Raw genomic sequence first — 230,686 nt, 5'->3', positions numbered from 1 at the left:
GAAGGAGCAGCGCGGCGAGGACGAGAGCGGGGCGTACGGGCATGGGGGTGCCTCCCGGATAGGTGGAACGGGGGCCTCCACTGGTACCGGTCCGCCGCGCCGAGGGGTGTGATCGTCACTCCTTCGGTGGCGAGTCCGCCGCGGTCTTCGTGGATCGGTCAGGGTGTTGTCCGCGTGTTGTCACGGTTGGCGCCCGGCCGTTCCGATGAGTTCGCGGCAGGCGCATGGTCTATCCATACGGACGACCCGTACGGACCGTCCGCCCGATGTGGAGGTGCGCCATGTGTTCCCACCAGCCTTCGTGCCCCGCCTCCGACGCCCGCACGCCGCACGTCGTGGCCGCCCATCCCGAGCAGGGCTGGAGCCTGCTGTGCGACGGGGCGATCGTCTTCGACGACACCGGTGAGCTGCGGCCGGACGGAAGTGTCGTGGGTCCGGTCACCCAGCTCGCCATGGCCGCCTGAGCGTTCCGCCATGGTGTGTGACGGCTAGGGCAGTACCGCGAAGCCGTCTAGTTCCACCAGCGCCTCCTCGTCCCACAGCCGGACGACCTCCACTACCGCCATCGCCGGGTAGTCCCGGCCCGCCGACTCCCGCCAGATCCGGCCGAGTTCGGGAGCCCGTAGCCGGTAGTCCGCTACGTCCCTGGCGTAGACGGTGACGCGGGCGAGGTCGGCGGGCGTACCACCCGCGGCCCGTAGCGCGCTCAGCAGATTGGTGAGCGCCCGCTCGAACTGTGCGACCAGCCCCTCCCCCACGATCTTGCCGTCCGCGTCGAGCGCGGTCTGGCCCGCCAGGAAGACCACGCGCGTGCCGGTGGCGACGACGGCGTGGGAGAAGCCGGCGGGCGGGGCGAGGCCGGGCGGGTTGATGCGTTCGGTACTCACCGGGACGCCTCCGTCTCCGCGTACAACTCCTTGGCGATGATGCCGCGTTGGACCTCGCTCGCGCCCTCGTAGATGCGCGGCGCGCGTACCTCGCGGTAGAGGTGTTCCAGGAGGTGGCCGCGTTGGAGAGCGCGGGCGCCGTGCAGTTGGACGGCCGCGTCGACGACGTACTGCGCGGTCTCGGTGGCCAGCAGCTTCGCCATCGCGGCGCGCTTGGGCACATCCGGGGCGCCTTCGTCGTACGCCGTCGCCGCCGCGTACACCATGAGGCGGGCCGCGTCGGTGCGCAGGGCCAGCTCGGCGACCCGGTGGGCGACCGTCTGGAGGTCCTTCAACTTGCCGCCGAACGCGTCCCGTCGGGCGGTGTGCGCGAGGGTCGCGTCCAGTGCCGCCTGCGCCATCCCGACCGCGAACGCACCGACGCTGGGCCGGAACAGGTTGAGGGTGCCCATCGCCACCCGGAAACCGCGGTCGGGCTCACCGAGGACGTCGTCGGCGGTGACGGGGACGGCGTCGAAACCGAGGGCGCCGATGGGGTGCGGGGACAGCATGTCGAGCGCGGTACCGGTGAGGCCGGGTCGGTCGGCGGGCACCAGGAAGGCGGTGACACCGCGGGCCCCCGCACCGGGGGTGGTACGAGCGAAGACGGTGTAGAAGTCGGCCTCGGGGGCGTTGGAGATCCAGCACTTCTCACCGCTGAGCCGCCACCGGGACCTCCCGTCGGCCTCGGCGGCGAGGGGGGAGGCGGAGGCAGGGCGAGGGGTGCTGCCGATCGGCGCCTGCGCGTGCCGCTCGCCCTCCGCCGCTCCGTCCCCGCCCCCGTCCGCCTCCGCCCGCAGCCCCAGCGCGGCCGCGTCCGAGCCGGCGCCCGGCTCGCTCAGGGCGAAGGCCGCCACGGCCGTCCCGTGCTCCACTTCGGGCAGCCAGCGGTCTCGCTGAGCCGGTGTCCCGTAGGCGTGTACCGGATACGCGCCCAGGCCCTGGAGTGCGAGGGCGGTCTCGGCCTCCGTGCAGGCGTAGGCGAGGGACTCGCGCATGAGGCAGAGGTCCAGGGCGCCGGAGGTGAACAGCCGTCGCAGCAGGCCCAGTTGGCCGAGCTCGGCGACCAGGGGCCGGTTGACGCGCCCCGGCTCGCCCTTCTCCGCCAGCGGGCGCAGCCGCTCCGCGGCCGTCGTGCGTAGCTCCGCACACCAGGCGGTTCGTACCGGATCGAGCGAGAATGCGGGCATTGCCGGGCCCCTCTCTCCACTGGACCCTTCGACGATATCGCGTCCCATTGACTGTCGTCACCAACGCGATACGCTCCTTCAGCGAGCCCACCCACGACGCCCACAAGGCAGGCCACCAGGCAAGGGGGCACCCGCCATGAACGTCTCGGCGCACGTCGACACCTTCGCGCGCGACCATCTCCCGCCGCCCGACCAGTGGCCCGAACTGACCTTCGACCTGCCAGAGCTCCGTTACCCCGATCGGCTGAACTGTGCCGACGAGCTGCTGACCGGCCCACCCGACGACTCCCCGGTGTTCCACACCCTCACCGGCGACAGCTGGACGTACGGCACGCTGCGGGCCCGCGTCGACCGGCTCGCGCATCTCCTCACCGACGAGCTCGGGGTCGTCCCCGGCAACCGCGTGCTGCTGCGCGGCCCCACCACCCCCTGGCTCGCGGCCTGCTGGCTGGCGGTGCTGAAGGCGGGGGCGGTCGCCGTGACCGTACTGGCACAGGCACGGCCGCACGAACTGGCCACCATGTGCGAGATAGCCCAGGTCAGACACGCCCTGTGCGACATCCGGGCGGTCGACGACCTCGCGAAGGCCGAGATACCGGGGCTCAGGATCACGACGTACGGCGGTGACGCGCCCGACGACCTGCTGAACCGGACGGCACCCGACACCCCGTACCCGGCCGTGCCGACCGCCGCCGACGACGTGGCGCTGATCGCCTTCACCTCCGGCACCACCGGGCGCCCCAAAGGGTGCATGCACTTCCACCGGGATGTGCTCGCGATAGCCGACACCTTCTCCCAGCATGTGTTGCGCCCACATGTGGGCGATGTCTTCGCCGGCAGCCCCCCGCTCGGCTTCACCTTCGGCCTCGGCGGACTCGTCGTCTTCCCGATGCGGGTCGGCGCCAGCGCCCTCCTCCTCGAACAGGCCGGTCCCAAGCAGCTGTTGCCCGCGATCGCCGAGCACCGGGTCTCCGTGGTGTTCACGGCGCCGACCGCCTACCGCGCGATGCTCGACGAGCTGGACGCGTACGACACCTCCTCGCTGCGCCGCTGTGTCTCCGCCGGCGAGAACCTGCCCGCGGCCACCTGGCGGGCCTGGCACGAGCGGACCGGGCTGCGGATCATCAACGGCATCGGCGCCACCGAACTGCTGCACATCTTCATCTCCGCCGCCGACGAACACATCCGGCCGGGGACGACGGGGGTGCCCGTACCGGGCTGGCACGCGCGCGTGGTCGACGAGGACGGCCGGGACCGGCCCGACGGGGAGCCCGGACTGCTCGCCGTGCGCGGGCCCGTCGGCTGCCGGTATCTCGCGGATCCGCGGCAGGGCGAGTACGTGCGCTTCGGCTGGAACATCACCGGGGACACCTACGTCCGCGAGAGCGACGGCTACTTCCGTTATGTCGCCCGCGCGGACGACATGATCATCTCCGCCGGGTACAACATCGCGGGCCCCGAGGTCGAGGACGCGCTGCTGCGCCACCCGGACGTCGTGGAGGCGGCGGTCGTGGGGCGGGCCGACGAGGCCCGCGGGCAGATCGTCGTGGCGTACGCGGTGGTCAAGGAAGGTGCCGAGCGGGACGCGGAGGCGCTGCGCGCGTTCGTCAGGGCGGAGTTGGCGCCGTACAAGTGTCCGCGCGAGATCGTCTTCCTGGACGCGCTGCCGCGCACGGCGACCGGCAAGCTCCAGAGGTTCAGGTTGCGCACCGAGGGTGACCAGCAGTGATGCCGACGACCTAAGATGATCAACGTGTCCGACCAGCATGCACCACGGTCTCTCATCGTCACGCTCTACGGCGCCTACGGCCGCTTCGTGCCCGGCCCGGTACCGGTCGCCGAGCTCATCCGCCTGCTCGCGGCGGTCGGCGTGGACGCCCCCTCCGTACGCTCCTCCGTGTCCCGGCTCAAACGTCGCGGGTTGCTCGTGCCATCACGTACGGCACAAGGGGCGGCCGGGTACGAACTGTCGCCGGACGCCCGTCAGTTGCTCGACGACGGCGACCGGCGGATCTACGCCGTGGAGCCGCCCGAGGACGAGGGCTGGGTGCTCGCCGTGTTCTCCGTGCCGGAGTCGGAGCGGCAGAAGCGGCACGTGCTGCGCTCCCGGCTGGCCGGGCTCGGCTTCGGGACGGCGGCGCCGGGCGTCTGGATCGCACCCGCGCGGCTGCACGACGAGGCCCGGCACGTACTCCAGCGGCTCGGCCTCGACCCGTACGTCGACTTCTTCCGCGGCGAACACCTCGGCTTCGCCCCGACCGTCGAGGCCGTCGCCCGCTGGTGGGACCTGGCGGCGATCGCCAAGGAGCACGAGGAGTTCCTGGACCGCCACGCGCGCGTGCTGCGGGCCTGGGAGCAGCGCGAGGACACCCCACCCGAGGAGGCCTATCGCGACTACCTCCTCGCCCTGGACACCTGGCGCCACCTCCCCTACGCCGATCCCGGGCTGCCCGCCCGGCTGCTCCCGGAGGACTGGCCGGGCAGCCGCTCGGCGGCGGTCTTCCGGGGGCTGCACCGGCGGCTGCGGGACGCGGGGGCCGAATTCGTCGGCGGCTGAGTCCGTCTCCAGGCCTCCATCAGGGTGTGACCTCGCGCACAACACAGGTAGCTAAGCGAACCCTCAGGTTCCTCTGTCCGTCTTCTCAAGTTTCTTACCTAGCGTCCCTCGGGTCGTCCGAAGGTAAGGAAGAGGGCTGTTGCGCATGACCACCACGGCAAGGGCTCAGGGAGCCACGGTCTGGCTCACGGGGCTGCCCAGCGCGGGCAAGACGACCATCGCCCGGCGGCTCGGTGACCGGCTGAGGGCCGAGGGGCACCGGGTGGAGGTCCTCGACGGTGACGAGATACGCCGCTTCCTCTCCGCGGGCCTGGGGTTCTCCCGCGAGGACCGCAACACCAACGTGCAGCGCATCGGACTGGTCTCCGAGGTCCTCGCCCGCAACGGCGTGCTGTCCGTCGTCCCCGTCATCGCGCCCTACGCCGACAGCCGCGAGGCCGTCCGCAAGCGGCACGAGGCGAGCGGGACGCCGTACATCGAGGTGCATGTCGCGACCCCGGTGGAGGTGTGCAGCGAGCGGGACGTGAAGGGCCTGTACGCCAGACAGGCCGCGGGCCGGCTGACCGGGCTGACCGGCATCGACGACCCGTACGAGCCGCCGGTGGACGCGGCGCTGGTGCTGCCGACCCAGGCGCAGACGCCGCAGGAGTCCGCGGACGCGGTGTACGCGGTACTGGCCGAACGGGGGCTCGTATGAGCGACTTCGCCCTGTCCCACCTGGACGCGCTGGAGTCCGAGGCGGTGCACATCTTCCGCGAGGTGGCGGGTGAGTTCGAGCGGCCGGTGATCCTCTTCTCCGGCGGCAAGGACTCCATCGTCATGCTGCATCTGGCGCTGAAGGCCTTCGCCCCGGCGGCGATCCCCTTCTCGCTGCTGCACGTGGACACCGGGCACAACTTCCCCGAGGTCCTCGACTACCGCGACCGCACGGCGGCCGAGCACGGTCTGCGGCTGCATGTGGCCTCCGTACAGGACTACATCGACCGCGGTGTGCTCCGGGAACGTACCGACGGGACCCGCAACCCGCTCCAGACGCTGCCGCTGACGGAGAGGATCCAGTCCGAGCGCTTCGACGCGGTCTTCGGCGGTGGCCGGCGTGACGAGGAGAAAGCGCGGGCCAAGGAGCGCGTGTTCTCGCTGCGGGACGAGTTCTCGCAGTGGGACCCGCGCCGCCAGCGCCCCGAGCTGTGGAACCTCTACAACGGCCGGCACGCCCCCGGCGAGCACGTCCGCGTGTTCCCACTGTCCAACTGGACCGAGCTGGACGTCTGGCAGTACATCGCCCGCGAGGAGATCGAACTGCCGGAGATCTACTACGCCCACCAGCGCGAGGTCTTCCAGCGGGCCGGCATGTGGCTGACCGCCGGCGAGTGGGGCGGACCGAAGGACGGCGAGACCGTCGAGAAGCGGCAGGTCCGCTATCGGACGGTCGGCGACATGTCCTGCACCGGCGCGGTGGACTCCGACGCCGACACCATCGACAAGGTGATCGCCGAGATCGCCGCCTCCCGGCTCACCGAGCGCGGCGCCACGCGTGCCGACGACAAGATGTCCGAGGCCGCGATGGAAGACCGCAAGCGCGAGGGGTACTTCTGATCATGACCGTTGACACGCTTCGGTTCGCGACGGCCGGTTCTGTCGACGACGGCAAGTCCACGCTGGTGGGCCGGCTGCTGCACGACTCCAAGTCGATCCTCACGGACCAACTGGAGGCCGTGGAGCGCGCCTCGGCCAGCCGCGGCCAGGAGGGCCCGGACCTCGCGCTCCTCACCGACGGGCTGCGCGCCGAGCGCGAGCAGGGCATCACCATCGACGTGGCCTACCGCTACTTCGCCACGCCCGCCCGCCGGTTCATCCTCGCCGACACCCCCGGCCATGTGCAGTACACCCGCAACATGGTCACCGGCGCCTCCACCGCCGAGCTGACGATCATCCTGATCGACGCCCGCAACGGCGTCGTCGAGCAGACCCGCCGGCACGCCGCGATCGCCGCTCTGCTCCGCGTCCCGCACGTCGTCCTCGCCGTCAACAAGATGGACCTGGTCGGGTACGAGGAGAAGGAGTTCGACCGTATCGTCGAGGACTTCGCCGGACACGCGGCCAAGTCGGGGCTGCCCTCCTTCACACCGATCCCGGTGTCGGCCCTCGTCGGCGACAACGTGGTGGACCGCTCGGCGCACATGGACTGGTACGACGGTCCGGCGCTGCTGGAGTTCCTGGAGAGCGTGCCCGTCGGCGTCGAGGCCGCGGACGCCCCGGCCCGCTTCCCGGTCCAGTACGTCATCCGTGACGGCGAAGTCCGCCACTATGCGGGCCAGTTGGCGTCGGGCGCGCTGCGGGTCGGCGACCGGGTCACGGTGCACCCCTCCGGCGAGAGCTCCGAGATCACCGGCATCGACGTGCTCGGCGTCCCCGCCGACGTGGCGTACGCGCCGCAGTCGATCGGGGTGCGCCTCGCCGACCAGCGGGACGTCTCGCGCGGCGACATGATCACGGCCGGGGTCGACGTCCCGGCCCTCACCCGGGACGTCCGGGCGGCCGTCTGCCATCTGGCCGACCGTCCGCTGCGGGTCGGCGACCGGGTGCTCGTCCGGCACACCACCCGGACCGTCAAGGCGATCGTCAAGGACCTCGGCGGAGCGGATGAGTTGAGCGCCAACGACCTGGGGCGCGTGACCCTGCGCACGGCCGAGCCGCTGGCCCTCGACGACTACGCGGTCTCCCGGCGCACGGGCGCGTTCATCCTGATCGACCCGGCGGACGGGGCGACGCTGACCGCGGGCATGGCTCAGCTTTAGAGCCACTGCCTTGCAAACAGGATGTCGTACGCCCTCAAGTCCCCAGTGTCAGCCGGGGCTTGGGGGCGTCCGTGCGTCCGGTCTGCGGGCGGCGACTACCCGCCCGGTACGGGTCCGGCCAGCGGACGCCGGGACCGTCGTAGCCCTGTTCGGCGGCCGCGTGCAGCGTCCAGTGCGGGTCGTACAGATGCGGTCGGGCCAGTGCGCACAGGTCCGTACGCCCGGCCAGGATCAGGGAGTTGACGTCGTCCCAGGAGGAGATCGCGCCGACCGCGATGACCGGGACGCCGGTCTCGTGGCGGATGCGGTCCGCGAAGGGGGTCTGGTACGAGCGGCCGTACGCGGGCCGTTCGTCGGCCACCACCTGCCCGGTCGAGACGTCGATCGCGTCGGCGCCGTGCGCGGCGAAGGCGCGGGCGATCTCGACCGCGTCCGCACCCGAGGTCCCGCCCTGTGCCCAGTCGGTGGCGGAGATCCGGACGGTCATGGGCCGCTCCTGCGGCCACACGCCCCGGACGGCGTCGAAGACCTCCAGGGGGAAGCGGAGACGTTTCGCGAGCGAGCCGCCGTAGGCGTCGGTGCGGAGGTTGGTGAGCGGGGAGAGGAACCCGGAGAGCAGATAGCCGTGCGCGCAGTGCAGTTCGAGCAGGTCGAAGCCGGCCCGGGCCGCCCGCCAGGCCGCCGCGGTGAACTGTTCGCGGAGGTCGGTGAGTTGGGCGCGGGTGAGTTCACGCGGGGTCTGGTTGCCGGGTCCGTACGGGAGCGGGGAGGCGGCCACGAGGGGCCAGTTGCCGTCGGGCAGCGGTTCGTCGATGCCCTCCCACATCAGCTTGGTCGAGCCCTTGCGGCCGCTGTGGCCGAGTTGGACGCCGATCGCCGTGCCGGGTGCCTGGGCGTGCACGAAGTCGGTGATCCGCCGCCAGCCCTCGGCCTGTCTGCCGGTGTAGAGGCCGGTGCAGCCGGGGGTGATGCGGCCGGCCGCGGAGACGCACACCATCTCCGTCATCACCAGACCCGCGCCGCCGAGTGCCCGCGCCCCCAGGTGCACCAGGTGGAAGTCGCCGGGGAGGCCGTCGACGGCCGAGTACATGTCCATGGGGGACACGACGACCCGGTTGCGCAGGGTCAGGCCGCGCAGCCGGAACGGGGTGAACATCGGGGGCGTACCCGGTGGGCAGCCGAACTCCTGCTCCACCGCTCCGGTGAAGTGGGGGTCGCGCAGCCGGAGGTTGTCGTGGGTGACGCGGCGGCTGCGGGTGAGGAGGTTGAAGGCGAACTGGCGGGGCGGCTGGTCGAGGTAGCGGCCGAGGTTCTCGAACCACTCCAGGCTGGCGCGGGCGGCCCGCTGGGTGGAGGTGACGACGGGTTTGCGTTCCGCCTCGTAGGCGGCCAACGCCTGTGCCAAGGTCGGCTGTTCCTCCAGGCAGGCGGCGAGTGCGAGGGCGTCCTCCACCGCGAGCTTGGTGCCCGAGCCGATGGAGAAGTGCGCGGTGTGGGCGGCGTCGCCGAGGAGCACGGTGTTGCCGTGGGACCAGTGGTCGTTGACGACCGTGCGGAAGGTGGTCCACGCGGACTTGTTGGAGCGGAGCGGCCTGCCGCGGAGCGCTTCCGCGAAGATCTTGGCGCAGTGGTCGATGGATTCCCGGGTGTCGAGTTCGTCGAAGCCCGCGGCTCGCCAGACCTCCTCGCGCATCTCGACGATCACGGTGGAGGCGTCCGGTGCGTAGGGGTAGGCGTGCAACTGCATCACGCCGTGTTCCGTCTCCGCGATCTCGAAACGGAAGGCGTCGAAGGCGAAGTCCGCGGCGAGCCAGATGTAGCGGCAGTGGTGGGTCTCCACATGGGGGCGGAGCACCTGGGCATGGGCCTCGCGGGTGGTGCTGTTGACTCCGTCGGCGGCGATGACGAGGTCGTGGGTGGTCGCGAGGTCGGGTGGGGCGGGGGTGCGGAAGCGGAGGTCCACGCCCAGGTCGCGGCAGCGGTTGTGCAGGATCTCGAGGAGGCGTTTGCGGCCGAGGGCGGCGAAGCCGTGTCCTCCGGAGGTGTGGCGGGTGCCTCGGTGGACGATGTCGATGTCGTCCCAGCGGATGAAGTCGTGCTGGAGGGCTTCGTAGACCACCGGGTCTGCGTGTTCGATGCCGCCGAGGGTTTCGTCGGAGAGGACCACGCCGAAGCCGAAGGTGTCGTCGGGGGCGTTGCGTTCCCAGACGGTGATGTCGCGGGTGGGGTCCAGGCGTTTCAGTAGTGCGGCTGCGTAGAGGCCGCCGGGGCCGCCGCCGATGATCGCGATTCGTGGGGGGTGGCTGGGCTTGTTCGGCGGCTGCGGGCTCGTTGTGGCTGGTCGCGCCCGCGCGGCGGTAGCCGCAAATTCAAAACAGCCCCGCGCCCCTGAGGACGACACCGTTACCGTCCTTGCCATTTCGGCGGCCTCTTCTCCGTGAACGCCTTGTGGAACTCTGCGTAGTCCTCGCCGTTCATCAGGAGGGCCTGGGTCGACGCGTCGAGCTCCACCGCCGCCGCCAGCGGCATGTCCAGCTCCGCTGTCAGCAGCGCCTTCGTCTGGGCGTGCGCCAATGCCGGGCCGTCGGCCAGGCGGCGGGCCAGGGCGGCCGCGGCCTCGTCCACCCTGCCCTCGTCCGTGAGCTCGCTGATCAGGCCGATCCGTTCCGCCTCCGGTGCTCGTACCGCTTCGCCCAGCATGAGCAGGCGGGTCGCGTGCCCCAGTCCCACCACTCGCGGCAGCAGGTACGCGGCGCCCATGTCGCCGCCGGACAGGCCCACCCGGGTGAAGAGGAAGGCGAAGCGGGCCGTCGGGTCGGCCACCCGGAAGTCTGCCGCGAGGGCCAGGACCGCGCCCGCGCCCGCCGCGACGCCGTGCACCGCCGCGATCACCGGGAACGGGCACTCCCGTACCGCTCGCACGACCTGGCCGGTCATCCGGTTGAAGTCGAGGAGCTGGGCCGTGTCCATGGCGAGGGTGGCGCCGATGATCTCGTCGACGTCGCCGCCGGAGCAGAAACCGCGGCCCTCGCCGGCCAGGACCAGGGCGCGTACCGCGCGTTCCCGGGACAGCTCGGCGAGGAGGTCGCGCAGGTCGGCGTAGGCGCCGAAGGTGAGCGCGTTGAGTTTCTCGGGGCGGGCGAGGGTGACGGTGGCGACGCCGGCCTCGATCTCCACGCGCAGGTGCTCCCAGCGGGCGGTGCGGGCGGCGGAGCCGGTGAAGGGACTCATGCGGTGCGGCCTCCTCGTACACGGACAAGGTGCGCTTTCCCACGCTCTACCCCTCGAAGCTATCACCCATCTTTGACTGTCGTCACGAGTGCGCGATAACACCGCTCGGATGTGACCTGGTCCCGTCACATCCGTCACGGCTCGTCGACAGAGCGGCTACGGCGGGAGCAGCCGTGCGAGGCAGGCCGTTGTGAGGGGTAAGCCGCTCGATAACGGGGTCGAAGGTCCCGCGCGGTGCCCGTCGGACGCCTCTGCCGACGGCGCCGTACCATTCATAAGGTTGAAAGCAGGACAGCCTGCTCATGAACGGAACCGCCTTGCAAGATCGCCCCTCAGCCTCCGCCTCCTGGCGCATCGCGCTGCCGCACTCCGCAGCGGCCGTGCCCGTCGCCCGTGCGCTGGTGCGCACGGCGCTGGCCGAGCTGGAGCACGGGGCCGACAGCGACACCGCGGAGCTGCTCACCGCCGAGCTGGTCGCGAACGCCGTGGAACACACCGCCGGGGACGCCCCGATAGAGCTGGTCGTGGAGCTGCTGCCGAGCGGCTGCCAGGTCGAGGTGCACGACCCGGACCCGGCACCGCCGGGCAATCTGACCCGCCCGGTCGACGTGGAGCCGGATCCCTGGCAGGAGCACGGCCGGGGGCTGCTGCTGATCCGCGCGCTGAGCTCGTCCTGCGGGCACCGCCCGACCGAGTCCGGCAAGGCGGTGTGGTTCCGGCTGCCGGTGGTTCCGCCGCAGTGGCGACCGGCGTGAGACGTGGGTCCGGTCAGGCCAGCGTCGCGACCAGGATCGCCTTGATGGTGTGCAGCCGGTTCTCCGCCTCGTCGAAGACGACCGAGTGGGCCGACTCGAACACCTCGTCGGTCACCTCCAGGGACGCCAGACCGTACGCGTCGTATATCTCCTGCCCGACCTTCGTGCCGAGGTCGTGGAAGGCCGGCAGACAGTGCAGGAACTTGACGTCCGGGTTGCCGGTGGCGCGCAGGACGTCCATGGTCACGGCGTACGGGGCGAGGGACGCGATGCGCTCTTCCCAGACCTCCTTGGGTTCGCCCATGGAGACCCAGACGTCCGTGGCGACGAAGTCGGCGCCGGCGACGCCTTCCGCCAGGGACTCGGTGAGGCTGATGCGTGCCCCGCTGTCCACGGCGAGCTGCCGGGCGCGCTCCACGATGTCCTGGGCGGGCCAGTAGGACTTCGGGGCGACGATCCGGACGTCCATGCCGAGCAGGGCGCCGGTGATCAGGTAGGAGTTGCCCATGTTGAAGCGGGCGTCGCCGAGGTAGGCGAAGGCGATCTCCTCGACCGGCTTGTCGGTGTACTCGGTCATGGTGAGGACGTCGGCGAGCATCTGGGTGGGGTGCCAGTCGTCGGTGAGGCCGTTGTAGACGGGGACGCCGGCGTACGCGGCGAGTTCCTCGACCTTCTGCTGACTGTCCCCGCGGTACTCGATGCCGTCGTACATCCGGCCCAGCACGCGCGCGGTGTCCCGTACGGACTCCTTGTGCCCGATCTGTGAGCCCGAGGGGTCGAGATACGTCGTCGAGGCACCCTGGTCGGCGGCCGCGACCTCGAACGCGCAGCGGGTGCGCGTCGAGGTCTTCTCGAAGATCAGCGCGATGTTCTTGCCGCTCAGGTGCCTGGTCTCGGTCCCGGCCTTCTTCGCGGCCTTCAGCTGGGCGGCCAGCTCGACGAGGCCGAGGAACTCCGGCCCGGTGAAGTCGAGCTCCTTGAGGAAGTGGCGCCCGGCGAGGGCGGTCGGGACGGTCGCCATGAGGGCGCTCCAGAGGTGCGGGGGACAAGTACTCCTGGAAGTCTATACGACGCTCGGCATTTATATACGGTCTGGTGTGTGACTATACGGCCGCCCGTTCGACGGGACAGCTCATACAGCGCGGCCCTCCTCTCCCCCGGCCCAGCTCGCTGCCCGGGATCTCGATGACCTCGATGCCCTGCTTGCGCAGATGGGTGTTGGTGGTGGAATTGCGCTCGTAGGCGACGACGACACCGGGTTCGACGGCGAGGACGTTGCAGCCGTCGTCCCACTGCTCACGCTCTGCGGCGTGCACGTCCTGGGTCGCGGTCAGGACGCGGATCTCGCTGAGCCCGAGGGCGGCGGCGATCGCGCGGTGCATGTGCTCCGGCGGATGGTCGGTGACCTTGAGCTCCTTGTCCCCGACGCCGGGTTCGATGGTGTACGAGCGGAGCATGCCGAGCCCGGCGTACTGGGTGAAGGTGTCGCCGTCGACCATCGTCATCACGGTGTCGAGGTGCATGAAGGCACGGCGCTTGGGCATGTCGAGCGCCACGATGGTCTGCGCGGAGCCGGCGTCGAAGAGCTTGTGCGCGAGCATCTCCACGGCCTGGGGGGTGGTCCGCTCGCTCATGCCGATGAGGACGGCACCGTTGCCGATGACGAGGACGTCGCCGCCCTCGATGGTGGACGGGTAGTCGGCCTGCCCCTCGCTCCACACCCGGAACGTTTCGTCACGGAAGAGGGGGTGGTGTCGGTAGATCGCCTCGAAGTGCACGGTCTCCCGCTGCCGGGCCGGCCAGCGCATGGCGTTGACGGAGACGCCGTCGTAGATCCAGGCGGAGGTGTCGCGGGTGAAGAGGTGGTTGGGCAGGGGCGCGAGCAGGAATTCGTCCAGGTCCATGACGTGGAAGCGGACGGAGACCGGCTCCTCGTGCGCCTCCAGGAACTCCCGTTTGGTCATGCCGCCGACGAGGGCCTCGGCGAGCTCGGGCGCGGGCAGCGTCTCGAACGCGGCGCGCAGATGGTCGGTGGCGAGGACGCCGTACTCCTTCTCGTCGAAGACCCGGTCCAGGACGAGGGTGCGGGCCGCCGGGATCGCCAGGGCCTCGGTGAGCAGGTCGCCGAAGAGGTGGACGGTGACCCCGCGGTCGCGCAGCACGTCCGCGAACCCGTCGTGCTCGGCGCGCGCCCGGCGCACCCAGAGCACGTCGTCGAAGAGGAGGGCGTCCTTGTTGCTGGGGGTGAGCCTTTTGAGCTCGAGATCCGGCCGGTGCAGGATGACGCGGCGCAGCCGCCCGGCCTCGGAGTCGACATGGAATCCCATGTCTCCATCCTGACCACCGAAGACCGTCTTCACCCCCTGCTTGACCACTTCTGGTTCTCGTCCTCTTCTCCGTCTCCTCTCCGTCGTATTTTTCGTCCCCTTGACGATAAACCTGCCCCAGGGTTATCGTCCTCGAGACGAAAAGAGGGGTCTCGTGGCCGACATCACCCGGCGCCTGGGCTGGCGCCATCTGCGCGGCGCGCCCACGGCGCACATCCGGCACCACCGCGGCGGAAAGCTGCTGCACGACGGACCGGGCTTGAGCTTCTGGTTCCGCGCGCTGACCGCGGCGCTCTCCGAAGTCCCGGTCGACGACCGGGAGTTGGCGATGACCTTCCATGCCCGCACCTCCGACTTCCAGGACGTGGCGGTACAGGCGACGGTGACGTACCGGATCAGCGACCCGGCGCTCGCCGCGGCCCGTCTGGACTTCTCCGTCGACCCGGACACCGGCGCGTGGCGCGGCACCCCGCTGGAACAGCTCGGCACGCTTCTGACGGAGACGGCACAGCAGCACGCGCTGGACGTCCTGGCTCGTACGTCGCTGTCGTCGGCGCTGGTGGACGGGGTCGCGGCGGTACGGGAACGGGTGGCGGCGGGCCTCGCCGCGGAGCCCCGGCTGCCGGCCACCGGTATCGAGGTGGTGGCGGTCCGGGTGGTCGCCCTGCGGCCGGAGCCGGAGGTGGAGCGGGCGCTGCGCACCCCGGCCCGCGAGCAGATCCAGCAGGAGGCGGACCGGGCGACCTACGAGCGGCGGGCGGTGGCCGTCGAGCGGGAGCGGACCATCGCCGAGAACGAACTGGCCAGCCAGATCGAACTCGCCCGGCGCGAGGAGCAGTTGGTCGAGCAGCGCGGTACCAACGCCCGGCGCGAGGCGGAGGAGCACGCGGCGGCGGACGCGGTACGGGCCGGCGCGGAGGCGGCGCGGTCCCTGAAGCTCGCGGAGGCCGAGGCGGCGCGTTCCGTGCAGTTGGCCCGTGCCGAGGCCGAGGGCGCGCGGGCGGTCGGCGAGGCCCGGGCGCAGGCGCAGGCGGCGTGGCTCCAGGTGCACACGGACGTGGACGTGGCGGTCCTGCACGCGCTGACCGGGACCCGGCTGGCGGAGAACCTGCCGAGGATCGACAGTGTCACCGTGTCCCCTGACGTCCTCACGGGCCTGCTGGCCAAGCTGGGCACCCGGGACCCGGCATGAGCCTCGCCCCGCGGGTCGTCCTCGTCCACCGCACCACGGAGTACGAGGAGTTGGTGGCCCATCACGGCACCCACGGCCAGGCCGCGTTCTTCCTCTCCTCCCGCGGCCGGGACATCGAGGAGGTCGCGGAACGCCATCGCCGTACCCGTGGGGCACTGGCCGAGGTGACCTCGGCGATCCCCCTGAGCTGGCGGCAGTCCCGGGTGGAGCGAGCCGACCTGGACCGCTTCCTGTTCGCGCCGGAGGACGTGGTGGTCGTGGTCGGCCAGGACGGGCTGGTGGCGAACGTGGCCAAGTACCTCGCCGGGCACCCGGTGCTCGGCATCGACGCGGACCCCGGCCGCAACCCGGGCGTACTGGTCCGGCACCGCCCGGAACACACCGGGAAACTGCTCACCTCGCTCACCTCCAGGACCTCGGCCGTCGACGAACTCACCATGGTCGAGGCGGTGGCCGACGACACCCAGCGTCTCGTCGCGCTCAACGAGATCTACCTCGGCGCCCCCGGCCACCAGACCGCCCGCTACCGCCTGAACCTCGACGACCACGGGGGTGCCGTCGAGACCCAGGCCTCCTCCGGAGTACTGGTGGGCACGGGGACGGGCGCGACGGGCTGGCTGCGGTCGGTGTGGCAGGAACGGGGCAGCGCCCTGTCCCTGCCGCGTCCCGCCGAGGACCGCCTGGTGTGGTTCGTCCGCGAGGCCTGGCCCTCGCCGGCCACCGGTACGTCACTGGTGGCCGGCGAGCTCCCGGCGACGGGCGCCCTGCGTCTGACCGTCGAGTCCGAGCGGCTGATCGCGTTCGGGGACGGCATGGAGTCGGACGCCCTGGAACTGACCTGGGGCCAGAGCGTCCGCGTGGGCGTGTGCGCGCAACGGCTGAGGCTGGTCGGCTGACCCTCGCGGTCAGCCGACCCTCACAGCCTCGGGCCGACCGTCACAGCCTCGGGTCGACCGGCTCCGACTCCAGTGCCAGCACGCCGAAGACCGCCTCGTGCACGCGCCACAGCGGCTCGCCCTCGGCCAGGCGGTCCAGGGACTCCAGGCCGAGTGCGTACTCGCGGATGGCGAGGGAGCGCTTGTGGTTGAGGAAGCGGCCGCGCAGACGGGTCAGGTTGTCGGGGCGGGTGTACTCCGGGCCGTAGATGATCCGGAGGTACTCGCGGCCACGGCACTTGATGCCGGGCTGCACCAGGCGTCCCTCTCCGCTGCGGACGACCGCGCCGAGCGGCTTGACGACCATGCCCTCGCCGCCGCGGCCGGTCATCTCCAGCCACCAGTCGACGCCCGCCTGGACCGACTCGGGGTCGGCCGTGTCGACGTACAGGCGCCGGGTGGTCTGGAGCAGGCCGGTGCCGTCGTGCTCCACCAGCCGGTCCAGCAGGGTCAGTTGTTCGTCGTGCGCGAGGTACGCCAGGCTGCGGCCCTGGACCGCGAGGATCTGGAAGGGCGCGAGTCGTACGCCGTCCAGGCCGTCCGTGGTCCAGCAGTAGCGGCGGTACGCCTCGGTGAACGCGGCCGCGTCGGAGGCCCGTTCGCGCTGGCGGTCCAGCAGGTCCGTCACGTCCACGCCCCGTGCCGCGGCGCCCTCGAGCGCGGCCAGCGCACCCGGGAACACCGCCCGGGACGCGGCGCCGACGGCGGCGTACTGCGAGCGCAGCAGTCCGGACGCCTTCAGCGACCACGGCATCAGCTCGGCGTCGAGCAGCAGCCAGTCCGTGTCCAACTCCGCCCACAGGCCCGCCTCGTCGGCAGCCGCCCGCACCCGGCCGAGGATCTCCTCGGTCACCGACTCGTCGTCGAAGAACGGGCGCCCGGTACGGGTGTAGAGGGAGCCCGTCGGGCCGTCCACGCCGAAGCGCTTGCGGGCCGTCTCCGCGTCGCGGCACACCAGGGCGACCGCCCGCGAGCCCATGTGCTTCTCCTCGCACACGACCCGCGCGACCCCGTCATCGGCGTACTGCTTGAAGGCCTCGGCCGGGTGCTCCAGGTAGCCCTCGATGTGCGAGGTCGCCGTGGGGGCCATCGTCGGCGGGAGGTACGGCAGCAGCCTCGGGTCCACCGCGAAGCGGCTCATGACCTCCAGGGCCGCGGCCGCGTTCTCCTCACGGATCGCCACCCGCCCCTGGTGCCGGGTCTCCACCACCCGGCGGCCGTTGACGTCCGCCAGGTCCAGCGGACGGCCGTCCTGGCCGCCCGGCGCATCCGACTTCAGCGGCCTGGTCGGCTCGTACCAGACCCGCTCCGCCGGTACGTCGACCAGCTCCCGCTCCGGGTAGCGCAGCGCGGTGAGCTTGCCGCCGAAGACGGCGCCGGTGTCCAGGCAGATGGTGTTGTTCAGCCAGGTCGCCTCCGGGACCGGAGTGTGGCCGTAGACGACCGCCGCGCGGCCCCGGTAGTCCTCGGCCCACGGGTAGCGCACCGGCAGCCCGAACTCGTCCGTCTCCCCGGTGGTGTCGCCGTACAGCGCGTGCGAGCGCACCCGGCCGGAGGTGCGGCCGTGGTACTTCTCCGGCAGACCGGCGTGACAGACGACCAGCTTGCCGCCGTCGAGGACGTAGTGACTGACCAGGCCGTCGATGAACTCCCGTACTTCCGCCAGGAATTCGTCCGAGACCCCCTCCATCTGCTCGATGGTCTCGGCCAGGCCGTGGGTGTGCTGGACCTTGCGGCCCTTCAGGTAACGGCCGTACTTGTTCTCGTGGTTGCCCGGCACGCACAGGGCGTTGCCCGACTTCACCATCGACATCACGCGGCGCAGCACGCCCGGGCTGTCCGGGCCGCGGTCGACGAGGTCGCCGACGAAGACCGCGGTACGGCCCTCGGGGTGCACACCGTCGACGTAGCCCAACTTGCCGAGCAGCGACTCCAGTTCAAAGGCGCAGCCATGGATGTCGCCGATGATGTCGAACGGGCCGGCGAGGTGGGTGAGGTCGTTGAAGCGCTTCTCGGTGCGGACGGTGGCGTTCTCGACGTCCTCCACGCCGCGCAGGACGTGCACCTTGCGGAAGCCCTCGCGCTCCAAGTGCCTGATGGAGCGGCGCAGTTCGCGGATGTGGCGCTTGATGACCCGCACCGGCATGTCGGCGCGGTCGGTGCGGCCCGCGTTGCGTTCGGCGCAGACCTCCTCCGGCACGTCGAGCACGATGGCGATGGGCAGCACGTCGTACTGCTTGGCCAGGTCGATCAGCTGGCGCCGGGAGTCCGACTGCACGCTGGTGGCGTCGACGACCGTACGGCGGCCCGCGGCGAGCCGCTTGCCGGCGATGTAGTGCAGCACGTCGAAGGCGTCCTTCGTCGCGCTCTGGTCGTTCTCGTCGTCGGAGACCAGGCCGCGGCAGAAGTCCGAGGAGATGATCTCGGTGGGCTTGAAGTGCCGGTGGGCGAAGGTGGACTTGCCCGAGCCGGAGGCGCCGACGAGGACGACGAGGGAGAGGTCGGTGACGGGCAGGACGCGCCCCTTGGTCTGGTTCTCGGTCATGCCGCCTTCGCCTCCTTCTCGTTCTTGTCGTTCGGGTTGTTCACAGTGGTCTTCGGCTCGGTCGTGCTCATCTCGAAGACGGCCATCTGTGTGGGCGGGCCCACCTCCGGGTCGTCCGGTCCGATCGGTACGAACTCCACGTCGTACCCGTGCCGTTCGGCCACCCTCCCCGCCCAGGCGCGGAACTCCTCCCGCGTCCACTCGAAGCGGTGGTCACCGTGCCGGACATGGCCGGCCGGGAGGGTCTCCCAGCGCACGTTGTACTCGACGTTCGGGGTCGTCACGAGGACGGTCCGCGGGCGGGCGGCACCGAACACCGCGTACTCCAGGGCGGGCAGCCGGGGCAGGTCGAGGTGTTCGACGACCTCGCTGAGCACGGCGGCGTCGTAGCCCTTGAGGCGTTTGTCGGTGTAGGCGAGCGAGCCCTGGAAGAGCTTGACGCGGGAGGCCTGGCGTTCGCCCATGCGGTCCAGCTTCAGCCGCCGGGAGGCGATGGTGAGCGCGCGCATCGACACGTCGACGCCCACGATCTCGGTGAACCGCACGTCCTTGAGCAGCGCCTGCACCAGCTGGCCCTGTCCGCAGCCGAGGTCGAGCACGCGCGCGGCGCCGGACGCCTGGAGGGCGGCGATGATCGCGTCCCTGCGCTGTACGGCGAGCGGGGTCGGCTTCTCCTCGTCCTCGGTCTCCGCCTCGACGGCGTTGTCGATCTCCTCGACCTCGCTGTCGTCGGCCTCGGCGAGCCGGACCAGCTCCAGGCGTTCCATCGCGGCGCGCGTCAGCGACCAGCGGCGCGAGAGGTAGCGGCTGGTGATCAGCTTCTGCTCGGGGTGGTCGGGCAGCCAGCCCTCACCGGCGCGGAGCAACTTGTCGACCTCGTCGGAGGCGACCCAGTAGTGCTTGGCGTCGTCGAGGACCGGCAGCAGGACGTAGAGGTGGCGCAGGGCCTCGGCGAGGGTCAGGGTCCGCGACTCCAGTACGAGCCGGACGTAGCGCGAGTCGCCCCACGCGGGGAACTGCGTGTCCAGCGCGACCGGTTCGACGGTGACCGTCCAGCCGAGCGGCTCGAACAGCTTCCGTACGAGGTCGGGGCCGCCCCGGGCGGGCAGTGCGGGCACCTCGATGCGCAGCGGCAGCGGCTGTGCGGCCCGCTCCGGGCGGGCGTTGCAGACACCGCGCATGGCGCTGGAGAAGACGGCGCTCAGCGCGACGGCGAGCAGCGAGGACGCGGCGTACGGGCGGTCGTTGACGTACTGCGCGAGTGCCGCGTCGGGGGCGCCGCCGCGCCCCTTGCCCTTGCCCCGCCGGACCAGCGCCACCGCGTCGACCTCCAGCAGGAGCGCCGCCGTGCAGCGCTCGGCGTCGGCCTCTGGGTAGAGGACGTGCGCCTTGCCGTAGGACGTGGAGAACGCCTGCGATTTCTCGGGATGCTTGTGGAGCAGGTAGCCGAGGTCGGTCGCGGGGCGTTCGGACGTACCGGTGGTACTGATCGTGAGGAACACTGTGGTTACACCTCTGGGTGCCTTCTGAGCTGCGGGTTTCGCCGTTCTGAGTCACGGCGCGCCCGCTCAACGTACCGTGCCCGCTCCGCACACACTCACGATTTATCCCCAGCTCCGGTCCGGTCGGCGCCGGAGGTGCAGCGGACGGCCACGGCGCCGGGGAATGTCCGCTAGCCTCCCGATCGACCGGGCGTTCGAAGGAGGACCCACGACTGTGAGCGCGATCGACACCAGTAAGCCCCATTCGGCCCGTATGTACGACTACTTCCTCGGCGGGAAGGACAACTATCCGGTCGATGTGGCGGCGGCCGAGCAGGTGAGCTCGTTCTTCCCGGACGTGAGCCAGATGGCGCGGACCAATCGCGCGTTCATGCACCGGGCCTCCCGGCTGCTGGCCGAGCGGGGCGTCGCGCAGTTCCTCGACATCGGCACCGGCATCCCGACCGAGCCGAACCTCCACCAGATAGTGCAGGGGATCGCTCCCGAGGCCCGGGTGGTGTACGCGGACAACGACCCGATCGTGCTGCGGCACGCGGAGGCCCTGCTGCACAGCGCGCCGGAGGGGCGGACCGACTACATCCAGGCCGACGTACGGGAGCCGGACAAGATCCTCGCGGCGGCCCGGGAGACCCTCGACTTCACGCGGCCGATCGGACTGTCCCTGGTGGCGCTGCTGCACCTGGTGGCGGACAGGGACGAGCCCGCCCGGATCGTGCGGGAGCTGGTCGACTCCCTCGCCCCCGGCAGCTACTTGACCCTCTCCCACGCCACCGGCGACTTCGACCCGGAGACATGGGAGCGCGTGGTCGAGGTGTACCGCAAGGGCGGCACGGACGCGCAGGTCCGCTCGCGCGCCGAGTTCGGCGCGTTCTTCACGGGTCTGGAACTGGTCGAGCCCGGCGTGGCGCTCGCCGCGTCATGGCACCCCGAACTCGGTGAGCCGCAGGGCGGCGAGGAGATCCCGCTGTACGTGGCGGTCGGGCGCAAGCCCTGACGGAGGGGCGGATGGTCCGACGGGGCGCGCGGGGCGGCGCGCTCCGTCGGCCCGCCGTTTTCCGGGACTACGACAGCTGCGACTGGACCTGCGAGGAGATGAGCTCCAGGTGGTCCAGGTCGTGCAGGTCCAGGAGCTGGAGGTAGATGCGGCTGGAGCCGATCTCGGCGTAGCGGCCGATCTTGTCGACCACCTCGGCCGGGGAACCGGCCAGACCGTTGGTCTTCAGCTCGGGCACCTCGCGGCCGATCGCGGCGGCCCGGCGGGCGACCTCCTGGTCGTCCTTGCCGACGCAGACGACGAGGGCGTTGGAGTACGTCAGTTCGTCGCCCTTGCGACCGGCCTCGACCGCGGCGTCGCGCACCCGGCCGAACTGGCGCTCGCTGTCCTCGACGGATCCGAAGGGCATGTTGAACTCACTGGCGAAGCGGGCCGCCAGCTGCGGAGTGCGGGACGGTCCGTGGCCGCCGACGAGGACCGGGATCCGCTCCTGGGCCGGCTTGGGCAGCGCGGGCGAGTCGGTGAGGTCGTAGTACTTGCCGTGGAAGTCGAAGGTGTCGCCGGCCTTGGTCTCCCACAGGCCCGTGACGATCTCCAGCTGTTCCTCGAGGCGGCCGAACTTCTCCTTGGGGAAGGGGATGCCGTACGCCTTGTGCTCCTCCTCGAACCAGCCCGCGCCCAGGCCCAGTTCGACGCGGCCGCCGGACATCTGGTCGATCTGCGCGACCTGGATGGCGAGCACACCGGGCAGCCGGAAGGTGCCAGCGGTCATCAGGGTGCCCAGGCGGATGCGCTTGGTCTCACGGGCGAGTCCGGCGAGGGTGATCCAGGCGTCGGTGGGACCGGGCAGACCGTCGGCGGAGCCCATCTTCAGATAGTGGTCGGAGCGGAAAAAGGCATCGAAGCCGAGGTCCTCGGTGGCCTTGGCGACGGTGAGAAGGGTGTCGTAGGTGGCGCCCTGCTGGGGCTCGGTGAAGATGCGAAGATCCATACCTCCATCCTGCACGCTGCCCCACGGGTCAACCCCACCCGCCCCTGCCGTCCCGGCCCTGCCCGGTCGGGTGAAATTCCGTCAACGCGGCGCACGGGGGCTGCCCGGGCCAGTGACCCGGCGAAGGTGATGATCGTTGCTCGGGCGGAGCCGGACCGACCGGCGCCCGCGCCGGCCGGTCAGCGCCGGGCGTCATCCGTGTCGGCCTCCCGTGGAGGCCTGGGCCGAGGAGGCCGTCTTGTCCGAAGAATCCGTCCCGCAGCAGGGTGCCGGGCCCACCGGTCAGCCGAAGGGGCTGCTGCAACAGATGGAGGAACTGATGGCGACACTCAACGCGGACCTCTCCGCCCTGGACGCGGACCTGCAGTCGGCGGGCCGGGCCACGGAGGAGAACGAGGCACGCTGACGGCTGCCCCCGAGGAAAGCTCCCGCCGAGAGGCGGCGCGGTCGCTCACCCCGCCTCTCGTTCCGGTAACGCCTGGTCGCGGTTGGCCAGTTTGTTGAGCATTTCCAGGACGCGGTCCCGGGATTCGTCCGCCGCGTCGATGGCCTCCATGCACTGCCAGTACGTACCCTCGTCGTCGGCGGCGCAGGCAAGGCCGACGAGGGCGATGCCCACCTCGCCGAGCAGGCCGCCGAGACAGAGCAACACCTGGCGGGCGTCGCCCAGTTCGGTGAGCTGGGCGGCGCGCAGGTCGGCGGTGTCCAGGTCGGGGGTGTCCAGGACACCGCAGCCTCTGCCCGCCAGTTCGGTCAACCCCAGTGCCTCGCCCCTCAGTCGGGGCGGGCCGGAGACCGCGAGCCGGCTGCCTATCGCCTGGGCCAGGGCCTGCGCCTGCCACACCTCCGTGAGGATCTGAGGCCCGCCGCCGCTTCCCGCGAGGGCACGCCTGCTCGTCACTATGAGCCGCACCGCGTCCATGCGCTGCCCCCGTCCACCGCCCGAACTCCGTTGTCCACTACCCAGAGTGAGGGTCGGCGGGACGAAAAGCCAGAGGAAGGCGGAAATCTGCGGACAACGAATCGGTTTCGAGCCGGATTTTGACTCCGGAGAGTGAAAACGGACCGAGCTGCTCCCCAGGACGGACCCGACCCGTACGACGGAATCGACCTCTACGGCGCCGGGAACCTCCGCTCGTTGCGGTCGATCTTCGCGTCCAGTGCCGCCAACAAGTCGATGCCCAGCACCTCGCACAGTTGGAGCAGATACGCCAGGACGTCGGCGACCTCGTCGGTGACCCGGTGCGCGGTGTCCGGGTCGTCCATGACGCGGGCCGACTCCTCGGGCGTCAACCACTGGAAGATCTCGACCAGTTCGGAGGCCTCCACGCTGAGCGCGGCGGCGAGGTTCTTGGGGGTGTGGTACGGCTGCCAGTTCCGCGCCGCCGCGAACTCGGCCAGTCTGCGCTGGAGTTTCGCCACATCGAGAGGGTCTGTCACGCGTCCAGGTGTACCACCGTGACGCCCTCGGTCCGCGCCGCCCAGGACGCGTCGGTCACCGTGCCGAGCAGCCGGATGTGCCCGCGGTCGCACATCCGGGCCGCGAGCCGCAGGAGTTCGTCCCGCTGCCGTGGGTCCAGTCGCCGGTCGAAGCCGTCGGCGAGCACCGTGAGCGTCTGCATCGCCGCGGGCACCTCACCGGCCGGGTCGACCTCCAGCACGCCGGGTCCGGTGAACAGCACCAGCGCGAGCGCGAGGTACCTCAACTCCCCGTCGCCGAGCCGCCCCAGCGCCGTACGGCCGCCGTCGCCGCGGTCGAGGACCGCCCGGACCGTGCCGTCGCCGAGGAGTTCGGCGTGTACGCCCGCCACGGGTCCCGTACATCCGGCGCCGACCGACGCGACGAACTGCGCGTACCGGCGCACGCACTCGGCGTGGGTGCGCCACAGCACGTCGGCGAGGTTGTCGCAGCCGCCGAGGAGGCGCCCGGAGCCGGTGGGGACGGGGACCCGCATCCGGTCGGGGCGGGGGTCGCAGGCGAAGACCGAACGCAGGGCGACGACCATCTGCTCGGCGGCCGCCAGCACCCGGCGCTGGCCGTCGGTCTTGCCCGCCACCCGTAACGGGAGCAGCGCGGTGCCGAGCCGGTCGTCGGGGAGCGGGGCGCGGGTCACCGGGGCGGATCCGGCGGTGTGCCAGGCGGCCTGCACGAAGCGCCGCGAGGGGTCGCGCAGCGCGGTCTCCAGCAGGACGACCCCGCCGGCCGTCAACCGCTCCCCCACGATGCGCAGTTCGGGCTCGGCCTGTACCGCGACGTCGAGCCGTACCGGCCCCTCGGGTCCGTCGGCCGTGCACCCGATGCGGAACCCCCGTCGCCGCTGCGCGTCGGGCCGCGCCCGGTCCGGCACACAGGCCGCCGGATCGGCGAACACCTCGCCGACCTCGCCGCCCCCGCCGAGCCGGGCCAGCGCCTCGTACGCCCGTAGCGCGCTGGTCTTGCCGGAGCCGCTGGGGCCGACGAGGAGGGTGCACGGGCCCAGCGGCAGCCGGACGCGGCGATGGGCGGCGAAGGCCGACAGGCGGAGTTCGCTGAGGTGGGGCCGGCTCGGCCGGGTCTCGGCGCTCACGGGAAGCCGGGGGGACGGAACGTGATGCTCTTCACGTTCGCCGTGGGGTTCGACGGATACGGGCGCCTCTGACGCTGAGTGCACGGCCATATCCGGACCGTAGGCCTCCGCCGTCAGGCGAACCGTTTTGCCGGTGGCGCCTTCCTACGATCGGGGGACCGTGGCTCAGACGCCGGGGGCGCCGGCGGTCTCCATCAGGCCGCTGACCTCCATGCCGGGCGGCGTCAGCAGGAAGACGTTGCGGTCGACCCGGTGCATGCCGCTGGCCAGGCCGAAGACGACGCCGGTGCTGAAGTCGAGGACCCGTTTGGCGACGTCGCCCTCCGCTCCCGTGAGGTCGAGCAGGACGGGGATGCCCGCCATCAGGGTCTCGGCGACCTCGCGGGCGTCGCCGAAGACGTTGACCCGCAGGACGACGAACCGGCGGCGCGGTTCCGTCGCCGCCTCGGGAGGCACCCGGTGGTCCACCGCGGACGGCCAGGCGTCCCGGCCCCGCAACGGAACGACCTGGGCGAGCCCTTCCCACTGTTCATCGGTGACGTCGTACCTGCTCACCGGTTCCCCCCGGACTCGCTCGCCTTCATTGCCTGCACCACCCAATTCTTACGCCAAGTCACCCGTTCGGCCCAACAGCGACACGGTCCGCGACAGCCCCGCCCCCTCACATCGGGCCCCGAGCGGCTGTGTGTCCGACGTAACTCCTCATGATCAAGCCATGTGACATCGCCGTAATGGGCGATTCGTACGCTCTCGACCAAGACCGATCGTCGAGGAAGGGCCGCGTGTGACCCCCACCACTGCCACGTCCCAGGTGCGCTCGGTCTGCTCGTACTGCGGAGTGGGCTGCGGCATCGTGCTGGACGTCGGCATGGGGCCCGACGGGCGGCGCACGGTCCTGAAGGCCACCGGCGACAAGGCGCACCCGGCGAACGCGGGGCGGCTGTGCACCAAGGGCGCCACCACGGCCGAGATGCTCTCCGCGCCCGGACGGCTGACCACCGCGCTGGTCCGGGACGACCGCGGCGAGGAGCCGGTGCCCGCTCCGGTGGCCGACGCGATCGGGGAGACGGCCCGGCGGCTGCGCGCGATCATCGACGAGCACGGGCCCGACGCCGTCGCCTTCTATGTGTCCGGGCAGATGAGCCTGGAGGCGCAGTACCTGGCCAACAAGCTCGCCAAGGGGTTCGTGCGGACCAACCAGATCGAGTCGAACTCACGGCTGTGCATGGCGAGCGCCGGCGCCGGTTACAAGCTGTCGCTGGGTGCCGACGGGCCGCCCGGGTCGTACGAGGACTTCGACCGGGCCGATGTCTTCCTGGTCATCGGGTCGAACATGGCCGACTGCCATCCCATCCTCTTCCTGCGGATGATGGAGCGGGTCAAGGCGGGCGCGAAGCTGATCGTGGTCGACCCGCGGCGCACCGCGACGGCCGCCAAGGCCGATCTGTTCCTCCAGGTCAGGCCGGGGACCGATCTGGCCCTCCTCAACGGACTGCTGCATCTGCTCGTCGAGAACGGGCACACCGACCCCGACTTCGTCGCCGCCCACACCGAGGGCTGGGAGGCGATGCCGGAGTTCCTCGCCGACTACGCGCCCGCCTCCGTCGCCGAGATCACCGGTCTCGCCGAGGACGACCTGCGCGAGGCCGCCCGGCTGATCGGGGAGGCCGGTGAGTGGATGAGCCTGTGGACGATGGGCCTGAACCAGTCCACGCACGGCACCTGGAACACCAACGCCCTGGTCAACCTGCATCTGGCGACCGGCGCCATCTGCCGCCCCGGCAGCGGCCCCTTCTCCCTCACCGGCCAGCCCAACGCGATGGGCGGCCGCGAGATGGGCTACATGGGGCCGGGGCTGCCCGGCCAGCGGTCCGTCCTCGTGGACGCCGAGCGGGAGTTCGTCGAGGAGCTGTGGGAGCTGCCGGAGGGCACCCTGCGCAAGGACGGCGTCGGCAGGGGCACCGTCGAGATGTTCCAAAAGATGGCCGACGGCGAGATCAAGGCCTGCTGGATCATCTGCACCAACCCGGTCGCCTCGGTCGCCAACCGCCGTACCGTCATCGAGGGCCTGGAGGCCGCCGAGTTCGTCGTCACCCAGGACGTCTTCGGCGACACCGAGACCAACGCGTACGCCGATGTCGTCCTGCCCGGCGCGATGTGGACCGAGGGCGAGGGCGTCTTCGTCAACAGCGAGCGCAGCCTCACCCTCACCGCGCCCGTCGCCGACCCGCCCGGCGAGGCGATGGCGGACTGGCGGATCATCGCGGCCGTCGCCCGCGAGATGGGGTACGAGAAGGGCTTCTCGTACGACAGTGCCGAGCAGGTCTTCGAGGAGATCCGGCGCGCCTGGAACCCCGTCACCGGCTGGGACCTGCGCGGGGTGACGTACGAGCGGCTGCGGGAGACACCCGTGCAGTGGCCGGCGGCCGAGGGCGGGCCCGCGCGCAACCCGATCCGGTACGTCGGTGACGGCAGGCTGCGGTTCCCGACCCCGAGCGGGCGGGCCGTGTTCCACGCGCGGCCGCATCTGCCGCCCGCGGAGATGCCGGACGACGACTTCCCCTTCGTCCTGAACACCGGGCGGGTGCAGCACCAGTGGCACACGCTGACCAAGACCGGGAAGGTCGCCAAGCTCAACAAGCTGAACCCCGGGCCGTTCGTGGAGCTGCACCCCGAGGACGCGCGTCGGCTGGGGATCGCCGAGGGCGACGGGGTGGAGGTCGCCTCGCGGCGGGGGCGGGCGGTGCTGCCCGCGGTGGTGACGGACCGGGTGCGGCCCGGCGGCTGCTTCGCGCCGTTCCACTGGAACGACCTGTTCGGTGAGTATCTGAGCCTCAACGCCGTGACCAGCGACGCGGTGGACCCGATCTCCTTCCAGCCCGAGTTCAAGGTGTGCGCGGTGTCGCTGACCCGGGTCTCCTCCGCACCGGCTCCGGCGCCCGTACCGGTGACCGTGCCCGAGGTCATCGTTCCGACCTCCGTCACCCCCGGCGCCGACCCCTTCGGGCTCGCCCCCGCCCCGCCCCCGGTCCTGACCGCGCAGGAGCGCCTGTATCTCACCGGCTTCCTCGCGGGCATCGACTCCGGCGCCCCCGGTGTCCCGGTCCTTCCGATGGACGCGCCCTTCAGCCCCGAGCACGCGATGTGGGTCAACGGCGTGCTCGCCGGCATGTACTCGCGTACGACGGCCGCCCCGTCCCCGACCCGGCCCGGCCGTGAGGTGGTCGTGCTGTGGGCCTCGCAGACCGGGAACGCGGAGGAGTTCGCCGGTGCCGTCGCCGACCGGCTCTCGGCGAGCGGGCACCGTCCGATGCTCGTCGGCATGGACGACAGCGACCCGGGCACCCTGCCGACCGGCGCCGACCTGCTCCTGATCACCAGCACCTTCGGCGACGGCGACGCCCCCGACAACGGCTCCGGCTTCTGGGACCGGCTCGCCACCGAGCAGGCCCCGCGGCTGGACGGGACCCGCTACTCCGTCCTGGCCTTCGGCGACTCCTCGTACGACGACTTCTGCGGTCACGGGCGCCGGCTCGACGCGCGCCTCGACGAGCTGGGCGGGGTGCGGCTGGCGCCGCGCACGGACTGTGAGCCGGACTTCGAGCCGTCCGCGGACGCCTGGCTGGACCAGGTGCTGTCCGCGCTGGGCAGCGCCCCGGCGGCGGCACCGGCACCAACCCCGGCGCCGGTCAAGCCCGCCCGTCCCCCCAGACCCGCTCCCACCACCGCCCGGCTGGTCGGCAACCGGCTGCTCAGCCTGCCCGGCGCGGGCAAGGAGGTACGGCGGTTCACCTTCGACACCAGCGGGACGCCCCTGACGTACGAGGCGGGCGACGCGCTCGGCGTGCGGCCGGTCAACTCGCCCACGCTGGTGGAGGAGTGGCTGGCGGTGACCGGCGTCGACGGATCGGCCGTGGTGGCGGTCGACGGCGTGGGCGACGTCCCCTTCGCCGAGGCCCTGCACCGGCACCTCGACATCACCCGCATCACCCCCGACCTGCTCCGCTTCCTCACCGAACGGGTCCGGGACGGACGGGAGTTGAAGAAGCTCCTGCGGCCCGACAACAAGGACGGGCTGGCGCAGTGGAGTTGGGGACGGCAGGCGGTCGACGTCCTCGCCGAGCACCCGGTGCGGGCGAGCGCGGCGGACTGGACGGCCGTGCTCAGGAAACTGCAACCCCGCCTGTACTCCATATCGTCGAGCCCGCTGGCCGACCCGCATCTGGTCTCGCTGACCGTCTCCGTGGTGCGCTACGAGAACCTGCACGGCAGGCCGCGCGGCGGGGTCTGCTCGCCGTTCCTCGCGGACGCGGACGCCGACACCGAGGTGCCGGTCTTCGTGCAGCCCTCCCCGCACTTCCGTCCGCCCGCCGACGCGACCACCCCCATGATCATGGTGGGTCCGGGCACCGGGGTCGCCCCGTTCGTGGGCTTCCTCCAGGAGCGGCGCGCGCTCGGGCACCGGGCGCCCAACTGGCTGTTCTTCGGGGAACAGCACCGGGCCAGCGACTTCTACTACGAGCAGGAGCTGACCGAACTGCTCGCCGAGGGCACCCTGGCCCGTCTCGACACCGCGTTCTCCCGCGACCAGCGCCAGAAGGTCTACGTCCAGGACCGGATGCGCGAGCACGGGCCCGAGCTGTGGCGGTGGCTCCAGGACGGCGCGCACTTCTATGTGTGCGGCGACGCCTCCCGGATGGCCAAGGACGTGGACCGGGCGCTGAAGGACATCGCGGTGGCGCACGGCGGTCTGGGCGAGGTGGAGGCGGCGGCGTATGTGAAGCAGCTGGCGTCGGCGAAGCGGTATGTGCGGGACGTCTACTGACAAACCGTATCTTTCTTACCCCTCTCCTACCGGACTCTTCACCTCCCCCACCGCCTCGCTCACCGGGCGCGATTACGTTCCGGTGCCGTGCACTTGGCAGAACTGAAGCCGGTGACCCCTGGCCGGCTGACCCGGCCGGCGGTGTCCCCCGCCCCGGAGTCCCCCGCGCAGTGGCATCGCGTCCTGACCCTGCTCGCCGACATCAGCCTCCTCATCGGGACGCGCGCGGTGTGGACCCAGGCGGCCTCGCACCGGGTCGCGGTGGCCGCGGTCATCTCGGTCTGTTACGCCTCGATCCTGGTGTGCGGGGTGCTGGCGCTGGTGGTGCGCCGGACCCGTTCGCTGGCCCGCGTCGACCTGTGCGTGCTCGTCACGGCGGTGACCCTGACGCTGTGTGCCTGGTCGGTGCTCCACCAGGGCAGTGACGAGGCGCTGCTGACCACCCAGGCCGCCCGGGAGCTGGTCGCGGGGCACCCGGTGTACGGCCGGCCGTGGCCCTGGCTCTTCGGCCACGGCGTCGCCCTCACCCCGACGGTGACCGGCGGCTACGACTTCACGTACGGCTATCCCCCGCTCGCCCCGCTGCTGACCGCGCCGCTGCTGTGGCTCGGGCACGGCGCCGCCCCGGCGACCGCGATGAGCACGGGTGCGCTGGTCGTCGGGGCGGTGGTGCTGTGGCGGATGCTGCCGGCGCCGTGGCGGCCGGCGGCGACCATGGTGTGTCTGGGCTTCGCGATGCTGCCGCAGTACGCCCGGCTCGGCTATCCGGCGATCCTCGCGCTGGCCCTGCTGGTGCCGGTGGTGGTGGGCTGGCCGCGGATCGGCCGGGGCGGACGCCTCGGCGCGGCCGGACTGGCCCGGGCCGCGTGTCTGGGGGCGGCCTGCGCGGCACAGCAACTGCCGTGGTTCCTGGCGCCGTTCCTGCTCGCCGGCCTCCACGCCGTGCGGCGCGGGGAGCTGGGCGGGCGGGGCGCGGCGCTGGTGGTGCTGCGGATCACCGGGGTCGCCGTCACCGTATGGCTGCTGATCAACACGTACTTCGTCGTGAGCGAGCCGGGCCACTGGTTCACCGGGGTCGCCCTGCCGCTGACGCAGGGCGCGGTGCTGCACGGCCAGGGGCTGGTGGATGTCTCCATCTACCTCACGAACGGCAGCGACCGGCTCGACTGGTACTCCCACGCGAGCGTGCTGCTGGCGGCGGGTCTGCTGGTGCTGTTCGTGCTGTTCGTACGGCGGTTGGGGCCCGCGGCGACCGTGCTGCCCTGGTGCGCGTTCTTCCTGGCGACGCGATCGCAGGACGGCTACTACCTGATGATGACGCCGCTGTGGCTGGCGGCCGCGGTCACCGCGCCGACGTCGGAGTTCGCGGCGGCGTGGCAGCCGAGGCTGCGTCCGACCTCCCGCCCGGCCCGGGTCGCCGTCGCCCTGCTCGTGCTGTCCCCGGCCCTGGTGAGCGCCGCGGTGGCGGCGACGGGCTCACCGCCCCTGCGGATGGAGCTCACCGGGCTGCACCGGACCAGGTCGGTCTCCGGCGACCGGCTGACGATCCGGGTCACCAACACCGCCGGCAGCGCCCTCGCACCCCACTTCATGCTCACCGCGAGCCAGGGCATGAGCCAGTACTGGAGGGTCGTACGGGGGCCGGCCTCACTGCCCGCCCACGCCACGGCACGCTATGAACTCCGGCCGCCCGCCGGGAGGTACGTACTGCCTCGGGCGGGCGTACGGATCCGGCTGCGGGCCTTCACCGCCGTACCGCAGACGCTGTCGACCACGTACGTCAGGCTGCCGTCCGGGTGAAGCGGAGCGTGGTCGTGACCGTGGTGAGGCGGGCGATCATGCCGAGTTGGTTCCAGCCCATCCCGAACTGGTTGCGGTCCACCGAGAATTCGGCGTCCAGGGTGAGGGCGTCGGCGTCCACGCCGGTGAGGCGGGCGGTGAGGGTCAGGGGGCGGCTGATGCCGCGCGCGGTGAGCTGGCCGATGACGTGGACCTTGTCGCCGTCGCGGAGCTCCGCGCTGCGGACCGCGAAGGTGAGCTCGGGGTGGTTGTCGGCGTCGAAGAAGTCGGGGCCCTTCAGGTGGGTGTCACGCTTGGGGTTCTTGGTGTCCAGGGACGCGACGGCCAGGGTCAGGGTGCCGACGGCGGACCCGTCGGGGCGGACCTCGCCCTGCCCGGTGACGGCGGTGAAGGCGCCCTTCACGGTGATGAGCCCCCAGATCGACTTGTGCTTGATCGCGACGGTCGAGGCGGTGGTGTCGAGCTGCCACGTTCCGGTTTCCACGGCGACGGTCATGGGGGGCTCCTTCGTCCGATTCCCGCACTGATGCGGTAATCCAAATTTGAATGACCTCACGCTAGCCGGTTATCCAAATCTGAACAACCCCCTCGTTCAAATTTGGACAACAGGTACACTCGATCCATGGCCCACCCCGACGAGCAACCCGCCGACCAGCTCGAATGCCTGAACGCGCAGGGCGGCGGACTGCTGCCCCCCGAGCTGCGCGCCTGGATGGTGCTGCTCGCGGCGACCGGGGCGGTGGAGCAGCAGCTGCGCTCGGTGGTGAAGGACACCCTGGACGTCTCGCACGACGAGTTCCTGGTCCTGTGCCTGCTGGCCGAGCAGCCCGGGTCGGCCCTGCGCATGACCCGCATCGCCGAACTCCTGGGCCGCCCGAAGACCCGCCTCACCTACCAGATCGCCTGCCTCCAGCACGCCGGCCTCGTCAGCCGCCGCTCGGTCTGCGGCGACAAGCGCGGCATCGAGGTGGCCCTCACGGAGAAGGCGCGCGGCCTGCTCCAGGAGGCCTCGGCCGCCCTCGCCGAGACGGTCACCGGAGCCCTGTCCCGGGTCGTGGGACCGGAACAGTGCGAGGCGATGCGCGGCCTGCTGCCGGGGCTCACCGAGGGCTGAGCCGCCCACGCCCGCCGGGCCGGTGACCGTCGGCCGCCGATTGCCGCGACGTGCCCCGGGTACCCGGGCCGCACCCTGTCGGCGGCACCACCGGAGGAGGGCCATGGGCGCCTCGGACCTGCCCGATCCCGTCGTACGGCGAGGGAGCGCGGTCGACGCGCGGACCCTGGCCGCCGCTCTGCGGGACCGTGTCGACGGTGAGGTCCGCTTCGACGCGGGGAGCCGGGCCGCCTACTCCACCGACGCCTCCAACTTCCGGCAGACGCCGATCGGGGTCGTCGTACCGCGTACACCCGAGGCGGCGGCGGAGGCGGTGGCCGTCGCCCGGGAGCACGGCGCGCCCGTGCTGTCGCGGGGCGGGGGGACGAGTCTGGCGGGGCAGTGCACCAACACGGCGGTCGTGCTCGACTGGTCCAAGTACTGTCACGAGCTGGAGTCCGTCGACGCCGACGCCCGTACCTGTGTCGTCCAGCCCGGGATCGTCCTCGACGACCTCAACCGCCAACTGGCCCCGACCGGGCTGCGGTTCGGGCCGGAGCCCGCGACCCACGCCAACTGCACGATCGGCGGCATGATCGGCAACAACTCCTGCGGCGCCACCGCGCAGGCGTACGGCAAGGTCGTCGACAGCGTCGCCCGGCTGGAGGTGCTGCTCTACGACGGCACCCGGTTCTGGTGCGGCGGGACGAGCGACGAGGAGTACGCCGAGATCGAGCGGCAGGGGGATCTGCGGGCCGCCGTCTACCGGCAGTTGCGCGCCCTGCGCGAGACCTACGCCGACGAGATCCGCCGCCGCTTCCCCGACATCCCGCGCCGGGTCTCCGGCTACAACCTCGACTCCCTGCTGCCCGAGCACGGCTTCGACGTCGCCGGACTGCTCGTCGGCAGCGAGTCCACGCTGGTCACCGTGTTGCGGGCCGAGCTGAAGCTGGTGCCGGTGGTGCGGGAACGGGTGCTGGTGGTCCTGGGGTTCTCCGGCATCGACCGCGCCGCCGACGCCGTACCGGAGATCCTGCCGTACGAGCCGATCGCGCTGGAGGGCCTGGACTCCTACCTCCTGCGCGACGAACGACTCAAGCACCTCAACCCCGAGGCACGCGCCCAACTCCCCGAGGGGGACGCCTACTTGATGGTGCAGTTCGGGGCGGACACCGTCGAGGAGGCGGACGAGCGGGCGCACCGGATGCTGGACGCCCTGCATGAGAGCGAGCACGACCCCGAGGTCGCGTTCCTCGACGAGCCCGCGCACGAGGAGCAGTTGTGGCAGGTGCGGGAGGCCGGGCTCGGGGCCACCGCGCATGTCCCGGGCCACCCGGACACCTTCGAGGGCTGGGAGGACTCGGCGGTGCCACCGGAGCGGCTGGGCGACTATCTGCGCCGACTGCGGGGCCTGTTCGAGGAGTTCGGCTATCAGAGCGACACGGGGCCGAGTCTGTACGGCCACTTCGGGCAGGGGTGCGTGCACACGCGGATCCCCTTCGACCTGTACTCCGCCGAAGGGGTCGCCGGCTACCGGCGGTTCATGGAACGCGCCGCCGATCTCGTCGTGGAGTTCGGCGGCTCCTTGTCCGGTGAGCACGGGGACGGACAGAGCCGGGGTGAACTGCTGCCCCGGATGTTCGGGGAGCGGCTGGTCGCGGCCTTCGGCCGGTTGAAGGCCGTCTTCGACCCGCTCGACCGGATGAACCCCGGGAAGGTAGTGGCCCCGTACCGGCTCGACGAGAACCTGCGCCTCGGCGCCGACTGGGCCCCGCACGACCCCCGCGACCTGCACTTCCGCTTCCCCGACGACGGCGGGTCCTTCGCCGAGGCCGCCAACCGGTGCGTGGGCGTGGGCAAGTGCCGGCAGCTGGAGTCCAAGGGCTCGGTGATGTGCCCGTCGTACCAGGTCACCCGGGAGGAGGAGCACTCCACGCGCGGCCGGGCCCGGCTGCTCTTCGAGATGCTCGACGGACACGGCGACAGCGCGGTCCGAGACGGCTGGCGGTCGGAGGCGGTACGGGACGCGCTCGACCTGTGTCTGTCCTGCAAGGGGTGCAAGAAGGACTGCCCGGCCGATGTCGACATGGCCACGTACAAGGCGGAGTTCCTCTCCCACCACTACGAGGGCCGCTGGTGGCGCAGGCCGCGCGCCCATCTGTCCATGGGCTGGCTGCCCGTCCTCGCCCAGACCGTCGGCCGTGCCCGGCTCGGGCCGGTCGTCAACGCCCTCACCCACACCCCGCCGCTGTCCCGGGCGGCCGTCGCGATCGCGGGCGTCGAGGACCGCGAGGTGCCGCTGTTCGCCGGGCAGACGCTCCAGCGGTGGTTCGCCGGGCACGAGCCGTACGGTGACGGGGCCCGCGGCAGCGTCCTGCTCTGGCCGGACACCTTCACCAACCACTTCCACCCGCACGTCGGACAGGCGGCCGTGCGGGTGCTGGAGCACGCGGGCTGGCGGGTCGAGCTCCCCGACGAGCCGCTGTGCTGCGGACTGACCTGGATCTCCACGGGGCAACTCGGCGTCGCCGAGCGGGTGTTGGGCCGTACCGTACGCCGACTGGCGGGGCACGTCCGCGACGGCGGTCTGGTGGTCGGCCTCGAACCGAGCTGTACGGCGGTGTTCCGGTCGGACGCGGGCGACCTGTTCCCCGGCGACCACGACGTACGCCGGCTGCGCGAGCGGACCGTGACCCTCGCCGAGCTGCTCACCGAGCACTCCCCCGGCTACGAGCCGCCCCGGGTGCCGGACCGCGCCGCGCACGCGCTCGCGCAGGTGCACTGCCACCAGCACGCGGTCCTGGGCTGGGAGGCCGACCTGGAGCTGCTGGGCCGCGCCGGGGTCGACGCCGAGCGCCTGGACTCCGGCTGCTGCGGGCTGGCCGGCAACTTCGGCTTCGAGCCCGGCCACCTGGACATCAGCGAGGCGTGCGCGGAGCGTGAACTGCTGCCCCGGCTGCGGGAGGCGGACCCGGGGACCCCGGTGCTGGCCGACGGCTTCAGTTGCCGCACCCAGATCCACGAGCTCGACAGCGGCGGCCACGAGGCGGTCCACCTCGCCGAACTACTGGCCTGCGGCCTGCCCGGCACCGACGGCAGCGCGTACGGCGTCGCCCCCGGCGCCCGTCCCGCGCCGCCCGGACGCGCGGCACGGACGCTCGCCCTCGCGGGGGCGGGCCTGGCGGCGGCCGGCACGGCGGCGGAGCTGGTACGACGGCTGCGGCGATGAGGGGGCGCGGGAGGCGCTCTGCCTGATCACGTCGTCGCTGGGGCGATGAACGGCCAACACTCGGTGCCGACCCGCGGCCTGCCCGGCACGGACGGCGGCGGCGGCGGATACAGCATCGCTCTCGGCACCCGCCCCACACCACCCGGCCGCCAGGCCCAGGCGCTCACCCTCGCGGGCACAGGGCTGGCGGCTGCCGGCGCGGCGGTGGAGCTGGTGCGATGGCTGCGGTGGTGAAGGGCCGCGGGAGGCGCTCTGCCTGATCACGCCGTCACTCGGCGACGAACGGGCAACCCCCGGCCGGTGCCGGCCTGCCGCCTGCCCGGCGCGGGCGGCAGCGCGTACGAAGTGACCCCCGGCGCCCGCCCCCGGGCCGCCCGGCACGGCGGCCAGGCTGGTGGGACGGCTGCTCTCGGGAGGCGCTCTGCCTGATCACGTCGTCGCTCGGGCGACGGGCGGGCCAACAGTGGGTGACACGACACGGCACATACTTGGAACGAATCCATTTCTTGAACCATTCGTGTTTGTGGGGGTAGGTTGGCCCCCATGACTTCACCGCAGCCTCCGACCACCGCAGGGGATCTGCGGGGGGCCGGCCTGCGGGTGACGGCCGCCCGCGTCGCGCTCCTGGAGACCGTCCGCGCCGGTGATCATCTCGGAGCCGATGCCATCGCCTCCGGGGTCCGGGACCGGGTCGGCCACATTTCCACACAAGCCGTCTACGACGCCCTCCACGCGCTCACCGCGGCGGGACTCGTCCGCCGTATCGAGCCACCGGGCAGCCCCGCCCGGTACGAGGGCCGGGTCGGCGACAACCACCACCACCTGGTCTGCCGGGAGTGCGCGGCTGTCGTCGACGTCGACTGCGCGGTCGGGCACGCGCCCTGTCTGACCGCCTCCGACGACCGAGGCTTCGCGATCGACGAGGCCGAGGTCATCTACTGGGGCCTGTGCCCCTCCTGTTCCACCGCCCGCAAGGCTTGAGCACCACACCCCCCGGAAGGATTTCCCCTCATGTCCGAGAACAGCGCCGCTGAAGGCAAATGCCCCGTCGCGCACGAGCGCGCCGCACACCCCACCCAGGGCGGTGGCAACCGTCAGTGGTGGCCGGAGCGGCTCAACCTGAAGATCCTTGCGAAGGACCCGGTCGTCGCGAACCCGCTCGGTGAGGACTTCGACTACGCCGAGGCGTTCAACAACCTCGACCTGGCGGCCGTGAAGCAGGACATCGCCGCGGTACTGACCGAGTCCCAGGACTGGTGGCCGGCCGACTTCGGCAACTACGGCCCGCTGATGGTCCGCATGGCCTGGCACAGCGCCGGCACCTACCGCATCAGCGACGGCCGCGGTGGTGGTGGGCGTGGTCAGCAGCGTTTCGCGCCGCTGAACAGCTGGCCGGACAACGGCAACCTGGACAAGGCCCGCCGTCTGCTGTGGCCGGTCAAGAAGAAGTACGGCCAGTCCATCTCCTGGGCCGACCTCATGATCCTCACGGGCAACGTGGCGCTGGAGACGATGGGCTTCTCGACGTTCGGCTTCGGCGGCGGCCGCGCCGACGTCTGGGAGGCCGACGAGGACGTCTACTGGGGTCCCGAGACCACCTGGCTCGACGACCAGCGCTACTCCGGCGACCGTGAGCTCGAGAGCCCGCTCGGCGCCGTCCAGATGGGCCTCATCTACGTCAACCCGGAGGGCCCCAACGGCAACCCGGACCCGCTGGCCGCGGCCCGCGACATCCGCGAGACCTTCCGCCGCATGGCGATGAACGACGAGGAGACCGTCGCCCTCATCGCTGGTGGCCACACCTTCGGCAAGACCCACGGCGCGGGCCCGGCGGAGAGCGTCGGCGCCGACCCCGAGGCCGCCCCGATCGAGGCCCAGGGCCTCGGCTGGGCCAGCACCCACGGCACCGGCAAGGGCGGCGACGCCATCACGTCGGGCCTCGAGGTCACCTGGACCACCAAGCCCACCCAGTGGAGCAACGACTTCTTCGACATCCTCTTCGGCTACGAGTGGGAGCTGACCCAGTCCCCCGCCGGCGCCAACCAGTGGGTGGCCAAGGACGCGCAGGCGATCATCCCCGACGCCCACAGCGACTCCAAGAAGCTCCCCACGATGCTCACCACCGACCTCTCGCTGCGCTTCGACCCGGTCTACGGCGAGATCTCCAAGCGCTTCCACGAGAACCCGGACCAGTTCGCGGACGCCTTCGCCCGCGCCTGGTACAAGCTGACCCACCGTGACCTTGGCCCGAAGTCCCTGTACCTCGGCCCGGAGGTCCCGGCGGAGACCCTGCTGTGGCAGGACCCGCTGCCGCAGGCCGAGGGCGAGGCCATCGACGCCGCCGACGTGACGGCGCTCAAGGCCAAGCTGCTCGCCTCGGGCCTGACCGTCTCGCAGCTGGTGACGACCGCGTGGGCGTCCGCGTCCACGTTCCGCTCCAGCGACAAGCGCGGCGGTGCCAACGGCGCCCGTATCCGCCTTCAGCCGCAGGCCGGCTGGGAGGTCAACCAGCCCGACGAGCTGGCCCAGGTCCTGCGCGTCCTGGAAGGCGTCCAGGCCGACTTCAACGCGTCCTCCGGCGCCAAGAAGGTCTCCCTGGCCGACCTGATCGTCCTCGGCGGTGCCGCCGCGGTGGAGAAGGCCGCCAAGGACGCGGGCTTCGCCATCGAGGTGCCCTTCACCGGCGGTCGTGTCGACGCCACCGAGGAGCACACGGACGTCGAGTCCTTCGCCGCCCTGGAGCCCACCGCGGACGGTTTCCGCAACTACCAGGGCAAGGGCAACCGCCTCCCGGCCGAGTACCTGCTGCTCGACAAGGCGAACCTGCTCGGCCTGAGCGCCCCCGAGCTGACCGTCCTCGTCGGCGGTCTGCGTGTCCTGGGCGCCAACCACGGCGGCACGTCCCTCGGTGTCCTCACCGAGACGCCCGGTGTCCTGACGAACGACTTCTTCGTCAACCTGCTCGACCTGGGCACCGAGTGGAAGTCGACGTCCGAGGACCAGAACCACTTCGAGGCCCGTGACGCCTCGGGCGCGGTCAAGTGGACCGGCACCCGTGCCGACCTCGTCTTCGGCTCGAACTCCGAGCTCCGCGCGCTCGCCGAGGTCTACGCGAGCGACGACGCCAAGGAGAAGTTCGTGAAGGACTTCGTCGCGGCGTGGGTCAAGGTGTCGAACGCGGACCGCTTCGACCTGGTCTGAGTCTGATCACCGGGACGCCCCGGCCGGCCTTCACGGGCGGGCCGGGGCGTTCCCGCTTTTCTTCGCGACCCGCCTGCGACCTCGTACAATTTGAGTCCGAACGATCAAAGGAGCGTGCCTGTGCCCGGCCAGCGGTCCATCACCGAAGCGGAGAAACTGGCGGCGGCGAAGCTCGGGGGGATCCCGATCCACCGCGACCAGATGGCGGTGGTCGCCAACATCCACCGCGCCGCCTCGGCCGTACGGCAGCACCTGGAGAACTCCGTGCTGCGCGGCGCCGACCTGACGTGGACGGCGTTCGTCGTGCTGTGGGTGGTGTGGGTGTGGGGCGAGTCGGAGACCCGGCATGTCGCCGAGGAGGCGGGCATCTCCAAGGGGACGCTCACCGGCGTCGCGCGCACGCTGGAGGGACGCGGGCTGCTCCAGCGGGCCGGGCATCCCACCGACGGCCGGCTGGTGCTGCTCAGCCTCACCGAGGAGGGCGAGGCGCTGATGCGACGGCTGTTCCCCGCGTTCAACCAGGAGGAGGCGTTCGTCGCCTCCCGGCTCAGCGCCGAGGAGTGCCGCGACCTCGCCGACGGTCTGCGTCAGGTCGTCCTCCAGGTCGAGGAGCACGGTGAGGAACGGCGTCTGGAACTCCTCGACGGCGCGGACCCGGCACCGCGCCGCAGCGGGCGGCGGCCGAAGGGCTGAGGCTGGGGCCCCGGGCCCGCCGGCTCACGCGGCCGTGTAGCCCAGCTGTTTGCGCATGTAGGGCGTCATCAGCGTCTTCGCCTTCGCCAGCACCGACGTCCGCCCGCCCAGCACCGCGCTCTCCCCGCCCGGCACCGGCAGCAGCGTCATGCCGTCGGCCGGGCCGAAGGGCACGATCAGCGGGGTGCGGTGGACGGGCCGGTAGAAGCGGGGCTCCTTGCGGTGTCTGCCGGGGCTCTGGAGGTAGGCGCGGATGTTGTGGACCGCGAGTTCGGCCTGGGCGAGCGCGGCGGGGGTGATCTTGAGCTCGGTGGCGTCGTTCACGTCGCCGACGGCGAAGACGTCCGGGCGGCCGTCGACCCGGAGCGTGCGGTCGACCTTGACGTGTCCGGAGGGGTTCAGCCAGTCGCCGTGGCCGGCGAGGCGGAGCCAGAGCGTGTTGGGCGTGGTGCCCGTGGCCCAGTACGAGAGGTCGGCCTCCATGACGTTGCCGTGCGCGTCGCGGTAGGTGCCGAAGTCGAAGCCGGGCGACATGAAGGAGTCCAGCCGCACCTCCACGTCGTGCGCCTCCAGCCAGGCCAGCGCCTTGCGTCCGGCGCGTTCGCTGCCCGTGCCGTGCAGCAGCGCGGGGCCGGAGTGGGCCAGCGTGACCCGCGCGTCCGGCCGGGCCAGGCGGATCTCCGCGCTGAGTTCGACACCGGAGGGACCGCCGCCGACGACGAGGACGTGCCCGGCACCGGCCACGGCCTGCTGGTGCCCGGCGAACCCCTTCACCGCCTCCTCGACGGTGGTGCCGTTGAAGCGGGCCGGTTCGGGATAGTCGGCGCCGGTGGCGATCACCACCACGTCGTACGGCAGCCGCTCCCCCGTCGCCAGGACGACCTGGCGGGCCTCGGTGTCGATGCGCAGCGCCTTGCCCAGCACCACCCGGCCGCCGCTGAGCAGCCGGTCGTACGGGATGAAGGGCGTCACCGACCACTCCGGTCGCACCCCCGCCCGCAGCGAGGCGATGCGATGGAAGAAGACCTCCTTGCGATCCACGAGCGTGACCCGCGCGGTCGCGTCCAGCCTTCTGGCGATGCGGACACCCGCGTAACCGCCACCGATCACCACTACGTCGCCGTCGCTCACACGACTCTCCTGTGCTGTGGGGGGAGTCAGCAGCGTAACGCTTGAAGTTTAAAGTTACGGGGGAAAGTCTGTGTGCGTTCCGTGAAGCGATCCCCTACCGCAGCGCGGCGACGAACTTCCCGAGCCGGGCCAGCCCTTCACGCAGCGCGTCACCGGAGGCCGCGTACGACAGCCGTACGTGGGTCTCGGCCGTGCCCACGCCGAAGTCCCGGCCCGGGGTGAGAGCCACATGCGCCTCCTGGAGTGCCCGGGCGCAGAACTCCCACGAGGTGAGCCCGGTGCCGCTGACGTCGAAGTAGACGTAGAACGCCCCGTCCGGCGGCACCGGCACCGGCAGCCCGATCTGCGCCAGGCCGTCCAGGACGAGCCCGCGCCGCCGCCCGAACTCGGCGCGCCGCTCCTCGCAGACGGCGAGGGACTCGGGGGTGAAGCAGGCGAGGGCGGCGTGCTGAGCGGGGGTCGAGGCGCACAGGAAGTAGTTCTGAGCGAGGCGTTCCAGCGCCGGTACGAGGATCTCCGGGACGACGCACCAGCCGAGCCGCCAGCCGGTCATGCCGAAGTACTTGGAGAAGCTGTTGATGACGACGGCGTCGGGATCGTAGGACAGCGCGCTGCGCGGCGGCCGGTCCCGCTCGTCGTGGTCGCCGAGGTCGAGGTAGATCTCGTCGACGATCCGCCACGCGTCCCGCTCCCGGGCGAGTTCGCACAGCGCGGCCAGCTCGTCACCCGGCACCGAGGTGCCCGTCGGGTTGGACGGCGTGGCGACCATGACCCCGCGCGTGCCCTCGGTCCAGTGCGCCCGCACGGATTCCGCGTCCAACTGGAACCGGGAGGCCGCACTGGTCGGCACCAGCGTGACCCGCGCGCCGAAGCTCTCCATGATCTGCCGGTTGCAGGGGTAGGACGGGTCGCCGATCAGCACCTCGTCCCCGGCGTCGACGAGCGCGGCCGCGCCCAGCACCAGGGCGGCCGAGGCACCGGCGGTCACGACGACACGGCCCGGGTCGACGTCGACGCCGTGCCGCTCGCCGTAGAACCCCGCGATCGCCTGCCGCAGGGCGGGCATGCCGAGCGCCTCGGTGTAGCTCATGGGCCGTCCGTCCATGGCATCGCGCATGGCCCGCACGACGGCCGGGGGTGCGCCGAAGTCGGGTTCGCCGAGGCTGAGCTTGATCACGTGGTGGCCCTGGGCCTCCAGGGCGGCGGCGTGCTTGCCGAACTCCATGGCGTAGAACGGGGCGACGGACTCGGCCCGCTGCGAGATCCGCATGTGCGACCTCCGGATCGACGACGGACGGGATGTCCCGACCTTAAGCGGTCACGAAAGGGGCGGGCCCGCGGGCCCGCCCCTTCGTCGTCCGGTGACCGTCAGGCCTTGGCGTACTGCCAGCCGCCGCAGGAGTACGGGGTGCCGTCGGAGCCCTCCTGGAGACAGGCGCGGATCTGGAGGGTGGTGCCCTCCGCGAAGGACAGGTCCCAGTCGTGGGCGACGGCGTAGCCGTAGCCGTTGTAGTACGAGTGGGTGGCGGAGCTCGAGTTGTAGCGCCACTGGGCGGCGGTGCCGTGGCCGTCCTTCGCCATGTCGAGGGCGGTGAGGATCTCGCCGTCGGCGGCGAAGTAGGTCTTCGCGGTGATGTCGGCCGAGACGATGGAGTTGGTGGCCTCGTAGACCTCGCCGGCGGCCAGGGCCGGGGCGACACCCAGGGCGAGCGCCGACGCGGAGGCCGCGGCAATCCCGAGTGCAGACGTCAGTCGGCGGTGGAACTTGCGCAAGACAGCGTTCCTCTCTTCGAACAACCGGTCGCGCCCGAACTTACCTGAGGGCAAAGGGAGTTCGATCCGGACATCCGGGTCGACGCCGCCGCGGGCTACGCGTCGGGCAGCGAGGCCGCCAGGTGTTCCCAGGCCGCGTGCACCGGCTCCCCGACGATCCCGAACTGGGTGAGGACCGCGACGCAGCGGCCGTCCGCGTCGTCGAGTTCGAGGGCCGAGGTCGGGCCGTGCGCCGCCGTGGCGCGGACGAGCCGGCAGGCCCGGACGGCCGCGAGGTCGATCTCCACCGAGCTCTGGTCGATCGCCGCGAAGACCCGCCCGTCGGCGGTCCGGTCGGTGACGTGGACACGGCCCGCGCACGCCTGCATGGCCGAAGGGGCGAACACGGCGACGCCGACGGGCAGTCCGACGGAGCAGACGTGGTCGAGCACCTCCGGCACCACCCGGGCGTCGATCTCCCGGTGCTCGCCGCGGTACCGGTCGAACGCCGCGCGCCGGGCGGCCCCGCCGTCCGCGAGGACCGCGTCGAGCTGGGCGAGCTGGTCGCCGTTCTGCCACATCGGCACCTCGGGAGGCGCGGCCGGTCCCACGCCCCGGGTGCCGGCGCCGACCGTGCGGGCGAGACCGGCCAGCAGCCGGTCCCCGTCGGAGAGCAGCCGCCCCTGGTGCGCGGTCCGGCCGTCCGCGTCCAACAGGTGCAGGGCGACCTCGCCGGTGCCCTGGTCCCGTACGACCACGGCCGAGTCGACGCCGGCGCCGTCGAGGCGCAGCGCGATCTCGCCGGGGCGCACGGCGAACGCGTCGCCGCGCACGCTGGGCACCGCGTAGCTGCCCGCCTGGTCGATCCGCGCGACCGGGCCTCCGGTGACCGCCTGGACGTACCGGAAGAGCGTCAGGCACCGCGCCAGCTCGGGCATCCGCGCGTCGATCAGCCGCACGCTGCTGTTCCGCCGGGGGCAGCAGCCCTCGAAGGGGCAGCCGTCATCGTCGGTCATGCTCAGTACACGTCCCGTACGTAGCGCTTGGCCCGCCGCAGGTCCGCCAGGTACTCGGCGGCGTCGTCGTCCCCGCGGCCGCGCTGCTCGGCGATGACGCCCAGCAGGGCCGCCTCCACGTCCTTCGCCATCCGGGAGGCGTCTCCGCAGACATAGACGTGCGCGCCCTCCTCCAGCCACGCGTACAGCTCCCGCGAGCGCTCCCGCATCCGCGTCTGAACGTAGATCTTCTCGGTCTGGTCCCGGGAGAACGCGAGGTCGAGCTCAGTGAGCACACCCTGTTCCCGCAGCGCGGTCAGCTCGTCCTCGTAGACGAAGTCCGTCTCGCGGTGCTGGTCGCCGAAGAACAGCCAGTTGCGGCCGGCGGCGCCCCGCGCGGCCCGCTCGTGCAGGAAGCCGCGGAACGGGGCGATGCCGGTGCCGGGGCCGATCATGACCATCGGGGCGTCGTCGTTTGCCGGGACGCTGAAGGCGGCGTTCGGCTGGAGGTGGATGCCCACGTCGCCGGGGGCCCGGTCGGCGAGGTATGTCGAGGCGACACCCTCGTACCGGCGGTTGGCCATGCCGTACCGGACGGACGCGATGGTGAGGTGCACGCTGCCCGGGTGGGCGAGCGGGCTCGACGAGATCGAGTACTGGCGGGCCTGCAACGGCCGCAGGAACGGCACGAGTTCGGCGAGCGACGGCGCCTTGGACCCCGCGTCGCGGAGCAGGTCGAGCACGTCCCGGCCCCACAGCCAGGAGTCCAGGTCGGACCGGTCGCCGTGCGCGACGACCGCGGCCAGCTCGCTTTCCGGGGCGCGCTCGACGAGGTCGGCGATCAGCTCCTTGGACGGGGTGCGGATCTCGCGCTCGGTGCGCAGGAGTTCGGCGGTCCGCTCGTCACCGCCCGCCCCGAGGTGCGTCAGCAACTCCCCCACCAGGGCGGGGTCGTTGAGCGGTACGACGGCGAGCGCGTCGCCCGCCTCGTACGTGATGCCGCTGTCGCCGAGGTCGAACTCGTAGTGCCGGATCTCCTTCGCGCTGCGGGGCGAGGACAGCAGCCGGTTCTCGGTGAGACGGGACGGGTAGGGGTTGCGCTTGTTCCACCGGGAGCGCTGCTTGGCGGACGCGGCCGGGGCGGCCTTCGCCTCGCCGCCCGTCGCGCCGGTCTCCGCGACCAGTCGGTCCAGTACCGCAGTCGTCCACTGGGCCGCCGGCTCCTCGAAGTCCACGTCGCAGTCGACGCGTTCGTGCAGACGGGTCGCCCCGAGCTGTTCCAGACGGGTGTCGATGAGCTTCGCGGCCTGGCAGAAGTCGTCGTAGCCGCGGTCGCCGAGTCCGAGGACCGCGTAGCGTACGCCCTCCAGGCGCGGTGCCGTGTCGGACTGCAACGCCTCCCAGAACAGCCCGGCGTTGTCGGGCATCTCGCCCTCGCCGTAGGTGGAGGTGACGACGACGACGTGGGTCATCGCGGCGAGGGCCTCGGGCGTGACGTCGTCGAGGGCGGTGGCCCGGCCGCCCAGGCCGCGGGCGCGGGCACCGGCGACGACGTCCTCGGCGACGAGTTCGGCGTTGCCGGTCTGGGTGCCGACGAACACGTCGATCGTCGCCGCGGGCGCGTCGCCCGCCGCGTCGCCGCGGCGTCCGGCGGCCGCTATGCCGGCGAGGAACCCGGCCAGCCAGGACTCCTGTTGGGCGGAGAAGGGCGCGTCTGCCGGGATGAGGGTTCCGGTCGGGGGCATGAGGGTCATGCGGTCACCGCCTCGGTGGGGGCCTGCGGGACGCGGCGGGCGGCGATGTCGTCCAGCGCGGCGTTGGCGAGCAGTTCGTCGAACCGGGCGGCGCGGATCCGGCCGGCGTTCTTGATGGTCTGGTGGACGATCCAGCCGTAGGTGCCGGGGGCGTCCACGCTGAGGTTGTTGCGCTGCTTGAGGGCGCGCTTGTAGGCGTCGAGGCGCAGCGTCGCGATGAGGGTGGCGAGCTCGCCGTCGTCGAAGCGGTCCAGCGTGCCGCGCAGGTACTTCACCACGCGCTGCTTGACGAAGAAGTCCTCGGTGAGGACCAGGTTGCGGACGGCCTCGGCGACGCGCGGGTCGTCCGGGCCGGTCGCGCCCGGCACCCGCTGGAGGGCGAGGTCCTGCGCGACGCCGAGCACGGTGTACGAGGACAGCAGCGAGAACATGTCGTCGCTGCCCTGGTCGCCGAAGGCCGGGGCGCGGCCGTCGAGGACGGTGCGGCGGTCGCGGTAGTCGACCTTGAACGCGCGGAGCTTGTCGTTGGCGATGGAGGTCGCGAGCTCGTCGAGGAGCTGGCCCCGGGTGGCCGCGGCGAGGATCTCCGTGGCGTCCTGGTAGAGGAGCAGGGCGCGGGGCATCCCGCAGTACACGTGCTGCCGCTCGCTGTCCCAGTCGTGCAGCAGCCGGGCCGCCAGCTCCGAGCCGGTGGCCTCCGCATGCCAGGTCAGCAGCAGCCGTACGGCCTCCTCGTGGAAGGCGCCGTGCGCGGTGTCGGTCACCGGGAAGACCAGCAGCGAGTCGGCGCTGACCCGGCCGGCCAGTTCGCCGGAGGGGTCGTACTGGTAGAGGAAGCCGCCGCTCATGCCGTTGCCGAGGCCCTTGCCGAAGCCGCCGAGGTTGAGGACGGTGCCGCCGGTCATGTACTCGCAGCCGAAGTCGCCGACGCCCTCGACGACCGCGGTCGCGCCGGAGTTGCGCACGGCGAACCGGTCACCGGCCTCGCCCCCCACGAAGGTACGGCCGCCGGTCGCGCCGAACAGCGCGAAGTTGCCGATGAGCACGTTCCCGCCGCGCTCGGCGCTGCCGCCGCCGGGTGCGCGGACGACGATCCGGCCGCCGCTCTGGCTCTTGCCGACGCCGTCGTTGGCGGTGCCGGTGTGCTCCAGGGTGATGCCGTCGTTGCAGAAGACGCCGTAGGACTGGCCCGCGGAGCCGTGGGTGCGGATCGTGACGGCACCCTCGACCAGGCGGCGCCGGCCGCGGTCGTCGGTGGTGACGGCGGGGGCGTCGGAAAGGTCGCCGAGTCCGTGGCTCTCGTGGTTGAGGAGCCGCTCGACGTCGATGCCGAGCTGCCCGCCCACCGACTTGTCGCTGTTGCCGAGGCGGATGCCGTCGACGAGCAGGGACGGCTCGCGCCGGTCGAGGAGCGCCGCCCGGACCCGCTCGATGAGGGCGTCGTCGGTGGTGAAGTCCTTCTCCAGGTACTCCGGGTTCTCCACGACCTTCTCAGGCACCTGCGCGAGCAGCCGGCGCACGTCCAGGCGGCCGACGCTCGCGGGGTGGTCGAGCAGCTGGAGCAGGTCCGTGCGGCCCCGGGCCTCGCGCAGCGAGCGCAGGCCGAGGCGGGCGAGGATCTGGCGGACGTCGTGCGCGATGTTGAGGAGGTACTGGGCGAGTGCGCGCGGGTCGCCCTCGAAGACCTCGGGGTTGGTGGTGAGCCCGGCGGGGCACTTCACGTTGCAGTTCTTCGCCATCACGCAGCCGAGCATCATCAGCGCGGTCGTGCCGAACTCGAAGCTGTCGGCGCCGAGAAGGGCGGAGGTGACGACGTCGCCGCCGGTCTGGTGGGCGCCCGAGCAGCGCAGGACGACCTTCTGGCGCAGCCCGTTGGCGACGAGCGCCTGGTGGACCTCGGCGACGCCGATCTCCGCCGAACGGCCCGCGTACTTCAGGCTGGTGACGGCCGCGGCGCCCGTACCGCCGGTGTTCCCGGCGACGTTGATGACGTCCGCGCCGGCCTTGGCGACACCGACCGCGATGGTGCCGATGCCCTCCGAGGAGACCAGCTTGACGATGACCCGTACCCGTGCGGCCTTGCAGTCGTGGATGAGCTGCGCGAGGTCCTCGATGGAGTACGTGTCGTGGTGAGGGGGCGGGGAGATGAGCTCGATGCCGGGGGTGCCGCCGCGGGCCGCCGCGATGTCGACGGTGACCTTCGGGGCGGGCAGCTGACCGCCCTCGCCGGGCTTGGCGCCCTGGCCGATCTTGATCTCCAGTTCTTCGAGCATCGGGTCGGCGAGATAGCCCGCCCAGATGCCGAACCGGCCGGACGCGAACTGCTTGATCCGGGAGCCGCGGATGGTGCCGTACCTGGTGTGGTGCTCGCCGCCCTCACCGCTGTTGGACATGCCGCCGACCATGTTGGTGCCGTGCGCGACGGCCTCGTGGGCGGTGGCGACGAGGGCGCCGTGGCTCATCGCGCCGGAGGCGAGGGAGCGGGTGATCTCGTGGGCGGGCTGGACCTCGTCGAGGGGGACGCTGTCGGGGGCGCCGGTCAGGAGGGCGAGGAGCCGGGCGGCGGTGCCGGTGGCGGTGACCTCCGTGGCCGCGGCGCTCACGGTGAGCGTCTCGACCTCGCCGGGGTAGGCGAGCGCGAGGCCCTCCGCGAGCGCGGTGTGCCGGTCGGTGCCGCCCTCGGTGAGGCTCAGCCGGACGCCGGTGCCGTCCGTGGCCTCGGCGACGACTCCCCGGGCCGTGACGCTCGCGTTGCCGTCCGTCGAGAACCGTCCCAGCTCCCGCGCGAAGTCCTGCGGGGTCCGTAGCCCGGTGACGTCGGCGGGCAGCGCGAGCACGTCCCGCAGCGCGGCCGGACGCCGGGACCGCTCCTCGTGCGTGGTCCGCAGGAAGGCCCGGTACCCGGGAGTGATCCGGAAGGCGTCGATCTCGGCGTCGCTGAGCGCGTCGTAGCCGGTGTTGCGGTACGCGGCGTCGGTGATGCCGAAGGCGTCGTCGAGCTGGCCGAGGGTGAGCAGCCGCAGCGCGTCCGAGTCGCCTTCCCGGCCGAACTCCGGCTTCTCCTCGACCATGTCGCCGAAGCCGCGCACGGCGGTGACGCCGAAGGAGTGCCCGGCGCCGTCGGACCGCTCCTTGAACAGCCCGAGCAGCGGGATCTGCTGCTCGCCCTCGACCGCGCGGGCCCGCTCGTGCCAGTCCGTCGCGGCCTGTGCGATCCGGGCGAACCCGACGCCGCCGACCGGGGCCTCCATGTGCGGGAAGGTCCGGGCGAAGATGTCGTCGCGGGTGTCGAGGTAGTTCGGTTCGAAGAACTCGCCGCCGATGTAGCTCTCGGCGGTGCACAGGCCGACCCGGCCCATGGTCTTGGCGAGGGACTTCTCGGCCGCCTTGCGGAACTTCCTGAGCGCCAGGTCCGTCTCGGTGATCTCACCCGCCGGGGCGGGTGCGCTCGGGTACCTCTCCTCGGCGCGCAGTCGTGCGCTGAGGCTGTAGACGGCGGAGGCGCCGAAGCCGAGCGCGGTCGCCACGTGGTGCGAGGAGGCCAGCTGGCCGCTCTCGGCGACGATCGAGACGCGCAGCCGGAGCCCGGTCTCGATCAGGCGCTGGTTGACGGCCGCGACGGCGAGGATCACCGGCAGCGGGGCGCGGGTGGAGGAGACGGCCCGGTCGGTGAGCATCGCGATGCCGCCCCGCTCGGCGGCGAACCGCTCGACGTCGTCGCAGAGTCGTTCCACGGCCGACCGCAGCGCGTCGGCGTTCGCGGTCTCGTCCCCGGCGACGGGCTCGTAGAGCATCGCGAACCGCTTCAGCGGCACGATCTGCTGGTCGCGCAGCCGGACCATGTCGAGGTGCCCGAGGACGGGCGAGGAGACGACGAGCTGACGGCCGTGCGCGCTGCCCGTGCCGTCCGGCTTCGGGCCGAGGGCGACGCGCATGCTCATGCCGTCGGCCTCGCGGATGCTGTCCAGCGGCGGGTTGGTCACCTGGGCGAAGCGCTGCGAGAAGTACTTCGCCATGCCGCCCTCGGTGTCGCTGAGCGCGTTGATGGCGTTGCCGTAGCCCATCGCCGAGATCCGCTCCGACCCCTCGGCGAGCATCGGGTCGAGCATGAACCGGAAGCTCTCCTGGTTCAGCGAGTACGCCACGTACCGGCCGGCGAGGGTCAGGTCGCCGTCGTAGCCGAGGGTCGTGGTGCCGCGGTAGTAGTCGGGGGCGGGCAGGTCGTCGAGGTTCACCCGCGCCGCGGTGAGCAGTTCGGAGTACGGGCGGCGCGCGGCGAGGGCGTCGAGGACCTCGCGGGTGCGCATCCGGCGTCCGGTGCGGTGGTCGACGACGAGCATGCCGCCGGCCTCGATCCGGCCCCGGTGCACGACCTCGTCGTCCGGGAAGGCGACCTGCCCGGCCTCGGAGGCCACCATCAGGTACTCGGCGGTCTCGACGGTACGCAGCGGGCGCAGGCCGAGCCGGTCCAGGCGGGCGCCGACGACGTCGCCGTCGCTGAAGATGAGGGCCGCGGGGCCGTCGTTCTTCTCCTCGTACAGGGAGAAGTACTCCAGCATGTCGCGGACGCCGTCGGGCAGGGTGCGGTCGTTCTCCCAGGCGGGCGGCATGAGGGACACGACGGCCTCGACGAGGTCCAGGCCGTCGTCGAAGACCCGGCTCTGGAGGGTCTGGTCGAGGCGGCTGGAGTCGGACTGGCCGGGCGGGCGCACGATGGACCGGGTCCGGGCGCGCGCGAGGGCCTCGTCGGAGAGGCGGTTCTTGCGGTCGGTGTTGAGCTCGCCGTTGTGCGCCATGAGCCGGAACGGCTGGGCCATGGTCGGGTGCGGCTCGGTGTTGGTGGAGAACCGGGTGTGGAAGTACAGCGAGCGGACCGAGTGCCGGGGGTCGACCAGGTCGCGGAAGTAGCCGATGACCTCGCCGGAGTTGAGGCGCCCCTTGAGGACCTGGGTGCGCGCGCTGAGCGAGAGCGGGTACAGCCCGGCGTACGCCTCGTCGGCGTAGGCGACGGCCTCGACCGCGAGCAGGGCGCGGTGGGCGGCCGCGTCGACGGCGGCGCGCTCCCAGTCGTCGGGGGCGCGGAACACCCACTGCACGACGGGCAGTTGGTACTGCTCTGCGGCGGGGCAGGCGACGGTGTGGTCGACGGGTACGTCCCGGACGAGGAGGATCTCGAAGCCCTGCTCGGCGATGCTGCGCCCGACGAGTTCGCGCGCGCCCGCGCGGCGCCCGGCGTCGGTGGGCACGAAGCAGTTGGCGACACCGAAGTGCCCGGCGCGCAGCGCCCGGCCGGTGAGCGCGCCGAAGAACTCCACCGACAGGTCGACGCTCACGCCGGCGCCGTCCCCGACGCCCTCGGCGGACTTGCCGCCGCGGTGCGGGATGGTGCGCAGCGCTTCGTCGCCCTTGAGGATGACGTCGTGGCTCGGGGTTCCGTCGAGCCGGGTGAGGAAGCCGACGCCGCAGTCACTGTGGTCGCGGGCAGGGTCGTGGAGACCGAGGGTGCTGGAGTTCAAGTGGCGGTCCTGTGAGCAGCGGGTTTCGGCTGGGGGTACCTCCCAGGCCCGTGGGGCACTGGGGAAGGACGGCCAGGCTGCGTCGGTGGAGCGCTCGCCGCGGGCGGGCCGGTGTACCGGCCGAGCCCAGAGTGGTGCAAAGGGAAACGGTAAGGCGTGCCTAAGTTCGATGCAAGTGGGTCTTGATCTCCTTCATGGTCAGGTGGGACTCCAGACGCGAGACGGCGGGCAGCCCGCTGAGCCTGCCCATGAGGAAGGCCTCGTAGGCGGCGTGGTCCGCGACCGCGACGCGCAGGAAATAGTCCGGGCGCCCGTACATCCGGCGGAACTCCACGACCTCCTCGTAGGAGGCGACGGTCTCCTCGAACTCCTCGACGGTCCCGCGGTCCTGGGCATGGATCTCGACGTCGATCAGCACCTCGAGGCCGCGCCCCAGCGCCGCGGGGTCGACCACGGCCCGGTATCCGGCGATGACCCCGGCCTCCTCCAGCCGCTTGACCCGGCGCAGACAGGGCGGCGGGGTCAGGCCGACCCGCTTGGCCAGCTCGACGTTGGTGAGCCGACCGTCCTGGCGCAGATGAAACAGAATGTCGCGATCAATGGCATCGAGGCTTACTTCATTGCTCACCGAGCGATCGTACAGCGGTAATCGGCAACCATATAAGGCACGCTCTTTCCTAAAATTACGCCTATGCACCTAACTCCCGCCGTCAAGCCCTCCGAGGCGCGCGCGGCTTTCGGGGACTCCCTCGGTGTGGGCCTGGGGTTCGTCCCGCTCGGGCTCGCCTACGGGGCGCTGGTGACGCAGTCGGGGCTGCCCTGGTGGTGGGCAGGGCTGGCGGCGGCGCTGATCTTCGGCGGATCGTTCGAGTTCCTGCTCATCGGCCTGGTCACCGCCACCGCGCCGCTCGCGTCCGTCGCGCTGTCGGCGTTCATGGTCAACGTCCGGCACGTCTTCTACGGGCTGTCGTTCCCGCTGCACCGCGTGCCCGGCCGCCTCGGCAGGGCGTACAGCACCTTCGCGATGTGCGACGAGGCGTACGCGCTGGCCACCGGCGAGCAGGCCCGCGCCTGGTCCGGCCGCCGCATCCTGTGGCTCCAGCTCTTCCTGCACCTGTACTGGGCGGGCAGTGCGACCGCCGGCGCCCTGCTCGGCTCCCTCGTACCCGGCGTCGACGGCCTGGACTTCGCCCTGACCGCGCTGTTCGCCGTCCTCGCCCTAGAAGCCCTCAGGGACGTGCGTGGCGATCTGCCCACTCCCGTGCTGGCCCTGCTCAGCGCCCTGACCGCGCGGTTCCTCTGCCCCGGCGAACTGCTCCCAGCCGCCTTCGCCCTGTTCACCACCGCCCTGCTGGCCCGCCACCTCACGACCCGCCGGAAGCCGAGCCATGCCTGACACGCCCTACGCCGTCGCCGCCGTCCTCGTGGCCGCCGCCGTGACCTGGGCCCTGCGCGCCCTGCCCTTCGCCGCCCTCACGCCGCTGCGCGAGAGCGCGACCGTGCGGTACCTCAGCACCCGGATGCCCGCCGGCGTCATGCTGATCCTCCTCTTCTACTGCCTGCGCGACCTCCCCCTCCCCCACCCGCGCGCCCTCGCCCCGCTGACCGCCCTGGCCGTCACCGTCGCCCTGCATCTGTGGCGTCGCAACGCCCTGTTGAGCATCCTCGGCGGCACCACGGCCCATGTGCTCCTGCTCGGCACGGTGTTCACCGGCTGAGAGCGGCTCGGGGCCGCTCGAAGGGCGGTTGCGGGAGTCACTCGGCGCACTCGGCCCCGTCCCGGTGTGCGCCCGGCGCGAGCCGCCGGGCGCCGCTCACGCGCCCCCTGCTGCCGCTTGCCAGCGCCTTTACCAGCGCACTACTCTCGCCAGGCCTTGGTGAACGGGAAATCCGGTGTGATGCCGGTGCGGCCCTCGCCACTGTGATCGGGAAGTCCGGCTCCGGCTCTTACGAGCAGCCACTGGGTCCTTCGGGACCCGGGAAGGCGGAGCACGGGCGGTGGGACCCGTGAGCCAGGAGACCGGCCAAGGCGCGTCAACCATCCACGAGGTGCTGGAGAGGGTCTGCTGAGCCATGCACATAGCCGAGGGTTTCCTTCCTCCGGCGCACGCCGTCGCCTGGGGCGTCGCGTCCGCGCCATTCGTCGTCCACGGAGTGCGCTCGCTCACCCGTGAAGTCCGGGAGCACCCGGAGAGCACCCTGCTCCTCGGCGCCTCCGGCGCCTTCACGTTCGTCCTGTCCGCGCTGAAGCTGCCCTCGGTGACGGGCAGTTGCTCCCACCCCACCGGCACGGGCCTCGGCGCCATCCTGTTCCGGCCGCCGATCATGGCCGTACTGGGCACCATCACCCTGCTCTTCCAGGCCCTGCTGCTCGCCCACGGAGGTCTGACCACGCTGGGCGCCAACGTGTTCTCGATGGCGATCGTCGGGCCCTGGACGGGATACGCCGTCTACCGACTGCTACGGCGCTTCGACGTGCCGCTGATGGTGGCGGTGTTCTTCGGCGCGTTCTTCGCGGACCTCTCCACCTACTGCGTCACCAGCGTGCAGTTGGCGCTCGCCTTCCCGGACCCCGGCAGCGGATTCCTGGGCGCGCTCGGCAAGTTCGGCTCCATCTTCGCCGTCACCCAGATCCCGCTCGCGGTGAGCGAGGGGCTCCTGACGGTGTTCGTGATGCGTCTGCTGGTCCAGTCGAGCAAGGGCGAACTGACGCGGCTCGGAGTGCTGTTGACCCGGCAGAACAAGACCGAGGCCGAGACCGAGACCGAGGCGGTGGCCCGATGAGCCGTAACGCGAAGATCAACGCCCTGCTGCTGCTCGTCGTGGCGGCACTCGCCGTGCTGCCGCTGGCCCTCGGGCTCGGCGACCACAAGGAGGAGCCCTTCACGGGCGCCGACGCCGAGGCCGAGACCGCGATCACCGAGATCGAGCCGGACTACGAGCCCTGGTTCTCGCCCTTGTACGAACCGCCGTCCGGCGAGATCGAGTCGGCCCTGTTCGCCCTCCAGGCGGCGCTCGGCGCGGGCGTCCTCGCCTACTACTTCGGGCTGCACCGGGGCCGCCGGCAGGGCGAGGAGCGGGCGCTGGCCCGACGGGACACGGACACCCGAAAGACCCTGGGCGACTCCCCCGCCGAGGCCCCCGACGGGTCCGCCGCCCAGTCCGCCGCCGAACGGACCTGACCCCGCGTGCTGCCGATCGACGCGGCCGCGCACAGCAGCCGCTGGCGCCACCGCCACCCCGTCGACAAGGCCGTGCTGGGGCTCGGCCTGACGATCCTCGCCATCTCGCTGCCGCCCTGGCCCGGCGCCGCCCTGGTGCTGGCCACGGCCCTCGTCGTCCTCCTGGGCCCGGCCGGCGTGCCCGCCCGGCGGCTGTGGCGCGCCTACCGGGTGCCGCTGGGCTTCTGTGTGACCGGGGCCCTCACCCTGCTCGTCCAGGTCGGCGGCCCCGACGGCGTCGTCGCCCCGGCCGACGGCGGCTGGGTGCGCGCCGGGGAGCTGTTGCTGCGTACGTCGGCCGCCTCGCTGGGGGTGCTCCTGTTCGCCTTCACCACCCCCATGTCCGACCTGCTGCCCCGACTGGTGAAGGCGGGCGTGCCCGCACCCGTCGTGGACGTCGCGCTGGTGACGTACCGCATGAGCTTCCTGCTCCTGGACTCCGTGCGCCGGATCCGCGAGGCCCAGGCGGCCCGGCTCGGGCACACCAGCCGGGCCGCGGAGTGGCGGTCGCTGGCTGGGCTCGGCGCCACCGCTTTCGTACGGGCCTTCAGCCGGGCGGCGCGGCTCCAGGACGGGCTCGCCGGGCGCGGCTACGACGGCACCCTGCGGGTGCTGGTGCCCGAGGCCCGCGTCTCCGTCCGCTTCACGGCCGCCAGTGTCGCGCTGCTCGCGACGGTGGCCGCCCTCACCCTCGTCCTGGAAAGGCCGCTGTCATGAGCGAGCCCGTGCTGGTCGCCCTGCGGGGCGCGTCCTTCGCGTACGAGGACGGCCCGACCGTGCTCGACGGCCTCGACTTCGAGGTGCGCGAGGGGCGGGCGCTCGCGCTGCTGGGCCGCAACGGCAGCGGCAAGACCACGCTGATGCGCCTGCTCAGCGGCGGACTGCGGCCGCGCACCGGCGAGTTGGCGGTCGAGGGGCGGCCGGTGTCCTACGACCGCAAGGGGCTGACCCGGCTGCGGACGACCGTACAGCTGGTGGTGCAGGACCCGGACGACCAGCTGTTCGCCGCGTCCGTCGCCCAGGACGTGTCCTTCGGACCGCTCAACCTCGGTCTGCCCGACCCGGACGTACGGGCCCGGGTGGCGCAGGCGCTGGCCGCCCTGGACATCACCGCGCTCGCCGACCGGCCCACCCATCTCCTCTCGTACGGCCAGCGCAAACGGACCGCGATCGCGGGTGCCGTGGCGATGCGGCCGCGTGTCCTGATCCTCGATGAGCCGACCGCCGGCCTCGACCCCGACGGCCAGGAGCGGCTGCTCACCACCCTCGACGGGCTGCGCGCCTCGGGCACCACGGTGGTGATGGCCACCCACGACGTCGACCTCGCCCTGCGCTGGGCCGACGACGCGGCCCTGCTCACCCCCTCCGGCGCGCACACCGGCCCCGCCGCCGCGATGCTGGCCCGCACGGAGCTGCTCGGGCAGGCGGGGCTGCGGCTGCCCTGGGGCGTCGCGGCCGCCCGACTGCTCAGGGAGCAGGGGCTGCTGGCCGACGACGCCCCGGGGCCGCGCACCGCGGACGAACTCTCCGCGATGGTCCACGACTCCGCGTCCCGGTGACGGCGGGCGGACACGCCGGGTTCAGGCCGCCTGGAGGACAGGTCCCTCCTTCGCCACCGCCCTGCGGGCGGGGGCGGTGCCCTCGTCGTCCAGCAGGTCCAGCAGCGACTCCCGGGCGCGGGCCACGCGGGAACGGACCGTGCCGACCGGGCAGTTGCCGGCCTCGGCGGCCTCCGCGTAGGGCAGGCCGAGCAGTTGGGTGAGGACGAACGCCTCGCGGCGCTCGTCCGGCAGCGACTCCAGGAGATCCAGCAGGGCGATGCCGTCGTCGAAGCCGGGCAGGTAGCGCGGCTGCGCGTGCTCGACGGCCAGTTGCCAGTCCGGTGTGTCGGACAGACGCGGCCGCGCGGCGGCATGCCGGTAGCTGTCGATCACCGCGCGGCGCGCGATGGCCAGCAGCCAGGCGCGGGCCGAGGAGCGCCCCTCGAACCGGTGCAGACTGCCGAGCGCGCGCAGGAACGTGTCCTGCGCCAGGTCGTCGGCGGCCTGGGGGTCGCCGCAGAGATGGGCGACATAGCGCTTCACGTCGAGGTGCAGGGCGCGGACGAAGTGCTCGACCGCGTTCACGTCACCGCCGCGGGCGGCGAGCGCCCACGCGGTGATCGACTCGTCGGGCGACATCGACACATCCGGCGACATCGACACATCCGGCGACATCGCCGCGTCCTCGGGTGGGCGCGCGGCGGACAAGGCAGAAGTGATCACTTGGTGTCCTTCTCGGTCATCCATGATCCGGACCGGTGCGCGTGACAGTGCGGGCGGTCCGGTGCGGGGAGACGGCCGTACGGCACCCGGTGGGGCGTACGGCCAAGACCCGAGGCGCCTCCTGGGCGGCCTCGGGGAACCGGCTGTCGTCAGGCGACAGCGGTCCCCGCGGGCGGACCCCGAGAAGTGATCGCATGGACGAGGAGCAGGCGCGGCACCCGGTCCGAGGAGGGCCGGTGCGCGCGGACGCGGGGACGCTCGGGGGTGAGGTGCACCGCGGCGAGCAGCAGGCGCAGCGGTGCCACCAGGCGTCCGGCCACCGCCCGCAGGATGCGGAACGCGGCCTTCTCGCCGTACGCCAGCCACAGCCCGCACAGCAGCCCGGCCAGCAGGTGGGCGGCGAGCATGCCGAAGGACGACGAGCCGGTCAGGAGGTGGCCCGCGTGATCCATGGGCGCCATGTCCATGGGGTCCATGGAATCCGTGGCCCCCATGGAGTGCATGTGCATGGAGCCCATGGGTCCAGAGCTCATGTGCGTGGAGCCCATGTGCCCGGAGCCCATGTGTCCGGACCCCATGTCGTGTCCCATGGGCCCGGGTCCGGCGTCCGCGGTGGTCGACTGGGCGAGGGAGAAGGCCGAGTGCAGACCGGTCTGGGCGGTGACCACGACCGCCACGATCAGCGGGAGCCCGCGCTCACGGCCCGCCAGGCCCCAGCCCACGGCGCCGGTCGCGGCAAGGCCCGCGGTCAGCGCCCACGCCGGGACGTCGGCGCCGGACATCATGACGTGGCCCAGGGCGGCGAGCAGCACACAGACGGCCGCGAACACCGCGGCCCGTACCGTGCGAGAACACCACCCTGCTGTCATGGCGCCTCATCCTCGCATCCGGACATCCCTGGTCAGTCAGACGTACGGAAATCGCCGCCGGTTCACTCACGCCGGCCGGCGGAGCGGGTGCGGGCGACGGCGAAGGCGGCCGCGGCCAGGCCGAGCGCGCCCACGACCAGCCCGGCGGTGCCGAGCCAGCGGGCGGTCGAGTCGGCAGCGGAAGCGGTCTGCCGGACCGTCGTCTTGGTGGCGCCCTGCTTCGCTGCCTCGGCGGTGAGTTCGACGACCGGGGCCGGGTTCTCCGGCTCCTCGTCGCCCTGCGTGGCCGCCTCGATCCAGCGGACGGTCCTGCCGTCGGAGTAGGTCTGGAGGGCCTTGAAGGTCAGCTGGTCGGTGTCGTCCGGCAGTTGGCCGAAGGCGACGTCGAAGTCCTCGTACTGCCCGGCCGCGATCTTCCCGCCGGTCCACGTGATCTCGGAGACGGCGTCGGTGACGGTGCCGTCGTCGGTCTTGATCGGCGTCGTGAGCTTGGTGTCGGTGACCTTGGCGGTCCAGCCGTCGTGCGGCGAGACGAGCACACCGAGGAGGGGGTGGTCGGTGGGCAGGAACACCTGGACCTTGGTGGTGGCGGCGGTGGCCTCCTCGTCGGGGACGCGGAAGGTGAGGACGCCGTCGGTGGCGCCCTTGGGGTAGCTCTCCGGGTGGACGGTGACGTGCGCGGAGGCGACGCCGGCCGCGGTGAGGACTCCGGCCGCCGCGAGGGCGGTGACGACGCCGGTGCGGCGCAGGGTGCTGGACATGGCTGAGGGATCTCCGTACTGCGGAAGGGATGTCGGGCTTCAGACGGCGTACGACATCCCCGCGGGCGGCCCCCGCCGGTGAACCGAGTGCCTCAGCCACACCTGCCGCGGCGACCGTGTCCCGTCGGCGGCCCGGCACACGGGTCGCGGGGCCGCCGGGACGGCCCGGAAGCCGCTCGCCACCCGCCACCAGGCCGCGAGCCCGGGCACGAGGGCGACCGCCCACCGCAGCAGCGACCACAGCGCGGCCTCACCGCGCCGCAGCCACCAGGTCAGCACGAGAGCCGCCCCGACATGGGCGGCGGTGGCGTGGGACGTGAGCGCGTGCGAGTGCGGGGCCATGCGCATGCCGTGCATGAGCATCGAGGGGTGCGGCCCGTGTACGACCGTGGTGGGGTGCTGCCCGTGCAGGACCGGCGAGGGGTGCGGTCGGGCGGCGCCGAACGCGAGGTGCAGGCCGCCCTGAGCGGCCGTCGTCCCGCCGCCGATGCCGGCCAGCGACCGCTCGCGCCCGCCCAGCAGACAGGCGACCGCGAAGACCCCCAGCCCCCCGGCGACTTGGACCCGCACCGGCGGTGCCGTGCCCGTGGCCAGCCCGTGTCCCCCGGCGGCCAGCAGCACGCACAGCACGGCGAACACCGCCGCCCGCAGACTCCGTACCGCCGGGGACGCACTCATGGCACCCGATGCTGTCATGCGGCCCGGGGGTCCCCGGCACCGGCCGCGCGTCTACGGTGCCGCCGCCTCGGGTTCGTCCGCCGCGGACGGGTGAACGTATCTGCCCTCCTTGAACGGGGTGAACCACGAGCCGAACGCCATGAGTTCGACCGCGAGCGCGGCCCGTACCGAGTCCTCGTCCGTGTCGTCCACCGAGTCGCCGTAGAGCCACTCGTGGTCGGTGCCCTCGTACACCTGCGCGGCGAACGCGTCGAGGGCGGTCGAGACCTCGTCGTCGAGGAGCCCGTGCAGTTCCAGGGTCGTGGTCGCCCGGCCGAGCAGGAACCTCAGGGCGAAGCCCTCGGCGACGCAGGCGAGCCGCCGGAAACTGCCGTCGGTGAAGCGGGTGGTCATGGCGATCACCGTCACCAGGAAGCGCCGGGCGAAGCGGGCGTCGTACTGGAGCGCGTACCGGTCGGGAAGGCGTTCCAGATGCCACAGGGGCCCCTCGCACTCCGCGACGGTGGCGTCCTCCTGGGCCAGGACCTGTACGTCCTCGAACAACTCGGCGACCAGGACGTCGGTCGCGTGGACCAGGGCGCCGGCGGCGAGCCTGACGCTCTCCGGCGCGAAGGCGAACCGGTCGTCGCGCTCCTCCCGCGTGTCGTCCTCGGCGCCGGGCACGCCGAACGCGGCCGGCGCGAAGGAGCGCAGTTCGGCCGCCAGTTCCAGCATGCGCCCGCGCGCGGCGGCCGCCTTCGCGTCGGCGTCGTCCCCCGCCCCGGCGCTCTCGTACGGGGCGCCCCCGGTGTGCCGGGCCTTGCGGGCGGCGGGATCGTCGGGCGGGACGTCCGGGCCTTCGGCGGCGTCGAGGCTCTTCCTGGCCAGGTCCTGGTGGAGTTCGACCTCGCAGCGCTCGATCGTCCAGTCGGCCAGCAGTTCGGAGCGTTCCAGCAGTTCGTCCACCAGCACCCGCACCGAGTCCTCGGCGGACTCCAGCGTCGGAGCGTCCACGACGACCTTCAGCAGGGCGCCGTCGGGGTGGATGGCCACGATGCTGTCGAGGATGCCGACGCGCACGCCGCCGGGCGCCTCGACGGCCCGCACCGAGTCGAAGCCGTCCTCGATGAGCGCCACGGCGCCGGCGCGCTGAAGCGGATCCATCTCCGGAGTGCCCTCCGGGATACAGGTGTCCACGGTCACTACATACGTCACAGGTCCGAGCCTTACAGGAAAGCACCGCCCGCGCGACGGATCGGGGCGGTCCGTCGGACGAACTCGGCTGGTGCGGAGCGGAGGTCGGCGGTCGTGGTGACGGTTCTCCGAGGCCCTGCGCGCGGTTCCCGGCCGTCGATCAGCGGCCGTGCGGGCTGCTCGCGCTCACCGCGATGGCGGGCAGTACCGCGAGGGCCAGGACGCCGCCGGTGAGGGCGAGGGCGGGGTAGCCGGCGGCGGAGACGACGAGGCCGGAGGAGATGCCGCCGGTGGCGCCGGCGATGGCGATGGAGACGTCGACCAGGCCCTGCGTCTTGGCCCGGGTGGCCAGCGGCACGGCGTCCGTGATCATCGCGGTGCCGGAGACCAGGCCGAGGTTCCAGCCCAGCCCCAGCAGCGCCAGCGCGAAGGCGAGCAGGGCGACGGAGTCCGCCGGCGCCACGGCCGCGGCGACCCCGGCGGCGAGGAGCGTGAGACCGGAGGCGACCGCGACGACGGTGGGGCCGTACCGGTCGACGAGCCAGCCGGTCAGCGGTGAGGGCAGGTACATGGCGCCGACATGGATGGCGATGACGAGCCCGGAGGCGGCCGTGCCGTGTCCGTGGTCGTGCATGTGCACAGGGGTCATCGTCATGATCGCCACCATCACCAGCTGGGTGAGGATCATGGTCAGCGCGCCGGGCATCAGCCCCGGGCCACGGGCCGGTTCCGGCTCCACCGCCGTCTTTCCCGGGTCGGCCTCCGCCCGCCGCCGAAGGTCGAGGCTGCGGGCGAGCAGCAGGGGGTCAGGACGCAGCCATACGACGAGGACGGCGGCGGCCAGCGCGTAGGCGGCCCCGGAGAGCAGGAACGGCCCGGCCAGCTCCGGGATGCCGAGCGTGCCGGCGAGGTCGCCCATGGGGGCGGCGAGGTTCGGGCCGACGACCCCGCCGAGGGTGGTGGCGACCAGGACGGTGGAGACGGCACGGGCGCGATGGGCGGGCGCGGCGAGGTCGGCTCCGGCGTACCGGGCCTGGAGGTTGGTGGCCGTCCCGGCGCCGTAGACGAAGAGGGCGAGGAAGAGCAGCACGGGGTTGTCCACGACGGCCGCGGCGATGACGCCCGCGCTGCCGACGGCGCCGGTCAGGTAACCGGCGGCGAGACCGGGGCGGCGGCCGCGCGCCTGGGAGACACGGCCCACCGCGACGGCGGCGAGCGCGGATCCGGCGGTGAACAGGGCGCTGGGCAGGCCCGCGAGGTCGGTGGAGCCGAGCATGTCCTGCGCGAGCAGGGCCCCCACGGTGATGCCGGCCGCGAGCCCCGCCCCGCTCAGGATCTGGCTGCCGACCAGCACGGTGAGTACCCGGCGCTGTGCCGCGGACCGCGGGGATATACCGGCGCTGCCTGCTGAGGCGGTGCTCGTCACGGGCGGCTCTCTCCTTGTGCCATGGGTACTGAACTGTTGGTCACAGAACGTCCACGACGAGATAGCCGTCGATGCGGCGTACGTGCCCGCTGTCCGGGTCCGAGGGGAGCGCGCGCCCGAGGTCGCGCGCTCTGACCTCGCCGATCCACTGGTCGTGCTGGTACTCGTGGTTGATGAGCGTGGTGAGCAGATGGCCGGCCACGATGGTGAGTTGGGAGGGCGCGCCGACCCGGCCGGCGGCGATGTCGCCGATGCGGGCGTGGACGCGTTCGGCGACGGTGTCGCGGAACTCGGTGAGCCGCTTGACCGTCGGCAGCGTGCCGCGGAACTTCTCCGGATTGGCCGAGTCCATGAGCCCGTCCAGCTCCGGGTCCGGACTGGGCTCGGCCGCGGTGAGGTTGCGGATCATGAAGTGGGCGACGTGGGCCTGGTGGCCGAGGTGCCAGCCGATGGCGCTGGAGTCCTCGTGCGGGCGCCAGGTCACCTCGTCCGGGGTGAGGTCCTTCCAGAGGTCGTCGGTGTAGGCGCGGGCACGGTCGTACTCGCGCAGCAGGGCTTCTACCGGAAGCATGTGTTCACCTCGTCCGTCGTCGGGGCCAGGACTGTCCGCGCCGCCCGCTCCCCGGCGGCGAGGGCGCCCTCGATGTGCCCGGTGTACCGGGTGGCCGTCTCGGTCGACGCCCAGTGCAGCCTGCCGTCGAGCGCGGGCCGCTGGTAGAGAGGGTGACCGAACAGGGAGTGATCGGCCAGGCGGTGCGCGTCGGGCGGCGCGGTCCACGGCTCGCCGCTCCAGTCCTGTACGTGGAGCGACTCGGGTTCCGCGGCCACCGGTCCGAAGAGCTGTCCCAGCTGGGCGATCACCGCCCGCTCGAACCCGGGGCCCACGTCCTGCGCCGCGGCGAAGCCGAACAGGGCGGCGGGGCTCCCGTCGGGCCCCGACATGTCGTGCAGCTCCCGCAGCGGACCGGTCCTGCTGACCGCCGCCCCGGCGAGCCCCTCGCCACGCCAGAAGGCGGCGGGACAGCGGGCGACGACCTTGGCGACCACGCCCATCCACACCGGGGTGGCCCGTGCGAGGCGGGCCAGTTCAGCGGGTAGTTCCGGGCCGAAGTCGATGCGTGCGAGGGCCAGGGCGGGCGGTACGGCGAGGACGACGTGCTCGGCGTGCAGTACCGCGTCCGGTGTACGGACCTCCAGCCCGCCGGCGGCACGGCGGCGGATCGCCGTGACCGGCGTGGCGAGCCGCAGCGCCTCGGTCGGCAGCCCGGCCGCGAGTCCGTGAGCGAGGGAATCGGCTCCGGACGCGAACCGGCGGGCCGGGACGTCGATCAGGTTGCCCGGGAGCCGACGTACGCCGGTTGCCTCCTGGAGGAGGGTGTCGCCCGCGAGATGCTGGTCGAACGTCTCGACGCCGAGCCGCTCGGTCAGCGTCCGGACCCGTTCCTCTCCGTCCCAGAACCAGGTGACTCCGCTCGAGCTCGAGGAGGCCGGCAAGGAGCAGTTCATCCTCGTCCCGGACGCCTGCGGTCTGACCACGTTCACCACCCAGCTCTTCCAGGCCCACGAGATGCCCCTGCGCACCTACGCGGGAGAAGCCGCCGGCTACCAGGTCCTCCAGGACTGGTCGCGGCTGGGCCTGGGCTCGGCGATGGTCCCCCGCTCCAAGCTCACCTCGCCCGACGCCCCGCACCGGCCGCTGATGAACGAGGGCCGCGAGGTCCAGATCTCCTTCGAGGCCGTCTGGAGCGCCGACTCGCCCCTCGGCGCGGACCTCCGCCACCTGGCCGACAACCTCGCGTCGGCGCGCGGCTAGCCAGGTCCTCGACGCCGGCGGCACCGCCGTGGTCAGGGCCAGGCCGCGACCGCGAGGCCGAAGCCGATCAGCGCCACGCCCGTGGTCCGTCCGAGCGCACGGCGGATCCGTGGCTCGTGGAGGAACGGGCCTGCCTTGGACAGCAGGAGCACGTAGCCGCCCAGCCAGGCGAGCGTGAGGGTGGCGTGGAGGAGTACGAGGAGCGTCATGGCCCAGGCGGCGGGCATGCCGGGCGGGGCCAGCGTGGGCAGCAGCCCGGTGTAGAAGACGGCGATCTTCGGGTTGAGGACGTTGCTGACCAGGCCGGTCCGCCAGGGGCTCCCGACGGCGGCGGGACCGGCGGTCGCGGGGTCGGCCGGTGCCGCGCGGCGGTGCTGCCACAGCGACCGCGCGCCCAGGAACACCAGGTAGCCCGCGCCGACGAGCTTGACAGCCAGGTAGGCCGTGGGCGAGGCGGCGAGCACGGCCGCGAGTCCCGCCGCGGTCTGGGCGCCCCAGATCAGCAGCCCGGTCGCGATCCCGCCGACGGTACGCAGCGCGTCCGCGGGACCGGCCACGAGCGCCCGCCGGGTCACCACGGCGAGGTCCGGGCCGGGCAGGACGGTCAGCGTCCCGAGGACACCGGCGGCGGCCAGGAAGTGGGTCAGCACGTCGTCCGCCTCCTCCGGAGGCAACGGCCGGTCGCGGCTGAGGGCATGAGGAAGCGGTGACTCAAGGCAGCTGTCTTTCCGGTCGAGTTCAGTGATCTGCGTCGGAGTGCGGGTTGGCGGCCGGCCCCTCGGTGCTCAGCAGCACCACCACCGAGGACGGCCCGAGCCCCAGCGCCCTACGGCGTTCCCCGGCGCCCGAGCCGGTGAGGGCCACGCGCAGCCCGGCGAGCGCCGCGGCTCCGCAGGGGCCCGCCGAGACACCGAGGGCGGCGAGGCGGGCGGCCGCGCGGGCACTGTCGGCGTCCGTGACGGCGATCGCGGCGTCCAGACCACCGCTCAGGAAGGGCCAGGCGATGCTGGACGGGGTGCCGCAGTTCAGCCCGGCCATGGTGGTCGCCCCCGTCGTGACGCTGACGGGCGCGCCGAGGGCGAGGCTCTCCAGAACGCAGGCCGCCGCCTCCGGCTCCACCGACAGCAGCGCCGGAGCCCGCCCGTCGGAGCCGCCGGGACGGCTTCGGTAGTGGGTGACCACGGCCTGGGCCAACGACCCGACACCCACCGGCACGGACACGAGGTCGGGACCGTCGACGACCCCTTCGGCCGCCAACTGCTCGTCGATCTCGGCGCAGAGGGTGGAGTATCCCTCGACGATCCATCCCGGGATCCGCTCGTAGCCCGGCCAGGCCGTGTCCTGGACCAGGATCGCGTCCGGCCCGGCAGCCGCCTCGGCCGCCAGCCGCACGGCCTCGTCGTACGGCCCCGCGACCTCGGTGACCCTGGCCCGTTCCGCGACGATGGCCGCCACGGCCCGTGGATGCACACCCTGGGGAACGAAGACGTGGGCGCCCTGCCCGAGCCGACGCGCCGTACGGGCCACCGCGCGGCCGTGGTTGCCGTCCGTGGCGGTCACGAGCGTGACCGGGCCCGGTTCCGCACCGCTCGCGGCCCGCTCGGCGAGGGCGCGGTGAACCGCCCAGGACGCGCCCAGCGCCTTGAACGCGGGCAGTCCCAGACGGCACGACTCGTCCTTGACGAAGACCCGGCCGACCCCCAGTTCCGTTGCCGCAGAGGGGAGTTCGGTCAGCGGGGTGGGCTTGTAGTCGGGCAGCGAGGAGTGGAAGACCCGCACCTCGGCGGGCGCGGGCTCACACCGCCAGGCACGGGCATCGGGCCGCGCGAACCACGGCAGCGCACGAGGGAAGGAAGCGTTGTCGGACACACGACCAGGGTCCGACGGACCCGTACGATCGGTCCAGCGAATGTTTCCCACCGATACTCGTCGGAAGAACCGACCATTCCAGAACCGGCCATTCCGCCATCGGCCCACGGTCTTTCGACGACGAGGAGAGCGGGCGCCCCATGTTCGATCTGCACCGACTCCGCCTGCTGCGCGAGCTCAAGCACCGCGGCACCCTGGCGGCCGTCGCCGCCGCCCTCTCCTACGCTCCCTCCTCCGTCTCCCAACAGCTCTCCCAACTGGAGGCCGAGGTCGGCGTCCCGCTCCTCGAACCGGTCGGCCGCCGGGTCAGGCTGACCCCGCAGGCCGAGATCCTCGTCGCCCACACCGAGGCGGTGCTCGAGCGCCTGGAGCGCGCGGAGGCGGACATCGCCGCCTCCCTGACCGACCTGACCGGAACCCTGCGGATCGCCTCGTTCCAGACGGCGGCGCTGGCCCTGGTCCCGACCGCGCTCGGTCTGCTGCGTGACCGGCACCCGCGGCTGCGCGTCCACGTCACGCAGATGGAACCCGAGAGGTCCCTGCCCGCCCTCCAGGCCCGCGACTTCGACCTCGTCCTCGCCGAGGAGTACCCCGGCAGCCCCAACCCGCGGCCCGCCGAACTCGAACAGGAGGACCTGCTCGACGACCCCCTGCACCTGGCACTCCCACGGTCGGCCGACACCGGGGACGCCGACGGCCCGACGGCGGCCCTGCGCTCACTCGCCGACCGTCCCTGGGCGCTGGAACCCGAGGGCACCGCCGCCCGGCACTGGGCCATGACCCTCTGCCGCAACGCCGGCTTCGACCCGGACGTACGGTTCGAGACCACCGACCTCCTGCTCCACCGACGCCTGGTCGAGCAGGAACACGCCGCGGCCTTCCTCCCCGACCTCGTCTGGGACGGGCACCCCCCGACCGTCCCCCTGCGCCGGCTCCCCCGCGGCCAAGGCACCCGCCGCATCTCCACCGTGATCCGCCGGGGCCGCGGCCGACACCCCGCGATCCAGGCCTGCCGCGCCGCCCTCCGCGAGGCGGTCGCCCTACGCCGAGCGGTCGCCCTCCGCTCCGAACAGACCTGAGCAGGCGTGTTCTCCTGGGCGGTCGCCATGCCGGTCCCGCCCTCTACGGTGTGCCCATGAATCCTGTGACTCGTGTGACTCCTGAGCTGTGGGACCGGTTGACCCCCTTCCGGGACAAGGCGGTTGAGGACGGCATACCCGCCGAAGAGGTGGAGCGCTGGCTGGCTGCCGCCGTCCGTCCCTGCGCCGCGCTGACGCGGGACGGGGACGGGCCGGTCGTGGGCCGGTTCGGCGGTCCGCTCCTGCTGCCGGCCGACGCCCCGGACCCCGAGCACCCCTTCGTCGCCTCGATCGACCTCGCGGCCCTGCCCGCCGACGCGACGGACCTGCCCCTGCCGCCCGACGGCCGGCTGCTGTTCTTCGCCTTCCCCGAGACCGACTCCGCCGAGAGCCAGGGCAGCGTGGTGTACGTCCCCGTCGGGACGGCCGTGGTCGAACGGGACCGGAACGCCTGGAACCCCCTCGACGAGGACGACTACGAGGAGATGCTCGACGAGTTCCCGGAGGGTCCGCTGCGGGCGACGGCCGAGGTGTCGCTGCCGTACCACCCAGACGTCGCTCTGCCCGGCGGTCCGCTTCCCGAGCCCGCCCGCTCCGAGGAGTTCGTCGCGCTCTGGGACGGCACCTGTGCCGACATCGCCCCCGACGCGCCGCTTCAGATCGGGGGGTACGCCAACGAGGAGGCGATCGACGGCGACCCGGTCGCCACCGCCGTGTGGTGGGCCACGCAAGCCATGGAGGCGGGCCGGTGGGAGGGGCCCGTTCCGCAGGACGTCTCGAAGTGGGTACTGCTGGCCGACTGGCAGGCCCGCAACGACATGGAGGGCTGGGAGAGTTCCACCGTCCACTGGGTGATCCAGCGCGAGGACCTGGCCGCGCGGCGCTTCGACCGCGCGTTCGCCAGCGTCTTCTGGAACCCGTGACCCCACCTCGTCTATCGCACGAGGCACGGCCGCTTGTTGTCGAACTCCCAGCCGGGGACGAGGTATTGCATGGTGACGGCGTCGTCACGGCCCCCCAGCGCCTTCCGCTGGTACAGCTCGTGCGCCGCGAGGAGCCGGTCCATGTCGAGCTCGACGCCCAGACCCGGCGCGTCGGGCACGGCGATCTCGCCGCCGACGATACGGGGCGGGTTCACGGTGAGCCGTTCCAGGCCCTCCTGCCAGATCCAGTGCGTGTCCAGGGCGTTGTACTCGCCGGGGGCCGCGGCACCGCAGTGGGTGACCATCGCCAGGGAGATGTCGAAGTGGTTGTTGGAGTGGCAACCCCAGGTCAGCCCCATCGCGTTGCACAGCTGCGCCACCCGCACCGAGCCCTGCATGGTCCAGAAGTGCGGGTCGGCCAGCGGGATGGAGACCGACTGAAGGGCCAGGGCATGGGTCATCTGACGCCAGTCCGTGGCGATCATGTTGGTCGCGGTGGGCAGCCCGGTGGCGCGGCGGAACTCGGCGAGGATCTCCCGCCCGGAGTAGCCGCCCTCGGCCCCGCAGGGGTCCTCCGCGTACGCGAGCGTGTCGCCCAGCGGACGGCACAGCTCGATAGCCTCCGCCAGTGACCAGGCGCCGTTCGGGTCGAGCGTGATGCGGGCCTCGGGGAAGCGGCTCTTGAGGGCGCGTACGGCCTTGACCTCCTCGGCGCCCGCCAGGACCCCGCCCTTGAGCTTGAAGTCCCGGAAGCCGTACAGGTCGTAGGCCGCCTCGGCCTGCCGGACGATCGCCTCCGGCGTGAGGGCCTCCTCGTGCCGGATCCGGTACCAGTCCACCGGGGAGTCGGGTTCCCGGACGTACTCCAGATCGGTGCGGTCCGGGTCACCGACGTAGAAGAGGTAGCCCAACACCCGGACCGAGTCGCGCTGTTGGCCGTCACCGAGCAGGGCCGCCACGGGCACGTCGAGGTGCTGCCCGAGCAGGTCGAGCAGGGCCGATTCGACGGCCGTGACCGCGTGGACGGTGGTGCGCAGGTCGAAGGTCTGGGCGCCGCGGCCGCCCGAGTCGCGGTCGGCGAACCGGTCGCCGATCTCGCGCAGCACCCGCTTGTAGTCGCCCACCTTGGCCCCGACGACCGACGACTCGGCGTCCCGCAATGTCCGTGTGATCTTCTCCCCGCCGGGCACCTCCCCCAGCCCGGTCCGTCCCTCGGAGTCGGTGAGGACGACGATGTTGCGGGTGAAGTAGGGGCCGTGCGCGCCGGAGAGGTTCAGCTCCATGCTGTCCCGGCCGGCGACGGGGTAGACGGCGAACGCCGTGACGGTCGGCTGTCCGATGCTCATCGGGGGCCCTTCCGGGGTGAGGTGGGGGTTCTTCGGAGAGAGTGCGGTGGGGGTTCTTCAGAGGCTGAGGGCGTCGAGGATCTGTTCGGCGATCAGGACACCGCCGAGGCCGAGTATCGCGAGGACGGTCGTGTAGCTCGTACGGACCTTGATCGCTTCGATGACGGAGAGGTTGAAGTACTCCTTGAACAGCCAGAATCCCGGGTCGTTGACGTGGGAGAAGGCGATGGAGCCGCAGGCGACGGCGAGCACCATGATCTCCGGATGGGCTCCGCTGTCCGCGAGCAGGGGCAGCACCACGCCGGACGCGGTGACGACGGCGACGGTCGCCGAGCCGAGCGCGATGCGGAGGATGACGGCGACGAGCCAGGCCAGGATGATCGGCGAGATGGACCAGCTGTCTGTGGCGTCCTTGATGTAGTCGGAGATCCCGCCCTCGACGAGGACGTTCTTGAACGCCCCGCCCGCGCCGATCACCAGCAGGATCATCGCCATCGCCTTGGCCGCCGAGGTGCAGGAGGCGCCGACCTCCTCCAGGCTGCGGCCGATCCGCGGCCCGAACGCCCAGATCGCCAGGCACAGGGTGAGCAGCAGCGCGATGGGCGCCGAGCCGATGAAGGCGACGAAGTGCAGGAACCCGTTCTCGGTGGAGGTGGCCATGTCGGTCACGGCGGCCGCCACGATGAGCACCACGGGGAACAGCGCCACGAACAGCGACCAGCCCAGACCGGGCATCTCCTCGTCCGTGAACTCCCGCTCGGTGACCAGCCCTTGGGGGATGGTGGGCGTCATCGCCTTGATGAACGGCAGGCGCGGCCAGAGCAGGGCGATGAACACGCCCGCCGGGACGGCGATGAACAGGCCGTAGAACAGGGTCAGTCCGACGGAGGCGTCGAAGGTCGCGGCGACGGCGGTGGGGCCGGGGTGCGGCGGCAGGAAGCTGTGCATCGTCGACAGCGTGATGGACATCGGCAGGCCGACCCACAGCAGCGGCGCCCCGGTGACCCGGACGAGGGTGAACGCGATCGGCACGATGATGATGAACGCGACCTCGTAGAACATGGTCACGCCGATCAGCATCGCGGTGACCACCATCGCCACCTGCACCCAGCGCGGCCCGAAGGCGTCCAGGAGCCTGCCGGCTATGCGCTGGGCGGCGCCCGAGTCACCCATGACGCGGCCGACCATGGCGCCGAGCCCGATGGTGAGCATGGTGTCGCCGATCTGGTCCCCGATGCCCTCGGAGAGGACGTCCGGGACGGTCGCCACCGGTATGCCCTGGACCAGCGCGACACCGACCGCGACGAGCAGCAGCGCCGCGAAGCCGTTGAGCCTCAGTCTGGTCATCAGGAGCAGCAGGACCAGGACACTGATCCCGACCACGAGAAGAGGCATGGCAGTTCTCCTTTGAACTGTCGAGCGTGGGGATGTGGGGAGGGTTGGGGGGAGTGGGGGGCGTGGGGAGGGTGGGGCAACGGGGGTGTCAGACGGGTCGTCGTACGGCGCCGACCAGGCTCAGCCCGTGGTCCAGCACCTTCTCCAGCTCGGCGAGGTCCGCGGGTGACGGGTCGGCGAGCGGGGCGCGTACCGGACCGACCGGGAGGCCGCGGAGCCGGGCGGCCGCCTTGACCAGGGAGACGGCGTATCCGGGGACGCGGTCGCGGAGTTCGACGAGCGGGACGTAGAACTCACGTAGGAGCGTGGTCACGACGGTGTCGTCGCCGTCCTTCAGCGCGGTGAAGAAGGCGTCGGCGATCTCGGGGGCGAAGGCGTGCACGGCGGAGGAGTAGGCGGGCACGCCGACGGTCGCGTAGGCGCGGGCCTGGATCTCGGCGGTGGAGGCGCCGTTGAAGAACAGGAAGCCCTCCGGGGCGGCGAGGGTGAGGCGCTGGAGCCGGTCGAGGTCGCTGTGGCCGTCCTTGAGGCCGATCACTCCCGGGATCCGCGCGATATGCCTCAACGAGGCGGCGGTGAAGGCGACTTGACCGCGCTGATAGGCGATGAGCGGCAGCCGCGTACCCGCCGCGATCCGCTCCAGCTGCCCCACCAGCCCCTCCTGCGGCGCGGCCACCAGATAGTGCGGGAGCACCAGCAGCGCGTCGGCGCCGGCCTCCTCCGCGATCCGCGCGAACCGCAGCGCCTGCGCCCAGCCGTAACCGATCCCCGCGACCACCGGCAGCCGCCCGTCGGCGATCTCGACGGTGGCCGCCACGACCGCGCGGTACTCGTCCTCGTCCAGCGAGAAGAACTCCCCCGTGCCGCAGGCCGGGAAGACGGCGCCGGGTTCGGCGGCCAACCGGTCGGCCAGGTAGGTCCGGTAGGCGTCCAGGTCGAGCCCGCCGTCGTCCCGGAAGCTCGTGAGGGGGAAGGAGAGCACCCCGCCCGCCATGCCGTCCCGGAGCCGCTGAGTGGTCTCGGCGACCTCGGCGCTGATCCCTGTCATGAATCCCATCCCTGTATGCAGATGCTGTCTGCGTATGCAGATGGAGGTTAGGTGGGTGAACGGGCCGGGTCAATGGGTGAACGGTCGTGAATTCGCGCGGAATTACGATGTACGCATGCCGGAGAAGACAGGTGTCCGCGGGGTGAAGTCGGCGGCCAGAACCGTCGCGTTGCTCGAACTGCTCGCGGGACGAGGGGAGCGGCCCTCACGCCTGGACCAGCTCGCGGAGGAGCTGGACGTGCCCCGCAGCAGCATGTACCAGCTGCTCCAGACCCTCGTCGACTGCGGCTGGGTCCGCACCGACGTCACCGGCTCCCTCTACGGCATCGGCATCCGCGCGCTGCTCACCGGCACGAGCTACCTCGACGGCGACCGCCGTATCCGGGTCGTCCGCCCCTACCTCGACGAGGCCTCGGACGCGCTCGGCGAGACGATCCACATGGCCCGGCTCGACGGCCCGGACGTCGTCTACCTCGCCACCCGCGAGTCCCACGAGTACCTGCGCACCATCAGCCGCGTCGGCCGCCGCATCCCCGCCCACGCCGGCGCCCTCGGCAAAGCCCTGCTCGCCGAGCGTCCCGACGCCGAACTACCGCTCCCGGAGGGCCCGTTGACCGCCCTCACGCCCAACACCCACACCACCCGCGCCACCCTCGTCGCCGACCTGGCCCGCATCCGTGAACGCGGCCACTCCATCGACCGCGAGGAGACGGTGCCCGGCATCGCCGGCTTCGGCTTCGCCCTGCGCTACGCCTCCCCGGCCACCGACGCGATCAGCTGCTCGGTCCCGGTGGCCCGCCTCACGCCGGAGCACGAGGCCCGCATCGTCGCCGTGATGCAGGAGATCCGAGCGAAGATCGAAGCCGATCTGCCACCCGTCTCGAGCGTCCCCGACTGGCGCTAGGCGAGCAGGGCGGAAGCCCTTACCCACTTCCCGGAAGGTTGCTAACCGGATAGCTGTCCGGTACGTTTTTCCAGTAGCGGACAGTCGTCCGCTTGCGCCTCGCGTCCCGCCTCGCACGCACGCGCTCGGCTGTAGCGGAAGGTCCCCTCGCCATGAATCTGCTCATCCTCGGCGCGACCGGCCCCACCGGTCGCCACGTCGTCGACCTGGCCCTCCAGTCCGGCGACCGGGTCACCGTCCTCGCCCGCAGGCCGGAGGCGCTGCAAGACCTGGCGGACCAGGTCACCGTGGTCGCCGGCGACGCCACCTCGCAGCGCGATGTCGCGAAGGCCATGGTCGGGCAGGACGCCGTCGTCTCGGCCCTGGGCAGGAGCACCTCCGTACGGGCCGACGACCTGTTCACCCGCGCCTCGGCGGCCGTCATCGGCGCGGCCCAGGAGATGGGGGTCTCCCGCCTGGTCTGGCTGTCGTCGTTCGGCGTGGGTGACACCTTCCGCTCGGCGAGCGCCGTGCAGAAGGTCATGTACCGCACGTTCCTGCGGAACATCTACGCCAACAAGGAGCTCTCCGAGAGGGAGATCCGCTCCAGCGGCCTGGACTGGACGCTGGTCTACCCGACCATGCTGACCAAGGACCCCGCCAAGGGCACCTACCTCGTCGGCGAGCGTCTGCCGATGAAGGGCAACCCGACGATCAGCCGAGCGGACGTCGCGGACTTTCTTTTCAAGGCGGCCCACAGCCCCGAGTGGATCCACCGCGACGCCGTCATCACGGACTGACCGGCCCCCCGTACCCAGGCGCCCCCGCACGCAGTCCGTCCATCACGATCTCCAGGAGCCGGGCGCTCTGGGTCTGCCAGTCCCCGCGGGCATCGATCTGCCAGATGCCCGCGACGGCCAGGACGAAGTCGCCGGACGTCAGCCCCGGGCGGAGGGCGCCCACCTCGTGATTGGCCGCGAGCAGCGCCTCGATCGCCTCGACCACCAGTGCGTAACCCGGCTGGGCCGGACCGTCCGACGTACCGACGATCTGCCGCATCGCGTCCGCCAGACCGGCCTTGGCGACGGCGAAGCGGGCGAGCTGGTCCAGCCAGTCACGCAGCGCCTGATCAGGCGCCCGAGTCTTGAGCAGCTCCGTCGCGGCGTCGGCGAGCTGTTGCGCCTCGTGGCGGTAGACCTCTAGAACGAGCGCCTCACGGTTGGGGAAGTTGCGGTAGAACGTCCCCTGCCCCACCCCCGCCTTCTTGGCGATCAGGCTCAGCGGCACATCCACCGCACGCGACAGCTCGGCCAGCGCCACCTCCAGGATCCGCTCCCGATTGCGCTGCGCGTCCGAGCGCTGGGGCCCGTCGTTTCGGGACTCCACTCCCCCTCCTTCAGGTCGCCCGCACTAGCGGACACCCGTCCGCTTACGCCCAACCATAGCGCCGGAGCGTGAGTTCGGGCCGACACCACTGCGTGCCGCCTGAGAAGCGGTGCGCCAGGTCAGGAGCCCTTGGCGGCAGGCTCAAGGATCGCCACGCACTCCATGTGATGCGTCATCGGAAACAGATCGAACACCCGAAGCGTCCGCACCCGATACCCCCCGTCCCGGAAGTACCCCAGGTCCCGGGCCAACGCCGCCGGATCGCACGCCACGTAGGCGATCCGCCGCGCCCCCAAGCCCGACAGGTGCTCGACCGTCTTGCGCCCCGCCCCCGCGCGCGGCGGGTCCAGGACGATGAGGTCGACCTCGGTGATGCCGGTGCGCGGGAGGACGCTCTCGACCTTGCCCTGCTCGATCCGCACCCGGTCGAAGGCGGCGAGGTTGTGTCGCGCGTCCTCCACCGCCCGCTTGCCGGACTCGATGCCGAGGACCGCGCCCTGGTCGCCGAGCCGGTCGGCGAGGGCGCCCGCGAAGAGGCCGACGCCGCAGTAGAGGTCGAGGGCCATCTCGCCCTTGCGGGGCAGCAGTCCCTGCATGACCGCCGTCACCAGGGTGTCGGCCGCCTTCGGGTGGACCTGCCAGAAGCCGCCGCTGCCCACCCGGTGGGTACGGCCGTCGGCCCGCTCGCGGACGAACGCGCGGCCGTGGACGCGGTGGACGCCACCGTCCTTCTCCTCGACCCGCATGACGGAGACGGGCTTGTCCAGTTCGACCAGAGGCAGCCGGGCGCCCGGGCGGGGCTCCAGGATCACCATCCGGTCCTGCGAGCCCGTCGCCGCGATGGCCTCCACGGACGCCATCCCGGCCCAGTCCCGCTCCTCGATGCCCAGCTCGCTCACGCCCGGCGCCGCGATCATGCAGTGGTCGATCGGCTCGACGTCGTGCGAGCGGTGGCGGCGGAGCCCGGCGTTGCCGTCGGCGTCCACGGCGTACTGCACCCGGGTGCGCCACTGCGGCACCTCACCGGCCGGCAGCTTGTCGCCCTCGGCCGGCATCACCGTGCCGTCCCAGCCGGCCTCCTCGGGCGTGAGCCCCGCGAGCCGCTTGAGCTGCTCGGCGACGACCTCGCCCTTGAGGCGACGCTGGGCGCCCGGCTTGGCGTGCTGCCAGTCGCAGCCACCGCAGCGGCCGGGGCCGGCGAAGGGACAGGGCGCCTCGACGCGGTCCTTGGAGGCCGACAGCACCGACACCGCGTCCGCGCGCAGGAACCGCGCCCCCTCCTCGCCCTCGGTCACCCGCGCGATCACCCGCTCCTCGGGCAGCGCGTGCCGGACGAACAGCACCTGCCCGTCGGAGGTACGGGCGATGCAGTGCCCGCCGTGGGCGACGGGTCCGACCTCGACCTCGAACTCCATCCCCACCAGCGATTTCTTCGGTTCTGCCTGCATGGCGGGGTGACTCCACAACGTCAAGGGGGGAAACGGCCGGACACGGAACGAAAGCGGCCGGGACGACAGCCAACCAGTCTACTTCGGCGTCGACGTCTCCTTCGCCCGCTCCACGGCCGGACCACGCCGCACCGCACCCGGCGCGTTCCAGTCCTGCCGCTTCTTGGCCCGGTTCTTCGCCGCCTCCGAGGACTGGAGCTGGTACGGCACCGAGGTCACCATGACCCCCGGCGTGAACAGCAGCCGGCCCTTGAGCCTGAGCGCGCTCTGGTTGTGCAGCAGATGCTCGTACCAGTGGCCGACCACGTACTCGGGAATGATCACGGACACCGCGTCCCGCGGCGACTCCTTGCGCAGGCTCTTCACGTACTCGATGACCGGCCGCGTGATCTCGCGGTACGGCGAGTCCAGCACCTTCAGCGGTACGTCGATCCCGCGCCGCTCCCACTCCGCGCGCAGCGCCTTGGTCTCCGCCGGGTCGACGTTGACGCTCAGCGCCTCCAGGGTGTCGGAGCGCATCAGCTTGGCGTAGGCCAGGGCCCGCAGGGTCGGCCGGTGGATCTTGGAGATCAGGACGACCGAGTGGACGCGGGAGGGTCGTACGCTGTCGTCGCTCGGGCCCTCGGGGGCCGCGATCTCCTCGGCCACGCGGTCGTAGTGCTTACGGATCGCGGACATGGTCGCGTAGAAGATCACCATGCCGAGCAGGGCGACCCAGGCGCCGTGCGTGAACTTGGTGACCAGGACGACGACCAGCACCAGGCCGGTGAAGAAGGCGCCGAAGGCGTTGATGGCGCGCGAGCGGACCATGTGACGGCGCTTGGTCTCGTCCTTCTCGGTGGCCAGGTGGCGGTTCCAGTGCCGGACCATGCCGGTCTGGCTGAGCGTGAAGGACACGAACACGCCGACGATGTAGAGCTGGATGAGCCGGGTGGAGTCGGCGCCGTAGATCCCGACCAGCAGTCCGGCCGCGCCGGCGAGCAGCACGATGCCGTTGGAGAACGCCAGGCGGTCGCCGCGGGTGTGCAGCTGGCGCGGGAGGTAGCGGTCCTGGGCGAGGATCGAGCCGAGCAGCGGGAAGCCGTTGTAGGCGGTGTTCGCGGCGAGGAACAGCACCAGCGCGGTGGCCGCGGCCAGCACGATGAACAGGAAGCTGCCCTTGCCGAAGACGGCCTCGGCGACCTGGGAGATCACCGGGTTCTGGACGTAGTCGGAGCCGAGCGCGACACCGTCGTGGACCAGGTCGACGGCCGGGTTCTCGGCCATGCGGACCTTGGTCACCATGGCCAGCGCGATGATGCCGCAGAACATGGTGACGGCGAGCAGGCCCATCGCGGCGAGCGTGGTCGCCGCGTTCTTGGACTTCGGCTTGCGGAACGCCGGAACGCCGTTGGAGATGGCCTCGACGCCGGTGAGCGCGGCACAGCCGGAGGAGAAGGCGCGCAGCAGCAGGAAGACCAGGGCGAAGCCGGCCAGGCCCTGGTGTTCGGGCTTGATCTGGTAGTCCGCGGTCGGCGCCCGCATGGTCTCGTCGAGGACCAGGCCGCGGAACGCGCCCCAGGCGATCATGATGAAGACGCCCGCGACGAAGACGTACGTCGGGATCGCGAACAGCGAGCCGGACTCGCGCACGCCGCGCAGGTTCATCAGGGTGAGCAGCACGATCACGCCGATCGCGCAGAGCACCTTGTGCTCGACGACGAAGGGCACCGCGGAGCCGAGGTTCTCGATGCCGGAGGAGATCGACACGGCGACGGTCAGGACGTAGTCGACGAGCAGGGCGCTGGCGACGGTGAGGCCGGCCTTGGGCCCGAGGTTGGTGTTGGCGACCTCGTAGTCGCCGCCGCCGCTCGGGTAGGCGTGGACGTTCTGCCGGTACGAGGCGACCACCGTGAACATCAGCACCACGACCGCGACGGCGATCCAAGGGCTGAAGTGGTACGCCGACACGCCCGCGATGGACAGGACCAGCAGCACCTCGCCGGGAGCGTACGCCACGGAGGACAGCGGGTCGGAGGCGAAGACGGGGAGAGCAATGCGCTTCGGCAGGAGCGTTTCGCCCAGCCGGTCACTGCGCAGTGCGCGCCCGATCAGAATCCGTTTGGGCACGTCGGTCAGTTTGGACACGACTGAACATCGTAGGCGTTCGAACGGGTGCGCAACCACCCGCCACCCCGCTTCTGCCCTCCGGGTGAAAACACGGGGTGCCCCGGCTGCGGATTCCGTGGGGGACCGGATGCGCATGTCTATATGACAAAAACCCGTCTGTCGCCGCCCCTTGGAGGCTCCATGCACGCGACCGCAGAGCTGATCGGCGCCGCCGCCACGCTTGTCGGCCTCGGAATCCTGACGTTGGTGAGCGTCCGCAGCATCAGCCGCCGCTGATCGTCCCGAACCTCGGGACAACCGTGCACAGGGGTGCCGCCGTCCTACCGTGCGTGTGTAGCTTGGGCGACGGTCTGAGACCCTGATGGGGCTGAGCAGTATCTCTTGACACCGGAAGGACGGTCGTGCACATCGTCATCATGGGCTGCGGCAGAGTGGGTTCCGCTCTCGCCCAGACCCTGGAGCAACAGGGGCACACGGTCGCCGTGATCGACCAGGACCCCACCGCCTTCCGACGACTGGGCTCCGGGTTCGGAGGCCGCCGCGTCACCGGGGTCGGCTTCGACCAGGACACCCTGCGCGAGGCGGGCATCGAGGAGGCCGGCGCCTTCGCCGCCGTCTCCAGCGGTGACAACTCCAACATCATCGCGGCCCGCGTGGCCCGCGAGATGTTCGGCATCGAGAACGTCGCGGCCCGGATCTACGACCCCCGCCGGGCCGAGGTCTACCAGCGCCTGGGCATCCCGACCGTGGCCACGGTCCGCTGGACGGCCGACCAGATGCTGCGCCGGCTGCTGCCCTCGGGCGCCGAGCCGCTGTGGCGCGACCCCACCGGCGGTGTCCAGCTGGCCGAGGTGCACACCTCCGCCTCCTGGGTGGGCCAGCGGATCAGCCGGCTCCAGGAGGAGACGGGCGTCCGGGTGGCGTTCCTGACCCGGCTCGGTGAGGCCATCCTGCCCAGCTCGCAGACGGTGCTGCAGGAGGGCGACCTGGTGCACGTGATGATGCGCACCGACGAGGTCGACAAGGTCGAGGCGGCGTTCGCCAAGGGTCCCGAAGAGGAGGGCGGTCACTGATGAGGGTCGCCATTGCCGGTGCCGGCGCGGTCGGCCGCTCGATCGCGGGCGAACTGCTGGAGAACGGCCACGAGGTCCTTCTCATCGACAAGGCGCCGACCGCCATCTCGGTCGAGCGCGTCCCCCAGGCGGAGTGGCTGCTGGCCGACGCCTGCGAGATCACGTCCCTGGACGAGGCGGCGCTCCAGCGCTGCAACGTCGTCATCGCCGCGACCGGCGACGACAAGGTCAACCTGGTCGTCTCCCTGCTCGCGAAGACGGAGTACGGCGTCCCGCGCGTCGTCGCCCGCGTGAACAACCCCAAGAACGAGTGGCTCTTCAACGAGTCCTGGGGCGTGGACGTCGCCGTCTCGACCCCCCGACTGATGTCGGCCCTGGTCGAGGAGGCGGTGAGCGTCGGCGACCTGGTCCGACTGCTGCGCTTCAGCCACGGCGACGCCAACCTCGTCGAGCTGACCCTGCCCGAGGAGTCGGCCCTGGCCGGCACCCAGGTCGGCGACGTCGAGTGGCCGCAGGACACGTCCCTGGTGACGATCATCCGCGGCAACCGGGTCCTGACGCCGACCCAGGACGACTCCCTGGAGGCCGGCGACGAACTCCTCTTCGTGGCCGCCCCGGCCCGCGAGGAGCAGCTGGAGGACCTGCTGTCGGTGCGCCGGGAAGAGGCCTCCTAAGGCGGTACGACGACGGAGGGCGCCCCCGGTCATCGGGGGCGCCCTCCGTCGTCGTAGAGGTGGCTACGCCTCGCGCCGGTGGCGGGCACCGGGGGTCGTCTCGCCGTGCTGCTCCGCGGACAGCGCCGCCTTGCGCTCCTCCTCGGCCTTCTCCGCGGCCTCCATCTCGGCGAACACGTCGATGGGCGCGGGCGCCTTGGCCAGGAAGACCCAGGTCAGCCAGACGGCGAGCAGGAACGGCGGGATCTTCAGGGCGATCAGCACCCAGCCGAGCTGTGTGGTGTCGGCCCACCAGTAGAGCGGGAAGAGGATCGCGCACTTGGCGAGCAGGATCGCGCCCCAGGCGTAACTGGCCTTGGCGTACGCCTTCTTGCGGCCCGGGTTGCGGGTGCGCCAGGAGAGGTTCTCCTTGAAGACCGGGCCGAGGATCAGGCCGATCAGCGGGACCCCGCACAGGGTGGTGATGATGTAGGCCAGGGCCAGGCCCAGCGTGTAGAGCATGCCGGGCAGGTAGAAGTCCTTCGCGTTGCCGGTCATCATCGCGAAGACGACACCGAAGGCCACGCCGAAGACGCCGCTGAAGGCGTGCTTGACGGTGTCCTTCGTCGCCAGGCGGACCACGACCAGGACCACCGACACCGCGAGCGCGGCGATGGCGGACATGTGCAGGTCCTTGTTGATCGTGTAGATCGTGACGAAGAGCAGACCGGGCAGCACCGTCTCGACCATGCCGCGCAGGCCTCCGAAGGCCTCGAACAGCGCGGCCTCGGTCACCGCCCGGGCGTCGTGCTGGTCGGTCTCTTCGGTCGGCTTGTCGAGCGACGTCACCGGCTACTCCCTACCGAGGGGTCTCAGTTCGTACTTCGGGTTGAACAGCACCCGGCGGCCCCGGCTCATCGAGATCCGGCCGGACGCGATCAGCTTGCGCCCCGGCTCGATTCCCACGATCGAGCGCCTGCCGAGCCACACCACGTCCAGGGCGGCGGAGCCGTCGAACAGCTCGGCCTCCAGCGCGGGGACACCGGCTCTCGGGCGCAGCGTGACCGTGCGCAAGGTACCAGTAACGGTCACGATCTGTCGGTCGTGGCAGTCACAGATCTTGATGCAGCCTGCGGTCTCGGCGTCCTCCCGCAACTCCTCCGACTCCAGGTCCTCCTGGGACGAGGAAAGCCGGTCGAGCATGCGCCGAAACCGGCCCACCGGCTTTTCGGAACGCGGAACAGCACTCATATGTGAAGCGTACCGGGGTGCACTGACACCTTCGTACCCGCGGTACTAGCCCTCGAACCGGTAACCCATACCGGGCTCGGTGATGAAGTGCTTCGGATGCGACGGGTCCGCCTCCAGCTTTCTTCTGAGCTGGGCCATGTAGACGCGCAGGTAGTTCGTCTCCGTTCCGTACGACGGCCCCCAGACCTCCTGGAGCAGCTGCTTCTGGCTGACGAGGCGGCCGGTGTTGCGCACCAGCACCTCCAGCAGATGCCACTCCGTGGGGGTCAGCCGCACGTCCTTGCCGCCCCGGTTGACCTTCTTCGCGGCGAGATCGACGGTGAACCCCTCGGTCTCCACCGTCGTCACGTCGTCCTCGCCGGGTCCGACCGGCTCGGCCCGCCGGACCGCCGCCCGCAGCCTGGCCAGCAGCTCGTCCATGCCGAAGGGCTTGGTGACGTAGTCGTCGGCGCCCGCGTCGAGCGCCTCGACCTTCTCGTCGGAGGAGTGCCGGGCGGACAGCACCAGGATCGGCACCCGGGTCCAGCCGCGCAGCCCCCGGATCACCTCGACGCCGTCCATGTCGGGCAGCCCCAGGTCGAGGACCACCACGTCGGGGTGGCGGGCGGCGGCGAGCTCGAGGGCGGTGGCGCCGTCGTGGGCCGCGTCGACCTCGTACTTGCGGGCCTTGAGGTTGATCACGAGGGCGCGCACGATCTGCGGCTCGTCTTCGATCACGAGCACCCGGGTCATGTGACCTGCCTTTCGGGTTGTACGTCGGGTTCCGGCTCGGGGCGCGTCTGCGTCGCCCGGAGCGTCAGCACCATGGTGAGGCCGCCCCCCGGTGTGTCCTCGGCGTTCAGCGTGCCGTTCATCGCCTCGGAGAAGCCGCGGGCCACCGCGAGACCGAGCCCCACCCCGGCACCGCGCGGGGCGTCGCCGTACCGCTGGAAGGGCTCGAAGATACGTTCCTTCGCCTCGTCGGGGACACCGGGACCGCGGTCGACCACCCGGACCTCGACCCGGTCGGCGATGGCGCTGGCGGACACCAGGACGGTCCGGCCGGGCGGGCTGTACTTGACGGCGTTCTCGACCAGGTTGGCCATGGCCCGCTCGAGGAGCCCCGCGTCCACGGCGACCATGGGCAGCGTCTCCGGGATGTCCAGCTCCACGCTGTCCTCGGGCACCCCGCCGAGCGCCATGGGCGCCACCTCGTCGAGGTCGATCTCGCGGATCAGGGGCGTGACGGTGCCGGTCTGGAGCCGGGACATGTCGAGCAGGTTCCCCACCAGGTGGTCGAGCCGGTCGGCGCCCTCCTCGATGCCCTCCAGCAGCTCGGCCTGGTCCTCCTCGGACCACGCCACGTCGTCGGAGCGCAGCGAGGACACGGCCGCCTTGATCCCGGCCAGCGGGGTGCGCAGATCATGGCTGACGGCGGCCAGCAGCGCCGTCCGGATCCGGTTGCCCTCGGCCAGCGTCCGGGCCCGGTCGGCCTCCTCCTGTAGGCGCCGCCGGTCCAGCGCCACGGCGGCCTGCGCGGCGAACGCGGCCAGCACCCGGCGGTCCTCGGCGGGCAGCACCCGGCCGGTCAGGGCCAGCGCCATGTGGTCGCCGACCGGCACCTCCACGTCCGCGTCCTCGGGCCGCTGGACCGAGCGCCCCGGCCCGGCCCGGCCCGCGCAGGTCCACGGCTCGACGTCGCTCACGCGCTCCAGCAGGGCCGCCGACTCCATCGCGAAGGTCTCCCGGACCCGCTCCAGGAGCTCCTCCAGGCCGGTCTCGCCGCGCAGCACGTTGCCGGCGAGGAAGGACAGGATCTCCGACTCGGCCCGCAGCCGGGCCGCCTGATGGGTGCGCCGGGCGGCGAGGTCGACCACGGAGGCGACCGAGACGCCGACGCCGACGAAGATCGCGATGGCGACGATGTTCTTGGGATCGGCGATGGTCCAGTGGTGCAGGGGCGGTGTGTAGAAGTAGTTCAGCAGCAGGGAGCCGACCGCAGCCGAGGCCAGCGCGGGCAGCAGTCCGCCGAGCAGGGCGGCGGCCACCGTCGCGGTCAGGAACAGCAGCATGTCGTTGGCGAGGCCGAGATCGACGGTGTTGAGCAGCAGGGCCATCACCGCCGGGCCGACCACACCGACCGCCCAGCCCCAGATGATCCGGGCCCGGCCGAGCCGCGCGCCCCGGGCGACGGGCAGCCCGCGCCCCTTGGCGACCTCGTCGTGGGTGACGATGTGGACGTCCAGGTCGGGCCCCGAGTCCCGGGCGACCGTGGTGCCGACACCGGGCCCGAAGACGTACTGCCAGGTCTTGCGACGGGACGAGCCGAGGACGATCTGCGTGGCGTTGGCGCCGCGGGCGAAGTCGAGGAGAGCTGCGGGTATGTCGTCGCCGACGACGTGGTGGAAGGTGCCGCCGAGGTCCTCTACGAGGGTGCGCTGGACGGCGAGTTCCTTGGGCGAGGCCGACGTCAGTCCGTCGCTGCGGGCTATGTAGACGGCCAGCACCTCGCCGCCCGCGCCCTTCTCCGCGAGCCGCGCGGCCCGCCGGATCAGCGTCCGCCCCTCCGGCCCGCCGGTCAGTCCGACGACGATCCGCTCCCGCGAGCCCCAGATCCTCGACACCCGGTGCTCGCTGCGGTACTGCTTCAGGTACTCGTCGACCCGGTCCGCGACCCACAGCAGCGCCAGTTCGCGCAGCGCGGTGAGGTTCCCGGGCCGGAAGTAGTTCGACAGGGCCGCATCGACCTTGTCCGGCTGGTAGATGTTGCCGTGCGCCATCCGCCGCCGCAGCGCCTGGGGCGACATGTCGACCAGCTCGATCTGGTCGGCCCGCCGTACGACCTCGTCGGGGACGGTCTCCCGCTGCCGTACGCCGGTGATCGACTCGACGACGTCCCCCAGCGACTCCAGATGCTGGATGTTGACCGTCGAGATCACGTCGATCCCGGCCGCCAGCAGCTCCTCGACGTCCTGCCAGCGCTTGGCGTTGCGGGAGCCGGGGACATTGGTGTGGGCGAGTTCGTCCACCAGGGCGACGGCGGGCGCGCGACGCAGCACGGCGTCCACGTCCATCTCGGTGAAGACGGCGTTCCGGTGGTCCAGCTCCCGGCGCGGGATCTGCTCCAGGCCGTGCAGCATCACCTCGGTGCGCGGCCGGCCGTGGTGCTCCACGAAGGCCACCACACAGTCGGTGCCCCGCTCGACGCGCCGATGCCCCTCGGAGAGCATCGCGTACGTCTTGCCGACGCCCGGTGCCCCACCGAGGTAGATCCGAAGCCTGCCGCGTCCCATGGTTCTCATTGTCTTCCGGTCACTACTGCCTACGCAGCGTCGACCCTACGACCAGCGATCCCGGCAAACGGGCCCGGAACGGCCGCGGGCCCCGTCTTTGACGCAACCCTGACGGCACCCCCCAGCGCGCTGCCCCACCGGCTCAGACCTCGACGATCTCCCCGTCGCCCAGCTCCAGCACCCGGTCGGCCAGATCCAGCAGGGTCGCGTCGTGCGTGGCGACCAACGCGGTGACGTTCTCACTGCGTACGACGGCCCGCAGCAGCTCCATCACGGCGTGCCCGGTCTCCGCGTCGAGCTGGCCGGTCGGCTCGTCGGCGATGAGGAGCGAGGGGTTGTTGGCGAGGGCGCGGGCGATGGCGACCCGCTGCTGCTGGCCGCCGGAGAGCTCGGTGGGCCGCTGTGCCGCGTGGTCGGCGAGGCCCACCAGGGACAGCAGCAGCTCGACCCGCTCCTCACGCTCGCGTGCGTCGGCCCGGCGCAGCCGCATCGGGACGCCGACGTTCTCGGCGGCGGTGAGGATCGGTATCAGCCCGAAGGACTGGAAGACGAAGCCGATGCTGTCCCGGCGCAGGGCGAGCAGCCCGTCCTCGTCGAGCCCGGCCAGGTCGCGCCCGGCGACCTCGATTCGCCCCTCGTCCGGTGTGTCGAGCCCGCCGACGATGTTGAGGAGGGTCGTCTTCCCGGACCCCGACCGCCCCTTGAGGGCGACGAGTTCACCGCGCGGCACCTCCAGGGAGACCCCGCGCAGGGCGTGGACGACTCCGGCGCCACGCCCGAAGGACTTGTGGACGTTCTCGACCCGCACCATGGTCTCGGTGACCACCTGGCTCATGCGTCTCTCCCCCGTGCAGCCGTTGACCGGGCGCCAGTTCACCACGGGGCGCCCGGTCGTTCAACGGTCGGTCAGCTCGGATTGTCCCCGTGGGTGAGGGTCTCCCAGGCGACGAAGAGGTTGTTGCTGCCGGCCGGGCGGTTGCGCTCGGTCAGTGTCTGCGTGTTAGTCATGCCCATGCCAAGCCTGTTGTGCAGGGCGTTGTAGCCGACCTCGGTGACCGGCCCGAGCCCCAGCTTCAGCGATCCCCCGCACAGCCAGCTCGGCACGGCCGTACCCAGCTCGTACTTCGCCTGGAACCCGAGCGCCTGCCGCAGCCGCTCCCCCACGTCGGTGCCGTAGAGGTCCTGCCCCTGGATCCGGCTGGTCTCGGCGATGTGCGAGATCGCGGAGACGCCGTACCCGGTGTGCGTGAAGTCTCGGCAGGTCTCCTGGGTCAGCCCGGTGACGAAGGTGGACTGCCCCTGCCAGTACCTGACGACCTTGTCCCGGGTGTCGAGGTTCTGGCTCGGCACGGTCTTCGGCAGCTCGCCGTCGGAGGCGAGGTAGACATAGGCGGCGGTACGCGTACGGAACTTGGCCATGGCCTTGTCGTAGGACGTCCGGTCCTCCAGGAAGACGGAGATGCCTACGGCGGCCTCCATCATCGACAGCTCCCAATTGCCGTTGGAGTTGGAGCCGTTGATGATCTCGGGCAGGTAGACGTTCCGGAGCATCGTCCCGAAGCGCCCGGAGCCCGCCCAGCCGCCCGGGTACGTGTGCTTGATGATCTCGGCGGCCTTGGGCCAGGAGGAGCCGGCCCAGCCGGTCTGGAGGGGCGCGTTGCTGTTGGTGTGGTCGGTGATCACCGCGGACCAGGCGTCCATCAGCTGGATCGACTTCTTCGCGTAGCGCTCGTCACGGGTGATGTACCAGGCCAGAGCGTGGGTGTACGCGGCTATGGCGTCCTCGCGCTCGTCGGTGCAGCCGTAGTTGGGGTTCGAGTACGAGCCGCACTCGACGACCGCGCGCGGCTTGGGCGTGCGGTTCAGATCGGCGTACCTGCTCGCCATCATCCGGTCGAAGGCGCCCTTCCAGGGCTGGGCGCCGGCGTCGACCTTGCTCCGGGCGAAGTCCAACTGCCCTTTGGAGACGGTGACTCCGGGATGGGCGAAGGTGGCGGGGGCGGTGGGCGCGGCACCGGCGGGCCAGGAGAGGACACCGGCGACGAGGGCGGCGACGGCTGCGAGAAGAGCGGTTCTGCGCATGCGTGGGGGCCTTCCGTTCTCGTATGTGAACGCGAAGCGCCTTTATGAACAGACGCGTTGAGCCGAGACGGTAGGTACAGACCAATGCGCCGTCAAGGGTCCGCGCACGAGGTTCACGCACGAGAAAGAGCCGCACCCCCGGTCAGGGATGCGGCCCTTGTGGTTCTACGAGGCTCAGCGCACCTCGGTGATCTCCGGTCCGCGCTGGAGCTGGCCCATGCCGCCGGAGAAGCGGGAGCTCTCGTCCTGCTGCTGGACACCCTCGGGGACCATCTGGGCGTCGTTCGGCAGCTTGAGGACGATCGGGTCGCGGGGCGCCATCGGGCCCTCGCCGCGGACCACGACCGTGTCCCGGAAGATCTGCTCGAGCAGGCCGGCCGCCTGCGGCTGCACCGCGCCCTGGCCCGAGATCACCCCGCGCAGGAACCAGCGGGGGCCGTCCACACCGACGAACCGCACGACCTGGAAGCCGCCCGTGCCGTCCGGCAGCTGCACCGGCACCTGGGCCCGCAGCTCCCAGCCGAGGGGACCCTCGACCTCGTCGACGATGCCGCCCTGCTGGGTGATGCCGGTCGCGATCTCCTCGCGCACCTCGCCCCAGATGCCCTCGCGCTTGGGCGCGGCGAAGGCCTGCAACTGGACGGCGCTGTCGCGCAGCACCACGGTGGCCGCGACGATCGCGTCACCCGCGACCTCGACCCGCAGCTCCATGCCGTCCACGCCGGGTACGAAGAGACCGCCCAGGTCCACCCGGCCCTCGCCGGGCTCGCGCACCTCGGTGTCGTCCCAGGGCCCGTCGGGCCGGGGCTCGGGCTCGAGCCTCACGCGCTCGCGCGCACCGTCTTCGTCCGCCTCAGCGCCGACACTGTCGACGACCTGCTCGGCCTCGCCGGCCGCGCCGTCGGCGGCATCCTTATTCTTGCGACGTCCGAACACGTCACTGTCCTTCCCGGTCGGATACGACCGAAGCGTATCGATTCCCACCCGCCCGGCCGCCGACGGCGGCCTGACCGTTTGTGCTGCTTGCCCCGGCCACCGCGGCATGGCCTCCGGTGGACCCGAAGCCCCCTTCGGCCCGCGCCGAGTCGGGAAGTTCCGCGACCTCCTGGAAGCGGACCCGCTCGACCTGCTGGACGACCAGTTGGGCAATCCGGTCGAAGCGCTCGAACCGCACCGACTCGCGCGGATCGAGATTCACCACGATCACCTTGATCTCCCCACGGTACCCGGCATCAACCGTCCCCGGGGCATTCACGAGAGCGACACCGCAGCGGGCGGCGAGGCCGGATCGGGGGTGCACGAAGGCCGCGTACCCCTCAGGGAGCGCCACAGACACCCCCGTGGGCAGCACGGCCCGTTCACCCGGCTTCAGTTCACAGCCTTCGGTGGTGCGCAGATCGGCTCCCGCGTCACCGGGGTGCTCGTACGACGGAAGCGGTACGTCGGGGTCGACGCGCCGGATCAGTACGTTCAGGGGCTCACGGCTCACGGGTTCACCTCGAAGGCACGGGCACGCCGGACCTGGTCCGGGTCGCTCATGGCCGCCTGGATCTCCTCGGGGCGGCCGTTGTCGATGAAGTGGTCGACCTTCACCTCGATGAAGAGCGCCTCGGCGCGGACGGCGACGGGGCCGTCGGGGCCGCCGATGCGTCCGGTGGCGGTCGAGTAGATCTTCCGCCCGGCGACGGCCGTCACCTCGGCCTCCAGGTACAGCACCGTGTCCACGGGGACGGGCCGCGCGAAGTCGGTCTCCAGCCGTCCGGTCACCGCGATGGTGCGCAGCAGCCAGTTCAGCGAGCCGAGGGTCTCGTCGAGGGCGGTGGCGAGCACGCCGCCGTGCGCGAGGCCGGGGGCGCCCTGGTGGGCGGGCCGCACGGTGAACTCGGCGGTGACGCGGACGCCTTCGGCGGCCCGGGCCGCCAGATGCAGCCCGTGGGCCTGCTCGCCGCCACAGCCGAAGCACTGGCCGTAGTGCGCGCCGAGGAGCTCGCCGGGTGCGGGCGCGTCGGGGTGACGCACCGGCGGCACGGCGTCGGCGGGAGGCTTAAGAGCTGCGGAACTACCACTCACAGGCGCAGACCTTACCCGCGCGTCGGCCCTCTTCTAACACCGTGCCAAGCTTGGCTTCATGCAGCTCTCCGCCACCCCGTACGAAGAACGCCTCACCGCCCCCCGCTCGTGGTGGTTCATCTCGTTCCTGGTGGGGGTCTCCTTCGCCCTGATCCTGCTGCCGTTCGGCACGCTGCCGTTGCTCGGCGGCCTGGTCGGCGGCACCGCGGCCGCGGCGGTCGTCGCCAGTTCGTACGGCTCGCCGCGCATCCGTGTCGTGGGCGGCTCGCTGATCGCCGGCGAGGCGAAGATCCCGGTCACGGCGCTGGGTGCGGCGGAGGTGCTGGACGCGGAGGAGGCGCGCGCCTGGCGCACGTACAAGGCCGACACCCGCGCCTTCCTGCTGCTGCGCGCCTACATCCCCACGGCCCTGCGCGTGGAGGTCACGGACCCCGAGGACCCGACGCCGTACCTGTACCTGTCGACGCGAGAGCCGGAGCGGCTGGCGGAGGCGATCAAGCAGGCCCGGGACGCCGCCTAGAACGTTCTCGCGAGGTTTCACCCCGCGGGGAGGTCGTCCGGGGGTCCCGCGGGCCGAGGACTCTCACGGAACTCTTACCGGGTCTCGCGGCCCTCGCCGGAGCCATGGCCCTCGCCGTGTCCCCGCCCGAGTTCCTTCGCGATGTCCCCGATCGCCAGGGGGTCCGCCGGCGTCTCCAGCGGCGGGAGCGCATCCAGCGCGTCCCAGGGCACCTGGGTCTTCCGCAGGTCCGCGCGGATGCGTGCCGCGAGCTTCTTGGTGTCTCTGCGGTTCATGACCGCTCCGACGGCCGCGCCGACCATGAACGGCATCAGGTTCGGCAGGTTCCGGACCATCCGCTTCATGATCTGCTGCCGCAGCTGCGCTTTCATCGGGCCGCCGAGGGCGGAGTTGATCGTCGACGGCTTGGTCACGTCGATGCCGCGCTCTCCCGACCACGAGTTCAGATACGCGGTGCTGCGGTCCTTCAGACCGCCCGGCGGCCGCACGCCGTAGACCTCGTGGAGCTCGGCGATCATCTTCAGCTCGATCGCCGCGACCCCGGTGATCTCCGCGGCCAGCTCCGTCGGCATCGCCGGCGGGACGGGCAGCATCGCCGCCGCGCCGATCCCGGCGCCGACGGTCGAGGACGCGTTTGCGGCGCCCGCCACGAGCTTGTCGGCGAGCTGCTCGGGTCCGAGGCCCGGGAACTGCCTGCGGAGCGTCGAGAGGTCGCGTACGGGGATCCGCGGGGCGTTGTCGATGATCCGGTCGGCGAGGTACGCCAGGCCTGCCCTGGCGCGGCTGCCGCCTCTGCGGACGCCCTCCCCGACCTTCTCGCGCATCACCGCGACCCGTCGCCTGGCGACGGGCGCGGGATGGTCCGCGGACGCCGGGAGGTCACCCCGGCCGGCCGCGGGTTCGAGCGAGGCTCCCGTACCTGATGAGCCCCGCCCGTCGTCACGCGCACCGTGAGGGCCGTCGGACGGCCCTTGGTCCGCTCCCGGCAGGGGGGAGCGGCGCTTCCAGGGAGGGGTCGAGCCAGTCACGGCCGACCCGTCCTCAGTCGCAGTCGCGGCAGATCGGCTGACCGTTCTTCTCGCGGGCCAGCTGACTGCGGTGGTGCACCAGGAAGCAGCTCATGCAGGTGAACTCGTCCTGCTGCTTGGGCAGCACCCGGACGGCCAACTCCTCGTTCGAGAGGTCCGCGCCGGGCAGCTCCAGGCCTTCGGCGGCCTCGAACTCGTCGACGTCCACTGCTGACGTCGACTTGTCGTTCCGCCTGGCCTTCAGCTCTTCAAGGCTGTCCGAGTCGACGTCGTCGTCGGTCTTGCGTGGGGTGTCGTAATCCGTTGCCATGTCGCTCTCCCCCTCTGGGTGTCTGCGGTGTCTCCAGCGCACGTAACGCGTGAGAGGCCGGACTTGTGCCCGACCCGAGGCGGAGATTTTGCCTCACATCAAGGTCTGTTACTCAATCGACACCCAACCGGACTCCTCATGAGTGATCGGCTGGGATGGCGATGGGGACCGTACACGGTCCGAATGCCGCACTTCAAAGGCGTCTCACCGTGTACTTCCCGTGATCAGGGCCCCCGAAAACCCGGACTTTCCCGGCTTTCCGGCAGCATTCTTGATCACCGACAGTAGATGGCCTGAATTTCGCCCTTGTGATCGATCACACACGGGACGGCTCGACGAGTGCCCAGAAAATTCCGCGCAAAGCGAACATCCCCGTGTGTCGGCGACATGATCTCAGATCGGAAGGGTGACCCGCATCACGAGTCCTCCTCCCTCGCGCGGCTGTGCGTAGATGTGCCCGCCGTGCGCCCGGGCCACCGAGCGGACGATGGACAGACCGAGTCCGACGCCCTTGTCGCTGCCGGTGCGATCGGCGCCCCGCAGCCGCTTGAACGGCTCGAAGAGATTGTCGATCTCGTACGCCGGCACGACCGGGCCCGTGTTGGACACGACCAGGACCGCGGAACCGTGCTGGACCTCGGTGGTGACCTCGACCCAGCCGTCCTCCGGCACGTTGTACCGCACGGCGTTCTGCACGAGGTTCAGCGCGATCCGCTCCAGCAGTACGCCGTTGCCCTGGACGACCGCGGGCTTCTGCTCGCCCCGGATCACCACGCCCTTGGCCGTGGCCTCGGCGTGCACCTGGTCCACGGCCTGCTCGGCGACCTCGGCGAGGTCCACAGGCTTGCGCTCGACGATCTGGTTGTCGCTGCGGGCGAGCAGCAGCAGGCCCTCCACGAGCTGCTCGCTGCGCTCGTTGGTGGCCAGCAGCGTCTTGCCGAGCTGCTGGAGCTCCATCGGTGCCCCGGGGTCGGAGAGATGCACCTCCAGGAGTGTGCGGTTGATCGCCAGGGGCGTTCTCAGCTCGTGCGAGGCGTTGCCGACGAAACGCTGCTGGGCCGTGAAGGCCCGCTCCAGGCGTTCCAGCATCTCGTCGAAGGTGTCGGCCAGTTCCTTCAGCTCGTCGTCCGGGCCGTCCAGCTCGATCCGCCGGGCCAGGTCCGAGCCGGCCACCGCGCGCGCGGTCCGGGTGATCCGGCCGAGCGGCGACAGCACCCGGCCGGCCATGGCGTAGCCGAACGCGAAAGCGATGATCGCCAGGCCGAGGAGGGCGAGGAGGGAACGGCTGAGGAGATCGTCCAGCGCGTGGTTGCGCTGCGTCGCGTCGCACTGCTTGAGGAAGTCGTTGAACTGGTTCTGCGTGGTGGCGGTCTCCAGCAGGGGGCAGGTGGAACTGGTTATGTCGAGGTTGCTCCCGGTCACCTCGAAGGACGGGCCACTGCCCTCGTGAAGGGCCTGCGCGGCCAGCAGGTAGATGATCGACAGCAGCAGGATGCCGGCGATCAGGAACATGCCGCCGTACAGCAGGGTCAGCCGTATGCGGATGGTGGGACGCAGCCAGGGGAACGGCGGCTCCGGCCGCCGCGGGTCCCAGGTGGGCTTCGGAGGTGCCTCGGGAGGCGCGGGGGTCGCGGCCACGGCGATCAGATCCGGTAGCCGGAGCCGGGCACGGTGACGATGACGGGCGGCTCGCCCAGCTTGCGGCGCAGGGTCATGACGGTCACCCGGACGACGTTGGTGAACGGGTCGGTGTTCTCGTCCCAGGCCTTCTCCAGGAGCTGCTCCGCGGAGACGACCGCGCCCTCGGAGCGCATCAGCACCTCCAGGACGGCGAACTCCTTGGGCGCGAGCTGCACCTCCTTGCCGTCGCGGAAGACCTCGCGGCGGTTCGGGTCCAGCTTGATGCCGGCGCGCTCCAGGACGGGCGGCAGCGGCACGCTCGTACGGCGGCCGAGGGCACGCACGCGTGCCGTCAGCTCGCTGAACGCGAAGGGCTTGGGCAGGTAGTCGTCGGCGCCGATCTCCAGACCCTCGACCCGGTCGCTGACGTCGCCGGAGGCGGTGAGCATCAGCACGCGCGTGGGCATACCGAGCTCGACGATCTTGCGGCAGACGTCGTCGCCGTGCACGAGCGGGAGGTCGCGGTCGAGGACGACCACGTCGTAGTCGTTCACGCCGATGCGCTCCAGGGCGGCCGCACCGTCGTACACGACGTCGACGGCCATGGCCTCCCGGCGCAGTCCGGTGGCCACCGCATCGGCGAGCAGCTGCTCGTCCTCGACGACGAGTACGCGCACGTCGCTTGTCCTTCCTGTGTCCACCCGCGTAGCGCTTGTCGGGGCACGCGGGCAGGGGCTCGGTGAGTGTTGACCTCCATCCTGCCCTTTTCGGCCATAAGTCGGCTGTAAGGCGGGGAACGGCCGTCTGAAGCCCAGGTGTGGGGCCGGGTGAAGGACAGGTGTGAAGCCGGGGAATGCGAGATTTTCTCCCTCGGTTGAGGTTTCCGTGGAAGAGAGCGGGGGGAGGACGGCTTTACACCCCGCGATCACGCTCTGCATGTGCCGCAGCACCATGCGGTACACCGCAATCCGCTTTCCGCAGAGCGGGCGTGGGTGTCCGGCGCCGTCGCCGCCCAGCAGGGCAGCGCTGGGCATCTGCTGGAGGCGTGATCGCCCCTTCCGAACGGCACACCCCCGTGCCACCGACCCACGACCCAGGACGAGGGGGCGCAGCATGGACGCATTCACCGCAGGACTTCTGCAGCGCATAAGGGCGACGGAGACCGACCTGACGCGGGCTCGCAACGAGGGCGACGACTTCCTCGTCGAGGTGGAGCAGGGCGAACTCGACGACCTGCGCCGGCTCGCCGCCGAACACGGTGTGGAGGTCAGCGCTTAGCGTCTGATCGGCTTTGAGCAGGACAGTGGGCCCCGGTGAATCCAGCACCGGGGCCCATTGGTTTGCGCCCTGTCGGTTTGCGCTCTGTCGCGCCCCGTCAGTCGTGCCAGGCGCCGAAGTCCTCCAGGAGCCGCTGGAGGGGCTCGAAGACGCCCGGGGTGGCCGCGATCGCCAGATCGCGTGCGGGGCGCTCTCCGGGGCGCCCACCGGTCAGGGCGCCCGCCTCCCGGGCGATCAGGTCGCCCGCAGCGAGGTCCCAGGCGTTCAGGCCGCGCTCGTAGTAGCCGTCCAGTCGGCCCGCCGCCACGTCGCACAGGTCCACCGCCGCGGAGCCGCTGCGGCGGATGTCGCGCAGGAGCGGGATCAGCTTCCGGGCGACCTCGGCCTGGTGGGCGCGGACCTCCAGGACGTAGTTGAAGCCCGTGGAGACCAGGGCCTGGTCCAGGGGCGGGGCGGGACGGCAGGCGAGTGCGCGCTCGCCCTCCCACGCGCCCGTGGCCCAGGCGCCCTCGGCCTTGACCGCGTGGTACGTCTCGCCGCGCATCGGGGCCGCCACCACTCCGACGACCGTTTCGCCGTGCTGCTCGGCGGCGATGGAGACGGCCCAAGTGGGCAGCCCGTACAGGTAGTTGACCGTGCCGTCGAGGGGGTCGATCACCCAGCGGACACCGCTCGTGCCCTCGCTGGAGGCGCCCTCCTCGCCGAGGAAGCCGTCGTCGGGGCGGTGGGCGGAGATCAGGTCGGTGATCAGCTTCTCCGCGGCGATGTCCATCTCGGTGACCACGTCGATGGGGCTGGACTTCGTGGCGGCCACCGCGAGGTCGGCCGGACGGCCGTCCCGCAGCAGGGCGCCGGCCTTGTGGGCGGCCTCCTGGGCGAGCCGAAGCAGTTCCGTGTGCAGCGGGGCAGTCACAGGGCTCCTCACGCGTAGGGGCTGTCGACGCCCGCGGCGGCGGGACGGGGGGCACGGGAGGGACAGCAGCCGACCGGGCAGAGGTTGTGGCTCGCGCCGAGCGCGCCGAGGGCACACGGGGTGACGTCCTGGCCCCGCTCGACCGCGGCACGCTCCAGGACCAGGTCACGGATCGCCGCCGCGAACCGCGGGTCGGCGCCCACGGTGGCCGAGCGCCGCATCGGCAGGCCCAGCTCCGCCGCCTTCGCCTCGGCCTCCGTGTCGAGGTCGTACAGGACCTCCATGTGGTCGGAGACGAAGCCGATGGGAGCGATCACCACCGCGCGCGCGCCGGCCTCGTGGCGCTCCTCCAGGTGGTCGCAGATGTCCGGCTCCAGCCACGGGATGTGCGGGGCGCCCGAGCGGGACTGGTAGACGAGCTGCCACGGGTGGTCGACGCCGGTGCGCTCGCGGACGGCGTCGGCGATCAGCCGCGCGACCTCCAGGTGCTGCCTCACGTACGCCCCACCGTCGCCGTGCTCCTCCACCGGGCCCGAGGTGTCCGCCGAGGCGTTCGGGATCGAGTGGGTCGAGAAGGCGATGTGGGCGCCGTCCCGGACGTCCTCGGGAAGATCGGCGAGGGACCGCAGCACGCCCTCGATCATGGGCTCGAGGAAGCCCTCGTGGTTGAAGTAGTGCCGCAGCTTGTCGATCTTCGGAAGCTCGACGCCCTCGGCCTGGAGCGCCGCGAGCGAGTCGGCGAGGTTCTCCCGGTACTGGCGGCAGCCCGAGTACGAGGCGTACGCGCTGGTGGCGAGGACCAGGATGCGGCGGTGGCCGTCGGCGGTCATCTCGCGCAGGGTGTCCGTCAGGTACGGGGCCCAGTTGCGGTTGCCCCAGTAGATCGGCAGGTCCAGGCCGTGCTCGACGAAGTCCTTGCGCAGGGCGTCCAGCAGGGCGCGGTTCTGGTCGTTGATGGGGCTGACCCCGCCGAACAGGAAGTAGTGCTGTCCGACTTCCTTCAGGCGTTCCTTGGGGATGCCGCGCCCTCTCGTCACGTTCTCCAGGAACGGGACGACGTCGTCCGGGCCCTCGGGGCCGCCGAACGAGAGCAGGAGCAGGGCGTCGTAGGGGCTGGCATCGAGCGCGTCTCGCATGGGTCGATCCTGTCATCCGGTACTGACAGCCGGAAAACGGTGGGGTGTGGGACGGAGTTCCGGATCCCGACCGCCAGGTGCATTAGGGTCACCTAACTCGTAAGCTGTATCCGCCGCATTCACGCCTTACTGGACTGTCGGCACCCACAGCCGATCCGTCCAGACCGGAGACCCTCGTGCCGAGTCCCTACCTCGCCCTGTTCGCCGCCCCCGGCAGCAAGGGCTTCTCCGCCGCGGGGTTCCTCGGCCGGATGCCGCTGTCGATGATGGGCATCGGCGTGGTGACCATGGTGTCCCAGCTGACCGGACGGTACGGCCTGGCCGGCGCGCTGTCGGCCACCATGGCGCTGGCCGCCGCGGTGGCGGGTCCGCAGGTCTCGCGGCTGGTCGACCAGCACGGGCAGCGGCGGGTGCTGCGGCCGGTGACGCTGATCGCGCTCGGCGCGGCGGCCGGGCTCCTGTTCGCCGCCCACTACCGGTGGCCGGACTGGACGCTCTACGTGTTCAGCGCGGGCATCGGGTGCGTGCCGAGCATCGGCGCGATGATCCGCGCGCGGTGGGCGGCTGTGTACGGCGGGACGCCTCAGTTGCACACCGCGTACTCGTTCGAGTCGGTGATCGACGAGGTCTGCTTCATCTTCGGGCCGATCATCTCCATCGGGCTGTCGACCGCGTGGTTCCCGGAGGCGGGGCCCCTGCTCGCCGCGTGCTTCCTGGCGGTCGGGGTCTTCTGGCTGACCGCGCAGCGCGCCACCGAGCCCGCACCGCACCCGCGCGAGAAGCACGGTGCCGGCGGCAGCGCCCTGCGCTCCCCCGGGCTCCAGGTCCTGGTGGCCACCTTCGTGGCGACCGGGGCCATCTTCGGTGCGGTCGACGTGGTCACCGTGGCCTTCGCCGACGAGCGGGGACACAAGGGCGCCGCGAGCGTTGTGCTCGCCCTGTACGCGGCGGGCTCCTGTGTGGCCGGTCTCATCTTCGGGCTGCTGCACTTCAAGGGGGCACCCGAACCTCGCTGGCTGCTGGGCATATGCGCGATGGCCGTGAGTATGATCCCCCTCCTACTGGTCGGAAACTTGCCGTTTCTGGCCGTGGCGCTGTTCGTTGCGGGCCTGGCCATCGCTCCCACGATGATCACCACGATGTCCCTCATCGAGCAGCACGTACCACGCGCGCAGCTGACCGAGGGCATGACCTGGATCAGTACCGGGCTCGCGGTCGGGGTCGCACTCGGCTCCTCCGCGGCCGGCTGGGTCATCGACGAGGCCGGGGCGCGCGCCGGGTACGGGGTTCCGGCGGTGTCCGGAGCCGTCGCGGTCGCGGTCGGTTTCCTGGGGTACCGCCGGCTCAAGCGGCCGGCTCCGCGTCGGGGAGGCACCGTTGAGCAGCACAGCGAGCGGGAAGAACGGCACGTGGCGTAACTGGGGCGGAAACGTCACCGCACGCCCCGCGCGGGAGGTCACTCCCGCCTCGGTCGAGGAGCTCGCGGACGCCGTACGGAAGGCGGCCGAGGACGGTCTGAAGGTGAAGGCCGTCGGCACCGGGCACTCCTTCACGTCGATCGCCGCCACCGACGGTGTGTTGATCCGCCCTCAACTGTTGACCGGTATCCGCGACATCGACCGCGATGCCATGACGGTCACGGTCGAGGCCGGTACGCCGCTCAAGAGGCTCAACATGGCTCTCGCGCGCGAGGGGCTGTCGCTCACGAACATGGGCGACATCATGGAGCAGACCGTCTCCGGCGCCACCAGCACCGGCACCCACGGCACGGGTCGCGAGTCCGCTTCGATCGCCGCCCAGATCAGAGGGCTGGAGCTGGTGACGGCCGACGGTTCGGTGCTCGCGTGCTCCGAGAAGGAGAATCCCGAGGTCTTCGCGGCGGCCCGGACAGGCCTCGGCGCACTCGGCATCGTCACCGCGATCACCTTCGCCGTGGAGCCGATCTTCCTGCTGACGGCTCGCGAGGAGCCGATGCCCTTCGACCGGGTCCTCGCCGACTTCGACGAACTGTGGGCCGAGAACGAGCACTTCGAGTTCTACTGGTTCCCGCACACCGGCAGCACCAACACCAAGCGCAACAACCGCAGCGCGGGCCCGGAGAAGCCGGTGCCGCAGCTCCAGGGCTGGATCGAGGACGAGTTCCTCTCCAACGGCGTCTTCCAGGTGGCCCAGTGGGTCGGCCGCGCGGCGCCCGCGACGGTCCCGGCCATCGCCCGGATCTCCAGCAAGGCCCTGTCCTCGCGCACGTACACGGACATCCCGTACAAGGTCTTCACGTCGCCGCGCCGGGTGCGTTTCGTGGAGATGGAGTACGCCGTCCCGCGCGCGGCCGTCACCGAGACGCTGCGCGAACTGCGGACCATGGTCGAACGCTCCGGCCTGAAGGTCAGCTTCCCGGTCGAGGTGCGCACCGCACCGGCCGACGACATCACCCTCTCCACGGCATCCGGCCGCGACAGCGCGTACATCGCCGTCCACATGGTCAAGGGCACTCCTTATCAGGCCTACTTCACCGCGGCCGAGCGCATCTTCACCGCGCACGAGGGCCGGCCGCACTGGGGCAAGGTGCACACCCGCGACGCCGGGTACTTCGCCGGCGTCTACCCGCGCTTCGGCGAGTTCACCGCGCTGCGGGACCGCCTTGATCCTGATCGCCGGTTCCAGAACGACTACCTGCGGCGGGTGTTGGGGTCGTAGCGTCGGGCTCGCTCGTCGAAGTGGGCGTGTCCACGCCGGACTTCGAGGACCAGGCGTTCTCCTCTGTGACGGCACCCGGGCACGGTTGACGGTGCCCTCCGTGAACTCCCCCGGGTGTCGCGGCTGTTGCGGGGTCCGGCCCCTGTCACGAAACCAATGGTTCCATTTCTGGCGATTCCGTGAGATAGGCCACGTTCAAGATCCGTAGAACCGCGCGGGAGACGGCCAAGTCCCCTCTGCCACCAGAAGTTGGGCGGCGCGCCAATCCACGCACGTGGTCCGAATGGAGTACTGTTGCGAGCCCTGGGTCCGGTCTCCCGCCAGGGCGTCCGTGGCCTTCAAGGACCGCCTGGAGGGGGCTAGTTGCACAGGGTGACGGAGTTGGTCACTTAGCGTTGCGAATAAGTAACCGTGCCATAACGGCGGCCCAGGGTCCATGCCCGACACGCCGGGCAACTCGGCAAGGTTGTGGCAGGCTGCACCCGGGCAGGCCACACTCGACTAGCGGAAGCAGCGACGCACGTGACGTCGGCAGGCACCACCCGGGAGGTCCCCATGCCCGAACTGCGTGTCGTGGCCGTCTCGAATGACGGCACACGGCTGGTGCTGAAGGCTGCGGACAGCACGGAGTACACGCTTCCGATTGACGAGCGTCTGCGCGCCGCGGTACGCGGCGACCGTCCCCGCCTCGGCCAGATCGAGATCGAGGTGGAGAGTCATCTCCGCCCCCGCGACATTCAGGCACGTATACGCGCCGGTGCGACGGCCGAAGAGGTCGCGCAGATGGCCGGCATCCCCGTCGACCGTGTCCGCCGCTTCGAGGGCCCCGTCCTCGCCGAGCGCGCGTTCATGGCCGAGCGGGCCCGCAAGACACCCGTCCGCCGGCCCGGCGAGAACGCGGGCCCCCAACTCGGCGAGGCCGTCCAGGAGCGACTGCTGCTGCGCGGCGCCGACAAGGACACCGTCCAGTGGGACTCCTGGCGCCGCGACGACGGCACCTGGGAAGTCCTGCTGGTCTATCTGGTCGCGGGCGAACCGCACTCGGCGAGCTGGACCTACGACCCGCCGCGGCGGCTCGTCCAGGCCGTCGACGAGGAGGCCCGCTCGCTGATCGGCGAGTCCGACGACCTCGTCGCGCCCGAGCCCAGCTTTCCGTTCGTCCCACGGATCGCCCGGCTGCCCCGGGACCGCCCGCTGGACCGCGCCCTGGAGCGGCCGAGCCTGCCCGCGCCGACGCCCGAACCGGTCGAGGAGGCGGTGAGCGAGCGCGACTCGCTGACCAGCCTGCTGGAGGCGGTGCCGAGCTTCCGGGGCGACCTGGTGGTCCCGGAGCGCCCGTCGGACACCCCCGCGCCCGTGGAGGAACCGGCCGACGAACCGGTGGAGGAGGAGCCCCCGGCTCCGGCGGCCTCGGCCGGCTCGGCCTACGCGGACGTCCTCATGCCCCGCTCGGTCGGCAGCCACCGCGACCGCCTCACCGGCTCCACCGACCGCCAGGCCGAGGCCGACGGCGTCCGCCCCGGCCGCCGCGCGGCGGTCCCGAGCTGGGACGAGATCGTGTTCGGGACCCGGCGGAAAAAGCAGGAGTAGCCGGGCGACCGCCCGTACGACGTCCCCGACAGACGTCCCCGAGGGGCCGCACCGATTCGGTGCGGCCCCTCGGGCTGTACGGCTGCCGCCGATCGGGGCCGTCGGGCCGTAGCGCTATTGCGGGTCCGGGCCCACGGCGACCGGTCGGGACGGATCCGAGGACCATTCCGACCAGGACCCCACATACAGTGCCGCCGGGATCCCCGCGACCGCCAGCGCCAGCACCTCGTGCGCCCCGGAGACGCCCGAACCGCAGTACACGCCGACCGCGGAGCCGTCGCTCGCTCCGAGGGCCTTGAAGCGCGCGTGGAGCTCCTCGGCGGGCAGGAACCGCCCGTCTGCCCCCACGTTCTCGTTCGTCGGCGCGGACACCGCTCCCGGGATGTGCCCGCCGACCCGGTCGATCGGCTCGACCTCCCCGCGGTACCGCTCCCCCGCGCGCGCGTCGAACAGCACACCCGAGCGGGCCAGCGCGGCCGCCGCGTCCGCGTCGAGCAGCCCCGTGGCACCCGGGACCGGCTGGAAGTCGCCCTCGGCGAGCGCCGGACCCGGCACGGACGACTGGAGGGGGCCCTTCCAGGTCGGCAACCCGCCGTCGAGGACCCGCACGTCCGGGTGACCCGTCCAGCGCAGCAACCACCACGCCCGGGCGGCCGCCCAGCCCTGTCCGCCGTCGTACACGACCACCGGTTTCGAGGACGACACACCCGCGCGGCGCATCGCGGCACCGAACTCCGCGACATCGGGCAGCGGATGCCTGCCGCGGGTACCGGCGGCGGAGGCAAGTTCCCTGTCCAGGTCCACGAAGGCCGCGCCCGGGAGGTGCCCGGCCGCGTACTCGGCGCGGCCGTCGAAAGGCGGCTCACCGGTCGCCTTGGCCATGCTCAACTGCCAGCGGACGTCGAGCAGTACAGGCGGGTTCTCGCCCACCAGTTCGCTCGCGAGTTCGGATGCGGAGATGATGGCGTTCATGGCCACCATCCTTGCGTACGGGGTGGCCGCATCGTCCATGTCCGGCTACTGTGCTCCGCCGGGCAGGCCCGATCACCAGGCGTACGGGATCGGGCACATGCTGTACAGCCGATCGACACTCGTGGGCAATCGCGCAGAAACGGGCGGGAAACCGCACACCGGGCATTCTGCGGACATGGGCCATCGAGCGGCGGCGCGCCCGGAGCGCGCCGCGCCCCGGGTGGTGCGAGCATCGGCACGGGGTTCCGGAGTGCGGTGGTGAGCCGGCCGCCGCGAGGGGGCGAGGAGAGAGTGACGATGACCGGCGAGACGCACACTCCGCACGCGCCCGGCACACCCTGCTGGGTGAGCCTGATGGTGCACGGGCTGACCACGACCCAGGACTTCTACGGCGAACTGTTCGGTTGGGAGTTCCAACCCGGTCCCAAACAACTCGGCCCCTACGTCCGGGCCCTGCTGGACGGCAAGGAGGTCGCCGGAATCGGCCAACTTCCGCCCGACCGCCACCTCCCGGTCGCGTGGACGCCCTACCTCGCCTCGGACGACGTGGACCTGACCGCGGAGACGGTACGGCTGTGCGGCGGCACGATCGGTGTCGGACCGCTGGACGCCGACGAGGCGGGCCGCCTGGCCATCGGCTCCGATCCGTCCGGCGCGGTCTTCGGCATCTGGCAGGCCGGAGCACACCGCGGCACCGGCGTCTCCGGCGTCCCGGGCACCCCCGCGTGGCACGAGCTGATGACCTTCGAAACGGCGAGCGTCACCAAGTTCTACGAAACGGTGTTCGGCTACGAGGAGGAGCCGGTGGTCTCCGACGACCTCGACTACGTCACCCTCCACGTCGCCGATCACCCGGTGGCCGGCGTCCACGGCGTCGGCAACTCCCTCCCCCGCGACCGCGGCCCCCACTGGATGACCTACTTCGAGGTCGCCGACACCGACACCACCCTGACCCGGGTATCAGCCCTCGGCGGCCACATCCTCCAACCGGCCCACAACAGCCCCCACGGCCGCGTGGCCACGGTGGCCGACCCGGAAGGAGCGAGGTTCTCGGTGGTGGAGCAACCCCACTGAGGCTCGGGCCGACCGACGACGGTTCGCCGGCCCCGCCTACACGGACGAGACGGGCAGCACATCCGGGGACAAGGCGGCCGCGCGGGCCGTGGCTGCGGTCGTGCGGCGGCGGTGGTGGCGGCGGCACAGGACCTCGTAGCCGATGGCTTCCGCCTGGTTGACGTCGCCGACGACCACCTGGGCGCCCTCCACGACCATCTCGCCCCCTATCGTGCGGGCGTTGTGGGTGGCGCGGGCGCCGCACCAGCACAGGGCCTCGACCTGGAGGACCTCGACGCGGTCGGCCAGTTCGACGAGGCGTTGGGAGCCGGGGAACAGCTTGGAGCGGAAGTCCGTCGTGATGCCGAAGGCGTAGACGTCGAGGCTCAGGTCGTCGACGACACGGGCGAGTTGGTCGATCTGCTCGGGGGCCAGGAACTGGGCCTCGTCGGCGATGACGTAGTCCGCGCGGCCGCCCTGGGAGAGGTGGTCGACCAGGTACGCGTACAGGTCCTGGCCGTCCTCGACCTCCACCGCGTCCGTCACCAGGCCCAGACGCGAGGACAGCTTGCCCTCGCCCGCGCGGTCGTCACGGGTGAAGATCATGCCCTGGAGGCCGCGCGCGGAGCGGTTGTGCTCGATCTGGAGAGCCAGGGTCGACTTCCCGCAGTCCATGGTTCCGCAGAAGAACACCAGCTCGGGCATGGGGAGTTGAGCACCTTTCGGCAAGAGAGGAGGGCAGACGGAGGCTTCAGGAGCGTACTTCCAGCAGCGGCACCAGCTGCTCCGCAGGGGTCATCGAACCGTGGTTGCCGACCATCGCCGACTCCTTCGGCTCCCGCTCGGACGCGATGATCAGGACGTCGTCCCGCGCCGCCGCGACCACGTCGCCGAGACGCGCGTACACCCGGTCGTCGATCTGCGGACCGAACCAGCCCGCCGCGATCGCCTCGTCCCGCGAGGCCACCCAGAACTGTTCGCCGAGCACCTCGCGCCAGCAGGTCAGCACGTCGTTCTCGGCGCCCGGCACCGCGTACACATGGCGGGCCCGGCCCTCGCCGCCCAGCAGGGCGACCCCGGCGCGCAGCTCCCAGTCCTCGTCGAAGTCGATGCGGTGCTGCTCGTCGAAGGGGACGTCGACCATGCCGTGGTCGGCGGTGACGTAGAGGGCGGTGCGCGGGGGCAGTTGCTCCGCCAGGCGCTGCACGAGGCGGTCCACGTGCATCAGCTGGCCGCGCCAGTTGTCGGAGTCGACGCCGAAGCGGTGGCCGGCGCCGTCGAGTTCGGCGTAGTACGTGTAGACCAGCGCGCGGTCCGCGGCGGCCAGCTGCTCGGCCGCCAGGTCCATCCGGTCCTCGCCCGCCAGGCGGCCCAGGAACTTGCCACCGCTCAGCGCCACCTTGGTCAGCGGGGTGTTCTCGAACGTCGGCGAGGACACCTGCGCCGCGTGCACGCCCGCGTCATGGGCGCGCTGGAAGATCGTGGGATACGGCTGCCACACGCGCGGAGAGGTCCACGGCTGCCAGCGCAGCTGGTTCATCAGCTCGCCGGTGTCCGGATTGCGCACGGTGTAGCCGGGCAGTCCGTGCGCGCCCGGCGGCAGGCCGGTGCCGACGGAGGCGAGGGAGGTCGCGGTGGTCGCCGGGTAGCCGGCGGTCAGCGGACGGCCGGTGCCGCCGCGCGAGCTGCCGAGGAGCGAGGCCATGAAGGGCGCTTCCTCGGGGTGGGCGCGCAGCTGCTCCCAGCCGAGGCCGTCGATCAGGAACACGCAGTTCCGGTCGGCGGGGGTCAGCTCGGTGATCGTCGCGGTCGTGCCGGGTACGTCCATGCCCGCGGCCAGCGTGGGCAGGAGGTCGGCGAGGGAGCCGCTGCCGTACTGGGGCGGCGGCGCGGACTCGACGGCGAGGGGTTCCGGATGGGGGTCCCAGGTGGTGGGCTGGGACATCAGCGGGTGACGTCCGCGGTCGCCTCGGAGAGGGACTGCGCGAAGGCGAGGGCCTGGCGCACCGTCTCCGGGCCGTCCCCGGCCTCGCTGACGCGCAGGCTGAGGTCGTCGGCGGTCGAGCTGCCCGTGTAGCCGTGGTCGGCCTCGCAGTTGGGGTCGCCGCAGGCCGCCGGCTCCAGGTCGATACGGGAGACGGCGCCCCAGCCGATGGTGAGGACGACCTCACGCGGCAGGGTGCCCGGCTGGTACTGCTCCGGGTTGGCGACCACGCGGCTCAGCACGACGGACGAGATCCGGCCAAGCTTGACCGACTCGGTGGAGGTCGTGGCGTACGGCGTCGGAGAGGTGCTGTCGGCGGCCTGCTCGTCGGTGTGGCTGACGATGAAGCGGTTGCCGGTGAGGACGAGCACGGTGACGTGCCGCCGCACCTCGTTCTGGTCGAACGTCGTCTCCTGGTGGACCAGGTACGACCGGATCGGCTCGCCGCCCACGGCGGCCTCCACCGCCTCGGCCACGAGGGCCGGGTAGTAGCCGCTGCGCTCGATCGCCGCACGCAGCCCCTGGGTCGTCGTACTGGTCTTGGCCATGACCCCCATCCTACGGGGGACCACTGACTGCGAGGCACCGCTCAGGGGTGTTCTCAGTACGCGGGCAGGGTCCGCGGACCGAGGTCGTCGCGGGCGGGCGGGGGCGCCAGCCGGACGGAGGCGCCGAGGACGCTCAGGCCGTGCGGGGCGACGACGACCGGTTCCAGGGTGACCGCGACGACCTCGGGATGGTCGTCGACGAGGCGGGAGACCCGGAGCAGCAGCTCTTCGAGCGCCGCCGTGTCGACCGGCGCCGAACCTCTCCAGCCGAACAGGAGCGGTGCGGTCCGGATCGAGCGGACCAGGGAGGTCGCCTCGCGGTCGGTGACCGGAATCAGCCGGTGCGCGATGTCGTCGAGCAGCTGCGAGGCGGCCCCGGCGAGTCCGAAGGAGAGCACGGCACCGGCTGCGGGGTCGATGACGGCCCGTACGACCGTGTCCACGCCGCGTGGCGCCATCCGCTGCACGACCGGGCGCAGCTCCTCCGGCGTCCCGAACAGTTCGGTCAACTCGGCGTACGCGCGCCGCAGTTGTTCCTCGTCCGCGAGGTCGAGGCGTACGCCGCCCAGGTCGGCGCGGTGCCTGAGGTGCGGGGCGGTGGCCTTGAGGGCGACGGGGTAGCCGAGGGTGCGGGCGGCCCGGGCGGCATCGTCGGGGGTGGGCGCCGGCAGGGCGCGGTGGACCTGGATGCCGTACGTGCCGAGGAGTTCGCAGGTCTCCTCGGTGCCGAGGGTGAGGCCCTGACCGCGCGCGAGGAGGCTGTCGATGAGAGCGGCGGCGCCCTTCTCGTCGATGGCCGCGTCGATGGACTCGGGCACCTTGCCGGGATCGGCGGCCTCGCGCCGCCACTGGGCGTACTTCACGGCTTCGCCGAGGGCCCGGACCGCGCGTTCGGCGGCGGGGTAGGCGGGGATGAGGCGGGAGCAGTTGCGAGGAGTCTCTTCGGCGGGTTTGACGGCGAGGCGGTCCAGGGCCCGGAAGGGATGGGAGGCGCTCGGCGTCGCGGCCTGTGGCGCGGTACTGGTCGCGGCCGACAGTGCCGCCGCGAGTCCGCCCAGTTCGACGTGGACGACCAGCACCGGCTTGCCCGGCACCTGCTCGGCCGCCGACCGGAGCGCCTCGGCGAGCGCCGCGTCCCCGGCGGAGCCCTCCCCCACGGTGGGTATCGCGGTCACGACGACCGCGTCACAGGTGTCGTCCGCCAACGCGCGCGACAGGGCGGTGTGGAAGTCCGCGGGCGAGGCGGCCGTCGTCAGATCCAGCGGGGTCAGCGGCCGGAGCCCCTCGGAGAGGCATGCGTCGTAGGTCAGCAGGCCCAGGGACTCGGAGTTGCCGAGGATCGCCACGCGCGGGCCGCCCGGGAGGGGCTGCCGGGCGAGCAGCAGGCCGGTGTCGACGAGCTCGGTGATCGTGTCGACCCGGATCACACCGGCCTGCCTGAGCAGCGCGGACACCGTCGAGTAAGGGAGCCGCGTGGCCCGTACGGCGTGGCCCTGCGGGGCGGAGCCGGCGCCCTGGACGACGACCAGGGGCTTGGCGGCGGCGGTGCGGCGGGCGAGGCGGGTGAACTTGCGCGGGTTGCCGATGGACTCCAGGTACATCAGGACGACGTCGGTGTCCGGGTCGTCGTACCAGTACTGCAGGACATCGTTGCCGGAGACGTCCGCGCGGTTGCCGGAGGAGACGAAGGTGGACACCCCGGTGACCCCGGTGACGCCGCCGCCGCGCCGGTGCAGGCGGGACAGCAGCGCGATGCCGATGGCGCCGGACTGGGCGAAGAGCCCGATGCGGCCGGGTCGGGGCGTCTCGTTGGCCAGGGAGGCGTTCAGCCGTACGTCGGGGCTGGTGTTGATGATCCCGAAGGCGTTGGGCCCGATGATCCGCATGCCGTACGCGCGCGCGTGCCGGACGAGTTCGCGCTGGCGCTCCCGTCCCTCGGGGCCGCTCTCGGCGTACCCGGCGGAGATCACGACGAGGCCCTGCACGCCGTGCTCACCGCACTCGGTGACGACCTGGGGGACGTGCTCGGCGGGTACGGCCACGACAGCGAGGTCGACGGGGCCGTCGATGTCCCGCACGGAGCGGTAGGCGGGCACCCCGTCGAGTTCCTTCTCCGTGAAGGCCTTGTTCACGGCATAGAGGCGGCCGGTGAACCCGGCGTCCCTGATGTTGCCGAGGATGCCGCGGCCCACGCCGCCAGGGGTGCGGCCGACGCCGACGACGGCGACCGAGCCGGGCTTGAGCAGCCGCTCCACGGACCGCCCCTCCGCGCGCTGTTCGCGCGCGTACTGCACGGCGAGGGAGCGGTCGGTGGGTTCGAGGTCGAACTCCAGGCGGACGACGCCGTCCTCGAAGCTGCGCTTCTGGGTGTACCCGGCGTCCGTGAAGACCTTGATCATCTTATTGTTGGCGGGCAGCACCTCGGCGGCGAAGCGGCGGATGCCGCGCTCGCGGGCGACCGCGCCGATGTGTTCGAGGAGGGCGGAGGCGACGCCCCGGCCCTGGTGGGCGTCCTGGACGAGGAAGGCGACCTCGGCCTCGTCGGCCGGTGCGGACGCGGGCGTTCCATCGGAGCCGATGCGGTCGTAGCGTACGGTGGCGATGAACTCGCCGCCGACTGTGGCTGCGAGACCCACCCGGTCCACAAAGTCGTGGTGCGTGAAGCGGTGGACGTCCTTGGCGGACAGGCGAGGGTACGGCGCGAAGAAGCGGTAGTACTTCGACTCGTCGGAGACCTGCTCGTAGAAGCTGACCAGGCGCTCGGCGTCATCAACGGTGATGGGGCGGATGCGCGCGGTGCCGCCGTCGCGCAGCACCACGTCGGCTTCCCAGTGTGCGGGGTACTCGTGCCGGTCCGGCGAGCTCTGCATGGGCCCCAGATTACGGCTCGCGTACGACAACGGCGCGAGGCAGTCTGTGGAGAACGCAAGAGGATCGCTCAAGGACGGGAGTCGGACCGAGGCCGCGGTCCGACGACCCACCCCGGACAGGACGAAGGTCCGCTCCGGAGACACTTCATGTTGTGGGAAACTGGTCTAGACAACCCTGAACACCGAAGGGCAGCATCACATGGCTGAGCGCCGCGTCAACGTCGGCTGGGCCGAGGGCCTTCACGCCCGCCCCGCTTCCATCTTCGTCCGGGCCGCCACGGCCTCCGGTATCCCCGTGACGATCGCCAAGGCCGACGGCAACCCCGTCAACGCGGCCTCCATGCTGGCGGTTCTGGGCCTCGGCGCCCAGGGCGGCGAGGAGATCGTGCTCGCCTCCGACGCCGAGGGCGCGGACGTCGCCCTCGACCGACTGGCGAAGCTGGTCTCCGAGGGTCTCGAGGAGCTCCCCGAGACCGTCTGATTCACCGGGGCCGTCCGATTCACGGCACCACGAAAGGGCTCGTCCGATTTCCGTCGGGCGGGCCCTTTCCGTTTTCTGCGCAGGTGCGGAGAATTCCCGGTCGCAGGCAGCAGAAATAATCCCCCGCGAATTACTTCCTCTTTGTATACGGCTCCCGTGTTAATGCCGCAGGCTCGGCATGTTTACGGGATGTTGCGAGTTCCTCACACGCTCCGGCCGCTCTCCCGGGCCGGCGAAACGGAGCCGGTGCGCGACCGTCGAGCGCTCGGTGTGCAGCGCCGTGACCGCACGCGCGCGGTCGCCGTCGCCGCGGGCCACCGCGTCGACGATCGCACCGTGCTCCGCCCAGGACTCGACGGGGTCGGCCGGCGCGTCCACGGCGTACATCCAGGAGATCTTGTGCCGCAGCTGGGTCAGCATCGAGGCGAGCGCGGGGCTGCCGGAGGCCTGGGCGAGCGTCTCGTGGAACCAGCCGCCCAGAGACCGCAGGTCGTCGCTGTTGCCCCGTCTGGCCCGCTCCTGGCCTAGCCTGACCAGTCCGCGCAGCACCTTGAGGTGCGCCTCGGTACGCCGCTGGGCGGCCCGGGAGGCGCCGAGCGGCTCCAGGAGCATGCGCATCTCCAGCAGGTCGGCGGCCTCCTGCTCGGTGGGTTCGGCCACGCACGCGCCCGCGTGCCGCCGGGTCACCACGAAGCCCTCGGCCTCCAGCGTGCGCAGGGCCTCCCGGACGGGGACGCGGGAGACGCCGTAGCGGCGGGCGAGGAGTTCCTCGGTGAGGCGGCTGCCGCGCTCGTAGACACCGGCGACGATGTCGTCCCTGATCGCGGTGCATACCGAGTGCGCCGGAATACGCATGACCGACCTCCGCTTTAATCCCCGTGAAACGTCGACGATTGACGTGTGTTCAGTGACTCTATTGCAAAGAGCGGGAATTTCCGATGGCGGGCCGGAATCCATGGATATTTTTTGGACAGCAACGCGACAGAAACGACGAAACCCCGGCTCGTGAGCCGGGGTTTCGAAGAGGTCTCGCGGTCCGTCGTCAGACGTTCACGCCGTGCGAGCGCAGGTAGGCGACGGGGTCGATGTCCGAGCCGTACTCCGCGGTCGTGCGGGCCTCGAAGTGCAGATGCGGCCCGGTGACGTTGCCGGTCGCGCCGGACAGGCCGATCTGCTGGCCCGGGGTGACCGTCTGGCCCACCGAGACACCGATGGACGACAGATGCCCGTACTGGGTGTACGTGCCGTCGTTCATCTTGATCACGACGTTGTTGCCGTAGGACCCGCCCCAGCCGGCCTCCACGACCGTGCCGGAGCCGACCGAGCGCACGGAGGTGCCGCTGGCGGCGTGGAAGTCGACGCCGGTGTGGCTGCCGGAGGACCAGACGGCGCCGCCGGCCTTGTAGCCGGTGGAGATGTACGAGCCCGAGATCGGGGAGACGAAGGTGTTGAGGCGCTTGCGCTCGGCGGCCGCGCGGGCGGCGCGCTCCTTGGCCTCGCGCTCCTTCTTGGCCTTGGCGGCGGCCTTCTTGCGCGCCTCCTCCTCGGCCTTCTGCTGCGCGGCCTCCAGGGCCGCCTGCTGCTGGGCCTCGGCCTGGGCGTCGATCTGGGCGGCGACCGAATCGCCGATGGTGATGACCGGGGTGAGTCCGGTCTGCTCGGCCGCGGGCTCCGCGGCGAGGGCCGGGGCGGCGAGGGTGCCGATGACGCCGGTGGTGGTGAGGGCCGCGACGCCCGCCACGCGAACGGTGCTGCGCTTCATCCGGCTCGGGGCGCGATGCTTCCCGGTGGGGCGCGTGAACGCCATGTAGTGGCTGGTCCTTTCCTTCCCTCTCGCCTACCGGGTTAGCTGACGGGTTCGGAGCAGGAAGGTCTCCTACGGACCCCCTCGCATGACGCGCGGGCGTCCGATTCACCCCAGGGACTACGGATGGGTCCCCGGCTCCCCTGGCTCGCGCCGTACGGGGACTCGGCGATGACTGTCCGGTGCCGCGGGCGCGGCGCACTGCCTGACGAACAGCCCGGACGAAGCTATGCGGGGCGACTTTCAATCCCCAAACGGATCAGGGTTTTTGTAGCGCATCCCACAGGGCAAACAGGCAACCAGCCTTCAATTCGGACATTAAGGGGCCCTGGTGACGCTTCAGTCACCAGGGCCCCTCCACGCGCGTGCCTCTACTCGGCGGTCACGACCGTCACTTCGCCGATGCCGAGGGCCTCCACGGGCTCCCTGATGGCGGACGCGTCGCCGACCAGGATCGTCACCAGACGGTCCACCGGGAAGGCGTTGACGGCGGCCGCGGTGGCCTCCACGGTGCCGGTGGCGGCGAGCTGCCGGTACAGGGTGGCCTGGTAGTCGTCGGGCAGGTGCTGCTCGACCTGGTCGGCCAGCGTGCTCGCGACGGCCGCCGCCGTCTCGTACTTCAGCGGGGCCACCCCGACCAGGTTCTGCACCGCGACGTCGCGCTCGGCGTCGGTGAGCCCCTCCGCGGCGAGGGTGCGCAGCACCTTCCACAGGTCGTCCAGGGCGGGACCGGTGTTGGGGGTGTCCACGGAACCGCTGATGGCGAGCATCGCGGCGCCGGTGCCTTCGGGGCCGGACCTGAGGACCTGCCCGAACGAGCGCACGCCGTAGGTGTAGCCCTTCTCCTCGCGCAGGACACGGTCCAGGCGGGAGGTGAGGGTGCCGCCGAGGCAGTACGTGCCGAGCACCTGCGCGGGCCACACGCGGTCGTGCCGGTCGGCGCCGATCCGGCCGATCAGCAGCTGCGTCTGCACGGCGCCGGGGCGGTCCACGATGACGACCCGGCCGGTGTCGTCGGCGGTGATCGGCGGCACCGGCCTCGGCTCGGCCGAGGAGCCGGTCCACGAGCCGAGGGTGTCGCCGAGCAGCTCGTCGAGGTCGGTGCCGGTGAGGTCGCCGACGACCACGACGGTGCCGGTGGCGGGGCGCACGTGCTTCTCGTAGAAGGCGCGTACGGCCGCCGAGTCGATGTTCCGGACGGTGTCCTCGGTGCCCTGGCGCGGGCGGGACATGCGCAGGTCCGCCGGGAACAGGGTCCTGGAGAGCTCCTTGGCGGCCCGGCGGGAGGGGTTGGCCAGCTCGTGCGGGATCTCGTCGAGCCGGTTGGTGACCAGCCGCTCGACCTCGCTGTCCGCGAACGCGGGCGCCCTGAGCGCGTCGGCCAGCAGACCGAGCGCCTTGGGCAGGCGGGAGACCGGGACCTCCAGGCTCAGCCGTACGCCGGGATGGTCGGCGTGCGCGTCGAGGGTGGCGCCGCAGCGCTCCAGCTCGGCGGCGAACTCCTCGGCGGTGTGCTTGTCGGTGCCCTCCGAGAAGGCCCGCGCCATGATCGTGGCCACACCGTCGAGGCCGGCCGGCTCGGCGTCCAGCGGGGCGTCCAGGAGGACCTCGACGGCGACGACCTGCTGGCCGGGACGGTGGCAGCGCAGGACGGTGAGGCCGTTGTCGAGCGTGCCGCGCTCGGGGGCCGGGAAGGCCCATGGCCGCGCCTCGCCCGCCTGCGGCTGGGGGTGGAATTCCATCGTGGCGAGCTCGGTCACTTGGCCGCCTCCTCGTTCTTGTCGCCGGCTTCGACGGTGGCCTCGGCCTCGGGGTCCTCCGGGGGATCCGCGTCCTCGGCGGTCTCCGCGGAGACGGGTTCGTAGACGAGCACCGCGCGGTTGTCCGGGCGCAGGCGGGCCTTGGCGACCTCCTGGACCTCCTCGGCGGTCACCTCGAGGACGCGGTTGACGGCCGTGAGGGCGAGCTGCGGGTCGCCGAACAGGACGGCGTAGCGGCACAGTTCGTCGGCGCGGCCCGCGACGGTGCCGAGCCGGTCCAGCCACTCGCGCTCCAACTGGGCCTGGGCGCGCTCCATTTCCTCGGCCGTCGGGCCCTCCTCGGCGAACCGGGCGAGCTCCTCGTCGATCGCGGCCTCGATGACCGGTACCTCGACGTCACCGGACGTCTTCACGTCCAGCCAGCCCAAAGAGGGTGCCCCGGCGAGCCGCAGCAGGCCGAAGCCGGCCGCGACGGCCGTACGGTCCCGTCGTACGAGCCGGTTGTAGATGCGGGAGGACTCGCCGCCGCCGAGGACGGTGAGAGCCAGGTCGGCGGCGTCGGCCTCGCGCGTGCCGTCGTGCGGCAGGCGGTAGGCCGCCATCAACGCGCGCGCGGGGACCTCTTCCTCGACGACCTCGCGCAGCTGTTCGCCGATGATCTCGGGCAGCGAGCCGTCGCGCGGGGCGGGCTTGCCGTCGTGGGAGGCGATGGAGCCGAAGTACTTCTCGATCCAGGCGAGCGTCTGCTCGGGGTCGATGTCGCCGACCACGGACAGGACCGCGTTGCCCGGCGCGTAGTACGTCCTGAAGAAGGCGCGGGCGTCCTCCAGGGTCGCCGCGTCCAGGTCGGCCATGGAGCCGATCGGCGTGTGGTGGTAGGGGTGGCCCTCCGGGTAGGCGAGGGCGGTCAGCTTCTCGAACGCCGTGCCGTAGGGGACGTTGTCGTAGCGCTGCCGGCGCTCGTTCTTGACGACGTCGCGCTGGTTCTCCATCGACTCGTCGTCGAGGGCGGCGAGCAGCGAGCCCATGCGGTCCGCCTCAAGCCAGAGGGCGAGCTCCAGCTGGTGGGTGGGCATGGTCTCGAAGTAGTTGGTGCGTTCGAAGCTCGTGGTGCCGTTGAGGGAGCCGCCCGCGCCCTGGACGAGCTCGAAGTGCCCGTTGCCCTTGACCTGTCCGGAGCCCTGGAACATCAGGTGCTCGAAGAGGTGAGCGAGTCCGGTACGCCCCTTGACCTCGTGGCGCGAGCCGACGTCGTACCAGAGGCACACCGCCGCGACCGGGGTCAGGTGGTCCTCGGAGAGCACCACGCGCAGCCCGTTGGCCAGGCGGTGCTCGGTCGCTGTCAGGCCCCCGGTGCCTGCCTGGTCTGTGGCCGTGTGACCCATGGGCATGTACGTCCCTTCGATCGCGGTGCGGTTGATCGGAACCGCGTTTTCCTGCCGGTCCTGCCACTGTATGCAAGCGTGCGGAGCCCCGGTGAAGTTCCCGGTGGTCGTACGCCGAGAGCGAGATCCCGTAGCCTGCGGATCGGGCCGCGTGCCGTACGGGTGAACACGCGGCGGGACGGCTGACGTCGGGTCGTCGTCCACGTTGTCAGTGCCGCGGTCCACAATGGTCCGCGTCAGATCCCGTTCACGCTTCAGCAAGAGTGAGCCGAAGGGGCGCGACCCGAAGGCGAGCGACCAGAAAAGAGGAGCCGGCAGCGATGGCCCGCCGTAGCACGAAGACCCCGCCGCCCGACGACTCGTACGAGGAGAAGATCCTCGACATCGACGTCGTCGACGAGATGCAGGGCTCCTTCCTCGAGTACGCGTACTCGGTCATCTACTCCCGCGCCCTGCCGGACGCCCGTGACGGCTTGAAGCCGGTGCACCGTCGCATCGTCTACCAGATGAACGAGATGGGCCTGCGCCCCGATCGCGGCTATGTGAAGTGCGCCCGGGTCGTCGGCGAGGTCATGGGCAAGCTGCACCCGCACGGCGACGCGTCGATCTACGACGCCCTGGTGCGCATGGCCCAGCCGTTCTCCATGCGCGTGCCGCTGGTCGACGGCCACGGCAACTTCGGTTCGCTCGGCAACGACGACCCGCCGGCCGCCATGCGGTACACCGAGTGCCGGCAGGCCGAGGCGACGAGCCTGATGACCGAGTCGATCGACGAGGACACGGTCGACTTCGCCCCCAACTACGACGGCCAGGAGCAGGAGCCGGTGGCGCTGCCCGCCGCGTTCCCGAACCTGCTGGTGAACGGCGCGTCCGGCATCGCGGTCGGCATGGCCACCAACATGCCCCCGCACAACCTCTCCGAGGTCATCGCGGCCGCCCGCCATCTGATCCGCCACCCCAACGCGGATCTCGAGACCCTGATGAAGTACGTCCCGGGTCCCGACCTGCCCACCGGCGGCCGGATCGTCGGCCTCGCCGGCATCCGGGACGCGTACGAGACGGGCCGCGGCACCTTCAAGATCCGGGCCACCGTGTCGGTCGAGACCGTCACGGCGCGCCGCAAGGGCATCGTCATCACCGAGTTGCCCTTCACGGTCGGCCCGGAGAAGGTGATCGCCAAGATCAAGGACCTGGTCGGTTCGAAGAAGATCCAGGGCATCGCCGACGTCAAGGACCTCACCGACCGCGCGCACGGCCTGCGCCTGGTCATCGAGATCAAGAACGGCTTCGTGCCGGAGGCGGTCCTGGAGCAGCTGTACAAGCTGACCCCGATGGAGGAGTCCTTCGGCATCAACAACGTCGCGCTGGTGGACGGCCAGCCGCTGACGCTGGGCCTCAAGGAGCTCCTGGAGGTCTATCTCGACCACCGCTTCGAGGTCGTGCGCCGTCGCAGCGAGTTCCGTCGCACCAAGCGCCGCGACCGCCTGCACCTGGTCGAGGGCCTGCTCACGGCGCTCATCGACATCGACGAGGTCATCCGCCTCATCCGCTCCAGCGACAACTCCGCGCAGGCCAAGCAGCGGTTGATGGAGCGCTTCTCGCTGAGCGAGATCCAGACGCAGTACATCCTGGACACGCCGCTGCGCCGCCTGACCAGGTTCGACCGGATCGAGCTGGAGTCGGAGAAGGACCGCCTCAACGCGGAGATCGAGGAGCTGACCCGGATCCTCGACTCGGACACGGAGCTGCGCAAGCTGGTCTCCACCGAACTGGCGGCGGTGGCCAAGAAGTTCGGCACCGACCGGCGTACGGTCCTGCTGGAGGCGGGTGCGGTCGCCCCCGCGGCAGCCGTGTCGCTGCAGGTGGCGGACGACCCGTGCCGGGTGCTGCTGTCCTCGACGGGTCTGCTGGCCCGTACGGCGAACGGCGGCCCGTTCCCGGAGGACGGCGACGGCAAGCGCGTCAAGCACGACGTGATCGTCTCCGCGGTCCCGGCGACCGCGCGCGGCGAGGTGGGCGCGGTGACGTCGGCGGGCCGGCTGCTGCGGATCAACGTCATCGACCTGCCGCAGCTGCCGGAGACGGTGTCGGCGCCGAACCTGGCCGGCGGGGCGCCGGTGTCGGAGTTCGTCTCCCTGGAGGACGGCGAGACGCTGGTGTGCCTGATGACCCTCGACGAGTCGTCGCCGGGCCTGGCGATCGGCACCGAGCAGGGCGTCGTGAAGCGCGTGGTGCCCGACTACCCGTCCAACAAGGAGGAGTTGGAGGTCATCACCCTCAAGGACGGCGACCGGATCGTCGGCGCGATCGAGCTGCGCACCGGCGAGGAGGACCTGGTCTTCATCACGGACGACGCGCAGTTGCTGCGCTACCAGGCCTCGCAGGTCCGTCCGCAGGGCCGGCCCGCGGGCGGCATGGCCGGCATCAAGCTCACGGACGGCGCGAAGGTCATCTCCTTCACGGCGGTGGACCCGGCCGTGGACGCGGTCGTCTTCACGGTCGCGGGCTCGCGCGGCACACTGGACGACTCCGTCCAGACGACGGCCAAGCTGACCCCGTTCGACCAGTACCCGCGCAAGGGCCGCGCGACCGGCGGAGTCCGCTGCCAGCGCTTCCTGAAGGGCGAGGACTGTCTGTCCCTGGCCTGGGCGGGCGCCGTACCGGCCCGTGCCGCGCAGAAGAACGGCACACCGGCGGACCTCCCGGAGATCGACCCGCGCCGCGACGGTTCGGGTGTGTCGCTGCCGAAGACGGTCTCGGTGGTGGCGGGACCGGTCTAGAACCCGGGGTCCTGGAGCTCGTCCTCGGGATCCTGTACGTAGCGCAGGACGCCCCACATACCGTGCTCGTCGGCGGTGTGCGGGGCGTCGCTCTTGCACGCCGCCAGCTCCTTGCCGAGCGCGGGCACGTCGATACCGGAGCCGATGAGGACCAGCTGGGTGAGGCGTTCGTCGGCGTCCGTCGGCCAGGGCTCCGGGTAGAACCGCAGAAACCGCCCGACGGCGTGGACGGCGTAACGGTTCCGGGTGTCGTGGGGCCCGAAGTCGACGTACCCCTTGATCCGGTACAGCCCCTCGGGCCGGCTGTCGAGGAACGCCATCAGCCGACGTGGGTCGAGGGGCACGTCGGAGACGAAGGAGAGGCTCTCGTAGGCGGAGTGCAGATGCCCGGCGTGCCCGTCCTCGCCGTGGTCCTCCTCCCCGTGCTCGTGCAGGTCGTCGAAGGAGAGCTGGCCGATCCGCTCCTCGCCGGGTCGGCAGTCGAAGAGGAACTCGGGGTCGATGCGGCCATAGGAGGCGGGCACCACGGCGGCCCGGTCGACAAGGGACCGGACGAGCCCCAGCACGCGCTCGCCGTCGGTCGCCCGGTCGAGCTTGTTGACCACGACGAGGTCCGCGAGGGCGAGATGGCGGTCGATCTCGGGGTGCTTGGCGCGGGTGTCGTCGAACTCTGCGGCATCGACGACCTCGACGAGACCGCCGTAGACGATCCCCGGATGCTCGCTGGCGAGCAGCATGCGCACGAGTTCCTGGGGTTCGGCGAGCCCGCTGGCCTCGATGACGATGACGTCGATACCGGCGGAGGGCGCCGCGAGCCGCTCCAGATAGGTGTCGAGCTCACTGGCGTCGACGGCGCAGCACAGGCAGCCGTTGCCGAGGGAGACGGTGGAGTCGCCGAGGGCGCCCGCGACGGCCATGGCGTCGATCTCGATCGCCCCGAAGTCATTGACGATCGCGCCGATACGGCTGCCTCCGCTGCGGTGCAGGAGGTGGTTGAGGAGGGTGGTCTTGCCGGAGCCCAGGAATCCAGCGAGTACGAGGACCGGGATCTGCCGAAGGGTGCGGCTCGGCTGGCTCAACGTGCGACCTCTCTGACACCTACGCGTGCACCGGATCGTGGGGTCGGCGCACGGATGAGAATTGAATGCCGGACCAGGATACGAGCCGGAAGAATCACCGCGAAGTGAACGATTGTTAGCAGCACTTGCGGGGCAGACGTTGGGCAAGGCGCCGGTGCGTGCGACCCTCGCTTCCCTCCGTGCGCCGCCTCTCCGCCTCCCCCGCCGATCAGAGCCGCTCGGCACCCTGGGAGACGGCACGCGCCGCCCATCGCTCGCCGGTACCCTTCGTCGACCCTCACTCCGACGACCGGCGGGCGGTCGCCTGATTCGGGGGTTGACATGGCCACAAAGACCTCGACCGCGGGAGCGCTCCTTCCCGTCGCCGCCGCGGGGTTGGGGTTCGCAGCCGGCGCCCTCACGGTTCTGGCCGTCCACCGGCGCACCCAGGACGCCTTCGAGGCACGCCTGCAGTCCCTGGAACGCTCGTCGGACACCCGCCGTCAGGCGAACCTCGCACACCAGCATCGCCTGCACTGGGAACTGCTCAGCAAGGCGATGGACAACGCGGACCTCGCCGAAGTGCTGGACGCATATGACGACACCGTCTCGGCCAAGAGGCAGCGCCAGTACCTCTACGCGAACGCCATGTACACCAGCATGGTCTTCAACTACCGCCTCGGGAATCTGAGCCGGGAGCAGTTCTACGGCGCGGTGCGCGGGATGCTGCAGAACCCGATCTGCCGAGAGTACTGGCACGCGACCCGGAACCACCGGGCCAGCCTGGACAGCACGAGCGAGCAGGCCCAGCTCGGGGCACTGGTCGACGATCTGCTCCAGCAACTGGAGGACGCGGACATCGACGAGTGGTGGGTGATCGGCGAGCCGCCGCCGGACATGTGAGCGCACGACACGTTTTCGTGGTTCCGGGGCCGTAAGGCCATGTCCTCCGTACGCGTGTGCACGTATGGGCGAACTCCGTCATACGGCCCATCCCGGCGCGACACCTTCAAGTTTTGGAAAAGACCCTGCCTTTCCTTGGGATCGGGCGCTCGGGACTTCGCCACACTTGGCAAATTCGCGCCCGGAGCGCTGCCCGACGCGGTAGCGAGCGGGTGCGTGATCTTGGAAAGTAGGCGTGGCACCGAAAGCACGGTGCAGCAGCTGTGCTGCACCACACGGTCCGGTTGTCGAGCGGTCACCGAGGTGCGGCCGGGAACCGGAAGGACCGCAAGTGAGTCGTATTGTCCGTCGGATCGGCCCCTCTCCGCGAGCTCGAGGATGTGAGACGGGACAGACATGCCCCGACATCTTCGAACTGTCCGACGGAAATTTCGCGATCATCGGCACGGAGGCCACCGAGCAACTCGACTCAGAACTGCCGCCCGATGCCGCACGCGCCGACTACGAACGCATCGTCGTCATCAGCAGAGACGTATTGATCCGGGCGAAGGCGGACATCCCCGACGCGTGACCGCGCTCTGCGGCGGCCTGCGTCCACGCGAGGACGCAGGCCGCCGCATCTCAAGCCACCCCCGGCACCGCCACCGGCGCCCCCGGCCCCACATACCGGGCCACCGGCCTGATGATCTTCGAGTCCTCCGCCTGCTCCAGAATATTGGCGCTCCACCCCACCACCCGCCCCGCGGCGAAGGTCGGAGTGAACATCTCGCGGGGCAGGCCGCACAGTTCCATGACCACGCCCGCGTAGAACTCGACGTTGGTGTGGAGTTCGCGGCCGGGCTTCAACTCGGCCAGGATCTCCTCGACATGACGTTCGACCTCGACGGCGAAGGCGACACGTGGGCCGCCGAACCGCTCCGCGACCTCGCGCAGCATCCGGGAACGCGGATCCTCGGTGCGGTAGATCGCATGGCCGAAGCCCATGATCCGGTCACCGGCGAGCACCCGCTCACGGATCCAGGGATCGATACGGTCGGGCGTGCCGATCGCGTCCAGGGTGTCCAGTGCCCGGCTGGGCGCGCCCCCGTGCAGCGGCCCCGACAGCGCCCCCACCGCACCCACGAGACACGCCGCGACATCCGCACCTGTCGAGGTGATGACACGCGCCGTGAAGGTTGATGCATTGAACCCGTGATCAATGGTTGAGATCAAGTATTGCTCGACCGCCCGGGCCCGCCGCGGATCGGGCTCGGAACCCGTCAGCATGTAGAGGTAGTTGGCCGCGTAGGACAGATCCTCGCGCGGCTCCACGGGTTCCAGCCCCTGCCCCAGCCGATGCAGCGCGGTGAGCAGGGTCGGTACGGCCGCGGCCGCCACGACGGTGTCCCGCCGACGTTCGTCCGCGCCGATGTCGTACACCGGGCGGAAGCCCTTCGCCGCACCCAGCAGGGACAGCGCCGTGCGCATCCCGGCGAGCGGACCGGACACCGCGCTCGCCGCCGCGACGGCCGGCAGCGCCGCCCGCACCTCGTCCGGCAGCCGACGCAGCGCGGCGGTCTCGGCGGCGAAGGCGGCGCCCCGTTCGGCATCCGGCAGCTCACCGTGGACCAGCAGATGCCAGACGTCCTCGAACCCACGGGTCTGCGCGAGATCGACGGCCGAGTACTGGCGATAGTGGTAGAAGCCCTCGAGCCCCCGGACGTCACCGATCTCGGTGTCAGTGACGACGACACCCGCGAGTCCTCGCGGTACGTCGACAAGCGTGGCCGCGGCCCTGTTGACGGACATGTTTCCTCCCTGGACTTGATTCGACTGTCCATGTTGACTAATGGGTCTGTCAATATTGATTGAATCAATGCATACTCAATACGGATACGGTGGCTCCATGCGCGATCACGAACCCGCTCCCGACCTCCAGGGACGGCGGCTGACCACCAAGGAGGCCGCCGAACTGCTCGGCGTGAAGCCCGAGACCGTCTACGCCTATGTGAGCCGCGGTCAGCTCGGCAGCCGCCGCGTGCCCGGCGGCCGCGCCAGCACGTTCGACGCCAAAGAGGTGGAGGCGCTCGCCCGACGCAACAGGCGCGAGGGCGCCGGGAGTCCGGGCTCCGGCGGCGAACTGTCCGTACGGACCCGCATCACGCTCATCGACACAGACCGGTACTACTTCCGGGGCGTCGACGCGACCGAACTGGCCGCACACCACTCCTACGAGGAGATCGCCGAGTGGCTGTGGACCGAGCGGATGCGCCCCGGCACGACGTTCACGGCCCCCGACACCTCCGTGACCGTCGCCCGTCGCGCCGTCGACGCGCTGCCCGAACACACCTCGCCCACCGACCGGTTGCGGGTCGCCGCGATCGCCGCCGCGACCGCCGACCCCCTGCGCTTCGACCTGTCCGAGGACGCCGTGCTCGGCACCGCGCGCATCCTCATCCCCACCCTCGTCGCCGCGCTGCCGCCGGTGCGGATCGGCCACCGCGACGAGGGCCCACTGGCCGAGCACCTGTGGGCCCGGCTCACCGCGCGCCGACCCGACGAGGCGTCCCTGCGCACCTTGGACACGGCACTGGGCCTGCTCGTCGACCACGATTTGGCCGCCTCCACCCTCGCGGTGCGGGTCGCCGCCTCAGCCCGCGCACACGCCTACGCGGCCGTGTCTGCCGGGCTCGGCGTGCTCGAGGGCCCGTTGCACGGCGCGGCCAGCGGACTCGCCCACCGACTGCTGCTCGACGTCCTCGACCAGGGCGACGCGGGCCCCGTGATCGCCGAGGAGCTGCGGGCCGGACGCCGGATCCCCGGTCTCGGCCACCGGCTCTACCCGGGCGAGGACCCACGCGCGCGTGCCCTGTTCGCCCTCCTGGAAGAGATCCCCCACGCCGAGCCCGCCCTCGCCGCGGCCCGCGACGTGGTGGCCACCACCGCCCGCCACGCCCCCCTGCACGCCAACGTGGACCTGGCCCTGGCCGTGCTCACCGCGTCCTCCGGCATGCCCGCCACGGCCGGCGAGACGATCTTCGCCGTCGCCCGAACGGCGGGCTGGATCGCCCACACCCTGGAGGAGTACGGGGAGCGCCCCCTGCGTATGCGGCCCAGCGGGCTCTACGTGGGCACCAAACCCCCTCAACCACTGCCGTAGCGGGACACGAGCCCACTCGGAAGTCGCCCTGAGCCAAGTCAGGTTAGGCTCACCTCTGTGAGAACGTGTGCATCCGTCTCCCGCGACCTCGACGAGCCCATTTCCGGGACCGCGGCGACCGCGAAGACCTGGCTGCTCCTCGAACAGCCCGGTCCGTGGGGCGCTCATGCGCTCAGCTCGAGCCATCTGGACCCGTCGCTCGGCCGCGCCCTGGAACGGGCGGCTGAGGGCACGGGCGTACGCATCGCGCTCATCCGCCGGCCTGGTCGGCACGCGGACTGGCGCACCCCATCCGTACGCCGCGTCTATGCGTCCCACACCGCCCCCGGCAACGTATGGCTGCACAGCGCCGAGGTCCGCGACCCGCGGCGCCTGCTGGATCTCGACTTCCTCGCACTCGGCGCGGGCGACCACCGCGGCTTCGGCGCGGCGCTCGACGGGCGCCCCCACACCCGCGATCCGCTCGCGCTCGTCTGCACCAACGGCAAGCGCGACCGCTGCTGCGCGCTCCTCGGCCGCCCGCTGGCCGCCGAGCTCGCCGCCTCCGGGGCGGAGGGCGTCTGGGAGGTCACCCATCTGGGTGGACATCGCTTCTCGCCGACGCTGCTCGTGCTGCCGTACGGCTACGCGTACGGCCGGGTCGGAGCCCCCGCCGTCAAGGAGATCCTGCACAGCGTCCAGGACGGACGGATCGTCGTGGAGGGCTGCCGCGGGAGCTCGGCCTGGGAGCGGCCCGGCCAGGCGGCGGAGCTGGCGGTACGTACGGCGGCGGGCGAGTACGCGGCGGACGCGCTGAGCGTCGTACGGACGGACGGCGCCGCGCCGCGCTGGGAGGTGACCGTCGCGCATGCCGACGGGCGGCACTGGCGGGTCGTGGTGGCGCAAAGCGCGTCCCTGCCGCCGCGCGCGCAGAGCTGCGGGACCTCGGTGCTGGGCTCGCCCGCGCGGATGGACGTCGTGACGGTACGGGAACTGGCACCGCCGACAGCGCTCGCGAGCTGACCGGGCCGGTCGGCGGTGTCCATGGTTGATCGAGCGCCCGGTCCTCTCCACCGTTGATCGCGTTGATCGCCCTGGTCAGCAGCACTCATGTGTTGATCAGGTGTATTGATCAAGAGATCCACGCCACACCCCTACGGCAGCCCGTACCCCTCCGCGTACCGTCAGGGGTATGAGTCCCACTCCCCCCGTACGACGCCTCCGCCTCGGTCTGCCGCGGCGGATGTTCTCGCAGCTGCTGCTGATGCAGCTCGCGATCGCCGCGGGGGTCACGGTGCTCGCGACCGGGCTCTTCCTCGCACCGCTGAGCGCTCAGCTGGACGACCAGGCGATGCGCCGGGCCCTGGCGATCGCGCAGACGACCGCCGAGCAGCCACAGATAGCGAAGGACCTGCAGAGCACCGCGCCGTCGGTCGACGGGCCGGTGCAGGTGGAGGCCGAGCGGATCCGGAAGGCCACCAAAGCCGAGTACGTCGTGATCATGAATACAAGGGGCGTGCGCTGGTCGCACACCGACCCGAAGCAGATCGGCGGGATCGTCTCCACCGACCCCGCGCGGGCGTTGGGGGGCGAGGAGGTCATGGAGATCGACAACGGCACCCTGGGCCGCTCGGCCCGCGGCAAGGTGCCGTTGCGCGACGCCGACGGCGACATCATCGGCGCGGTCTCGGTCGGCATCGCCTACGACAGCGTCCGGGCCCGGCTGATCCACGCGATCCCCGGTCTGCTCGCCTACGCGGGCGGGGCCCTTGCCGTGGGCGCGCTCGCCGCCTGGCTCATCTCTCGGCGAGTCCAGCGGCAGACCCGCGACCTGGCCTTCTCCGACATCTCGGCACTGCTCGCGGAGCGCGAGGCGATGCTGCACGGCATCAGGGAGGGCGTCGTCGCGCTCGACCGCGCCGGCCGTATCCGCCTCCTCAACGACGAGGCGCGGCGTCTGCTGGGCATCGGCGACGAGGCCGTCGGCCGCTCTCTGGACGAGGCCCTCGGCGAGGGCCGTACGGCCGACGTCCTGGCCGGCCGGGTGACCGGTACCGACCTGCTGACCGTACGCGGCCAGCGGGTCCTGATCGCCAACCGCATGCCCACCGACGACGGCGGCGCAGTCGCCACCCTGCGCGACCGCACCGAGTTGGAGCAGCTGGGCCGGGAGCTCGACTCCACGCGCGGTCTGATCGACGCCCTGCGCGCCCAGGACCACGAGCACGCCAACCGCATGCACACGGTCCTCGGGCTGCTCGAACTGGAGATGTACGACGACGCCGTGGAATTCGTCGGAGAGGTGGTCGGCGACCATCGCGCCACCTCGGAACAGGTCACCGAGAAGATCAAGGACCCCCTGCTCGCGGCCCTGCTGGTCGGCAAGGCGACCGTCGCGGCGGAGCGCGCAGTCGCCCTGTGGATCTCGGACCGGACCCGGCTCCCGGACCAGCTGATCGATCCCCGGGGCATCGTCACGGTCGTCGGCAACCTGGTGGACAACGCCCTGGACGCCGTGGCGGGCACACCGCACGCGCGCGTGGAGGTCGAGTTGCGCGCCGAGGGGCGTACCGCCGTCCTCAGGGTGCGGGACACCGGGCCCGGTGTCCCGGCGGAACACCGTGAGCAGGTCTTCACCGAGGGCTGGTCCACGAAGAAGCCACCGGCCCACGGCAAGCGCGGCATCGGGCTCTCCCTGGTGCGCAGGCTGGCCGAGCGTCAGGGCGGCAGCGCGACCGTGACCGAGGCCGACGGCGGGGGCGCGGAGTTCACCGTCGTCCTGCCCGAGGCGCTGGCGGGCCCCGGTCTGGAGCCCGCGCTCACCGCCCCGGCGGCCACAGAGGAGACTGCTGGCAGCGCCGTCGAGGAGGAGTCGCGATGATCGAGGTCCTGGTCGTGGACGACGACATCCGGGTGGCCCGGGTCAACGCCGCCTACGTCGACAAGGTTCCGGGCTTCCATGTGGCGGGCGAGGCGCACAGCGCGGCGGAGGCGCTGCGCCAGGTGGAACTGCTTCCCCGGCTCGACCTGGTCCTCATGGACCACTACCTGCCCGACGAGACGGGCCTGTCGGTCGTCCAGGAGATGCGCCGCCGTGGGCACCAGACCGACGTGATCATGGTGACGGCCGCCCGGGACATCACGACCGTGCAGGCAGCGATGCGGCAGGGCGCGCTCCAGTACCTGGTAAAACCGTTCGCCTTCGCGGGCCTGCGCGCCAAGCTGGAGGCGTACGCCGAACTCCGCCGCACCCTCGACGGCGGCGGCGAGGCCGAACAGGCCGAAGTGGACCGCATCTTCGGCGCCCTGTCCGCACCGTCGGAGCCCGACCTGCCCAAAGGGCACTCCCCCACGACCGCGGAACTCGTACGCCAGTCCCTGATGAACGCCGAAGGCCCCCTGTCGGCCCAGGAGATCGCCGAACGCACGGGAGTGAGCCGCCAGACCGCCCAGCGCTATCTGAAGCTCCTGGAGCGCACCGGCCGCGCCCGCCTCACCCTCAAGTACGGCGACGCGGGCCGCCCGGAACACCGTTACGTGTGGGCGACCCGCGCCTGAGGACACGGCCCGTGGGGGCGGGGGAAGGAACCGTGCCCTCCCTTCATACGGATGCCGACCCACCACTTTCTCGACGGACGCGTCGGTGAACGCCGCCGCGCCTAGGCGGCTCCGGCCCCCGTCAGTGAACGCACCTCGGTCTCCGCGTGCTTGGCCTCGTCCGCCACCTCCGCCGAGGTGACCGTCCCGAGCCAGCCGGCGATGAATCCCAGTGGGATCGAGACGAGGCCGGGATTCTGGAGCGGGAAGAACTGGAAGTCGACGCCCGGGAACAGGGACGCGGGGCTGCCGGACACCACGGGTGACAACAGCACGAGCACCACGGCCGGGACCAGTCCGCCGTACACCGCCCACACCGCTCCACGAGTGGTGAAGCCGCGCCAGAACAGCGAGTAGAGCAGCACCGGCAGATTGGCGGACGCGGCGACCGCGAAGGCGAGGCCCACCAGGAAGGCGACGTTGAGGTCCCGGGCCAGCAGGCCGAGGCCGATCGCCACCACGCCGATACCGACGGCGGCGACACGCGCCACGGCGACCTCACTGCGAGGCTTGGTGCTGCGCCGCCGCAGCGACGCGTACAGGTCGTGGGCCACGGACGCGGAGGAGGCGAGCGTGATCCCGGCGACCACCGCGAGGATCGTGGCGAAAGCGATGGCGGCGACGATCGCGAACAGAACCGTTCCGCCTGTGGAGTCGGCGCCTCCGCCCAGATCGAGGGCCAGCAGCGGTACGGCCGTGTTGCCGGCCGCGTTGGATCCACGCACGGCATCGGGACCGACGATCGCGGCCGCCCCGAAGCCGAGGACGATGGTCATCAGATAGAAGCCGCCGATGAGCCCGATCGACCAGACGACCGAATGGCGGGCGGCCCGTGCGGTGGGCACGGTGTAGAAGCGCGAGAGGATGTGCGGCAGCCCCGCCGTGCCCAGGACCAGTGCGAGTCCCAGACTCATGAAGTCGAAGCGCGCGGTCCAGTCCCCACCGTACTTGAGCCCCGGCGCCAGGAACTTCTCGCCGTGCCCGCTGCGTTCGGCCGCGGTGAGCAGCAGTTGGTCGAAGTCGCCGTGGAACCGCACCAGGACGAGCACGGTCAGCGCGATCGTGCCGCCGAGGAGCATGACCGCCTTCACGATCTGAATCCAGGTGGTGGCCCGCATCCCTCCCAACGACACATAGATCACCATGAGCGCGCCGACACCGATGACCGTCCACGTCTGCGCCGCCTCGCTGGTGCCACCGAGCAGCAGAGCGACCAGACTCCCCGCTCCCACCATCTGCGCCACCAGATACAGAACGGACACCGTGACCGAGGAGGTTCCCGCCGCGATCCGCACCGGCCGCTCGCTCATCCGCGCCGCCACCACGTCGGCCAGCGTGAACCGCCCGCAGTTGCGCACCAGTTCGGCGACAAGGAACAGCACGACCAGCCACGCCACGAGAAAGCCCACCGAGTACAGCATCCCGTCGTACCCGAAGAGCGCGATGAGCCCGGAGATGCCCAGGAACGATGCCGCTGACATGTAGTCGCCCGCGATGGCAAAACCATTCTCCATCGGCGAGAAGAGACGGCCCCCCGCGTAGAACTCCTCAGCCGAGCCATGCCGGTTACGGCTCACCCACGTCGTGATCGCCAGCGTGACCGCGACGAACGCACTGAACAGCAGCAACGCCAGCGTCTGGTGATCACCTGTCACGAAGCACCGCCCCGGATGCCCCGCGTCAGTTCCTGGGTGTCCCAGCGCAGCTCCAACGCCGCCCGGTCCCTGCGCAGCCGCGCGTGCCGGGCGTACGCCCACGTCAGCAGGAACGTGGTGAGGAACTGTCCCAGCCCCGCGACCATCGCCACGTTCACCGCCCCCGCCACCGGCCGCGCCATGAGTCCGGGCGCGGTCGTCGCGGTCACGACGTATCCCACGTACCAGCCGAAGAACGCGAAGCACGCCGGAACCACGAACCTCCGGTACCGGCCGCGCACCTCCTGGAAGGCCGCGCTGCGCTGCACCTGGAGGTACACGTCCGCGGCCGCCTCTTCCCGCTCGACCCGTCCAGGCTGAGCGACGGGCGACGGCACAGGTGCACCGGCGCCGCCCGACTCACCCCAGCCGGAGGCGAGCGCGTCGTACCAGGGGTCGTCGTACCTCACGGCTCCGGATGCCTCGGCGAACGGCGGGACAAGACCGTCGTGGATCTCGGCTGCGCTTTCGGGACCACCCCCGTCTCCGCGGGGACGACCGTTGCTTGACTGCATGCCCAAGGATGGACAGAACGGGAAGATCCCCGACTCTTCTTCTCCTCCCGCTTCACCCCATCAGGTGACTCAACCCGCCGGAGGCCGCGCAAGGCCCTTCGTATACGCGTAACGCACCGCCTGCGCACGGTCCTTGAGCCCCGTCTTGGCGAACAGGTTGTTGATGTGCGTCTTCACGGTCGCGGTGGAGACGTGCAGTCTTCGGGCGATCTCCTGGTTGCTCAGCCCTTCCGCGATCAGCACCAGCACCTCCGTCTCCCGCCCCGTGAGCCCGTCCGGCGCCTCCACCGGCTCGGCCGGCCGTGGCTCGGGGTCCGACAGCCGCTCCAGGAGGCGCCGCTGGATGCTCGGCGACAGCCCCGCGTCCCCGGACAGGACACTGTGCACCGCACGCACGATCTCGTCCCCTCCGGCGTCCTTGGTGAGATACCCGCGCGCCCCCGCTCTCAGCGCGGGGAACAGCGACTCGTCGTCCGCGTACGTGGTGAGCACCACCACCTGCGTACCGGGATGCTCGGTCCGGATCCGCCGGGTCGCCTCCACACCGTCGCAGCGCGGCATGCGCAGGTCCATCAGCACCACGTCCGGGGCGAGTTCGGCGACGAGCCGCACCGCCTCGTCCCCGTCTCCGGCAGCGCCGACGACCTCGACGCCGGGCAACAGCCCCAGCAGCATCACGATGCCCTCCCGGACGACGGTCTGGTCGTCCGCGACCACCACCCGCGCGGGCTTGCCCAGTGCCTCCTCCGTCATACGGGCACCTTCAACGTCACCACGAACCCCTCCTCGTCCGGCCCGGCCTCCAGCGAACCGCCGAGCAGTTCGGCACGCTCCCGCATGCCCAGCAGACCGTACCCGCCCCCCGCCGCGGTGAGTTCACCCGGCGATCCTCCCGAGTCCCGAACGCCCAGCGTCACTTGGTGCTCGCCGTAGTCCAACCGCAGCCGCACCTTGGCGCCGGGGGCGTGCTTACGGACGTTGGTCAGCGCCTCCTGGGCCACCCTGCGTACGGCCTGCGACGCCTCGGCCGGCAGGGCCCTGTGCTCACCCGTAATGGTGACCTCGGCATCCACGGTCGTCTCCACGAGTTGGGCCAGGAAGTCCTCCAGCGGTGTCAGATCACCGCGCAGCGCCGAGAGGGCCTGCCGGGTCTCGGCGAGCCCGTCACTGGCCATTCCCCGCGCCGCCACGACCCGTTCGAGGATCTGCTCCCGGTCGGCGCCTCGCTCGATGAGCAGCCGGGCCGCCTCCAGATGAACGAGTTGCGCGGAGAGGCTGTGCGCCAGCACGTCGTGGATCTCCCGTGCGATGCGGGCCCGTTCCGCGAGTGCCGACGTCTCCGCCTCCGCCGCCCGCGCCGCCCGCTCCTGCGCCAGCAGCCGCTGGGCGTTGCCACGGGCCTCGGCGTCCAGGCGCAGGGTGTAGCCGGCGAGCGCCATCCCGGCCGTCGTCACCGCCGTCGTCAGCCACACGTCGTCGTTCACCGCGGCGAAGGCCGCGAGGGAGACCGAGGTCACGGGCAGAGCCGCCGCGAGAGGCATCCGCTCCAGGGCACTGACGGCACAGCCGCACCAGATGACGAGAGCCACTGTCTCGAAGCCGGTGGCCTGTGCCATGACCGCGATCCCCACGAGCGCGGCGATGAGCGCGATCGACGGCAGAAGCCTGTGCGCGAGCGTGGCACGCCAGAACGCCCAGGCGACGAAGGCGGTGAGCAGGACCCCCGCCAGAGCACCGGCCACGGCCCAGCCACGGACGTGAGTGCTGTTGTAGGCGCCCCACAGCAGCATGCCGATGACCAGCAGCCGCACGACCCAGCCGAGGAGCCGTCGGGACCGCGCGGCCCCGTCACGGCCCAGCGCCTCACGGGAGGGCCAGTCCGTCCAGGCTTTCTCCGTCACACAGGTTCCTTCCATGCGGGCCGGTGCCCGGCGACACCGTACGCCGCGCCCCGCGCGGGAGGCGTCTGCAGCGCCCGGGCACGCAAGGCGAGGATGCCCGCGCGGACGAGCAATGTGGCCGCCAGGGCGAGGAGCAGGGCGGAGGAGTTCTGGTGGACGCCCAGTGCGGCACCGAGGGCGTAGAGGCCGATACGGAGGGCTATGCCGATGAACCAGACTCCCCCGCTCGCCTTGGTGCTCCGGCTCCACACCGTTCCGTCCGGCTCTGCCCATATGCGGGTGGTCCAGGCCCAGGCGGCTCCGGTGGCAAGGCCGATGAGGAGTTCGGCGGTGAGCAGGGCTATCGATGCCGTGGGGTGGTGGGCGTCGACGGTGCCGGGCTCCCGGAGCGCCACGACGCCCAGGACGATCGGCAGCAGCCACCAGCGGCGTCCCGCGTCGATCCGTTGCGCGCGGAACTGGCGCGCGATCACCAGGGCGATCACGGCCACGACCACGAACGCGTTGACCAGCCCGGACATCTGAGCCTCCGTGAGCGAAGAAGGGCGGTGCCGGCAGCGAGCGTTGCCGACGCCTCCGAAGCTACGGAAATTCGCAGGTCAGGAGATCGGAGCAGGGGTGGATCGTGGGTGGATCCGCAGACACGGCGGCGTCCACCCACGGGTGGAGAAACCCGGCCGGCGAGCGGCCAGGAGGGACAGTCACCGGCGCGGGATGGGCTGCGGGACTGGACTGGGGGCGTTGTGGGGCGCGGAGCGTGGCTGCGGGCCGTTGTGGAGTACGGGACGTGAGAGGGCTGGGCCCATCGCAGACCGACGGCGTCGACTCGCACCGCGGCACGGCACGGCAACATACGGCATCCAGCGCGGCCAGGCGCCGCGCGACGCCGGGGAACGGGGCTGGACCCGACTGGGCGCCCGGTGCGGGGCGGGAACCCTCCCCGTCCCGAACCGACGACTACGCCCAGCCCCACCAAGCCGCCGACGAGGCCGTCAGACCCCGCCGGGGCGGACTCACCCCGACAGAACCGGACAGCCCCCGTCCAAGCCTGCGCAGCGCTACGCGTCGATGCGCGACCGGTCCAGCGTCGCTGCCGAGCTGGAGATGAACTCCTTGCGCGGCGCCACGTCGTTACCCATCAGCAGATCGAAGACCTGCTCGGCGGCCTCCAGGTCGGACAGGCTGATCCGGCGCAGAGTGCGGTGGCGGGGATCCATGGTCGTCTCGGCCAGCTGGTCGGCGTCCATCTCACCCAGACCCTTGTAGCGCTGGATCGAGTCCTTGTACCGGACACCCTTGGTCTGGAACTCCATGAGCTTGTCGCGCAGCTCGCGGTCCGAGTACGTGTAGACGTACTTGTCCTGGCCCTTCTTGGGCTGGACGAGTTCGATCCGGTGCAGCGGCGGCACCGCCGCGAACACCCGGCCCGCTTCGATCATCGGCCGCATGTAGCGCTGGAACAGCGTCAGCAGCAGGGTCCGGATGTGGGAGCCGTCCACATCGGCGTCGGTCATCATGATGATCTTGCCGTAGCGGGCCGCGTCGATGTCGAACGTCCGGCCCGACCCCGCTCCTATGACCTGGATGATCGCGCCGCACTCGGCGTTCTTCAGCATGTCGGTCACGGACGACTTCTGGACGTTGAGGATCTTGCCGCGGATCGGCAGCAGCGCCTGGAACTCGGAGTTCCGGGCCAGCTTCGCCGTACCGAGCGCGGAGTCTCCCTCGACGATGAACAGTTCGCTGCGGTCGACGTCGTCGCTGCGGCAGTCGGCGAGCTTGGCGGGCAGCGACGAGGACTCCAGGGCCGTCTTCCGGCGCTGTGCGTCCTTGTGCTGGCGGGCCGCGATACGCGTGCGTGCGGCGGCGACCGCCTTCTCCATGACCACCCGGGCCTGCGCCGCCGCGTCCCGCTTCGTGGACGTCAGGAACGCCTTGAGCTCCTTGGAGATCACGGTGTTCACGATGCGGCGGGCCGCCGAGGTGCCGAGGACCTCCTTGGTCTGACCCTCGAACTGCGGCTCGGCCAGTCGTACGGTCACCACCGCCGTGAGGCCCTCGAGGGCGTCGTCCTTGACGATGTCGTCCTCGGCGACGCGGAGCAGCTTCTTGGCCCGCAGCACCTCGTTCATGGTGCCGGCCACGGCCGTCTCGAAGCCCGCGACGTGAGTGCCGCCCTTGGGGGTGGCGATGATGTTCACGAACGACTTCAGGGTTGTGTCGTAGCCCGTGCCCCACCGCATGGCGACGTCGACGTCGAGTTCCCGGGTGACCTGGGTGGGCGTCATCTGCCCGTGTTCGTCCAGGACCGGCACCGTCTCCTTGAAGGTGCCCTGGCCGGAGAAGCGGAGGACGTCACAGACCGGCTTGTCGCTGGCCAGGTACTCGCAGAACTCGCTGATGCCGCCGTCGAAGCGGAAGGACTCCTCGCCCTTGCTGCCGCCCTCGCCGAGGCCGAACTCGTCGCGGACGACGATGGTCAGGCCGGGGACCAGGAAGGCGGTCTGGCGGGCGCGCTGGTGGAGGTTCTCCAGGGAGAGCTTGGCGTCCTTGAGGAAGATCTGCCGGTCGGCCCAGTACCGCACGCGCGTGCCGGTACGGGTCTTGGGGATCCGCTTGGTCTTGCGCAGACCGCCCGTCTCGAACTTGGCGTCGGGGCCACCCGTGGCGAAGGCGCCGGGGACGCCGCGCCGGAAGCTGATCGCGTGGGTGTTCCCGGCACGGTCCACCTCGACGTCCAGCCGGGCGGAGAGCGCGTTCACCACCGAGGCGCCCACACCGTGCAGACCACCGGAGGCCGCGTACGAGCCACCGCCGAACTTGCCGCCGGCGTGCAGCTTGGTCATGACGACCTCGACGCCGGACAGGCCGGTCTTGGGCTCGACGTCGACCGGGATGCCCCGGCCGTTGTCCCGGACCTCCACCGACCCGTCGTCGTGAAGGATGACCTCGATGTGGTCGCAGTAGCCCCCCAGGGCCTCGTCCACTGAGTTGTCGATGATCTCCCAGAGGCAGTGCATCAGGCCTCGACTGTCAGTCGAGCCGATGTACATGCCCGGGCGCTTGCGCACGGCCTCGAGCCCCTCAAGGACGAGCAGGTGCCGCGCGGTGTAGTTGGAACCGTCCCGGTCTGCTCCTGCCAGCAGCGCTGTGGACGGCACGGACGTCTCGGCGGTCACGCGGTTCGCTCCTCGCTGAATTTCAGGTGTCGCCCCGATGGGTAAGGGCGCGGCTTGGGTCGCCGCCAAGAGGGTACCGAGGCCTGGTAGAGCCGTTGTAACGCCACCCTCGTCTGAACTCACGATAGTCCAGAGTCGCATAGGTGTTCGATCCCTCGTTGGAGTGAAGTACATATCACGTTCCCTTCGAGGCATGAACCATTTAGGCTCCGGGCACGTCCTCATGAACAACCGGCAAGCCAGCCGGGAGGACGGACATTGACAGCAAGAGCGAACCCGTAAGACACATAGACACGCAATACGGCACATTCGCCGCCAACCGGCAGCAGACAGCCGGCCTCGAAAGATTTTTTCGAGGGAAGGCCCTGAGCGGGAACGTTTTGGGGCTGGTTGGATGTTGACCCTGGTACGACAGCTCGTCGAGCTAGAGAAGAGGCGACGTGACTACTGTTCTGACCCCCGCGAGCCCGTTGACGGCCGCCGATCGCTGCGACCGCTGCGGCGCCCAGGCATACCTGCGCGTCGTCCTGCTCAGTGGCGGTGAACTGCTCTTCTGCGCCCACCATGGCCGCAAGTTCGAGCCGGAACTCAAGAAGATCGCCGCTGAGATACAGGACGAGACGGAGCGGCTGACGTCCGTTCCGGCAACCTCCAACGAAGAAGAGCGCTGACACTTCGCGTCCACGACGAGCCAGCGCCGGCACAGGCCGGCACACGGGCGGCCGCCCCTGGAGACAGGGGCGGCCGCCCGCGCCGTAACCGGTGATTGCCCTCAGGCCCCGTCAGGGGCGCTCGTGCGGCCCTCTCGCCGCGCCGTCCCACCCGAGCGTCCGTAGGACGTCGGACACGCGCGTGTAGACGCCAGGGCTACCCGGGCGGCCGCAGCCGCTTCCCCAGGACACGAGTCCGACGAGCTTCCCCTGGGCGACCAGCGGCCCGCCGCTGTCGCCCTGGCAGGAGTCGACCCCGCCGCTCTCCTCCCCGGCGCACAGCATGCTGTCGGCGAGAAAGGTGCCGTCGGCGCTGCCCGGGTAAGCCTGCTCGCAGAGGGTGTCGGACAGCACATGCACGCGTGCCGCCCGCAGGCTGCGCGCGTAGTCGCCGCCTCCCGTGGCGTCCCCCCAGCCGTAGACGGTGGCCGCCGTCCCCGCCTCGTACGCCGCGTCACCGGCGCGCGCCATGGTGATGCCGGACTCGGGCGGCAGGGGCTCGGCGAGCGTGACGACCGCGAAGTCCCCTGCGTTGGTACGCGCGTCGTAGCCGGGATTCACCCAGGTGTCCTGTACGGGGATCTCCTGCCCCTCGTCAGAGAGCAGGTCTGTACGGCCCGCGATGACCTTGAGATCGCGCACCCGGTTCGGCGGGGCCCCCAGGACGTCCTCGCCCAGGCAGTGGGCAGCGGTGAGCACGGTGGTCCGGCCGACGGCCACTCCGCCGCAGAACTGCCCCGCGCGGGTACCCCCGAACCGGTCACGGCTGGACAGCGCCACGGTCCATGGGCCCTCGGAGATGTCGACGGGGAAACCGCCGACGACGACGCTGTCGGCGGACACGGGGGCGGCGGCGACCAGCGGTATGGCACCCGCGGCGGCCGCCAGCACCAGCGGCCGGGTCAGCGTCCGGACAAAGGGACGACGCATACGGAATCCTCACTCTGGGATGGCCAGGGGACACCCAGAGTGATCCACGGCGGCGTGGCCCGCACCCGCTCAGCACGAAGGCCCGGCTCCCTCTGCGAGGAACCGGGCCTTCGACGTCGTACGACCTCGGCCTAGTCGAGGTAGTCGCGCAGCACCTGCGAACGCGACGGGTGGCGCAGCTTCGACATGGTCTTGGACTCGATCTGGCGGATGCGCTCGCGCGTGACGCCGTACACCTTGCCGATCTCGTCGAGGGTCTTCGGCTGACCGTCGGTGAGACCGAAGCGCATCGAGACGACGCCCGCCTCGCGCTCGGACAGGGTGTCGAGGACCGAATGCAGCTGCTCCTGGAGCAGCGTGAAGCTGACCGCGTCGGCCGGGACGACCGCCTCGGAGTCCTCGATGAGGTCACCGAACTCGCTGTCGCCGTCCTCACCCAGGGGGGTGTGCAGGGAGATCGGCTCACGGCCGTACTTCTGGACCTCGATGACCTTCTCCGGGGTCATGTCGAGTTCCTTGGCCAGCTCCTCCGGGGTGGGCTCACGGCCCAGGTCCTGGAGCATCTGGCGCTGCACGCGCGCGAGCTTGTTGATGACCTCGACCATGTGCACCGGGATACGGATGGTGCGGGCCTGGTCGGCCATCGCGCGGGTGATCGCCTGACGGATCCACCAGGTGGCGTACGTCGAGAACTTGTAGCCCTTGGTGTAGTCGAACTTCTCGACCGCGCGGATCAGACCGAGGTTGCCCTCCTGGATGAGGTCCAGGAAGAGCATGCCGCGGCCGGTGTAGCGCTTGGCCAGGGAGACCACCAGACGGAGGTTGGCCTCCAGGAGGTGGTTCTTGGCGCGGCGCCCGTCCTCGGCGATGATCTCCAGCTCACGCTTGAGCTTGGGAGCGAGCTTGTCGGCGTTGGACAGCTTGTCCTCGGCGAACAGACCGGCCTCGATGCGCTTGGCGAGCTCGACCTCCTGCTCGGCGTTGAGCAGCGGGACCTTGCCGATCTGCTTGAGGTAGTCCTTGACGGGGTCGGCGGTGGCACCGGCCACGGCGACCTGCTGGGCAGGCGCGTCGTCCTCGTCGTCGTCGGAGAGGACGAAGCCCTTGGTCTCGCCGCCCTCCTCTTCCTCTTCGCCGGGCTTGATGTCCTCGAGGACCTCGTCCTCGACGGCCTCCGCGTCGTCCTTGCCGGCGGTCGTCTTCTTGGCCGCCGTCTTCTTGGCGACCGTCTTCTTCGCGACTGCCTTCTTGGCGGTCGTCGTCTTCTTGGCGGCGGCCTTCTTCGCGGGCGCCTCGTCCTCGACGGAGGACTCGGCGGCGGGGGCCGCCGGGGTGGCGGTGGCGGTGGCCTTCTTGGTGGTCACCGTCTTCGCAGCGACCGTCTTGGTAGCGGTGCGCTTGGCCGGACTCTTCGCTGCGACGCTCTTTCGGGTGCGCTTGGGCTCCGCGGCACTGACCATCAGCGTCACACCCTCTTCCTCGAGGATCTGGTTGAGGCTGCGCAGTACGTTCTTCCACTGAGTGGCCGGAATCTGGTCAGCTTCGAAGGCCCGACGCACGTCATCGCCGGCGATCTGCCCCTCAGCCTTTCCCCGCTCAATGAGAGCCATGACAGAGACGGACTCGGCGATCTCCGGCGGGAGCGTACGGGATGTGCTGGCCGACACGAACAACCTCTCGGAACGTTGGAAAACGGCTTCCGGCCCCGTCCAGGATGGACAGGAACCGACCACCGGCCGTGAAGATGGGCCGACGGTGCGGGCGGGGGCCGGGAAGATGCACAGCGCCTTTCATGGCGTCCGTATTCCCTCCGCGGCTGTCACCTCTTAGGTCATCGCGTTGCTTCCGCGAGCGTTACGCCCAATCTGCGTGGCCCGAGTCACACCCCGTAAGCGTTCAAAAACGGTCAGACACGGGCAGAGGAGGCCATCAGTGGGCGCTTCGAGGGAGGAGCCGCCCTCTCGCGCCGTCGGACCCCGCAGGATTCCGAAGGATCCTGCGGGGTCCGACGGGGGGACGGTTCGCCGGCCGAACGATGCCCAGGAGGGGGAGGCATCCCCCGGCCGTACCGTCCGCGGTGCGTGGTCAGTGCTCGCGCGGCGCCGGCACCACGCGCTCCACCTCCGGGTGGACGGTGAGCAGCTGGCGAACCGCCGCCTCGGCCGCCGAGCCGTCGCCGGCGGCGAGCGCGTCGACGATCCTGCCGTGCTGCACCAGCGACGCCTCGTTCGGCCGGTCACACCCCGTGACCGGACCGCCGGACACCTGGAGGGCCGCCGACACGATGCCCGAGAGGTGCTCCAGCATGCGGTTGCCCGCGACCTGGATGAGCAGGGAGTGGAACTCGGCGTCCGCGCGGGAGAAGGTGAGCGCGTCACCCTGGCCCATGGCGTGCCCCATGATCTCGACCATGTCGGCGAGCCGCTGCTGGACGTCTGCGCGTCCGTGCCCGGCGGCGAGACGCGCGGCGAGCGGTTCGATCGTCCAGCGCAGCTCGCTCAGCTCGCGGCGCTGGTCGTCGCGCTGCGGCCCGAAGGCGCGCCATTCGATGATGTCCGGGTCCAGCAGGTTCCAGTCACTGACGGGGCGCACGCGCGTGCCGACGTTCGGCCGGGCACTGACCAGGCCCTTGGCCTCCAGGACACGGAGGGACTCACGGACGACGGTGCGGGAGACCTCGAAACGCTGGCCGATCTCCTCGGGCACCAGCGGGCGGTCGGCACCCAGGTCGCCCGAGACGATCATCTGTCCCAGCTGTTGGACGAGTTGGCCGTGCAGCCCGCGTCCACGGCTGCCCGCGGCACGTCGGCCCATGCGGCCCAGCTCGGGATCCGCAGCATCCCACGGCGAGGCTCCGACACGCTCGGCGACGGGCGCCTCTGCGTAGGGGTAGCGGTCGAGTTCGCCCGGGCCGGCGAGGCCGGAGTCTGCGGAGCGGGCGGCGGTCATCATGGTGTGCGCAAGGGTACTCACGGATCCTTTGTCGGCGCCGTCCTCAACTGCCTTGAGGTCTTTGGTGAAAAGCACACGAAAGGGTGATCGCTCACCCCGTCGCAATTGACGCCTTATCGGAAAGAAATGGGCTTTCCGCGGGGAGTTGTGCACAGAGCCTGACCGGACGGGCGCGCACGGTCGTCATCGGACCCTGCTGCGCAGGGTCGTGAGCAGATATGCGCAGAGCAGAGCCATCAACGACAACGTCAGCGCACCACCGACGGGTTGAGCGACCATCCGCGCTGCGGCGGACAGATAGCGCTCTCCGCCGAAGGGCCACTGCACCAGAAGTGACTCTCGCAGCCTTAGCGGAAATCCGGCCGCCGTCCGCACAGCCGGTCCCTCCAAGGCCTTTTGTACGAGGGGTACGACGACGACGGGCACCGCGACGACCGCCGCCAGCCCGGCGGTGGTGGACCGAAAGATCCCGGCGGCCAGCACTCCGGCCCAGGCGCACCCGACCACCAGTCCGACCCAACTCGCGCTCAACGGCAACCAGTCGGCGGGAACTCGCGCGAGCTCCCGTCCGTAGAGGAGGTAGAGCACTTCGGCGTCGCAACCCACCGTGAGAAAAGCCAGCAGCAGCGCGGTGGTCGCGGAGACGACGAGTTTGGCCGCGAGCAGCCCCAGTCGGCGGGGCACGGTGCCGCGGTCCGCCGCCAGGGCGGGGTGGCGGAACTCATCACCGAAGGCGAACGCCCCGAGCAGCCCCGCGCCGAGCGCGGCGGGCGGCAGCGGCAGCTCCCGAGGCCACCCGGCGAGCAGACGGTGCTGCGGAGTGTGTCCGACACGGGCGAGGAGTACGGCGGTCAGGGCCGAGACGACGAGGACGGCGGCCCCGGTCAGGAACCCGGTCCCGATGCCGGCGGCACGGCGCAGCTCGTACCGCAGCGGGCGCAGCGGGCTGGGAGCGGGGCGGACAGAGATCGGGGGTGGCAGTTCAGAGAGGGCGTCGAGGGTGGCGACCCCGGTAGCGGGCCGGGGCGGGGCGGGGCGCTGAGTCGCGACGCCGTTTACCGGGCGAGGTGCGACAGTCGCGGATGGTTGGCGAGCCGCCGCACCGGTGCTTGGGGGGACGGGTTGGCGCGTGGCTGTGCCATCGGTGGGGAGGCACTCAGGCGCCACTGATTGGCGGACGTCGTCAGCCGCCGTTGCGCCGTCGGCTGGCCGTGTGCCGTCGGCTGTCTGTGTGCCGCCGATTTGATGGACTCCTGAGCGAACCCCCTGAGCCGAGTTCGCCTCTTGGACTCCGCCCGGATCGAGGTGATCCTCGCGAGCTACGGACGACTGAATCCGGCCTGGTCCACCCGAGGCTTCGCGAACGGACGAGGTGGCGTGACCGGATGGGACGGTGGGCCCAGAAGGGGCGGTGTCGGCGTGACCAGGAAGGGCGGCGTCCGGCCGCGGCTCGCCAGCCGAGACCGTCGACGGCTCGTCCGATTCTCCGAACGCCACGGCCGAGGCCGGTCTGTGCACTTCGGTGTCGCGCTCCCGGATCTCCTCGAGCCGTCGCCCTTCGCAAGTGGCCCGCGCCACGCCCGAGGCGACCTCTCCCGCCCCGGGCCCCATGTCTCCGATCTCGTCGGCGAGTTGGTGTACGAGGATGCCGTGGCGGAACGCGATCTCGCCGACGTCGGCGCAGGCACTGCCGTAGACGGAGAGGCGGTTGCCGCCCTCTCGGACGACCTCGACGGAGCGCTGGGCTGTGCGGGCCTCCTTGGTGAGCAGGGTCGCGAGACGGGCGGCGTGCGGGGTCCGGACGGCGACCCGGGGTCGCAGGCGGGTGCGGGCGAAGTCGGCGGCTTCCTGATCGGCGACCAGTCGACCCTCCTCCAGGGTGACGACCCGGTCGGATGTGCGGGCGGCCTCTTTGGGGTCGGCCGTGGTGATCAGGACTGTGCCGCCCTGGGCCGCGTGGGCGCGCAGCATGCCGTACAGCCAGCGGTTCTCGCGGGCGGAGAGGCCGTCGCCCGGACCGTCGAGGATGAGCGTGTGCGGGTCCGACAACAGGGCACAGGCCAGGCCGAGGCGGCGGTCCATGCCGCGCGCGAGGGTGCCCAGGCGTTCCTCACGCAGGCTGACGAGGCCGACGACCTCAAGCACCTCGTCGGCGCGGCGCACGGGAACGCCTGCGGCGGCGCACAGCATGCGCAGATGATTGCGGACCGTACGGGAGGGGTGGCCCGGCACGTCGCCGAGGAGCACGCCGACCTCGCGCGACGGATGGGCGATCCGGTGCAGGGGGCGGCCTCTGAAGTAGGTGACCCCACGCCCCTGTTGGAGTTCGAGCATCAGCCTGAGTGCCGTCGTCTTGCCCGCCCCCGGGGCGCCGAGCAGCGCGGTGACGCGACCTGCGCGGGCCTCGAACGAGACGTCGTCGACGGCGGGAGGAAGCTCCTTGCGAGGGTTGCTGGTCAGTCCGAAGGCCTGGATCACCCGTAGCAAGATAGCGCGCTATGTCCGGTTTTTCCGTCACCATGGGACCCGTCTGACGGGCGGCAGTCGGTCGGCTCGGGCCCGTGTTCGGCGCTGGCCGCCGGGCCCGGCCCGTTCGCAGCCCGAGGGGCCTGGCGTCACATCTCGAGGTGCCGGGAAGGAGGTTGAGTGGTCGTCACACTTCGGGACGGAGCATCGGCGGGTTGAGGAGCGTGGCACCGCCCGCCCGGAAGAGCTGGGCCGGGCGACCGCCCTGCCGCGTGGTCGTACCGCCGGTGGGGACGAGAAAGCCGGGTGTCCCCGTCACCTTGCGATGGAAGTTGCGCGGATCCAGTGCTACCCCCCACACCGCTTCGTAGACCCGACGCAGCTCGCCGACGGTGAACTCCGTGGGGCAGAACGCCGTCGCCAGTGACGAGTACTCGATCTTGGAGCGGGCGCGCTCCACCCCGTCGGCGAGGATCTGGGCGTGGTCGAAGGCCAGCGGCGCGACCGGTTCGCCGTCACGGCCGTAACCGCCCTGCTGGAGCAACTCCTCGACCGGCGCCCAGCGGGCGTTGCTGGCGTCGCCGCCCGCGCGGGGTGCGGGCAGGTCGGGGGCGAGCGCGAGATGGGCGACGCTGACGACCCGCATCCGGGGGTCTCGCTTGGGGTCGCCGTACGTCGCCAGCTGCTCCAGATGGGCACCGTTGTCCTGGACGGGGACGGCCGGTTCGTGGGCGCGCAGTCCCGTCTCCTCGGCCAGTTCGCGAGCCGCGGCCTGCGAGAGATCCTCGTCGGCCCGCACGAAACCGCCGGGGAGCGCCCAGCGCCCCTGGAACGGCGGTTCGCCCCTGCGCACCGCCAGCGCGCACAGGGCATGGCGGCGCACGGTCAGCACGACCAGGTCCACGGTGACGGCGAAGGGCGGGAAGGCTGACGGGTCGTAGGGCATGCGGCGATCATAGTCGTCTGCCTGACGATAAACACTCCCTTCGTCGACCGCGAGGATGGCTGATCCACTGCGGCTCGATGCAGGTTCCACCGTCTTCCCCGGCGTCGTGGGCGGCACGTCGTACGAGGTCACACTCCCAGTTGCAGTCCGTCGGCGGCCTCCTCCACCATGGCGAGGCCGAGCCGGCCGACCCTTACGGAGAACGGGGCACCCACGACCCTCAGCCCGGTCAGGACGATCTCGCCCAGCGGTGCGCTGCGAACCGAGCGCAGGGTGACGGTCCCTGCGGGGGCGTCGGGCCGGATACCGGCGAGGGTGGTCAGCAGCAGCACGCCCGCTGCCGCCGCCGTGGCCGCCGGACGGCACGCTGCCGGATGCGGGACGGGAACGCTCCCGTCGGTGCGCTGCTCTCCCGCGTACATCTCGGGCAGCCGGTGGCCGAAGGCCTCGGCCGCCGCCAGCGCGCCTCGCAGCAGTGAGGTCGCCTCCTTCTCGTAGCCTGCGGCGGCCAGGCCGGCGACGGCGATCGCCGTCTCATGCGTCCGTACGGCTCCCCCGCGGTGACCGAACGGGTTGTAACCCGCCTCTTTCGCACCCAGACCGCGCAGTCCCCAGCCCGAATCCATGGCGGGGCCGCCGAGCAGCCGGGCGAGCTGTTCGGTCTGCACCTTGTCGAGCAACCCGGACGCCCACTCGCCCCCGCCGAGCAGTCCCGTGTCGAGGAGGTGGACGGCCGCCGCGCCCAGGTGCGGGACGGGCCGGCCGTCCGGGGCACGGGCCGCCGCGGGCCGACCACCGCCCAGATCGTCGAGCCAGAACTCCTCACGGAACGCGATCCGCAGCTCCTGGGCCCATTGCCGCAGTCCGGCACCGCCCGGTCTGCCGCAGGCATCGAGCAGATCCGCGCCGAGCAGCGCGGCGCGATGGGCATGGGCCTGGGTCTCGCAGCGGACCGGACCGTCAGGCTGCGGGTCGCGCAGGTACGGGGCGTCGCCCACGGTGGCACGCAGCCAGGTCAGACAGCGCTCGGCGGCGGGCAGCAGTTCCTCCGTCTCGGCATCGGGAAGGCCCCAGCGGCGGGCCTCCGCGAGGAGCACCGGGAAGAGCAGCGTGGCTTCCGTACCGGTGCAGCCGGGCGGTAGATGTGTGCCCGCGTCGCGCCTGGGACCGGGGATCATTCCGGACTGCCGTTCCGGGCCGGGAAGTTGGGTGCGGGCAAGAGTGCGCAGGGTGCCGGCGGCGAGCCGGGTCCCGAGGGGCAGGGTCATCCGGGCCGCGGCGAGCGCCTCGGCCGGGGCCAGCCCGCAGCGCCACGGTGCTCCGGCGGCCAGATGCGTGTCGGCCGGGTGCGCGGGGTCGCGCAGGAGCAACGCCTGGAGATCCTCGATGCTCGTCCGGAACAGTGCCTGGACTCTGGGGTCGTCGCCCGCCGCCCGTGCGGGAGCCAGAGGACTCGTGGCCGTTCGTCCCACGGCCCGGACGGGCCCCGCGCTGTCGGTACGGACCCTCAGTTCCACGCTGGTACTGCCTCCCGGGGGCAGGACGAACTCCCAGCGCAGTAGCCCTGCCGAGGCCAGCGCGTCGGCGGGCGGCGGGTCGGCGGTGACCGACGAGCTGCCGGACGGAGAGGACCAGCGCAGACCGGAGTCGTGGACGCTCGCGGGCAGTTCGGGTCCGGGAGTGCCGCTCGCGATCGCCCCCAGATCGGCCAGGTCCGTCCCCAGGGCCACTTCGACCGGCAGGCGCAGCGGGCGCGGGGCCGCGCTGTACAGGGTGATCCGCTCCGTGCCGTCCGCCTGGCGCAGGCGCTCGACGACGACGTCCGGATCCGGGCCGAAGGGCGCGAAGGTCCGAACCGTTCCCACGAAACGGGCGCTGTCGGCTCTGGTCATACGCGCCTGGACCGCGAGGGGTTCGCGTCCGGCCACCCTGACCTGGCAGCGGGACAGCAGTCGTCGGCCGGCCCGGTAGAACCCCTCGAGTCCGTGACCGGTCAACTGCCCGTGCTCCGTGGAGATCGCGAGGCTCGGCAGGGAGACACAGATCAGAGCGGTGTGGGTGGGTGGCAGTTCGGCAGAACGACGCGGTGGGGGCATGACGCCGCCTTGGCCCGGAGGAGCCGGTGATCGGCCTGGTGGGGCCGGTGAGCGACTCGGCGGAGCCGGTGAACGGCCCGGTGGGACGGCGAGCCGGGATGGTGGCGCGCCAGCGCCCACGGGAGGCGAAGCTGGGAGCCCTTCCGCTGCTGAGGGAGCCGAGCGGTGTGGTCGGCCTGCCATCCGTGAAGGTGGCGGACCACCGGACGGCGCGGCCGAGTCCGCGTTCCCCATGGCGGAGTGCCCCAGCCCCTCCGCCTTTCGGCCAGGACGAACCTCCGGGTCCGCTTCCGGTGAGGAGGATGCGACGGACGTCGCCGGGTCAGGACGGCCATCTGGACGCGGCTCCCGCGAGACGGGCACGCCCAGCGACGTCGCCGGGCCGGGACGGACACCCGGACGCAGCTCCCCTGAGAAGGGCGCACCCGAGGATGTCGCCGAAGCGGGGAGGCCGTCCGGACGTGCCTCCCGTGGGACGTCCGCGCCCAGAGCCGTCGCCCGACCGGGACGGCCCTCCGGATGCGCCGCCTGAGCGGGAGGTGGACCGGAAACCGCTGCCGCGCGCGGATGGACGGCTCGGCCCGTCGGCCAGGCGACCGCAGCATCCCCCTCAAGCGATGCGGGCGCGTGTCGGCCCCGGCCGGAGGACGCGGAGCTGCCGCTCGGGCCTCCCGGATCAGGCCGCTCTGCACCGCTTCCGTACGGTGGCGTGCTGGTCTGCGAACCGGGCCCGCCCGTGGCGGAGCGGTTGTCGTCGGAGGCGGAGGGCGGAGTCGGCTGAAACATGGGCGGCTTCTTCTGCGCTCTGTGCGCCTCGGGCGTGGTCGGCGTCGGCGTGGTGGTTCCTGAACGGTCTGGGCGGTGTGCCGGCAGGGCCCGTCCAGGCGTTCCGCCACTCAGGTGAACGGAACAGAGCTCCTCGGGGTCACGCCTGTGACCGGCCGAGCCGACCGAATGGCGGCCGGTGCTCGGTCGGCGGAGGCCCTGACCGCCCGCGGCGAGGGCCGACACACCTGAGGCAGCGCTCCGGCCGCCCGAAGTTCCCGCGTGCCTGGCGTGTGGGGACGCACGGAAGGCCGTTGCCCGGTCCGTCCGGGAGGCGGGACGGCGACGAATGCAGGCCCGGCCAAGGGCGGCATTCAGTCCGTCGGTGAGCCACCGACGCACCGGCATGAGCCGACTCACCGACGGCCAAGGACCCCATCCAGCCAGGACCCTTGCGAACCGCCGTCGCCACCGCCCCGTAGCCCGACCGCGCTCGCTCACGCGTCTCCTTCGGTGTCGGCACCCCGGCTGCGCACCGCCCTGTTACGCGTGCGGTTCACACGTGCGGCGAGCGGCCTCGTGCCTCCCGCCGTCGGTGTCCGAGGGCGCGAACCGTTGGAACCGTGCCCCGGTGCCTTCGCAGCGGCGGAGTCGGTGGATCGCATCCTGCGTCGGCGGCCGGTGGCCGGCGCGGGGCAGGGCGTGGGTTCGTCGGTGTCACCCGGCTCCAAGTCCTCACCGCCGTCGGGGTTTTCGGAGCCCGGCTGTTTCCTGTCCACACGCTCCGCCCGCAGACAGCGGCGGATCGACTCCGGGTCCAGACCCTCGTTGCAGGCCTGGTGCAGCAGTCGGGCGAAGAGGTAGTCGGGGTCCGCGCCCAATGCCATGGCCAAGGCCTCCCTCGCCTCCAGACCGTCCCCCGTGGACCAGGCGACCCAGCCCGCCAGGGTGAGCGGTGCGGCCGCGTGCTCGCCGTACGGCCCGACGCAACGTCGGGCCAGAGCCCGCCACAGACGTAGGGCGGGGGCTGCCTCGTCGCCCTCCATCCACTCGGCCGCGCGGTCGCGGGTCGTGCGGTCCTGGAGACCGAGAAGGAGCGTCGCGGCCTCGTCGTGGTCGAGCAGTTGGTCGTCGCGGAGATCCTCGGTGAGCGTGCCGGACACGGGCGGAGCCTGTGTGAAGCGCCGCATGATCTGCCTCGCCAGCTCCAGTGTCTCCTCGGCCATCCCCGCACGGCTCGCGCCGTCGAGAATCCTCGGGACGATCGCCATGCTGCCCGTGTCCAGGGCGATCTCCTGAGCCAGCGCGGACGCGTTCTCCCAGGGCAGCAGCCTGCCCCGCAGCTCCCGCAGGGTGCCCCGCACCTGGAGGCCGGCGTAGGTGGCGGCGGCCGCCAGGACGGAGGTGCCGGGCAGGCCCATCGCCTGTCCCTCGGGCGGGCAGCACTCCGCGCCGGTGCAGCAGTACGACCAGAAGCGGCCGTCCGAAATGCACAGGGCCTCGATCACCGGTACCTCAAGGAGACCGCACTCGACGCGCAGCTTCTGGGCGAGGGGACGCAACCGCTCCATCACCTGCCTACCGGACTCGCCTTTCCCGGGCTCCTGACAGAGGTAGGCGACCATCTGCTCGGGGCGGGCCCCCCTGCGCTCGCTGCCGGTGACCAGTCCCTGGGCCAACTGCCGTGCCACGGCAGGCCAGTCGTCACCGTTCCCGGGGATGCCGAGCCTGGCCCGGCCCCCGAAGCGGCCCCGTCCGTCCTTGTCGTGCAGGGCCACCAGGACGATGCTGTCCTCCGGGCGGTACCCCAGCAGATACGGCAGGGCGTCGGCGAGTTCGGCCGGGGTGCGCAGCGTCACCTGATGCTCGCCACCGTGGCCGTCGTACGTGGTGCAGTCGAGGCGATCTGCGGAGGCGGGGCCATCCGCCGGAACGCGACGATCGGCGGAGGCGGGGCCATCCATCGAGGCGGGACGGCCGCCCTGCACCCCGCGCCCGTCGCTCCGCTCACGTCCCGCCCTGTCGCCGTTTTCGGGTGATCCAGTCGTTTCGCTGTGGTTCGTCATGCGCAGACGATCTCGCGGATCATGAAGTTCCGCTTTGCCCTGTGGATAACCCCGATCAGGGACACGCCAATCGGGATCCCGAGCGTGGCTGTCTGTCCACACCTGGCCATCCCGCACCCGCGCCCCGCCTCGGCCGGGCCCGGATTGTCAGTGGCGTCCTGTTGTATGGACGCATGGAGCACACGAGCAACGTCGATCTCCGGGCGGCCGCCGACGCCGTACTGGCCCGCCTCGTCGGGGACACCACGGGCACGGCCCGGCTGCGCGAGGACCAGTGGCGGGCGATCGAGGCGCTGGTGGCCGACAGACGGCGAGCCCTCGTCGTACAGCGCACGGGCTGGGGCAAGTCCGCGGTGTACTTCGTGGCGACGTCGCTGCTGCGCTCCCGGGGCAGCGGCCCCACCGTGATCGTCTCGCCGCTTCTCGCGCTGATGCGCAACCAGGTCGACGCCGCGGCCCGGGCCGGCATCCACGCACGCACCATCAACTCCTCCAACACGGAGGAGTGGGACACCGTCCAGGCGGAGATCGCGGCCGGGGAGGTGGACGTCCTGCTGGTCAGCCCCGAGCGGCTGAACAACCCCGACTTCCGCGACCAGGTGCTGCCCAAGCTGGCCGCCGCCACCGGGCTCCTCGTGGTGGACGAGGCCCACTGCATCTCCGACTGGGGCCACGACTTCCGGCCGGACTACCGACGGCTGCGCACCATGCTGGCCGATCTCCCGCCGGGTGTCCCCGTGCTGGCGACGACCGCCACGGCCAACGCGCGCGTGACGGCTGACGTCGCCGAGCAACTCGGTACCGGTGGTACATCTGACGCCCTGGTCCTGCGCGGCCCACTGGATCGGGAGAGCCTGAGTCTGGCCGTTCTGCCGCTGCCGGATGCCGCACACAGGATGGCCTGGCTCGCCGACCACCTCGACGGGCTGCCGGGATCCGGGATCATCTACACGCTCACCGTGGCTGCCGCCGAGGAGGTCACCGCCTTCCTCCGGCAGCGGGGCCACACCGTCACCTCGTACACGGGCAAGACGGAGAACGCCGACCGGCAGCAGGCCGAGGACGACCTGCTCGCCAACCGGGTCAAGGCCTTGGTGGCCACTTCCGCACTCGGCATGGGCTTCGACAAGCCCGACCTCGGATTCGTGGTCCATCTCGGGTCGCCCTCCTCCCCCATCGCCTATTACCAGCAGGTGGGCCGTGCCGGGCGCGGCGTCGAGCACGCCGAGGTGCTCCTCCTGCCGGGCAAGGAGGACGAGGCGATCTGGGAGTACTTCGCGTCGCTCGCCTTCCCGCCGGAAGACCTCGTGCGCCGCACGCTCGACGTCCTCACGCGCGCGACCGGGCCGATGTCGCTGCCCGCGCTGGAGCCGCTGGTGGAGCTGCGCCGCTCCCGGCTGGAGACGATGCTCAAGGTCCTGGACGTGGACGGCGCCGTCCGGCGGGTGAAGGGCGGCTGGGTCGCGACCGGCGAGCCGTGGACGTACGACGCGGGTCGGTACGACTGGGTGGCCCGGCAGCGCAAGGCGGAGCAGCAGGCGATGCGCGAGTACGCGTCCACCACGGGCTGCCGGATGGAGTTCCTGCAACGCCAGCTGGACGACGAGGACGCCAAGCCCTGCGGCCGTTGCGACAACTGCGCGGGCGCGCGCTTCACGGCGGACACCTCCACGGCAGCGCTGGACGCCGCTCGCGTCGATCTGGGCCGGGCCGGCGTCGAGGTCGACCCGCGCCGGATGTGGCCGACGGGTCTGCCGGCGATCGGGGTCGAGCTCAAGGGACGTATCCCGGCCGGTGAACAGGCCGCGCCGGGACGGGCATTGGGCCGTCTGTCGGACATCGGGTGGGGCAACAGGCTGCGGCCGATGTTCGCCCCCCAGGCCCCGGACGGTCCGGTGCCGGACGACGTGGCGAAGGCCGTCGTGGGCGTGCTGGCCGACTGGGCCAAGGGCCCCGGCGGCTGGGCTTCGGGCGCGGCGGACAGCGGGCCGCGGCCCGTCGGTGTCGTCACCGTCCCGTCGCGCACCCGGCCACGGCTGATCAACTCCCTCGGCGCACACATCGCGGAGGTCGGCCGGCTGCCGCTGCTGGGGTCGGTGGAGTACGCGGGCGACGCGCCCCCGCTCTCCCGGAGCAACAGCGCCCAGCGCCTCAAGGCGCTCGACGGAGCTCTCACGGTGCCGCCCGCCCTCTCCGCCGCGCTTGCCGAAGCCGGAGGCCCGGTCCTCCTCGTGGACGACTTCACGGAGACGGGCTGGACCCTCGCGGTGGTGGCTCGGATGCTCCGACGAGCCGGTGCGCAGGGGGTGTTGCCGCTGGTGCTGGCAGTACAGGGTTGATGACGCCGCGTCGCGGAATCCCGACTCCGAAGGCACGCTGCGCCCGCCTGGCACCTCGGGAGTCCGCACCCCTCTGACATGCGTGGACGTCCCAGGCGTCACATGGCGCTTCGCCGGGTAAGGATATAAACCACACACCGCCAGATATCGGTCGGTGGCCCCAATTGCTCGTTGCCGCAACCAAGTTCGACAGGAAGAATTGAAGTCCGCTCCCCGCACGGCTCGCCCGTGGTCCGGTAGGGCTTTGCTGCGGCGTGCGCTCCCCCGAATCCGACCCCGCCCGCAGTATGGGCGCGTAGCCGAAGGGAGGACCGTGACCTTCGGATTCGCTCCGTCCTCCGCGGCATCCACGTCGACGTCTGCCGACCTGTCCGCCGCATCCGCCAACCCGTTGACCCGCATGCTCGAACCCGCGGAGTGGGCCGCAGCCGGAATTCCCCTGCTGCGCAATCCCCGGGAGGTGGTCAGTGGACTGCACACCCGGCACCGTCCGAAGCCGGCGACCGCGATCGTGGCCGTGCTCGATCCCGACGAGCGGCTGCGCGCGAGTGCGTCGTTCATCCGCCGCCCGGCCCCGGCCGACGGCTGGATGTTCCGCAACGTGTTGCTCGCCCAGTTGCGTCGAGTCATCCCGCACGACCTGCGGCGCCGTACACCGGTGCGCACCGCCGTGCTGCTCTACTGCCGTGACGGCGACGCGCGTTGGACGGAGGAGGACGGCGCGTGGATGTGGGGCCTGCGAGATGCCTGCACCCTGCACGGGCTGCGCTGCGGCGCGTACATCACGCTGACCCGCGACGGCTGGCAGGTTCTCGGCGAGGGACGCGGCGGCCGCCGCCCCAACTCCGACTCGTCACCGGAGCCTTTCGCCCTGTCCGACGCCCCGCCCCCGCTGCCGCGCACCGGCGGCGCCGCCTCGGAAGTCCTGCGCCGCGCGGCTGCCCGCTGAAACAACTCCCGGAGTGCCCGACCGACCCTTGCGGATCAGAGGTCGGGCAACGCTCCGGGTTCACACGATGGAGCGGTCTGACCGAGCATCGGATCGCTCCGGTGGGGGCATGATCGCCGCGTACGGCACGCGACTTCACGACGTCATCGGACACACGTCATCGGACACACGACTTCGCCTTCGTAGAGCATGCGAGGTCGAGTTCGTAGGACATGCGACGTCGAGTTCGCGGGGATGCGGCTACGTTCGAGTACTCAGGGACATCCGGCTACGACGGCACGCACCTCCGCCCGCCCTGCGACAGGCAAGCAGGCAGGCAGGCAGGCAGGCAGGCAGAGGGAGTCTCGGACCCCGCGCAGCGACAAGTCGACCCGCTCCCCACTACGGCGCGGACCCACGGCGCATCCACTCCGCGTTTTCAGGGCGCGCCAAGGCGGGGGAAGACGCGCACGGACCGTCCCCCGATCGTCCGCGCACGACAAACCCCCCGCTGTACAGGCGCCGCCGCAACGGCGCCTTCGTCACCCCCAGAGTCCCCCCGGACGTGCCGGAGCGGGCTCAGACGCGCGCGCCCAACACCGAGTTGATCTGCTGCGGGTCACCGCAGACGATCAGCAGGGCACCGGCCCGACCGAGCGCCAGGGGCAGAGCGGTCGCGGCGACGGAGTCGGGACCGCCGTTGACGGCGACCACGACCACGGGACGCGTGGTGGCACGGCTCGCTACGGCGGCGTCGGCGTAGAAGACGTCGTCGCCCGCGTCGTGCTGGGCCCAGTAGGACGTTTCACCGAAGGACAACTCGTGGGCGGCCCACGGGTGCTGTTCGCCGGTGGTGATGACCAGCACGTCACTGGGGGCACGGCCCGAGTCCAGGAGCAGGTCCACGGCTTCCTCGGCGGCGTCGAGCGCGCCTTCGGGAGAGGCCGGGATCAGCTGGACCTGCGGGGATGCCGGAGCGGCGGTGGTGTGGGCGGCCGGACCCGAAGGTCCGGGCTTGACGGCCACGTCACGCGGCGTGCGTTGCACCGGAGGCGTGGGCCGAAGGGGGCCGGGACGGCCGGGACGCGGATGCGCCGCGGGCCGGGGGCCGGGTACGGGACGGGGGGTCGGCGCGGTACGGCCGGTGGCCGAAGCAGTGCGGGGACCCTGGGCACTCTCGTGAATCTGAGGCTCCTCGGGAAGGAGAGGCATGGCTGACTTTTATCAAACATTGGTGCGGCTCGCGCCAGCGGGTGGCACATGAGTGCGAGCGGAACGGTCAGAAATCGAAGCCGAGCTGGCCCTCGATCTCCGGAACGCCTCCGTCCGCCCAGCTGCGGGCCTTCTTGAGATGCCGCCACTGGGGCAGCGAATCAAGATACGCCCACGACATCCGGTGGTACGGGGTGGGGCCCCGCTCCTCCAGTGCGGCCTTGTGCACGGGCGACGGATACCCGGCATTGTCCGCAAAACCGAAGTCTGCATGGTCGATACCCAGTTCGGCCATCATTTTGTCGCGCTGAACCTTGGCGATCACCGAAGCCGCCGCGACCGCCACACACGACCGGTCGCCCTTGATCACCGTACGGACCTTCCAGGGCACCCCGAGATAGTCGTGCTTACCGTCGAGGATCACCGCGTCGGGCTGGACCGGCAGGGTCTCCAGAGCCCGGACCGCCGCCAGTCGCAGCGCGGCCGTCATGCCCAGGTCGTCGATCTCCTCCGGCGAGGCGTGCCCCAGGGCGTACGACGTCACCCACTTCTCCAGCTCCGCGGCCAGACGGGTACGCCGCTTTATGGTGAGCAGCTTGGAGTCGGTGAGACCTTCGGGGGGTCGACGCAGTCCGGTGATCGCCGCGCAGACGGTGACGGGGCCGGCCCACGCGCCGCGCCCCACTTCGTCGACACCGGCAATGATCTTCGCTCCGGTCGTGGCGCGGAGGGAGCGCTCGACGGTGTGTGTAGGTGGTTCGTACGGCATGGCGCCCTTAGCCTACGCCGCCTGGATCACCAGGCGACACCCTGGTTTCCCCGAGTCTCGTCACCGCCGTTCCGGGTCGCGTTCAGCCGCCGGTCCTGCGCAACAGCGGGACCATCAGCTGGTCGATCATCTCCTCGAGATCCTGATCGCCCCATTCACTTGCGCACATCTTGGATCGGTACATCATCATGGCCGGAATGGCATCGAAGACGTAGCTGTTCGCAGCGTCGGGACGCACCTCATTCCGCTCGATTCCACGGGTGATGACCTCGCGAAGCAGCCTGATGGTCGGCTCGACGACCCCTTCGAAGATCACACCATGAAAGCGCTCCGCCTGAACTGGATCGCATTCGTGAATCACTGAACGGAGCGCGAAACCGGGACGCGAGTACATCGCCTCACGCGCCTGCCGACAGAGTTCCAGGAGGTCCTCGCGCACACTGCCCAGATCGGGTGCCGTCTCGATGATCGGGAGTCCGGACTGGAGTGCGTCGACGACGAGATCCTCCTTGGACGGCCAGCGACGATAGACCGCGGCCTTGCCCGTCTGAGCTCCGGCGGCAACGCCCTCCATCGTGAGGCCCTTCCAGCCGACCGTACTGAGTTGCTCCAGCGCGGCGTCGAGGATCGCGCGTTCGAGCACAGCGCCGCGCCGACGGAGGGAGGCCGCCTGAGCGGGGGCGGCCGTCCAGCGCGAGGTAACCATCTGAGTGACTCCAGCGAGCAGGGGAAGCGGGGTTTTCCGGGGACACGGGCACAGTGCGCGGTGACGACGGGGGACACACCACGCGACGAGAACCTAAGTGAACGCTTGCGTTCACTATGAAGGACTCACTACGGTTGACGCGACAGTGAACGCGAGCGTTCACTAACGCACTTGTGGGGGACCCATAGTGACAACCTCTCAATTGATCAAGGATCAGAAGCCAGGTGCGGCCCGCCGGGAGGGACACCCCGGCATCGCACTGACCGTCATCGCGGCCTGCCAACTCATGGTGGTCCTCGACGCGACGATTGTGAACATCGCCCTCCCGCACATTCAAGACGCTCTCAAGTTCAGCACCACCGACCTCACCTGGGTCGTCAGCGCGTACACACTCACCTTCGGCGGCCTGCTGCTCCTCGGCGGCCGGGCCGGCGACATCCTCGGCCGACGCCGCGTCTTCACGGCAGGCATCCTGCTGTTCACCTTCGCCTCGCTGCTCGGCGGACTCGCCCAGGAGCCGTGGCAGTTGCTGGCCGCGCGCGTGCTCCAAGGCGTGGGAGGCGCGATCGCATCGCCGACTTCGCTCGCCCTCATCACCACCACGTTCCCCGAAGGCCCGGAGCGGAACCGGGCGTTCGGAGTCTTCGCCGCCGTTTCCGCGGGCGGCGGCGCGATCGGGCTGCTCGCGGGCGGCATGCTCACCGAGTGGCTCGACTGGCGCTGGGTGCTCTTCGTCAACGTGCCCATCGGTGTCCTGATCGCCGTCCTGACCCCGCTGTACATCAGCGAGTCCGAACGGCACACCGGCCGCTTCGACATCGCCGGCGCCCTCACGTCGACGGCAGGAATGGCGTCTCTCGTCTACGGGTTCATCCGCGCGGCGGACCAGGGCTGGCGGGACAGCCTGGCCATCGGTTCGTTCGGTGCCGCGATCGTGCTGCTGCTCGCCTTCGCCTTCATCGAGACCCGGGCCAAGGAGCCGATCACACCGCTCAGGATGTTCGCCGACCGCAACCGCTCGGGCACGTACGTGATCATGCTGAGCCTGGCCGCGGCGATGTTCGGCATGTTCTTCTACATCGTGCTCTTCGTGCAGAACGTGCTGGGGTACACCCCGATCGAGGCCGGCCTCGCGTTCCTGCCGGTGACGGTCGTGATCGCCCTCGGCGCGGGCCTGTCCCAGCGGTTCCTGCCCGTGCTCGGTCCCAAGCCGTTCATGATCGCCGGCTCGGCGCTCTCGATGATCGGGCTGTTCTGGCAGACCCTCATCAGCTCCGACAGCTCGTACGCGGGCGGAGTGCTCGGTCCGATGCTGGTCTTCGGCTTCGGCATGGGCCTGAACTTCGTCACCCTGACGATCACGGCCGTCTCCGGGGTCGCCCCGCACGAGGCGGGCGCCGCGTCCGGACTGCTCAACGCGACGCAGCAGGTGGGCGGATCGCTCGGCCTGTCCATCCTGACGACGGTCTTCGGCTCGGCCAGCAAGGACGAGGCGGAGAAGCAGCTGCCGCAGTTCATGGCCGACGCCTCGCCCGAGCAGAAGGCCGAGTTCGCCAAGACTCATGAGCTGCCCGCTCCCTGGGGGCACGAGGTACTCACCCAGGGCATCTCCACGGGCTTCGTCGCCGCGGCCTCGATGGCTGTACTGGCCCTGGTCACCGCCTGGTTTGTCATCAAGGTCCGCAAGAGCGACCTGGAGGCACTCGCGGGCACAGCGGGTCCCGGCATCGGCTGACTCGACCGGGCCCGCGCGGAATCGCGGACGGCCGGACCCCGCCCGGGGTACCGATGACGACGGTCCGGCCGTCAGCACCCCACGCACAGGACGCGACGCGCCACCGACTGCGCGTCGCCGTCCGGCCCACATTCCGGCCGCCACGGCCAGCAGGACCACCAACACGGGCATGAACGGCATGACCACCCCCTGCGCCCCTCGTGAGTCACCCACTCTGTGCAGGCCCATAGGCCACACAGCGGTTGCCACGACAACGAGCCGATGGTCACGCAGAGTTCCCGATATGCACAGAGAGTTTCATGCACGTGGATGAAGAGGGTTCAGCCCGACGCGGGCACCCACTCCGGCAGGGCCTCGGTCCGCCCCACCCACTCGGCAGGCGGTGTCCCGGCCTTGCCCCCGGCGATCACGCCGCCCACGATGGCGCAGGTCGTGTCCACGTCGCCGCCCACCTGGGCCGTCGACCAGAACGCCTCCTCGTAGTCCCCGAGGGACCGGGCGGCCGACCAGAGCGCGAAGGGCACCGTGTCATGGGCCGTCGTACGCCGTCCGCAGCCCAGCACGGCCGCGACGGTGCCCGCGTCGCCGTAGTCGAGCATGTCCCGGGCGCGGCGCAGGCCCGCTCCGACGGCGCTCTTCGGGACGAGGGCGATGACGCCGTCCAGGAGTGCCTCGGGGCTGGGTGGGCCACCAGGGGCCGCGGCCAGCGAGGCCGCCGCGGCGACGGCCATGGCGCCCACCACGGCCTCGCGGTGCTGATGCGTGGGGTAGGCCGAGATCTCCGCCTGATGAATCGCCTGCTCCGGGTCGTCCGCGTACCAGGCACCCAAGGGGGCGATCCGCATCGCGGCGCCGTTGCCCCAGGACCCCTGCCCGTTGAAGAGCGCGGCGGCGAGCTCACGCCAGTCGCCGCCCTCCCGGACCAGGCGCAGCAGCCGGTTGACGGCGGGGCCGTAGCCACGGTCGAAGTCGTGGTGGTGCGCGAAGGAGTGCGCCAGTGCGTCCTGGTCGATCCGGTGATGGGCGGCCAGGACCGCCACCACGGAGCACGCCATCTCGGTGTCGTCCGTCCACTGCCAGGGCTCGGGCGGCAGCTCGCGGCGCTTCAGCAGCGGGTAGTTCACCGGCACGAAGAACTGTGAGCCCAGCGCGTCCCCCACCGCGAGTCCGCGCAGGCTGGACAGGGCGCGGTCCAGGCGCCCGTCGGGAGAGGAATCAGCGGTCATCGCCCTGCCACTCTAATTCGTTGTCATCAGGTCCGGCATCACACAGATGGTCGCCCCGCCCGGGCGGGCAGCTACCAGGCACACCGCGACCGCCGGATCTCCGTCTATCCGGTGACTCCGTAGGGCTCGGGATCACGCCACTGCTCGAAGGGCCGGTCAAGCACGTACTTGCCGTCGTCCCCGAGAACGAGCATCCGCATCTCCGCGTTCCCCGGATTCGACAGCGACTCGAATTCCGCGACCGACCAGTGGAACCAGCGCATACAGAACAGGCGCATGGCGAGGCCATGGGTCACCAGCAGGACGTTGGGCGGATGGTCGGGGGCCTCGAAGCTGCGGTAGAGGCTCTCCAGGAACCCGCCGACCCGGTCGTACACATCGGCCCCGGACTCTCCCTGGGCGAACCGGTAGAAGAAGTGCCCGTACGCGTCCCGGTAGGCCTTCTGCAGACGTACGTCGTCCCGGTCCTGCCAGTTCCCCCAGTCCTGCTCCCGCAGCCGGGGCTCCTCCCGCACCCGCACGAGCTCCGGGTCGAGGTGGAAGGCGCGGAACGTTTCGTGAGTACGGCGGTACGGGGAGACGTACACGCTGATCCGCTCGCGTCCGAACACCTCGCGCAGCCGTTTGCCCGTCTCCTCGGCCTGCTGCCAGCCTCGCTCGGTCAGTGCCAGCGCGTGGTCTGGCTCGCGTTCGTACACGGAGTCATCAACATTGCCCGTTGACTCGCCGTGCCGGACAAGGACGATGCGCCGTGGTCGTGCCATGCCAAGACCCTAGATCGAGTGATGGCCGATCGAGCACCCGTACGGCCTCCATACGGCGTAGGTCACACATTTCCTGCACCATGGGCCACATCAGGGCACCCGTTTGACAGTCCGGTTCTCAAACCGTCCAGCCCGGCTCCAGCTCCACGATGTCGCCCGTCAAGGACGCCACATCCGCTTCCGTCTGGGCCCGCAGGGCGAGGCGCTCGATCCGTTCCGTGCGGTACTTGCCGTGTTCGGCCGCCGACTGCCACATCGAGAGCACCAGGAACTCATGGCCCGGCGCCTCACCGAACAGGCCGCGGATCATGCCGGGCGAGCCGGCCATCGCCGGGTTCCAGACCTTCTCCTGCATCAGCGTGAAGTGCTCGGCGCGCTCCTCGTGGACGCGGCAGTGGGCGACCCGCACCAGGTCGGTGTCGGTGAAGCGCGGTTCGAAGCCGGTCTTCACGTCGAAGCGGTAGTCGAAGAGCTTGGCCTGCGCGTCCTTGTACGTGCCGGACTGCGCGGACGCGAGCCGGTCGTGGGAGCGGGCCATGAAGGAGTCGTAGAAGGAACGGCTTTCCCAGAAGGAGAAGACGTGCGCCACTCCGGGCCGTCCCCGGCTCCAGCCTCCGCCCTGTCCCCGAAACCCCGGCTCCCCCAGAAGCCCCGCCCATTTCCGCTGCCCCCGCTCGAAGCCGCGGCGGTCCACCACGGTGCAGCGAATCCACTTGACCAGCACCGCGCCATCGTAAGGCCCCACAGCGTGGCGCCGGTCACGCTCCGACGGAGATCTCTCCCGCGAGCGGCACGCGCGCGTGGCAGGATGGACAACCGGCCGCGACTGCCTGGCAGTTCGCACCGTGGGACACGGGGAAGGGGAAGCCTGGTGAACGGCCTCAACAAGGGGATCCGCAAAGTCGAAGTCTCGCTGAAGTGGGACCCGAGCCCGGCGGGGCATCCCGCCACCGATCTGGACATCGTCGCCGCGACCTATCAGGCGGCCGATCCGTACGGGGCCCCCGCCTATGTGGTGCACTTCGACAGCCGCTCCCCCGACGGGACCATCACCCTCAACCGGGACAGCAAGGACGGCAAGGGCTTCGGCTGGGACGAGGTCATGACCCTGGAGCTCGACCGGCTCGACAGCCGGTACGCGCGCGTGGTCGTCGGTGTCGTCATCCAGCAGCGCTCCGAGGAACGGACGTTCGTCGGCGTCAGCAACCCGGCGCTGCGGATCCGTGACGGGTACACGGTCCTGACCGAGGACGACTTCGGCAGTGTCCTCGGGGCCACCGCGGCGACGGTCGCGGAGTTCGTGCGGGACGGGTCGGGAACGTGGGAGCTGCACTCCGGCATCCACGGGTTCGAGGACGACCCGGCGGAGTACACCCGGGCCATGGGACAGGTGCACCGACCCTGATCAGGTAGTGCCTGGTGTGTCCGGTGTGCGCTGGCGCAGTTGGAGCCCGTGCTCGAACAAGGAAATGGCCACCTGGCTCACCGGAGGATCGCGCACTCGATTCTCTTGATCATGGCGAGGATCCTGCCATCGGGCCGAACCACTGACCGGACCGCTGACCAGCGCGAAAGCCGAGTGGGGAGCCGGCATCACGCCGACTCCCCACCTCAAGCAGTCAGTTCACGCCTCAGTGGCGCTGACCGTCAGCTGCAGCCGCTGGTCGAACCGCAGCCCTCGCAGATGTAGCAGGAACCGGCCCGCTGCATCTTCGTGCCACAGGAGAAGCAGAGCGGGGCGTCCGCCTGGATGCCCAGCTGCATCTCCACCAGCTCGGCGCTGGTGTGGGCCTGCTTCGGGGCGGGCTTGGCCGCCTCGACCTCGGCCTTGGGGGTGACGACGGCCTTCAGCTCCTGGGTGCGCGGCGCCGACTGGGCCAGGCCCTCGACGTCGACCTCGTCGTCGGACGGCTCGTACGAACCGGTCTCCAGGTGACGCTGACGCTCCTCGGCGGAGTGGATGCCGAGCGCGGAACGCGTCTCGAAGGGCAGGAAGTCGAGCGCCAGGCGGCGGAAGATGTAGTCGACGATCGACTGCGCCATCCGCACGTCCGGGTCGTCCGTCATGCCGGCCGGCTCGAAGCGCATGTTGGTGAACTTCGAGACGTACGTCTCCAGCGGCACGCCGTACTGGAGGCCGACGGAGACCGCGATGGAGAAGGCGTCCATCATGCCCGCGAGGGTCGAACCCTGCTTCGACATCTTCAGGAAGACCTCGCCGAGACCGTCGTCCGGGTAGGAGTTGGCGGTCATGTAGCCCTCGGCGCCACCGACCGTGAAGGACGTGGTGATGCCGGGACGACCCTTCGGGAGACGCTTGCGGACCGGGCGGTACTCGACGACCTTTTCGACCGTCTCGCGGATGGTCGCCTCGGCCTTCGCCGTGACCTCGGCCTTCTCCTTCTCCTTGGTTTTGGCGGAGAGGGGCTGACCGACCTTGCAGTTGTCGCGGTAGATGGCGAGCGCCTTGACGCCCATCTTCCAGGCCTCGAAGTAGACCTCTTCGACGTCCTCGACGGTCGCCGTCTCCGGCAGGTTGACCGTCTTGGACAGCGCGCCGGAGATCCACGGCTGGATCGCGGCCATCATGCGGACGTGGCCCATCGCGGAGATGGAGCGCTCGCCCATGGCGCAGTCGAAGACCTCGTAGTGCTCGTGCTTGAGGCCGGGGGCGTCGACGACATTGCCGTTCTCGGCGATGTGGGCGACGATCGCCTCGATCTGCTCCTCCTGGTAGCCCAGGCGGCGCAGGGCCTGCGGGACAGTGCCGTTGACGATCTGCATCGAGCCGCCGCCGACCAGCTTCTTGAACTTGACCAGTGCGAGGTCGGGCTCAAGTCCGGTGGTGTCGCAGGACATCGCGAGACCGATGGTGCCGGTCGGGGCGATGACCGACGCCTGGGCGTTACGGAAACCGTTCTTCTCACCGAGACGCAGCACGTCCTGCCAGGACTCCGTGGCGGCGGCCCAGATCGGCGTGTCCAGGTCGTCCATGCGGACGGCCTTGGTGTTCTCGTCCGCGTGCTGCTTCATGACCCGCAGGTGCGGCTGCGCGTTGCGGGCGTAGCCGTCGTACGGGCCGACTACCGCGGCAAGTTCGGCGGAACGCTTGTACGACGTGCCCGTCATCAGGGAGGTGATGGCACCGGCGAGGGCGCGGCCGCCGTCGGAGTCGTAGGCGTGGCCGGTCGCCATCAGCAGGGCGCCGAGGTTGGCGTAGCCGATGCCGAGCTGGCGGAACGCGCGCGTGTTCTCACCGATCTTCTGCGTCGGGAAGTCCGCGAAGCAGATGGAGATGTCCATCGCGGTGATGACGAGCTCGACAACCTTCGCGAAGCGCTCGACCTCGAAGGACTGGTGGCCCTTGCCGTCGTCCTTCAGGAACTTCATCAGGTTCAGCGAGGCGAGGTTGCAGGACGTGTTGTCCAGGTGCATGTACTCGCTGCAGGGGTTCGAGCCGTTGATACGGCCGGACTCCGGGCAGGTGTGCCAGTGGTTGATGGTGTCGTCGTACTGGATGCCCGGGTCGGCACAGGCCCAGGCTGCCTCGGCCATCTTGCGGAACAGGCTCTTGGCGTCGACCTCTTCGATGACCTCGCCGGTCATGCGGGAGGTCAGGCCGAACTTGCCGCCCGTCTCCACGGCCTTCATGAACGTGTCGTTCACACGGACCGAGTTGTTGGCGTTCTGGTACTGGACGGACGTGATGTCGTCGCCGCCCAGGTCCATGTCGAAGCCCGCGTCACGCAGGGCGCGGATCTTCTCCTCTTCCTTCACCTTGGTCTCGATGAAGTCCTCGATGTCGGGGTGGTCGACGTCGAGGATGACCATCTTCGCGGCACGCCGCGTGGCGCCACCGGACTTGATCGTTCCTGCGGAGGCGTCGGCACCGCGCATGAAGGAGACCGGGCCGGAGGCGTTGCCGCCGGAGGACAGCAGCTCCTTGGAGGAGCGGATCCGGGAGAGGTTCAGGCCGGCGCCGGAGCCGCCCTTGAAGATCATGCCCTCTTCCTTGTACCAGTCGAGGATCGACTCCATGGAGTCGTCGACGGCCAGGATGAAGCAGGCCGAGACCTGCTGCGGCTGGGGCGTACCGACGTTGAACCACACAGGGCTGTTGAAGCTGAAGATCTGATGCAGGAGGGCGTACGCCAGCTCGTGCTCGAAGATCTCGGCGTCGGCGGGCGTGGCGAAGTACTTGTAGTCCTCGCCGGCCTTCCGATACGTCTTCACGATGCGGTCGATCAGCTGCTTGAGGCCGGTCTCGCGCTGCGGGGTGCCGACGGCACCGCGGAAGTACTTGCTGGTGACGATGTTGACCGCGTTCACCGACCAGAAGTCGGGGAACTCGACGCCACGCTGCTCGAAGTTCACCGAGCCGTCGCGCCAGTTGGTCATGACGACGTCACGGCGCTCCCAGGCCACCTCGTCGTACGGGTGTACGCCAGGGGTGGTGTGGATGCGCTCGATACGCAGTCCCTTGGTCGCCTTGGTGCCCTTGGCGCGGGAACTCCGTGCCGGACCGCTCGCCGTCTCTGTCATGCCGCCTCCCTGTACGGGCTAAAACGCCCTGAAGTGCCCCGATGTTCCCGTGGCACGGTGTTCTGTCTGGTGCTGCGGGCACCCTCGCTGCCGCCCGCAACAGGTCTTCGATCGCCGCCGTCCGGTCGGTCCCGGGGTCTCCGTCCGGGCCGACCCGCCGATCAGTCGGCGGCGCCTGCGGGCTCGGGGACCTGTACGGCCTCTCCCGACCCGCCGTCTCCCTGGCTCCCCACATCCGCGTCCGCGTCGGGGTGTCCCGTCGCCTCCCTCAGTTCCGCGATCGCGGCCTCAAAGTCCTCGAGCGAGTCGAACGCCCGGTAGACGGAGGCGAATCGCAGAAAGGCGACCAGGTCGAGCTCCTGCAATGGGCCGAGTATGGCCAGCCCCACGTCATGGGTGGTCAACTCGGCGCTCCCGGTGGCCCGCACGGCCTCCTCGACCCGTTGGCCGAGCTGGGCGAGCGCGTCCTCGGTGACAGGCCGTCCCTGGCATGCCTTGCGCACACCATTGATGACCTTGGTACGGCTGAAAGGCTCGGTGACTCCGGACCGCTTGACGACCATGAGCGAACACGTCTCCACGGTCGTGAAACGACGGGAGCAGTCCGGGCACTGGCGGCGCCTGCGGATCGACGTGCCGTCGTCGGTCGTACGACTGTCGACGACGCGGCTGTCGGGGTGCCGGCAGAAGGGGCAGTGCATGAACTCCCAACCCTCCTCACAGCAGACTCAATAGCCTCGTTGGACCTCTCGGGCCCCTCGAAGCAGCCCCAAGCATAGGCGATCGCCGAGCGTCCGAAGACCCGGGGGACCACAACTTCTGGGCCGCTGTAGCAATCCAAGCACTAGATGTAGGGATCGGCTCTATAAACACGCCGTACGCGCGCGTTGCATCCGTATTGGCATGTGCCGCGCGACCGCGCCGTCACCAAGAGCCACCCGTGCACAGGCGTACCGCTGCGAAGCATGCGGAGATACCGTGGGCACCGCACGGAGGGGACACGGAGGGGACGTGGGACTCCCGCGCAGATGAGGACCGGGGCCCTGTCGCCGGAATACCGGATGGCAGACTGGGTCAACAACCCACGAGGTCGTCATCCCGGCGGTGAAGAGTACAGCAATGGCCCCTTTTGTCCGCCAGGCGCCACGTTAGCCATACACCCAGACGCATGATCACGTCAGGCGATACGCGATTTTTCACTCGAACGTGTGTTTGGCGCAACCTTTCGAAAGCAACTACCGTTGTCCAGCAGGGAGACCATCGAGAGGGGCCGACGTGACCACCACCGCAGACAGTGCCACCATCACTGCCCAGGACCGCTCCCAGGGCCGACTCGAGCCGGTGCATGCGATGAACGAAGCCACGAATCCCGAGGGACACAAGCGCTCCCTACCGGGCCGACCTCCAGGGATCCGGGCGGACAGCTCCGGACTCACCGACCGGCAGCGTCGGGTGATCGAGGTCATCAGGGACTCCGTGCAGCGGCGCGGCTACCCGCCGTCCATGCGGGAGATCGGACAGGCCGTCGGCCTGTCCAGTACGTCCTCCGTCGCACACCAGCTCATGGCACTGGAGCGCAAGGGCTTCCTGCGCCGCGATCCGCACCGCCCGCGCGCGTACGAGGTACGCGGATCCGACCAGGCCGCCTCCGTGCAGCCCACGGACACCGCCGGCAAGCCCGCCGCGTCCTACGTCCCGCTCGTCGGCCGCATCGCCGCCGGTGGCCCGATCCTCGCGGAGGAGTCCGTCGAGGACGTGTTCCCCCTCCCCCGGCAGCTCGTCGGCGACGGTGAGCTGTTCGTGCTGAAGGTCGTCGGCGACTCCATGATCGAGGCCGCCATCTGCGACGGCGACTGGGTCACGGTCCGCCGTCAGCCGGTCGCCGAGAACGGCGACATCGTGGCCGCGATGCTCGACGGCGAGGCCACCGTCAAGCGCTTCAAGCGCGAGGACGGCCACGTCTGGCTCCTCCCGCACAACGCCGCGTACGAGCCGATCCCCGGCGACGACGCAACCATCCTCGGCAAGGTGGTGGCGGTGCTGCGCCGCGTGTGACGGCTGCGGCGGGCGGACGTCACGGTCCGCCCTCTGACCGGGCCCCGGAACCCCTGCGCCGGTTCCGGGGCCCAGTGCTGTGCGGGCACCTTCGAGAGTCGTTGCCCTCCAGAGGACGTGGGTTGGCCTGACCGGCACCGGCCAGACCAACCCACGTCTTTTCTACGCCTCCGCCTGCTGCGCCTTCGCGTCGATCGCGGCGAGCGACTTCCGGACCTGGTTACGGTCCGTCGTGTACCAGAAGTCGGGCAGCGACGCCTTCAAATAGCTCCCGTACCGCGCCGTCGCGAGCCGTTGATCCAGTACGGCGACGACGCCCCGGTCCCCCGACGCCCGCACGAGACGGCCGGCACCCTGCGCCATCAGCAGCGCCGCGTGCGTGGCGGCGACAGCCATGAACCCGTTGCCGCCCGCGTCCTCCACAGCCTTCTGCCGGGCGCTCATCAGCGGGTCGTCAGGACGCGGGAACGGGATCTTGTCCATCACCACCAGCTGGCAGCTGGGGCCGGGGACGTCGACGCCCTGCCAGAGTGACAACGTGCCGAAGAGACAGGTCTTCGGGTCGGCGGCGAAGTTCTTGATCAGCTCCCCGAGGGTCTCCTCGCCCTGCAGGAGGATCGGGAACTCGGGGATACGGGACCGGAGTTCCTCGGCGGCGAGCTGAGCGGCCCGCATCGAGGAAAACAGACCCAGTGTGCGGCCACCTGCCGCCTGGATCAGTTCCGTCAGCTCGTCCAGCATGTCCACGCGGTCGCCGTCCCGCGCGGGGCGCGAGAGGTGCTTGGCGACGTAGAGGATGCCCTGCTTCGGGTAGTCGAAGGGCGAGCCGACGTCGACGCCCTTCCACTGGGGCACGTCGTCTCCCTCGGTGCCCTCGGGGGCGAGCCCCAGGGAGGCCCCGACACCGTTGAAGTCGCCGCCCAGCTTCAGGGTCGCCGAGGTCAGGACGACGGAGCGGTCCGCGAAGAGCTTCTCCCTGAGCAGGCCCGACACGGACATGGGGGCGACGCGCAGGGAGGCGCCGAAGCGGTCGTGGCGCTCGTACCAGACGACGTCCCACTCGGAGCCGTTGGTGATCCGCTCCGCCACGTCGTGCACGTTCTCGACCGAGGCCAGGGCCTGTTTGCGGACCGCGTCCTCGTCCTGGACGGACTTGTCGCGGGTGGCCCCGATCGCGGAGATGACGGTGCGGGCGGCGTCGCGCAATGCCATGAGCGCGTAGCCGAGGTCCTCCGGGATCTCCTCCAGACGGCCCGGCAGGGCTAGCTCCATGAGCCGCTCGAAGCCCTCGGCGGCGGTCTGGAGCTGGTCGGCGGCCTTCTCGTTGACGAGCCTCGCCGCCCGGCGCACCGCGCGGTTGACCTGGCCCGGGGTGAGCTCGCCGGTGGCCACTCCGGTCACGCGGGAGACCAGTTCGTGTGCCTCGTCGACGATCAGCACCTCGTGCTGCGGGAGGACCGGGGCGCCCTCGATGGCGTCGATCGCGAGCAGGGCGTGGTTGGTGACGACGACCTCGGCGAGCTTCGCGCGCTCACGGGCCATCTCGGCGAAGCACTCCGCGCCGTACGCACACTTCGTGGCACCGAGGCACTCGCGCGACGAGACCGACACCTGGGCCCAGGCCCGGTCGGAGACGCCCGGGGTGAGGTCGTCGCGGTCGCCGTTCTCCGTCTCGTCCGACCACTCACGCAGCCGCAGCAGGTCCTGGCCCAGCTTGCTGGTGGGCGCGGCCGCCTCGAACTGGTCGAAGAGGCCCTCCTCCTCTTCCTGCGGCACACCCTCGTGCAGGCGGTGCAGACACAGGTAGTTCGACCTGCCCTTGAGCATCGCGAACTCCGGGCGGCGCCTCAGCAGCGGGTGCAGCGCGTCGACCGTGCGCGGCAGGTCCCGCTCGACGAGCTGGCGCTGAAGAGCCAGGGTGGCGGTGGCCACGACGACTCTCTCCCCGTGCGCGAGCGCGGGCACGAGATAGCCCAGCGACTTTCCGGTGCCGGTGCCGGCCTGGACCAGCAGATGGGAGCCGTCGTCGATCGCCTCTGCGACGGCTTCGGCCATGGTCACCTGGCCGGGGCGCTCCGTGCCACCGACGGCAGTGACGGCGGCATGCAGGAGTTCGGGGAGTGAGGGCTTCGTCATAGCGCGACAACCCTACGGCCCACCACTGACAACCGAGAGGTCACGGGGGGACAAGGGGCGGGATCAAGACCGGGTGCGGGAGGGACGAGGGACCGGATCGGTTCGCTTGAGGGCGGGATGGGACGGTTCAAGGTCGGTCTCGGACTGTTCGGGGCGGAATCGGTTCGGATCCGAGAGGAGTAGGTCAGGAGCGGCCCGGATCAGTCAGTTCCGGACGGGATCGGTCGGGCGGGCCGGGTGCCGTGGCCGGCAACGTCGATCCCGGCTTGAAAAAGGTGGGGCCCGAGTGGGAACCGAGCCGGGACGAGCGGTGTACCAAAAGTGATGATGCAGCGACGTCGCGTCACAGCAGATCGCGCAGGGACCGGTCTCGGACCATGAGGGCGGCCCGCTTGTCGGGCAGGTCGACCTCGGCGGAGAACCGGAAGCCTGCGCTCAGAAATGCGGAGACAGAAGGAGTGTTGCGAATGTCGGGTTCGGCGATGACACGGGCACAGGCGGGGCGCTTGTCGAGCGTGAGGTCGGCGACGGCTCTGAGCAGCGCGCTGCCGAGACCTCGTGCACGATCCGTGGCCGCACCGATGAGGAGGTGGAGACCGGTGTCATGAGGGCGGGCCGGGTAGTGGCGGGCCAAGGGATCGAGGTCGGCCCGGTAGATCTCCCAGTAGCTCATGGGCGTGCCGTCCAGGGCACCGAGGCACGGGACGCTGCGTCCGTCACCCGCGAGTTGGGCCAGCACATGGTCCTCGGCCATGTTGCGGGAGCCGGACAGGCCCCAGAATGCCGCGACGGCGGGATCGTTCATCCATCGGCTGATGAGCGGAAGATCACCCTCGCCATCCACGGGGCAGAGCTGGAAGACACCCACGGAGGTGGTCACCGGCCCCCAGTCGGCGATGCGGTCGAGAAGGTCGTCGCGGGGCCGGGCGACCGAGTCGGGCTCGGCCGTGCCATGCCCGTCGCTGAGTTCCTCGTTGCTGTCGGAGGTCTCGTCCGCGATGAGTGCGAGGAATTCGTCGGGCAGGCGCAGTTCGAGGGTGTCCTCGCTGTCCGTGCCCCATTCGGGATCACGGCCGGAGCGGCCCGGGCCGGCGTCGAGGTCGGTGGGGCGGTCGGCCGAGCCGGGAGCGGAGCAGGTGCCTACATCGGTGGTGCGGGCGGTGGTGCCGGCCTCGGCACTCGCGTCGGTGGGAGACACGGGCGACGTTCCTTTCAGGAGTCGGGTCGGGGCATGTTCCTCAGGGATGGAAGGGGCTGACGGTGATCACGAGCGACGGCGGCGGGTGGTGACGCGGTACGAGGCGTCGATGATCACGAGTACAGGGGGTTGGCGATGGTGACGTAGACGGACTGGGTGTCGACCGGACCGACGAGTTCGTCGAGGCCGTGCAGTCGAGTCAGAAGGTTGGCCTTGCAACGAAGGACGGGTGAGTCGAGCAGACGGGCCGGCAGCGAGGTGCGCAGCCGGGTGGGTCCGGAGGCGACCTCGTTCAGGAAACGGCGGAAGGCGGCGAGCAGCAGCCGTTCGTCAGCCAGGCGTTGGGAGCCGAACGCGCCGATGAGACCGAGGACGTTGTTGATGCCGAGGTAGTACGCGAAGCGCTCGTCGGTGACGTCGTCGGAGACGAACGTGTCGCTGTGCTCGCCGATGCCGGGAAGACGGGCCTCGAGTTCCGCGCGCCGGGACTCTCGGAAGTAGTAGCCCTGGTTGTCCCGGTAGCGGCCACCCACAGGCCAGCCGTCGCCGTCCAGGTGGACCAGCGTGTTCTGCTGATGCGCCTCCAGCGCGATGCCGGCTACCGCGTCGAACCACAGCACCGGACGCACAACCTGCTCCAGATAGCGCAGGAACCACTCGGCGGCGACCGCACCCAGCGGGCGACCGGTCCGGCCGGCGAGGTGCGTGACGATGTCGGCGAGACGGGACCGCATCGCCGGCTGGTGTGCCGCCCCGCCGCCCGGCGTGGTGTTTGCAGCTGGCGCGGTGCCAGTGGTGCCCGGCCGGACGTACGGCCTGGGGGAGACAAGCCCGGCGACGCAGGCCACGTCGTCCGTGGGGCGGAACGGGTTGTGCCGGATCACCACGTCGAGTCCGGGTACAGGGTCGCCGTCCGGCCCGTCGACGGCCAGCCAGGCCGGGTCGCGGACGATGTCGAAGCCCGGGTGAACGGCCTGCCACTGCTCGGCGAGCCCGCTGCGCAGAAGGCGGTGGACCTCGACGCCCCGGTGGAGTTCCTTGCGGAGGTTTTCCCGGCGGGAGTTGGTGATGCGCAGGCCCAGCGAGAGTTTGAGCATGGCGGGGGCGCCGGATCGGTGCACGGTGCGGACAGAGGAGGTGGGGTGCCAGGGGGAGCCATGGGCTCCGAGATCCCGGAGCAGACCGGCGTCGAGCAGGGCCGCGGTCGCGGGATGGTGCCGGGCCTCCCGCAACTGCCAAGGGTGCAGCGGCAGGGCCGTATAGCCGTCGGGCAAGAGCGGTCCGGTGTCGGCGAGGCGCGCCGTGAGCTGGGGAGCCGGGATGGGGCGCCCTCGTTCGGTCCAGGCTGAGTCGGTGACGAGTACGGAAGGAGCGACGGCGAGCCAGTGCAGGAGGAAGGAGCCGCGCAACTCGGGTGAGTACAGCGGCGCTTCGGCTTCGGAGAGCCCCTCGCGGCTCTTCGGCGCAGGGTGGAGGGCATGTCCGAGGACCAGGGCCTGTTCGGCAGCGAGGAAAAGGTCTGGGCCGTCGGACGGATGCTTTCTGCGCTCGTCGATGAAGGTGACGGTTCGGCGCACGGAGTCGGCTACGCGCGCAACGAGGTCGGTGCCGTCGGTGGGTCCGGCGTCGTGGCTGGGAGCGGAGGCGACCTCGCCCGCCGAGGTGGGGGCGGCTACGGGGGCCGGGGGGTCGGCTGGCGCGGTGACGGTGGCCGGCGTGATGGTAGCGGCCCGTGCGGTGTCGGTAGCCGGCGTGGTCTCGGCGAGGCGCGTGCCCGGTGCCTCCCTCGTGAGCAGGGCGGCGACGATGACGGCGTCGAGGGGCGGCGACTGTTGGGGAGCGTCGGCCAGGCGCGGCGGGCCGAAGCGATGCCAGCCGGTCGGGGACCAGTAGTGGACGGGCGTGAGCAGAGCGGTGCCGCTGGCAGGGAGGGGAATACGAAGGGTGCCGTCGGTGGGGGCGGGAAGGTCGGCCTCGCGCACCCAGCAGCGGAGCAGGTTCTCGATGGCTGCGGCCTGGGCCGCGGTGTACGGGTCGGAGTGGTCCAGAGGGTCCGGGATGGTGCCCCGTAGCCAATCGGCGCTCTGACGGTTGCTCCGCGTTGGGGCCGTGAGGGTCCCGCCCTGCACCGGAACCCGCTCCTGGTCCGAGCTGCCGCCCTGGCCGGAGGACCTCACCTCCTGTGGGCCCCGTCCCTGCTCCGGAACGCGGCCCTGCGAACGAGGGGTCGTGGGAGCGGCCGGCCCGGGCTGGGGCTCCTGGTCAGGTCCCTTGGTGGAGGCGCCTCGGGTGGGTGCGTGGACCGGGCCGTCAGTGGCGGGGGTGGAGTTCAAGGCTGTTCCTTGTGAGCGGGTGCCGGATCGTGGGGGCGGGCCGGGGCGGGATGTCGTTCCGGGGCTGGAGGGATGGGCTCGACAGATGGGTTGGAGTTGGTCCAAGTGGGGCTGTCCGTAAGGGGGTTCTGGCGAGCCGTGTCATCGATCAGGGGGCTGTCCTGCCCGTACGGGGTGATCGCCGCGTCGGTGGTGTTCGTGCTCCGGTGGGTCCTTCTGACCGGGAAGGATGTGGGTGCGAGGGGTGTGGCCGCGAGCCACCACCTCCACCGCGTCGGACAGCCGGTCGAGCACCGCGTCCGCCTGTTCGTCGCTGATCGTCAGGGGCGGGACGAGACGTACAACGCTCGTGTGGGGGCCACCGAGTTCGACGATGAGGCCGCGTCGCAGACACTCGCGCTGGACCGCTGCGGCGAGTTCAGGAGCGGCGAGGCAGGGGCCGGCCGCCGCCCTCTCGACGCACCCCCGCTGAAGCGCATCCGCTCCAATACCACCGCCCCCGGCACCGCAAGCCCGGACACAACAGGTCTCACCCCTGTCACCACCATCACCCCTGCCCCCGGCCTCCCTGCCCCCCACCTCCCGATCCGGATCCACCAGCCCGAGCCCAAGCATCAAGCCCCTCCCTCGCGCCTCCCCCACGCAAGAGAACTGCCTGCCAAGATCCCGAAGTCGAGAGAGCATCCGCTCCCCCAGAAGCGAGGCGCGCTCGGCGAGGCCGTTCTCGCGGACGTGGGCGAGTGTGGCCGTGCCTGCGGCCAGGGCGAGTTGGTTGCCGCGGAACATGCCGGTGGGGGCACCGTGTTCTCGGACGTCGAGGTCGTCGCGGTAGACCAGGACGGACAGCGGCAGGCTGCCCCCGATGGCCTTGGAGAGGACCATCACGTCCGGGGTGACGCCACTGTGCTCCACCGCCCAGAACGCGCCGGTGCGGCCGACGCCCGTGTGGATCTCGTCGGCGATCAGAGGGATGGACCGGGCCGCCGTGATCTGTCGTACACGCCGTATCCAGGCGTCCGGGGCGGGGATCACCTCGCCCTCACCATGGACGGGCTCGACGATCACCCCGGCGGGGGCGGGAGCACCCGACGTGTAGTCGTCGAGGAGGGACTCGGTCCAGCGGGCCGCGAGTTCGGCTCCCTGCCGGCCGCCGCCGAACGTGCGCCGGTGGTCCCGCGGGCAGGGCAGCCACGTGACACGAAGGTCGGCCACCTCCCCGGGCAGATCGAAGGCCTCGCGCGTAGTGATGGTCGTGTCGTGGCAGGCGCCGGTGAAGGCCAGGATGCCGGTGCGGCCGGTAGCAGCGCGGACGAGTTCGAGGGCCACCTGCTTCGCGTCCGCGCCGCCCGGTCCGCAGAACTGCACGTGGGCGTGGCCGGCGAGACCGGGCGGAAGGGTCCGGAACAGCTCGGTGACGAAGGCGTCCTCGACGGGTGTCGCCAGGTCGAGGGCGTGCAGGGGCGCGCCCGAGTCGAGGACCTTGCGGATCGCCTCCAGCACCACGGGGTGGTTGTGCCCGAGGGCCAGGGTCCCCGCGCCGGAGAGACAGTCCAGGTAACGGCGGCCGTCCGCGCCCTCGATGGTGAGGCCGCGCGCCCGCACGGGCACGATCGGCAGGGCGCGCGCATAGGTGCGGGCCGTCGGCTCGCGGGCCGGCTGTCGGCGCGGAAGCCCCTCGGACAGGCACCCGTCGTACGAAGACTCGGCCACGTCTCCCTGTCCTCCCGCCGTCGTCCCGAGCCCGTCGGCGAGCCGGAGTCGCGCCATGGGCACAGGGGACCGCGCGCAGACGGCAGGCCCCCACGGCTACCAACCCCGGACGGTTCAGCCGGTTACGGGTTGCCTCAAGATCCTTGCCGTGACGGAACCGTTGCCGTTCCGTCGGGAGTCCCCCACAGCGAGCGCATAGTGTGTGTTGCCGTTCCAAGAGGCCGTACGCGCACAGGAGATCGGCACCGGACGGACAAGTGCCGCCGGGATGTCGACGTGGGTGTCACGGCCACAGCGCCTAGTTCGTTCACCTCAGGGGGAGTCAGATCATGCGATCCATACGGCCGTTGTTCACCGCCGGCAGGGCAAAGGGGGCGCGCCGCAGAACCTCCCCCGTGCTGGCCACCGTCGCCCTCGCCTCCGCGCTCGCGCTCACCGCCACCGCCTGTGAGTCGGGGGACGCCGACGCCGATGCGCAGGCCTCCGCCACCGCCGCGTCCGAGGGCGACGGCAAGATCACGATCCCGGACAACATCAAGGACCGGCTCAAGGAGCACGGGATCGACATCGACGAGTGGAAGGACGGCGCCTGGAAGGACTGGAGCAAGGACGACTGGCTGCGCGAGGCCGAGGACTACATCAACCCGATCATCGCGGGCCTGTGGGACCCGGACCGCATGCGGGAGGCCGAGGAGCCGGACCAAGAGGTCGACGACAGCGACCTCGACGGTGACCAGGGAGTGACCGACCCGGAGCCGGCGCCGGTGGACGCGAAGGCCGTGTCGCCTACGTACCACGACAGCGTTCCCGAGGCGGGCAAGGTGTTCTTCGACTCCCCCGAAGGACAGATGGTCTGTTCGGCAACGGTCGTGCAGGACCCGGCCAACCCCGGCAAGTCCAACATGGTGTGGACGGCGGGCCACTGCGTCCACGCGGGCAAGAGCGGCGGCTGGTACCGCAACATCGCCTTCGTGCCGTCGTACAACGACAAGGGCCTGTCGACCGCGGAGCTGGAGGGCGTCTCCCGGGAGGAGGTCGCTCCGTACGGCGTGTGGTGGAGCGACTGGGCGCAGACCTCGGACCAGTGGATCGAGCAGGGCGGTACGACGGGCGGCGACGGCGCCTCGTACGACTTCTCCGTGCTCCATGTGACGCCGGAGGAGGGCGGCACCGGCAAGTCCCTGGAGGAGACGGTCGGTTCGGCTCTGCCGGTGGACTTCAAGGCCCCGGCGGCGACGAAGATCCAGAGCATGACGGCGACCGGGTATCCGGCGGCGGCGCCGTTCGACGGTCAGACGCTGTACCAGTGCCAGGACAAGCCGGGACGGCTGTCGCTCAACGCTTCGGAGCCGACGATGTACCGCATCGGGTGCACCATGACGGGCGGTTCGTCCGGTGGCGGCTGGGTCGCGACGGGCTCGGACGGCAAGCCCGCGCTGGTGTCCAACACCTCGATCGGCCCGGTGACCGCCGGCTGGCTGGCGGGACCGCGACTGGGTGAGGTGGCCAAGGGCGTGTACGACTCGGTCAGTGAGAAGTTCGCCGGTCAGTGAGGTTCCGCGGCGACGGAGCGGCTCAGCGGGTTCACCGGCTCACGGAAACCTTCACCGCCTCGTCGCCGTTCGCCCTCAACTCCACGGGCATAGTGGTGTGTCGTGCCCCAGGGGGTCCACACAACTCCCTGTGAGTGACACGCACATGACATCAACGCCAGCACGATCAGCATGCCCAGCATCACCATCACCATCACCAACGCACCTTGCAGCACCGATCGCTCCAACGGGGGTTACCGCACCATGCGTTCCACACGTACGTCCGCGACGTCGAGTCGTCGACGTCGCACCACTCTCGCCGCCACCGGCCTCGTCGCCGCCCTGGCGCTGACCTCGACCGCCTGTGAAGGTTCGGACACCGCGGCCGACCAGCCGGGCGCCACCACGTCGCAGGCCGCCGACAGCGGCAACGACAAGATCAAGATCCCTGCCGACCTCGCCGACAAGCTCAAGGAGCACGGCATCGACGTCGACAAGTGGAAGGACGGCGGCTGGCAGAACTGGGACAAGGACAAGTGGCTCAGCGAGGCCAAGGACTTCGTCAACCCGGTGATCGACGGCCTCTGGAAGCCTGAGCGGATGAAGTCCGCGAAGGAGGCCAACAAGACGTACTCGACGAAGGACGCGGCGGCCGACCAGGGCGTCACCGACCCGGACCCCGCGCCCGTCGAGGCGACCGCCGAGAAGACGCCGTACCACGAGAACGCGGCGCCGGTCGGCAAGATCTTCTTCGACACCCCCGACGGTGCGGCCGTCTGCTCGGGCACGGTCGTCAAGGACGTGAACCACCCGGGCAAGTCGAACCTGGTGTGGACGGCCGGCCACTGTGTGCACGCGGGCGACGGCGGCGGCTGGTACCGCAACATCATGTTCGTCCCGGCGTACAACGACTACGGCAAGTCCGAGTCGCAGCTCACCAACGCCGACGCCTCGCAGATCTCCCCGTACGGCCAGTGGTGGGCCGACTGGGCCTCGACCTCGAACGAGTGGATCGCGGGCGGCTCGGAGACCGGCGGCGCCGGAGCCGCGTACGACTACTCGGTGCTGCACGTGAAGCCGGAGTCCGGCTCCAAGTCGCTGGAGGAGACGGTCGGCGCCGCGCTGGACGTGGACTTCACCGCCCCGTCCGCGACCGAGGTCGCCAAGATGGGCGCCTGGGGCTACCCGCAGGCGGCGCCCTACAACGGTCTGAAGATGTTCAAGTGCATCGACCAGCCGGGCCGCCTCTCGCTGAGCACTTCGCTGCCGACGATGTACCGCATCGGCTGCACGATGACCGGCGGATCGTCCGGCGGCGGCTGGTTCCGGGTGGTGGACGGCAAGACCAAGCTGGTCTCGAACACGTCGATCGGCCCGGCGGACAACACCTGGCTGGCGGGCCCGCAGCTGGGCCAGGAGGCCGAGGCGATCTACCAGAACATGAGCAAGACGTACGGCGGTCAGTGACCGCGCCAGGCATGACGAAGGCCCGCTCCCCGGGAACAGGGGGCGGGCCTTCGTCGCGTTCCGCGAAGTGCTACGGCCGTCAGGCGACCGGAACCGGCGCCGGCACATACGGTGCCAGATCCGCCGCCAGCTCCTCATGCACCCGCACCTTGAGCAGCGTGCCCTCCGCGGTGTGCTCCTCGGAGATCACCTCGCCCTCGTTGTGGGCGCGGGCGACGAGCTTGCCGAGCGTGTACGGCACCAGCGCCTCGACCTCGACCGAGGGCCGCGGCAGCTCGTTGTCGATGAGCGCGAGCAGTTCCTCGATGCCCTGGCCGGTACGGGCCGAGACCGCGATGGAGCGCTTCTCGATCCGCATCAGCCGCTGGAGCGTCAGCGGGTCGGCCGCGTCGGCCTTGTTGATCACGACGATCTCGGGCACGCCGGTGGCACCGACGTCCGTGATCACCTCGCGCACGGCGGCCAGCTGCTCCTCCGGGTTCGGGTGCGAGCCGTCCACCACGTGCAGGATCAGGTCGGCCTCGCCGACCTCCTCCATGGTGGAGCGGAACGCCTCGACCAGGTGGTGCGGCAGATGCCGTACGAAGCCGACGGTGTCCGCCAGCGTGTACAGCCGGCCGCTCGGGGTCTCCGCCCGGCGGACGGTCGGGTCCAGGGTCGCGAACAGGGCGTTCTCGACCAGGACACCGGCGCCGGTCAGGCGGTTGAGCAGCGAGGACTTGCCGGCGTTGGTGTAGCCCGCGATGGCCACGGACGGCACCTTGTTGCGCTTGCGCTCCTGGCGCTTGATCTCGCGGCCGGTCTTCATGTCCGCGATCTCCCGGCGCATCTTCGCCATCTTCTCGCGGATCCGACGCCGGTCCGTCTCGATCTTGGTCTCACCGGGACCACGGGTGGCGAGGCCGCCGCCCTTGCCGCCGCCCATCTGCCGGGACAGCGACTGACCCCAACCGCGCAGTCGCGGCAGCATGTACTGCATCTGCGCGAGGGCGACCTGCGCCTTGCCCTCTCGGGACTTGGCGTGCTGGGCGAAGATGTCGAGGATCAGGGCCGTACGGTCGATGACCTTGACCTTGACGACGTCCTCGAGGGCGATGAGCTGGCCCGGGCTGAGCTCACCGTCACAGATGACGGTGTCCGCGCCGGACTCCACGACGATGTCGCGCAGCTCCATGGCCTTGCCGGAACCGATGAAGGTGGCCGCGTCGGGCTTGTCGCGGCGCTGGATCACGCCGTCGAGCACGAGCGCTCCCGCGGTCTCCGCGAGGGCGGCGAGCTCCGCGAGGGAGTTCTCCGCGTCCTGCGAGGTCCCCGTGGTCCAGACGCCGACGAGGACGACCCGCTCCAGACGGAGCTGGCGGTACTCGACCTCGGTGACGTCCTCGAGCTCGGTGGAGAGGCCTGCCACGCGGCGCAGAGCCGCGCGCTCGGAGCGGTCGAACTGGTCGCCGTCCCGCTCTCCGTCGATCTCGTGGCTCCAGGCGACGTCCTCTTCCATCAGGGCATCGGCCCGAAGACCTTCGGGGTATGTGTGCACGAGGCGCTGCGAGTCCTGGGAAGGGGATGAAGAGGAGGTCATTGGGTCCTTACGTCGTTGGGGATACCGATGCGGCGGTCGTCACGGCGACTGTCACACCGATCACTGTGCTCAACGCACGAGTACCCCGGGAGATTCCCGTGTCCCGTGCCGCGCCGACCTGAAGATGGTCGCACGGCACGGCCCGTCTCGTCATCGCCTTATTTCGCGGCCTTCGCCGCGGGTTTCGTCGCGGGCGCCACCGACTTCCAGTCCGGGTGGCCCGGCATCGGCGGGGTCTTCTCGCCGTAGAGCCAGTCCTGGAAGAAGCCGCCCAGGTCGCGGCCGGAGATCTCCCCGGCGAGGGCGACGAAGTCGGCGGTCGTGGCGACCCCGTCCTCGTGGCGGCTCACCCAGGCCCGCTCCAGCTCCTCGAAGGCCGGGCGGCCGATCTCCTCGCGCAGGGCGTAGAGGATCAGCGCGGCACCGTCGTAGACGTTGGGACGGAAGATGCTGATCTTCTGGCCGGCGTCGGGCTTCTTGGGTGCGGCCGGCGGGCCGCCCGCCGCACGCCAGCGGTCGGAGGCGCCGTAGGCGGCCTTCATCCGTGCCGCCATGGGCCTGTCGGCCTTCTCCTCGGCGTACAGGGCCTCGTACCAGGTGGCGTGGCCCTCGTTGAGCCACAGGTCGGACCAGTTGCGCGGGCTGACGCTGTCGCCGAACCACTGGTGCGCCAGCTCGTGCACCATGATCGACTCGACGTACCACTTGGGGTAGGCGGGCTCGGTGAACAGGTCTCTCTCGAAGAGAGAGAGGGTCTGCGTCTCGAGTTCGAAGCCGGTGTCGGCGTCGGCCATGAGCAGGCCGTACGTCTCGAAGGGGTAGCGCCCGACCTTGCTCTCCATCCACCGGATCTGGTCCGGCGTCTTCTCGAGCCAGGGTTCGAGGGCCTCACGGTGCTTGGTGGGCACCACGTCACGGACCGGCAGTCCGTGCGGGCCGGTGCGGTGCAGCACGGTGGAGCGGCCGATGGAGACCTGCGCGAGCTCGGTGGCCATGGGGTGCTGGGTCCGGTACGTCCAGGTGGTCTCTCCGGCGACCCGGTCCACACCGGTCGGCAGGCCGTTGGCGACGGCGGTGTAGCCGTTGGGCGCGGTGACCCTGATGGTGAACATCGCCTTGTCGGAGGGGTGGTCGTTGCACGGGAACACCAGGTGGGCGGCGTCCGCCTGGTTGGCCATGGCGAGGCCGTCCGTGGTCCGCACCCAGCCGCCGTCCCGGTCCTCGGCGGCGACGGGATCGCTGGTGTGCTTCACGGTGACCCGCATCCAGCTGCCGCCGGGCAGCGACTCCTCGGGCGTGACCACCAGATCCTCCCCGGCCTCCGCGAAGGACGCGGGCTCACCGTCGACCTCGACCGACTCGACCTCGCCGTGCGCGAAGTCGAGGTTGATGCGGTCCAGTGAGGTGGTCGTCCAGGCGTCGATCGTGGTGACGGCCTTCAGCGGCTTGCTGTTGGAGCCGGGATAGGTGAAGGAGAGGTCGTACGAGGCCACGTCGTACCCGGGGTTGCCCAGGTGCGGGAAGAGGCGGTCGCCGACGCCCAGCGGGGTGGCGGGCGCGCTCGCGGCGACGAGACAGACGGAGACGGCGGAGGCGAGCAGCGCGGCCGCCTTCAGTCGGCGCGGGCTCCTGGCGTGGGGGGTGAGCAGCATGCACCACCGCTACCAGCGCGCGCGTGTCACGCGGCGACGACTCGCGCCCGGCCCACCCGAACGAGTAACGGCCTGGTCGGATGCGAGCGTGGACGGACACTGGGAGTCCGGACCGACGACGTACTGCCTCGCCTGCTTGTTCGACCCCCACGCTGGTCGGCGTAGCGCCACGGGGCCCGTCACGCGGTGGTCGTCTGTGCCCTGCTCACGTCGTACACGCCGGGGACGTTCCGCATCGCGCGCATGAGAGCGGGCAGCAGGGCCGCGTCGGGGAGTTGGACCGTGTACGTGTGGCGGACGCGCTGCTGGCTTGGGGGTTCGACGGTCGCCGAGACGATCTCGGCGCCTTCGAGGGCCATGGCCTCGGTGAGGTCGGCGAGCAGATGCGGGCGGCCGAACGATTCGGCGAACAACGTGACCCGGCACGCGGCGGTGTCGCCCCAGCGCACGTCGACCTCCGTGCGCCCCGCCTCTGTCATACGCGCCACGGCGGCACAGCCGACCCGGTGCACGGTGACCACGCCCCCGCGCACGGCGAACCCGGTGATGTCGTCGGGCGGCACGGGCGTACAGCAACCGGCCAGCCGTACGGTCGCGCCAGGTTGGTCGACGAGGACGTCGGCGCCACCGGGACGTTCGGCCGGAGCGTCCGCGAGCGGCGCTTCGGCGGTGGACCGCGGCGCGACCTCGCGCTCGGCGCGCTCGTCGGTCTCCTGCGACTCCTCGTGCGACGGGTGCGTCGCGATCCACCGCTGGATGGCGATCCGCGCGGCGGGCGTGTGCGCGTGCTCCAGCCACTCCCTGGACGGCTCGGAGGCAGGGTCCTGGCCCATGAGGAGCTGGACGGTGTCGCCGTCCCGCAGAACGGTGCTCAGGGTCGCCAGCCGACCGTTCACGCGGGCGCCGATGCACGCGTGCGCGTCCTCGCCGTACTGCGCGTAGGCGGCGTCCACACAGGTCGCGCCCTCGGGCAGACCGAGGGTGCCGCCATCGGGGCGGAAGACGGTGATCTCGCGGTCCTGGGCGAGGTCCTCGCGCAGGGTGGACCAGAAGGTGTCGGGGTCGGGTGCGGCCTCCTGCCAGTCGAGGAGGCGGGAGAGCCAGCCCGGGCGCGTGGGGTCCTCGCGCTCGCCGTCGACCGGCTCCTCCGAAGGAGGAGCGTAGGGATTGGCGAGCGCTACGACGCCGGCCTCGGCGACCTTGTGCATCTGGTGGGTGCGGATGAGCACTTCGGCGACCTGGCCGTCGCCTCGGGCCACCGCGGTGTGCAGCGACTGGTACAGGTTGAACTTCGGGACGGCGATGAAGTCCTTGAACTCCGAGACGACAGGCGTCATGCACGTGTGCAGCTCTCCGAGCACGCCGTAACAGTCGGCGTCCTCGTTGACCAGCACCAGCAGGCGGCCGAAGTCGGCGCCGCGCAGTTCGCCGCGCTTGCGGGCGACCCGGTGCACGGAGACGAAGTGCCGGGGCCGGATGAGGACTTCGGCCTGGATGTCGGCGTCCCGCAGGACGCCGCGCACCTCGTCGGCGATGTCGGCAAGGGGGTCGTCCGCGCGGGAGGCGTTGTCGACGATCAGCTCCCGCGTGTGCTCGTACTCCTCGGGGTGCAGGATCGCGAAGACCAGGTCCTCCAGCTCGGTCTTGAGCGCCTGGACGCCGAGCCGTTCGGCGAGCGGGATGAGGACGTCGCGGGTGACCTTGGCGATGCGCGCCTGTTTCTCGGGGCGCATCACGCCGAGGGTGCGCATGTTGTGCAGCCGGTCGGCGAGTTTGATCGACATCACGCGGACGTCGTTGCCGGTGGCGACGAGCATCTTGCGGAAGGTCTCGGGCTCGGCGGCGGCGCCGTAGTCGACCTTCTCCAGCTTCGTCACGCCGTCGACGAGGAAACGGACCTCCTCGCCGAACTGCTCACGGACCTGATCCAGTGTCACCTCGGTGTCCTCGACGGTGTCGTGGAGCAGAGAGGCCGTCAAGGTCGTGGTCTCGGCGCCGAGTTCGGCGAGGATGAGGGTCACGGCGAGCGGGTGTGTGATGTACGGCTCACCGCTCTTGCGCATCTGGCCGCGGTGCGAGGACTCGGCCAGGACCCAGGCGCGGCGCAGGGGTTCGAGGTCGGCGTCGGGGTGGTGGGCGCGATGGGCCTCGGCGACATGGCCGATGGCGTCGGGCAGCCGGTCGCGGGCGGCGGGGCCGAGCAGGGCGGCGCGGCCCAGGCGGCGCAGGTCGATCCGCGCCCGCCAGCGGGCCGCAGGTCCTGTTACCGGACCTGGGGTCGCGGGGTTCGTGGCCTCCGCACTCATGGGCACCTCCGGCTGCGTCAACCGGCGGACGGGGTGCCCCAGGGCGGACACGGCTCAGGGGATGGCATCAATCCCCCGTCCGGGCCGGTGCTTGATGCTACCGAGCCCACCACGCGCGACTGACCGCCTCTCGTCGAGCGTGAAACGGATCACCCATTCGAGCGACGGTTTTCAGGTTTACGGTTTCGCGCCAGCTGACCTGCGGTTGTCCGTCGTTTCGAGCGGTTCCGGATGCCCTGAGCCATGGATCCCGGCAACCGGTACCACCGCGCACCACGGTTCACACGGTCAACGAAGCGCGTTTTCCAGCCATTCCGCGTCGATCTCGCCCTCGGCCACGATCACCGCCGGTCCGGTCATCTCGATCTCGCCGTCGGGTCGCTCGGTGATCACGAGGGTGCCGCCGGGCACATCGACGGTGTACGTCACCGGGGTCCCGGTCACCGCCGGGTCGGCGCCGTCCCTGCGGGCGGTGGCCACGGCGACGGCGCACGCGCCCGTGCCGCACGAGCGGGTCTCGCCGGAGCCGCGCTCGTGCACGCGCAGGGCGACATGCCGAGGGCCACGGTCGACGACGAACTCCACATTGACCCCGTCCGGGTACACGGCGGCCGGGCTGAAGGGCGGCGGGGAGTACAGGTCGCCGGCGTGGGCGAGGTCGTCCACGAAGGCCACGGCGTGCGGGTTGCCCATGTTCACGTTCCGCGCGGGCCAGCTGCGCTCACCGACGCTCACGGTGACGTCGCCCTCGGGGAGGCGCGCCTTGCCCATGCCGACGGTGACGTCACCGTCCTTGGCGAGGTGCACGCTCTTCACACCCCCGCGCGTGGCGATGGCCAGGTCGCCCTCGGTGACATGCCCGGCATGCTGGAGGTAGCGCGCGAAGACACGTACGCCGTTGCCGCACATCTCCGCGATCGAGCCGTCGCCGTTGCGGTAGTCCATGAACCACTCCGCCTCGGCCGCCATGCCCTTGGCCTCGGGGTGCGCGGCGGACCGCACGACGTGCAGCACACCGTCAGCGCCGATGCCCGCGCGGCGGTCGCACAGGGCGACGACGGCGGCCGGGGACAGGTCGACGGCGTTCTCGGGGTCCGGGACGATCACGAAGTCGTTCTCGGTGCCGTGACCCTTGAGGAAGGCGATCCGCGTGCTCATTCCTCGATCGTACGGGGTGGGTACGACACCGGGTCATCGACGGTCGTACGACATCCCCACGCGTGCGTGAAGGTCAGCGCAGTCGGGCCACGCGGAGCACGGCCAGGACGACCACGGCGGCCACGACCACGGCGTACAGCAGCACCACACGCCAGTCTGGGCGCCGTCCGGATCCCCGCTGCGGCAGTCCGGGCCAGGTGTAACCCACGCGACGGGCGGCCATCATGCCCCAGCCCGCCGCGCACGAGCAGATCAGCAGGCCCAGCATGGCGATCACGGCGCCGCTGTCGCCGAAGTCGAAGGCCAGCGGGAAGGCGAACATCAGGGAGCCGACCGCGGCCAGGGAGACGATGGGCGCCAGCTGCCAGATACGCATCCGGCGCTGCGGGCGTAGCTCGACCTCGACCTCCGGGCCGCCCGCGAACATCTCCTCGGGCTCGGGACCGTCGGCGGTCACCCCGCCCTGTGTGTCGTCGGGCCCGTCGGGGCTCAGACGGTCGCCGTCCTGCTCCGGTTCACCGCTGTCGACGGTGAGGGGCTCAGTGCCTTGTGCGGTGTCGCGAGGGCCGGCCTCCATCGCCACGCGCCCTCCCAACTCGGACTCCACTTGGTCGATCGAAGCTCGATGATGGCACGGCGCCGGAGGGCCGGATGACGGCCTGAGCGTCCCGATGCCAGGACGTGATCAGGCTGTGACCGGTCGTTCGACCAACGCCAGCGCGAGCTGCGGAAGTTCTGTGAGATCTGCCGCGGCCCCACTCAACCAGTGCACCCGCGGATCGCGCCTGAACCATGAATCCTGGCGGCGCGCGAAGCGCTTCGTGGCACGGACGGTCTCGTCCCGCGCTTCCGCGAGCGTGCACTCCCCGGCGAGCGCCGCGAGCACCTGCTGGTACCCGAGCGCGCGCGAGGCCGTGCGCCCCTCGCGCAGGCCCTGCGCCTCCAGCTCCCGCACCTCGTCCACCAGGCCCGCGTCCCACATCCGGTCGACGCGGCGCGTGATCCGCTCGTCGAGCTCGGGGCGCGCCACGTCGACGCCGATCTGGACGGTGTCGTAGACCGAGTCGTGGCCGGGGAGGTTGGCGGTGAAGGGCTTGCCGGTGATCTCGATGACCTCCAGGGCCCGGACGATCCGGCGGCCGTTGCTGGGCAGGATCGCCTGGCCGGCCTCGGGGTCGGCGGCGGCCAGACGGGCGTGCAGGGCGCCGGAGCCACGGAGCGTGAGCTCCTCCTCGAGCCGGGCTCTGACCTCGGGGTCGGTGCCGGGGAACTCGAGGTTGTCGACGGCGCCACGGACGTACAGGCCGGAGCCACCGACCAGGATCGGCCAGCGTCCCTCGGCGAGGAGCGCGTCGATCCGCTCGCGTGCGAGCCGCTGGTACTCGGCGACGGAGGCGGTGACGGTCACGTCCCAGATGTCCAACAGGTGGTGCGGGACGCCGTCGCGCTCCTCGGGCGTCAGTTTGGCGGTGCCGATGTCCATCCCTCGGTAGAGCTGCATGGAGTCGGCGTTGACGACCTCGCCGCCGAGACGTCGGGCCAGAAAAACGCCCAGATCGGACTTTCCGGCCGCGGTCGGTCCGACGACGGCGATGACGCGGGGGGCGGGGGGTGCGCTGCTCACCGCCCCAGTCTCGCAAACGTCATGGCGTGGCCTCGAACGAGTTACGTGACGGCACACGCCCGGGGTCGTTGCCTGTTGCGAGGTTTTCGCCGCCGATTTCGAGAGGCGGCGTCCCGGGCGACGCAAACGGACGCACCGGGCAACGCGGGATTTCCCCCGCACGAGTAACGTATGGAGTGGATATGGGTGTTTTCGCACGACTTCTCCGGAGGTCGAAGGCTACGGAGGAGGCGTCAACCGCCGAGGCAGTAGCCGCCACACTGACGGCCGAGTCCGAGGCGGAGGAGGCGGCAGAGGCGAAGGAGCCGGCCGAGGCGGAGGCCAAAGCCGACACCGAGGCCAAGGACACGGCCGAGCCGACGGCGACGGATGCCGTCGAGGCCGGTGCCGTCGACGGCGTCGACATCCCCAAGCAACAGTCCGCCGACGAGGCGGCCGACAGTGCGGCCGGCGAGGGCGCCCGCACGTAACTGCCCCGCGCGGGAAGGTGAACGATGGGTCTCCTGGACAATTTGAAAGCCAAGCTCAGCCCTGCCAAGGACAAGGTCTCCGGCCTCGCACAGCAGCACGGGGACAAGATCCAGCACGGTCTCGACAAGGCCGCGAAGGTCGTCGACGAGAAGACCAAGGGCAAGTACAGCGACAAGATCCAGACGGGCACGGGCAAGGCCAAGGGCGCCATGGACCGACTCGCACACAAGGACGACGGCACGGACGGCGGCCCGACCACGCCCCCGTCCTCACCGCCGCCCGCTTCCTGAACGGCACATCGACGGACGGCCGCGGAGCTCAGGGCTCCCGGCCGTCCGCCGTTTCATGAACGGTCAGGACCAGGCCGCGACCATGTACCCCACGCCGTACGGCGCGTCGTCGTACAGCAGGCGGCCGTCGAGACCCGCGCCTTCAGCCGCGCCCGCGAGGACCTGCCAGGGGGCCCGTCCGGACGCCTTGAGCTCGTACGCCAGCTCGGTGTCCAGCGCTTCGAGGGCCGCCACGTCCGCCGCCCCCAGCGCCCGCGCAACCTCCGCGTCGAAGGGCGCCGCGCGCTCGTCCAGGTAGCCCGGTGCCTTGAGCGTGCGGCAGGCGCTGGCGTCGCCCATCACCAGCAGCGCCACCCGCTCGGCACGCGCGGCGATGTCCCTTCCGACTTGGATACACCGCTCGGCGGCCAATGGTTCCCCCACGCCGAGTCCCTCGATCGGGGCGCCCGACCATGCGGTGCGCTCCAGCAGCCACGCGGCCACGGCGAGCGAGAGCGGAAGCGCGCGGGGGGACGTCTCCTCCCGCTCCGCGCCCAGTCGTACGTCGACGTCCACGCCGTAGCCCCGGAACGAGCCGCGCGTTCCCTCCGCGTGCGTGCCCCGGCCGCTCTGCTCGGCGGGGCCGACGACCACGAGCCGGTCCGGCCTGGCGGCGGCGAGCACCCCGAGGGCGTCCATGCACGCGGCCCGCGCGGCGTCCAGTTCGTGCGCGGCACCCGCGGCGACCTCGGGCACGAGAAGCGGCGGGCAGGGGCAGACGGCGGCGGCGACAAGCATGATCGGCAGCCTACTGCCAGGGGTTCGGCTCGGTGTCGGTGCTCCAGGCCAGTTCGGCCAGGCGGTACAGCACACGATGCTTGGACATCCTGCCTTCGATGGTGGCGTAGTACGCGTCACCGTCGCCGATCCGGTAGACCTGCCTGCTCTTCTGGCGCAGCCTGGAACTCGGGCGGTGTGTGCAGGCGATCTCGTACAGCCTCGCGCGGGCCCGCTCGAGGGTGTCCTCGAGGTGCTCCACCTCGTCGAGGGCGTACGACTCCCCGTAGCCGGTCTGCACCACGACCACCCAGCGCGGCATGTCCCGCCCCCGTCCCTCGTCGGAGGACGAGTATGGCGTGCGCTCAGTCGATCGCGCAGCCGCCCGTGACCGCCGGCAGCGGTTCCGGGACACCGATCTTCGGCAGGCCGAGCAGCACGCCCGCGGGCTTGGCCGCCTCCGTCGCGTTGCGCTTCTCCCAGGCGTCGCCCGCGCGCGTGCGGCGGACCTTCAGGACCTCGCCCTCGGCGAGGAGGTGGTGCGGGGCGGCGTAGGTGATCTCGACCGTGACCACGTCGCCGGGGCGGACCTCCTCGTCCGGCTTGGTGAAGTGGACCAGGCGGTTGTCGGGGGCACGGCCGGAGAGGCGGTGGGTGGTGCCGTCCTTGCGGCCCTCGCCCTCGGCGACCATGAGGTCGAGCGTGCGGCCGACCTGCTTCTTGTTCTCCTCCCAGGAGATCTCCTCCTGGAGGGCGACGAGACGCTCATAGCGCGCCTGGACGACCTCCTTGGGGATCTGCCCGTCCATGGTGGCCGCCGGGGTGCCGGGGCGCTTGGAGTACTGGAAGGTGAAGGCGTTGGTGAAGCGGGCCTCGCGGACCGCGTGCATGGTCTGCTCGAAGTCCTCCTCGGTCTCGCCGGGGAAGCCCACGATGATGTCGGTGGAGATGGCCGCGTCCGGCATCGCGGCGCGCACCTTCTCGATGATCCCGAGGAAACGCTCCTGCCGGTACGAGCGGCGCATCGCCTTCAGGATCGTGTCCGAGCCGGACTGCATCGGCATGTGCAGCTGCGGCATCACGTTCGGCGTCTCCTCCATGGCCGCGATCACGTCGTCGGTGAAGTCGCGCGGGTGCGGGGACGTGAAGCGGACGCGCTCCAGGCCCTCGATCTTCCCGCAGGCCCGCAACAGCTTGCTGAACGCCTCACGGTCGCCGATGTCCGAGCCGTACGCGTTGACGTTCTGTCCGAGCAGGGTGATCTCGGAGACGCCCTCGCCGACCAGGGCCTCGATCTCGGCGAGGATGTCGCCGGTGCGGCGGTCCTTCTCCTTGCCGCGCAGCGCCGGGACGATGCAGAACGTGCAGGTGTTGTTGCAGCCGACGGAGATCGACACCCAGGCCGCGTACGCGCTCTCGCGGCGGGTCGGCAGGGTCGACGGGAACGCCTCCAGCGACTCGGCGATCTCGACCTGCGCCTCTTCCTGCACACGCGCGCGCTCCAGCAGCACCGGCAGCTTGCCGATGTTGTGGGTGCCGAAGACGACGTCGACCCAGGGCGCCTTCGAGACGATCGTGTCGCGGTCCTTCTGCGCCAGACAGCCGCCGACCGCGATCTGCATCCCGGGGCGCTTGGTCTTCATGGGCGCGAGGCGGCCGAGGTTGCCGTACAGCCGGTTGTCGGCGTTCTCCCGCACCGCGCAGGTGTTGAAGACGACGACGTCCGCGTCGCCGTCGGAGCCCTCGGGCGCGCGGACGTAGCCGGCGTCCTCGAGCAGACCGGACAATCGCTCGGAATCGTGGACGTTCATCTGGCACCCGTAGGTGCGCACTTCGTAGGTCTTGGAAGAGGAGGGGACGTCCACGGCCTGGCTCCGGTCGATGCTGCTCATGTGACAAGGGTAGGCGGTGCCGGAAGTGGCTCCGGTCGCCCTGTGGACAACCGGGGGTTCAGGGCTCGATCAGCCCGGCTCGTATCGCGTAGCGCGTGAGTTCCAGGCGGTCCCGCATGCCGAGCTTCTGGAGCAGGTTCGCGCGGTGCCGTTCGACCGTCTTCGCGCTGATGAACAGCATCTCGCCGATCTCCTTGGACGTGTGCCCCTCGGCGACGAGCTTGAGGATCTCCTCCTCCCGCTCGGTCACGGCCCGCTCGGGCAGGGAGTCGCCGCGGTGGAGGCGGTCCAGGTAGGAGCGGACGAGAGCGCGCTCGGCGCCCGGGTAGACGAACGGCCGGTCGCGCACCGCCGCCCGGCAGGCCTCCACCAGATCGCGGTCGGCGACGGACTTGAGGACGTAGCCGCTGGCCCCGGCCTTGAGGGCCTCGAAGAAGTACTGCTCGTTGTCGTACATCGTCAGGATCAGGATGCGCAGGTCGGGCAGGCGGCGGGAGAGCTCGCGGGCCGCCTGGAGGCCGGTCATCCGGGGCATGGCGATGTCCAGTACGGCCAGATCGACGTCACGCGCGCGTGCCAACTCGACGGCCTCCGCCCCGTCACCGGCCTCGGCCACGACCGTGAGGTCGTCCTCGCCGTCGAGGATGAGGCGCACTCCTCGCCGTACGAGAGTGTGGTCGTCGGCGAGCAGTACACGAACGGGAGCGGCCGGAGTCATCGCGGGCCCCCTACGCGCAGTCGGACGTCCGTGCCGCCGCCGGGCGCCGCGCCGACCGTGAGCGCGGCCCCTATGAGCAGCGCCCGCTCCCGCATGCCCCGTATCCCGGCGCCCTCCTGTGCCTCGCCCAGCCCCTTGCCGTTGTCCCGGACCAGCAGCTCGACACCGCCGCCGACCTGCCGAAGGCGGACCTCGGCGTGGTCGGCCACGGCGTGCCGGGCGGTGTTGGTGAGGCCCTCCTGGGCCACCCGGTAGAGCACGAGTTCCGACTCCTCGGTCAGGGGCGGCAGTCCGCCGGGGACGTGATGGCGCACGGTCAGGCCATGGGCGCTGAACTCGCCGGCGAGCGAGCGCAGGGCGCTGGCCAGGCCGAGTTCCTCCAGGACGCCGGGGCGCAGTCGGCGGGCGATGAAACGGATCTCGTCGAGCCCCGCGCGGGTGGCCTCCTGGGCCTGGGCCACCTCCTCGCGCAGGTCGTCGGGGGCCCGGTCGGCGACGCGCTTGAGCTGGAGGAGGACGGCGGTCAGGGTCTGACCGACCTCGTCGTGCAGCTCGCGCGCGATGCGGTGCCGCTCGCGCTCCTGCGCGGACAGCGCACGGGCCGCTCCGGAGGCCCGCTCGGCCTCCAGCCGGTCGAGCATCGTGTTGTACGTCGTGATGAGCGCGGCCGCTTCGGCGGGACCGGCGACGTCCGCGCGGGCTCCGGGCCGCAGCAGGTCGGCGGTGGCCATGGCGTGGCCGAGTCGCTTGAGCGGGGCCAGGCCGATCCTGAGGACCAGGGCGTTGGCGACCAGGAGCACCACGAGGCCGAACATGATGACCAGGGCCTCGGCCTGGCGGACCGGGGTCGACACGGTGACCGGGCCGAGCAGCAGGGCCGCGGCCACGATCAGGCCGGCGGCGTTGAGGGAGAAGATCCGCCAGAACAGTGACACGTGTCTGGTCCCGCCCTCCTCGCATGGCTGTTCGGAGACCAGCCTCGTCGCCCCGCTCTCGTCGCGTATATCCGTGCCAGCACCCATATCGCCACGGTACGGGCCGATGGCAGCATGCGGACTCGGCACCCACGATCACGCTCAGTACATGGGCTCAGTACCAGGGGAGAAACGTGTCTGCACCGCGCCTGAAGGCGACGCCGCTGCCGGGGATCGGGGTCCAGTACGACCTCGTGACACGGGAACACCGTCATCTGTCCGTGGTGGCGCATCGCGACGGCGCCCGGACGGTGAGCGTGTACCGGGCCGACGACCCCGACTCCTGCGCGCAGTCGCTACGGCTGACCGGAGCGGAGGCGGGTTCGCTGATCGACGCGCTGAAGCCGTCGCACCACAGTGCGAGCCTGCTCTACACCACGGATCTGGGGCTGGTCGCCGAGCGCATCGAGGTGGCCGCGGCCTCGCGCTGGAACGGGCGGCTGCTGGGCGAGACCAAGATGCGCACCGACACGGGCGCGTCCATCGTGGCGGTGCTGCGGCGGGCCGAGGCCATTCCGTCACCGGCTCCGGACTTCCGGCTGGTGGGCGGGGACACGCTGATCGTCGTCGGTACGCGCGAGGGCGTCGACGCGGCCGCGGCGATACTCGGGCGGGAGTGAACCGGTGCATTCCGCGGTTCTGCTGATCGAGTTCGGTTCCATCATCCTCGGCCTCGGCCTGCTCGGCCGGTTCGCGGCCAGATTCCGGATCTCCCCGATCCCGCTGTACCTCCTCGCCGGGCTCGCCTTCGGGGAGGGCGGGCTGCTGCCGCTGGGGGCGAGCGAGGAGTTCGTCTCCATCGGTGCCGAGATCGGCGTCATCCTGCTGCTGTTGATGCTCGGCCTGGAGTACTCGGCGAGCGATCTGGTCACCAACCTCAAGGCGCACTATCCGTCCGGGCTGGTCGACTGCGCCCTGAACGCCGTCCCTGGCGCGGCGGCCGCGTTGCTGCTGGGCTGGGGCCCGGTGGCCGCGGTGGTCCTGGCGGGCGTCACCTGGATCTCGTCGTCCGGTGTCATCGCGAAGGTGCTCGGCGATCTGGGCCGGGTGGGCAACCGGGAGACACCGGTGATCCTCAGCGTGCTGGTCCTGGAGGACCTGGCGATGGCGGTGTACCTGCCGATCGTCACCGCGCTGGTGGCGGGGGCCGGGCTGCTGGCCGGCAGCGTGACCTTGGCGATCGCGCTCGGTGCGGCGGGCCTGGTGCTGTTCGTGGCGGTCCGCTACGGCCGTCTGATCTCCCGTTTCGTGTCGAGCGACGACCCGGAGAAGCTGCTCCTCGTCGTACTCGGGCTGACGATCCTGGTCGCGGGTGTGGCCCAGCAGCTCCAGGTGTCGGCGGCGGTGGGCGCCTTCCTGGTCGGCATCGCGCTGTCCGGGGAGGTCGCGGAGGGCGCGCACACGCTGCTGAGCCCTCTGCGGGACCTGTTCGCGGCGGTCTTCTTCGTCTTCTTCGGCCTGCACACCGACCCGGCGAGCATCCCGCCGGTCCTGCTGCCCGCGCTCGCGCTGGCGCTGGTGACCGCCGCTACGAAGATCGCCACCGGGTACTGGGCGGCCCGTCGCGCCGGGATCTCCGTCAAGGGTCGCTGGCGTACGGGTGGCGCGCTGGTGGCTCGCGGTGAGTTCTCGATCGTCATCGCCGGTCTCGCGGTGACCGCCGGCATCGAACCGTCCTTGGGCCCGCTGGCCACGGCGTACGTCCTGATCCTGGTCGTCCTGGGCCCCCTGACCGCCCGCTACACCGAGCCCCTGGCCTCCTGGTGGGCGTCCCGGCGCTCGGGCAAGCGCCAGGACGTCGGCGGGACCACGTCTGCGGTGCCGGAGGCGTCGGTGGCGGACTGAGCGGACTCGGCGGGCGGTCCGGGCGGGCGGGCGGGCGGGCGGGGCGGAACGGCATCCGGCGACTGAGCGCTGATCCGCCGGGCGCGGAATTCGTGCCGCGGCAAGCCGAGGCCACCTGCGCCGACAGGCCGAGCGACGCCGTGCCACGTGTGCCCGCCTCCGCGCACGCGGCACGGCACTTCGGCCGCAGACAGGACACCCGACAGCCACCCATCGCCGCCGCGCCCCAACCCGCGATCACCCGCCCCGGCATGCCACCACTGTCACCGATCCCGCCCCGCCAGTCAGACCGCCCCCTCCGGCACCCACCCCTGCCTCCGCAGCACCCCCGACACATCCGGCGCCTCGTAGTGCTCCCCCTTGAGGACCTTGCCGTCGGCCCGCCGGGTGACATGGCCGTCGGGTCCCAGCTTGGTCATGTTGGAGCGGTGGATCTCGGCGATCACCGCGTCGAGGTCGATGCCGTGGACGAGGGCTGTGCCGTAGGCGACGTAGACCACGTCGGCGAGTTCGTGCGCCAGCCGGTCCAGCGGGCCCTCGACAGCCACTTCGGCGACCTCCGCGGCCTCCTCCGCGAGCAGCTCGCCACGGTGGGCGGCCAGCTTCGGCGACACCGCTGTCGGCGTACTGCGGGCATCCAGCCCGAAAGCGAGGTGGAATGCACGGACCAGGTCGGCGGGTGATGAGCTCATACGGCGACCCTAACGATCACCACTGACATCCCGACCAACTCTCCCCACTACCGGGCGTCTGCTGCACCCCGAGTCCGACCACCCCGCACCCGCCCTGGCCACCCCCGCCCCCCACCTGGCAGGATCCCCCGCATGTCCAAGCTGTTCCCCCGTATGAGCAGGAGCCGGGCGCTTCAGGGTGCCGCCGCCGGTTTCGTGGTCTTCGGGCTGCTGCTGTGGTGGCTGCTGCCGGGCGAGGGACCGCCGGGCGGGGCGATCACCTTCAGCACGGGCTCGCGCGGCGGGGTCTACGAGGCGTACGGCAAGGACCTCAGCAACGAGTTCGCCAAGGACATGCCCTCCTTGAAGGTGGACCTGGAGACCAGCGACGGGTCACAGGACAACGTCACGCGCGTGGCGACCGGCCAGGCCGACTTCGCCATCGCCGCGGCGGACGCGGTGGAGTCGTTCGCGATCGAACATCCGATCGAGGCCGCCCGGCTACGCGGCGTCGCGCGTCTGTACGACGACTATGTGCAGCTCATCGTCCCGCGGGACTCGGACATCGCCACCCTGGCCGACCTGAAGCACAAGCGCGTCGCCATAGGGCCAAAGACATCGGGCGTGCGGCTGATCGCCGAACGGGTACTGCGAGCCGAGGGCATGGACCCGGCCACGGACATCAAGCCGCTCCCGTACGGCATCAAGGACGTCGCGCAGCTCGGGCACACCTTCGACGCCTTCTTCTGGTCCGGTGGACTGCCGACGAACGGGCTGAAGGCGCTCGCCAAGACGTCGTCCTTCAAGTTGGTCCCGATCAAGGCCGACTTCGTCGCCAAACTCCACACCCAGAGCGCCGCCAACCGCTACTACCGGCCTGCCAACATCCCGGAGTCGACCTACGACGGTCTGGACGCCGACGCGGTGCCGACCATCGCCGTGTCCAACCTGCTGATCACCCGCGAGGACCTGGATCCGCGGCTCACCGAGTGGCTGACCCGGACCGTGATCCGCAGCCGGGACGACATCGGCGGCAAGGTGCACTCCGCACAGCTGGTCGACCTGCGCACGGCGATCTACACCTCCCCCCTGGAACTGCACCAGGGCGCGCAGCGCTACTACCGCTCGGTCAAGCCGTAGCGGCGCTACGGGGCACGGTCACCGTCACCTTGAGGCCGTGCGGTTCGTGATGGTCGTAGGCGATCGTGCCACCGCCTGCGTGCAGCAGGGTCCGCGAGATGGAGAGGCCGAGGCCTGAGCCCTTGATGTTCTGGTGGCGGTTGCTGCGCCAGAAGCGGTCGCCGATGCGGGCGAGTTCCTCGTCGGTCAGACCGGGGCCGTGGTCGGTGACGGTGACGGTGGCCGTCTCGCCGTTGGAGGAGACCGTCACCTCGACGCACTCGCCCTCGGGCGTGAACTTGACCGCGTTGTCGATGACCGCGTCCAGTGCGCTGGACAGGGTGACGGGGTCGGCCCAGCCGGTGGTGGGCGGGCAGTCGTCGACCAGCCGTACGCCCTTGGCCCGGGCGGTCGGGGCCCAGGCCGCGACCCGCTCGGCGGCCAGCGCGCCGAGGTCGGTGATGCGCAGGTCCGCGTCGGTGTGCTCGGCGAGGGCGAGGTCGAGCAGGTCGTCGAGGACCTGGGCCAGGCGCTTGCCCTCCGTCTGGACCGAGGCGATCTCCCGGTTGCCCTCCGGGAGTTCGAAGGCGAGCAGCTCGATGCGCAGCAGCAGCGCGGCGAGGGGGTTGCGCAGCTGGTGCGAGGCGTCGGCGACGAAGGCGCGCTGCTGCTCCAGGACGTCCTCGACGTTGTCCGCCATCTCGTTGAACGACCGGGCCAGGCGCTGGAGTTCCGGCGGACCGCCGGCGGCAGCGACCCGGGACTTCAGACGGCCGCTCGCGATCGCGTGCGTGGTGGCGTCGAGCACGCGCACCGGTCTGAGCACCCACCCGGTCAGCCGCAGGGCCGCGCCGACGGCCACCAGCATCGCGGCCATCAGGCCCGCGCCGATGACCAGCCAGCCGTGCAGGATCCGCGAACGCATCTCCCCCGTGGGCGAGTCGGTGACGACGACCGCGACGACGTCACCGTCCCGGATGACCGGGGAGGCCACCACGAGCCGCCCCCGCTGCCAGGGAAAAATCTGCGGCGGGTCCTCGCTGCGCCGGCTGAGCAGCGCCTCGTCGAACGCGTCCCGCACCTCGCCGTTCTCGGGCAGGAACCAGGTCGCCGGAGCGTTGGCCATGATGTTGCGGTTCTGATAGAAGACGCCGACGTTGATCCGGTACACCTGGTAGTAGCTGTTGAGCTCGCTCTGGAGCGTCTGCTGGCGCTCTGAGCCCTCGCCGGTGACGTACTGGGCGAGCGCCGCGAAGTGCGCGGTGTCGTCGATCCGGTCGACGATCACCTTCTGCTGCTGGGCCGCGGCCACCCCTACAGCGAGCGGAATGCCGAGCGCCAGCAGTACGGCGGCCATCAGGACGATGAGCAGCGGAAGAAGTCGTGTGCGCACCCGGGCCCGCTACGAGGACGGCGCGACGAGCCGGTAGCCGACGCCGCGTACGGTCTCGATGAGGGCCGGCATGCGCAGCTTGGCGCGCAGCGAGGCGACGTGCACCTCCAGCGTGCGCCCCGTCCCCTCCCAACTGGTGCGCCACACCTCGCTGATGATCTGTTCCCGGCGGAAGACCACTCCGGGGCGCTGGGCCAGCAGGGCGAGCAGATCGAACTCCTTGCGGGTCAGTTGGACAACCGAACCGTCCACACTGACCTGACGGGTCGGCAGCTCGATACGGACCGGGCCGAGGCGCAGCGCGGTCTCGGCGTCCGAGGCGGTGTCCTCGTGGACGGTGCGCCGGCTGACGGCGTGGATCCGGGCGAGCAGCTCTCCGGTGTCGTAGGGCTTCACCACATAGTCGTCCGCGCCGAGGTTGAGGCCATGGATGCGGGAGCGGACGTCGGAGCGTGCGGTGACCATGATCACCGGGGTGCTGGTGCGCTTGCGGATCTTGCCGCAGACCTCGTATCCGTCCTGGTCGGGCAGGCCCAGGTCGAGGAGGACGACTCCGAAGCCGTCGCCTTCCGGGACCAGTGCCTGGAGGGCTTCCTCGCCACTGCGCGCGTGGGTGACGTCGAAACCGTGCCGTGCCAGAACCGCGGACAGAGCGGCGGCGACATGATTGTCGTCCTCTACGAGAAGCAGTCTCATCCGGGCCTCCTTCGGTTCATCGGCCGTACGATCTAGATGTGTACACAAACGCGTGCACACGCGCGCGTGCACCCCGTGCAGTCACGCTGATGGAAGAGGACGACGTCAAGTGGGTTCCGGTTGCGAGCCGCTTCCGTTACCCGGCCGATATGCGCCCTGCTCACAACTGCTACGACACGTGTCCGATTGCTATCGGATCGTGATGCTCAGATTCCCCTCAAAGGTAATGACGCAGGTCGCATGGGGTCACTACTGTCCTCCGAAACCGAGGAGGACGGAGCCCGATAGCGATGACCAAAGTATCGGTGGCCAAGGAAGATGTGGCCGCGACCGGCGAACTGGTCGTCCTGAAGAGCGTCAACAAGCACTTCGGCGCGTTGCATGTTCTCCAGGACATCGATCTCACGATCGCCCGCGGCGAGGTCGTCGTGGTCATCGGACCCTCCGGGTCCGGGAAGTCCACGCTGTGCCGAACCATCAACCGCCTGGAGACGATCGACTCCGGCACGATCGCCATCGACGGCAAGCCCCTGCCCGCGGAGGGCAAGGAGCTGGCCCGGCTGCGCGCCGACGTCGGGATGGTCTTCCAGTCCTTCAACCTCTTCGCGCACAAGACCGTGCTCGAGAACGTGATGCTCGGCCAGGTCAAGGTCCGCAAGGCGGACAAGAAGACGGCCGAGGAGAAAGCCCGCTCCCTGCTCGACCGGGTCGGTGTGGCGAGCCAGGCGGACAAGTACCCCGCGCAGCTCTCCGGCGGCCAGCAGCAGCGTGTCGCCATCGCCCGAGCCCTGGCCATGGACCCCAAGGTCATGCTCTTCGACGAGCCCACCTCGGCGCTCGACCCCGAGATGATCAACGAGGTCCTCGAGGTCATGCAGCAACTCGCCCGGGACGGCATGACCATGATCGTCGTCACCCATGAAATGGGGTTCGCCCGTTCGGCCGCGAACCGGGTGGTGTTCATGGCGGACGGCCGCATCGTCGAGGAGGCTGTGCCGGACCAGTTCTTCAGCGCCCCGCGCAGCGACCGTGCCAAGGACTTCCTCTCCAAGATCCTGCACCACTGACGGCGTACGGCACGACCCGCGTCACCCGCCTCGACGGCTCGCATCTCTCATCACACAAAGGATGTTCACCATGAAGCTCCGCAAGGTCACCGCCGCGGCCGCCGCTGCGCTCGTCCTCTCGCTGACCGCGACCGCCTGTGGCGGGGACGACGGCGACAGCGACAGCGCCGACACGGGTTCCGGCGGCGGCGGCAAGATCAAGATCGGCATCAAGTACGACCAGCCCGGTCTCGGCCTCAAGGAGCCCGACGGTTCCTTCTCCGGCTTCGACGTGGACGTGGCGACCTACGTGGCCAAGGAGCTCGGCTACAAGCCCGACCAGATCGAGTTCGTGGAGACCAAGAGCGCCGACCGCGAGAACGCGCTCGCCCGTGGCGACGTCAAGTTCATCGCCGCCACCTACTCGATCAACGACGAGCGCAAGCAGAAGGTCGACTTCGCCGGCCCGTACCTGCTGGCCCACCAGGACCTGCTGGTCAAGGCGGACTCGGACATCTCCGAGGCCACCGACCTCAACGGCAAGAACCTGTGCTCGGTGACCGGCTCCACCTCGGCGCAGAACGTCAAGGACGACTTCGCCCCGAAGGCCAACCTGAAGCAGGTCAGCGGCTACTCCGAGTGCATCGCCGGCCTCCAGAGCGGCACGGTGGACGCGCTCACCACGGACGACTCGATCCTCGCCGGCTTCGCCGCCCAGGAGCAGTACAAGGGCAAGTTCAAGCTCGCCGGCCTCAAGCTGAGCAACGAGAACTACGGCATCGGTGTGAAGAAGGGCGACACCGCGACCGTGGACAAGATCAACAAGGCGCTCGAGAAGATGGTCAGCGACGGCGCGTGGGACACCGCCGTCAAGGACAACTTCGGCCCGGCCAACTACAAGAACGAGCCCGCCCCGAAGATCGGCGACATCAAGTAACAACGGGATTCACTGGCGCGCCGCCGCCCGCCGCGATCAGGGCGGCGGCGCGCCGCGCCCCTTCACGTACCCCAGACACCCGGAAGCGCGGGAGATCGTGTTCGACTTTCTTGATGGTTACGACGTCCTAGCGGCGTTCTGGATGACGGTGAAGCTCACCGCCATCTCCGCCCTCGGCTCCCTGATCTGGGGCACCCTGCTGGCCGCGATGCGGGTCAGTCCGGTCCCGCTCATGCGCGGGTTCGGCACCGCCTACGTGAACCTCGTCCGGAACACCCCCCTGACGGTGATCATCGTCTTCACGTCGCTCGGCCTCGCCGACACCTTCGGCGTGACCATGGGCTCCAAGGACTTCGATGTCCAGGGCTTCCGGCTGGCGATCCTCGGTTTCATCGTCTACACCGCGGCCTTCGTCTGCGAGGCGATCCGTTCCGGCATCAACACCGTGCCCGTCGGACAGGCCGAGGCGGCCCGTGCCATCGGGCTGAACTTCAGCCAGGTCCTGCGGCTCGTCGTGCTGCCGCAGGCCTTCCGCGCGGTCATCGGCCCGCTGGCCAACGTACTGATCGCCCTCACCAAGAACACGACCGTGGCGGCCGCGATCGGTGTGGCCGAGGCCGCCGCCCTGATGAAGACGATGATCGAGAACGAAGCCCAGACGCTCGCCATCGGCGCCGTCTTCGCCTTCGGATTCGTCGTCCTGACCCTGCCGACCGGCCTCTTCCTCGGATGGCTGAGCAAGCGACTGGCGGTGAAGCGATGAGCTCCGTTCTGTACGACACCCCTGGACCCCGCGCCAAACAGCGCAACATCCTCATCTCGGTGGTCTTCTTCCTCCTGCTCGCCCTCCTCGCGTGGTGGATCTGGCAGGTCATGGATGACAAGAACCAACTCGAGTGGACCCTCTGGGAGCCGTTCACCACCGAGCAGGCCTGGACGACCTACCTGCTGCCAGGACTCGGCAACACACTGAAGGCCGCGGCCCTCGCCATGGTGATCGCCCTCCCGCTGGGTGCGGTCTTCGGCATCGCCCGCCTCTCCGACCACCGCTGGGTGCGCGGTGTGGCCGGAACCGTGGTGGAGTTCTTCCGGGCCATCCCGGTGCTGCTGCTGATGCTGTTCGCCAACGAGTTCTACGTCCGCTCCACGGACATCAGCAGCGAGCAACGACCGCTGTACGCGGTCGTCACCGGCCTGGTGCTCTACAACGCGTCCGTCCTCGCCGAGATCGTCCGGGCCGGCATCCTCTCGCTGCCCAAGGGCCAGACGGAGGCCGCCTACGCGGTCGGTCTGCGCAAGGGGCAGACGATGTCCAGCATCCTGCTGCCGCAGGCCGTCACCGCGATGCTGCCGGCCATCGTCAGCCAGCTCGTCGTGATCGTGAAGGACACCGCTCTGGGCGGCGTGATGCTCAACTTCCCCGAGCTCCTGAACTCGCGCCAGACACTGGCGGCCAACTACGCCAACGTCATCCCCAGTTTCATCATCGTCGCGATCATCTTCATCGTCCTGAACTTCCTCCTCACCAGCTTCGCGAGCTGGCTGGAGAAGCGGCTGCGGCGCAGCAAGAAGAGCACGGGCGCGGTTCTCGGCGCCGAGGACATGGAGGAAATCAACCCGGCGGCCATCGGCGGTACGTTCGGGACCGGTGGTGAGGGTGGTGGCCTGCCTGGCACCGGGACCTACACCGACCGAAAAAAGCTATAACTGACGATCACTCAAACAGCCTGTACCGTACGGAGGCAGTGGCATGATCGCCACTGCCTCCGTCACTTGACGCAAGCACCGGCAATGGGTTGCATACGTTCTGTGATCGTGCACCCTGCTCCAACCTCCTGTTCACATACGTCTCTCGGGACGCCCTCGCGGGCAGGAGGCGCCGCGTCGTGGACCCGGTGATCATCGTCGGAGCGGGGCCCGTGGGGCTCACGCTCGCCCTCGCGCTGGCCCGGCAGGACGTGCCGTCCGTGGTCCTCGACGAGGGCCCCGGCAAGGACGAACCGCGCCCCGCCCGCACCGTCGTCCTGCGCGAGGACACCGCCGCCCTCATGACCCGCCTGACCGGCGTCCCGCTCGCCGAGGCGGGCTGCCGCTGGGCCGGATGGCGGTCGCTGCGCCGCAAGCAGGTGATGCGCGAGATCAGCTTCGACGACGACACCGACAGCGCTTCGGGCGAGGCCGGGTCCGCGCCCCTGCACATCGCCCAGCACGTCCTGACCGGCGCCCTGCGCGACGCCCTCGCCGGCGAACGCCTGATCAAGCTCGCCGTGGACAGCCGCCTCGACACCGTCGAACAGGAACCCGCCGGTGTCACCGCCCACACCCGCGGCCCCAAGGGCACGTGGTGGCGCGGCAGTTACCTGGTCGGCTGCGACGGCCCGCGCTCGACGGTACGCAAACTCCTGGACATCCGCTTCCCCGGACGTACGGCGGTGGAGCGACACGCCGTCGCCGCGCTGCGCACGGAACTTCCGTGGACCGACGAGGCGTTGCTCCATCGGATGCCGCCGTGGCGCACGTCCGGACCCTCGGCCGGGGAGGTCACCGGACGCCCCCTCCCGGACGGCGTCTGGCGCCTGGACTGGCTGCTGCCGCCCGGCAAGGACCTGGTCACGCCGGAGCTGCTGGTGGCGCGGGTGCGGGAGACCCTCGCGGGGTGGACGGACGGTCCGACACCGCCGTACGAACTCCTCGACACCGGTGTGCACACCGTCCACCACCGGCTCGCGCGCCGCTGGCGGGTGGGGCGGGTGTTCCTCGCCGGGGACGCGGCGCATCTGCTCGGCGCGCTCGGGACGCAGGGGCTCGACGAGGGGCTCCGGGACGCCGACAACCTCGCCTGGAAGCTGGCGCTGGCCTGGCACCACGGGCCGCACGAGGCGCTGCTCGACAGCTACCAGGAGGAGCGGCGCGCGGTCGTCGCCGCCCGGCTGCGCGCCGCCGACCAGGCGCTGCCGCTGGTGCGGGGCGGTGGCGGGCTACGGTCTGTCGTCCCCGGCTCGGCCCGCGGCCACGACGCCCTGCTCACCGACGGCCACCTGGGGCGCGGGGCACTCGGCGCGCCGGGGGCGTACGCCACCTCTCCGCTCGCGCCGCGGCATCTGGAGGCGGAGGTGGCGGTGGACACCGCGCCGGGCGCGCCGGTCGCCGACGTACGGGTCACCGCCGAGGACGGCTCCTTCGTACGGCTCCGGGACCGGCTCGGTCGTGGAGCGCTGCTCGTGGTGCTGATCGCGCCGGGCACCGGTGTGTGGGAGCGCAAGCACTGGGTGGGCGCCGGGCTCATGCCGCGGCTGGCGGCCGCGGTGACCGCGCTGCCGCACGCGGCCGAGCTGCTGGTCGCGGAGAGCTATCCGGGCGCGGCGGCACACAGTGTGCTGCTGGTACGGCCCGACGGTCACCTGGTGACCGCGCTGGGCGGGGTGCGGCCCGCCGATCTGTACGCGGCCGCCGAGGCGACGCTGGGCGGTCCCGCGAAGACGGAGGCCGCGGCCGGCTCACGATGAGCCGCACTCGCCGTCACTGTGAGGGCCGCACATATGTGCGTTCCACATAGTGACGGCGAGTTGACCGGTCTGTACCGCCATGGTCTACTCCGCGTCATGACCGACACCTGTGTGCGCCTGTGGCGGAGGGTCCATATGGACCTCGTTCGCTACGCGGGCTGCGTGTGTCGCGAGTCCTGCTGAATTCGCATCCCTCTTCTCCCGCGCGCGCCGCTTCGGCGTTGCCGCGCGCATTCCGCGAACGCTCATCAGGACGGTACCCGTGTCTGTCTCCTCCGCTGCCTCCCCCTCCACCACGCCTTCCACCTCGTCTTCCGTGTCCGCCGCCTCCGGGCCGACGCAGGCCGAGCTCCTGGATTTCGTACGGCGGACCGCCGCCGACGCCGAGTTGATCTCGTCGCTCCCGCTCGACCCCGAGGGCCGCACCTGGGTGCGTCTGGAGGGGCCCGGCGGCAGCGAGGCCTGGCTCATCGGCTGGCCGCCCGGCACGGGTACCGGCTGGCACGACCACGCCGAGTCCGTCGGCGCCTTCGTGACGGCCGCCGGTGAACTCAAGGAGAACTCGCTGGCCGCTCGACTTCCGGCGGACGGCTGGAAGACCCTCGAACTCACCGAGGGCGTGGACCGGGAGCGACGGCTCGCGACCGGAAAGGGCCGTTCCTTCGGACAGCACCACGTCCACGAGGTGCTCAACGAGTCCACCGACCTGCACGCCATCTCCGTCCACGCCTACTACCCGCCCCTGCCGCAGATCCGCCGCTACAGCCGCACCGGGCAGGTCCTGCGTCTGGAGCACGTGGAGCGCCCGGAGGACTGGCAGTGAGCGTCGGCTCTCCATCCGGCATCGACGGGTTGCTGGAGCGGGTGCGCGAGGGCTACGAGCGGATCGAAGCGCGGGAGGCCCACGACGTGCCCGGCGCGGGGAGGCACTGCTGGTGGACATCCGCTACGCCGCCCTTCGCGAGCGGGACGCGCTGATTCCGGGCGCCCTCGTCGTCGAGCGCAACGAACTGGAGTGGCGCCTCGACCCGCTCGGCAGCCATCGTCTCCCCGAGGCCACCAGCCACGATCTGCTCGTCGTGGTGATCTGCGACGAGGGCTACGCCTCCACACTGGCGGCCGAGTCGCTGCACCGGCTGGGACTGCACCGGGCAACTGACCTGGTGGGCGGGTTCCAGGCGTGGCGGGCCGCCGGGTTGCCGGTGGCGGGTAGGGCGTAGGGACGGTGGCGGCGTAGGGCGTAGGGGCGGTGGGGCGGGCCACACCGGGCCGCTGACAGGCTGGCGGGCTGGCCGTCTCAGTCGATCTCGGGGTCGCAGTAGAGCGGGGCCGTGTCGGCGTTGCGTTTGGTGACGAGGCGGACCGGGGTCGTGGCCATCTTGTCGACGCCGTCGTCGCCGCACAGCAGGTCGATGGCGTTGGTCACCGCCAACTCGCCGGTGTCCTCGGCCGAGTCGGCGACGGTGGCCGCGAAACGTCCGTCCTTCAGGGCGGCCAGCCCCTCGTCGGTGCCGTTGACGGTCACGATCCTGACGCCTTCCGCACCGGCCGCGTCGAAGGCCTCCCGGAGGCGAAGGCCATCTCCTCGTTGGCGACGAAGGCGTAGTCGAGGTCGGGGTGGGCCTTGATCATGCTCTCGGCGACCTTCCGGGCTTGGCCGCGTCGAACATGCCTGGCCGGCTCGCGACGACCGTGGCGTTGTCGGGCAGGGCGCCCGTGAAGCCACCGACCAGCAGATCGGGGGCGGCGCCGGGCGCACCGGCGACGATGCCGACCCGTACGTCCGCTCCCGCGGCGTCTCGCTCGATCCAACGGGCATCCAGAGCACCCACCTTCTCCAGGTCCACGACGACCGCTCCGAGGATGTCGGAAATGTCGTCGGGGACGATCGAGGTGAGGAAGATCGGAACGCCTGCCTCCTTGGCCTTCGCGATGTCGTCCTTGAGCGCGTCGACGTCGACGGTCTGCACGATCAGCGCGTCCACGTTCCGGGCGATCATGTCCTCGATGTTGGCCAGCTCGGTCGTGGCGTCCTGCCGGGACTCGGCCGTGTGGATCACGGTGAGGTAGTTGGCGACGGTCTCCTCCACGGCCTTCTGGAGACATCTGTGGAACCGGGTGGACCCACCGTTGACGAACCCCAGCGTGATCGAGCCGTCGACCGTTCCTCCCGCGTCCTCACCCCAGTGCAGACCACAGCCACTGAGGACCAGACTGCCACCGAGGCGAACGCGATCAGCGCCCTACGAGTGCGGGCGGTCCTGCGCATGGCGGGGCCGCCTTTCCTGACGCATCTGCGCGGGTCCGCCCCACCGACCGGCTCCGATGAGGCGGCGGCGGGAGAGGCGCACGGATACGAAGGGCCGCGCGACAGACGGTACCGGCGACCGGGAGAGGCTCACCCTCACGGAACGCAAGGTAAGCCTGCGCCACCGGAGCGGTGCCGCCGGGGCGCGGAAGCCGCGGTGTCGGTCCTCGCGACCGCCGAGGATCGTCGCGGAGCGGTGCCGGCGGCCAGCCCCTGAGACGCGGGGCGCGGGCCCTATAGAACTCGCGCGGCAGAGAAGGCATCCACGGACCAGCCTCTGACGAACAGACCTGCCACGGCCTGACCCGACAGCGAAGGCCTCACAGACGCCGCCTCCCAGAGGCACGCCCCCTCGCCCACTGCCAGACATACGCCCCGGCAGGCAAACCCCTTGCGGACCAAGCCCCGCCGCACGCCCACCCCTTACGGACGAGCCGCCTCGCAGGCCAAACCCCCTTGTAGCCCAAGCTACTTGCAGCCCACCCCCTGGCAGATCCACCACTCACCGGCCCGCCCGCCCCAGACCGCTCGCTCCCCCGACCCCGCTCACCCGCCTGGACTGGGCAGCGTCCCTGAGCCCCCCCCTAGCCGCGCACCCCCTAGCCGCGCCTCCCCACCGAGCCCGCCCCCCGCTTCAGAACCCCTCGCCCTCGAGGAACTCCGTGTCCTCGCCCTCCTCTTCCAGCGCCTGCCGGACCACCCGCAGGGCCATGCCCTCGGGGTACCCCTTGCGGGCGAGCATGCCGGCGAGGCGGCGCAGTCGCTTGTCGCGGTCGAGGCCACGCGTCGAGCGCAGCTTGCGGGCGACGAGGTCGCGGGCCGTCGCCTCCTCCTGTTCGGAGTCGAGCTGCGAGACGGCCGCGTCGATCAGTGTGGAGTCAACCCCCTTGGTACGCAGCTCCTGGGCAAGGGCACGCCGGGCCAGACCCCGGCCGTGATGCCGGGACTCCACCCAGGCGTCGGCGAACGCGCTGTCGTTGATCAGCCCGACCTCCTCGAACCGCGACAGCACCTCCTGAGCCGCCTCGTCCGGAATCCCCTTCTTGCTCAGGGCGTCCGCGAGCTGCTTCCGCGTACGCGGGGTCCCGGTGAGCAGGCGCAGACAGATAGCCCGTGCCCGCTCGACCGGGTCCCCTGAAGACTCCCCCTGCTCGGCCCTCGACGAGGAGGAGGCGCCTTCGTCCACACCGGACGGATCCCCGCCGCGTCGCTGCCGACGTCCACGGGAACCGCCCGCGCCACGGGCCGCACGGCCACCGCCGCGCCCACGGCGGGAACCTTCGCCGAACGAGGCGGAGCCGTGCGACGAACCGTCGTCCGGCGACTCTTCGCCACCCCGTTCGTCGCCGTACGACGACTCCCGGCCGTACGACCGGCCGGCACCGCGGCCTCGGTCCTCGCCGTACGCTCGCTCGGCGCCGTACGAACCATCCGTGCCGTACGACGCCGCGCGGCCGTGCCTCCCGTCCGCGTCACGCCCTGTGTCGTCCCCGTCCGCATCGCCGCCCGGCCCGGTGAATCCCCCGTCGCCTCCCCCGCCCCGCGCACGCGGAGCGTCCTGGTAGGCGTACTCGGCCCAGTCGGTTCGTCGAGTCACGGATCAGCTCTTGGCAGCCGCGGCCTTGGGCTTGGCGGCCTTGGCCGCCGGTGCGGGCACGGTCTTCGCGGTGTCGTCCGAGGAAGGAGTGACCGCGGCGTCGGCGCCCGGCTCGGCCGCCGGCTCCTCCGGCCGCACACCCACGCCCAGCTTCTCCTTGATCTTCTTCTCGATCTCGTTGGCCAGGTCGGGGTTGTCCTTCAGGAAGTTGCGCGCGTTCTCCTTGCCCTGGCCCAGCTGGTCGCCCTCGTACGTGTACCAGGCGCCGGCCTTGCGGACGAAGCCGTGCTCAACGCCCATGTCGATCAGGCCGCCCTCGCGGCTGATGCCCTGGCCGTAGAGGATGTCGAACTCGGCCTGCTTGAAGGGCGGCGCGACCTTGTTCTTGACGACCTTGACGCGGGTGCGGTTGCCGACGGCGTCCGTGCCGTCCTTCAGGGTCTCGATGCGGCGGATGTCCAGACGCACCGAGGCGTAGAACTTCAGCGCCCGGCCACCGGTCGTGGTCTCGGGGGAGCCGAACATCACGCCGATCTTCTCGCGGAGCTGGTTGATGAAGATCGCGGTGGTCTTGGACTGGTTGAGCGCGCTGGTGATCTTCCGCAGGGCCTGGCTCATCAGACGGGCCTGGAGACCGACGTGGCTGTCGCCCATCTCGCCCTCGATCTCCGCGCGCGGGACGAGCGCCGCGACGGAGTCGATGACGATGAGGTCGAGGGCACCGGAGCGGACCAGCATGTCCACGATCTCCAGGGCCTGCTCGCCGTTGTCCGGCTGGGAGAGGATCAGGTTGTCGATGTCGACGCCGAGCTTCTTCGCGTACTCGGGGTCGAGGGCGTGCTCCGCGTCCACGAAGGCGACCTGGCCACCGGCCTTCTGCGCGTTGGCCACCGCGTGCAGCGTCAGCGTGGTCTTACCGGAGGACTCCGGTCCGTAGACCTCCACCACACGGCCGCGCGGCAGACCGCCGACGCCGAGGGCCACGTCGAGGGCGGTCGATCCGGTAGGGATGACCTCGATGGGCTCCATCGACCGCTCGCCCATGCGCATGACCGCGCCCTTGCCGAACTGCCGTTCAATCTGTGCGAGTGCGGCATCCAGGGCCTTCTCGCGGTCGGTTCCTGCCATGGGTTCCACCCGATTTGCTTGAGTCGATCGCTTCACGTCAAAGACGCTAACGCCTGCCACTGACAATGGGCCCCGACGCCCGCCCGACCTGTGGATAACTCGGTCACTTCTCCGCCGAAACCGTGCCTAAATACCCGCCGGGGGCCTCGCCGGAACTTCCATAAGAATGGATGTTCGATTTTCGTGTCAAGCGCACCACGCGGCACTCCCGGGGCATTCCGCCGGGCGCCGCCACAGACCCGTCGTTGTCACCGACGGTCGGTGATCAGTAGCGTCGCCCGTGCCGTCATGGCCTGTCATGGCCGTCGACTTCCGAGCGGTTGTGAGCCCCCGAGGCCGTACCGCGCGGCAGGACGGAGAGGTGGGAGAGATGGTGAGGCACTGGTCGGCGCCGCTGCTCCTGAACGTGCTGCTCGGAATCCCGGGCGTGGTGCCGATCTGGCTGCTCTGGTACGTCGCGGCGAACGGCCCGCTCGCCGAGCTCGACCTGACCGTACGGGAACCGACGGAGAACGACGGCATGCTGCCCTGGCTGCTGATCGTCGTCCCCGTCGTCGGGCTGTTCGGCCTGCTGTGGTGGCTGGCCAACAGTCCGCTCCGGCGCAGGACCGCGCTCGCGCCGCGCGCGTACTGGTCTCTCAGCGTCGTCGCCCTGCTGGTCCCCACGATCGCCCTCTTCATCAATTCCTGAAGGTGACCCACCTGACGGGGACGCGGGCGATCGTCCGAGGAGGGCTCGTCAGGAAAGCGTCATCCGGGGATGGCTCGTCCGGGTAGGACTCCTCCGAGGATGGCTCCGCCGGCCCGCGCACGGCAGGCAATCCGCACCACCCCCCGTCCCAACGGCCGCTCCCTGCCTGCGAGAGTGCCGCCATGCTGCTGACGCCTGAACAGACCCTGTTCGTCCGGGGTGCCACCCCCGCGCTCCTCCTGTCCGAAGCCCCCGTCCACGACACCCTGCCGGTCCTGGTGACGCGGGACGGATCAGTGCCCTGGTGCGAGGGATGGAGCATCGTCCCCAAGCTCACCCTGTGTGTCGTGGACGGCCCCGGCGAGGCCGGGATCGTCATCCCCGCCCTCGCGGCCCCGGTGCAGACCGACGGAGCCGCCGACCCGGACGGCATGGCCGACTGGTGCGCGGACGCCGAGCGGGCCGGCGGCGCGGTCGTCCTGTCCCTCGCCCAGCTGCCCCGGACGCTGGACTGGCCCTACCTGCTGAACTCCGGCTCCGCCCACGGCGGGTTCATGCCGGCCCTCACCTGACCCTGGCCTGACCCTGGCCCGCTACCAAGGGGCGCTGCTTCCCCCGCCTGACCCGGGCCCCCTACCGAGACGCGCTGCTTCCCACGACGTACCGCGAGTGTCTTCCGCCGGACGACGACGGAACGGGCCCCGCTCGCGAGCCTTGGGTCATGGAGACCACGAAGAGCACCCGAGACACCGTGAAACGGCCCCGAGAGTCGGTACGGACCACCCGGGAAGCAACTGGCAGGACCACCCGGAGGGCCCGCCCCGCCGCCGTCACCGCCACGTCGGCCGCCCTGCTCCTGCTTGCCGCGTCGATCGTCGGCCAGATCGCCGCCGGGGCGGACTACCCCGTCGTACCGCCGGGCCTCGTCATCCCGCTCGTGACCGCGGGCTTGCTGTTCTGGCGGGTGAACCGCTGGACGACCGGACTCGCCCTCGCGGTCGGCCTGTTCATCGGTGTGGGCGCGTTCCTGACCCCCGACACCGGCGACCACCTCGCGTCGGGGAACACCGCGCTCATCGTCTCGACGGCGGCCGAACTCGTCGCCCTCGCCGGAGTGATCGCCGCCGGTGCCACGGCCACGCTACGGAAGGGAGACCGGGCCTGACGGGAGCACTTCTCAGGAGGAGCCGCCCTTGGCACCGCCCCCGGAGTCGTCCGCGGGCCCCTCCGGGGACCCACCCGCAGAAGGGCCCTCGGAGCCGCTCGCCGAGTCGTCCCCGGCGCTACCCGTAGAGTCCTGCTCGCCCGGCCGCCGCGCCCACAACCCACGCGCGCGTGTGAGGAGCCCCGACTCTCCTCCCAGACGCCGGTGACCGTGAACCCGCGGATCGTCCGTGACGTCGTACCGCTTCACGTACGCCCCCAGGAACGCCTGCAACGTGGCGACCGCCGGAATGGCGATCAGCGCGCCCACGGCGCCCAGGAGGGCCGTACCGGCGATGACCGAGCCGAAGGCGACCGCGGGGTGGACGTCGACCGTCTTCGAGGTCAGCTTGGGCTGGAGCATGTAGTTCTCGAACTGCTGGTAGATCACGACGAAGATCAGCACCCACAGCGCGTACCAGGGATCGACCGTGAAGGCGATCAGCATGGGCAGCGCGCCCGCGAGATAGGTGCCGATCGTCGGGATGAACTGCGAGACCAGCCCCACCCAGACGGCGAGCACGGGCGCGTTGGGCACGCTCAGCGCCTGCAACAGGACGTAGTGCGCGACACCGGAGATCAGCGCCATCAGACCGCGCGAGTACAGATAGCCGCCGGTCTTGTTGACGGCGATCTCCCAGGCCCGCAGCACCTCCGCCTGCCGGGCGGGCGGCAGTACCGAGCACAGCGCGCGCCGCAGCCGGGGGCCGTCCGCGGCGAAGTAGAACGAGAACAGCGTGATCGTCAGCAGCTGGAAGAGCCCGCCGAGGACCTGGGCGGAGACGTCCAGGACACCGGTGGCGCTGTTCTGCACGTAGTTGCGCAGCCAGTCGGAGTTGAGCACACCCTCCTGGACGTCCACTCGCTTCAGGTCGGTGTGGAAGTGCGTGTTGATCCAGTTGATGACGGAGTCGAGATAGGCCGGGAAATCCTCGACGATCTTGATGATCTGGCCCGCGAGCATGGTGCCGAGCAGCGTGACGAAGCCCGCGGACACGATCAGCACGGCGAGGAAGACCAGGAAGGTGCCGAACCCCCGGCGCACTCCGCGCGAGGCCATCCAGCTCACCGCGGGTTCGATGGCCAGGGCCAGGAAGAACGCGATGAGGATGTTGATCAGCAGCCCGGTGAGCTGGTGGAAGGCCCAGGTGCCGAGCTGGAAGGTGGCGAAGAGGGCGAGTGTGAGCACCACGGCACGCGGCAGCCAGCGTGGCATGCGGGAGTTCGCCCCGGCGGAGCCGGCGGCCGGGGGCCGGGCGGGCGGTGTCGTACCGAAGGGGGAAGCGTGCGGAGGGACCTCGTCGGTCTCGTCGGTGGGTGCCACGGTGCAAGTTTCGCCCACGCGACTGACAATGCGCTGCCCCCCTACGATCTTCGTGACCGGTCAGCGCTGTTCTTGTGGCACGTTCATGACCGCGCACACCACTCGCCACACATCCTTCGCGTCCCAGCCACCGTCCAACGCCTCGTTCACCGTGCGCCCGCCGAGCTCCGTCATGACGTGATCGCGCGCGAAGGTGTCGGCATAGCCGGGACCGAAGTGATCCGCCATCCGCTGCCAGAAGACCGTCAACCGCATGACACCAGTATCCCGCCCCTGAGAGTGGGCCTCGGCCGGGACCACTTGTCGAGAACGCTTTCCGTCCTACGGTCTGACGCATGGCCGAAACCGGAGCTTCCCCACTCCCCCCGACGCCCCCGGCGCACTCCCCGCTCTTCCGCGCCGAGCACTTCGTCTGGCTCACCGCGCGCGTGCTGGAACAGCGCCTGTTCGCGCACCATTTCCTGAACGGGAGCCCCGACCCGGTCGAGACCGCGCTGGACGCCTACCGCAACGAGGACGGCGGTTACGGCCACGCGCTGGAGCCCGACCTGCGCGGCCCGGTCAGCCAGCCGCTGCACGCCGGGCACGCTCTGCGGGTCCTGGACGCCATCGGCCGCTGCGGCGGACAGCGCGTGGAACGGGTGTGCCGCTATCTGACGTCGGTCTCCACCCAGGACGGCGCCCTGCCGACGATCCATCCCAGCCAGCGCGGCTATCCGGCGGCCCCCTTCATCCCCGTCACGGACGACCCGCCCAGCGCACTCCTCGCCACCGGCCCGGTGGTCGGCCTGCTGCACCGCAACGAGGTGTGGCACGCCTGGCTGTTCCGGGCCACGGACTTCTGCTGGCACGCGGTCGAGTCCCTGCGGGAGTCCCACCCTTACGAGATGCAGGCCGCCGTGGCCTTCCTGGACTCCGCTCCCGACCGCCCGCGCGCGGAGGCCGCCGCCGACCGGCTCGGCCGCCTGGTACGCGAACGCCGGCTCGCGGCACTGGACCCGGAGCACCTCGACACCCACCCGGTGTCACCCGGCTACGCCCCAGGCGAGCACCACTTCCCCCACGACTACGCGAGGACGCCGCACTCGCTCGCGCGCGCGTGGTTCACCGACGAGGAGATGGAGCGCTCCCTGGACTTCCTGACGGCCCAGCAACAGGAGGACGGCGGCTGGCCGATCCGCTGGCGCCAGTGGGCCCCGGGCACGTCTCTGGAGGCACGCCCCATGGTGACCATCGAGGCACTGCGCACCCTGAGGGCGTACGGCCGCTCGATCGGCTGACCCTCATCCCATCGCCCGCACACCCGCCGTCACCGCCACGGCCGCCGCGACCACGAGCAGGAAGGGAGCGCGCAGCACCAGCGCGAGCGCGGCTGCCGCAAGCCCCGCGCCCCTCGCGTCCAGCACAAGCTCACGACCGTCGGCGAAGGCCTGCTGAGCTGTCAGAGCCGCGAGCAGCGCGACCGGCAGCAGGGCGGCGAGCCGCTTGACGAGAGGCCGTTCCAGGGCACCTGAGGGCACCAGCAGCCCCACGAGCTTGACGGCATAGCAGCCCAGCGCGGTGACCCCGATCGCGATCCAGACGCTCACGCCTTCCCCTTCCCGCGCCCGGCGGCCCACAGCACGACGGGCGCCGCGAGGGCGGCCGCGAGGACGGGCACGCCAGCCGGCAGCACGGGCAGCAGACCCAGCCCGAGCAGAACGGCGAGCCCGGCGACGGCCCGCTCGACGGCGCTCTTGAGCATGGGCGCGAGCAACGCCAGGAAGACGGCGGGGCCGGCCGCGTCGAGGCCCCACGCGTCCGTGTCGCCGATCGCCTCGGCACCCAGCGCGCCGAGCAGGGTCGTGAGGTTCCACAGCACATACAGGCTGAGCCCCGTGACGGCGAACCCGATACGCGCGCCCCGCCGCGTGCGCTGCGCCAGCGAGACGGCCGCGGTCTCGTCGATGACCCACTGAGCGGCAAAAGGCCGCACCGCGCGCGGAAGAGCCAGCAACTGCGACAGCCGCAGCCCGTAGAAGGCATTGCGCACGCCCAGGAAGAACGCCCCGGCAGCAGCCGTGAGCGGATTCCCACCGGCTGCGAGCGCCCCCACGAGCGCGAACTGGGAGGCCCCGGTGAACACCAGAAGGCTGAGCGCACAGGTCTGCGTCACGGTGAGCCCGCTACCCGCCGAGGTCACCCCGAAGGCGAACCCGGACAGTCCTACGGCGACCCCGACCCCGAGGGCGTCTCGTACGACGGCGGCGTCCGGCCTTCCTCCGTCGTCGGCGCGTGTGTCTGGGAAAGCTGTCTGTTCTGCCACGCCTCGGACGGTAGAACCAGCCCCGACCGACCGTCTTGTACGTTCTTGCGCTCCCGCTGATACGCCCCGGGAGGCACCCCGACGATCCGGCCGAAGTGCCGGTTCAGATGCGGTTGATCGGTGAACCCCACGGCAATGGCGGCCTCCGCCGGCGACGTCCCCGCATCCAGCAGCCGCCGGGCCCTTCGCACCCGCGCATCGGTCAGCCAGGCGTGCGGCGGCATCCCGTACACATCCCGAAAGGCCCGCAACAGCGCGAACGGCCCGACCCCGAGCTCTGCGGCCAGCTGCTCCAGCGTCGGCGGCCCAGCCATCCGCTCCTCCAGCAGAGCACGCGCCCGTGCCGCCGCCCGCGCCCCGGCCGTCCGCACCTCACGCCGCGCCAACGCCCCGCCGTTGAGCCGCAGCAACCGCGTCACGGCAACCCGCAGCAACGTGTCGGCGGCCAGCGCGTTCCCCTCGTCCACGGCCCGCAGCACCTGATGAACCAACCCCGCCGCGTAGGGATCGTCCAGCACCGGGCTGACGAACCCAGGGGTCCCACGAATACTCGTGGTCTCGGCAGCTATGGCGCCCACGACCTCGGGCGACGGATACACCGCCCCGTACCGCCACCCCTCAGGCACCCCAGCCCGCCCGGTATGCGGCGTATCGGGATTGACCAACGCCAGCGAACCGGCCCCCGCATACCGATCGGCACCCCGATAGTGAAAGACCTCCACACCATCGGCGATGGCAGCGATCACGAAGTTCTCGTGGGTGTGCCGCACAAAGTTCTTCCGAATGTACCGCGCCCGCAGCAGATCCACCCCGGGCAGCTCGGCGTACCGCCAATGCCGAGCCAGCTCACCGGATCCCATACCCCCATTCTCCGCCGCCCGGCCGGAAGCCCGCCCGGACGGGAGCCTCAGCCGCGACGCACCCGCACCGGCGCAACGGCGAGCAGGGGACGTACCGGGGGGTGTCCGCCCGCAGCGTCGGGCGTCAAACCGACAGCACACCCCAGACGAAACAGTGGCGCCCGACCGAGGACGGACACCCCCCGGTGCGGCACCGACTCACCACGAACCGTAGTGCGCGACGCGAACCCCCACCGAACAGCAAGGGGCCGCCGCAGGCATAGGCCCCGACCCCCACCGGGCGGAAAACCGCAGGTCAACCGAATTGTCAGTACCCGGGTGCAGGATGGACCCATGGCCAGCTCCCCTCACCGAGCCCTCAACAACTTCTCCCCCGCGACCCAAAGCTGGTTCACGGGAGCCTTCGACGCGCCCACCGCCGCCCAGGCAGGCGCCTGGCAGGCCATCGGAGAGGGCTCGGACGTCCTGGTCGTAGCCCCCACCGGCTCCGGCAAGACCCTCGCCGCCTTCCTCGCCGCACTGGACCAGCTGGCCTCCACACCCCCACCCGCGGACCCCAGGAAACGCTGCCGAGTCCTCTACGTCTCCCCCCTCAAGGCCCTGGCGGTCGACGTGGAACGCAACCTCCGCAGCCCTCTGACCGGCATCCGCCAGGAATCCGTCCGCCTGGGCCTGACCGAGCCCGAGGTGAAGGTCGGCATCCGCTCCGGCGACACGCCCGCCGCGGAGCGCCGCGCCCTGTCCACCCGCCCCCCGGACATCCTGATCACCACCCCGGAGTCCCTCTTCCTGATGCTGACGTCGGCCACCCGCGACGCGCTGACCGGCATCGACACGGTCATCCTCGACGAGGTGCACGCCGTCGCGGGCACCAAACGGGGCGCCCACCTGGCCCTCTCCCTGGAGCGCCTCGACGAGCTCCTGCCGAAGCCGGCCCGCCGCATCGGCCTCTCCGCGACCGTCCGCCCGGTCGACGAGATCGCCCGCTATCTCTCCCCCCGCCGCAAGGTGGAGATCGTCCAGCCGAAGTCCGGCAAGGAATTCGACCTCTCCGTGGTGGTCCCCGTAGAGGATCTGGCCGAACTGGGCGGCTCCCCGGTCGCCGACGGCACCGAGGGCGCGGAACGCCCGTCGATCTGGCCGCACGTCGAGGAGCGCATCGCCGACCTCGTCCAGTCCCACCGCTCGACGATCGTCTTCGCCAACTCCCGCCGCCTGGCGGAACGCCTGTGCAACAGGCTCAACGAGATCGCCTACGAACGGGCGACCGGCGAACCCCTCTCCGAGAACCACACCCCCGCCCAGCTCATGGGCGGCTCGGGCGCCACCCAGGGCGCGCCCCCGGTCATCGCGAGGGCCCACCACGGCTCGGTCTCCAAGGAACAACGCGCCCTCGTGGAGGAGGACCTCAAGGCCGGCCGCCTCCCCGCGGTCGTAGCCACGTCCAGCCTCGAACTCGGCATCGACATGGGCGCGGTAGACCTCGTGGTCCAGGTCGAGTCACCCCCCTCGGTGGCCTCCGGCCTGCAACGAGTGGGCCGCGCGGGCCACCAGGTGGGCGCGGTCTCCACCGGCGTGGTCTTCCCGAAGTACCGAGGAGACCTGGTCCAGTCGGCGGTCGTCACGGAACGGATGCGCACCGGCGACATCGAGTCCCTCAAGGTCCCCGCCAACCCCCTGGACGTCCTGGCCCAGCAAGTGGTGGCCATGACCGCGATGGACACCTGGCAGCTGGACGACCTCCTCGCCACGATCCGCCGGGCCGCCCCCTTCGCCTCCCTCCCCGAGTCCGCCTTCACCGCCGTCCTCGACATGCTCGCCGGCCGCTACCCGTCCGACGCCTTCGCGGAACTGCGCCCGCGCGTGGTCTGGGACCGGGTCGCCGGCACGATCACCGGCCGCCCCGGCGCCCAGCGCCTCGCGGTCACGTCCGGCGGCACGATCCCGGACCGCGGCCTCTTCGGCGTCTTCCTGGCCGGTGCCGACCCCAAGAAGGGCGGCGGCAGGGTCGGCGAGCTGGACGAGGAGATGGTCTACGAGTCGCGCGTGGGCGATGTCTTCACGCTCGGCACCAGTTCCTGGCGCATCGAGGACATCACCCGCGACCGCGTCCTGGTCTCCCCCGCCCCCGGAGTCCCGGGCAGGCTCCCCTTCTGGAAGGGCGACCAGCTGGGCCGCCCCCTCGAACTGGGCCGCGCGGTGGGCGCGTTCCTCCGTGAGGTCGGCTCGCTCCCCAAGGACAAGGCCCGCCCACGCCTCCTCGCGGCGGGCCTGGACACCTGGGCGGCCGACAACGTCCTGGCGTACCTGGACGAGCAGCGCGAGGCATGCGGCCACATCCCCGACGACCGCACGATCGTCGTGGAGCGTTTCCGCGACGAACTCGGCGACTGGCGCGTGGTCGTCCACTCCCCCTTCGGCGCCCAGGTGCACGCCCCGTGGGCCCTCGCCCTCGGCGCCAAGCTGTCCGAGCGCTACGGCATGGACGCCCAGGTCATGCACGCCGACGACGGCATCGTCCTACGGCTGCCGGACGCCGACCTGATGGGCCTGGACCTGCTCGACCAGGAGCCGACCAGGCTCGGCACGGAGTACGACGCGGACCAGGCCCCGGTAGGCGCGGCGGACGTCGTCTTCGACAAGGGCGAGGTCGACCAGATCGTCACCGACCAGGTGGGCGGCTCGGCCCTGTTCGCCTCCCGCTTCCGCGAATGCGCGGCACGCGCGCTACTGCTCCCCCGCCGCAACCCGGGCAAGCGCACCCCGCTGTGGCAGCAGCGCCAGCGCGCCGCCCAACTGCTCCAGGTGGCCAGCGAGTTCGGCTCGTTCCCGATCGTCCTGGAAGCGGTCCGCGAGTGCCTCCAGGACGTCTTCGACGTCCCCGGCCTCGTCGAGCTGATGGGCGACCTGGAGTCCCGCAAGGTCCGCCTGGTCGAGGTCACGACTCCCGAACCGTCCCCCTTCGCACGCTCCCTCCTCTTCGGCTACGTCGCCCAGTTCCTGTACGAGGGGGACTCACCGCTCGCCGAGCGCCGCGCGGCAGCCCTCTCCCTCGACTCACGCCTGCTGGCCGAGCTGCTCGGCCAGGCGGAGCTGCGCGAACTGCTCGACGCCGAGGTACTGGCCGAGCTGGAGCAGGAACTCCAGTGGCGCACCGAGGACCGCAGGGCCAAGGACGCCGAAGGCGTCGCCGACCTGCTCCGCCTCCTCGGCCCCCTCACCGACGGGGAGTTGACCGAGCGGGGCGCGGATCCACAGTGGGCGCTCGACCTCTCCCGAGCCCGACGCGCGATCAAGGTCCGCATCGCGGGCACCGACCACTGGGCGGCGATCGAGGACGCGGGCCGCCTGCGCGACGCGCTGGGCACGGCACTACCCGTGGGCGTACCGGAAGCCTTCATGGAACCCGTCAAGGATCCGCTGGGCGACCTCCTCGCGCGCTACGCCCGCACCCACGGCCCGTTCACCTCGACGACGGCGGCCGCCCGCTTCGGTCTGGGCGTGGCGGTGACAGAGGGAGCCCTCCAGAGGCTCGCGGCGTCAGGCCGTGTCGTACAGGGCGAGTTCCACCCGGCGGGCATCGGCCAGGAGTGGTGCGACGCCGCCGTACTGCGCCGACTGCGCCGCCGCTCCCTGGCCGCCCTGCGTCACGAACTGGAGCCGGTGTCCCCGCCCGCCCTCGCCCAGTTCCTGCCCCAGTGGCAGCACATCGGCAAGGGGCACGGCCTGCGCGGCATCGACGGACTGGTGCGTGCCGTGGAGCAGTTGCAGGGCGCGTCCGTGCCGGCCTCCGCCCTGGAGAAGCTGGTCCTGCCCTCCCGGGTCGCGAACTACTCCCCGGCGATGCTCGACGAACTCACCTCCGCGGGCGAGCTGGTGTGGGCCGGAGCGGGCTCCCTCCCCGGCAAGGACGGCTGGGTCTCCCTCTACGTCGCGGACGCGGCGCCCCTCCTGCTGCCGCCGCCGCACCCCTTGGAGCTGACGGCACTCCACGAGTCCGTCCTGAACGCCCTCTCCGGCGGCTACGGCCTCTTCTTCCGCCAGATCGCCGACCAGGTCCGCGCAACCACCCACCCGGACGTCACCGACCCCCAACTCGCCGACACGGTCTGGGATCTGGCCTGGTCCGGTCGCCTCACCAACGACACGCTCACCCCTCTGCGCTCCCTGCTGGGCTCGGGCCGCACGGCCGGCTCCACGGCCCACCGCGCCAAGCGCACCGTCCCGCGCGGCCGCTACGGCTCCCTGACCGCCGCCGCCCGCCCCGCCTCGCGCGGCGGCCCGCCGACCGTCGCCGGCCGCTGGTCCCTGCTGCCCGACCGCGAGCCCGACCCCACCCTGCGCGCCCACGCCCTGGCCCGAACCCTGCTGGACCGGCACGGCGTGGTGACCCGAGGCGCGGTCTCGGCAGAGGGCGTCGAAGGCGGCTTCTCGGCGACGTACCGCGTCCTGTCCGCCTTCGAGGAGACCGGCCAGGCCCGCCGCGGCTACGTCGTGGAAGGCCTCGGCGCCGCCCAGTTCGCCATGGACGGAGCGGTGGACCGCCTGCGCGCGGTGGCCAATGCCCGCGAACGGAACGGCGGCCTGCCGGGCCAGGGCGACGGCTTCGGCGCCCCCGCCGCGCGCGACGATTTCCAAGCCCCGGACGGCACCGCCCCCCATGACGACTACGGCTTCGGGACGCCCGGCGGCACCGCCCCCGCCGACGACCTCGACCTCGACTGGCTGGACGACGCCTCCCCCGCACCGGCGGCCCCCCGCTCCCGCGACGGCTACGTGTCCCCCCGGGACCTCGCCACCCCGGGCACGGGCGGCCCCCGCGGCGGGCCGTACAACCCGTACAGCTCATACGCCCCGGGCCCGCACCCCACCCCACACCGTTCCTCCCCCCGCACCCCCGACTCCCGAGCCGTGGTCCTCGCCGCAGCAGACCCGGCGAACGCGTACGGCGCGGCCCTCCCCTGGCCCGAGCCTCCGACCGGCGCCGGCCACAAGGCGGGCCGCAAGGCGGGCTCCCTGGTCGTGCTGGTCGACGGCGAGCTGACGCTCTACATGGAGCGCGGCGGCAAGACCCTGCTGGCCTGGCCCGAGGATCCGGACGGCAAGCCCACCGACGACCCACGCCTCCGCTCGGCCGCCGACGCACTCGCCGCGGCCGCCCGAGCGGGCTCCCTGGGCACCGTCACCGTGGAGCGCGTCAACGGCGCCCCGGCCCTGACCTCCCCCATCGGCGCCCTCCTGGAAGGAGCGGGCTTCATCGCCACCCCACGCGGCCTGCGCCTGAGGGCCTGACCACCCGGCCGCCCCCTCCGGCCCTCACCTCTCGGCCGACGGCCACCAAGACCCATCCAGGGGACGCGGGGCTGTATCGATCTGCGGCTCAGCCGCGTAGCCACGACAAGCCGCATTCCCCCCGCACCCGCCACACCACAACAGCCCCCAACCCATTGGGCACCCGCCACACCACAACAGCCCCCAACCCATTGGGCACCCGCCACACCACAGCAGCCCCAACTCATTGGGCACCCACCCACCACCCCGTGCCACCCTTGACCCATGCCCGAAGGAGACACCGTCTGGCAAGCGGCGCACCGCCTGCACACCGCCCTCGCCGGCCAGGTGCTCACCCGCAGCGACCTCCGCGTCCCCAAGTTCGCCACGGCCGACCTCACCGGCCGCACCGTCCTGGACGTCACCCCCCGCGGCAAGCACCTGCTGACCCGCATCGAGGGCGGCCTGACCCTCCACTCGCACCTGAAGATGGACGGCTCCTGGAAGGTGTACGCCCCCGACCAGCGCTGGACCGGCGGCCCCACCCACCAGATCCGCGCGATCCTCGGCACCGCCGACCGCACGGCCGTCGGCTACCGCCTCCCCGTCCTGGAACTCCTGCGCACCACCGACGAACACCGCGCCGTGGGCCACCTCGGCCCCGATCTCCTGGGCCCCGACTGGGACCCCGACCGCGCCCTCGCCAACCTCCTCCAGGACCCCACCCGCCCCCTCGGCGAGGCCCTCCTCGACCAGCGCAACCTCGCCGGCATCGGCAATGTCTACAAGAGCGAGCTCTGCTTCCTGCTCGGCGTCACCCCATGGCTCCCCACCGGCGCGCTCCCCGAGGACCGCGCCGCGAAGCTGCCGGTGCTCGCCAAGAAGCTCCTCGAGGCCAACCGCGACCGCCCGATCCGCATGACCACGGGCCGCCGCGGCCAGGACCTCTTCGTCTACGGCCGCGCCCGCCACCCCTGCCTCCGCTGCGGCACCCCCGTCCGCCTCGCCGACCAGGGCGACGGCTCCCGCGAACGCCCCACCTACTGGTGCCCCATGTGCCAGACCGGCCCGGCCCCCACCGTCGCCCGCAGCCCCGGCGCGGCCCGAACACCCCGGAACCCCACACCGTACGACTAATTGACGATCCGTCAGAAACCCTCGTACCGTCCCCCCCCATGACCGTCAGCGCGTACGACCTGAGCGGACGCACCGCATTCGTCACCGGCGCCGCCGGCGGCATCGGCCGGGCCTCGGCGGTCCTGCTCGCCGAAGCCGGTGCCACCGTGCACTGCGCGGACCGGGACCCACAGGGCCTGCACGAGACGGCGACCCTCATCAAGGACGCGGGCGGCGCCGCCCGCACCCACCACCTCGATGTCACCGACCGCGAGCAGCTCCGGCAGGCGATCGCCTCCTGCGAGCGCCTGGACGTGCTGGCGGCGATCGCCGGGATCATGCACAGCAGCCCGGTCCTGGAGACGCGGGACGAGGACCTTGACCGGGTCCTGAGCGTCAACTTCAAGGGCGTGCTCTACGCCTGCCAGGAGGCGGCCCGGCTGATGCTGGCCCGGGAGACCAGGGGCAGCATCGTCACCATGGCCTCCGGCGCCGTGGACACCGGCGGCCCCGGCCTGCTCTGCTACGGCGCGGCCAAGGCGGCCGTCGTCCAGCTGACGAAGACCCTGGCGACCGAGGTCGGCCGGCACGGCATCCGCGTCAACGCGGTCGCTCCGGGCTGGATCCGCACCCCCATGACCGAGCGGCACGGCGAGGCCCAGGAGCGGACCGAAGCTCTGATGGCCCGGATGTCGCCGCTGGGCCGGGTCGGCGAGGCCGAGGACGTCGCCCACACGGTGCTGTACCTCGCCTCCGACGCCTCGTCCTTCACGACGGGCCAGATCCTGCGTCCGAACGGCGGGGTGGCGATGCCGTGGTGACCCGCCAGGCCGCCCGCCACCGCCCCGCGGCGAGAGCTCCGGCCGCCCGCGCCCTCGGCACGCAGTGCACCGGCAGCAGACTCAGCCCCCAGCCACCCGCGGCGACCGCCCCCTCCAGCACCCCCGCCCCGGGAACGAACGCCAGCCGCAGCACGGCCCACCACCACAGCGCCCCCAGTCCGAGCGCCGCCCCCCAGCGCACTATCGGTCGCGCCATGAACCGACCTCCAGCCCGAAGAGCCCCGACAGCCCGAAGCTAGGCCACCTGTGTCACCCGTGGCACGGGCGCACCGACAGCGCAGAGAGGCACCGTCCGCACATCCTGCACCGGTGCCCCCGGGACATGTCACTCCACGATGCACGAAAGCCCCGACCAACGCCTCTCCGAATGATCCGGAGAGACCCGGCCAGGGCCTCCCGCGCTTCTCAGCGCATCGTCAGCTCAGGTTCGAGCCCGTCTCAAGCGCAAACGCCTTCGACGCTCAAGCGGCGACGACGTCCACCGCTTCGGCGGGCGCCTTGATGGTGACCCGTTCCGGTGGCACACCGGCCACCGACACGGAACCCAGCATCGGACGTACCGGCGTGGGCACGGGCTCGCTGGGGGTGGCCGCAGCGGACTGGGCCAGCTCGGCGAGGGCGAGCTCGTCGCTCACTTCCCGCATCAGTTCGGACATCCGTACGTCCAGCGCGTCGCAGATGGCGGAGAGCAGCTCGGAAGATGCCTCCTTCTGCCCCCGCTCCACCTCGGAGAGATAGCCGAGTGAGACTCGGGCGGACGAGGAGACTTCGCGCAGAGTACGGCCCTGGCGCTGGCGCTGCCGACGCAGCACGTCACCCAGCAGGCGACGGAGCAGAATCATCGGTGGCTCCCTCCTCGGACCGCGTAGCCGCATCCTTCACGCCCCACCGTACCGCCTTGCGCCGCGGCCGTGCGGGGAGCGATGTCGTGTTCACTCAGGGCTGCAAACATCAAAACCCCCCGTTCCGTTCCGTATCCTGTGCCCGCTCATTTCCGGTCTGTTCGCCCGCAAGCTCCTGAAGGAGCAGTGCGAGTACGCTCCGTACACTCTCCATACGAATTTCCGCCCGGTCGCCGTTCAACCGCAGCGACGACACTTTCCCGCCATCCGACAGCTCCGAGGTGGGGCCGGCGACGGCCACATAGACCGTGCCGACGGGCTTCCCGTCCTGTTCCTCCGGCCCGGCGACACCCGTGGTCGCGATCCCCCAGGCGGCACCGAGCGCCTTGCGCACTCCGGCCGCCATCTGGGCCGCGACCTGCGGATCCACCGCGCCACGCTCGGCCAGCAGGGTGGCATCGACACCGAGCAGCTGGTGCTTGAGCTCGGTGGCGTAGGCGGTCACGGAGCCCCGGAACGCCTTGGACGCCCCTGGGGCCGCTGTGATTTCCGCCGCAACCAACCCACCGGTGAGCGACTCGGCGACGGCGAGCGTCTCCGCCCTCACCGTGAGTAGTCGCACCACTTCGGTGGCCGGGGAATTCACGCTTCCGTCTCCTCCAACGCCGCCTCGCGCTCGGCGATTCCCTGCCTGCGCAGCACAATGGCCTGTCTCACATAGTCCAGGCCGGTCGCCACGGTCAGCGCGACCGCCACAGCCATCACCCAGAACCTCGCGGTGGCCAGCCACCCCGTCAGCGCCAGGATGTACATCCCGACCGCGATGCCCTGCGTGAGGGTCTTCAGCTTGCCGCCCCGGCTCGCCGGGATGACGCCGTACCGGATGACGATGAAACGCAGCAGCGTGATCCCGAGTTCCCTGCCGAGGATGACGCCGGTCACCCACCACGGCAGATCGCCCAGCGCGGACAGACAGATGAGCGCCGCCCCCATGATCGCCTTGTCGGCGATGGGGTCGGCGATCTTCCCGAAGTCGGTGACGAGGTTGTAGGTGCGCGCCAGATGACCGTCGAAGAGGTCGGTGATCATCGCGACGGCGAAGGCCGCCCAGGCGAACGCGCGCCAGGCCGGGTCGTACCCGCCGTCGGCCAGCATCAGCGCGACGAAGCCCGGGACGAGCAGCAGCCGCACCATCGTCAGGATGTTCGCGATGTTCCAGAGGCTGGCCTCGTTGACGGCCGCGGCCACGATCTTGCCGCTCCGCGCGGACTTGGCACCGGATTCGGCGCCTGACGCACCCGCCGCGCCGGACGCACCCGCCTGGGAGGGGCCACCCGCGGCGGATGCCGGTACTCCGGTCATCTGCCCGCCTCCTCACTACACGCGAGCGAGCCCGTCAGCGGCTCGGCGACCAGGTCGACACCCTCGGTGCCGACCACCTTCGCCTCGACGATACGACCGACGCTCAGGCCTTCGCCGCTCGTGAGCAGCACCTGGCCGTCCGTCTCCGGCGCCTGGTGCTCACCGCGCCCGTACACGCCCTCCTCGTCCACGGACTCCACCAGCACGTGCACGGTCTCGCCCACGCGCTCCTCGGCCCGTTGCGAGACCAGCTCCTCGGCCAGCCGGGAGACCCGCGCGAGACGCTCGGTGACGACGTCCTCATCGAGCTTGTTCTCGTACGTGGCCGCCTCCGTGCCCTCCTCGTCGGAGTAGCCGAAAACGCCGATGGCGTCCAGCCGCGCGCCGTTCAGGAACCGCTCCAGCTCCGCCAGGTCGTCCGCGGTCTCGCCGGGGAAGCCCACGATGAAGTTGGAGCGCACACCGGCCTGCGGGGCCTTGCCGCGGATGGTGTCGAGCAGCTCCAGGAACCGGTCGGTGTCGCCGAAGCGGCGCATCGCGCGCAGCACACCAGGGGCGGAGTGCTGGAACGACAGGTCGAAGTAGGGCACGACCTTGGGCGTCGAGGTCAGCACGTCGATGAGGCCGGGCCGCATCTCGGCCGGCTGGAGGTAGCTGACCCGCACCCGCTCCAGGCCGTCGACCTCGGCGAGCTCGGGCAGCAGGGACTCCAGGAGGCGGATGTCGCCCAGGTCCTTGCCGTACGAGGTGTTGTTCTCGGAGACCAGCATGATCTCCTTGACGCCCTGCTCGGCCAGCCACCGCGTCTCGTTCAGCACGTCGCTCGGGCGGCGCGAGATGAAGGAGCCGCGGAAGGACGGGATGGCGCAGAAGGAGCAGCGCCGGTCGCAGCCGGAGGCGAGCTTCACCGAGGCGACCGGGGCACCGTCCAGACGGCGGCGCAGGGGCGCACGGGGGCCGGAGACCGGAGCCACGCCTTCGGGCAGGTCCGTCGGGGCACCGTGCCCCGGCAGCGCCACATCCGACACCGACTGCCGGTCGGCCGGGCTGATCGGCAGCAGCTTGCGCCGGTCGCGCGGGGTGTGGGCGGCGTGGACGCCACCGCTCAGGATGGTCTGGAGTCGGTCGGAGATGTCGGCGTAGTCGTCGAAGCCGAGCACGCCGTCCGCCTCGGGGAGGGCCTCGGCAAGGTCCTTGCCGTACCGCTCGGCCATGCAGCCCACCGCCACGACGGCCTGGGTTCTGCCGTGCCCCTTGAGATCGTTGGCCTCCAGGAGGGCGTCGACGGAGTCCTTCTTGGCGGCGTCGACGAAGCCGCACGTGTTGACGACGGCGACGTCCGCGTCCGCGGCGTCCTCCACGAGGTCCCAGCCGTCCGCCTCCAAGCGGCCTGCGAGCTCCTCCGAGTCCACCTCGTTACGGGCGCAGCCAAGAGTGACGAGTGCGACGGTACGGCGTTCAGGCATGGGCTCAAGACTACTTCGTTCCACTGACAGCCCACGTCGACGGGGTTGGCGATCTTGCTCCGCCAACCCCGTACCCGCTTACTGCGGCGCCTGACCGGCCTTCACCGGCCTCGGATCACCCGGCTCAACCGACCGTCGGGTCGCCCTTGGTGTAGGTCAGCCGCTCCACCGCTCCCGGCTGCCAGTCGTCGTCGATCTTCTTGCCGTTGACGTACAGCTGGATGGCCCCGGCGTCGCCGAGGACGAGGTTGATCTTCTCGCTGTCCTGGAAGGTCTTGGAATCGCCCTGCTTGAGCAGGCCGTCGAAGAGATTGCGGCCGTTGTGGTCCTTGACGGAGATCCAGCTCTTGCCGTCGGCGGCGCTGACCTGGACGGTGACCTTGTCCTGGGGCGCGGCCGCGATGGCGCTGTCGGACGGGGCCGGCTTGGGCGATTCGGGCTTCTCGCTCTTGGGCGTGGGCGAGGAGGACTTGCTCGTCGAGGGCGTGGCACCCTCGGCGACCTGCGTCTTCCCACCCTCGTCGTCGCCCTTGAAGGCGGTGAACCCGACGAAGCCGATCACGGCGACGATCGCGGCGACCATGGCCGCGGTCCAGTTGGGCCCCCGTCGCTCGGGACGGATGCGTTCCGCCTCGAACAGCGGGGCCGCCGGGGTGGGCGCCGGACGCCCTCCGCCGTGATCGGCGGCGTACTGGTCCAGGAGCGGGGCCGGATCGAGGTGGACGGCCTTGGCCAGGGTCCGGATGTGCCCACGGGCGTAGACGTCCCCGCCGCAGGGGGCGAAGTCGTCGGCCTCGATGGCATGCACGATGGCGATACGGACCCGGGTGGCGTTGCTGACGTCGTCGACGGTCAGCCCGGCCGCGATCCGTGCCTGCTGGAGGGCACGGCCGACGGAGATACGGGCTTCCTCGCGGTCGTCTTCGAACGGACGCTCGTCTTCAGGGGAGTTGCCGATGGACACGGGGGCGCCTTTCGAGCGTTTAAGCCACCTGTGCTGGAGGTTCAGTCTAGGGGGGGTGCGAAAGGGTGGGGCAACCGGGCGGTAGGACTTTGTACGCCATCGGTATGGCCGGACACGCCGATGGTGGAGCGGGAGCTTTTCGCTTCCCTCAACTTGACGTACGCCGAAGGGAAACGGTTGCTCAATGATCCCTTACGGGTGAGTCACGATCGAACACCCTGCCTTTAAGCCTCCCCGCGGATCACCGCGAGCACTCCGTCCAGCTCGTCAGCCTTCACAAGAACGTCACGAGCCTTGGACCCCTCGCTCGGTCCGACGATGTTCCGAGACTCCATCAGGTCCATCAGGCGCCCCGCCTTGGCGAACCCGACCCGCAGCTTGCGCTGGAGCATCGACGTCGATCCGAACTGCGTGGAGACGACCAGCTCGGCCGCCTGGCACAACAGGTCGAGGTCGTCGCCGATCTCCTCGTCGATCTCCTTCTTCTGCTTGGTGCCCACGACGACGTCGTCCCGGAAGACGGGCGCCATCTGGTCCTTGCAGTGCTGGACGACCGCCGCGACCTCGTCCTCGGTCACGAAGGCGCCCTGCATACGGGTGGGCTTGTTCTGCCCCATCGGCAGATACAGCCCGTCGCCCTTGCCGATCAGCTTCTCGGCGCCGGGCTGGTCGAGGATGACCCGCGAGTCCGCGAGCGAGGAGGTGGCGAAGGCGAGCCGCGAGGGCACGTTCGCCTTGATCAGACCGGTGACCACGTCGACCGAGGGCCGCTGCGTGGCGAGCACCAGGTGGATGCCGGCCGCGCGCGCGAGCTGCGTGATGCGCACGATCGAGTCCTCGACGTCCCGCGGCGCCACCATCATCAGGTCGGCGAGCTCGTCGACGATCACCAGCAGATACGGGTAGGCCTTGAGCTCCCGCTCGCTGCCCTCCGGCGTCTTGAGCTTGCCCTCGCGGACGGCCTCGTTGAAGTCGTCGATGTGCCGGTACCCGAACGCCGCCAGGTCGTCGTAACGGAGGTCCATCTCCCGTACGACCCACTGGAGCGCCTCGGCGGCGCGCTTGGGGTTGGTGATGATCGGCGTGATCAGGTGCGGGATGCCCTCGTAGGCGGTCAGCTCGACCCGCTTGGGGTCGACCAGGACCATGCGGACGTCCTCGGGAGTCGCACGGACCATGATTGACGTGATCAAGCAGTTAATGCACGACGACTTACCGGAACCGGTGGCTCCGGCGACGAGGACGTGCGGCATCTTCGCGAGGTTCGCCATCACATAGCCGCCCTCGACGTCCTTGCCGAGCGCGACCAGCATCGGGTGCTCGTCCTCGGCCGCCGCCGCGAGCCGCAGCACGTCACCGAGGTTGACCATCTCGCGGTCCGTGTTCGGGATCTCGATGCCGACCGCGGACTTGCCGGGGATCGGGCTGATGATCCGCACGTCCGGACTGGCGACGGCGTACGCGATGTTCTTCGCCAGCGCGGTGATCCGCTCGACCTTCACGGCGGGGCCGAGCTCGACCTCGTACCGCGTGACCGTCGGCCCGCGCGTGAAGCCGGTGACGGCCGCGTCGACCTTGAACTCCCGAAAGACGTTGGTCAGCGAGGCGACGACGGCGTCGTTGGCCGCGCTGCGCGCCTTGCCGGGACCGCCGCGCTCCAGGAGGTCGAGCGAGGGCAGCGAGTAGGTGATGTCGCCGGACAGCTGAAGCTGCTCGGCACGCGGCGGCAGCTCGCCCGGGGCCTCGGGAGCGGGCTTCGTGAGGTCCGCGACCTCGACCTTCAGCTTCTCCTGCTTGGGACGTGCGGCCGGCGCCGGTACGGCCTTCGGCACCGGTGTCGGGGTCGGCGTCGTGTCCTCGCGGTCCCCGGCGCTCACGCCCTGGGTGAGGTCGGCGACGATCGGCGACGGCGGCATCCCGTGCAGCACGGCACCGTCGAGCGCGGCAGCGGCAGCTGCGGCGACGTCCACGGCGTCCATGGGCCGGTCCATGTCGGGCTGCGGCACAGCGGAGCGCCGGGGTCGGCCACGACGCCGTGTGAGGGCCTCCTGCTCGGCGCCATCGGGGTCGTACGCCTCGGGCGCCGGAGCCCGCCTGCGACCGCGCGCGGGCAGCGCCTCGCGCCACTGCTCGTCGTAGCGCTCGTCGTCGGAGAACTCGTCGAGCTCGTCCTCCGCCGGATCGTGCACGACACCGAGCCGTACGCCGAGCTCCCGCAGCCTGCGCGGGATGGCGTTGACCGGTGTGGCGGTGACGACCAGCAGCCCGAAGACCGTGAGCAGCACCAGCAGCGGTACGGCGAGAACCTCGCCCATGGTGTACGTCAGCGGAGTCGCCGCGCCCCATCCGATGAGGCCGCCCGCGTCCCTTATGGCCTGCATGCCGTCGCTGCGGGCGGGCGCGCCGCACGCGATGTGGACCTGGCCGAGCACGCCGACGACGAGCGCCGACAGGCCGATCACGATCCGGCCATTGGCCTCGGGCTTCTCCGGGTGCCGGATGAACCGCACGCCGATGGCCGCGAGCAGTATCGGCACCAGCAGGTCGAGGCGGCCGAAGGCGCCGGTGACGATGATCTCGACCAGGTCGCCGACGGGGCCGCGCAGGTTCGACCAGGTGCCGGCCGCGACGATCAGCGCCAGACCGAGGAGCAGCAGCGCGACGCCGTCCTTGCGGTGCGCCGGGTCCAGGTTCTTCGCGCCGTTCCCTATGCCGCGGAACACCGCGCCCACGGCGTGCGCCAGGCCCAGCCAGACGGCGCGTACGAGCTTGTAGATGCCGCCGGTCGGGTTCGGCGCCGGTTTGGGAGGCGGCGCGGTCTTCTTGGCCGCGGCTTTCCTGGCGGGCGCCTTCTTCGCCGGGGCCTTCTTCGCGACGGCCTTCTTCGCCGGAGCCGCCGCCTTCTTCGCGGGCTGCTTCTTGGCAGCGGAGGGACGTGAGGCCATGGGTGTGAGGTTACCGGGGGAGACGACAACGGACACGTGTGGCCGGTGCTTCACCCGTTCGTGTCGCCCTTGCGGGGGCGCGGAACTGACACGCGCTCACCCGCAACTGGGCCACGGGTGAGGGTCAGTTCTGCGAGGGCACCGACTGGGTGCTGCCGGCTCCCGGCTCGAGGGCGTCCAGCGCCCGCCGCAGGCCGGTGAGTTTGCGTTCGAGATGAGCCGCGGTGGCCACGGCCGCCGCGTCCGCCGACTCGTCGTCGAGCTGCTTGGACAGGGCCTCGGCCTGCTCCTCGACCGCGGCGAGCCGCGCCGAGAGCTCGGCCAGCAGTCCCGCCGGCTCCTTCGTCTCACCGGCCGGGGCCTTGCCGCCGGCGCCGCCCTCCAACTGGAGCCGCAGCAGCGCCGCCTGCTCCCTCAGCTGGCAGTTCTTCATGTACAGCTCGACGAACACGGAGACCTTCGCGCGCAGTACCCACGGGTCGAAGGGCTTGGAGATGTAGTCGACCGCGCCCGCCGCATACCCCCGGAAGGTGTGATGCGGACCGTGGTTGATCGCGGTGAGGAAGATGATCGGGATGTCCCGTGTGCGCTCGCGCCGCTTGATGTGCGCGGCGGTCTCGAACCCGTCCATGCCCGGCATCTGCACATCCAGCAGAATCACCGCGAAGTCGTCGGTGAGCAGCGCCTTGAGCGCTTCCTCCCCGGACGATGCCCGCACCAGTGTCTGATCGAGCGCGGAGAGGATGGCCTCCAGCGCCAGCAGATTCTCCGGCCGGTCATCGACCAGGAGGATCTTGGCCTTCTGCACCATGGCCCGCCCTCCTCGCCCCGGCGTGGGGCCTCCCCTGTCCTCAGGACTCGTGGTGACACCGGCAGGTGCCGCCCCGGGGGACGACTCCCTTGCGCCGCCCGTCCTCGTGCCGGTCATGGTAGCCGCACCCCGCCCGTCGCCACACCCTGTCACCGCGATGTCACTGTGCACGTAGCAGAAACGTGGCGGGAGACCAGAAGGTTCCCCGAATCCCGTACTTCTACACGGCTTCGAGCACAGTGAGTCAGCAACTCCGCGTGAACAACGAGGGTTCTCGCAGCATCCACGCGAAGTCCGACCGTTCCCGTCACGACTCCCGCATCCACTGATCCATCACCGACAGCAGATGATCGGGGTCGACCGGCTTGGTGACGTAGTCGGAGGCGCCCGACTCGATCGCCTTCTCCCGGTCGCCCTTCATCGCCTTGGCGGTCAGCGCGATGATCGGCAGGCCCGCGAACTGCGGCATCCTGCGGATCGCATTGGTCGTCGCGTATCCGTCCATCTCCGGCATCATGATGTCCATCAGGACGACCGTGACATCGTCGTGCTGTTCCAGGACCTCGATGCCCTCGCGGCCGTTCTCGGCGTACAGCACCGACAGGCCGTGCTGCTCCAGGACGCTGGTGAGCGCGAAGACGTTGCGGATGTCGTCGTCGACGATCAGCACCTTCTCACCGCCGAACCGGATGCCGCGCCGCACCTCCGGCGCCGGGCTCTGGTCTGCCGCCGACCACTGGTCCAGCTGGAGGCGCTGTTCGGCCTCGGGGAGGATCCTGCGACGGCGCCTGAAGAGCGCGGCGGCACCGTTCTGCGTCTCCTGGTACGACTTCACCTCGGCCGGCGTCTCGATCTCCACGTCGGCCCGGCCGTTCTCGGAGGCGAGCAGTTCCCCGACCTCCAGGGCCGCGACCGTCTGCTGATAGCCCTGCGGGGGCAGTTCGCTGGGGTGCAGCGGCAAATACAGCGTGAACGTCGAACCGCGCCCCGGCTCGCTTTGGGCGTAGATCTCACCACCGAGCAGCTGTGCGATCTCCCGCGAGATGGAGAGCCCGAGACCCGTACCGCCGTACTTGCGGCTCGTCGTGCCGTCGGCCTGCTTGAACGCCTCGAAGATCACCCGCATCTTGCTGGCCGCGATCCCGATGCCGGTGTCCGTCACGGAGAACGCGATCAGATCGGCGTCCGGATCCCGCAGCGAACCGGTCTCGAGCAGCTGCTCACGGATCTGCATCGGCACGTCCGCACCGGCGGGCCGGATGACGAGCTCCACCGATCCGGAGTCGGTGAACTTCACCGCGTTGGACAGCAGATTGCGCAGCACCTGAAGGAGGCGCTGTTCGTCGGTGTGCAGCGTGGCGGGCAGCTCCGGGGAGACCCGTACGGACAGATCCAGGCCCTTCTCCGCGGTCAGCGGCCGGAAGGTGGCCTCCACGTAGTCCACGAGCTGCACGAGCGCGATACGCGTCGGGGAGACGTCCATCTTGCCCGCCTCGACCTTCGACAGGTCGAGGATGTCGTTGATCAGCTGGAGCAGGTCGGAACCGGCCCCGTGGATCGTCTCGGCGAACTCCACCTGCTTCGGCGAGAGGTTGGCGTCCGCGTTGTCGGCGAGCAGCTTGGCCAGGATCAGCAGCGAGTTGAGCGGCGTACGCAGCTCGTGCGACATGTTGGCGAGGAACTCGCTCTTGTAGCGCATCGACACCGCGAGTTGCTCGGCACGCTCCTCCAGGACCTGCCGCGCCTCCTCGATCTCGGTGTTCTTCACCTCGATGTCGCGGTTCTGCTGGGCCAGCAGCTCGGCCTTCTCCTCCAGTTCGGCGTTGGACGCCTGGAGCGCCTTCTGCCGGTTCTCCAACTCCGCCGACCGCTCCTGGAGTTGCTCGGTCAGCTCCTGCGACTGCTTCAGCAGCTGCTCGGTCTTGGTGTTCACCGAGATGGTGTTGACGCTGGTCGCGATCATCTCGGCGATCTGGTTGAGGAAGTCCTTCTGGATATGGGTGAAGGGGGTGAAGGAGGCCAGCTCGATGACACCGAGCACCTTCCCCTCGAACAGCACCGGAAGCACGATCACCTGCGCCGGCGGCGCCTCCCCGAGCCCCGAGGAGATCTTCAGGTAGCCGCTCGGCGCGTTCTCCACCAGGATCGTCCGCTTCTCCTGGGCAGCCGTCCCGATCAGCGCCTCCCCCGGCCGGAACGACGTCGGCATGGAGCCCATCGAGTAGCCGTACGACCCGAGCATGCGCAGCTCGTACGAGTCCTCGTCGGCGGCGCCCGCGTCCTTGCCGTCGAGGTGCGGCATCGCCAGGAAGAACGCGCCGTGCTGCGCGGACACCACCGGCGTGAGCTCGCTCATGATCAGCGAGGCCACGTCCGCGAGATCGCGGCGGCCCTGCATGAGCGCGGAGATCCGGGCGAGGTTGCCCTTGAGCCAGTCCTGCTCCTTGTTGGCGATCGTGGTGTCGCGCAGGTTGGCGATCATCTTGTTGATGTAGTCCTGGAGTTCCTGGATCTCCCCGGACGCGTCCACGTCGATCTTCAGGTTCAGGTCGCCGCGGGTCACCGCGGTCGCCACGCGCGCGATGGCACGCACCTGCCGGGTCAGGTTCCCGGCCATCTCGTTCACGGACTCGGTGAGGTCGCGCCAGGTGCCGTCGACGTCACGCACGCGTGCCTGGCCGCCGAGCTGTCCCTCCGTGCCCACCTCGCGGGCGACTCGGGTGACCTCCTCGGCGAAGGACGACAGCTGGTCGACCATCGTGTTGATCGTGGTCTTGAGTTCGAGGATCTCACCGCGCGCGTCGATGTCGATCTTCTTCGTGAGGTCACCCTTGGCGATGGCCGTGGTCACCATGGCGATGTTCCGCACCTGACCGGTCAGGTTGGACGCCATCTGGTTCACGGACTCGGTGAGGTCCTTCCACGTACCCGCCACACCGGGCACGCGCGCCTGTCCGCCGAGGATGCCGTCCGTGCCCACCTCACGGGCCACCTTGGTGACCTGGTCGGCGAACGAACTCAGCGTCTTCACCATGGTGTTGAAGGTGTCGGCGAGCTGCGCGACCTCGCCACGCGCCTCGATCGTCACCGTCCGCGTCAGGTCGCCGTTGGCGACCGCCGCCGCGACCTGGGAGATGTTCCGCACCTGCACGGTCAGGTTGTTGGCCATCAGGTTGACGTTGTCGGTGAGGTCCTTCCAGATGCCCGTGACCCCCGACGCGTGCGCCTGGCCGCCCAGGATGCCCTCGGTACCCACCTCGCGGGCCACCCGGGTCACCTGCTCGGCGAACGACGACAGCTGGTCGACCATCGTGTTGACCGTCGTGACGAGTTCGAGGATCTCGCCCTTCGCGTCGACGGTGATCTTCTTCGACAGATCGCCCTTGGCGACCGCGGTCGTGACCTCGGCGATGTTGCGCACCTGGATGGTCAGGTTGTTCGCCATGAAGTTCACGGACTGCGTGAGGTCCTTCCAGGTGCCCGAGACCCCCTGCACCTCGGCCTGGCCGCCGAGGATGCCCTCGGTGCCCACCTCACGGGCCACTCGCGTGACCTCCTCGGCGAACGACGACAGCTGGTCCACCATCGTGTTCAGGGTGTTCTTCAGCTCCAGGATCTCGCCGCGCGCGTCCACGGTGATCTTCTGGGACAGGTCGCCCCGGGCCACCGCGGTGGCCACCTGGGCGATGTTCCGCACCTGGCCGGTGAGGTTGGACGCCATGCCGTTCACGGAGTCGGTCAGGTCCCGCCACACACCGGCGACGCCGGGCACCTGCGCCTGCCCGCCCAGCCGTCCCTCGGTGCCCACCTCGCGGGCCACCCGGGTCACCTGGTCCGCGAAGGCGGAGAGCTGGTCCACCATCGTGTTGATGGTGTTCTTGAGCTCCAGGATCTCGCCGCGCGCGTCGACGTCGATCTTCTGGGACAGGTCGCCCCGGGCCACCGCGGTCGTCACCTGGGCGATCTGCCGCACCTGCGAAGTGAGGTTGCCACCCATGAAGTTGACGGAGTCGGTGAGCTCCTTCCACGTACCCGAGACCCCGGGCACCACGGCCTGACCACCCAGGCGGCCCTCGGTGCCCACGTCCCGGGCCATCCGCGTCACCTGGTCCGCGAAGGCGGAGAGCTGGTCCACCATCGTGTTCACGGTGTTCTTCAGCTGGAGCATCTCACCGGAGACGTCCACGGTGACCTTCTGCGACAGGTCACCGTTGGCCACGGCCGTCGTCACCTGTGCGATGTTCCTCACCTGTCCGGTGAGGTTCCGGAACGCCGTGTTGACGGAGTCGGTGAGGTCCTTCCAGGTACCGGCCGCCCCGGACACCTGCGCCTGACCACCCAGCTCACCCTCGACACCGACCTCGCGCGCCACGCGCGTGACCTCGGCACCGAACGCGGAGAGCTGGTCCACCATCCCGTTGACGGTGTTCTTCAGCTCCAGCATCTCGCCGGCCACGTCAACGGTGACCTTCTGCGACAGGTCACCGCTGGCCACGGCCGTCGTCACGGCGGCGATGTCCCGCACCTGGATGGTCAGGTTCCGGAAGACCGTGTTCACCGAATCGGTGAGGTCCTTCCACGTCCCCGCCGCACCCGGCACGTTCGCCTGCCCGCCGAGCCGCCCCTCGGCTCCGACCTCGTTGGCCACGCGCGTGACCTCGTCAGCGAAGGTCCGCAGCGTCTCGGTCATCTGGTTGATCGTGTCCGCGAGCTGAGCGACCTCGCCCCGCGCCGACACGGTCACCTTCCGTGACAGATCACCGCTGGCGACCGCGGTCGTCACCTCCGCGATCCCACGCACCTGGGCCGTGAGATTGCCGGCCATCAGGTTCACCGAATCGGTGAGGTCCTTCCACACACCCGCCACACCGGGCACCTGCGCCTGGCCGCCCAGCTCACCCTCGACGCCCACCTCGCGCGCGACGCGGGTCACCTCGGAGGAGAACGACGACAGCTGGTCCACCATCGTGTTGACGGTGTTCTTCAGTTCCAGCATCTCGCCGGCCACGTGAACCGTGACCTTCCGGGACAGATCACCCTTGGCGACCGCGGTGGTGACGAGCGCGATGTCCCGCACCTGCGCCGTCAGCCGGTACGCCATCGTATTGACGGAATCCGTCAGGTCCTTCCAGGAACCCGACATACCGCGCACCTTGGCCTGTCCGCCCAGCTTGCCCTCGGTGCCCACCTCGCTGGCCACGCGCGTGACCTCGTCGGTGAACGTCGACAGCTGGTCGACCAGGTTGTTGACGGTCCGCCCGACCTTGAGGAACTCCCCCCGCAGCGGATGCCCGGACCCGTCCGGCGACTGCGTCCGCAACTCCATACGCGGGGACAGATCGCCCTCCGCGACCGCGGAGAGCACCCGTCCGACCTCGGAGACAGGTCGTACGAGATCGTCGACCAGGGCGTTGGAGGCGTCGATGGCGGCCAGCCAGGAGCCCTCGCAGGCGCCGATTTCCAGCCGTTCCGTGAGCTTTCCCTCACGGCCCACCATCCGCCGCACCCGTGACAGCTCGCCCGTCAGATGCAGATTCCGGTCGGCCACTTCGTTGTAGACAGCCGCAATCTCGGACAACACGCCGTCGCCCGACACCGTGAGCCGCTTCCGGAAGTTCCCATCCCGCATCGAGACGAGTGCCGCCAGCAGTCGGTTCAGGGCAGCCGTGTCCACCGCGGTGGTACCGCCGCGCGGTTTGCGCTGGTTGTTCAGGGACTGTCCGCCCTTCGCGCGCGTCTTCGTGCCCCGCGTCGCTGCGCCAGACTCCACTGTGTCCCTCCCGCAGGGATCGACCGTTACTGCTGTGCTCCGGTACTACTGATGGACGTACCAGTTACTGCCACTGTTACAGCTGCGCATTTCTGCCGGATATACCAGGCCGCACCCCGGGCTGCTGCCCGTCGTACGCGGAACACACTCAGTCTGCCCGGACCTTCACAAGAAGCTTGCCCAGTGTTTCACCCTGGCTGAACCAGGCCATAACAGTTCGGCAGCTTCGCACATCGTCCGCACACCCTCCGGACGGAAACACTGGTGACCGGCATCCGCATGGACGGGGAAGGTAAGTAACCTTGCATGCGGCTGTCCAGCCGCGCCGGTCCGTCCGGCCTGGGCGGTGGCACGAGAACGAGCGGGCATCGGAGGGGCGGCCGCACAACATGACCACCGGACTGATCCCTGGGGAACACTCCCCGGACCGTCGGCCGACGGACGGCCTGCCGCACCAGCGGCACGAGCCGGTCGGCCACGGAGCCCTGCACGTCGACAACCGGTCGAGGAGTTCTGTGATCACCGCGCGCGCGGCCGCCAACTTCGAGCCCGTCGGGCGCTCGGTCGCGAGCGCCCGCTCCTTCGTCCGCGACACGCTCCAGGGCTGGGGCTTCGCCGACATCATCGACGACGCGGTGGTCCTCACCAGCGAACTGGTGACCAACGCCGTCGTACACGCGGGCACCACCGCAGACGTCCTGTGCCTGCGCACCGACGACGGCGTACGGATCGAGGTCGCCGACCGCTACCCCGAGCGCGAGGTCCCGCTCCAGGGCTCCCTGGCCACCATGGGCAGCCCCGACCGCGAGGGCGGCCGCGGCCTCCAGCTGTGCGCGGCCCTGGCCGGCCGCTGGGGCGTCGAGTACACCCCCACGCACAAGCAGGTCTGGTTCCAACTCGACCTCCCCGAACGCCCGGTGGGCACGCGAACAGCCGGCCCGTCCCTCCCCGCGGACCTCCTCCCCCTCGCCGACGGCCGCGTCCGCGTCGCCGTCGTCCAGATCGACCGTACGGCGGCCATCTCGGCCTGGAACGAGGACGCCGAGGAACTCTTCGGCTACCCCGCGGAACAGGTCACCGGCAAGCCCCTCACCGACCTCGCGGCCTGGCCGCACACCCCGGGCACCAGCACCGGCATCGCGGAGGCCCTCCAACTCTCGCGCTGGGAGGGCACTTACGGCATCCGTGGCGCCAACGGCCGCGTGACCCCGGTCTACGCCTCCCACCTCCGCGTCCGCGACACCGGCGGCGAACCCTCCACGGTCTGCCTCCTCGTCCGCGACCACGAACGGGCCGTCCTCCAGACGCCGTTGCGCATCCCGTCCTCCGACGCCTCGTCCTCCTCCGACGGCCAGAGCACCGACCCTTTCGAGGTGTTCATCGGCTCCCCCGCCCCGGACGACCTCGACGGCCTCCTCCAGCGCACGGTCGAACGCGCACGCGACATGCTCGACGGTGACTCCGCCTTCCTGCTCCTCGCCACCGACGACGAGACGGAGTTGGAGGTCCGCGCCTCGACCGGCCTCCCCTCCGCCCGCCAGCGCTTCGCGCGCGTGCCCGTCGAGGCCGGCCCCGGCCGCTACGGCTCGGCCCGGATGCCGGCGGTCCACGACGACCTCACGGCCGTCCCCGGCGCCGTCCCGCTCCTGAACGGCACCGGCATGCGCTCGGTCGTCACGGTCCCCCTGAAGGTCGAGGGCCGCCTCACCGGCTCCCTGGGCGTCGCGGCCGAGGGCCCCGGCAGATATTCCAACGAAGAGGCCCTGCGCCTCCAATTCGCCGCCGACCGCATCGCGTTGGCGGTCGAGTCGGCACGCCTGGGCGAACTGGAACGCCTGCGCAGGGGCTCCCTGAGCTTCCTGGTCGAGGCCTCCGACCTCCTCGCGGGAACCCTGGACCGCGACCAGACCCTCGCCCTCATGGCCCAGATGACGGTCCCCACACTGGCCACGTGGTGCGCGGTCTACACGATCGCCGACCAGGCCTCCGAGCCCTACCTCTCGTACGTCCTCCACGAGGACGAGGAGCTCATCGACGGCATCAAGTCCCTGCTGTCGAAGATCCCCTCCCCCGACCCGGTACCCACCCCGGGCGCCCGCGTCTGGTCGGCCCCCGCCCAGGCGGCCCACCAGGCCGCCCTGCGCACCTCCATGCGCAGCCTGGGCCTGGGCGAGCCCATCGGCCGCCTCAGCGCAGGCATCGGCCCCACCCTCGCCACCGCGTCCGCGGTGGGTGGCGAGACGGTCGTCCTCCCCCTGGTCGCCCGCAACCGCGTCATCGGCATGCTGACCCTCGGCAAGCCCACGGACGAACACTTCCGCCAGGAGATCCTCGAACTGGCCGAGGACCTGTCCCGCCGTGCCGCCCTGGCCCTGGACAACGCCCGCCTCTATTCCGAGCGCACCGCCATCAGCCAGTCCCTCCAGCGCAGCCTCCTGCCCCCCGAGCTCCCCGAGATCGACGGCGTCGAGGTCGAGGTCATCTACCGCGCGGCCGGCGAGGGCAACGAGGTCGGCGGTGACTTCTACGACGTCTTCCCGATCAGCGACGGCGCCTACGGCTTCGCCATCGGCGACGTCTGCGGCACGGGCCCCAACGCGGCCGCGGTGACGGGCCTGGCCCGCCACGCCCTGAGGCTGCTGGCCAGGGAGGGCTTGAGCGGCCCGGCGGTCCTGGAGCGCCTGAACTCCGCCATCCTCGACGAGGGAGCCCGCAGCCGCTTCCTGACCCTCCTCTACGGCGAGATGCGCCCCCAGGAGGACGGCAGCGCGGAACTGAAGGTGGTCTGCGCCGGCCACCCCCTCCCGCTCCGCCTCCGCCAGGACGGCACGGTCGAACCAGCCGCCGAGCCCCAGCCGCTCCTTGGCGTCATCGAGGATCTCGAGCTCTACGAGCAGACGGTCACCCTGGACCCGGGCGACGTCCTGCTGTGCGTCACGGACGGTGTCACCGAACGCCGTGAGGGCGCCCGCATGTTGGGCGACGACGGCCTCACCGACGTCCTCACGACCTGCACGGGCCTGACCGCCGGCGCGGTCGCCGCCCGCATCATGCGCGCCGTGGAACGCTTCGCGTCCGACGCCCCGTCCGACGACATGGCGATCCTGGCCATGCGGGTCCCGGGCCTCCACAAGGACTGAGAGCAGGCACGAAAAAGGCCCCGCCCGAATGGGCGGGGCCTTTCAGTTGGAGCCCCCTAACGGAATCGAACCGTTGACCTTCTCCTTACCATGGAGACGCTCTGCCGACTGAGCTAAGGGGGCCTGTCGCCTATTCAGGTTTCCCTGCGGCAACGGAATAGATCATAGCCCGAACAGACCCGTGCTTCCAAACCGATCAGACGGCAGTCTGCAGCAGTCCGCCGAGCCCATTGCACACGGACACGATCCGCTGCATGTCCCGCTTCGTCAACGCGGCATCGACCGGCAGCGCCAGCGTCTCGTCCGCAGCCAGTTCGGTCTCCCGCAGCGACACGCACCGCCGGTACTCGGGCAGCCGGTGCACAGGCGTCTTCACCGGCACCCGGCACTCAACCCCCTTGCCCCGCAAGGCACGAGCGAAGGCATCCCGATCGGGTCGCCCGTTCCCGGGCACCCGCACGACGTACTGCTGATAGGTGTGCCCATCACCACCATCGGGCGTGCGCACCCCCTTCAACTTCCCATCGAGGTAGGCCGCCCGCTCCCTGCGCTGAGCGACTTCGTCGTACGGCGCCTCGGACTCCCCCTGCTCCAGCACGAGCAGCCCATGCCGCTGCCCGAGAGCATGCAGCGCCGAGATGTCGGCCCGCCGCCCAAACCGGTGTACGACAACTACGGCCGCGGTCCGCGGAGTCACGGCCCCTTCGACAGCAGCCGCGGCCAGGCAGTAACTCACCGGATCTATGTCGGCGAACACCGGGAGCGCACCGGCCAGTACGACGGCCTCGGCCACCTCGACGTTCCCGAAGGCCGGCACCACGACCTCGTCACCGACTCCGACGCCGGCGGCCCTGAGCATTGCAGCAGTACCCATGCCTCGGATGGTGGTTGCGGAACGTGAACTTCAAGTGACGCAGAACAAAAAAGGGTTGGACCCCGAACCGAAGTTCAGGATCCAACCCTTTGAAGAATTGTTCGGCGGTGTCCTACTCTCCCACAGGGTCCCCCCTGCAGTACCATCGGCGCTGTAAGGCTTAGCTTCCGGGTTCGGAATGTAACCGGGCGTTTCCCTCACGCTATGACCACCGAAACACTATGAAGTTAGACCGGAAAACACACGGTCGTTGCCTCAGAACTAACACAGTGGACGCGAGCAAATATGGACAAGCCCTCGGCCTATTAGTACCGGTCACCTCCACCCATTACTGGGCTTCCAGATCCGGCCTATCAACCCAGTCGT

196 protein-coding genes, 1 tRNA gene, 2 rRNA genes, 1 pseudogene and 2 riboswitches (1 of these 202 cut by a window edge) are annotated in these 230,686 nt (G+C 70.9%); of the genes and pseudogenes, 75 read left to right on the top strand and 125 right to left on the bottom strand.

Translation table 11 applies throughout. The features are described 5' to 3' along the window. Positions 1-43, bottom strand: the 5' end (the start) of a protein-coding gene (locus ABKA17_RS11245) for a DUF6299 family protein (RefSeq protein ID WP_353691814.1). It extends 374 nt beyond the left edge of the window; only the first 43 of its 417 coding nucleotides appear in the window; the start codon lies at positions 41-43; its stop codon lies off the left edge, out of view. A 238-nt stretch (positions 44-281) separates the two neighbouring features. On the opposite strand from ABKA17_RS11245, the gene ABKA17_RS11240 reads away from it, so the two are divergent. Continuing rightward, complete coding sequence (locus tag ABKA17_RS11240) at positions 282-464, top strand: DUF5999 family protein (protein WP_353691813.1); 183 nt, start codon at positions 282-284, stop codon at positions 462-464. 24 nt (positions 465-488) lie between these two features. On the opposite strand, the gene ABKA17_RS11235 is transcribed toward ABKA17_RS11240, so the two are convergent. Together ABKA17_RS11235 and ABKA17_RS11230 are read right to left on the bottom strand one after the other, a co-directional pair. Further along, complete coding sequence (locus ABKA17_RS11235) at positions 489-887, bottom strand: RidA family protein (protein WP_353691812.1); 399 nt, start codon at positions 885-887, stop codon at positions 489-491. After that, the gene (locus ABKA17_RS11230; protein ID WP_353691811.1) at positions 884-2,116 is read right to left on the bottom strand and encodes an acyl-CoA dehydrogenase family protein; all 1,233 of its coding nucleotides are present in this window, start codon (positions 2,114-2,116) and stop codon (positions 884-886) included. The genes ABKA17_RS11235 and ABKA17_RS11230 overlap by 4 nt, the downstream gene beginning before the upstream one ends. A 136-nt stretch (positions 2,117-2,252) precedes the next feature. Between ABKA17_RS11230 and ABKA17_RS11225 the strand changes: the two genes are divergently transcribed. The 5 genes from ABKA17_RS11225 (at position 2,253) to ABKA17_RS11205 (ending at position 7,471) form a co-directional block, all read left to right on the top strand. Continuing rightward, complete coding sequence (locus tag ABKA17_RS11225) at positions 2,253-3,845, top strand: AMP-binding protein (RefSeq protein WP_353691810.1); 1,593 nt, start codon at positions 2,253-2,255, stop codon at positions 3,843-3,845. A 15-nt stretch (positions 3,846-3,860) separates the two neighbouring features. Continuing rightward, positions 3,861-4,673, top strand: a complete 813-nt coding sequence (locus ABKA17_RS11220) for a PaaX family transcriptional regulator (protein WP_353691809.1) — start codon at positions 3,861-3,863, stop codon at positions 4,671-4,673. A 145-nt stretch (positions 4,674-4,818) separates the two neighbouring features. Next, a complete protein-coding gene (gene cysC, locus ABKA17_RS11215; protein ID WP_353691808.1) occupies positions 4,819-5,370 on the top strand; it encodes an adenylyl-sulfate kinase in 552 nt (183 codons plus the stop codon). Then, positions 5,367-6,269 carry a sulfate adenylyltransferase subunit CysD gene (gene cysD / locus ABKA17_RS11210; RefSeq protein WP_353691807.1) on the top strand — a complete coding sequence of 301 codons (903 nt, stop codon included), beginning with the start codon at positions 5,367-5,369 and terminating at the stop codon, positions 6,267-6,269. Before cysC ends, cysD begins: the two co-directional genes overlap by 4 nt. Positions 6,270-6,271: 2 nt before the next feature. After that, positions 6,272-7,471 (top strand): sulfate adenylyltransferase subunit 1, encoded by a 1,200-nt coding sequence (locus ABKA17_RS11205; protein ID WP_353691806.1) that lies wholly within the window; start codon positions 6,272-6,274, stop codon positions 7,469-7,471. 34 nt (positions 7,472-7,505) lie between these two features. Here ABKA17_RS11205 and ABKA17_RS11200 read toward each other — a convergent pair whose 3' ends face one another. Beyond that, positions 7,506-9,890 (bottom strand): bifunctional salicylyl-CoA 5-hydroxylase/oxidoreductase, encoded by a 2,385-nt coding sequence (locus tag ABKA17_RS11200; protein ID WP_353691805.1) that lies wholly within the window; start codon positions 9,888-9,890, stop codon positions 7,506-7,508. Further along, positions 9,875-10,702 (bottom strand): enoyl-CoA hydratase family protein, encoded by an 828-nt coding sequence (locus ABKA17_RS11195; protein ID WP_353691804.1) that lies wholly within the window; start codon positions 10,700-10,702, stop codon positions 9,875-9,877. The genes ABKA17_RS11200 and ABKA17_RS11195 overlap by 16 nt, the downstream gene beginning before the upstream one ends. A 302-nt stretch (positions 10,703-11,004) precedes the next feature. On the opposite strand from ABKA17_RS11195, the gene ABKA17_RS11190 reads away from it, so the two are divergent. Continuing rightward, positions 11,005-11,457 carry an ATP-binding protein gene (locus ABKA17_RS11190; RefSeq protein WP_353691803.1) on the top strand — a complete coding sequence of 151 codons (453 nt, stop codon included), beginning with the start codon at positions 11,005-11,007 and terminating at the stop codon, positions 11,455-11,457. A gap of 13 nt (positions 11,458-11,470) precedes the next feature. On the opposite strand, the gene argF is transcribed toward ABKA17_RS11190, so the two are convergent. Further along, positions 11,471-12,478 (bottom strand): ornithine carbamoyltransferase, encoded by a 1,008-nt coding sequence (gene argF / locus ABKA17_RS11185; RefSeq protein WP_353691802.1) that lies wholly within the window; start codon positions 12,476-12,478, stop codon positions 11,471-11,473. An 82-nt stretch (positions 12,479-12,560) separates the two neighbouring features. Then, complete coding sequence (locus tag ABKA17_RS11180) at positions 12,561-13,784, bottom strand: arginine deiminase (protein WP_353691801.1); 1,224 nt, start codon at positions 13,782-13,784, stop codon at positions 12,561-12,563. A gap of 154 nt (positions 13,785-13,938) precedes the next feature. Here ABKA17_RS11180 and ABKA17_RS11175 point away from each other — a divergent pair, with 154 nt between their 5' ends. Beyond that, positions 13,939-14,976 carry an SPFH domain-containing protein gene (locus ABKA17_RS11175; protein WP_353691800.1) on the top strand — a complete coding sequence of 346 codons (1,038 nt, stop codon included), beginning with the start codon at positions 13,939-13,941 and terminating at the stop codon, positions 14,974-14,976. Beyond that, complete coding sequence (locus ABKA17_RS11170; RefSeq protein ID WP_353691799.1) at positions 14,973-15,872, top strand: NAD(+)/NADH kinase; 900 nt, start codon at positions 14,973-14,975, stop codon at positions 15,870-15,872. The genes ABKA17_RS11175 and ABKA17_RS11170 overlap by 4 nt, the downstream gene beginning before the upstream one ends. Positions 15,873-15,912: 40 nt before the next feature. On the opposite strand, the gene ABKA17_RS11165 is transcribed toward ABKA17_RS11170, so the two are convergent. Further along, positions 15,913-18,456, bottom strand: coding sequence for a polynucleotide kinase-phosphatase (locus ABKA17_RS11165; protein WP_353691798.1), 2,544 nt, complete (start codon positions 18,454-18,456; stop codon positions 15,913-15,915). Beyond that, positions 18,453-19,958: a 3' terminal RNA ribose 2'-O-methyltransferase Hen1 gene (locus ABKA17_RS11160; RefSeq protein WP_353691797.1), complete on the bottom strand. Its 1,506-nt coding sequence runs from the start codon at positions 19,956-19,958 to the stop codon at positions 18,453-18,455. The genes ABKA17_RS11165 and ABKA17_RS11160 overlap by 4 nt, the downstream gene beginning before the upstream one ends. Positions 19,959-20,121: 163 nt before the next feature. Between ABKA17_RS11160 and ABKA17_RS11155 the strand changes: the two genes are divergently transcribed. Continuing rightward, positions 20,122-20,952, top strand: a complete 831-nt coding sequence (locus tag ABKA17_RS11155; protein WP_353691796.1) for an SAM-dependent methyltransferase — start codon at positions 20,122-20,124, stop codon at positions 20,950-20,952. 67 nt (positions 20,953-21,019) lie between these two features. Here the strand turns inward: ABKA17_RS11155 and ABKA17_RS11150 are convergent, their stop codons facing one another. Continuing rightward, complete coding sequence (locus ABKA17_RS11150; RefSeq protein WP_353691795.1) at positions 21,020-21,943, bottom strand: LLM class F420-dependent oxidoreductase; 924 nt, start codon at positions 21,941-21,943, stop codon at positions 21,020-21,022. 238 nt (positions 21,944-22,181) lie between these two features. Between ABKA17_RS11150 and ABKA17_RS11145 the strand changes: the two genes are divergently transcribed. Next, positions 22,182-22,349 carry a hypothetical protein gene (locus ABKA17_RS11145; RefSeq protein WP_353691794.1) on the top strand — a complete coding sequence of 56 codons (168 nt, stop codon included), beginning with the start codon at positions 22,182-22,184 and terminating at the stop codon, positions 22,347-22,349. A 45-nt stretch (positions 22,350-22,394) separates the two neighbouring features. Here ABKA17_RS11145 and ABKA17_RS11140 read toward each other — a convergent pair whose 3' ends face one another. The 4 genes from ABKA17_RS11140 to ABKA17_RS11125 all read right to left on the bottom strand — a co-directional run bounded on the left by ABKA17_RS11140 (position 22,395) and on the right by ABKA17_RS11125 (position 25,065). Then, entirely contained in the window at positions 22,395-22,865 is a 471-nt protein-coding gene (locus ABKA17_RS11140) for a DUF6099 family protein (protein ID WP_353691793.1), read from the bottom strand. Between the two features lie 191 nt (positions 22,866-23,056). Next, complete coding sequence (locus tag ABKA17_RS11135; protein WP_353691792.1) at positions 23,057-23,383, bottom strand: nucleotide pyrophosphohydrolase; 327 nt, start codon at positions 23,381-23,383, stop codon at positions 23,057-23,059. Next, entirely contained in the window at positions 23,380-24,600 is a 1,221-nt protein-coding gene (locus ABKA17_RS11130) for an AAA family ATPase (protein WP_502994198.1), read from the bottom strand. Before ABKA17_RS11130 ends, ABKA17_RS11135 begins: the two co-directional genes overlap by 4 nt. A 75-nt stretch (positions 24,601-24,675) precedes the next feature. Then, positions 24,676-25,065 carry a cell division protein SepF gene (locus ABKA17_RS11125; protein ID WP_353691790.1) on the bottom strand — a complete coding sequence of 130 codons (390 nt, stop codon included), beginning with the start codon at positions 25,063-25,065 and terminating at the stop codon, positions 24,676-24,678. A gap of 229 nt (positions 25,066-25,294) precedes the next feature. Here ABKA17_RS11125 and ABKA17_RS11120 point away from each other — a divergent pair, with 229 nt between their 5' ends. Together ABKA17_RS11120 and ABKA17_RS11115 are read left to right on the top strand one after the other, a co-directional pair. Continuing rightward, positions 25,295-29,335, top strand: a complete 4,041-nt coding sequence (locus tag ABKA17_RS11120; protein ID WP_353691789.1) for a bifunctional nitrate reductase/sulfite reductase flavoprotein subunit alpha — start codon at positions 25,295-25,297, stop codon at positions 29,333-29,335. A 93-nt stretch (positions 29,336-29,428) separates the two neighbouring features. Then, positions 29,429-31,135: a hypothetical protein gene (locus ABKA17_RS11115; RefSeq protein WP_502994222.1), complete on the top strand. Its 1,707-nt coding sequence runs from the start codon at positions 29,429-29,431 to the stop codon at positions 31,133-31,135. On the opposite strand, the gene ABKA17_RS11110 is transcribed toward ABKA17_RS11115, so the two are convergent. Further along, positions 31,116-31,631 (bottom strand): YceI family protein, encoded by a 516-nt coding sequence (locus ABKA17_RS11110; protein WP_353691788.1) that lies wholly within the window; start codon positions 31,629-31,631, stop codon positions 31,116-31,118. The two genes, ABKA17_RS11115 and ABKA17_RS11110, sit on opposite strands and share 20 nt — an antisense overlap. Positions 31,632-31,757: 126 nt before the next feature. Between ABKA17_RS11110 and ABKA17_RS11105 the strand changes: the two genes are divergently transcribed. The 6 genes from ABKA17_RS11105 (at position 31,758) to ABKA17_RS11080 (ending at position 39,351) form a co-directional block, all read left to right on the top strand. Further along, positions 31,758-32,249 carry a MarR family winged helix-turn-helix transcriptional regulator gene (locus ABKA17_RS11105; protein ID WP_353691787.1) on the top strand — a complete coding sequence of 164 codons (492 nt, stop codon included), beginning with the start codon at positions 31,758-31,760 and terminating at the stop codon, positions 32,247-32,249. A 103-nt stretch (positions 32,250-32,352) separates the two neighbouring features. Beyond that, positions 32,353-35,457 carry an FAD-binding and (Fe-S)-binding domain-containing protein gene (locus ABKA17_RS11100; protein ID WP_353691786.1) on the top strand — a complete coding sequence of 1,035 codons (3,105 nt, stop codon included), beginning with the start codon at positions 32,353-32,355 and terminating at the stop codon, positions 35,455-35,457. Between the two features lie 45 nt (positions 35,458-35,502). After that, on the top strand, positions 35,503-35,691 hold the full coding sequence (locus tag ABKA17_RS11095; RefSeq protein WP_353691785.1) for a hypothetical protein: 189 nt from the start codon (positions 35,503-35,505) through the stop codon (positions 35,689-35,691). Between the two features lie 309 nt (positions 35,692-36,000). After that, positions 36,001-36,438, top strand: a complete 438-nt coding sequence (locus ABKA17_RS11090) for a Fur family transcriptional regulator (RefSeq protein ID WP_353691784.1) — start codon at positions 36,001-36,003, stop codon at positions 36,436-36,438. A 30-nt stretch (positions 36,439-36,468) separates the two neighbouring features. Then, entirely contained in the window at positions 36,469-38,658 is a 2,190-nt protein-coding gene (gene katG, locus ABKA17_RS11085; RefSeq protein WP_353691783.1) for a catalase/peroxidase HPI, read from the top strand. Positions 38,659-38,778: 120 nt separating this feature from the next. Next, positions 38,779-39,351, top strand: coding sequence for a MarR family winged helix-turn-helix transcriptional regulator (locus tag ABKA17_RS11080; protein WP_353691782.1), 573 nt, complete (start codon positions 38,779-38,781; stop codon positions 39,349-39,351). Positions 39,352-39,375: 24 nt separating this feature from the next. Here ABKA17_RS11080 and ABKA17_RS11075 read toward each other — a convergent pair whose 3' ends face one another. The 7 genes from ABKA17_RS11075 to ABKA17_RS11045 all read right to left on the bottom strand — a co-directional run bounded on the left by ABKA17_RS11075 (position 39,376) and on the right by ABKA17_RS11045 (position 51,127). Beyond that, positions 39,376-40,482 (bottom strand): NAD(P)/FAD-dependent oxidoreductase, encoded by a 1,107-nt coding sequence (locus tag ABKA17_RS11075; protein WP_353691781.1) that lies wholly within the window; start codon positions 40,480-40,482, stop codon positions 39,376-39,378. A gap of 94 nt (positions 40,483-40,576) precedes the next feature. Beyond that, positions 40,577-41,752 (bottom strand): pyridoxal phosphate-dependent aminotransferase, encoded by a 1,176-nt coding sequence (locus tag ABKA17_RS11070; protein ID WP_353691780.1) that lies wholly within the window; start codon positions 41,750-41,752, stop codon positions 40,577-40,579. A 98-nt stretch (positions 41,753-41,850) separates the two neighbouring features. Continuing rightward, on the bottom strand, positions 41,851-42,255 hold the full coding sequence (locus tag ABKA17_RS11065) for a hypothetical protein (RefSeq protein ID WP_353691779.1): 405 nt from the start codon (positions 42,253-42,255) through the stop codon (positions 41,851-41,853). Positions 42,256-42,350: 95 nt separating this feature from the next. Further along, positions 42,351-43,250 (bottom strand): hypothetical protein, encoded by a 900-nt coding sequence (locus tag ABKA17_RS11060; protein ID WP_353691778.1) that lies wholly within the window; start codon positions 43,248-43,250, stop codon positions 42,351-42,353. Positions 43,251-43,252: 2 nt separating this feature from the next. Further along, complete coding sequence (locus ABKA17_RS11055; RefSeq protein ID WP_353691777.1) at positions 43,253-44,983, bottom strand: diflavin oxidoreductase; 1,731 nt, start codon at positions 44,981-44,983, stop codon at positions 43,253-43,255. Continuing rightward, complete coding sequence (locus tag ABKA17_RS11050) at positions 44,980-50,499, bottom strand: glutamate synthase-related protein (protein WP_353691776.1); 5,520 nt, start codon at positions 50,497-50,499, stop codon at positions 44,980-44,982. The genes ABKA17_RS11055 and ABKA17_RS11050 overlap by 4 nt, the downstream gene beginning before the upstream one ends. A gap of 160 nt (positions 50,500-50,659) precedes the next feature. Further along, entirely contained in the window at positions 50,660-51,127 is a 468-nt protein-coding gene (locus tag ABKA17_RS11045) for an Lrp/AsnC family transcriptional regulator (protein WP_353691775.1), read from the bottom strand. Positions 51,128-51,190: 63 nt separating this feature from the next. On the opposite strand from ABKA17_RS11045, the gene ABKA17_RS11040 reads away from it, so the two are divergent. The 6 genes from ABKA17_RS11040 (at position 51,191) to ABKA17_RS11015 (ending at position 55,279) form a co-directional block, all read left to right on the top strand. Beyond that, positions 51,191-51,895, top strand: coding sequence for an AzlC family ABC transporter permease (locus ABKA17_RS11040; RefSeq protein ID WP_353691774.1), 705 nt, complete (start codon positions 51,191-51,193; stop codon positions 51,893-51,895). Further along, complete coding sequence (locus tag ABKA17_RS11035; protein ID WP_353691773.1) at positions 51,888-52,217, top strand: branched-chain amino acid transporter permease; 330 nt, start codon at positions 51,888-51,890, stop codon at positions 52,215-52,217. The genes ABKA17_RS11040 and ABKA17_RS11035 overlap by 8 nt, the downstream gene beginning before the upstream one ends. Before the next feature lie 140 nt (positions 52,218-52,357). Then, positions 52,358-52,542, top strand: a riboswitch (cobalamin riboswitch). Positions 52,543-52,572: 30 nt separating this feature from the next. Further along, positions 52,573-53,283, top strand: a complete 711-nt coding sequence (locus ABKA17_RS11030; protein WP_353691772.1) for an energy-coupling factor ABC transporter permease — start codon at positions 52,573-52,575, stop codon at positions 53,281-53,283. After that, entirely contained in the window at positions 53,280-53,681 is a 402-nt protein-coding gene (locus ABKA17_RS11025) for an energy-coupling factor ABC transporter substrate-binding protein (RefSeq protein ID WP_353691771.1), read from the top strand. The genes ABKA17_RS11030 and ABKA17_RS11025 overlap by 4 nt, the downstream gene beginning before the upstream one ends. A gap of 6 nt (positions 53,682-53,687) precedes the next feature. Further along, positions 53,688-54,437 (top strand): cobalt ECF transporter T component CbiQ, encoded by a 750-nt coding sequence (gene cbiQ, locus ABKA17_RS11020; RefSeq protein ID WP_353691770.1) that lies wholly within the window; start codon positions 53,688-53,690, stop codon positions 54,435-54,437. After that, entirely contained in the window at positions 54,434-55,279 is an 846-nt protein-coding gene (locus ABKA17_RS11015) for an energy-coupling factor ABC transporter ATP-binding protein (protein ID WP_353691769.1), read from the top strand. The genes cbiQ and ABKA17_RS11015 overlap by 4 nt, the downstream gene beginning before the upstream one ends. 21 nt (positions 55,280-55,300) lie before the next feature. Here ABKA17_RS11015 and ABKA17_RS11010 read toward each other — a convergent pair whose 3' ends face one another. The 8 genes from ABKA17_RS11010 to ABKA17_RS10975 form a co-directional block, all read right to left on the bottom strand. After that, positions 55,301-55,936 (bottom strand): sigma-70 family RNA polymerase sigma factor, encoded by a 636-nt coding sequence (locus ABKA17_RS11010; protein WP_353692320.1) that lies wholly within the window; start codon positions 55,934-55,936, stop codon positions 55,301-55,303. A 197-nt stretch (positions 55,937-56,133) separates the two neighbouring features. After that, positions 56,134-56,853 (bottom strand): hypothetical protein, encoded by a 720-nt coding sequence (locus tag ABKA17_RS11005; RefSeq protein WP_353691768.1) that lies wholly within the window; start codon positions 56,851-56,853, stop codon positions 56,134-56,136. A 62-nt stretch (positions 56,854-56,915) separates the two neighbouring features. Further along, positions 56,916-57,614: a YcnI family copper-binding membrane protein gene (locus ABKA17_RS11000; protein ID WP_353691767.1), complete on the bottom strand. Its 699-nt coding sequence runs from the start codon at positions 57,612-57,614 to the stop codon at positions 56,916-56,918. 39 nt (positions 57,615-57,653) lie between these two features. Then, the gene (locus tag ABKA17_RS10995; RefSeq protein WP_353691766.1) at positions 57,654-58,292 is read right to left on the bottom strand and encodes a hypothetical protein; all 639 of its coding nucleotides are present in this window, start codon (positions 58,290-58,292) and stop codon (positions 57,654-57,656) included. A 51-nt stretch (positions 58,293-58,343) separates the two neighbouring features. Next, positions 58,344-59,486 carry a hypothetical protein gene (locus ABKA17_RS10990; RefSeq protein WP_353691765.1) on the bottom strand — a complete coding sequence of 381 codons (1,143 nt, stop codon included), beginning with the start codon at positions 59,484-59,486 and terminating at the stop codon, positions 58,344-58,346. Positions 59,487-59,625: 139 nt separating this feature from the next. Next, positions 59,626-60,891, bottom strand: a complete 1,266-nt coding sequence (locus ABKA17_RS10985) for an MFS transporter (protein ID WP_353691764.1) — start codon at positions 60,889-60,891, stop codon at positions 59,626-59,628. A gap of 40 nt (positions 60,892-60,931) precedes the next feature. Beyond that, positions 60,932-61,462, bottom strand: a complete 531-nt coding sequence (locus ABKA17_RS10980) for a DinB family protein (RefSeq protein ID WP_353691763.1) — start codon at positions 61,460-61,462, stop codon at positions 60,932-60,934. After that, positions 61,450-62,385, bottom strand: coding sequence for a flavin monoamine oxidase family protein (locus tag ABKA17_RS10975; RefSeq protein ID WP_353691762.1), 936 nt, complete (start codon positions 62,383-62,385; stop codon positions 61,450-61,452). Before ABKA17_RS10975 ends, ABKA17_RS10980 begins: the two co-directional genes overlap by 13 nt. Between ABKA17_RS10975 and ABKA17_RS10970 the strand changes: the two genes are divergently transcribed. Continuing rightward, a complete protein-coding gene (locus ABKA17_RS10970; protein ID WP_353691761.1) occupies positions 62,354-62,704 on the top strand; it encodes a LysR substrate-binding domain-containing protein in 351 nt (116 codons plus the stop codon). The genes ABKA17_RS10975 and ABKA17_RS10970 overlap by 32 nt on opposite strands. 32 nt (positions 62,705-62,736) lie before the next feature. Here the strand turns inward: ABKA17_RS10970 and ABKA17_RS10965 are convergent, their stop codons facing one another. Both ABKA17_RS10965 and ABKA17_RS10960 read right to left on the bottom strand, forming a co-directional pair. Further along, positions 62,737-63,354, bottom strand: a complete 618-nt coding sequence (locus tag ABKA17_RS10965; RefSeq protein WP_353691760.1) for a LysE family translocator — start codon at positions 63,352-63,354, stop codon at positions 62,737-62,739. A gap of 88 nt (positions 63,355-63,442) precedes the next feature. Continuing rightward, the gene (locus ABKA17_RS10960) at positions 63,443-64,573 is read right to left on the bottom strand and encodes a diaminopropionate ammonia-lyase (protein ID WP_353691759.1); all 1,131 of its coding nucleotides are present in this window, start codon (positions 64,571-64,573) and stop codon (positions 63,443-63,445) included. A gap of 140 nt (positions 64,574-64,713) precedes the next feature. Here ABKA17_RS10960 and ABKA17_RS10955 point away from each other — a divergent pair, with 140 nt between their 5' ends. Together ABKA17_RS10955 and ABKA17_RS10950 are read left to right on the top strand one after the other, a co-directional pair. After that, the gene (locus ABKA17_RS10955) at positions 64,714-65,652 is read left to right on the top strand and encodes a LysR family transcriptional regulator (protein WP_353691758.1); all 939 of its coding nucleotides are present in this window, start codon (positions 64,714-64,716) and stop codon (positions 65,650-65,652) included. Between the two features lie 56 nt (positions 65,653-65,708). Beyond that, positions 65,709-66,575, top strand: coding sequence for a DUF1963 domain-containing protein (locus ABKA17_RS10950; protein ID WP_353691757.1), 867 nt, complete (start codon positions 65,709-65,711; stop codon positions 66,573-66,575). Between the two features lie 11 nt (positions 66,576-66,586). Here ABKA17_RS10950 and ABKA17_RS10945 read toward each other — a convergent pair whose 3' ends face one another. The 3 genes from ABKA17_RS10945 to ABKA17_RS10935 form a co-directional block, all read right to left on the bottom strand. After that, positions 66,587-67,915, bottom strand: coding sequence for an enolase C-terminal domain-like protein (locus tag ABKA17_RS10945; protein WP_353692319.1), 1,329 nt, complete (start codon positions 67,913-67,915; stop codon positions 66,587-66,589). A gap of 63 nt (positions 67,916-67,978) precedes the next feature. Continuing rightward, a complete protein-coding gene (locus ABKA17_RS10940) occupies positions 67,979-69,316 on the bottom strand; it encodes a gluconate:H+ symporter (protein ID WP_353691756.1) in 1,338 nt (445 codons plus the stop codon). A gap of 88 nt (positions 69,317-69,404) precedes the next feature. Further along, positions 69,405-70,364, bottom strand: coding sequence for a 5-dehydro-4-deoxyglucarate dehydratase (locus ABKA17_RS10935; RefSeq protein WP_353691755.1), 960 nt, complete (start codon positions 70,362-70,364; stop codon positions 69,405-69,407). Positions 70,365-70,479: 115 nt separating this feature from the next. Here ABKA17_RS10935 and ABKA17_RS10930 point away from each other — a divergent pair, with 115 nt between their 5' ends. Both ABKA17_RS10930 and ABKA17_RS10925 read left to right on the top strand, forming a co-directional pair. After that, the gene (locus tag ABKA17_RS10930) at positions 70,480-71,268 is read left to right on the top strand and encodes an IclR family transcriptional regulator (protein ID WP_353691754.1); all 789 of its coding nucleotides are present in this window, start codon (positions 70,480-70,482) and stop codon (positions 71,266-71,268) included. Positions 71,269-71,420: 152 nt separating this feature from the next. Continuing rightward, positions 71,421-72,047 carry an NAD(P)-dependent oxidoreductase gene (locus ABKA17_RS10925; RefSeq protein WP_353691753.1) on the top strand — a complete coding sequence of 209 codons (627 nt, stop codon included), beginning with the start codon at positions 71,421-71,423 and terminating at the stop codon, positions 72,045-72,047. On the opposite strand, the gene ABKA17_RS10920 is transcribed toward ABKA17_RS10925, so the two are convergent. The 3 genes from ABKA17_RS10920 to ABKA17_RS10910 form a co-directional block, all read right to left on the bottom strand. Next, a complete protein-coding gene (locus ABKA17_RS10920) occupies positions 72,037-72,633 on the bottom strand; it encodes a TetR/AcrR family transcriptional regulator (RefSeq protein ID WP_353691752.1) in 597 nt (198 codons plus the stop codon). The genes ABKA17_RS10925 and ABKA17_RS10920 overlap by 11 nt on opposite strands. 119 nt (positions 72,634-72,752) lie before the next feature. Then, a complete protein-coding gene (locus tag ABKA17_RS10915; RefSeq protein WP_353691751.1) occupies positions 72,753-74,081 on the bottom strand; it encodes a class I SAM-dependent RNA methyltransferase in 1,329 nt (442 codons plus the stop codon). A gap of 78 nt (positions 74,082-74,159) precedes the next feature. Then, the gene (locus tag ABKA17_RS10910; RefSeq protein WP_353691750.1) at positions 74,160-76,208 is read right to left on the bottom strand and encodes an APC family permease; all 2,049 of its coding nucleotides are present in this window, start codon (positions 76,206-76,208) and stop codon (positions 74,160-74,162) included. A gap of 383 nt (positions 76,209-76,591) precedes the next feature. Between ABKA17_RS10910 and ABKA17_RS10905 the strand changes: the two genes are divergently transcribed. Both ABKA17_RS10905 and ABKA17_RS10900 read left to right on the top strand, forming a co-directional pair. Further along, positions 76,592-77,263 (top strand): potassium channel family protein, encoded by a 672-nt coding sequence (locus ABKA17_RS10905; RefSeq protein WP_353691749.1) that lies wholly within the window; start codon positions 76,592-76,594, stop codon positions 77,261-77,263. Then, positions 77,263-77,937 (top strand): potassium channel family protein, encoded by a 675-nt coding sequence (locus ABKA17_RS10900; RefSeq protein WP_353691748.1) that lies wholly within the window; start codon positions 77,263-77,265, stop codon positions 77,935-77,937. The genes ABKA17_RS10905 and ABKA17_RS10900 overlap by 1 nt, the downstream gene beginning before the upstream one ends. A gap of 63 nt (positions 77,938-78,000) precedes the next feature. On the opposite strand, the gene ABKA17_RS10895 is transcribed toward ABKA17_RS10900, so the two are convergent. The 9 genes from ABKA17_RS10895 to ABKA17_RS10855 form a co-directional block, all read right to left on the bottom strand. Continuing rightward, positions 78,001-78,765 carry a DUF3159 domain-containing protein gene (locus ABKA17_RS10895; protein ID WP_353691747.1) on the bottom strand — a complete coding sequence of 255 codons (765 nt, stop codon included), beginning with the start codon at positions 78,763-78,765 and terminating at the stop codon, positions 78,001-78,003. 3 nt (positions 78,766-78,768) lie between these two features. Then, entirely contained in the window at positions 78,769-79,167 is a 399-nt protein-coding gene (locus ABKA17_RS10890; protein WP_353691746.1) for an OB-fold nucleic acid binding domain-containing protein, read from the bottom strand. A 45-nt stretch (positions 79,168-79,212) separates the two neighbouring features. Then, on the bottom strand, positions 79,213-79,899 hold the full coding sequence (locus ABKA17_RS10885) for a response regulator (RefSeq protein WP_353691745.1): 687 nt from the start codon (positions 79,897-79,899) through the stop codon (positions 79,213-79,215). Continuing rightward, positions 79,896-82,439, bottom strand: coding sequence for an ATP-binding protein (locus ABKA17_RS10880; RefSeq protein ID WP_353691744.1), 2,544 nt, complete (start codon positions 82,437-82,439; stop codon positions 79,896-79,898). The genes ABKA17_RS10885 and ABKA17_RS10880 overlap by 4 nt, the downstream gene beginning before the upstream one ends. 142 nt (positions 82,440-82,581) lie before the next feature. Continuing rightward, positions 82,582-83,274, bottom strand: coding sequence for an ABC transporter ATP-binding protein (locus tag ABKA17_RS10875; protein ID WP_353691743.1), 693 nt, complete (start codon positions 83,272-83,274; stop codon positions 82,582-82,584). A gap of 71 nt (positions 83,275-83,345) precedes the next feature. Next, positions 83,346-84,521: an alginate lyase family protein gene (locus tag ABKA17_RS10870; protein ID WP_353691742.1), complete on the bottom strand. Its 1,176-nt coding sequence runs from the start codon at positions 84,519-84,521 to the stop codon at positions 83,346-83,348. Positions 84,522-84,695: 174 nt separating this feature from the next. Beyond that, a complete protein-coding gene (locus ABKA17_RS10865) occupies positions 84,696-85,457 on the bottom strand; it encodes a DUF3710 domain-containing protein (protein ID WP_353691741.1) in 762 nt (253 codons plus the stop codon). Between the two features lies 1 nt (position 85,458). Then, positions 85,459-86,010 carry a dUTP diphosphatase gene (gene dut, locus ABKA17_RS10860; RefSeq protein WP_353691740.1) on the bottom strand — a complete coding sequence of 184 codons (552 nt, stop codon included), beginning with the start codon at positions 86,008-86,010 and terminating at the stop codon, positions 85,459-85,461. After that, the gene (locus ABKA17_RS10855) at positions 86,007-86,591 is read right to left on the bottom strand and encodes a PaaI family thioesterase (protein WP_353691739.1); all 585 of its coding nucleotides are present in this window, start codon (positions 86,589-86,591) and stop codon (positions 86,007-86,009) included. Before ABKA17_RS10855 ends, dut begins: the two co-directional genes overlap by 4 nt. A 58-nt stretch (positions 86,592-86,649) precedes the next feature. Here ABKA17_RS10855 and ABKA17_RS10850 point away from each other — a divergent pair, with 58 nt between their 5' ends. Continuing rightward, a complete protein-coding gene (locus ABKA17_RS10850) occupies positions 86,650-87,111 on the top strand; it encodes a DUF3093 domain-containing protein (protein WP_353691738.1) in 462 nt (153 codons plus the stop codon). Between the two features lie 74 nt (positions 87,112-87,185). On the opposite strand, the gene ABKA17_RS10845 is transcribed toward ABKA17_RS10850, so the two are convergent. From ABKA17_RS10845 to ABKA17_RS10830, 4 genes are all read right to left on the bottom strand, one after another. Further along, positions 87,186-88,139, bottom strand: coding sequence for a hypothetical protein (locus ABKA17_RS10845; protein ID WP_353691737.1), 954 nt, complete (start codon positions 88,137-88,139; stop codon positions 87,186-87,188). A gap of 13 nt (positions 88,140-88,152) precedes the next feature. Continuing rightward, positions 88,153-88,449 (bottom strand): DUF4193 domain-containing protein, encoded by a 297-nt coding sequence (locus ABKA17_RS10840; protein ID WP_005481602.1) that lies wholly within the window; start codon positions 88,447-88,449, stop codon positions 88,153-88,155. A gap of 393 nt (positions 88,450-88,842) precedes the next feature. Beyond that, complete coding sequence (locus ABKA17_RS10835; protein WP_353691736.1) at positions 88,843-90,087, bottom strand: sensor histidine kinase; 1,245 nt, start codon at positions 90,085-90,087, stop codon at positions 88,843-88,845. Positions 90,088-90,092: 5 nt separating this feature from the next. Further along, on the bottom strand, positions 90,093-90,746 hold the full coding sequence (locus tag ABKA17_RS10830; protein WP_007385219.1) for a response regulator transcription factor: 654 nt from the start codon (positions 90,744-90,746) through the stop codon (positions 90,093-90,095). Positions 90,747-91,182: 436 nt separating this feature from the next. Between ABKA17_RS10830 and ABKA17_RS10825 the strand changes: the two genes are divergently transcribed. Then, entirely contained in the window at positions 91,183-91,347 is a 165-nt protein-coding gene (locus tag ABKA17_RS10825) for a hypothetical protein (protein WP_020121920.1), read from the top strand. A gap of 97 nt (positions 91,348-91,444) precedes the next feature. On the opposite strand, the gene ABKA17_RS10820 is transcribed toward ABKA17_RS10825, so the two are convergent. Both ABKA17_RS10820 and ABKA17_RS10815 read right to left on the bottom strand, forming a co-directional pair. After that, positions 91,445-92,260, bottom strand: a complete 816-nt coding sequence (locus tag ABKA17_RS10820; RefSeq protein ID WP_353691735.1) for an inositol monophosphatase family protein — start codon at positions 92,258-92,260, stop codon at positions 91,445-91,447. A gap of 8 nt (positions 92,261-92,268) precedes the next feature. Continuing rightward, positions 92,269-93,396: a ferrochelatase gene (locus ABKA17_RS10815; RefSeq protein WP_353691734.1), complete on the bottom strand. Its 1,128-nt coding sequence runs from the start codon at positions 93,394-93,396 to the stop codon at positions 92,269-92,271. Positions 93,397-93,572: 176 nt separating this feature from the next. Here ABKA17_RS10815 and ABKA17_RS10810 point away from each other — a divergent pair, with 176 nt between their 5' ends. The 3 genes from ABKA17_RS10810 (at position 93,573) to sepH (ending at position 97,683) form a co-directional block, all read left to right on the top strand. Next, entirely contained in the window at positions 93,573-94,814 is a 1,242-nt protein-coding gene (locus ABKA17_RS10810) for an MFS transporter (RefSeq protein ID WP_353691733.1), read from the top strand. After that, on the top strand, positions 94,774-96,093 hold the full coding sequence (locus tag ABKA17_RS10805) for a D-arabinono-1,4-lactone oxidase (protein WP_353691732.1): 1,320 nt from the start codon (positions 94,774-94,776) through the stop codon (positions 96,091-96,093). Before ABKA17_RS10810 ends, ABKA17_RS10805 begins: the two co-directional genes overlap by 41 nt. A 555-nt stretch (positions 96,094-96,648) precedes the next feature. Next, the gene (gene sepH, locus ABKA17_RS10800) at positions 96,649-97,683 is read left to right on the top strand and encodes a septation protein SepH (RefSeq protein ID WP_353691731.1); all 1,035 of its coding nucleotides are present in this window, start codon (positions 96,649-96,651) and stop codon (positions 97,681-97,683) included. A 114-nt stretch (positions 97,684-97,797) separates the two neighbouring features. Here the strand turns inward: sepH and ABKA17_RS10795 are convergent, their stop codons facing one another. Next, the gene (locus tag ABKA17_RS10795; RefSeq protein WP_353691730.1) at positions 97,798-98,655 is read right to left on the bottom strand and encodes a sulfurtransferase; all 858 of its coding nucleotides are present in this window, start codon (positions 98,653-98,655) and stop codon (positions 97,798-97,800) included. A 297-nt stretch (positions 98,656-98,952) separates the two neighbouring features. Here ABKA17_RS10795 and ABKA17_RS10790 point away from each other — a divergent pair, with 297 nt between their 5' ends. Then, positions 98,953-99,729 carry a VOC family protein gene (locus ABKA17_RS10790; protein ID WP_353691729.1) on the top strand — a complete coding sequence of 259 codons (777 nt, stop codon included), beginning with the start codon at positions 98,953-98,955 and terminating at the stop codon, positions 99,727-99,729. A gap of 36 nt (positions 99,730-99,765) precedes the next feature. Here ABKA17_RS10790 and ABKA17_RS10785 read toward each other — a convergent pair whose 3' ends face one another. From ABKA17_RS10785 to ABKA17_RS10770, 4 genes are read right to left on the bottom strand one after another with little or no spacing between them, the layout of a single operon-like run. Further along, entirely contained in the window at positions 99,766-100,413 is a 648-nt protein-coding gene (locus tag ABKA17_RS10785; RefSeq protein ID WP_353691728.1) for a thymidine kinase, read from the bottom strand. 46 nt (positions 100,414-100,459) lie between these two features. Continuing rightward, positions 100,460-101,653, bottom strand: a complete 1,194-nt coding sequence (locus tag ABKA17_RS10780) for an alkaline phosphatase family protein (RefSeq protein ID WP_353691727.1) — start codon at positions 101,651-101,653, stop codon at positions 100,460-100,462. Then, entirely contained in the window at positions 101,653-102,240 is a 588-nt protein-coding gene (locus tag ABKA17_RS10775; protein ID WP_353691726.1) for a DUF5998 family protein, read from the bottom strand. Before ABKA17_RS10775 ends, ABKA17_RS10780 begins: the two co-directional genes overlap by 1 nt. Before the next feature lie 53 nt (positions 102,241-102,293). Beyond that, positions 102,294-105,110: a bifunctional acetate--CoA ligase family protein/GNAT family N-acetyltransferase gene (locus ABKA17_RS10770; RefSeq protein WP_353691725.1), complete on the bottom strand. Its 2,817-nt coding sequence runs from the start codon at positions 105,108-105,110 to the stop codon at positions 102,294-102,296. 199 nt (positions 105,111-105,309) lie between these two features. Here ABKA17_RS10770 and ABKA17_RS10765 point away from each other — a divergent pair, with 199 nt between their 5' ends. Next, positions 105,310-105,591, top strand: a complete 282-nt coding sequence (locus ABKA17_RS10765; RefSeq protein WP_353691724.1) for an HPr family phosphocarrier protein — start codon at positions 105,310-105,312, stop codon at positions 105,589-105,591. Between the two features lie 159 nt (positions 105,592-105,750). On the opposite strand, the gene ABKA17_RS10760 is transcribed toward ABKA17_RS10765, so the two are convergent. The 4 genes from ABKA17_RS10760 to ABKA17_RS10745 all read right to left on the bottom strand — a co-directional run bounded on the left by ABKA17_RS10760 (position 105,751) and on the right by ABKA17_RS10745 (position 110,546). Further along, positions 105,751-106,446: a GntR family transcriptional regulator gene (locus ABKA17_RS10760; RefSeq protein ID WP_353691723.1), complete on the bottom strand. Its 696-nt coding sequence runs from the start codon at positions 106,444-106,446 to the stop codon at positions 105,751-105,753. Between the two features lie 187 nt (positions 106,447-106,633). Next, positions 106,634-107,398 carry a M23 family metallopeptidase gene (locus ABKA17_RS10755; RefSeq protein ID WP_353691722.1) on the bottom strand — a complete coding sequence of 255 codons (765 nt, stop codon included), beginning with the start codon at positions 107,396-107,398 and terminating at the stop codon, positions 106,634-106,636. 12 nt (positions 107,399-107,410) lie between these two features. Further along, positions 107,411-107,576: riboswitch (cyclic di-AMP (ydaO/yuaA leader) on the bottom strand. Between the two features lie 190 nt (positions 107,577-107,766). After that, on the bottom strand, positions 107,767-109,155 hold the full coding sequence (locus ABKA17_RS10750; RefSeq protein WP_353691721.1) for a M16 family metallopeptidase: 1,389 nt from the start codon (positions 109,153-109,155) through the stop codon (positions 107,767-107,769). Further along, a complete protein-coding gene (locus ABKA17_RS10745; RefSeq protein WP_353691720.1) occupies positions 109,152-110,546 on the bottom strand; it encodes a M16 family metallopeptidase in 1,395 nt (464 codons plus the stop codon). Before ABKA17_RS10745 ends, ABKA17_RS10750 begins: the two co-directional genes overlap by 4 nt. A 314-nt stretch (positions 110,547-110,860) precedes the next feature. Between ABKA17_RS10745 and ABKA17_RS10740 the strand changes: the two genes are divergently transcribed. After that, entirely contained in the window at positions 110,861-113,320 is a 2,460-nt protein-coding gene (locus tag ABKA17_RS10740; protein ID WP_353691719.1) for a DNA gyrase/topoisomerase IV subunit A, read from the top strand. Here the strand turns inward: ABKA17_RS10740 and ABKA17_RS10735 are convergent. After that, complete coding sequence (locus ABKA17_RS10735) at positions 113,317-114,399, bottom strand: CobW family GTP-binding protein (RefSeq protein WP_353691718.1); 1,083 nt, start codon at positions 114,397-114,399, stop codon at positions 113,317-113,319. The genes ABKA17_RS10740 and ABKA17_RS10735 overlap by 4 nt on opposite strands. Positions 114,400-114,720: 321 nt before the next feature. Here ABKA17_RS10735 and ABKA17_RS10730 point away from each other — a divergent pair, with 321 nt between their 5' ends. Both ABKA17_RS10730 and ABKA17_RS10725 read left to right on the top strand, forming a co-directional pair. Beyond that, a complete protein-coding gene (locus tag ABKA17_RS10730) occupies positions 114,721-115,281 on the top strand; it encodes a DUF6082 family protein (RefSeq protein WP_353691717.1) in 561 nt (186 codons plus the stop codon). Between the two features lie 331 nt (positions 115,282-115,612). Next, positions 115,613-115,852, top strand: coding sequence for a hypothetical protein (locus ABKA17_RS10725; protein ID WP_353691716.1), 240 nt, complete (start codon positions 115,613-115,615; stop codon positions 115,850-115,852). A gap of 50 nt (positions 115,853-115,902) precedes the next feature. On the opposite strand, the gene ABKA17_RS10720 is transcribed toward ABKA17_RS10725, so the two are convergent. After that, positions 115,903-117,069, bottom strand: coding sequence for a citrate synthase/methylcitrate synthase (locus tag ABKA17_RS10720; RefSeq protein ID WP_353691715.1), 1,167 nt, complete (start codon positions 117,067-117,069; stop codon positions 115,903-115,905). Positions 117,070-117,166: 97 nt separating this feature from the next. Between ABKA17_RS10720 and ABKA17_RS10715 the strand changes: the two genes are divergently transcribed. The 4 genes from ABKA17_RS10715 (at position 117,167) to ABKA17_RS10700 (ending at position 121,957) form a co-directional block, all read left to right on the top strand. Continuing rightward, the gene (locus ABKA17_RS10715) at positions 117,167-118,420 is read left to right on the top strand and encodes a citrate synthase (protein ID WP_353691714.1); all 1,254 of its coding nucleotides are present in this window, start codon (positions 117,167-117,169) and stop codon (positions 118,418-118,420) included. Between the two features lie 57 nt (positions 118,421-118,477). Continuing rightward, positions 118,478-119,422, top strand: coding sequence for a ferredoxin family protein (locus tag ABKA17_RS10710; RefSeq protein ID WP_353691713.1), 945 nt, complete (start codon positions 118,478-118,480; stop codon positions 119,420-119,422). Positions 119,423-119,591: 169 nt separating this feature from the next. Next, the gene (locus ABKA17_RS10705; protein WP_353691712.1) at positions 119,592-121,280 is read left to right on the top strand and encodes a sensor histidine kinase; all 1,689 of its coding nucleotides are present in this window, start codon (positions 119,592-119,594) and stop codon (positions 121,278-121,280) included. Beyond that, positions 121,277-121,957 carry a response regulator gene (locus ABKA17_RS10700; protein ID WP_353691711.1) on the top strand — a complete coding sequence of 227 codons (681 nt, stop codon included), beginning with the start codon at positions 121,277-121,279 and terminating at the stop codon, positions 121,955-121,957. The genes ABKA17_RS10705 and ABKA17_RS10700 overlap by 4 nt, the downstream gene beginning before the upstream one ends. Positions 121,958-122,058: 101 nt before the next feature. Here the strand turns inward: ABKA17_RS10700 and ABKA17_RS10695 are convergent, their stop codons facing one another. The 6 genes from ABKA17_RS10695 to ABKA17_RS10670 form a co-directional block, all read right to left on the bottom strand. Then, positions 122,059-123,651, bottom strand: a complete 1,593-nt coding sequence (locus ABKA17_RS10695; protein WP_353691710.1) for a monocarboxylic acid transporter — start codon at positions 123,649-123,651, stop codon at positions 122,059-122,061. Next, positions 123,648-124,205 (bottom strand): DUF485 domain-containing protein, encoded by a 558-nt coding sequence (locus ABKA17_RS10690; RefSeq protein WP_353691709.1) that lies wholly within the window; start codon positions 124,203-124,205, stop codon positions 123,648-123,650. The genes ABKA17_RS10695 and ABKA17_RS10690 overlap by 4 nt, the downstream gene beginning before the upstream one ends. Positions 124,206-124,274: 69 nt before the next feature. Next, the gene (locus ABKA17_RS10685) at positions 124,275-124,958 is read right to left on the bottom strand and encodes a response regulator transcription factor (protein WP_353691708.1); all 684 of its coding nucleotides are present in this window, start codon (positions 124,956-124,958) and stop codon (positions 124,275-124,277) included. Continuing rightward, entirely contained in the window at positions 124,955-126,106 is a 1,152-nt protein-coding gene (locus ABKA17_RS10680) for a histidine kinase (protein WP_353691707.1), read from the bottom strand. Before ABKA17_RS10680 ends, ABKA17_RS10685 begins: the two co-directional genes overlap by 4 nt. Next, positions 126,103-126,627 carry a DUF1453 domain-containing protein gene (locus tag ABKA17_RS10675; RefSeq protein ID WP_353691706.1) on the bottom strand — a complete coding sequence of 175 codons (525 nt, stop codon included), beginning with the start codon at positions 126,625-126,627 and terminating at the stop codon, positions 126,103-126,105. Before ABKA17_RS10675 ends, ABKA17_RS10680 begins: the two co-directional genes overlap by 4 nt. Positions 126,628-127,164: 537 nt before the next feature. Further along, positions 127,165-129,285: a DNA gyrase/topoisomerase IV subunit B gene (locus ABKA17_RS10670; RefSeq protein WP_353691705.1), complete on the bottom strand. Its 2,121-nt coding sequence runs from the start codon at positions 129,283-129,285 to the stop codon at positions 127,165-127,167. A 440-nt stretch (positions 129,286-129,725) separates the two neighbouring features. Between ABKA17_RS10670 and ABKA17_RS10665 the strand changes: the two genes are divergently transcribed. Continuing rightward, positions 129,726-129,956, top strand: coding sequence for a DUF7455 domain-containing protein (locus ABKA17_RS10665; protein WP_353691704.1), 231 nt, complete (start codon positions 129,726-129,728; stop codon positions 129,954-129,956). A 111-nt stretch (positions 129,957-130,067) separates the two neighbouring features. Here ABKA17_RS10665 and ABKA17_RS10660 read toward each other — a convergent pair whose 3' ends face one another. The 7 genes from ABKA17_RS10660 to ABKA17_RS10630 form a co-directional block, all read right to left on the bottom strand. Further along, on the bottom strand, positions 130,068-130,925 hold the full coding sequence (locus ABKA17_RS10660; protein ID WP_353691703.1) for a S1 family peptidase: 858 nt from the start codon (positions 130,923-130,925) through the stop codon (positions 130,068-130,070). Between the two features lie 131 nt (positions 130,926-131,056). Beyond that, the gene (locus tag ABKA17_RS10655; RefSeq protein ID WP_353691702.1) at positions 131,057-132,592 is read right to left on the bottom strand and encodes an RNA polymerase sigma factor; all 1,536 of its coding nucleotides are present in this window, start codon (positions 132,590-132,592) and stop codon (positions 131,057-131,059) included. Between the two features lie 418 nt (positions 132,593-133,010). After that, positions 133,011-133,898, bottom strand: coding sequence for a FadR/GntR family transcriptional regulator (locus tag ABKA17_RS10650; protein WP_353691701.1), 888 nt, complete (start codon positions 133,896-133,898; stop codon positions 133,011-133,013). A gap of 162 nt (positions 133,899-134,060) precedes the next feature. Then, positions 134,061-136,355, bottom strand: coding sequence for an ATP-binding cassette domain-containing protein (locus tag ABKA17_RS10645; RefSeq protein ID WP_353691700.1), 2,295 nt, complete (start codon positions 136,353-136,355; stop codon positions 134,061-134,063). A gap of 175 nt (positions 136,356-136,530) precedes the next feature. Next, positions 136,531-137,289 (bottom strand): NUDIX hydrolase, encoded by a 759-nt coding sequence (locus ABKA17_RS10640; protein ID WP_046257053.1) that lies wholly within the window; start codon positions 137,287-137,289, stop codon positions 136,531-136,533. A gap of 128 nt (positions 137,290-137,417) precedes the next feature. Further along, a complete protein-coding gene (locus ABKA17_RS10635; protein WP_353691699.1) occupies positions 137,418-139,385 on the bottom strand; it encodes a glycogen debranching N-terminal domain-containing protein in 1,968 nt (655 codons plus the stop codon). A 1,262-nt stretch (positions 139,386-140,647) separates the two neighbouring features. Beyond that, entirely contained in the window at positions 140,648-142,216 is a 1,569-nt protein-coding gene (locus ABKA17_RS10630; RefSeq protein WP_353691698.1) for a DUF4192 domain-containing protein, read from the bottom strand. A 173-nt stretch (positions 142,217-142,389) separates the two neighbouring features. Here ABKA17_RS10630 and ABKA17_RS10625 point away from each other — a divergent pair, with 173 nt between their 5' ends. Together ABKA17_RS10625 and ABKA17_RS10620 are read left to right on the top strand one after the other, a co-directional pair. Beyond that, complete coding sequence (locus ABKA17_RS10625; protein ID WP_353691697.1) at positions 142,390-144,555, top strand: RecQ family ATP-dependent DNA helicase; 2,166 nt, start codon at positions 142,390-142,392, stop codon at positions 144,553-144,555. Between the two features lie 313 nt (positions 144,556-144,868). Beyond that, on the top strand, positions 144,869-145,504 hold the full coding sequence (locus tag ABKA17_RS10620; RefSeq protein WP_353691696.1) for a hypothetical protein: 636 nt from the start codon (positions 144,869-144,871) through the stop codon (positions 145,502-145,504). Between the two features lie 558 nt (positions 145,505-146,062). Here ABKA17_RS10620 and ABKA17_RS10615 read toward each other — a convergent pair. The 3 genes from ABKA17_RS10615 to ABKA17_RS10605 all read right to left on the bottom strand — a co-directional run bounded on the left by ABKA17_RS10615 (position 146,063) and on the right by ABKA17_RS10605 (position 148,170). Beyond that, on the bottom strand, positions 146,063-146,695 hold the full coding sequence (locus ABKA17_RS10615; RefSeq protein ID WP_353691695.1) for a hypothetical protein: 633 nt from the start codon (positions 146,693-146,695) through the stop codon (positions 146,063-146,065). A gap of 67 nt (positions 146,696-146,762) precedes the next feature. Continuing rightward, a complete protein-coding gene (rnhB, locus tag ABKA17_RS10610; protein ID WP_353691694.1) occupies positions 146,763-147,464 on the bottom strand; it encodes a ribonuclease HII in 702 nt (233 codons plus the stop codon). An 82-nt stretch (positions 147,465-147,546) separates the two neighbouring features. Further along, a complete protein-coding gene (locus ABKA17_RS10605) occupies positions 147,547-148,170 on the bottom strand; it encodes a TetR/AcrR family transcriptional regulator (RefSeq protein ID WP_353691693.1) in 624 nt (207 codons plus the stop codon). A gap of 187 nt (positions 148,171-148,357) precedes the next feature. On the opposite strand from ABKA17_RS10605, the gene ABKA17_RS10600 reads away from it, so the two are divergent. Next, positions 148,358-149,905, top strand: a complete 1,548-nt coding sequence (locus ABKA17_RS10600; RefSeq protein WP_353691692.1) for an MFS transporter — start codon at positions 148,358-148,360, stop codon at positions 149,903-149,905. Positions 149,906-150,225: 320 nt separating this feature from the next. Here the strand turns inward: ABKA17_RS10600 and ABKA17_RS10595 are convergent, their stop codons facing one another. The 3 genes from ABKA17_RS10595 to ABKA17_RS10585 all read right to left on the bottom strand — a co-directional run bounded on the left by ABKA17_RS10595 (position 150,226) and on the right by ABKA17_RS10585 (position 152,619). Further along, positions 150,226-151,131, bottom strand: coding sequence for an ADP-ribosylglycohydrolase family protein (locus ABKA17_RS10595; protein WP_353691691.1), 906 nt, complete (start codon positions 151,129-151,131; stop codon positions 150,226-150,228). Between the two features lie 104 nt (positions 151,132-151,235). Then, complete coding sequence (locus tag ABKA17_RS10590; protein WP_353691690.1) at positions 151,236-151,895, bottom strand: histidine phosphatase family protein; 660 nt, start codon at positions 151,893-151,895, stop codon at positions 151,236-151,238. Between the two features lie 118 nt (positions 151,896-152,013). Continuing rightward, a complete protein-coding gene (locus tag ABKA17_RS10585; RefSeq protein ID WP_353691689.1) occupies positions 152,014-152,619 on the bottom strand; it encodes a YdbC family protein in 606 nt (201 codons plus the stop codon). A gap of 147 nt (positions 152,620-152,766) precedes the next feature. Between ABKA17_RS10585 and ABKA17_RS10580 the strand changes: the two genes are divergently transcribed. Continuing rightward, on the top strand, positions 152,767-153,300 hold the full coding sequence (locus ABKA17_RS10580; RefSeq protein WP_353691688.1) for a TerD family protein: 534 nt from the start codon (positions 152,767-152,769) through the stop codon (positions 153,298-153,300). 242 nt (positions 153,301-153,542) lie between these two features. Here ABKA17_RS10580 and ABKA17_RS10575 read toward each other — a convergent pair whose 3' ends face one another. Together ABKA17_RS10575 and nrdR are read right to left on the bottom strand one after the other, a co-directional pair. Then, positions 153,543-156,437 (bottom strand): vitamin B12-dependent ribonucleotide reductase, encoded by a 2,895-nt coding sequence (locus ABKA17_RS10575; RefSeq protein WP_353691687.1) that lies wholly within the window; start codon positions 156,435-156,437, stop codon positions 153,543-153,545. A 161-nt stretch (positions 156,438-156,598) separates the two neighbouring features. Further along, entirely contained in the window at positions 156,599-157,138 is a 540-nt protein-coding gene (gene nrdR / locus ABKA17_RS10570) for a transcriptional regulator NrdR (RefSeq protein ID WP_353691686.1), read from the bottom strand. Between the two features lie 574 nt (positions 157,139-157,712). On the opposite strand from nrdR, the gene lexA reads away from it, so the two are divergent. Then, positions 157,713-158,492, top strand: a complete 780-nt coding sequence (gene lexA / locus ABKA17_RS10565; RefSeq protein WP_171145262.1) for a transcriptional repressor LexA — start codon at positions 157,713-157,715, stop codon at positions 158,490-158,492. Positions 158,493-158,654: 162 nt separating this feature from the next. Here the strand turns inward: lexA and ABKA17_RS10560 are convergent, their stop codons facing one another. The 4 genes from ABKA17_RS10560 to ABKA17_RS10545 form a co-directional block, all read right to left on the bottom strand. Then, entirely contained in the window at positions 158,655-160,628 is a 1,974-nt protein-coding gene (locus ABKA17_RS10560; RefSeq protein WP_353691685.1) for an ATP-dependent DNA helicase, read from the bottom strand. A 343-nt stretch (positions 160,629-160,971) separates the two neighbouring features. Next, positions 160,972-161,826, bottom strand: a complete 855-nt coding sequence (locus ABKA17_RS10555) for a GNAT family N-acetyltransferase (protein ID WP_353691684.1) — start codon at positions 161,824-161,826, stop codon at positions 160,972-160,974. Positions 161,827-161,939: 113 nt separating this feature from the next. Further along, entirely contained in the window at positions 161,940-163,955 is a 2,016-nt protein-coding gene (locus ABKA17_RS10550) for an IucA/IucC family protein (RefSeq protein ID WP_502994220.1), read from the bottom strand. Between the two features lie 345 nt (positions 163,956-164,300). Continuing rightward, the gene (locus tag ABKA17_RS10545) at positions 164,301-165,926 is read right to left on the bottom strand and encodes an aminotransferase class III-fold pyridoxal phosphate-dependent enzyme (RefSeq protein ID WP_353691683.1); all 1,626 of its coding nucleotides are present in this window, start codon (positions 165,924-165,926) and stop codon (positions 164,301-164,303) included. A gap of 272 nt (positions 165,927-166,198) precedes the next feature. Here ABKA17_RS10545 and ABKA17_RS10540 point away from each other — a divergent pair, with 272 nt between their 5' ends. Both ABKA17_RS10540 and ABKA17_RS10535 read left to right on the top strand, forming a co-directional pair. After that, positions 166,199-167,422, top strand: coding sequence for a trypsin-like serine peptidase (locus ABKA17_RS10540; RefSeq protein WP_353691682.1), 1,224 nt, complete (start codon positions 166,199-166,201; stop codon positions 167,420-167,422). Between the two features lie 243 nt (positions 167,423-167,665). Next, complete coding sequence (locus ABKA17_RS10535; RefSeq protein WP_353692317.1) at positions 167,666-168,868, top strand: trypsin-like serine peptidase; 1,203 nt, start codon at positions 167,666-167,668, stop codon at positions 168,866-168,868. Between the two features lie 79 nt (positions 168,869-168,947). Here ABKA17_RS10535 and hflX read toward each other — a convergent pair whose 3' ends face one another. The 6 genes from hflX to miaA all read right to left on the bottom strand — a co-directional run bounded on the left by hflX (position 168,948) and on the right by miaA (position 177,187). Further along, the gene (gene hflX / locus ABKA17_RS10530; protein WP_353691681.1) at positions 168,948-170,447 is read right to left on the bottom strand and encodes a GTPase HflX; all 1,500 of its coding nucleotides are present in this window, start codon (positions 170,445-170,447) and stop codon (positions 168,948-168,950) included. 158 nt (positions 170,448-170,605) lie between these two features. Then, a complete protein-coding gene (locus tag ABKA17_RS10525; protein ID WP_353691680.1) occupies positions 170,606-172,099 on the bottom strand; it encodes a M1 family metallopeptidase in 1,494 nt (497 codons plus the stop codon). 179 nt (positions 172,100-172,278) lie between these two features. After that, positions 172,279-174,405, bottom strand: coding sequence for a RelA/SpoT family protein (locus tag ABKA17_RS10520; RefSeq protein ID WP_353691679.1), 2,127 nt, complete (start codon positions 174,403-174,405; stop codon positions 172,279-172,281). A 288-nt stretch (positions 174,406-174,693) separates the two neighbouring features. Then, positions 174,694-175,563 (bottom strand): diaminopimelate epimerase, encoded by an 870-nt coding sequence (gene dapF / locus ABKA17_RS10515; RefSeq protein ID WP_353691678.1) that lies wholly within the window; start codon positions 175,561-175,563, stop codon positions 174,694-174,696. 73 nt (positions 175,564-175,636) lie between these two features. Then, complete coding sequence (locus tag ABKA17_RS10510; protein WP_353692316.1) at positions 175,637-176,140, bottom strand: hypothetical protein; 504 nt, start codon at positions 176,138-176,140, stop codon at positions 175,637-175,639. Between the two features lie 108 nt (positions 176,141-176,248). Continuing rightward, on the bottom strand, positions 176,249-177,187 hold the full coding sequence (gene miaA / locus ABKA17_RS10505; RefSeq protein ID WP_353691677.1) for a tRNA (adenosine(37)-N6)-dimethylallyltransferase MiaA: 939 nt from the start codon (positions 177,185-177,187) through the stop codon (positions 176,249-176,251). A gap of 182 nt (positions 177,188-177,369) precedes the next feature. Here miaA and ABKA17_RS10500 point away from each other — a divergent pair, with 182 nt between their 5' ends. Both ABKA17_RS10500 and ABKA17_RS10495 read left to right on the top strand, forming a co-directional pair. Beyond that, positions 177,370-177,657, top strand: a complete 288-nt coding sequence (locus tag ABKA17_RS10500; protein WP_353691676.1) for a hypothetical protein — start codon at positions 177,370-177,372, stop codon at positions 177,655-177,657. A gap of 24 nt (positions 177,658-177,681) precedes the next feature. Further along, positions 177,682-177,948 carry an antitoxin gene (locus ABKA17_RS10495; RefSeq protein ID WP_353691675.1) on the top strand — a complete coding sequence of 89 codons (267 nt, stop codon included), beginning with the start codon at positions 177,682-177,684 and terminating at the stop codon, positions 177,946-177,948. Between the two features lie 63 nt (positions 177,949-178,011). Here the strand turns inward: ABKA17_RS10495 and ABKA17_RS10490 are convergent, their stop codons facing one another. The 5 genes from ABKA17_RS10490 to ABKA17_RS10470 are packed head-to-tail and all read right to left on the bottom strand — an operon-like array spanning position 178,012 to position 182,336. Then, positions 178,012-178,725 (bottom strand): class III extradiol dioxygenase subunit B-like domain-containing protein, encoded by a 714-nt coding sequence (locus ABKA17_RS10490; protein ID WP_353691674.1) that lies wholly within the window; start codon positions 178,723-178,725, stop codon positions 178,012-178,014. Between the two features lie 10 nt (positions 178,726-178,735). After that, a complete protein-coding gene (locus ABKA17_RS10485) occupies positions 178,736-179,026 on the bottom strand; it encodes a hypothetical protein (RefSeq protein ID WP_353691673.1) in 291 nt (96 codons plus the stop codon). Between the two features lie 43 nt (positions 179,027-179,069). Next, a complete protein-coding gene (miaB, locus tag ABKA17_RS10480) occupies positions 179,070-180,596 on the bottom strand; it encodes a tRNA (N6-isopentenyl adenosine(37)-C2)-methylthiotransferase MiaB (protein ID WP_353691672.1) in 1,527 nt (508 codons plus the stop codon). Positions 180,597-180,654: 58 nt separating this feature from the next. Beyond that, positions 180,655-181,314 (bottom strand): response regulator, encoded by a 660-nt coding sequence (locus tag ABKA17_RS10475; RefSeq protein ID WP_353691671.1) that lies wholly within the window; start codon positions 181,312-181,314, stop codon positions 180,655-180,657. Next, positions 181,311-182,336, bottom strand: a complete 1,026-nt coding sequence (locus ABKA17_RS10470) for a sensor histidine kinase (RefSeq protein ID WP_502994194.1) — start codon at positions 182,334-182,336, stop codon at positions 181,311-181,313. Before ABKA17_RS10470 ends, ABKA17_RS10475 begins: the two co-directional genes overlap by 4 nt. Before the next feature lie 86 nt (positions 182,337-182,422). On the opposite strand from ABKA17_RS10470, the gene ABKA17_RS10465 reads away from it, so the two are divergent. Continuing rightward, on the top strand, positions 182,423-182,908 hold the full coding sequence (locus ABKA17_RS10465; protein ID WP_353691670.1) for a cation:proton antiporter regulatory subunit: 486 nt from the start codon (positions 182,423-182,425) through the stop codon (positions 182,906-182,908). A 4-nt stretch (positions 182,909-182,912) separates the two neighbouring features. After that, positions 182,913-184,133 (top strand): cation:proton antiporter, encoded by a 1,221-nt coding sequence (locus ABKA17_RS10460; protein WP_353691669.1) that lies wholly within the window; start codon positions 182,913-182,915, stop codon positions 184,131-184,133. Positions 184,134-184,417: 284 nt separating this feature from the next. On the opposite strand, the gene ABKA17_RS10455 is transcribed toward ABKA17_RS10460, so the two are convergent. Further along, positions 184,418-184,825, bottom strand: a complete 408-nt coding sequence (locus tag ABKA17_RS10455; RefSeq protein ID WP_353691668.1) for a pyrophosphohydrolase domain-containing protein — start codon at positions 184,823-184,825, stop codon at positions 184,418-184,420. Positions 184,826-184,957: 132 nt separating this feature from the next. Between ABKA17_RS10455 and ABKA17_RS10450 the strand changes: the two genes are divergently transcribed. Next, the gene (locus ABKA17_RS10450; RefSeq protein WP_353691667.1) at positions 184,958-185,944 is read left to right on the top strand and encodes a TAXI family TRAP transporter solute-binding subunit; all 987 of its coding nucleotides are present in this window, start codon (positions 184,958-184,960) and stop codon (positions 185,942-185,944) included. On the opposite strand, the gene ABKA17_RS10445 is transcribed toward ABKA17_RS10450, so the two are convergent. Beyond that, positions 185,934-187,316, bottom strand: a complete 1,383-nt coding sequence (locus ABKA17_RS10445) for a sensor histidine kinase (protein WP_353691666.1) — start codon at positions 187,314-187,316, stop codon at positions 185,934-185,936. The genes ABKA17_RS10450 and ABKA17_RS10445 overlap by 11 nt on opposite strands. A gap of 9 nt (positions 187,317-187,325) precedes the next feature. Next, positions 187,326-188,012, bottom strand: a complete 687-nt coding sequence (locus ABKA17_RS10440; protein ID WP_353691665.1) for a response regulator transcription factor — start codon at positions 188,010-188,012, stop codon at positions 187,326-187,328. A gap of 290 nt (positions 188,013-188,302) precedes the next feature. Between ABKA17_RS10440 and ABKA17_RS10435 the strand changes: the two genes are divergently transcribed. The 8 genes and pseudogenes from ABKA17_RS10435 to ABKA17_RS10400 all read left to right on the top strand — a co-directional run bounded on the left by ABKA17_RS10435 (position 188,303) and on the right by ABKA17_RS10400 (position 194,721). Then, the gene (locus tag ABKA17_RS10435) at positions 188,303-189,079 is read left to right on the top strand and encodes an amino acid ABC transporter ATP-binding protein (RefSeq protein ID WP_353691664.1); all 777 of its coding nucleotides are present in this window, start codon (positions 188,303-188,305) and stop codon (positions 189,077-189,079) included. A 70-nt stretch (positions 189,080-189,149) separates the two neighbouring features. Then, on the top strand, positions 189,150-189,995 hold the full coding sequence (locus ABKA17_RS10430; RefSeq protein WP_353691663.1) for a glutamate ABC transporter substrate-binding protein: 846 nt from the start codon (positions 189,150-189,152) through the stop codon (positions 189,993-189,995). A gap of 97 nt (positions 189,996-190,092) precedes the next feature. Continuing rightward, positions 190,093-190,758 (top strand): amino acid ABC transporter permease, encoded by a 666-nt coding sequence (locus ABKA17_RS10425; RefSeq protein ID WP_353691662.1) that lies wholly within the window; start codon positions 190,093-190,095, stop codon positions 190,756-190,758. Further along, a complete protein-coding gene (locus tag ABKA17_RS10420) occupies positions 190,755-191,702 on the top strand; it encodes an amino acid ABC transporter permease (RefSeq protein ID WP_353691661.1) in 948 nt (315 codons plus the stop codon). The genes ABKA17_RS10425 and ABKA17_RS10420 overlap by 4 nt, the downstream gene beginning before the upstream one ends. A 179-nt stretch (positions 191,703-191,881) precedes the next feature. Then, a complete protein-coding gene (locus tag ABKA17_RS10415; protein WP_353691660.1) occupies positions 191,882-193,501 on the top strand; it encodes an FAD-dependent monooxygenase in 1,620 nt (539 codons plus the stop codon). 33 nt (positions 193,502-193,534) lie between these two features. Then, the gene (locus ABKA17_RS10410) at positions 193,535-193,684 is read left to right on the top strand and encodes a putative leader peptide (RefSeq protein ID WP_353691659.1); all 150 of its coding nucleotides are present in this window, start codon (positions 193,535-193,537) and stop codon (positions 193,682-193,684) included. 79 nt (positions 193,685-193,763) lie between these two features. Beyond that, a complete protein-coding gene (locus ABKA17_RS10405) occupies positions 193,764-194,324 on the top strand; it encodes a cupin domain-containing protein (RefSeq protein WP_353691658.1) in 561 nt (186 codons plus the stop codon). After that, positions 194,315-194,721: pseudogene (locus ABKA17_RS10400) on the top strand (rhodanese-like domain-containing protein). The gene ABKA17_RS10405 and the pseudogene ABKA17_RS10400 overlap by 10 nt, the downstream one beginning before the upstream one ends. 77 nt (positions 194,722-194,798) lie before the next feature. Here the strand turns inward: ABKA17_RS10400 and ABKA17_RS10395 are convergent. The 4 genes from ABKA17_RS10395 to recA all read right to left on the bottom strand — a co-directional run bounded on the left by ABKA17_RS10395 (position 194,799) and on the right by recA (position 198,534). Then, a complete protein-coding gene (locus ABKA17_RS10395) occupies positions 194,799-195,026 on the bottom strand; it encodes a hypothetical protein (protein ID WP_353691657.1) in 228 nt (75 codons plus the stop codon). Between the two features lie 103 nt (positions 195,027-195,129). Continuing rightward, positions 195,130-195,591 carry a substrate-binding domain-containing protein gene (locus ABKA17_RS10390; protein ID WP_353691656.1) on the bottom strand — a complete coding sequence of 154 codons (462 nt, stop codon included), beginning with the start codon at positions 195,589-195,591 and terminating at the stop codon, positions 195,130-195,132. 852 nt (positions 195,592-196,443) lie between these two features. Further along, positions 196,444-197,406 (bottom strand): recombination regulator RecX, encoded by a 963-nt coding sequence (gene recX / locus ABKA17_RS10385; RefSeq protein WP_353691655.1) that lies wholly within the window; start codon positions 197,404-197,406, stop codon positions 196,444-196,446. A gap of 3 nt (positions 197,407-197,409) precedes the next feature. Next, entirely contained in the window at positions 197,410-198,534 is a 1,125-nt protein-coding gene (gene recA, locus ABKA17_RS10380; protein WP_353691654.1) for a recombinase RecA, read from the bottom strand. A gap of 370 nt (positions 198,535-198,904) precedes the next feature. On the opposite strand from recA, the gene ABKA17_RS10375 reads away from it, so the two are divergent. The 3 genes from ABKA17_RS10375 to ABKA17_RS10365 all read left to right on the top strand — a co-directional run bounded on the left by ABKA17_RS10375 (position 198,905) and on the right by ABKA17_RS10365 (position 200,390). Further along, positions 198,905-199,225, top strand: a complete 321-nt coding sequence (locus ABKA17_RS10375; protein ID WP_353691653.1) for a hypothetical protein — start codon at positions 198,905-198,907, stop codon at positions 199,223-199,225. A gap of 182 nt (positions 199,226-199,407) precedes the next feature. Further along, positions 199,408-199,797: a hypothetical protein gene (locus ABKA17_RS10370; RefSeq protein ID WP_353691652.1), complete on the top strand. Its 390-nt coding sequence runs from the start codon at positions 199,408-199,410 to the stop codon at positions 199,795-199,797. A 149-nt stretch (positions 199,798-199,946) separates the two neighbouring features. Next, positions 199,947-200,390 (top strand): hypothetical protein, encoded by a 444-nt coding sequence (locus ABKA17_RS10365; protein ID WP_353691651.1) that lies wholly within the window; start codon positions 199,947-199,949, stop codon positions 200,388-200,390. 12 nt (positions 200,391-200,402) lie between these two features. Here ABKA17_RS10365 and ABKA17_RS10360 read toward each other — a convergent pair whose 3' ends face one another. Both ABKA17_RS10360 and ABKA17_RS10355 read right to left on the bottom strand, forming a co-directional pair. Beyond that, positions 200,403-201,752, bottom strand: a complete 1,350-nt coding sequence (locus ABKA17_RS10360) for an AI-2E family transporter (protein ID WP_353691650.1) — start codon at positions 201,750-201,752, stop codon at positions 200,403-200,405. Positions 201,753-201,812: 60 nt separating this feature from the next. Continuing rightward, a complete protein-coding gene (locus ABKA17_RS10355) occupies positions 201,813-202,007 on the bottom strand; it encodes a DUF3046 domain-containing protein (protein WP_353691649.1) in 195 nt (64 codons plus the stop codon). Positions 202,008-202,087: 80 nt separating this feature from the next. On the opposite strand from ABKA17_RS10355, the gene ABKA17_RS10350 reads away from it, so the two are divergent. Continuing rightward, on the top strand, positions 202,088-203,032 hold the full coding sequence (locus tag ABKA17_RS10350) for a hypothetical protein (protein WP_353691648.1): 945 nt from the start codon (positions 202,088-202,090) through the stop codon (positions 203,030-203,032). A 3-nt stretch (positions 203,033-203,035) separates the two neighbouring features. Here ABKA17_RS10350 and ABKA17_RS10345 read toward each other — a convergent pair whose 3' ends face one another. The 3 genes from ABKA17_RS10345 to ABKA17_RS10335 are packed head-to-tail and all read right to left on the bottom strand — an operon-like array spanning position 203,036 to position 204,917. Continuing rightward, positions 203,036-203,341, bottom strand: a complete 306-nt coding sequence (locus ABKA17_RS10345; RefSeq protein WP_353691647.1) for an AzlD domain-containing protein — start codon at positions 203,339-203,341, stop codon at positions 203,036-203,038. Continuing rightward, a complete protein-coding gene (locus ABKA17_RS10340) occupies positions 203,338-204,057 on the bottom strand; it encodes an AzlC family ABC transporter permease (RefSeq protein WP_353691646.1) in 720 nt (239 codons plus the stop codon). Before ABKA17_RS10340 ends, ABKA17_RS10345 begins: the two co-directional genes overlap by 4 nt. Further along, positions 203,958-204,917, bottom strand: a complete 960-nt coding sequence (locus ABKA17_RS10335; protein WP_353691645.1) for an AraC family transcriptional regulator — start codon at positions 204,915-204,917, stop codon at positions 203,958-203,960. The genes ABKA17_RS10340 and ABKA17_RS10335 overlap by 100 nt, the downstream gene beginning before the upstream one ends. 333 nt (positions 204,918-205,250) lie before the next feature. On the opposite strand from ABKA17_RS10335, the gene ABKA17_RS10330 reads away from it, so the two are divergent. The 3 genes from ABKA17_RS10330 to ABKA17_RS10320 all read left to right on the top strand — a co-directional run bounded on the left by ABKA17_RS10330 (position 205,251) and on the right by ABKA17_RS10320 (position 212,125). Then, positions 205,251-210,209: an ATP-dependent helicase gene (locus ABKA17_RS10330; protein WP_353691644.1), complete on the top strand. Its 4,959-nt coding sequence runs from the start codon at positions 205,251-205,253 to the stop codon at positions 210,207-210,209. A 264-nt stretch (positions 210,210-210,473) separates the two neighbouring features. Then, the gene (locus ABKA17_RS10325) at positions 210,474-211,325 is read left to right on the top strand and encodes an Fpg/Nei family DNA glycosylase (protein WP_353691643.1); all 852 of its coding nucleotides are present in this window, start codon (positions 210,474-210,476) and stop codon (positions 211,323-211,325) included. Positions 211,326-211,363: 38 nt separating this feature from the next. Continuing rightward, a complete protein-coding gene (locus tag ABKA17_RS10320; protein ID WP_353691642.1) occupies positions 211,364-212,125 on the top strand; it encodes an SDR family NAD(P)-dependent oxidoreductase in 762 nt (253 codons plus the stop codon). Here the strand turns inward: ABKA17_RS10320 and ABKA17_RS10315 are convergent. From ABKA17_RS10315 to ABKA17_RS10275, 9 genes are all read right to left on the bottom strand, one after another. Further along, positions 212,073-212,342 (bottom strand): hypothetical protein, encoded by a 270-nt coding sequence (locus ABKA17_RS10315; RefSeq protein WP_353691641.1) that lies wholly within the window; start codon positions 212,340-212,342, stop codon positions 212,073-212,075. The genes ABKA17_RS10320 and ABKA17_RS10315 overlap by 53 nt on opposite strands. Positions 212,343-212,607: 265 nt before the next feature. Continuing rightward, a complete protein-coding gene (locus ABKA17_RS10310) occupies positions 212,608-212,988 on the bottom strand; it encodes a helix-turn-helix domain-containing protein (RefSeq protein ID WP_030044087.1) in 381 nt (126 codons plus the stop codon). A 109-nt stretch (positions 212,989-213,097) separates the two neighbouring features. Next, complete coding sequence (locus ABKA17_RS10305) at positions 213,098-213,634, bottom strand: CinA family protein (RefSeq protein ID WP_353691640.1); 537 nt, start codon at positions 213,632-213,634, stop codon at positions 213,098-213,100. Beyond that, positions 213,631-214,350: a CDP-diacylglycerol--glycerol-3-phosphate 3-phosphatidyltransferase gene (pgsA, locus tag ABKA17_RS10300; RefSeq protein ID WP_353691639.1), complete on the bottom strand. Its 720-nt coding sequence runs from the start codon at positions 214,348-214,350 to the stop codon at positions 213,631-213,633. The genes ABKA17_RS10305 and pgsA overlap by 4 nt, the downstream gene beginning before the upstream one ends. After that, positions 214,347-215,816, bottom strand: a complete 1,470-nt coding sequence (rimO, locus tag ABKA17_RS10295; RefSeq protein ID WP_353691638.1) for a 30S ribosomal protein S12 methylthiotransferase RimO — start codon at positions 215,814-215,816, stop codon at positions 214,347-214,349. Before rimO ends, pgsA begins: the two co-directional genes overlap by 4 nt. A gap of 124 nt (positions 215,817-215,940) precedes the next feature. After that, positions 215,941-216,780 carry a helix-turn-helix domain-containing protein gene (locus ABKA17_RS10290; RefSeq protein WP_353691637.1) on the bottom strand — a complete coding sequence of 280 codons (840 nt, stop codon included), beginning with the start codon at positions 216,778-216,780 and terminating at the stop codon, positions 215,941-215,943. Positions 216,781-217,004: 224 nt separating this feature from the next. After that, positions 217,005-219,725, bottom strand: a complete 2,721-nt coding sequence (locus ABKA17_RS10285) for a DNA translocase FtsK (RefSeq protein ID WP_353691636.1) — start codon at positions 219,723-219,725, stop codon at positions 217,005-217,007. A 124-nt stretch (positions 219,726-219,849) separates the two neighbouring features. After that, positions 219,850-220,536: a response regulator gene (locus ABKA17_RS10280; RefSeq protein ID WP_353691635.1), complete on the bottom strand. Its 687-nt coding sequence runs from the start codon at positions 220,534-220,536 to the stop codon at positions 219,850-219,852. Positions 220,537-220,843: 307 nt separating this feature from the next. Next, entirely contained in the window at positions 220,844-226,306 is a 5,463-nt protein-coding gene (locus tag ABKA17_RS10275) for a HAMP domain-containing protein (RefSeq protein ID WP_353691634.1), read from the bottom strand. A 389-nt stretch (positions 226,307-226,695) separates the two neighbouring features. Here ABKA17_RS10275 and ABKA17_RS10270 point away from each other — a divergent pair, with 389 nt between their 5' ends. Then, the gene (locus tag ABKA17_RS10270) at positions 226,696-229,446 is read left to right on the top strand and encodes a SpoIIE family protein phosphatase (RefSeq protein WP_353691633.1); all 2,751 of its coding nucleotides are present in this window, start codon (positions 226,696-226,698) and stop codon (positions 229,444-229,446) included. A 47-nt stretch (positions 229,447-229,493) separates the two neighbouring features. On the opposite strand, the gene ABKA17_RS10265 is transcribed toward ABKA17_RS10270, so the two are convergent. From ABKA17_RS10265 to ABKA17_RS10250, 4 genes are all read right to left on the bottom strand, one after another. Then, positions 229,494-229,569 (bottom strand) — tRNA-Thr (locus ABKA17_RS10265). A 73-nt stretch (positions 229,570-229,642) separates the two neighbouring features. Next, positions 229,643-230,305, bottom strand: coding sequence for a DegT/DnrJ/EryC1/StrS family aminotransferase (locus tag ABKA17_RS10260; protein ID WP_353692314.1), 663 nt, complete (start codon positions 230,303-230,305; stop codon positions 229,643-229,645). Positions 230,306-230,419: 114 nt separating this feature from the next. Then, a 5S ribosomal RNA gene (rrf, locus tag ABKA17_RS10255) occupies positions 230,420-230,536 on the bottom strand. Between the two features lie 69 nt (positions 230,537-230,605). Beyond that, positions 230,606-230,686: ribosomal RNA gene (locus ABKA17_RS10250) — 23S ribosomal RNA — on the bottom strand; the annotation flags it as partial.

This window comes from Streptomyces sp. RG80 (assembly GCF_040446465.1).
Lineage (GTDB): Bacteria > Actinomycetota > Actinomycetes > Streptomycetales > Streptomycetaceae > Streptomyces.
The sequence above is the reverse complement of the archived record's forward strand: the minus strand, read 5'-3'. Positions and strand labels throughout refer to the sequence as shown.

Coding starts and splice junctions, on each gene's coding strand:
- ABKA17_RS11240 (WP_353691813.1), top strand. CDS start 282: ATGTGTTCCCACCAGCCTTCGTGCCCCGCCTCCGACGCCCGCACGCCG.
- ABKA17_RS11230 (WP_353691811.1), bottom strand. CDS start 2,116: ATGCCCGCATTCTCGCTCGATCCGGTACGAACCGCCTGGTGTGCGGAG.
- ABKA17_RS11225 (WP_353691810.1), top strand. CDS start 2,253: ATGAACGTCTCGGCGCACGTCGACACCTTCGCGCGCGACCATCTCCCG.
- ABKA17_RS11220 (WP_353691809.1), top strand. CDS start 3,861: ATGATCAACGTGTCCGACCAGCATGCACCACGGTCTCTCATCGTCACG.
- cysC (WP_353691808.1), top strand. CDS start 4,819: ATGACCACCACGGCAAGGGCTCAGGGAGCCACGGTCTGGCTCACGGGG.
- cysD (WP_353691807.1), top strand. CDS start 5,367: ATGAGCGACTTCGCCCTGTCCCACCTGGACGCGCTGGAGTCCGAGGCG.
- ABKA17_RS11205 (WP_353691806.1), top strand. CDS start 6,272: ATGACCGTTGACACGCTTCGGTTCGCGACGGCCGGTTCTGTCGACGAC.
- ABKA17_RS11200 (WP_353691805.1), bottom strand. CDS start 9,890: ATGGCAAGGACGGTAACGGTGTCGTCCTCAGGGGCGCGGGGCTGTTTT.
- ABKA17_RS11195 (WP_353691804.1), bottom strand. CDS start 10,702: ATGAGTCCCTTCACCGGCTCCGCCGCCCGCACCGCCCGCTGGGAGCAC.
- ABKA17_RS11190 (WP_353691803.1), top strand. CDS start 11,005: ATGAACGGAACCGCCTTGCAAGATCGCCCCTCAGCCTCCGCCTCCTGG.
- argF (WP_353691802.1), bottom strand. CDS start 12,478: ATGGCGACCGTCCCGACCGCCCTCGCCGGGCGCCACTTCCTCAAGGAG.
- ABKA17_RS11180 (WP_353691801.1), bottom strand. CDS start 13,784: ATGGGATTCCATGTCGACTCCGAGGCCGGGCGGCTGCGCCGCGTCATC.
- ABKA17_RS11170 (WP_353691799.1), top strand. CDS start 14,973: ATGAGCCTCGCCCCGCGGGTCGTCCTCGTCCACCGCACCACGGAGTAC.
- ABKA17_RS11165 (WP_353691798.1), bottom strand. CDS start 18,456: ATGACCGAGAACCAGACCAAGGGGCGCGTCCTGCCCGTCACCGACCTC.
- ABKA17_RS11155 (WP_353691796.1), top strand. CDS start 20,122: ATGTCCGCTAGCCTCCCGATCGACCGGGCGTTCGAAGGAGGACCCACG.
- ABKA17_RS11150 (WP_353691795.1), bottom strand. CDS start 21,943: ATGGATCTTCGCATCTTCACCGAGCCCCAGCAGGGCGCCACCTACGAC.
- ABKA17_RS11140 (WP_353691793.1), bottom strand. CDS start 22,865: ATGGACGCGGTGCGGCTCATAGTGACGAGCAGGCGTGCCCTCGCGGGA.
- ABKA17_RS11130 (WP_502994198.1), bottom strand. CDS start 24,600: ATGGCCGTGCACTCAGCGTCAGAGGCGCCCGTATCCGTCGAACCCCAC.
- ABKA17_RS11110 (WP_353691788.1), bottom strand. CDS start 31,631: ATGACCGTCGCCGTGGAAACCGGAACGTGGCAGCTCGACACCACCGCC.
- ABKA17_RS11105 (WP_353691787.1), top strand. CDS start 31,758: ATGGCCCACCCCGACGAGCAACCCGCCGACCAGCTCGAATGCCTGAAC.
- ABKA17_RS11100 (WP_353691786.1), top strand. CDS start 32,353: ATGGGCGCCTCGGACCTGCCCGATCCCGTCGTACGGCGAGGGAGCGCG.
- ABKA17_RS11095 (WP_353691785.1), top strand. CDS start 35,503: ATGAACGGCCAACACTCGGTGCCGACCCGCGGCCTGCCCGGCACGGAC.
- ABKA17_RS11090 (WP_353691784.1), top strand. CDS start 36,001: ATGACTTCACCGCAGCCTCCGACCACCGCAGGGGATCTGCGGGGGGCC.
- katG (WP_353691783.1), top strand. CDS start 36,469: ATGTCCGAGAACAGCGCCGCTGAAGGCAAATGCCCCGTCGCGCACGAG.
- ABKA17_RS11070 (WP_353691780.1), bottom strand. CDS start 41,752: ATGCGGATCTCGCAGCGGGCCGAGTCCGTCGCCCCGTTCTACGCCATG.
- ABKA17_RS11060 (WP_353691778.1), bottom strand. CDS start 43,250: ATGACCGACGATGACGGCTGCCCCTTCGAGGGCTGCTGCCCCCGGCGG.
- ABKA17_RS11055 (WP_353691777.1), bottom strand. CDS start 44,983: ATGACCCTCATGCCCCCGACCGGAACCCTCATCCCGGCAGACGCGCCC.
- ABKA17_RS11040 (WP_353691774.1), top strand. CDS start 51,191: ATGCACCTAACTCCCGCCGTCAAGCCCTCCGAGGCGCGCGCGGCTTTC.
- ABKA17_RS11035 (WP_353691773.1), top strand. CDS start 51,888: ATGCCTGACACGCCCTACGCCGTCGCCGCCGTCCTCGTGGCCGCCGCC.
- ABKA17_RS11030 (WP_353691772.1), top strand. CDS start 52,573: ATGCACATAGCCGAGGGTTTCCTTCCTCCGGCGCACGCCGTCGCCTGG.
- ABKA17_RS11025 (WP_353691771.1), top strand. CDS start 53,280: ATGAGCCGTAACGCGAAGATCAACGCCCTGCTGCTGCTCGTCGTGGCG.
- ABKA17_RS11015 (WP_353691769.1), top strand. CDS start 54,434: ATGAGCGAGCCCGTGCTGGTCGCCCTGCGGGGCGCGTCCTTCGCGTAC.
- ABKA17_RS11010 (WP_353692320.1), bottom strand. CDS start 55,936: ATGTCGCCGGATGTGTCGATGTCGCCGGATGTGTCGATGTCGCCCGAC.
- ABKA17_RS11005 (WP_353691768.1), bottom strand. CDS start 56,853: ATGACAGCAGGGTGGTGTTCTCGCACGGTACGGGCCGCGGTGTTCGCG.
- ABKA17_RS11000 (WP_353691767.1), bottom strand. CDS start 57,614: ATGTCCAGCACCCTGCGCCGCACCGGCGTCGTCACCGCCCTCGCGGCG.
- ABKA17_RS10995 (WP_353691766.1), bottom strand. CDS start 58,292: ATGAGTGCGTCCCCGGCGGTACGGAGTCTGCGGGCGGCGGTGTTCGCC.
- ABKA17_RS10980 (WP_353691763.1), bottom strand. CDS start 61,462: ATGCTTCCGGTAGAAGCCCTGCTGCGCGAGTACGACCGTGCCCGCGCC.
- ABKA17_RS10955 (WP_353691758.1), top strand. CDS start 64,714: ATGTTCGATCTGCACCGACTCCGCCTGCTGCGCGAGCTCAAGCACCGC.
- ABKA17_RS10950 (WP_353691757.1), top strand. CDS start 65,709: ATGAATCCTGTGACTCGTGTGACTCCTGAGCTGTGGGACCGGTTGACC.
- ABKA17_RS10940 (WP_353691756.1), bottom strand. CDS start 69,316: ATGCCTCTTCTCGTGGTCGGGATCAGTGTCCTGGTCCTGCTGCTCCTG.
- ABKA17_RS10935 (WP_353691755.1), bottom strand. CDS start 70,364: ATGACAGGGATCAGCGCCGAGGTCGCCGAGACCACTCAGCGGCTCCGG.
- ABKA17_RS10930 (WP_353691754.1), top strand. CDS start 70,480: ATGCCGGAGAAGACAGGTGTCCGCGGGGTGAAGTCGGCGGCCAGAACC.
- ABKA17_RS10925 (WP_353691753.1), top strand. CDS start 71,421: ATGAATCTGCTCATCCTCGGCGCGACCGGCCCCACCGGTCGCCACGTC.
- ABKA17_RS10915 (WP_353691751.1), bottom strand. CDS start 74,081: ATGCAGGCAGAACCGAAGAAATCGCTGGTGGGGATGGAGTTCGAGGTC.
- ABKA17_RS10900 (WP_353691748.1), top strand. CDS start 77,263: ATGAGGGTCGCCATTGCCGGTGCCGGCGCGGTCGGCCGCTCGATCGCG.
- ABKA17_RS10890 (WP_353691746.1), bottom strand. CDS start 79,167: ATGAGTGCTGTTCCGCGTTCCGAAAAGCCGGTGGGCCGGTTTCGGCGC.
- ABKA17_RS10885 (WP_353691745.1), bottom strand. CDS start 79,899: ATGACCCGGGTGCTCGTGATCGAAGACGAGCCGCAGATCGTGCGCGCC.
- ABKA17_RS10880 (WP_353691744.1), bottom strand. CDS start 82,439: ATGGGACGCGGCAGGCTTCGGATCTACCTCGGTGGGGCACCGGGCGTC.
- ABKA17_RS10875 (WP_353691743.1), bottom strand. CDS start 83,274: ATGAGCCAGGTGGTCACCGAGACCATGGTGCGGGTCGAGAACGTCCAC.
- ABKA17_RS10870 (WP_353691742.1), bottom strand. CDS start 84,521: ATGCGCAGAACCGCTCTTCTCGCAGCCGTCGCCGCCCTCGTCGCCGGT.
- ABKA17_RS10850 (WP_353691738.1), top strand. CDS start 86,650: ATGCAGCTCTCCGCCACCCCGTACGAAGAACGCCTCACCGCCCCCCGC.
- ABKA17_RS10840 (WP_005481602.1), bottom strand. CDS start 88,449: ATGGCAACGGATTACGACACCCCACGCAAGACCGACGACGACGTCGAC.
- ABKA17_RS10825 (WP_020121920.1), top strand. CDS start 91,183: ATGGACGCATTCACCGCAGGACTTCTGCAGCGCATAAGGGCGACGGAG.
- ABKA17_RS10815 (WP_353691734.1), bottom strand. CDS start 93,396: ATGCGAGACGCGCTCGATGCCAGCCCCTACGACGCCCTGCTCCTGCTC.
- sepH (WP_353691731.1), top strand. CDS start 96,649: ATGCCCGAACTGCGTGTCGTGGCCGTCTCGAATGACGGCACACGGCTG.
- ABKA17_RS10795 (WP_353691730.1), bottom strand. CDS start 98,655: ATGAACGCCATCATCTCCGCATCCGAACTCGCGAGCGAACTGGTGGGC.
- ABKA17_RS10790 (WP_353691729.1), top strand. CDS start 98,953: ATGACCGGCGAGACGCACACTCCGCACGCGCCCGGCACACCCTGCTGG.
- ABKA17_RS10785 (WP_353691728.1), bottom strand. CDS start 100,413: ATGCCCGAGCTGGTGTTCTTCTGCGGAACCATGGACTGCGGGAAGTCG.
- ABKA17_RS10780 (WP_353691727.1), bottom strand. CDS start 101,653: ATGTCCCAGCCCACCACCTGGGACCCCCATCCGGAACCCCTCGCCGTC.
- ABKA17_RS10775 (WP_353691726.1), bottom strand. CDS start 102,240: ATGGCCAAGACCAGTACGACGACCCAGGGGCTGCGTGCGGCGATCGAG.
- ABKA17_RS10770 (WP_353691725.1), bottom strand. CDS start 105,110: ATGCAGAGCTCGCCGGACCGGCACGAGTACCCCGCACACTGGGAAGCC.
- ABKA17_RS10765 (WP_353691724.1), top strand. CDS start 105,310: ATGGCTGAGCGCCGCGTCAACGTCGGCTGGGCCGAGGGCCTTCACGCC.
- ABKA17_RS10760 (WP_353691723.1), bottom strand. CDS start 106,446: ATGCGTATTCCGGCGCACTCGGTATGCACCGCGATCAGGGACGACATC.
- ABKA17_RS10755 (WP_353691722.1), bottom strand. CDS start 107,398: ATGGCGTTCACGCGCCCCACCGGGAAGCATCGCGCCCCGAGCCGGATG.
- ABKA17_RS10745 (WP_353691720.1), bottom strand. CDS start 110,546: ATGCCCATGGGTCACACGGCCACAGACCAGGCAGGCACCGGGGGCCTG.
- ABKA17_RS10740 (WP_353691719.1), top strand. CDS start 110,861: ATGGCCCGCCGTAGCACGAAGACCCCGCCGCCCGACGACTCGTACGAG.
- ABKA17_RS10730 (WP_353691717.1), top strand. CDS start 114,721: ATGGCCACAAAGACCTCGACCGCGGGAGCGCTCCTTCCCGTCGCCGCC.
- ABKA17_RS10720 (WP_353691715.1), bottom strand. CDS start 117,069: ATGTCCGTCAACAGGGCCGCGGCCACGCTTGTCGACGTACCGCGAGGA.
- ABKA17_RS10715 (WP_353691714.1), top strand. CDS start 117,167: ATGCGCGATCACGAACCCGCTCCCGACCTCCAGGGACGGCGGCTGACC.
- ABKA17_RS10705 (WP_353691712.1), top strand. CDS start 119,592: ATGAGTCCCACTCCCCCCGTACGACGCCTCCGCCTCGGTCTGCCGCGG.
- ABKA17_RS10700 (WP_353691711.1), top strand. CDS start 121,277: ATGATCGAGGTCCTGGTCGTGGACGACGACATCCGGGTGGCCCGGGTC.
- ABKA17_RS10690 (WP_353691709.1), bottom strand. CDS start 124,205: ATGCAGTCAAGCAACGGTCGTCCCCGCGGAGACGGGGGTGGTCCCGAA.
- ABKA17_RS10685 (WP_353691708.1), bottom strand. CDS start 124,958: ATGACGGAGGAGGCACTGGGCAAGCCCGCGCGGGTGGTGGTCGCGGAC.
- ABKA17_RS10675 (WP_353691706.1), bottom strand. CDS start 126,627: ATGTCCGGGCTGGTCAACGCGTTCGTGGTCGTGGCCGTGATCGCCCTG.
- ABKA17_RS10660 (WP_353691703.1), bottom strand. CDS start 130,925: ATGCGTCGTCCCTTTGTCCGGACGCTGACCCGGCCGCTGGTGCTGGCG.
- ABKA17_RS10640 (WP_046257053.1), bottom strand. CDS start 137,289: ATGCCCTACGACCCGTCAGCCTTCCCGCCCTTCGCCGTCACCGTGGAC.
- ABKA17_RS10635 (WP_353691699.1), bottom strand. CDS start 139,385: ATGCCCCCACCGCGTCGTTCTGCCGAACTGCCACCCACCCACACCGCT.
- ABKA17_RS10630 (WP_353691698.1), bottom strand. CDS start 142,216: ATGACGAACCACAGCGAAACGACTGGATCACCCGAAAACGGCGACAGG.
- ABKA17_RS10625 (WP_353691697.1), top strand. CDS start 142,390: ATGGAGCACACGAGCAACGTCGATCTCCGGGCGGCCGCCGACGCCGTA.
- ABKA17_RS10615 (WP_353691695.1), bottom strand. CDS start 146,695: ATGCCTCTCCTTCCCGAGGAGCCTCAGATTCACGAGAGTGCCCAGGGT.
- rnhB (WP_353691694.1), bottom strand. CDS start 147,464: ATGCCGTACGAACCACCTACACACACCGTCGAGCGCTCCCTCCGCGCC.
- ABKA17_RS10605 (WP_353691693.1), bottom strand. CDS start 148,170: ATGGTTACCTCGCGCTGGACGGCCGCCCCCGCTCAGGCGGCCTCCCTC.
- ABKA17_RS10595 (WP_353691691.1), bottom strand. CDS start 151,131: ATGACCGCTGATTCCTCTCCCGACGGGCGCCTGGACCGCGCCCTGTCC.
- ABKA17_RS10590 (WP_353691690.1), bottom strand. CDS start 151,895: ATGGCACGACCACGGCGCATCGTCCTTGTCCGGCACGGCGAGTCAACG.
- ABKA17_RS10575 (WP_353691687.1), bottom strand. CDS start 156,437: ATGACAGAGACGGCGAGCGGTCCGGCACGGAGTTCCCGCGCCAAGGGC.
- nrdR (WP_353691686.1), bottom strand. CDS start 157,138: ATGCACTGCCCCTTCTGCCGGCACCCCGACAGCCGCGTCGTCGACAGT.
- ABKA17_RS10560 (WP_353691685.1), bottom strand. CDS start 160,628: ATGACGAAGCCCTCACTCCCCGAACTCCTGCATGCCGCCGTCACTGCC.
- ABKA17_RS10545 (WP_353691683.1), bottom strand. CDS start 165,926: ATGGCGCGACTCCGGCTCGCCGACGGGCTCGGGACGACGGCGGGAGGA.
- ABKA17_RS10540 (WP_353691682.1), top strand. CDS start 166,199: ATGCGATCCATACGGCCGTTGTTCACCGCCGGCAGGGCAAAGGGGGCG.
- ABKA17_RS10535 (WP_353692317.1), top strand. CDS start 167,666: ATGCGTTCCACACGTACGTCCGCGACGTCGAGTCGTCGACGTCGCACC.
- hflX (WP_353691681.1), bottom strand. CDS start 170,447: ATGACCTCCTCTTCATCCCCTTCCCAGGACTCGCAGCGCCTCGTGCAC.
- ABKA17_RS10525 (WP_353691680.1), bottom strand. CDS start 172,099: ATGCTGCTCACCCCCCACGCCAGGAGCCCGCGCCGACTGAAGGCGGCC.
- ABKA17_RS10520 (WP_353691679.1), bottom strand. CDS start 174,405: ATGAGTGCGGAGGCCACGAACCCCGCGACCCCAGGTCCGGTAACAGGA.
- dapF (WP_353691678.1), bottom strand. CDS start 175,563: ATGAGCACGCGGATCGCCTTCCTCAAGGGTCACGGCACCGAGAACGAC.
- ABKA17_RS10510 (WP_353692316.1), bottom strand. CDS start 176,140: ATGGAGGCCGGCCCTCGCGACACCGCACAAGGCACTGAGCCCCTCACC.
- ABKA17_RS10500 (WP_353691676.1), top strand. CDS start 177,370: ATGGGTGTTTTCGCACGACTTCTCCGGAGGTCGAAGGCTACGGAGGAG.
- ABKA17_RS10495 (WP_353691675.1), top strand. CDS start 177,682: ATGGGTCTCCTGGACAATTTGAAAGCCAAGCTCAGCCCTGCCAAGGAC.
- ABKA17_RS10490 (WP_353691674.1), bottom strand. CDS start 178,725: ATGCTTGTCGCCGCCGCCGTCTGCCCCTGCCCGCCGCTTCTCGTGCCC.
- ABKA17_RS10485 (WP_353691673.1), bottom strand. CDS start 179,026: ATGCCGCGCTGGGTGGTCGTGGTGCAGACCGGCTACGGGGAGTCGTAC.
- miaB (WP_353691672.1), bottom strand. CDS start 180,596: ATGAGCAGCATCGACCGGAGCCAGGCCGTGGACGTCCCCTCCTCTTCC.
- ABKA17_RS10475 (WP_353691671.1), bottom strand. CDS start 181,314: ATGACTCCGGCCGCTCCCGTTCGTGTACTGCTCGCCGACGACCACACT.
- ABKA17_RS10470 (WP_502994194.1), bottom strand. CDS start 182,336: ATGGGTGCTGGCACGGATATACGCGACGAGAGCGGGGCGACGAGGCTG.
- ABKA17_RS10455 (WP_353691668.1), bottom strand. CDS start 184,825: ATGAGCTCATCACCCGCCGACCTGGTCCGTGCATTCCACCTCGCTTTC.
- ABKA17_RS10450 (WP_353691667.1), top strand. CDS start 184,958: ATGTCCAAGCTGTTCCCCCGTATGAGCAGGAGCCGGGCGCTTCAGGGT.
- ABKA17_RS10440 (WP_353691665.1), bottom strand. CDS start 188,012: ATGAGACTGCTTCTCGTAGAGGACGACAATCATGTCGCCGCCGCTCTG.
- ABKA17_RS10435 (WP_353691664.1), top strand. CDS start 188,303: ATGACCAAAGTATCGGTGGCCAAGGAAGATGTGGCCGCGACCGGCGAA.
- ABKA17_RS10430 (WP_353691663.1), top strand. CDS start 189,150: ATGAAGCTCCGCAAGGTCACCGCCGCGGCCGCCGCTGCGCTCGTCCTC.
- ABKA17_RS10420 (WP_353691661.1), top strand. CDS start 190,755: ATGAGCTCCGTTCTGTACGACACCCCTGGACCCCGCGCCAAACAGCGC.
- ABKA17_RS10410 (WP_353691659.1), top strand. CDS start 193,535: ATGTGCGTTCCACATAGTGACGGCGAGTTGACCGGTCTGTACCGCCAT.
- recA (WP_353691654.1), bottom strand. CDS start 198,534: ATGGCAGGAACCGACCGCGAGAAGGCCCTGGATGCCGCACTCGCACAG.
- ABKA17_RS10375 (WP_353691653.1), top strand. CDS start 198,905: ATGGTGAGGCACTGGTCGGCGCCGCTGCTCCTGAACGTGCTGCTCGGA.
- ABKA17_RS10370 (WP_353691652.1), top strand. CDS start 199,408: ATGCTGCTGACGCCTGAACAGACCCTGTTCGTCCGGGGTGCCACCCCC.
- ABKA17_RS10365 (WP_353691651.1), top strand. CDS start 199,947: ATGGAGACCACGAAGAGCACCCGAGACACCGTGAAACGGCCCCGAGAG.
- ABKA17_RS10355 (WP_353691649.1), bottom strand. CDS start 202,007: ATGCGGTTGACGGTCTTCTGGCAGCGGATGGCGGATCACTTCGGTCCC.
- ABKA17_RS10350 (WP_353691648.1), top strand. CDS start 202,088: ATGGCCGAAACCGGAGCTTCCCCACTCCCCCCGACGCCCCCGGCGCAC.
- ABKA17_RS10335 (WP_353691645.1), bottom strand. CDS start 204,917: ATGGGATCCGGTGAGCTGGCTCGGCATTGGCGGTACGCCGAGCTGCCC.
- ABKA17_RS10330 (WP_353691644.1), top strand. CDS start 205,251: ATGGCCAGCTCCCCTCACCGAGCCCTCAACAACTTCTCCCCCGCGACC.
- ABKA17_RS10325 (WP_353691643.1), top strand. CDS start 210,474: ATGCCCGAAGGAGACACCGTCTGGCAAGCGGCGCACCGCCTGCACACC.
- ABKA17_RS10320 (WP_353691642.1), top strand. CDS start 211,364: ATGACCGTCAGCGCGTACGACCTGAGCGGACGCACCGCATTCGTCACC.
- ABKA17_RS10315 (WP_353691641.1), bottom strand. CDS start 212,342: ATGGCGCGACCGATAGTGCGCTGGGGGGCGGCGCTCGGACTGGGGGCG.
- ABKA17_RS10310 (WP_030044087.1), bottom strand. CDS start 212,988: ATGATTCTGCTCCGTCGCCTGCTGGGTGACGTGCTGCGTCGGCAGCGC.
- pgsA (WP_353691639.1), bottom strand. CDS start 214,350: ATGACCGGAGTACCGGCATCCGCCGCGGGTGGCCCCTCCCAGGCGGGT.
- rimO (WP_353691638.1), bottom strand. CDS start 215,816: ATGCCTGAACGCCGTACCGTCGCACTCGTCACTCTTGGCTGCGCCCGT.
- ABKA17_RS10285 (WP_353691636.1), bottom strand. CDS start 219,725: ATGGCCTCACGTCCCTCCGCTGCCAAGAAGCAGCCCGCGAAGAAGGCG.
- ABKA17_RS10280 (WP_353691635.1), bottom strand. CDS start 220,536: ATGGTGCAGAAGGCCAAGATCCTCCTGGTCGATGACCGGCCGGAGAAT.
- ABKA17_RS10270 (WP_353691633.1), top strand. CDS start 226,696: ATGACCACCGGACTGATCCCTGGGGAACACTCCCCGGACCGTCGGCCG.
- ABKA17_RS10260 (WP_353692314.1), bottom strand. CDS start 230,305: ATGCTCAGGGCCGCCGGCGTCGGAGTCGGTGACGAGGTCGTGGTGCCG.